Source organism: Gluconobacter sp. OJB, assembly GCF_039638275.1.
Taxonomy (GTDB): Bacteria; Pseudomonadota; Alphaproteobacteria; order Acetobacterales; family Acetobacteraceae; genus Gluconobacter; species Gluconobacter cerevisiae.
Genome location: NZ_JBDIWH010000001.1, coordinates 228,981 through 458,781 on the forward strand (window position 1 = coordinate 228,981; position 229,801 = coordinate 458,781).

Annotated in this window: 213 protein-coding genes, 7 tRNA genes and 3 pseudogenes (1 of these 223 running past the window's edge); 100 read left to right on the forward strand and 123 right to left on the reverse strand. The window is 57.8% G+C overall.

Annotated elements, in window-relative coordinates; all coding sequences use genetic code 11:
- A protein-coding gene (locus ABDK74_RS01050; protein WP_346002363.1) for a DUF2125 domain-containing protein crosses the window boundary here: on the reverse strand, positions 1-385 show its beginning. 479 nt of this gene lie to the left of the window's left edge; 385 of the gene's 864 nt are visible here — the first part of the coding sequence; it begins with the start codon at positions 383-385; its stop codon lies off the left edge, out of view.
- A gap of 94 nt (positions 386-479) precedes the next feature.
- Between ABDK74_RS01050 and ABDK74_RS01055 the strand changes: the two genes are divergently transcribed.
- Positions 480-1,304 carry a DUF1217 domain-containing protein gene (locus ABDK74_RS01055; RefSeq protein WP_346002364.1) on the forward strand — a complete coding sequence of 275 codons (825 nt, stop codon included), beginning with the start codon at positions 480-482 and terminating at the stop codon, positions 1,302-1,304.
- Between the two features lie 78 nt (positions 1,305-1,382).
- Positions 1,383-2,810, forward strand: coding sequence for a pyridoxal-dependent decarboxylase (locus ABDK74_RS01060; protein WP_346002365.1), 1,428 nt, complete (start codon positions 1,383-1,385; stop codon positions 2,808-2,810).
- On the opposite strand, the gene ABDK74_RS01065 is transcribed toward ABDK74_RS01060, so the two are convergent.
- The 3 genes from ABDK74_RS01065 to ABDK74_RS01075 form a co-directional block, all read right to left on the reverse strand.
- The gene (locus ABDK74_RS01065) at positions 2,764-4,635 is read right to left on the reverse strand and encodes a cobaltochelatase CobT-related protein (RefSeq protein WP_346002366.1); all 1,872 of its coding nucleotides are present in this window, start codon (positions 4,633-4,635) and stop codon (positions 2,764-2,766) included. The two genes, ABDK74_RS01060 and ABDK74_RS01065, sit on opposite strands and share 47 nt — an antisense overlap.
- A gap of 4 nt (positions 4,636-4,639) precedes the next feature.
- Positions 4,640-5,656, reverse strand: coding sequence for a cobaltochelatase subunit CobS (gene cobS, locus ABDK74_RS01070; protein ID WP_346002367.1), 1,017 nt, complete (start codon positions 5,654-5,656; stop codon positions 4,640-4,642).
- An 85-nt stretch (positions 5,657-5,741) separates the two neighbouring features.
- The gene (locus ABDK74_RS01075; protein ID WP_211562974.1) at positions 5,742-6,362 is read right to left on the reverse strand and encodes a J domain-containing protein; all 621 of its coding nucleotides are present in this window, start codon (positions 6,360-6,362) and stop codon (positions 5,742-5,744) included.
- Between the two features lie 69 nt (positions 6,363-6,431).
- Between ABDK74_RS01075 and ABDK74_RS01080 the strand changes: the two genes are divergently transcribed.
- Complete coding sequence (locus tag ABDK74_RS01080; RefSeq protein WP_346002368.1) at positions 6,432-6,734, forward strand: BolA family protein; 303 nt, start codon at positions 6,432-6,434, stop codon at positions 6,732-6,734.
- Positions 6,731-7,324: an outer membrane lipoprotein carrier protein LolA gene (locus ABDK74_RS01085; protein ID WP_346002369.1), complete on the forward strand. Its 594-nt coding sequence runs from the start codon at positions 6,731-6,733 to the stop codon at positions 7,322-7,324. The genes ABDK74_RS01080 and ABDK74_RS01085 overlap by 4 nt, the downstream gene beginning before the upstream one ends.
- On the opposite strand, the gene lipB is transcribed toward ABDK74_RS01085, so the two are convergent.
- Positions 7,305-8,006: a lipoyl(octanoyl) transferase LipB gene (lipB, locus tag ABDK74_RS01090; protein WP_194254579.1), complete on the reverse strand. Its 702-nt coding sequence runs from the start codon at positions 8,004-8,006 to the stop codon at positions 7,305-7,307. The genes ABDK74_RS01085 and lipB overlap by 20 nt on opposite strands.
- Before the next feature lie 59 nt (positions 8,007-8,065).
- Here lipB and ABDK74_RS01095 point away from each other — a divergent pair.
- The 7 genes from ABDK74_RS01095 (at position 8,066) to ABDK74_RS01125 (ending at position 12,437) form a co-directional block, all read left to right on the forward strand.
- Positions 8,066-8,151: transfer RNA gene (locus tag ABDK74_RS01095), tRNA-Leu, on the forward strand.
- A 212-nt stretch (positions 8,152-8,363) separates the two neighbouring features.
- The gene (galU, locus tag ABDK74_RS01100) at positions 8,364-9,248 is read left to right on the forward strand and encodes a UTP--glucose-1-phosphate uridylyltransferase GalU (protein ID WP_194254578.1); all 885 of its coding nucleotides are present in this window, start codon (positions 8,364-8,366) and stop codon (positions 9,246-9,248) included.
- 135 nt (positions 9,249-9,383) lie between these two features.
- Entirely contained in the window at positions 9,384-9,578 is a 195-nt protein-coding gene (locus ABDK74_RS01105; protein ID WP_346002370.1) for a DUF3553 domain-containing protein, read from the forward strand.
- Entirely contained in the window at positions 9,578-10,345 is a 768-nt protein-coding gene (locus ABDK74_RS01110; protein ID WP_346002371.1) for a ComF family protein, read from the forward strand. Before ABDK74_RS01105 ends, ABDK74_RS01110 begins: the two co-directional genes overlap by 1 nt.
- Positions 10,346-10,352: 7 nt before the next feature.
- On the forward strand, positions 10,353-10,610 hold the full coding sequence (gene grxC, locus ABDK74_RS01115; RefSeq protein WP_194254576.1) for a glutaredoxin 3: 258 nt from the start codon (positions 10,353-10,355) through the stop codon (positions 10,608-10,610).
- Complete coding sequence (locus ABDK74_RS01120; RefSeq protein ID WP_194254575.1) at positions 10,611-11,093, forward strand: DUF2147 domain-containing protein; 483 nt, start codon at positions 10,611-10,613, stop codon at positions 11,091-11,093. It begins immediately after the preceding gene.
- 72 nt (positions 11,094-11,165) lie between these two features.
- Positions 11,166-12,437 (forward strand): lactonase family protein, encoded by a 1,272-nt coding sequence (locus ABDK74_RS01125; protein WP_346002372.1) that lies wholly within the window; start codon positions 11,166-11,168, stop codon positions 12,435-12,437.
- 62 nt (positions 12,438-12,499) lie between these two features.
- Here the strand turns inward: ABDK74_RS01125 and ubiG are convergent, their stop codons facing one another.
- The gene (gene ubiG / locus ABDK74_RS01130; protein WP_346002373.1) at positions 12,500-13,255 is read right to left on the reverse strand and encodes a bifunctional 2-polyprenyl-6-hydroxyphenol methylase/3-demethylubiquinol 3-O-methyltransferase UbiG; all 756 of its coding nucleotides are present in this window, start codon (positions 13,253-13,255) and stop codon (positions 12,500-12,502) included.
- Between the two features lie 164 nt (positions 13,256-13,419).
- On the opposite strand from ubiG, the gene ABDK74_RS01135 reads away from it, so the two are divergent.
- The 6 genes from ABDK74_RS01135 to prfA all read left to right on the forward strand — a co-directional run bounded on the left by ABDK74_RS01135 (position 13,420) and on the right by prfA (position 20,619).
- Positions 13,420-14,745 carry an aspartate kinase gene (locus ABDK74_RS01135; RefSeq protein WP_346002374.1) on the forward strand — a complete coding sequence of 442 codons (1,326 nt, stop codon included), beginning with the start codon at positions 13,420-13,422 and terminating at the stop codon, positions 14,743-14,745.
- The gene (locus ABDK74_RS01140; protein ID WP_346002375.1) at positions 14,742-15,809 is read left to right on the forward strand and encodes a nitronate monooxygenase; all 1,068 of its coding nucleotides are present in this window, start codon (positions 14,742-14,744) and stop codon (positions 15,807-15,809) included. The genes ABDK74_RS01135 and ABDK74_RS01140 overlap by 4 nt, the downstream gene beginning before the upstream one ends.
- 14 nt (positions 15,810-15,823) lie before the next feature.
- Positions 15,824-17,068: a RodZ domain-containing protein gene (locus ABDK74_RS01145; RefSeq protein WP_346002376.1), complete on the forward strand. Its 1,245-nt coding sequence runs from the start codon at positions 15,824-15,826 to the stop codon at positions 17,066-17,068.
- A 92-nt stretch (positions 17,069-17,160) separates the two neighbouring features.
- Positions 17,161-18,306 (forward strand): flavodoxin-dependent (E)-4-hydroxy-3-methylbut-2-enyl-diphosphate synthase, encoded by a 1,146-nt coding sequence (gene ispG / locus ABDK74_RS01150; protein ID WP_062031453.1) that lies wholly within the window; start codon positions 17,161-17,163, stop codon positions 18,304-18,306.
- Positions 18,306-19,553 (forward strand): histidine--tRNA ligase, encoded by a 1,248-nt coding sequence (gene hisS, locus ABDK74_RS01155; RefSeq protein WP_346002377.1) that lies wholly within the window; start codon positions 18,306-18,308, stop codon positions 19,551-19,553. The genes ispG and hisS overlap by 1 nt, the downstream gene beginning before the upstream one ends.
- Positions 19,554-19,557: 4 nt before the next feature.
- Complete coding sequence (prfA, locus tag ABDK74_RS01160) at positions 19,558-20,619, forward strand: peptide chain release factor 1 (protein WP_346002378.1); 1,062 nt, start codon at positions 19,558-19,560, stop codon at positions 20,617-20,619.
- A 3-nt stretch (positions 20,620-20,622) separates the two neighbouring features.
- On the opposite strand, the gene ABDK74_RS01165 is transcribed toward prfA, so the two are convergent.
- Positions 20,623-21,093 carry a hypothetical protein gene (locus ABDK74_RS01165; protein ID WP_346002379.1) on the reverse strand — a complete coding sequence of 157 codons (471 nt, stop codon included), beginning with the start codon at positions 21,091-21,093 and terminating at the stop codon, positions 20,623-20,625.
- Between the two features lie 30 nt (positions 21,094-21,123).
- Between ABDK74_RS01165 and prmC the strand changes: the two genes are divergently transcribed.
- Both prmC and ABDK74_RS01175 read left to right on the forward strand, forming a co-directional pair.
- A complete protein-coding gene (gene prmC / locus ABDK74_RS01170; protein ID WP_346002380.1) occupies positions 21,124-21,969 on the forward strand; it encodes a peptide chain release factor N(5)-glutamine methyltransferase in 846 nt (281 codons plus the stop codon).
- Positions 21,970-22,245: 276 nt separating this feature from the next.
- A complete protein-coding gene (locus tag ABDK74_RS01175; RefSeq protein WP_346004123.1) occupies positions 22,246-22,707 on the forward strand; it encodes a DUF4167 domain-containing protein in 462 nt (153 codons plus the stop codon).
- A 61-nt stretch (positions 22,708-22,768) separates the two neighbouring features.
- On the opposite strand, the gene ABDK74_RS01180 is transcribed toward ABDK74_RS01175, so the two are convergent.
- Entirely contained in the window at positions 22,769-23,638 is an 870-nt protein-coding gene (locus ABDK74_RS01180; protein ID WP_346002381.1) for a glycosyltransferase family 2 protein, read from the reverse strand.
- 74 nt (positions 23,639-23,712) lie between these two features.
- Positions 23,713-23,787, reverse strand: a tRNA-Met gene (locus ABDK74_RS01185).
- A gap of 214 nt (positions 23,788-24,001) precedes the next feature.
- Here ABDK74_RS01185 and ABDK74_RS01190 point away from each other — a divergent pair.
- On the forward strand, positions 24,002-25,207 hold the full coding sequence (locus ABDK74_RS01190; RefSeq protein WP_346002382.1) for a mechanosensitive ion channel family protein: 1,206 nt from the start codon (positions 24,002-24,004) through the stop codon (positions 25,205-25,207).
- On the opposite strand, the gene ABDK74_RS01195 is transcribed toward ABDK74_RS01190, so the two are convergent.
- Both ABDK74_RS01195 and ABDK74_RS01200 read right to left on the reverse strand, forming a co-directional pair.
- Positions 25,199-26,740 (reverse strand): amino acid permease, encoded by a 1,542-nt coding sequence (locus ABDK74_RS01195; protein ID WP_346002383.1) that lies wholly within the window; start codon positions 26,738-26,740, stop codon positions 25,199-25,201. The two genes, ABDK74_RS01190 and ABDK74_RS01195, sit on opposite strands and share 9 nt — an antisense overlap.
- Positions 26,741-26,778: 38 nt before the next feature.
- Positions 26,779-27,621 carry an undecaprenyl-diphosphate phosphatase gene (locus ABDK74_RS01200; protein ID WP_346002384.1) on the reverse strand — a complete coding sequence of 281 codons (843 nt, stop codon included), beginning with the start codon at positions 27,619-27,621 and terminating at the stop codon, positions 26,779-26,781.
- A gap of 160 nt (positions 27,622-27,781) precedes the next feature.
- Between ABDK74_RS01200 and ABDK74_RS01205 the strand changes: the two genes are divergently transcribed.
- Positions 27,782-28,246, forward strand: coding sequence for an MlaD family protein (locus ABDK74_RS01205; RefSeq protein ID WP_194254560.1), 465 nt, complete (start codon positions 27,782-27,784; stop codon positions 28,244-28,246).
- A 13-nt stretch (positions 28,247-28,259) separates the two neighbouring features.
- Here ABDK74_RS01205 and ABDK74_RS01210 read toward each other — a convergent pair whose 3' ends face one another.
- Together ABDK74_RS01210 and ABDK74_RS01215 are read right to left on the reverse strand one after the other, a co-directional pair.
- Positions 28,260-29,324 (reverse strand): D-alanine--D-alanine ligase, encoded by a 1,065-nt coding sequence (locus ABDK74_RS01210; RefSeq protein WP_346002385.1) that lies wholly within the window; start codon positions 29,322-29,324, stop codon positions 28,260-28,262.
- A gap of 5 nt (positions 29,325-29,329) precedes the next feature.
- The gene (locus tag ABDK74_RS01215) at positions 29,330-29,896 is read right to left on the reverse strand and encodes a VTT domain-containing protein (protein WP_194254558.1); all 567 of its coding nucleotides are present in this window, start codon (positions 29,894-29,896) and stop codon (positions 29,330-29,332) included.
- Between the two features lie 193 nt (positions 29,897-30,089).
- Between ABDK74_RS01215 and ABDK74_RS01220 the strand changes: the two genes are divergently transcribed.
- Genes ABDK74_RS01220 through ABDK74_RS01255 form a run of 8 tightly spaced genes read left to right on the forward strand, consistent with a single transcriptional unit; the run spans position 30,090 to position 37,917 of the window.
- Complete coding sequence (locus tag ABDK74_RS01220) at positions 30,090-31,097, forward strand: lytic murein transglycosylase (RefSeq protein WP_346004124.1); 1,008 nt, start codon at positions 30,090-30,092, stop codon at positions 31,095-31,097.
- Complete coding sequence (locus ABDK74_RS01225; protein ID WP_346002386.1) at positions 31,084-31,935, forward strand: RlpA-like double-psi beta-barrel domain-containing protein; 852 nt, start codon at positions 31,084-31,086, stop codon at positions 31,933-31,935. The genes ABDK74_RS01220 and ABDK74_RS01225 overlap by 14 nt, the downstream gene beginning before the upstream one ends.
- On the forward strand, positions 31,932-33,206 hold the full coding sequence (locus ABDK74_RS01230; protein WP_346002387.1) for a D-alanyl-D-alanine carboxypeptidase family protein: 1,275 nt from the start codon (positions 31,932-31,934) through the stop codon (positions 33,204-33,206). The genes ABDK74_RS01225 and ABDK74_RS01230 overlap by 4 nt, the downstream gene beginning before the upstream one ends.
- 4 nt (positions 33,207-33,210) lie before the next feature.
- Positions 33,211-33,855, forward strand: coding sequence for a dTMP kinase (tmk, locus tag ABDK74_RS01235; protein ID WP_346002388.1), 645 nt, complete (start codon positions 33,211-33,213; stop codon positions 33,853-33,855).
- Complete coding sequence (locus ABDK74_RS01240; RefSeq protein ID WP_346002389.1) at positions 33,852-34,775, forward strand: DNA polymerase III subunit delta'; 924 nt, start codon at positions 33,852-33,854, stop codon at positions 34,773-34,775. The genes tmk and ABDK74_RS01240 overlap by 4 nt, the downstream gene beginning before the upstream one ends.
- 30 nt (positions 34,776-34,805) lie before the next feature.
- Complete coding sequence (gene metG, locus ABDK74_RS01245; protein ID WP_346002390.1) at positions 34,806-36,341, forward strand: methionine--tRNA ligase; 1,536 nt, start codon at positions 34,806-34,808, stop codon at positions 36,339-36,341.
- Positions 36,338-37,123 (forward strand): TatD family hydrolase, encoded by a 786-nt coding sequence (locus ABDK74_RS01250; RefSeq protein ID WP_346002391.1) that lies wholly within the window; start codon positions 36,338-36,340, stop codon positions 37,121-37,123. Before metG ends, ABDK74_RS01250 begins: the two co-directional genes overlap by 4 nt.
- Positions 37,120-37,917, forward strand: coding sequence for an MBL fold metallo-hydrolase (locus ABDK74_RS01255; protein ID WP_346002392.1), 798 nt, complete (start codon positions 37,120-37,122; stop codon positions 37,915-37,917). The genes ABDK74_RS01250 and ABDK74_RS01255 overlap by 4 nt, the downstream gene beginning before the upstream one ends.
- Here the strand turns inward: ABDK74_RS01255 and ABDK74_RS01260 are convergent.
- Together ABDK74_RS01260 and ABDK74_RS01265 are read right to left on the reverse strand one after the other, a co-directional pair.
- Entirely contained in the window at positions 37,914-38,405 is a 492-nt protein-coding gene (locus ABDK74_RS01260) for a hypothetical protein (RefSeq protein WP_346002393.1), read from the reverse strand. The two genes, ABDK74_RS01255 and ABDK74_RS01260, sit on opposite strands and share 4 nt — an antisense overlap.
- A gap of 50 nt (positions 38,406-38,455) precedes the next feature.
- Complete coding sequence (locus ABDK74_RS01265; protein WP_346004125.1) at positions 38,456-40,081, reverse strand: porin; 1,626 nt, start codon at positions 40,079-40,081, stop codon at positions 38,456-38,458.
- A 569-nt stretch (positions 40,082-40,650) separates the two neighbouring features.
- On the opposite strand from ABDK74_RS01265, the gene ABDK74_RS01270 reads away from it, so the two are divergent.
- Positions 40,651-42,078 carry a peptide MFS transporter gene (locus ABDK74_RS01270; RefSeq protein WP_194254550.1) on the forward strand — a complete coding sequence of 476 codons (1,428 nt, stop codon included), beginning with the start codon at positions 40,651-40,653 and terminating at the stop codon, positions 42,076-42,078.
- Here ABDK74_RS01270 and ABDK74_RS01275 read toward each other — a convergent pair.
- The 12 genes from ABDK74_RS01275 to mutM form a co-directional block, all read right to left on the reverse strand.
- Positions 42,075-44,648, reverse strand: coding sequence for a cation:proton antiporter (locus tag ABDK74_RS01275; RefSeq protein WP_346004126.1), 2,574 nt, complete (start codon positions 44,646-44,648; stop codon positions 42,075-42,077). The genes ABDK74_RS01270 and ABDK74_RS01275 overlap by 4 nt on opposite strands.
- Positions 44,649-44,697: 49 nt before the next feature.
- Positions 44,698-45,318: a thiamine phosphate synthase gene (locus ABDK74_RS01280; RefSeq protein WP_346002394.1), complete on the reverse strand. Its 621-nt coding sequence runs from the start codon at positions 45,316-45,318 to the stop codon at positions 44,698-44,700.
- Positions 45,319-45,435: 117 nt separating this feature from the next.
- Positions 45,436-48,402 (reverse strand): FAD-binding and (Fe-S)-binding domain-containing protein, encoded by a 2,967-nt coding sequence (locus ABDK74_RS01285; RefSeq protein WP_346002395.1) that lies wholly within the window; start codon positions 48,400-48,402, stop codon positions 45,436-45,438.
- A 78-nt stretch (positions 48,403-48,480) separates the two neighbouring features.
- Positions 48,481-50,307, reverse strand: coding sequence for a glutamine--fructose-6-phosphate transaminase (isomerizing) (glmS, locus tag ABDK74_RS01290; protein WP_346002396.1), 1,827 nt, complete (start codon positions 50,305-50,307; stop codon positions 48,481-48,483).
- Positions 50,307-51,641, reverse strand: a complete 1,335-nt coding sequence (glmU, locus tag ABDK74_RS01295; RefSeq protein ID WP_346002397.1) for a bifunctional UDP-N-acetylglucosamine diphosphorylase/glucosamine-1-phosphate N-acetyltransferase GlmU — start codon at positions 51,639-51,641, stop codon at positions 50,307-50,309. Before glmU ends, glmS begins: the two co-directional genes overlap by 1 nt.
- 104 nt (positions 51,642-51,745) lie before the next feature.
- Complete coding sequence (locus ABDK74_RS01300) at positions 51,746-52,537, reverse strand: DUF3108 domain-containing protein (RefSeq protein WP_346002398.1); 792 nt, start codon at positions 52,535-52,537, stop codon at positions 51,746-51,748.
- Positions 52,527-54,971, reverse strand: coding sequence for a DNA topoisomerase (ATP-hydrolyzing) subunit B (gyrB, locus tag ABDK74_RS01305; RefSeq protein WP_346002399.1), 2,445 nt, complete (start codon positions 54,969-54,971; stop codon positions 52,527-52,529). The genes ABDK74_RS01300 and gyrB overlap by 11 nt, the downstream gene beginning before the upstream one ends.
- Positions 54,972-55,056: 85 nt before the next feature.
- Positions 55,057-56,160: a DNA replication/repair protein RecF gene (gene recF / locus ABDK74_RS01310; protein WP_346002400.1), complete on the reverse strand. Its 1,104-nt coding sequence runs from the start codon at positions 56,158-56,160 to the stop codon at positions 55,057-55,059.
- Between the two features lie 13 nt (positions 56,161-56,173).
- On the reverse strand, positions 56,174-57,298 hold the full coding sequence (gene dnaN, locus ABDK74_RS01315; RefSeq protein WP_194254541.1) for a DNA polymerase III subunit beta: 1,125 nt from the start codon (positions 57,296-57,298) through the stop codon (positions 56,174-56,176).
- Between the two features lie 90 nt (positions 57,299-57,388).
- Positions 57,389-58,810 (reverse strand): chromosomal replication initiator protein DnaA, encoded by a 1,422-nt coding sequence (gene dnaA / locus ABDK74_RS01320; RefSeq protein ID WP_346004127.1) that lies wholly within the window; start codon positions 58,808-58,810, stop codon positions 57,389-57,391.
- Between the two features lie 337 nt (positions 58,811-59,147).
- Positions 59,148-59,417: a 30S ribosomal protein S20 gene (gene rpsT, locus ABDK74_RS01325; protein ID WP_062031354.1), complete on the reverse strand. Its 270-nt coding sequence runs from the start codon at positions 59,415-59,417 to the stop codon at positions 59,148-59,150.
- A gap of 134 nt (positions 59,418-59,551) precedes the next feature.
- Positions 59,552-60,385, reverse strand: coding sequence for a bifunctional DNA-formamidopyrimidine glycosylase/DNA-(apurinic or apyrimidinic site) lyase (mutM, locus tag ABDK74_RS01330; RefSeq protein WP_346002401.1), 834 nt, complete (start codon positions 60,383-60,385; stop codon positions 59,552-59,554).
- Positions 60,386-60,415: 30 nt separating this feature from the next.
- Here mutM and ABDK74_RS01335 point away from each other — a divergent pair, with 30 nt between their 5' ends.
- The 5 genes from ABDK74_RS01335 to ABDK74_RS01355 all read left to right on the forward strand — a co-directional run bounded on the left by ABDK74_RS01335 (position 60,416) and on the right by ABDK74_RS01355 (position 65,957).
- Positions 60,416-61,204: a class I SAM-dependent methyltransferase gene (locus ABDK74_RS01335; RefSeq protein WP_062031345.1), complete on the forward strand. Its 789-nt coding sequence runs from the start codon at positions 60,416-60,418 to the stop codon at positions 61,202-61,204.
- Positions 61,205-61,208: 4 nt separating this feature from the next.
- Entirely contained in the window at positions 61,209-62,408 is a 1,200-nt protein-coding gene (coaBC, locus tag ABDK74_RS01340; RefSeq protein ID WP_346002402.1) for a bifunctional phosphopantothenoylcysteine decarboxylase/phosphopantothenate--cysteine ligase CoaBC, read from the forward strand.
- Positions 62,409-62,427: 19 nt separating this feature from the next.
- Positions 62,428-62,883 (forward strand): dUTP diphosphatase, encoded by a 456-nt coding sequence (dut, locus tag ABDK74_RS01345; protein WP_099286379.1) that lies wholly within the window; start codon positions 62,428-62,430, stop codon positions 62,881-62,883.
- 92 nt (positions 62,884-62,975) lie between these two features.
- Entirely contained in the window at positions 62,976-64,619 is a 1,644-nt protein-coding gene (locus ABDK74_RS01350) for an ABC transporter permease subunit (RefSeq protein WP_346002403.1), read from the forward strand.
- Between the two features lie 24 nt (positions 64,620-64,643).
- Positions 64,644-65,957: a nitrate/sulfonate/bicarbonate ABC transporter ATP-binding protein gene (locus tag ABDK74_RS01355; protein ID WP_346002404.1), complete on the forward strand. Its 1,314-nt coding sequence runs from the start codon at positions 64,644-64,646 to the stop codon at positions 65,955-65,957.
- Between the two features lie 3 nt (positions 65,958-65,960).
- On the opposite strand, the gene ABDK74_RS01360 is transcribed toward ABDK74_RS01355, so the two are convergent.
- The 3 genes from ABDK74_RS01360 to ABDK74_RS01370 form a co-directional block, all read right to left on the reverse strand.
- On the reverse strand, positions 65,961-67,343 hold the full coding sequence (locus tag ABDK74_RS01360; RefSeq protein ID WP_346002405.1) for a DUF2252 domain-containing protein: 1,383 nt from the start codon (positions 67,341-67,343) through the stop codon (positions 65,961-65,963).
- Positions 67,344-67,394: 51 nt separating this feature from the next.
- Positions 67,395-67,949, reverse strand: a complete 555-nt coding sequence (msrA, locus tag ABDK74_RS01365; RefSeq protein ID WP_346002406.1) for a peptide-methionine (S)-S-oxide reductase MsrA — start codon at positions 67,947-67,949, stop codon at positions 67,395-67,397.
- 73 nt (positions 67,950-68,022) lie between these two features.
- Positions 68,023-69,966 (reverse strand): CocE/NonD family hydrolase, encoded by a 1,944-nt coding sequence (locus ABDK74_RS01370; RefSeq protein ID WP_346002407.1) that lies wholly within the window; start codon positions 69,964-69,966, stop codon positions 68,023-68,025.
- Positions 69,967-70,118: 152 nt separating this feature from the next.
- On the opposite strand from ABDK74_RS01370, the gene ilvD reads away from it, so the two are divergent.
- The gene (gene ilvD / locus ABDK74_RS01375; protein ID WP_346004128.1) at positions 70,119-71,975 is read left to right on the forward strand and encodes a dihydroxy-acid dehydratase; all 1,857 of its coding nucleotides are present in this window, start codon (positions 70,119-70,121) and stop codon (positions 71,973-71,975) included.
- Here ilvD and ABDK74_RS01380 read toward each other — a convergent pair.
- From ABDK74_RS01380 to ABDK74_RS01395, 4 genes are read right to left on the reverse strand one after another with little or no spacing between them, the layout of a single operon-like run.
- On the reverse strand, positions 71,953-72,834 hold the full coding sequence (locus tag ABDK74_RS01380; protein WP_346002408.1) for a hypothetical protein: 882 nt from the start codon (positions 72,832-72,834) through the stop codon (positions 71,953-71,955). The two genes, ilvD and ABDK74_RS01380, sit on opposite strands and share 23 nt — an antisense overlap.
- A complete protein-coding gene (locus ABDK74_RS01385) occupies positions 72,827-75,493 on the reverse strand; it encodes a valine--tRNA ligase (RefSeq protein ID WP_346002409.1) in 2,667 nt (888 codons plus the stop codon). The genes ABDK74_RS01380 and ABDK74_RS01385 overlap by 8 nt, the downstream gene beginning before the upstream one ends.
- A gap of 55 nt (positions 75,494-75,548) precedes the next feature.
- A complete protein-coding gene (locus ABDK74_RS01390) occupies positions 75,549-76,076 on the reverse strand; it encodes a DUF2497 domain-containing protein (RefSeq protein ID WP_346002410.1) in 528 nt (175 codons plus the stop codon).
- A 30-nt stretch (positions 76,077-76,106) separates the two neighbouring features.
- Positions 76,107-77,564, reverse strand: coding sequence for a TolC family outer membrane protein (locus ABDK74_RS01395; RefSeq protein ID WP_346002411.1), 1,458 nt, complete (start codon positions 77,562-77,564; stop codon positions 76,107-76,109).
- Between the two features lie 156 nt (positions 77,565-77,720).
- Between ABDK74_RS01395 and ABDK74_RS01400 the strand changes: the two genes are divergently transcribed.
- The 4 genes from ABDK74_RS01400 to ABDK74_RS01415 all read left to right on the forward strand — a co-directional run bounded on the left by ABDK74_RS01400 (position 77,721) and on the right by ABDK74_RS01415 (position 82,488).
- A tRNA-Cys gene (locus ABDK74_RS01400) sits at positions 77,721-77,794 on the forward strand.
- A gap of 697 nt (positions 77,795-78,491) precedes the next feature.
- Positions 78,492-78,995: a lysozyme gene (locus tag ABDK74_RS01405; protein WP_346002412.1), complete on the forward strand. Its 504-nt coding sequence runs from the start codon at positions 78,492-78,494 to the stop codon at positions 78,993-78,995.
- Complete coding sequence (locus ABDK74_RS01410) at positions 78,995-81,841, forward strand: hypothetical protein (protein ID WP_346002413.1); 2,847 nt, start codon at positions 78,995-78,997, stop codon at positions 81,839-81,841. Before ABDK74_RS01405 ends, ABDK74_RS01410 begins: the two co-directional genes overlap by 1 nt.
- 11 nt (positions 81,842-81,852) lie before the next feature.
- Positions 81,853-82,488 (forward strand): hypothetical protein, encoded by a 636-nt coding sequence (locus ABDK74_RS01415; RefSeq protein WP_346002414.1) that lies wholly within the window; start codon positions 81,853-81,855, stop codon positions 82,486-82,488.
- 315 nt (positions 82,489-82,803) lie between these two features.
- Here ABDK74_RS01415 and glk read toward each other — a convergent pair whose 3' ends face one another.
- Complete coding sequence (gene glk, locus ABDK74_RS01420; RefSeq protein ID WP_194254524.1) at positions 82,804-83,772, reverse strand: glucokinase; 969 nt, start codon at positions 83,770-83,772, stop codon at positions 82,804-82,806.
- Positions 83,773-83,883: 111 nt separating this feature from the next.
- A complete protein-coding gene (locus ABDK74_RS01425) occupies positions 83,884-84,687 on the reverse strand; it encodes an SDR family NAD(P)-dependent oxidoreductase (protein WP_346004129.1) in 804 nt (267 codons plus the stop codon).
- Positions 84,688-84,826: 139 nt separating this feature from the next.
- Between ABDK74_RS01425 and ABDK74_RS01430 the strand changes: the two genes are divergently transcribed.
- Entirely contained in the window at positions 84,827-86,020 is a 1,194-nt protein-coding gene (locus ABDK74_RS01430) for a hypothetical protein (RefSeq protein ID WP_346002415.1), read from the forward strand.
- 24 nt (positions 86,021-86,044) lie between these two features.
- Here ABDK74_RS01430 and thiL read toward each other — a convergent pair whose 3' ends face one another.
- The 3 genes from thiL to nrdR are packed head-to-tail and all read right to left on the reverse strand — an operon-like array spanning position 86,045 to position 88,008.
- Positions 86,045-87,022, reverse strand: a complete 978-nt coding sequence (gene thiL / locus ABDK74_RS01435) for a thiamine-phosphate kinase (protein ID WP_346002416.1) — start codon at positions 87,020-87,022, stop codon at positions 86,045-86,047.
- A 3-nt stretch (positions 87,023-87,025) separates the two neighbouring features.
- The gene (gene nusB, locus ABDK74_RS01440) at positions 87,026-87,511 is read right to left on the reverse strand and encodes a transcription antitermination factor NusB (RefSeq protein ID WP_194254521.1); all 486 of its coding nucleotides are present in this window, start codon (positions 87,509-87,511) and stop codon (positions 87,026-87,028) included.
- Positions 87,508-88,008 carry a transcriptional regulator NrdR gene (nrdR, locus tag ABDK74_RS01445; RefSeq protein WP_194254520.1) on the reverse strand — a complete coding sequence of 167 codons (501 nt, stop codon included), beginning with the start codon at positions 88,006-88,008 and terminating at the stop codon, positions 87,508-87,510. The genes nusB and nrdR overlap by 4 nt, the downstream gene beginning before the upstream one ends.
- Before the next feature lie 118 nt (positions 88,009-88,126).
- Here nrdR and ABDK74_RS01450 point away from each other — a divergent pair, with 118 nt between their 5' ends.
- On the forward strand, positions 88,127-88,618 hold the full coding sequence (locus tag ABDK74_RS01450) for a copper chaperone PCu(A)C (RefSeq protein WP_194254519.1): 492 nt from the start codon (positions 88,127-88,129) through the stop codon (positions 88,616-88,618).
- 4 nt (positions 88,619-88,622) lie between these two features.
- Here ABDK74_RS01450 and recQ read toward each other — a convergent pair whose 3' ends face one another.
- The 8 genes from recQ to ABDK74_RS01490 all read right to left on the reverse strand — a co-directional run bounded on the left by recQ (position 88,623) and on the right by ABDK74_RS01490 (position 97,856).
- Positions 88,623-90,491: a DNA helicase RecQ gene (recQ, locus tag ABDK74_RS01455; protein WP_346002417.1), complete on the reverse strand. Its 1,869-nt coding sequence runs from the start codon at positions 90,489-90,491 to the stop codon at positions 88,623-88,625.
- 13 nt (positions 90,492-90,504) lie between these two features.
- Positions 90,505-90,912: an OmpA family protein gene (locus tag ABDK74_RS01460; protein WP_346002418.1), complete on the reverse strand. Its 408-nt coding sequence runs from the start codon at positions 90,910-90,912 to the stop codon at positions 90,505-90,507.
- 54 nt (positions 90,913-90,966) lie between these two features.
- Positions 90,967-92,649, reverse strand: a complete 1,683-nt coding sequence (gene cydC, locus ABDK74_RS01465) for a thiol reductant ABC exporter subunit CydC (RefSeq protein WP_346002419.1) — start codon at positions 92,647-92,649, stop codon at positions 90,967-90,969.
- A complete protein-coding gene (gene cydD / locus ABDK74_RS01470; protein ID WP_346002420.1) occupies positions 92,646-94,331 on the reverse strand; it encodes a thiol reductant ABC exporter subunit CydD in 1,686 nt (561 codons plus the stop codon). Before cydD ends, cydC begins: the two co-directional genes overlap by 4 nt.
- 112 nt (positions 94,332-94,443) lie before the next feature.
- A complete protein-coding gene (locus tag ABDK74_RS01475) occupies positions 94,444-96,318 on the reverse strand; it encodes a sensor histidine kinase (protein WP_346002421.1) in 1,875 nt (624 codons plus the stop codon).
- Positions 96,315-96,488: a NepR family anti-sigma factor gene (locus ABDK74_RS01480; protein WP_194254514.1), complete on the reverse strand. Its 174-nt coding sequence runs from the start codon at positions 96,486-96,488 to the stop codon at positions 96,315-96,317. The genes ABDK74_RS01475 and ABDK74_RS01480 overlap by 4 nt, the downstream gene beginning before the upstream one ends.
- A 167-nt stretch (positions 96,489-96,655) precedes the next feature.
- Entirely contained in the window at positions 96,656-97,231 is a 576-nt protein-coding gene (locus ABDK74_RS01485) for a sigma-70 family RNA polymerase sigma factor (RefSeq protein WP_194254513.1), read from the reverse strand.
- A 103-nt stretch (positions 97,232-97,334) separates the two neighbouring features.
- Positions 97,335-97,856, reverse strand: a complete 522-nt coding sequence (locus ABDK74_RS01490) for a sigma-70 family RNA polymerase sigma factor (RefSeq protein ID WP_194254741.1) — start codon at positions 97,854-97,856, stop codon at positions 97,335-97,337.
- Between the two features lie 220 nt (positions 97,857-98,076).
- On the opposite strand from ABDK74_RS01490, the gene ABDK74_RS01495 reads away from it, so the two are divergent.
- Positions 98,077-98,817, forward strand: a complete 741-nt coding sequence (locus ABDK74_RS01495) for a response regulator (protein WP_346002422.1) — start codon at positions 98,077-98,079, stop codon at positions 98,815-98,817.
- Between the two features lie 60 nt (positions 98,818-98,877).
- The gene (locus ABDK74_RS01500; RefSeq protein ID WP_346002423.1) at positions 98,878-100,686 is read left to right on the forward strand and encodes an ATP-binding cassette domain-containing protein; all 1,809 of its coding nucleotides are present in this window, start codon (positions 98,878-98,880) and stop codon (positions 100,684-100,686) included.
- A gap of 15 nt (positions 100,687-100,701) precedes the next feature.
- On the opposite strand, the gene ABDK74_RS01505 is transcribed toward ABDK74_RS01500, so the two are convergent.
- On the reverse strand, positions 100,702-101,697 hold the full coding sequence (locus ABDK74_RS01505) for a Gfo/Idh/MocA family oxidoreductase (protein ID WP_346002424.1): 996 nt from the start codon (positions 101,695-101,697) through the stop codon (positions 100,702-100,704).
- 159 nt (positions 101,698-101,856) lie between these two features.
- On the opposite strand from ABDK74_RS01505, the gene secD reads away from it, so the two are divergent.
- On the forward strand, positions 101,857-103,398 hold the full coding sequence (secD, locus tag ABDK74_RS01510; protein ID WP_346004130.1) for a protein translocase subunit SecD: 1,542 nt from the start codon (positions 101,857-101,859) through the stop codon (positions 103,396-103,398).
- Positions 103,399-103,403: 5 nt separating this feature from the next.
- Positions 103,404-104,342 (forward strand): protein translocase subunit SecF, encoded by a 939-nt coding sequence (gene secF, locus ABDK74_RS01515; RefSeq protein WP_346002425.1) that lies wholly within the window; start codon positions 103,404-103,406, stop codon positions 104,340-104,342.
- Between the two features lie 38 nt (positions 104,343-104,380).
- Here secF and ABDK74_RS01520 read toward each other — a convergent pair whose 3' ends face one another.
- Entirely contained in the window at positions 104,381-104,764 is a 384-nt protein-coding gene (locus ABDK74_RS01520) for a hypothetical protein (RefSeq protein ID WP_346002426.1), read from the reverse strand.
- An 8-nt stretch (positions 104,765-104,772) separates the two neighbouring features.
- On the reverse strand, positions 104,773-105,231 hold the full coding sequence (gene mscL, locus ABDK74_RS01525) for a large-conductance mechanosensitive channel protein MscL (protein ID WP_194254508.1): 459 nt from the start codon (positions 105,229-105,231) through the stop codon (positions 104,773-104,775).
- Positions 105,232-105,419: 188 nt separating this feature from the next.
- On the opposite strand from mscL, the gene rpmE reads away from it, so the two are divergent.
- The 6 genes from rpmE (at position 105,420) to ABDK74_RS01555 (ending at position 109,022) form a co-directional block, all read left to right on the forward strand.
- Positions 105,420-105,647 carry a 50S ribosomal protein L31 gene (rpmE, locus tag ABDK74_RS01530; RefSeq protein ID WP_194254507.1) on the forward strand — a complete coding sequence of 76 codons (228 nt, stop codon included), beginning with the start codon at positions 105,420-105,422 and terminating at the stop codon, positions 105,645-105,647.
- A 156-nt stretch (positions 105,648-105,803) separates the two neighbouring features.
- Positions 105,804-106,262 carry an Hsp20 family protein gene (locus ABDK74_RS01535; protein WP_194254506.1) on the forward strand — a complete coding sequence of 153 codons (459 nt, stop codon included), beginning with the start codon at positions 105,804-105,806 and terminating at the stop codon, positions 106,260-106,262.
- A 209-nt stretch (positions 106,263-106,471) separates the two neighbouring features.
- Positions 106,472-107,056 carry a DUF1013 domain-containing protein gene (locus tag ABDK74_RS01540; RefSeq protein WP_194254505.1) on the forward strand — a complete coding sequence of 195 codons (585 nt, stop codon included), beginning with the start codon at positions 106,472-106,474 and terminating at the stop codon, positions 107,054-107,056.
- A gap of 119 nt (positions 107,057-107,175) precedes the next feature.
- The gene (locus ABDK74_RS01545) at positions 107,176-107,376 is read left to right on the forward strand and encodes a YdcH family protein (RefSeq protein WP_011253895.1); all 201 of its coding nucleotides are present in this window, start codon (positions 107,176-107,178) and stop codon (positions 107,374-107,376) included.
- The gene (gene purE / locus ABDK74_RS01550) at positions 107,377-107,901 is read left to right on the forward strand and encodes a 5-(carboxyamino)imidazole ribonucleotide mutase (RefSeq protein ID WP_346002427.1); all 525 of its coding nucleotides are present in this window, start codon (positions 107,377-107,379) and stop codon (positions 107,899-107,901) included.
- Positions 107,898-109,022: a 5-(carboxyamino)imidazole ribonucleotide synthase gene (locus ABDK74_RS01555; RefSeq protein WP_346002428.1), complete on the forward strand. Its 1,125-nt coding sequence runs from the start codon at positions 107,898-107,900 to the stop codon at positions 109,020-109,022. The genes purE and ABDK74_RS01555 overlap by 4 nt, the downstream gene beginning before the upstream one ends.
- 4 nt (positions 109,023-109,026) lie before the next feature.
- Here the strand turns inward: ABDK74_RS01555 and radC are convergent, their stop codons facing one another.
- Together radC and ABDK74_RS01565 are read right to left on the reverse strand one after the other, a co-directional pair.
- Complete coding sequence (gene radC / locus ABDK74_RS01560; RefSeq protein WP_346002429.1) at positions 109,027-109,773, reverse strand: RadC family protein; 747 nt, start codon at positions 109,771-109,773, stop codon at positions 109,027-109,029.
- A gap of 1 nt (position 109,774) precedes the next feature.
- The gene (locus ABDK74_RS01565; protein WP_346002430.1) at positions 109,775-110,464 is read right to left on the reverse strand and encodes a JAB domain-containing protein; all 690 of its coding nucleotides are present in this window, start codon (positions 110,462-110,464) and stop codon (positions 109,775-109,777) included.
- A gap of 27 nt (positions 110,465-110,491) precedes the next feature.
- Between ABDK74_RS01565 and ABDK74_RS01570 the strand changes: the two genes are divergently transcribed.
- The 5 genes from ABDK74_RS01570 to ABDK74_RS01590 are packed head-to-tail and all read left to right on the forward strand — an operon-like array spanning position 110,492 to position 116,840.
- Complete coding sequence (locus tag ABDK74_RS01570; RefSeq protein ID WP_346002431.1) at positions 110,492-112,726, forward strand: UvrD-helicase domain-containing protein; 2,235 nt, start codon at positions 110,492-110,494, stop codon at positions 112,724-112,726.
- The gene (locus ABDK74_RS01575) at positions 112,726-113,631 is read left to right on the forward strand and encodes a 50S ribosomal protein L11 methyltransferase (protein WP_346004131.1); all 906 of its coding nucleotides are present in this window, start codon (positions 112,726-112,728) and stop codon (positions 113,629-113,631) included. The genes ABDK74_RS01570 and ABDK74_RS01575 overlap by 1 nt, the downstream gene beginning before the upstream one ends.
- Positions 113,632-113,654: 23 nt before the next feature.
- Entirely contained in the window at positions 113,655-114,176 is a 522-nt protein-coding gene (locus ABDK74_RS01580) for an N-acetyltransferase family protein (RefSeq protein WP_408874451.1), read from the forward strand.
- Positions 114,173-115,954 carry an aminopeptidase P family protein gene (locus tag ABDK74_RS01585; protein ID WP_346002433.1) on the forward strand — a complete coding sequence of 594 codons (1,782 nt, stop codon included), beginning with the start codon at positions 114,173-114,175 and terminating at the stop codon, positions 115,952-115,954. Before ABDK74_RS01580 ends, ABDK74_RS01585 begins: the two co-directional genes overlap by 4 nt.
- 49 nt (positions 115,955-116,003) lie before the next feature.
- Positions 116,004-116,840: a transglycosylase SLT domain-containing protein gene (locus tag ABDK74_RS01590; protein ID WP_346002434.1), complete on the forward strand. Its 837-nt coding sequence runs from the start codon at positions 116,004-116,006 to the stop codon at positions 116,838-116,840.
- 368 nt (positions 116,841-117,208) lie between these two features.
- On the opposite strand, the gene ruvX is transcribed toward ABDK74_RS01590, so the two are convergent.
- Positions 117,209-117,691, reverse strand: coding sequence for a Holliday junction resolvase RuvX (ruvX, locus tag ABDK74_RS01595; protein WP_194263285.1), 483 nt, complete (start codon positions 117,689-117,691; stop codon positions 117,209-117,211).
- A 69-nt stretch (positions 117,692-117,760) separates the two neighbouring features.
- Here ruvX and gatC point away from each other — a divergent pair, with 69 nt between their 5' ends.
- The 5 genes from gatC to ABDK74_RS01620 all read left to right on the forward strand — a co-directional run bounded on the left by gatC (position 117,761) and on the right by ABDK74_RS01620 (position 122,403).
- On the forward strand, positions 117,761-118,048 hold the full coding sequence (gatC, locus tag ABDK74_RS01600) for an Asp-tRNA(Asn)/Glu-tRNA(Gln) amidotransferase subunit GatC (protein WP_194263284.1): 288 nt from the start codon (positions 117,761-117,763) through the stop codon (positions 118,046-118,048).
- Positions 118,048-119,535, forward strand: a complete 1,488-nt coding sequence (gene gatA / locus ABDK74_RS01605; RefSeq protein ID WP_346002435.1) for an Asp-tRNA(Asn)/Glu-tRNA(Gln) amidotransferase subunit GatA — start codon at positions 118,048-118,050, stop codon at positions 119,533-119,535. Before gatC ends, gatA begins: the two co-directional genes overlap by 1 nt.
- Positions 119,532-120,989: an Asp-tRNA(Asn)/Glu-tRNA(Gln) amidotransferase subunit GatB gene (gene gatB / locus ABDK74_RS01610; protein WP_346002436.1), complete on the forward strand. Its 1,458-nt coding sequence runs from the start codon at positions 119,532-119,534 to the stop codon at positions 120,987-120,989. Before gatA ends, gatB begins: the two co-directional genes overlap by 4 nt.
- A gap of 90 nt (positions 120,990-121,079) precedes the next feature.
- Positions 121,080-121,171: transfer RNA gene (locus ABDK74_RS01615), tRNA-Ser, on the forward strand.
- A gap of 389 nt (positions 121,172-121,560) precedes the next feature.
- A complete protein-coding gene (locus ABDK74_RS01620) occupies positions 121,561-122,403 on the forward strand; it encodes an SDR family NAD(P)-dependent oxidoreductase (RefSeq protein ID WP_346002437.1) in 843 nt (280 codons plus the stop codon).
- A gap of 473 nt (positions 122,404-122,876) precedes the next feature.
- On the opposite strand, the gene ABDK74_RS01625 is transcribed toward ABDK74_RS01620, so the two are convergent.
- From ABDK74_RS01625 to ABDK74_RS01640, 4 genes are all read right to left on the reverse strand, one after another.
- Positions 122,877-123,482 (reverse strand): nucleoside 2-deoxyribosyltransferase, encoded by a 606-nt coding sequence (locus ABDK74_RS01625; protein ID WP_346002438.1) that lies wholly within the window; start codon positions 123,480-123,482, stop codon positions 122,877-122,879.
- Between the two features lie 212 nt (positions 123,483-123,694).
- A tRNA-Val gene (locus tag ABDK74_RS01630) sits at positions 123,695-123,769 on the reverse strand.
- A gap of 96 nt (positions 123,770-123,865) precedes the next feature.
- Complete coding sequence (locus ABDK74_RS01635) at positions 123,866-125,752, reverse strand: hypothetical protein (RefSeq protein WP_346002439.1); 1,887 nt, start codon at positions 125,750-125,752, stop codon at positions 123,866-123,868.
- A 13-nt stretch (positions 125,753-125,765) separates the two neighbouring features.
- Positions 125,766-126,698 carry a mitochondrial fission ELM1 family protein gene (locus ABDK74_RS01640; RefSeq protein WP_346002440.1) on the reverse strand — a complete coding sequence of 311 codons (933 nt, stop codon included), beginning with the start codon at positions 126,696-126,698 and terminating at the stop codon, positions 125,766-125,768.
- A gap of 62 nt (positions 126,699-126,760) precedes the next feature.
- Between ABDK74_RS01640 and ABDK74_RS01645 the strand changes: the two genes are divergently transcribed.
- On the forward strand, positions 126,761-127,942 hold the full coding sequence (locus ABDK74_RS01645) for a DEAD/DEAH box helicase (protein ID WP_346002441.1): 1,182 nt from the start codon (positions 126,761-126,763) through the stop codon (positions 127,940-127,942).
- On the opposite strand, the gene ABDK74_RS01650 is transcribed toward ABDK74_RS01645, so the two are convergent.
- Complete coding sequence (locus ABDK74_RS01650; RefSeq protein ID WP_346002442.1) at positions 127,939-129,012, reverse strand: glycosyltransferase family 4 protein; 1,074 nt, start codon at positions 129,010-129,012, stop codon at positions 127,939-127,941. The two genes, ABDK74_RS01645 and ABDK74_RS01650, sit on opposite strands and share 4 nt — an antisense overlap.
- Positions 129,009-130,202, reverse strand: a complete 1,194-nt coding sequence (locus ABDK74_RS01655; RefSeq protein WP_346002443.1) for a glycosyltransferase family 4 protein — start codon at positions 130,200-130,202, stop codon at positions 129,009-129,011. Before ABDK74_RS01655 ends, ABDK74_RS01650 begins: the two co-directional genes overlap by 4 nt.
- 208 nt (positions 130,203-130,410) lie before the next feature.
- On the opposite strand from ABDK74_RS01655, the gene ABDK74_RS01660 reads away from it, so the two are divergent.
- Positions 130,411-131,553: a succinylglutamate desuccinylase/aspartoacylase family protein gene (locus ABDK74_RS01660; protein ID WP_346002444.1), complete on the forward strand. Its 1,143-nt coding sequence runs from the start codon at positions 130,411-130,413 to the stop codon at positions 131,551-131,553.
- On the opposite strand, the gene glyA is transcribed toward ABDK74_RS01660, so the two are convergent.
- On the reverse strand, positions 131,550-132,854 hold the full coding sequence (glyA, locus tag ABDK74_RS01665) for a serine hydroxymethyltransferase (protein ID WP_346002445.1): 1,305 nt from the start codon (positions 132,852-132,854) through the stop codon (positions 131,550-131,552). The genes ABDK74_RS01660 and glyA overlap by 4 nt on opposite strands.
- Before the next feature lie 92 nt (positions 132,855-132,946).
- On the opposite strand from glyA, the gene ABDK74_RS01670 reads away from it, so the two are divergent.
- Genes ABDK74_RS01670 through ABDK74_RS01680 form a run of 3 tightly spaced genes read left to right on the forward strand, consistent with a single transcriptional unit; the run spans position 132,947 to position 135,772 of the window.
- The gene (locus tag ABDK74_RS01670; protein ID WP_346002446.1) at positions 132,947-134,389 is read left to right on the forward strand and encodes an amino acid permease; all 1,443 of its coding nucleotides are present in this window, start codon (positions 132,947-132,949) and stop codon (positions 134,387-134,389) included.
- A gap of 4 nt (positions 134,390-134,393) precedes the next feature.
- Positions 134,394-135,404: a porphobilinogen synthase gene (gene hemB / locus ABDK74_RS01675; RefSeq protein ID WP_407646574.1), complete on the forward strand. Its 1,011-nt coding sequence runs from the start codon at positions 134,394-134,396 to the stop codon at positions 135,402-135,404.
- A 56-nt stretch (positions 135,405-135,460) separates the two neighbouring features.
- Positions 135,461-135,772, forward strand: a complete 312-nt coding sequence (locus ABDK74_RS01680) for a YraN family protein (RefSeq protein ID WP_346004132.1) — start codon at positions 135,461-135,463, stop codon at positions 135,770-135,772.
- A 5-nt stretch (positions 135,773-135,777) separates the two neighbouring features.
- Here ABDK74_RS01680 and ABDK74_RS01685 read toward each other — a convergent pair whose 3' ends face one another.
- The 9 genes from ABDK74_RS01685 to purB form a co-directional block, all read right to left on the reverse strand.
- Positions 135,778-136,119, reverse strand: a complete 342-nt coding sequence (locus ABDK74_RS01685; protein WP_252348962.1) for a hypothetical protein — start codon at positions 136,117-136,119, stop codon at positions 135,778-135,780.
- A gap of 175 nt (positions 136,120-136,294) precedes the next feature.
- Positions 136,295-136,630: a Grx4 family monothiol glutaredoxin gene (gene grxD, locus ABDK74_RS01690; RefSeq protein WP_346002447.1), complete on the reverse strand. Its 336-nt coding sequence runs from the start codon at positions 136,628-136,630 to the stop codon at positions 136,295-136,297.
- Positions 136,631-136,718: 88 nt separating this feature from the next.
- Complete coding sequence (locus ABDK74_RS01695; RefSeq protein ID WP_346002448.1) at positions 136,719-136,949, reverse strand: BolA family transcriptional regulator; 231 nt, start codon at positions 136,947-136,949, stop codon at positions 136,719-136,721.
- A gap of 5 nt (positions 136,950-136,954) precedes the next feature.
- Complete coding sequence (purL, locus tag ABDK74_RS01700) at positions 136,955-139,159, reverse strand: phosphoribosylformylglycinamidine synthase subunit PurL (RefSeq protein WP_346002449.1); 2,205 nt, start codon at positions 139,157-139,159, stop codon at positions 136,955-136,957.
- Positions 139,156-139,857: a phosphoribosylformylglycinamidine synthase subunit PurQ gene (gene purQ / locus ABDK74_RS01705; RefSeq protein WP_346002450.1), complete on the reverse strand. Its 702-nt coding sequence runs from the start codon at positions 139,855-139,857 to the stop codon at positions 139,156-139,158. The genes purL and purQ overlap by 4 nt, the downstream gene beginning before the upstream one ends.
- Positions 139,854-140,261 (reverse strand): Rap1a/Tai family immunity protein, encoded by a 408-nt coding sequence (locus tag ABDK74_RS01710; RefSeq protein ID WP_346002451.1) that lies wholly within the window; start codon positions 140,259-140,261, stop codon positions 139,854-139,856. Before ABDK74_RS01710 ends, purQ begins: the two co-directional genes overlap by 4 nt.
- A complete protein-coding gene (purS, locus tag ABDK74_RS01715) occupies positions 140,258-140,500 on the reverse strand; it encodes a phosphoribosylformylglycinamidine synthase subunit PurS (RefSeq protein WP_346002452.1) in 243 nt (80 codons plus the stop codon). Before purS ends, ABDK74_RS01710 begins: the two co-directional genes overlap by 4 nt.
- Positions 140,497-141,261: a phosphoribosylaminoimidazolesuccinocarboxamide synthase gene (gene purC / locus ABDK74_RS01720; RefSeq protein ID WP_099286712.1), complete on the reverse strand. Its 765-nt coding sequence runs from the start codon at positions 141,259-141,261 to the stop codon at positions 140,497-140,499. The genes purS and purC overlap by 4 nt, the downstream gene beginning before the upstream one ends.
- 145 nt (positions 141,262-141,406) lie before the next feature.
- On the reverse strand, positions 141,407-142,738 hold the full coding sequence (purB, locus tag ABDK74_RS01725; RefSeq protein WP_346002453.1) for an adenylosuccinate lyase: 1,332 nt from the start codon (positions 142,736-142,738) through the stop codon (positions 141,407-141,409).
- Positions 142,739-142,829: 91 nt separating this feature from the next.
- Between purB and ABDK74_RS01730 the strand changes: the two genes are divergently transcribed.
- Genes ABDK74_RS01730 through ABDK74_RS01740 form a run of 3 tightly spaced genes read left to right on the forward strand, consistent with a single transcriptional unit; the run spans position 142,830 to position 145,780 of the window.
- On the forward strand, positions 142,830-143,432 hold the full coding sequence (locus ABDK74_RS01730; RefSeq protein WP_346002454.1) for a YjbE family putative metal transport protein: 603 nt from the start codon (positions 142,830-142,832) through the stop codon (positions 143,430-143,432).
- On the forward strand, positions 143,416-145,305 hold the full coding sequence (locus ABDK74_RS01735; RefSeq protein ID WP_194255877.1) for a lytic transglycosylase domain-containing protein: 1,890 nt from the start codon (positions 143,416-143,418) through the stop codon (positions 145,303-145,305). Before ABDK74_RS01730 ends, ABDK74_RS01735 begins: the two co-directional genes overlap by 17 nt.
- A complete protein-coding gene (locus ABDK74_RS01740; protein WP_346002455.1) occupies positions 145,295-145,780 on the forward strand; it encodes a CinA family protein in 486 nt (161 codons plus the stop codon). Before ABDK74_RS01735 ends, ABDK74_RS01740 begins: the two co-directional genes overlap by 11 nt.
- Before the next feature lie 78 nt (positions 145,781-145,858).
- Here ABDK74_RS01740 and ABDK74_RS01745 read toward each other — a convergent pair whose 3' ends face one another.
- From ABDK74_RS01745 to ABDK74_RS01800, 12 genes are all read right to left on the reverse strand, one after another.
- Positions 145,859-146,173: a hypothetical protein gene (locus tag ABDK74_RS01745; RefSeq protein WP_346002456.1), complete on the reverse strand. Its 315-nt coding sequence runs from the start codon at positions 146,171-146,173 to the stop codon at positions 145,859-145,861.
- Between the two features lie 85 nt (positions 146,174-146,258).
- Positions 146,259-146,738, reverse strand: a complete 480-nt coding sequence (locus ABDK74_RS01750; RefSeq protein ID WP_194255880.1) for a type II toxin-antitoxin system RatA family toxin — start codon at positions 146,736-146,738, stop codon at positions 146,259-146,261.
- Positions 146,738-147,706: a lipoyl synthase gene (gene lipA, locus ABDK74_RS01755; RefSeq protein WP_194255881.1), complete on the reverse strand. Its 969-nt coding sequence runs from the start codon at positions 147,704-147,706 to the stop codon at positions 146,738-146,740. The genes ABDK74_RS01750 and lipA overlap by 1 nt, the downstream gene beginning before the upstream one ends.
- A 5-nt stretch (positions 147,707-147,711) precedes the next feature.
- On the reverse strand, positions 147,712-149,118 hold the full coding sequence (lpdA, locus tag ABDK74_RS01760; RefSeq protein ID WP_346002457.1) for a dihydrolipoyl dehydrogenase: 1,407 nt from the start codon (positions 149,116-149,118) through the stop codon (positions 147,712-147,714).
- Between the two features lie 3 nt (positions 149,119-149,121).
- The gene (locus ABDK74_RS01765) at positions 149,122-150,351 is read right to left on the reverse strand and encodes a pyruvate dehydrogenase complex dihydrolipoamide acetyltransferase (protein WP_346002458.1); all 1,230 of its coding nucleotides are present in this window, start codon (positions 150,349-150,351) and stop codon (positions 149,122-149,124) included.
- A 5-nt stretch (positions 150,352-150,356) separates the two neighbouring features.
- Positions 150,357-151,724, reverse strand: coding sequence for a pyruvate dehydrogenase complex E1 component subunit beta (locus ABDK74_RS01770; RefSeq protein WP_346002459.1), 1,368 nt, complete (start codon positions 151,722-151,724; stop codon positions 150,357-150,359).
- Positions 151,725-151,727: 3 nt separating this feature from the next.
- Positions 151,728-152,732 carry a pyruvate dehydrogenase (acetyl-transferring) E1 component subunit alpha gene (pdhA, locus tag ABDK74_RS01775; RefSeq protein WP_099286723.1) on the reverse strand — a complete coding sequence of 335 codons (1,005 nt, stop codon included), beginning with the start codon at positions 152,730-152,732 and terminating at the stop codon, positions 151,728-151,730.
- A 153-nt stretch (positions 152,733-152,885) separates the two neighbouring features.
- Positions 152,886-153,812, reverse strand: a complete 927-nt coding sequence (trpC, locus tag ABDK74_RS01780) for an indole-3-glycerol phosphate synthase TrpC (protein WP_346002460.1) — start codon at positions 153,810-153,812, stop codon at positions 152,886-152,888.
- The gene (trpD, locus tag ABDK74_RS01785; protein WP_346004133.1) at positions 153,809-154,912 is read right to left on the reverse strand and encodes an anthranilate phosphoribosyltransferase; all 1,104 of its coding nucleotides are present in this window, start codon (positions 154,910-154,912) and stop codon (positions 153,809-153,811) included. The genes trpC and trpD overlap by 4 nt, the downstream gene beginning before the upstream one ends.
- Entirely contained in the window at positions 154,909-155,505 is a 597-nt protein-coding gene (locus tag ABDK74_RS01790) for an aminodeoxychorismate/anthranilate synthase component II (RefSeq protein WP_346002461.1), read from the reverse strand. Before ABDK74_RS01790 ends, trpD begins: the two co-directional genes overlap by 4 nt.
- Before the next feature lie 61 nt (positions 155,506-155,566).
- The gene (trpE, locus tag ABDK74_RS01795; RefSeq protein ID WP_346002462.1) at positions 155,567-156,979 is read right to left on the reverse strand and encodes an anthranilate synthase component I; all 1,413 of its coding nucleotides are present in this window, start codon (positions 156,977-156,979) and stop codon (positions 155,567-155,569) included.
- Positions 156,979-158,928 carry a peptidyl-prolyl cis-trans isomerase gene (locus ABDK74_RS01800; protein ID WP_346002463.1) on the reverse strand — a complete coding sequence of 650 codons (1,950 nt, stop codon included), beginning with the start codon at positions 158,926-158,928 and terminating at the stop codon, positions 156,979-156,981. Before ABDK74_RS01800 ends, trpE begins: the two co-directional genes overlap by 1 nt.
- 190 nt (positions 158,929-159,118) lie before the next feature.
- Here ABDK74_RS01800 and tpiA point away from each other — a divergent pair, with 190 nt between their 5' ends.
- From tpiA to kdsA, 4 genes are all read left to right on the forward strand, one after another.
- Positions 159,119-159,919, forward strand: a complete 801-nt coding sequence (gene tpiA / locus ABDK74_RS01805; protein WP_346002464.1) for a triose-phosphate isomerase — start codon at positions 159,119-159,121, stop codon at positions 159,917-159,919.
- A complete protein-coding gene (gene secG / locus ABDK74_RS01810; protein WP_346002465.1) occupies positions 159,916-160,257 on the forward strand; it encodes a preprotein translocase subunit SecG in 342 nt (113 codons plus the stop codon). The genes tpiA and secG overlap by 4 nt, the downstream gene beginning before the upstream one ends.
- Positions 160,258-160,360: 103 nt before the next feature.
- Positions 160,361-161,992: a CTP synthase gene (locus ABDK74_RS01815; protein ID WP_194255892.1), complete on the forward strand. Its 1,632-nt coding sequence runs from the start codon at positions 160,361-160,363 to the stop codon at positions 161,990-161,992.
- Positions 161,989-162,813 carry a 3-deoxy-8-phosphooctulonate synthase gene (gene kdsA / locus ABDK74_RS01820; protein WP_346002466.1) on the forward strand — a complete coding sequence of 275 codons (825 nt, stop codon included), beginning with the start codon at positions 161,989-161,991 and terminating at the stop codon, positions 162,811-162,813. Before ABDK74_RS01815 ends, kdsA begins: the two co-directional genes overlap by 4 nt.
- Here the strand turns inward: kdsA and ABDK74_RS01825 are convergent.
- The gene (locus ABDK74_RS01825) at positions 162,810-163,286 is read right to left on the reverse strand and encodes a DUF3429 domain-containing protein (RefSeq protein WP_346002467.1); all 477 of its coding nucleotides are present in this window, start codon (positions 163,284-163,286) and stop codon (positions 162,810-162,812) included. The genes kdsA and ABDK74_RS01825 overlap by 4 nt on opposite strands.
- Before the next feature lie 101 nt (positions 163,287-163,387).
- On the opposite strand from ABDK74_RS01825, the gene eno reads away from it, so the two are divergent.
- Together eno and ABDK74_RS01835 are read left to right on the forward strand one after the other, a co-directional pair.
- Positions 163,388-164,668: a phosphopyruvate hydratase gene (gene eno / locus ABDK74_RS01830; protein ID WP_194255895.1), complete on the forward strand. Its 1,281-nt coding sequence runs from the start codon at positions 163,388-163,390 to the stop codon at positions 164,666-164,668.
- 141 nt (positions 164,669-164,809) lie between these two features.
- On the forward strand, positions 164,810-165,139 hold the full coding sequence (locus tag ABDK74_RS01835) for a septum formation initiator family protein (protein ID WP_194255896.1): 330 nt from the start codon (positions 164,810-164,812) through the stop codon (positions 165,137-165,139).
- Positions 165,140-165,223: 84 nt separating this feature from the next.
- Here ABDK74_RS01835 and rpmG read toward each other — a convergent pair whose 3' ends face one another.
- Positions 165,224-165,391 (reverse strand): 50S ribosomal protein L33, encoded by a 168-nt coding sequence (gene rpmG, locus ABDK74_RS01840; protein ID WP_011253780.1) that lies wholly within the window; start codon positions 165,389-165,391, stop codon positions 165,224-165,226.
- 303 nt (positions 165,392-165,694) lie between these two features.
- Between rpmG and lexA the strand changes: the two genes are divergently transcribed.
- Positions 165,695-166,417: a transcriptional repressor LexA gene (gene lexA, locus ABDK74_RS01845; protein WP_346002468.1), complete on the forward strand. Its 723-nt coding sequence runs from the start codon at positions 165,695-165,697 to the stop codon at positions 166,415-166,417.
- 24 nt (positions 166,418-166,441) lie between these two features.
- Here lexA and ABDK74_RS01850 read toward each other — a convergent pair whose 3' ends face one another.
- The 4 genes from ABDK74_RS01850 to ABDK74_RS01865 form a co-directional block, all read right to left on the reverse strand.
- Entirely contained in the window at positions 166,442-167,047 is a 606-nt protein-coding gene (locus ABDK74_RS01850) for a hypothetical protein (RefSeq protein WP_194255898.1), read from the reverse strand.
- A gap of 102 nt (positions 167,048-167,149) precedes the next feature.
- The gene (gene pgsA / locus ABDK74_RS01855) at positions 167,150-167,752 is read right to left on the reverse strand and encodes a CDP-diacylglycerol--glycerol-3-phosphate 3-phosphatidyltransferase (protein WP_346004134.1); all 603 of its coding nucleotides are present in this window, start codon (positions 167,750-167,752) and stop codon (positions 167,150-167,152) included.
- Positions 167,753-167,842: 90 nt separating this feature from the next.
- Positions 167,843-169,780: an excinuclease ABC subunit UvrC gene (gene uvrC / locus ABDK74_RS01860; RefSeq protein ID WP_346002469.1), complete on the reverse strand. Its 1,938-nt coding sequence runs from the start codon at positions 169,778-169,780 to the stop codon at positions 167,843-167,845.
- Positions 169,781-170,095: 315 nt separating this feature from the next.
- Positions 170,096-171,103, reverse strand: coding sequence for a dipeptidase (locus ABDK74_RS01865; protein WP_346002470.1), 1,008 nt, complete (start codon positions 171,101-171,103; stop codon positions 170,096-170,098).
- 81 nt (positions 171,104-171,184) lie between these two features.
- Between ABDK74_RS01865 and xth the strand changes: the two genes are divergently transcribed.
- Positions 171,185-171,982 carry an exodeoxyribonuclease III gene (gene xth, locus ABDK74_RS01870; RefSeq protein WP_346004135.1) on the forward strand — a complete coding sequence of 266 codons (798 nt, stop codon included), beginning with the start codon at positions 171,185-171,187 and terminating at the stop codon, positions 171,980-171,982.
- Between the two features lie 24 nt (positions 171,983-172,006).
- Here the strand turns inward: xth and ABDK74_RS01875 are convergent, their stop codons facing one another.
- Positions 172,007-172,741 (reverse strand): response regulator transcription factor, encoded by a 735-nt coding sequence (locus tag ABDK74_RS01875; protein WP_194255901.1) that lies wholly within the window; start codon positions 172,739-172,741, stop codon positions 172,007-172,009.
- A 162-nt stretch (positions 172,742-172,903) separates the two neighbouring features.
- Here ABDK74_RS01875 and ABDK74_RS01880 point away from each other — a divergent pair, with 162 nt between their 5' ends.
- On the forward strand, positions 172,904-173,416 hold the full coding sequence (locus ABDK74_RS01880; protein ID WP_346002471.1) for a L,D-transpeptidase family protein: 513 nt from the start codon (positions 172,904-172,906) through the stop codon (positions 173,414-173,416).
- Between the two features lie 20 nt (positions 173,417-173,436).
- On the opposite strand, the gene ABDK74_RS01885 is transcribed toward ABDK74_RS01880, so the two are convergent.
- Both ABDK74_RS01885 and ABDK74_RS01890 read right to left on the reverse strand, forming a co-directional pair.
- Entirely contained in the window at positions 173,437-174,408 is a 972-nt protein-coding gene (locus ABDK74_RS01885; RefSeq protein ID WP_346002472.1) for a glycosyltransferase, read from the reverse strand.
- 170 nt (positions 174,409-174,578) lie between these two features.
- Positions 174,579-176,381, reverse strand: coding sequence for a sodium:proton antiporter (locus ABDK74_RS01890; protein WP_346002473.1), 1,803 nt, complete (start codon positions 176,379-176,381; stop codon positions 174,579-174,581).
- A gap of 92 nt (positions 176,382-176,473) precedes the next feature.
- On the opposite strand from ABDK74_RS01890, the gene ABDK74_RS01895 reads away from it, so the two are divergent.
- A complete protein-coding gene (locus ABDK74_RS01895; RefSeq protein ID WP_346002474.1) occupies positions 176,474-176,971 on the forward strand; it encodes a GNAT family N-acetyltransferase in 498 nt (165 codons plus the stop codon).
- On the opposite strand, the gene ABDK74_RS01900 is transcribed toward ABDK74_RS01895, so the two are convergent.
- The 3 genes from ABDK74_RS01900 to ABDK74_RS01910 all read right to left on the reverse strand — a co-directional run bounded on the left by ABDK74_RS01900 (position 176,964) and on the right by ABDK74_RS01910 (position 180,101).
- Positions 176,964-178,325: an RsmB/NOP family class I SAM-dependent RNA methyltransferase gene (locus ABDK74_RS01900; protein ID WP_346002475.1), complete on the reverse strand. Its 1,362-nt coding sequence runs from the start codon at positions 178,323-178,325 to the stop codon at positions 176,964-176,966. The two genes, ABDK74_RS01895 and ABDK74_RS01900, sit on opposite strands and share 8 nt — an antisense overlap.
- A gap of 56 nt (positions 178,326-178,381) precedes the next feature.
- Positions 178,382-179,875 carry an IMP dehydrogenase gene (gene guaB, locus ABDK74_RS01905; RefSeq protein WP_346002476.1) on the reverse strand — a complete coding sequence of 498 codons (1,494 nt, stop codon included), beginning with the start codon at positions 179,873-179,875 and terminating at the stop codon, positions 178,382-178,384.
- 152 nt (positions 179,876-180,027) lie between these two features.
- Positions 180,028-180,101 (reverse strand) — tRNA-Gln (locus ABDK74_RS01910).
- 157 nt (positions 180,102-180,258) lie between these two features.
- Here ABDK74_RS01910 and ABDK74_RS01915 point away from each other — a divergent pair.
- From ABDK74_RS01915 to ABDK74_RS01925, 3 genes are all read left to right on the forward strand, one after another.
- Entirely contained in the window at positions 180,259-181,380 is a 1,122-nt protein-coding gene (locus ABDK74_RS01915; RefSeq protein ID WP_346002477.1) for a Ppx/GppA phosphatase family protein, read from the forward strand.
- Entirely contained in the window at positions 181,377-182,174 is a 798-nt protein-coding gene (locus tag ABDK74_RS01920; RefSeq protein WP_194255909.1) for an RlmE family RNA methyltransferase, read from the forward strand. Before ABDK74_RS01915 ends, ABDK74_RS01920 begins: the two co-directional genes overlap by 4 nt.
- Positions 182,175-182,259: 85 nt before the next feature.
- Positions 182,260-183,621: a sodium:solute symporter family transporter gene (locus ABDK74_RS01925; protein ID WP_346002478.1), complete on the forward strand. Its 1,362-nt coding sequence runs from the start codon at positions 182,260-182,262 to the stop codon at positions 183,619-183,621.
- Here ABDK74_RS01925 and ABDK74_RS01930 read toward each other — a convergent pair.
- From ABDK74_RS01930 to hpnD, 4 genes are all read right to left on the reverse strand, one after another.
- Positions 183,589-184,221: a hypothetical protein gene (locus tag ABDK74_RS01930; protein WP_346002479.1), complete on the reverse strand. Its 633-nt coding sequence runs from the start codon at positions 184,219-184,221 to the stop codon at positions 183,589-183,591. The two genes, ABDK74_RS01925 and ABDK74_RS01930, sit on opposite strands and share 33 nt — an antisense overlap.
- Positions 184,221-186,215: a squalene--hopene cyclase gene (gene shc / locus ABDK74_RS01935; protein WP_346002480.1), complete on the reverse strand. Its 1,995-nt coding sequence runs from the start codon at positions 186,213-186,215 to the stop codon at positions 184,221-184,223. Before shc ends, ABDK74_RS01930 begins: the two co-directional genes overlap by 1 nt.
- A gap of 73 nt (positions 186,216-186,288) precedes the next feature.
- Positions 186,289-187,584 carry a hydroxysqualene dehydroxylase HpnE gene (hpnE, locus tag ABDK74_RS01940; RefSeq protein ID WP_346002481.1) on the reverse strand — a complete coding sequence of 432 codons (1,296 nt, stop codon included), beginning with the start codon at positions 187,582-187,584 and terminating at the stop codon, positions 186,289-186,291.
- A gap of 3 nt (positions 187,585-187,587) precedes the next feature.
- The gene (hpnD, locus tag ABDK74_RS01945; RefSeq protein ID WP_346002482.1) at positions 187,588-188,463 is read right to left on the reverse strand and encodes a presqualene diphosphate synthase HpnD; all 876 of its coding nucleotides are present in this window, start codon (positions 188,461-188,463) and stop codon (positions 187,588-187,590) included.
- Positions 188,464-188,599: 136 nt separating this feature from the next.
- Here hpnD and ABDK74_RS01950 point away from each other — a divergent pair, with 136 nt between their 5' ends.
- Positions 188,600-189,073, forward strand: coding sequence for a cupin domain-containing protein (locus ABDK74_RS01950; RefSeq protein ID WP_346002483.1), 474 nt, complete (start codon positions 188,600-188,602; stop codon positions 189,071-189,073).
- Between the two features lie 80 nt (positions 189,074-189,153).
- Positions 189,154-190,323, forward strand: coding sequence for a pyridoxal phosphate-dependent aminotransferase (locus ABDK74_RS01955; RefSeq protein WP_346002484.1), 1,170 nt, complete (start codon positions 189,154-189,156; stop codon positions 190,321-190,323).
- A 29-nt stretch (positions 190,324-190,352) separates the two neighbouring features.
- Here the strand turns inward: ABDK74_RS01955 and hpnC are convergent, their stop codons facing one another.
- The 3 genes from hpnC to hpnA are packed head-to-tail and all read right to left on the reverse strand — an operon-like array spanning position 190,353 to position 193,350.
- Complete coding sequence (hpnC, locus tag ABDK74_RS01960) at positions 190,353-191,216, reverse strand: squalene synthase HpnC (protein ID WP_346002485.1); 864 nt, start codon at positions 191,214-191,216, stop codon at positions 190,353-190,355.
- Positions 191,213-192,355 carry a glycosyltransferase gene (locus ABDK74_RS01965; protein WP_346002486.1) on the reverse strand — a complete coding sequence of 381 codons (1,143 nt, stop codon included), beginning with the start codon at positions 192,353-192,355 and terminating at the stop codon, positions 191,213-191,215. The genes hpnC and ABDK74_RS01965 overlap by 4 nt, the downstream gene beginning before the upstream one ends.
- The gene (hpnA, locus tag ABDK74_RS01970; protein WP_346002487.1) at positions 192,355-193,350 is read right to left on the reverse strand and encodes a hopanoid-associated sugar epimerase; all 996 of its coding nucleotides are present in this window, start codon (positions 193,348-193,350) and stop codon (positions 192,355-192,357) included. The genes ABDK74_RS01965 and hpnA overlap by 1 nt, the downstream gene beginning before the upstream one ends.
- A 134-nt stretch (positions 193,351-193,484) precedes the next feature.
- Between hpnA and ABDK74_RS01975 the strand changes: the two genes are divergently transcribed.
- Complete coding sequence (locus tag ABDK74_RS01975) at positions 193,485-194,636, forward strand: HpnL family protein (protein ID WP_408874452.1); 1,152 nt, start codon at positions 193,485-193,487, stop codon at positions 194,634-194,636.
- Positions 194,633-195,514: a prephenate dehydrogenase/arogenate dehydrogenase family protein gene (locus ABDK74_RS01980; protein ID WP_346002489.1), complete on the forward strand. Its 882-nt coding sequence runs from the start codon at positions 194,633-194,635 to the stop codon at positions 195,512-195,514. Before ABDK74_RS01975 ends, ABDK74_RS01980 begins: the two co-directional genes overlap by 4 nt.
- Positions 195,515-195,572: 58 nt before the next feature.
- Here the strand turns inward: ABDK74_RS01980 and pyk are convergent, their stop codons facing one another.
- From pyk to ABDK74_RS02000, 4 genes are all read right to left on the reverse strand, one after another.
- Positions 195,573-197,003 (reverse strand): pyruvate kinase, encoded by a 1,431-nt coding sequence (gene pyk / locus ABDK74_RS01985; RefSeq protein ID WP_346002490.1) that lies wholly within the window; start codon positions 197,001-197,003, stop codon positions 195,573-195,575.
- A 25-nt stretch (positions 197,004-197,028) separates the two neighbouring features.
- Entirely contained in the window at positions 197,029-197,946 is a 918-nt protein-coding gene (locus tag ABDK74_RS01990; RefSeq protein ID WP_346002491.1) for an SH3 domain-containing protein, read from the reverse strand.
- A gap of 85 nt (positions 197,947-198,031) precedes the next feature.
- Positions 198,032-198,409, reverse strand: coding sequence for a hypothetical protein (locus ABDK74_RS01995; RefSeq protein ID WP_346002492.1), 378 nt, complete (start codon positions 198,407-198,409; stop codon positions 198,032-198,034).
- Complete coding sequence (locus ABDK74_RS02000) at positions 198,406-199,176, reverse strand: HesA/MoeB/ThiF family protein (protein ID WP_346002493.1); 771 nt, start codon at positions 199,174-199,176, stop codon at positions 198,406-198,408. Before ABDK74_RS02000 ends, ABDK74_RS01995 begins: the two co-directional genes overlap by 4 nt.
- A gap of 103 nt (positions 199,177-199,279) precedes the next feature.
- On the opposite strand from ABDK74_RS02000, the gene ABDK74_RS02005 reads away from it, so the two are divergent.
- Positions 199,280-199,801, forward strand: a complete 522-nt coding sequence (locus ABDK74_RS02005; protein WP_194255926.1) for a DUF2939 domain-containing protein — start codon at positions 199,280-199,282, stop codon at positions 199,799-199,801.
- 4 nt (positions 199,802-199,805) lie between these two features.
- On the opposite strand, the gene ABDK74_RS02010 is transcribed toward ABDK74_RS02005, so the two are convergent.
- Positions 199,806-200,030 carry a DUF3126 family protein gene (locus ABDK74_RS02010; protein ID WP_194255927.1) on the reverse strand — a complete coding sequence of 75 codons (225 nt, stop codon included), beginning with the start codon at positions 200,028-200,030 and terminating at the stop codon, positions 199,806-199,808.
- A 189-nt stretch (positions 200,031-200,219) separates the two neighbouring features.
- Here ABDK74_RS02010 and ABDK74_RS02015 point away from each other — a divergent pair, with 189 nt between their 5' ends.
- Positions 200,220-200,819 (forward strand): hypothetical protein, encoded by a 600-nt coding sequence (locus ABDK74_RS02015; RefSeq protein WP_194255945.1) that lies wholly within the window; start codon positions 200,220-200,222, stop codon positions 200,817-200,819.
- Positions 200,820-200,863: 44 nt separating this feature from the next.
- Here the strand turns inward: ABDK74_RS02015 and ABDK74_RS02020 are convergent, their stop codons facing one another.
- The 6 genes from ABDK74_RS02020 to ABDK74_RS02045 form a co-directional block, all read right to left on the reverse strand.
- Positions 200,864-201,562, reverse strand: coding sequence for a pyridoxine 5'-phosphate synthase (locus tag ABDK74_RS02020; protein ID WP_346002494.1), 699 nt, complete (start codon positions 201,560-201,562; stop codon positions 200,864-200,866).
- Positions 201,559-202,563, reverse strand: a complete 1,005-nt coding sequence (pdxA, locus tag ABDK74_RS02025) for a 4-hydroxythreonine-4-phosphate dehydrogenase PdxA (protein WP_408874491.1) — start codon at positions 202,561-202,563, stop codon at positions 201,559-201,561. Before pdxA ends, ABDK74_RS02020 begins: the two co-directional genes overlap by 4 nt.
- Before the next feature lie 2 nt (positions 202,564-202,565).
- Positions 202,566-203,990 (reverse strand): M20/M25/M40 family metallo-hydrolase, encoded by a 1,425-nt coding sequence (locus ABDK74_RS02030; RefSeq protein ID WP_346002496.1) that lies wholly within the window; start codon positions 203,988-203,990, stop codon positions 202,566-202,568.
- A gap of 59 nt (positions 203,991-204,049) precedes the next feature.
- Entirely contained in the window at positions 204,050-207,145 is a 3,096-nt protein-coding gene (locus ABDK74_RS02035; RefSeq protein ID WP_346002497.1) for a glycosyltransferase, read from the reverse strand.
- 49 nt (positions 207,146-207,194) lie between these two features.
- On the reverse strand, positions 207,195-207,716 hold the full coding sequence (locus ABDK74_RS02040) for a protein-export chaperone SecB (RefSeq protein ID WP_346002498.1): 522 nt from the start codon (positions 207,714-207,716) through the stop codon (positions 207,195-207,197).
- Between the two features lie 92 nt (positions 207,717-207,808).
- On the reverse strand, positions 207,809-208,105 hold the full coding sequence (locus ABDK74_RS02045) for a hypothetical protein (protein WP_346002499.1): 297 nt from the start codon (positions 208,103-208,105) through the stop codon (positions 207,809-207,811).
- Between ABDK74_RS02045 and ABDK74_RS02050 the strand changes: the two genes are divergently transcribed.
- From ABDK74_RS02050 to ABDK74_RS02075, 6 genes are all read left to right on the forward strand, one after another.
- Positions 208,089-208,421, forward strand: a complete 333-nt coding sequence (locus tag ABDK74_RS02050) for a lipopolysaccharide assembly protein LapA domain-containing protein (protein ID WP_194255934.1) — start codon at positions 208,089-208,091, stop codon at positions 208,419-208,421. The genes ABDK74_RS02045 and ABDK74_RS02050 overlap by 17 nt on opposite strands.
- Before the next feature lie 8 nt (positions 208,422-208,429).
- Positions 208,430-209,140: an orotidine-5'-phosphate decarboxylase gene (gene pyrF, locus ABDK74_RS02055; protein WP_346002500.1), complete on the forward strand. Its 711-nt coding sequence runs from the start codon at positions 208,430-208,432 to the stop codon at positions 209,138-209,140.
- Complete coding sequence (locus ABDK74_RS02060) at positions 209,137-209,793, forward strand: phosphoribosylanthranilate isomerase (RefSeq protein ID WP_346002501.1); 657 nt, start codon at positions 209,137-209,139, stop codon at positions 209,791-209,793. Before pyrF ends, ABDK74_RS02060 begins: the two co-directional genes overlap by 4 nt.
- 18 nt (positions 209,794-209,811) lie before the next feature.
- A tRNA-Ser gene (locus ABDK74_RS02065) sits at positions 209,812-209,902 on the forward strand.
- Positions 209,903-209,995: 93 nt separating this feature from the next.
- The gene (locus tag ABDK74_RS02070) at positions 209,996-210,244 is read left to right on the forward strand and encodes a hypothetical protein (RefSeq protein WP_346002502.1); all 249 of its coding nucleotides are present in this window, start codon (positions 209,996-209,998) and stop codon (positions 210,242-210,244) included.
- Between the two features lie 124 nt (positions 210,245-210,368).
- Positions 210,369-210,854 (forward strand): phage integrase SAM-like domain-containing protein, encoded by a 486-nt coding sequence (locus ABDK74_RS02075; RefSeq protein ID WP_346002503.1) that lies wholly within the window; start codon positions 210,369-210,371, stop codon positions 210,852-210,854.
- A 26-nt stretch (positions 210,855-210,880) separates the two neighbouring features.
- Here the strand turns inward: ABDK74_RS02075 and ABDK74_RS02080 are convergent, their stop codons facing one another.
- Positions 210,881-212,089 (reverse strand): ROK family transcriptional regulator, encoded by a 1,209-nt coding sequence (locus tag ABDK74_RS02080; RefSeq protein WP_346002504.1) that lies wholly within the window; start codon positions 212,087-212,089, stop codon positions 210,881-210,883.
- A complete protein-coding gene (locus ABDK74_RS02085; RefSeq protein ID WP_346002505.1) occupies positions 212,086-212,628 on the reverse strand; it encodes a carbohydrate ABC transporter permease in 543 nt (180 codons plus the stop codon). The genes ABDK74_RS02080 and ABDK74_RS02085 overlap by 4 nt, the downstream gene beginning before the upstream one ends.
- Positions 212,629-212,709: 81 nt before the next feature.
- Here ABDK74_RS02085 and ABDK74_RS02090 point away from each other — a divergent pair.
- Positions 212,710-213,473 (forward strand): IS5 family transposase gene (locus ABDK74_RS02090; RefSeq protein ID WP_346002506.1). Its coding sequence is split into 2 segments (ribosomal slippage): positions 212,710-213,043 and positions 213,043-213,473, totalling 765 coding nucleotides; the frame shifts between segments, so codons are not numbered across the junction.
- Here ABDK74_RS02090 and ABDK74_RS02095 read toward each other — a convergent pair.
- The 6 genes and pseudogenes from ABDK74_RS02095 to ABDK74_RS02120 form a co-directional block, all read right to left on the reverse strand.
- Positions 213,463-213,753: a hypothetical protein gene (locus ABDK74_RS02095; protein WP_346002507.1), complete on the reverse strand. Its 291-nt coding sequence runs from the start codon at positions 213,751-213,753 to the stop codon at positions 213,463-213,465. The two genes, ABDK74_RS02090 and ABDK74_RS02095, sit on opposite strands and share 11 nt — an antisense overlap.
- Complete coding sequence (locus ABDK74_RS02100) at positions 213,753-214,628, reverse strand: sugar ABC transporter permease (RefSeq protein ID WP_346002508.1); 876 nt, start codon at positions 214,626-214,628, stop codon at positions 213,753-213,755. Before ABDK74_RS02100 ends, ABDK74_RS02095 begins: the two co-directional genes overlap by 1 nt.
- A gap of 16 nt (positions 214,629-214,644) precedes the next feature.
- Positions 214,645-215,592 (reverse strand): ROK family protein, encoded by a 948-nt coding sequence (locus tag ABDK74_RS02105; protein WP_346002509.1) that lies wholly within the window; start codon positions 215,590-215,592, stop codon positions 214,645-214,647.
- Complete coding sequence (locus tag ABDK74_RS02110) at positions 215,589-216,461, reverse strand: sugar phosphate isomerase/epimerase (protein ID WP_346002510.1); 873 nt, start codon at positions 216,459-216,461, stop codon at positions 215,589-215,591. The genes ABDK74_RS02105 and ABDK74_RS02110 overlap by 4 nt, the downstream gene beginning before the upstream one ends.
- A gap of 269 nt (positions 216,462-216,730) precedes the next feature.
- A pseudogene (locus ABDK74_RS02115) lies at positions 216,731-217,750 on the reverse strand (extracellular solute-binding protein); the annotation flags it as partial.
- Positions 217,747-218,847 carry a glycoside hydrolase family 76 protein gene (locus ABDK74_RS02120; protein ID WP_346002512.1) on the reverse strand — a complete coding sequence of 367 codons (1,101 nt, stop codon included), beginning with the start codon at positions 218,845-218,847 and terminating at the stop codon, positions 217,747-217,749. The gene ABDK74_RS02120 and the pseudogene ABDK74_RS02115, both read right to left, overlap by 4 nt.
- A gap of 454 nt (positions 218,848-219,301) precedes the next feature.
- Here ABDK74_RS02120 and ABDK74_RS02125 point away from each other — a divergent pair, with 454 nt between their 5' ends.
- Genes ABDK74_RS02125 through ABDK74_RS02135 form a run of 3 tightly spaced genes read left to right on the forward strand, consistent with a single transcriptional unit; the run spans position 219,302 to position 225,542 of the window.
- Entirely contained in the window at positions 219,302-222,160 is a 2,859-nt protein-coding gene (locus ABDK74_RS02125) for a TonB-dependent receptor (protein ID WP_346002513.1), read from the forward strand.
- Positions 222,160-224,454: a Ca2+-dependent phosphoinositide-specific phospholipase C gene (locus ABDK74_RS02130; protein ID WP_346002514.1), complete on the forward strand. Its 2,295-nt coding sequence runs from the start codon at positions 222,160-222,162 to the stop codon at positions 224,452-224,454. The genes ABDK74_RS02125 and ABDK74_RS02130 overlap by 1 nt, the downstream gene beginning before the upstream one ends.
- 2 nt (positions 224,455-224,456) lie before the next feature.
- A complete protein-coding gene (locus ABDK74_RS02135; RefSeq protein WP_346002515.1) occupies positions 224,457-225,542 on the forward strand; it encodes a Gfo/Idh/MocA family oxidoreductase in 1,086 nt (361 codons plus the stop codon).
- A gap of 661 nt (positions 225,543-226,203) precedes the next feature.
- Here the strand turns inward: ABDK74_RS02135 and ABDK74_RS02140 are convergent.
- From ABDK74_RS02140 to ABDK74_RS02150, 3 genes and pseudogenes are all read right to left on the reverse strand, one after another.
- Positions 226,204-226,371, reverse strand: a pseudogene (locus ABDK74_RS02140) (IS5/IS1182 family transposase); the annotation flags it as partial.
- Between the two features lie 147 nt (positions 226,372-226,518).
- Positions 226,519-227,040: a GNAT family N-acetyltransferase gene (locus tag ABDK74_RS02145; protein ID WP_346002516.1), complete on the reverse strand. Its 522-nt coding sequence runs from the start codon at positions 227,038-227,040 to the stop codon at positions 226,519-226,521.
- Positions 227,041-227,189: 149 nt separating this feature from the next.
- Complete coding sequence (locus ABDK74_RS02150) at positions 227,190-227,648, reverse strand: cupin domain-containing protein (protein WP_346002517.1); 459 nt, start codon at positions 227,646-227,648, stop codon at positions 227,190-227,192.
- Positions 227,649-227,698: 50 nt separating this feature from the next.
- Here ABDK74_RS02150 and ABDK74_RS02155 point away from each other — a divergent pair, with 50 nt between their 5' ends.
- Positions 227,699-228,637, forward strand: a complete 939-nt coding sequence (locus ABDK74_RS02155; RefSeq protein ID WP_346002518.1) for a LysR family transcriptional regulator — start codon at positions 227,699-227,701, stop codon at positions 228,635-228,637.
- A 19-nt stretch (positions 228,638-228,656) separates the two neighbouring features.
- Here the strand turns inward: ABDK74_RS02155 and ABDK74_RS02160 are convergent.
- Positions 228,657-229,266, reverse strand: a pseudogene (locus ABDK74_RS02160) (transposase).
- Between the last annotated feature and the right edge of the window lie 535 nt (positions 229,267-229,801).

Sequence of the window (229,801 nt, forward strand, 5' to 3'; positions counted from 1 at the left end):
CACTCGTCCATGTGGCTTGCGGGGTGCCCCCCCGAATGTCGCTGCTGTTGATTGTCAGGCTCTGGTTTTTGCAGGCGGGACTGATGCCGCCGCGAAAGGCACTGAGTGCGGCATAGGCGGCAACAGCATTGAAACGCTCCAGAGTTGAGGTCTCGACATGGCCGGAAGGGTCGGAGAGGGTCACGCCATGAATGTCGAGCGTGATATCCGTTCCGGTCAGCGCGGCATGCAGGGTCTTTGCCGTCAGTCCATGTGCAGTGTTCTGGGTGCCGCCCAGTTCATAGGTCATACACGAGGCGGGAAGGGCGGCAGGTTCGGACGCACTGGCCATGACGGGCGCCAGGAGGGCGGCAGTCGCGGCGAGCAGGGTAAGGCGCAGGGACATGAGGGGGTTCCGGACTGTGAAGAGGGGAAAAACGTTAAGACCGTATTAGGGAATGAAGCGGTAAAATGATGGCACCTCCTCCTCTTTCGGAGAAATGCGCGTGTCGTCCTCCATCTCCGCTATGCCCGCCATTCCGCAGTATGTCTCCATCATCAAGAATGAAGAGTCTTCAGCGAACAAGTGGGAAAAAACAAGCGTCCCCACCCAGCAGGCTGTTTCAGCTTTCCAGAATGATGCGTCTTCGATCAAGACGCCACAGCAGCTTCTGAAAAACTACAAGGCCCTCAAAGTCGTGCTGGGTGCCTATGGCATGTCTTCGGCAATCGGTGAGACGGCCGTTCTGACGAAGCTGATGACGCAGGACCCGACATCAGCCAAATCTCTTGCCCAGACGAGTGGCAACTCGTCATGGAAAGCATTTGCGAAAGCGTTTTCCAACTGGTCAACGTCTCCGTTGGCCTCCGCCGACACCATCCAGAAAATCACCCAGAACTATCTGACCAACAGTTACGAAAGCAGTTTGGAGACGGAAACACCGGGTCTGGGAGATGCTCTGTATTTCACCCGGACCGCCAGGACGGATATGACGCTTGAAAACGTGATGGCGGACCCGAAACTTCTGAAAGTTGCGGAAGTCGTGTCCGGTTTCGATTCAACGCAGTTCGGAGCACTGGATTACGATCAGCAGGTCCGTCTGCTCGGCTCGAAACTCGATCTGTCCAAGCTCAGTACGACCAAGGGAATCCAGCAGTTCGCCCAGCAGTATCTGGCTCTGTTGCAGATCCACCCGACAAAGACGTCAACACCTGCAAGCATGCTGACCCTCTACGGAGGAAACGGCTCCACAACCAGCATCCTTTCCCTTTTCACGGGCGACAGCTCAGGCAGCAGTTCTTCGCTGTATTCGGCGCTGTTCTGAATGCCCTGCTGACGTGACATCCTGTGTCCGGCCCTGTATCGCAAACACCTGACGGATTTCAGGTGAAGGGATATTTTCATGGCCGGACTGGACCCCACGGACTGGAATGGCATCCGTGAGATCGGGCATCGGATGCTGGATGAGGTCTTTGACCGCATGGAACATGTGGGCGACGGCCCCGTCTGGCGACCGATGCCGCCCGCTGCCCGACAGAGCCTAAAAGAAGGTCTACCGGAAAAGGGGCATTCCCTCGACGATCTGTATGCCCGTTATCAGGAACTTGTCGTGCCTTATGGCGTGGGGAATACCCATCCCGGTTTCATGGGATGGGTGCATGGGGCGGGGACGCCGGTCGGCATGCTGGCCGAGATGCTGGCTGGGGGCCTGAACGCCAATTGTGGTGGGCGCGATCACGCGCCAATCGAAGTCGAGCGCGAAGTAATCCGCTGGGCTCTGCAGATGGTCGGAATGCCTCAGGACGGATCGGGCTGTCTGGTGACGGGGTCGTCCATGGCCAATTTCATCAGCGTCATTACGGCGAGCCGCGCGCAGGACCTTGCGATCCGTAAAAACGGGATCGGCGGTCGCGGGCTTGTCGGCTATGCCGCGACAACAGCGCATGGATGCTTGCCCCGGGCGTTTGAACTGGCCGGGCTTGGGAGCGAGGCACTTCGGCGCGTGCCGGTTCTGGCCGATCATCGCATGGACGTCGGGGCCTTGTCCGACATGATCGCAGCGGATCGGAAAGCGGGCTTTGTGCCGTTCATGGTTGCGGGTACGGCGGGCACGGTTGATTGCGGGGCGATTGATGATCTCGTTGCGATCGAGGCTGTCGCTCATGAAGCGGGGATCTGGTTCCATGTGGATGCGGCCTTTGGAGCGCTGGCCTGTCTCTCGCCCCGTTTCAAAGAGCAGCTTTCCGGAATCGAAAAAGCGGATAGTCTGGCGTTCGACTTCCACAAATGGGCGCAGGTTCCTTACGACGCCGGCTGCGTGTTGGTGCGCGACAGCCATAAGCATGCTGCGGCTTTCGCGCAGTCCCTCGATTATCTCGTGCGCGAAGAGCGCGGGCTTGCCGCAGGAGCCCCATGGTTTTGCGATTTCGGCCCGGATCTGTCGCGGGGCTTCCGGGCGCTCAAGGTCTGGATGACGCTGGGCCATTACGGTTCCGAGCGTATGGGAGACATGGTCGAGACGTGTTGTGACGTTGCAGCCGATCTGGCGCGGCGTGTGGAACGGACCGAAGGACTGGTTCTGCTGGCGCCTGTGACATTGAATATCGTCTGTTTCGGACTCGACGGTCTGGAAGATGCCGAAGTCTCGGAACTGGTGCAGGATCTGCATGAAAGCGGGATCGCTGCGCCGTCCACGACAAGGATCAACGGTCGGGTGGCGGTGCGTGCGGCGATCGTCAATCACCGCACAACAACCGCCCATACTGACCGGATGCTGGACGCCGTTATTGCGTTGCGCGACGCCCGGTTGAAGGCGCGAACAGGGCGCTGAGCTGAGCCATCATGGTTCCGCCGAGGTCTTCGGCGGAACTGATGGTGACGCTGTTGCGGTAATAGCGCGTCACGTCATGCCCGATGCCGATGGCCAGAAGCTCTGTGGCCCGATCCGCTTCGATCCGGGCAATCACCTGTCTGAGATGGTCTTCCAGATAGTTGTGCGGATTGGCGGAGAACGTACTGTCATCAACCGGCGCACCATCTGAAATCACCATCAGGATATGACGGTGCTCCGACCGGCGACGCAGGCGTTTCCAGGCCCAGAGCAGGGCCTCGCCGTCGATGTTTTCCTTGAGCAGGCCGTCACGCAGCATGAGGCCCAGATTACGCCGTGCGCGTCGCAGGGGCGTGTCCGCATCTTTATAGATGATGTGGCGCAGATCGTTCAGACGTCCCGGCTGGGGAGTACGACCGCTCTTGAGCCAGCGTTCACGGCTCTGCCCACCCTTCCACTGCCGTGTCGTGAAGCCGAGAACCTCAACCTTCACGCCGCAGCGTTCGAGTGTACGGGCCAGAATATCACCGCAGATGGCCGCCGTTCCGATGGGACGACCCCGCATGGAGCCCGAATTGTCGATCAGAAGGGTGACGACCGTATCGCGGAACTCCGTCTCACATTCATGTTTGCAGGACAGGGGGAGCGTAGGGTTTGTCACGACGCGCGACAGGCGTCCGGCATCAAGAATGCCTTCTTCCTGCTCGAACTCCCAGCGGCGCTGCTGCTGCGCCATCAGACGACGCTGCAGCCGGTGTGCGAGGCGCGAGACCAACCCATGAAGTTGGGACATCTGCTGATCGAGTTTCTGGCGCAGACGGTCCAGTTCGTCCGGATCGCACAGATCAGAGGCGTTCACTTCCTCGTCGAAATCCGTGGTGTAGGCTTTGTAGGTGTTGAGGGCTTCGGACGGGCCTGTTTCTGCCTGCTGCTCCGAAGGGCCAGCGGCTTCTTCCGTACCATCTTCCGACATTTCAGCGGAATCCGTGGCTTCGCTTTCGCCTGAAAGGCCGGTTTCTCCACTTTCGGGCTGGTAGCCGTCTTCTTCTTCCGTTGCGGCCGGAGCCTGCTGATCCTGCCCCTCGGTTTCCGGAGCGTCGCTTTCCGTTGTCTCCTCCTCATCGGACGGGAGATCGGACGGTGCAGTCTGCTCCTCATCTTCATCCGGAACGGTCGTGAGCTGGCACGCGCCGAGGAAGCGGGTCGTCGCGCGTGCAAAGGCCGTCTGATCGCTCTGGGTGCGGGCCATGTCGGCAAGGGCGGATTTTGCCGCAGGCGTCAGAGCCGCGCGCCATTCATCGAGCGCAGGTCCCGCCTGAATCGGCATGGGATGACCGCTCATGGCTTCACGCGCGAGCAGATCCAGCGCCACGGGGGCAGGCATCTCCTCGCGGGTTTTCATGCGGTTGCAGCCGATTTCAGCGCAATGCTGGGCAAGTTTCTGCTCCAGATTGGCGCGGACGCCCGCCATGTGGCGGGAGCCATAGACTTCACAACGCGCCTGCTCCAGCGCATCGAAAGCCTGCCGAGCTACGGGTTCAGCCGGGGCGTTTGTATTTCGGTCCGCATGATACCGCATTCGCAAAGCGGCAGCGTCCGCAGCCCCCCGGATCTTGCGGATTTCCCAGTCGTGCATATGGCGCGACAGATAGGGAAGCTCCACATTTCCGGCTTCTGGCACTGCCTTGCGGTTTCCGCTGACGGCACCTTGAAAATCCACGCCTTGTTCCGGCGCGCCACCCATGGCGCGCAGGGTGGCGATGGTGACCTGACGAAAGCGTTCCTGCCGCTCTTCGTCGGTGAGGGAGGTCTGGGGAGCGGACAAGGGATCAGGCCAGTGGCGAAGCGTTGAAGCAGCGCTGGTAGTATTCTGCCACGATTCCGCGCTCGGCTTCGTCACATTTGTTGAGGAAGGTCAGGCGGAAAGAAAACGCCACATCGTTGAAAATACGGTTGTTTTCTGCCCATGCGATGACTGTACGCGGAGACATGACCGTCGAGATGTCACCAGCCATGAAACCGGCACGCGTGAGGTTCGCCAGTGCAACCATACGCTCAACGAGCGTCGTGGCCTCCTGATTGTCCGCCGGGATTTTCAGCTTGGCCGTGACAATGCTGACTTCCTGTTCCAGCGGCAGATAGTTCAGGGTGGCGACGATGTTCCAGCGATCCATCTGGCCCTGATTGATCTGCTGCGTGCCATGATACAGGCCCGTCGTATCGCCCAGTCCGACCGTATTGGCGGTGGCGAACAGACGGAAAGCAGGGTTCGGCCGGATGACGCGGTTCTGGTCCAGAAGCGTCAGATGGCCTTCCGCTTCCAGCACGCGCTGGATGACGAACATCACGTCTGGACGGCCTGCGTCATACTCGTCAAAGATCAGGGCGCAGGGATGCTGGAGGCACCAGGGCAACAGACCTTCGCGGAATTCCGTGACCTGCTTGCCGTCCTTGAGCACGATGGCGTCCTTGCCGATCAGGTCGATCCGCGAAACGTGACTGTCCAGATTGATGCGGACGCAGGGCCAGTTCAGGCGCGCTGCGATCTGCTCGATATGGGACGATTTACCCGTACCGTGAAAGCCCTGGACCATAACGCGACGGTTAAAGGCGAATCCGGCCAGAATCGCACGGGTCGTGTCTTCATCGAACTTGTAGGACGGATCGATGTCGGGGACGTGTTCCGTACGGACGGAATAGGCCGGAACCTGTATGTCCGTGCGAATGCCGAAGATTTCTGCCGAGGAGACCATGAGGTCGGGCGCACCGAGAGCGCTGGTCGGGACCGAGGAGTTTTCAGCGGTGGTCACAGCTTCCGGGGTATCAATCGTCGCGAAATCACTCATGGGACTCTGGGGCTTTCTCTAACTCTTGGATCAGGGCGTTCTGAAGAAGATGGGGCCTTGGCGCCCTCTCTTCCAGTCTAAAAATTCAGGAAACGAAATCGTCCTGACGTGTGAAATGCACTTTGAGCGTGGCGTAGGCCGAGCCGATGGCCTTGAAACGCTCTTCGGATGTCGCATCGCCAATATTGGCATCGGGATGATGCTGGCGGGCGAGGGCACGGTAACGGCTTTTCACGTCATCGAAAGACACGGGCCATGTCAGGTCCAGCGTGGCCAGCGGCTGCCGCAGAGGCTCGGGAATTCCGGCGGCCTGAGCGGACGCGCGCTGTCGTGCCGCATCCTTGGCCCGCTCCGCCCGGCTGTGACGCGTCGCGCCAAGAATATCCAGCGGATCAATGACGTCGTCTTCGTTGAATTCTGCCTTGTTCGCCGTGCCGGTGCCCAGCTTCCATGAGGGGCGTTGCCAGGAAACATCGGCCCGAAGATGCGCCTCGATCTGGCCCGGTGTCATGCCGCGATAGAAATCCCAGCGGGAATTATATTCGCGGACATGCTCAAGACAGAACCAGAAATACGAACGCAAGGCATCACGCCCGCGCGGCGCACGATAGCCCGCAAGCTCGTTGCAGCCCGGATGGTCGCAGACCTGTTCCGGCGCGTCAGGATCGGGATCGAATGCCCGGTGTCTGGTGGATTTGCGCTGCATGGTGTCTGATATGGGCAATCACCGCCGCCCGATGCAAGCGGGCATTCCTCAAGCCGGACGATTTTCATCATGCCTGAAACAACTGCACACCCTTCCAGCCGACGCGAACGGATTGCGATCCTCCTTCAGCAGGGACTGGCCCCCACAAAGCTCGAAATCCAGGATGACAGCGCCCGCCACGCCCATCATGCGGGAGCCAAAGCCCTCGGCGGCGGAGGCGAGACGCATTTCAACATCGCAATCACAAGCGCGCGTTTTGACGGACTGAACCGGGTGGCGCGGCATCGGCTGGTCAATGATCTGCTGGCAGAAGAATTTCGCTCCGGCCTGCATGCGCTGTCGCTCGTCCTGCATGGGGAACAAACCCCATGAGGCGCACTCTTTTTGCGCTGCTGCTGCTTTCGGGCTGCGCGACCAGCGGATATGACCGCCTTCCCAAAGCCGACCAGAACGACGTGCACCGCATCGAAGCCTATCTGAACGGCATTCAGGGATTGCAGGCGGCTTTCGTCCAGCATGGACCGGACGCAGGCGAGAGCGGTGGCCGCTTTTCGTATATTCCGGGCCATCTCAGGCTGGATTACGTCGTACCCCATCCGATGGAACTCGTGGCCGGAGACGGTCATCTCGTTCTGGACGATCAGGGAACGGGCGCTGTCACGCATTTGTCGCTGCGGCATAACCCGCTTGGGCTCCTGCTGAAGCACCCGATCCGCTTTGATGGCGACATTCAGGTCACGGATGTGCGGCATGGGAACGGATCGCTTCAGATTTCCATAGCCCAGGCCGATAACCCCTCACAGGGCCTGCTGACGCTTCAGTTTTCGGACGTGAACGGCCAACTCGGCCTGATCGGGTTGCAGGGTGTGGATGCCCGCCAGCATCATTTCGGCGTGTTGTTGTCGGATGTAAGACAGGGCGTGGTGATCGTCCCGTCCGTGTTCACGCCACCTGCGGGCTAGAGCCGAAGCGGGCGGCCCACGCTGCGGCAAGGGCGTCGTCCAGATCCTTCATCGTCAGGCTGTTGTCGAATCGCTGAAGGCTGGTGACGCCGAATTCGCGGATGCCGCAGGGGACGATCCCGTCAAAATCGTTCAGATCGGGGTTCACATTAATCGACACCCCATGCCAGCTCACCCAGCGGCTGACGCGGATGCCCAAAGCGCCGATCTTCGCTTCAAGCCCGCTCAACGGATCAACCGTCCAGACGCCAATCCGCCCCTCACGGGTGAAGGCCGTTACGCCAAGCCGAGCGAGGGCGTCGATCATCCAGCCCTCCAGACCTGCCACGAAGGCGCGCAGATCGCGGGGAGGCACAGTGCCATTCTGCTTCGTCAGATCCATCATCACATAGCCGAGCCTTTGTCCCGGCCCATGATAGGTCCATTGCCCTCCACGCCCCGCGTCATAGGTTGGATAGCCGTGAGGGTTATAGAGATCGGCCTCCTTGGCTGAAGTTCCGGCCGTAAAAACAGGTGGATGTTCAACCAGCCAGACCAAAGGTGCGGCCGTTCCCTGATGAATCGCCCGTGCGCGTTCCTCCATGAACGCCAGTGCGTCAGGGTAGGGCGTCAGTCCCGGAGAGGACGTCCACAAAATTTCTTCATAAATCTCATCTCGGGTCATTGCCCTCGTATCTGTCATCGGCTATAGCCCCTCCCACACCGGACGGTCATGCACCAAGCAGGATCGTTTGTCACGGGGCGGCCGTGGCGGAATGGTAGACGCGCAAGCTTGAGGTGCTTGTGGGGGCAACCCCGTGGAAGTTCGAGTCTTCTCGGCCGCACCACTGACATTCAGATGTCGGTGTATCCCAATAAAAATCACTAATCTCCCGAATATTATTTTCTCCCTCAAGGGGAGGGTTTTATTAAGGTTCCGATAGTCTGTGCCATCTTGTTGCCAGACTATTAAGACAGGGGTATTCCTTTAACGTCCTTGAAGAACGTCTGGACTTCCTGTTGGCAGTCGAGCGTCATTTCTTCCGATGTGTGAGGTTTCGTGATCAAGCCACTGAAAAAAGCTGTTCTTCCTGTTGCCGGTCTCGGTACGCGGTTTCTGCCCGCGACGAAGGCTATGCCGAAGGAAATGCTTCCTGTCGTCGACAAGCCTCTGATCCAGTACGCGATCGACGAAGCTCGCGAGGCCGGGATCGAAGAATTCTGCCTCGTGACTGGACGTGGCAAGGACAGCCTGATCGATTACTTCGACATAGCTTACGAACTCGAAGCGACGCTCAAGGAGCGTGGGAAGAAAAGTGCGCTTGAAGCACTGGCTCCCAGCAGTGTGCAGGCTGGATCTCTCGTCGCTGTGCGCCAGCAGGAGCCGCTCGGTCTGGGTCATGCGATCTGGTGCGCACGTTCCTTCATCGGTGATGATCCGTTCGCGATCCTGCTGCCGGATGATATCGTCAAGGGACGCAGCTGCATTGGTCAGCTGGTCGAAGCCTATAATCAGACCGGTGGCAATGTCGTAGCCGTGACGGAAGTCCCGCGCGAGCACACGAACCGCTATGGCATCCTCGATGTTGGTCATGACGATGGAAAGCTGGTGGAAGTGAAGGGACTGGTTGAAAAGCCTGCTCCGGAAGATGCACCGTCGAACCTGTCCATTATCGGCCGCTACGTGCTGACGCCGGACGTCATGAAGTATCTGGCGAAGCTGGAACGTGGTGCGGGCAACGAAGTCCAGCTCACGGATGCGATGGCCAAGACGATTGGTGAAGTGCCGTTCCATGGCCTGCGCTATGAAGGCACACGCTATGACTGCGGTGACAAGGCTGGCTTCCTTGAGGCGCAGATCGCGTTCTCGATCGATCGCGAGGACCTCGGGGCGTCGGTGAAGGCGTTCCTCAAGAAGTACAAGCAGTACACAGACGCACCCTGATCCCGGTCGGGTCCAATTCTGATCCGCTCTGCCTGCACGGTGTTCTCCTTGCAGGCAGAGCGGCAAAAGACCACATGCGGTCAGGTCAGGTCAGATCAGATCAGATCAGATCCTGCGGCGAGGAGGCTGGCAAGCATGTCAGTAAGCGGGCCGTTTCAGTCCTTTCTTGAGCCAGGACAGATTGTTCTGCATCCTGACTACCCGGACTGGGGCTGGGGGCAGGTCCAGTCTGCTGTAGGCGAGCGGGTGACGGTCAATTTCCAGCATCAGGGAAAAGTCCTGATTGACGCATCCCGTATTACGCTCCGACTTCTGCCGAAATCACAGTGATGAGGGCAGGCCCTCGTATCGCTCGCACGCTCCTCAATACACTTTTGCCTCCCGTCTGTGCGGCCTGTGGCACCGAAGTCATGACGGAGGGGGCTTTTTGCAGCACCTGCTTCCAGACAGCCCATCGGATTGTCTCTCCCCGATGTGATCGTTGTGGCGTCCCACTGGAAAACGAGGCACTGGGAGGCACACAAAACTGCTGTGCTGCCTGTCATGCTCATCCACCGGTCTGGCGTTCTGCCCGCGCCGCGTTCGTTTACGACGCCTGGTCACGACGTCTGATCCTACCTCTGAAATATTCTGATCACACCGAAAATGCTGCGGTTCTGGCAAGGCATATGGCTGTTGCAGCCCAAGACCTGCTCGAAAAGGTAACGCTCGTCGTTCCTGTGCCGCTGTATCGCGCCCGGTTATGGAAACGACGCTATAATCAGGCAGGTCTGATGGCGCAGGGGGTGGCGAGGCTTGCAGAATTGCCTTGTGCGGTGGACGCTCTTCAGCGTGTCCGACCGACAAAAGCGCTGGCGCGCCTGTCCGCCGGAGAGCGCGAACAGGAAATGACGCAGGCAATCCGGGTCAGAAAAGGACGGGACACCCTGATACGCGGACAGGCTGTTCTGCTGGTGGATGACGTGCTGACCACAGGCTCCACGGCAACGGCCTGTACGCTGGCTCTGATGAAGGCCGGTGCGGCAAGCGTGGATATTTTGGTTGCAGCGCGGACCGGGAGAGTGGATGAACAAAACCCGCGCTTTGTCCAGGAATGAGAATCCTATGTCGAAAATCGAGATTTTTACCCAGCCTGGATGCCCTTATTGTGTGCATGCCGTCAGTCTCCTTCGCTCCAAGGGCGTGAAGTTTCAGGAAATCAATGCTCCGAACGGATCTGCCGAGCGTGAAGAGTCCATCCGACGTTCAGGTCGTCGCACGGTGCCCCAGACGTTTGTAGACAAAGAATCCCTGGGGGGCTGTGACGACCTGATGGCGCTTGATCGCGCCGGGCGGCTCGATGCCCTGCTGGGCAACGTCTGAATGCGCGTAGCGGGTCTTTTCGCAGCTTTCCTTCTGGCGGTACTGTCACTTTCATATGCCAGTGCCCAGTCTCCTGGTCCGACAAATGCCCTTCCGACGGATATTCCCGAACGGGGATTGTGGCTTTCAGAAGGGCATGACGGACTGTTTTCAATCCAGCCCTGTGGCCATGCGCTCTGTGGTCAGTTGATTGGTATGGCCTATGAAGGAGAAATGCCGAAGGACGTCTGGGGGCGTTCGCAATGCGGTATCCGCATGCTGACAGACTTTGTCCCAATCGAGGATCGCAAATGGCAGGGCCATATTCTTGATCCAAGAACCGGACGGGTCTATCAGGCGCGGATATGGGTTTCCCAGCCCAATGTTCTGAAGCTGCGCGGATTCGTTCTGGGAATGCCCCTTCTGGGTGAGACCCAGACATGGAGCCGCTACACTGGTCCGCCTGTTGGGCCACAATGCAAGCTGCCGAAAGACGTACACTAGGCCGGATGTCGGGAAACCTGCATCACGGCCCGGACGTTATTCTCGCCCCATCGAAAGGAATGCAGACCCATCATGTCCCACCCTGTTTCCCGCCGCAGTTTTGCGGTCGGACTGGTTGCCGGTGTTGCGGCTGCTGGTACTGGTATTGCTGGTGCCGCCGATCCTGAAAAGACGGTCTCGACACCCCCTCCGCCGCCGAAGCCGGTGTCGAAAACGATCTGTTTTGTCGGTGGATATACGAAACACGGGCCACCAGGCGGCGGAACCGGGAACGGGCAGGGTATTTCCGTTTTCGATATGGACCGCGAGACGGGCGTTCTGACGCCGATCACGACATTTACGGATATTGCCAGTCCGTCCTTTTTGACGATCTCGAAAGACCAGCGTTTTCTCTACGCGTTGAGTGAAATCGACGATTTCAACAAGGATGGTGACGGGTCCGTCACGGCGTTTGCCATCGACCCCAAGACCGGCTCACTGCGCAAGCTCAATGTCGTCAGTTCGATGGGGGCTGTTCCGGCCTATGTGAGCATCCATCATTCGGGCCGTTATGTGCTGGTGGCCAATTACGTCGGCGGTAATGTGGCGGTTCTGCCCATCCGTTCGGATGGCTCTCTGGGCGAAGCATCGGACGTGGTTCACAACACAGGCCCGCGCCAGCCGGAGCGTGCTGCGGACAATCCACAGGGTAATTTTGCAGTCTCCGATCATTCGGGCTCGCATCCGCACATGATCCATTCCGATCCAAGCGGCAAATTCGTGCTGGCCGATGATGCGGGTCTGGACCGGGTGTATGTCTGGACGCTGAACCTCGACACGGGCAAGCTGATCCCCGCCAAGACGCCATATTACGATATGGAACCGGGCTCGGCACCGCGCCATTTCCAGTTCAATCATTCCGGCCGGATTCTGTACAATCTTTGCGAACAGGATTCGAAGGTCGTTGTTTCCAATTTCGATCCGGTGACCGGTGCGATCAGCAATATCCAGACGGTCAGTACGGTCACGTCGCATTTCCGTGGCTCGACGCTTGCGGCGGAAATCCTGATCTCGGCCAGCGGCAAGTTCGTTTACGTCTCCAACCGGCTTGGTGATTCTCTGGCCGTGTTTGCCATCGGTACCGACGGAACACTCACACTTCAGGACGAAGTCTGGATGCACGCGGACTATGGCCGTGCCCTGATGTTCGATCCGTCTGGAACGTTCCTGTTCTGCGCCAACCAGCGCTCGGATGCCGTGACTTCGTTCCGGGTAGACAAAAAGACGGGCGAAATTGCGTTTACGAACAATTTCACGCCAGTCGGAAGCCCGACGACCTTCGCGTTCATGAACACGCAGGCCTGATCGGCTGTTTCTCCGGCTAAGGCGCTTGCGGCGGATGATCCCGCTGCAAGCACCTTTTTTGTTCAGTCCTTGCGAAAAATCGCGATGTAGTTGATGCCAGTGTCGCGGCTCTCGCGCCATTTGAACGGCACATAACTCATGCCCGCGATGTCCAGCATCCGCAGTCCGGCCTGTCGGGCCATGGCGGCGAGTTCGTCAGGCTTGATGAACTTCTTCCAGTCATGCGTGCCCACAGGCAGCATCCGCAGCAGATATTCCGCACCGAGTTTGGCGACAGCGAAAGAGCGTGGCGTGCGGTTCAGCGTGGACACCGCGACCATGCCGCCCGGCTTCGTCAGTGTAGCCAGCATAAGCAGAAAATCCTGCGGATCATTGACGTGCTCGATGACTTCAAGCGCATTGACGACGTCGAACCGCGCACCTTCCGCAACAAGGTCTTCCGCACTGCCATTGCGATAGGACAGGGGGGCAGCTTCGGGCGGCAGGGGATGTTCGGCCAAATGTGCCTCGGCTGCTCTGATACCGGCGGCGCTGGCATCGATTCCAAGTGTCTCAAAACCCAGTTTGGCGTAGGCCTCGCTGGCCAGACCCGCGCCGCAGCCGATATCAAGCAGGCTCAAAGGTCCGGCGGACGCGGCGCGCAGAGGAGCAACATGACGGCTGACCCATTCGGTCCGCAAGGGATTCATGGCATGGAGCGGGGCCATGGGGCCGCGCGGATTCCACCAGTCTTCTGCCAGGGCGCTGAAATGGGCAATTTCGGATTCCGAAACGGATGAACGTCTGAAATCCTGTCCCCGGGATGTTTCTGTGGGCATCAGAACTGTCCTTCTGTGTGCCTGTCTGCCGTGCGTCATCTGGACGTGGCGGAGCGAGACGAGTATGTGGACCGGCAGAGTCTGTTCAGGCGCCGGGTGTTTTGCGGTACCCGATGCCAGACCCGAGCGCACAACGCCAGACACGTACTGGAGCCTTATCCGCGATGTCCATGCCCGATACTCCCGTCCACGACCGGCTTTCCGGTCGTGCCGATCCTCATGCCGTCATGCATGGCGAAATTGAGAAACGGAAGACGGTTGTCATGAAATTCGGCGGTACGTCCGTCGGAACTATCGAGCGCATCCGGAACGTTGCGAAACGCGTGAAGGCGGAGCATGACCGCGGACGCCGCGTGGCTGTCGTTGTGTCGGCGATGGCGGGTGTAACGAACCGGATGGTCGGATACTGTGCGGAACTCGATCCGCTGGCCGATCCGAAGGAATATGATGCTGTGGTTGCGGCAGGCGAGCAGGTGACGAGTGGGCTTGTCTCCATCGCGCTTCAGGCCCTTGGCGTAAAAGCACGGTCTTTTCAGGGCTGGCAGATCCCGCTTGTGACGGATGACGCCCACGGTAAAGCCGCCATCGAGAGCGTGGACGGGGCGGCTCTTCTGGCCTGTCTGGACGCGGATGTCGTGCCGGTTGTCGCAGGCTTTCAGGGCGTAGGCCCTGATGGACGGATCGCAACGCTGGGGCGGGGTGGATCAGATACCTCCGCCGTGGCCGTCGCGGCCGCCATCCATGCCGATCAGTGTGATATTTATACCGACGTGGACGGGATCTACACGACCGATCCGCGCATCGTGAAACGCGCAAAGAAGCTGGATCGCATCACTTACGAAGAGATGCTTGAACTGGCTTCCGTAGGCGCCAAGGTACTTCAGACCCGCAGTGTCGGTCTCGCCATGCGCGAGAATGTCCGGGTGCGGGTGCTGTCATCTTTCGCCGAGACGGATGACGACAGTGGTTCGATTGTTGTTGATGAGGACGAGATCATGGAGAAGGAACTGGTTGCGGGGATTGCCAACTCGCATGACGAAGCGAAAATCTCCGTGCGGAACATTCCGGACCGTCCGGGCATTGCTGCCGCGATTTTCGATCCGCTGGCTGCTGCAAACATCAATGTCGACATGATCGTCCAGAGCGTTGGCGTGGACAACATGACGAACATGACCTTCACGGTCAGCAAGGCCGACGAAGCCGCTGCCCGCTCCGTGCTGGAAAAGGCCCGTGAATACGTCCAGTATGGCGAGCTGCTCACGTCCCATAACGTGGTGAAAATCAGTGTCGTGGGCATCGGCATGCGCTCGAATGCCGGTCTGGCAGCGCGGATGTTCCGTACGCTGGCAGATCGTGGCATCAATGTGCAGGTCATCTCCACAAGCGAGATCAAGATCTCGGTTCTGATTGATTCTGAATATACCGAACTGGCCATGCGCGCGCTGCACACGGCTTATGGCCTTGATGCCAAAGAGGAAGCCGACGCGTGAGCGAAACCCTGATCGAGACCCCGAGTGAGGCGCTGGACGCCCGCGCGACGCTGGACCGCCTGTGGAAGCCGGGCTGTGACTTCCTTGGCAGCGAAGTTGCGATTCTCGGCGGGGCCATGTCCTGGGTCAGCGAGCGGCATCTGGTGTCCGCCATTTCCAATGCTGGTGGGTTTGGCGTCATCGCCTGTGGCGCGATGTCGCCCGAGCGTCTGGAAGAAGAAATCGTTGCCACCCAGGCGATGACGAAGCGCCCGTTTGGCGTGAACCTCATCACCATGCATCCTGAACTGGATCGTCTGGTGGATGTGTGTCTGGCACACAACATCTCTCATATCGTGCTTGCAGGTGGCGTGCCGAATAGTGCCACGATCCGCAAGGTCCGTGATGGCGGAGCAAGGGCGATCGGCTTTACGCCCGCTCTGGCTCTGGGCAAGCGTCTGGTGCGTATGGGCATCGAGGCTCTCGTGATCGAGGGTTCAGAAGCCGGTGGCCATGTGGGGCCGGTGTCGCTGACGGTTCTGGCACAGGAAATCCTGCCGCATATCCGCGATGTGCCGGTGTTTGTTGCCGGTGGCCTTGGGCGTGGTGATGCCGTCCTGTCCTATCTGGAGCAGGGAGCCGCTGGTGCGCAGCTTGGAACGTTGTTTGCAGCGTCTGAAGAAAGCATCGCGCATGAGAACTTCAAGAAGGCTTTCCTGCGCGCCAATGCCCGTGATGCGGTAACAACCGTTCAGCTCGACGAGCTCTTCCCGGTTATCCCCGTGCGGGGTCTGGCGAATGAAGGTGGCCGCCGTTATGCACGCCTTCAGGGCGAAGCGCTCCAGAAGTTCCAGAGCGGCGAACTGACCAAGGAAGAAGCGCAGCTTTCGATCGAGCATTACTGGGCCGGTGCGCTGCGTCGTGCCGTTATTGAAGGGGACGTGGAAACGGGTTCCGTCATGGCCGGTCAGTCCGTCGGCATGGTCAAGGAAATCCGTCCGGTCGCCGATATCCTTGCGACGCTGGTGCAGCAGGCCGTTGATGCCATACAGCAGCGCGAAACCCGTATTCACGCGCCAAGCTAACGGATCATCCGGTCATGTCTCCTCCGCCCTCCAACCGCCCGTTCTCGCAGTCTTCCGACCAGCCCAGCGTTGGAACGGTGCTGCGCGAGCGTCGTGAGGAACTGGGCTGGAAACTGGAGGACGTGGGGGAATGGCTGCGAATCCGCCCGAAACTTCTGGCCGCGCTTGAAGCGGACGACCTTTCGGTGCTGCCGGGTGTGGCTTATGCCGTCGGCTTCCTGCGGACTTACGCACATGCCATGCAGCTTGATGCCGAAGCGCTGGTTGAGCGTTTCCGGCGCGATACGCGTGGAGCCGTGACGCGCAAAACTGAGCTGGTCTTTCCTCAGCCAGAAGGAGATCGTGGTCTGCCGGTCGGTGTTCTGGTCGGCGCAGGATTGGTAGTTGTGGCTGTGGCCTATGTCGGCTGGTACCGTTTTACGGCGCATGACACCCCGGCGCAGCGTCAGGTTCCAGCCGTTGCGGAGCTGATGCCGGGCGCGGCAACCCCAGCCACCACCTCTCCACAAGTGGCCTCCGTCATGCCCGGACGCGCACCCACGCCCGAGCCTCATGCTCCGGTTGCCGTACCGTCCGCATCTGTGGTCCCTCCCACTGTTTCCACCCCGGTGCAGACGGCTCCGGCTCCGCAAAATCCGCCTGTGTCCGTTCCGGCACAGGCTGCACCATCATCCATCACGTCTCCTGACGAAGATGCTGCTGCCGGTCCGCCGTCGCCGGCTGAAACAGCCGCGCCCCAAACACCCGAACAGCCGGCTACGGATCTGCCTCCGGCTGTTCCAGAGGGAGCTGTCGTCGTGCGGGCACTGTCGCACGTCTGGACGCAGGTTCGGGACAAAGACGGGCACGTCCTGATCTCGCGCGTGATGCAGCCGGGCGAAAGCTGGCAGGGCGATCCGGCGGGCGCTCCGTTCCGCATGTCGTTCGGCAATGCGGGTGGTGTGGTTCTGACCACGGCGGGGGCGACCAGTGCGCCTCTGGGCCGGGAAGGGCAGGTCCGTCGCAATGTCGAGGTGACGGCCGATGCCATTCGTTCCGGCTCTTTCGGATCGGGTGTGGCCCTCCCGGTTCAGCCCAGTGCTTCCCCATCACCAACCGCCACGGACGCAACGGCCGTAGTGCCGCCTGTGGCTGCAAAACCGGTTCCGGCACCTGTTCCATACAAGGCCCCACCGCCGGAGCATGACGTTTCGGCCGATGACCTGAATGCCCGGCAGCTTGAACATCAGCCGCTGGAACAATCGTCGCCACCGCATTAAACCCTTATATCCGTCAGGGGGGCTCAGTGCCCCGAAAATACAGCCCCCTGCGTCAGAGCTTCCGGTTTCCACCGGGCACCAAGAGGTAAATCATGAGCAGCTACCGTCCGTATCAGCACATCGAACGTCGCAAGTCGCGCCAGATCCATGTCGGCAAGGTCGCGGTCGGTGGTGATGCCCCGATTTCCGTGCAGACCATGACCAATACCCTGACGTCGGACGCACAGGCCACGATCGACCAGATCCGCCTGTCCGAACTGGCTGGCGTGGATATCGTCCGAGTGTCCTGTCCTGACGAGGCCAGCACCGAGGCTCTTGCGGAAATCGTCCGTGAAGTGAACGTCCCCATCGTTGCGGACATCCACTTCCACTACAAGCGCGCCATCGAGGCAGCCAAGGCCGGTGCTGCGTGCCTGCGAATCAATCCAGGCAATATCGGCAGCGCCGAGCGCGTGCGGGAAGTCGTGAACGCCGCCAAGGATTATGGCTGCTCCATCCGCATCGGCGTGAATGCCGGTTCGCTGGAAAAGCACTTGCTCGAAAAATACGGTGAGCCCAACCCCGAGGCTCTGGTCGAGAGTGCTCTGGAACACGCGAAGATCCTGCAGGATCACGATTTCCACGAGTTCAAGATCAGCGTGAAGGCTTCCGACGTGTTCATGGCGGTTGCAGCCTATCAGCAGCTTGCGGATTGCTGTGACCACCCGCTGCATATCGGCATCACCGAGGCAGGCTCCAAGCGTGCAGGCACCGTGAAGTCGTCCATCGGTCTGGGCAATCTGCTCTGGGCCGGCGTGGGTGACACGATGCGCGTCTCGCTTTCCGCCGCGCCGGAAGAGGAAGTGCTGGTCGGCTGGGATATCCTGAAGTCCCTCGGCCTGCGTCATCGCGGTGTGAAAATCATTTCCTGCCCGTCCTGTGCCCGTCAGGGCTTCAATGTCGTCGAGACAGTCCAGACGCTGGAAGATCGCCTCCAGCACATCAAAACGCCGCTGACGCTGTCCATCATCGGCTGCGTTGTGAACGGCCCCGGTGAGGCACTGATGACCGATCTCGGCGTGACCGGTGGTGGCAATGGTCGTCACATGGTGTATGCGGCCGGTCGTCAGGATCACACGATGCCGGGTGGCGACATGATCGAGCATATTGTGGACCTCGTGGAAAAGAAGGTCGCAGACATCGAAGCGGGTAAGGTCGAGGCCTCCACGGCCAAGCAGATGGACCCGGCAGCGCACTGATGTCCGGACTTCAGCCCCCTCGCGGGACGCACGACCTCATTGGCGAGACGATGCGCCGCCATCACCATGTCGTGGAGACGGCGCGCAGGGTTCTGCGGACCTATGGGTTCGAGGAATGGAGCACGCCCATCTTCGAGGACACGCGCGTCTTTTCGCGTACGCTCGGCGAGACGTCCGATGTCGTGTCCAAGGAGATGTATACGTTCGAAGATCGCGGGGGTGAGAGCATCACCCTGCGTCCCGAGGGCACGGCGGCGATCTGCCGCGCGCTCGTCACGAATGGCCTGACGCAGTCCCTGCCGCAGAAGGTGTTCTATCACGGGCCGATGTTCCGCTACGAACGCCCGCAGAAGGGACGCTACCGCCAGTTCCATCAGATCGGTGCGGAACTGATCGGTGCGGAAAGTCCGCTGCGCGATGCCGAGACGATCGCCATGGCGCAGGATATCCTGCGCGAACTGGGTCTGGGCGATCACGTCATGCTGGAACTCAACACGCTTGGTGATCTGGCCAGCCGTCAGGCCTGGCGTGAAGCACTGGTCGCCTATTTCCGCGATCATGCGGATGCGCTGTCCGAAGAAAGCCGGGTCCGGCTTGAAGCCAATCCGCTGCGGATTCTAGACAGCAAGTCCGAGCAGGACCGTAAACTGCTCGACGACGCCCCGGCCTTTGCAGATTATCTGAACGATGAGTCCCGCCAGTTCTGGGACACATTGCGCGACAGCCTTCAGGCATTCGGCGTGGACTTCATTGAAAACCCGCGTATCGTCCGTGGTCTTGATTACTACAGCCACACGGCTTTCGAGTTCGTGACGTCCAAGCTGGGGGCTCAGGGCACCGTGCTGGCCGGTGGCCGGTATGAAGGGCTGGTCGAGCAGATGGGTGGTCCGGCCATCCCGGCAATCGGTTGGGCTGGCGGAATCGAGCGTCTTGCAATGCTGCTGGACAGCGCACCGGAGCTTCCGGCGGGAATTACGCTGGTGCCCATGGGCGATCCGGCTGTTCTGAAAGCTGCGTCGCTTGCGCGCGCGCTGCGTTCTGCCGGATTACGGGCGGAGATCGAAACGCGCGGCAATCTGAAAAAGCGGATGGAGCGCGTGGTGAAGTCCGGCGCATCCCACGCGATTGTTCTGGGCGATGAGGAAATCGCCAAGGACGTCGTTCAGCTTCGGGATCTGTCCAGCCGCGAGCAGCAGGAAGTTCCGGTTACGGACCTTGTGCGGCTCCTGAGCGCAGGACGCGCCTGAGCGTATGGCATTTGACGACAGGCTTGAGCGGATTGTCGCACGCTCAGAGGAAGTTCAGGCCCTGATGTCTTCCGGCGATCTGATGGGTGAGGACTTCACCCGTCTGTCGCAGGAATATGCCGAGTTGGAACCGGTGGTGGCGTCCATTCAGGCCTGGAAGAGCGCCGAAGAGCAGAAATCCGGAGCGCAGGCCCTGCTCGACGATCCGGAAATGCGTGAACTGGCGCAAATGGAGCTGGCAGAGATTGAGGCGACCTTGCCTGATCTCCAGCACGCCCTGCGTCTGGCGCTTCTGCCGAAGGATGCGGCGGATGAGCGCAGTGCCATTCTTGAAATCCGACCTGCCGCAGGTGGAGATGAGGCCGGCCTGTTCGCGGCGGAGCTGTTCGATGCCTATCGCCGCTTTTCAGAGCAAAATGGCTGGCGTTTCGAGGTCATGGAATATGCCGAGAATGAAGTCGCAGGCCTCAAGGAGGGCATGGCGACCATTTCAGGCCGTTCGGTTTTCGCCCGTCTGAAATATGAATCCGGTGTGCACCGTGTGCAGCGCGTTCCATCCACGGAAAGTCAGGGGCGTATCCATACTTCGACCGTGACCGTTGCCGTTCTGCCCGAAGCAGAAGAAGTTGATGTCACGATCAACGACGATGATCTGCGGATTGACGTCTATCGGGCCTCAGGGGCCGGTGGTCAGCACGTTAACAAGACCGAGAGTGCGGTGCGCGTGACCCATATGCCAAGCGGCATTGTGGTCGCGATGCAGGAAGAGAAAAGCCAGCACAAGAACAAGGCCAAGGCTATGAAAATCCTGCGCGCCCGGCTCTATGAGCGGGAACGTGCGCAGCTTCATGCAACCCGGGCCGCGGACCGGAAATCGCAGGTCGGGACCGGGGACCGTTCGGAACGGATCCGGACGTATAATTTCCCACAGGGCCGCGTGACGGACCACCGGATCAATCTAACGCTCTACAAGATCGACCGGATCATGAGCGGTGAATTCGACGAAATCATCGACGCCCTGACCCGGGAAGAACAGACGGAACTGCTCGCCGCCGCAGGGTTCTGAACCTCAGGTGTTGGGTGTCGCGCAGACGGCAGCACGACCATGTCGGTGGGTTGCAACGGCGGCGTCATCATAGTCGACCAGAAAAAAGTCGGTGAAATTGTTGCTGCCCACAGCGTCGAGGGAATGGCCTTCAGGGTGGTGGAGCTGGCCTTCGCTGCTCACCTGATGGGTTTCCTGATGGCCATTCCGTACAATGGTGATCTCACCGCACAGGGCGTAATCGACATCGGAGCGTCCGACAGGAAGTACGATGGTCTGCATCTCACGGGCTTTGGAAAGGCCGAGTCTGAATGTTGCAACCAGATTGCCATCCAGATAGAGGCGCGAGACTTCCGAAATTTCTTCGGGCGCACGCTCGTCTGTTACCGTAAAGGACGGAGGCAGTTCCGTGGACAGTTCTGACTGCGCCTGAACGGGTGTGAGTGTGCAGCCAAGCAGCAGGGCGGAAAAGAGGAGCGCACGTTTGGACTTCATGACACCAACTATAGCAGGTTCGCTTTGAAGATGATGGCCAAAGATGATCTTTTGCGCGAGGCCTCGCAGGCGCTGGAGCAGGCCGGGATCGAGGATGCGCGCCGTGAGGCACGACTTCTGATGTGTTGGGCCACGGGGCGGGATTTAGGAGGGCTGCTGTCCCTCGATAGCGTGGACACATCGCAGCAATTGCGATTCGCAGAGGCCCTGACGCGCAGACTGGACCGGGAACCTCTTGCGTTCATCACGGGTGAGACAGGTTTCTGGACGCTGGATTTGGAGACGGGGCGCGACACGCTGATTCCCCGTGCTGATAGTGAAGCCCTGATCGAAGCCCTGCTGGATGCTCGTCCAGATCGGGAAGCGCCGCTTTCCATTCTGGATCTGGGGACCGGGACGGGCTGTCTGTTGCTCGCTGCCCTGTCGGAATACCCGCAGGCGACAGGTGTGGGCGTTGACTTGTCTCCGCAGGCGGCAGCTCTGGCGCGACGTAATTCCGTGCGTACTGGGCTTGAAGAACGAAGTGTTTTTCTTGCCGGAAGCTGGGCGGAAGCCTTGAACGCCCGGTTCGATATCGTGTTGTCCAACCCGCCTTATATTGAAACCGGAGATTTGTCGGGTTTGATGCCTGAAGTGGTGCATTATGAGCCAGCGCGGGCTCTTGATGGCGGGGCGGACGGGCTGGAGGCGTATCGTATCCTGTGTGCAGCCCTACCGGGTCTTCTGGTGCCGGGGGGGCATGCGATCCTTGAGATGGGGATCGGGCAGATTGATGCCGTTTCCGCGCTTGGAGTGCAGAACGGTCTGCAGGATGTGGGGCACCAAAAGGATCTCGGAGGCGTGGAAAGAGCGCTGGTTCTGCAATCGCCCGCATAAGGAGGCATTCAGCGACGCCAGATGATGAAAAACCGTTGGCTTGACTGACGGAACTTGGTATGGCTATTGCCAATGCATGCGAATTGAAAGTGTTTTACAAACACTCTCAGGCGTATCTTTGCCCATCGTTCATGTCATCATGCACTGACGATGGAAGACTGGCTGAGCCGGGTTCAGCCATAGCGGAACAGACAGACGTCTTTTTCGATAGCGGCGATCGGAACTTTCTGCGGTTGCAGAACGGTCCACGTCATCATGAAAGTGCATCACGGGTCGATGAATATGAAGCGCATAAGAGGCCGGCACCATCGTGCGGGCAGTGGGCCGTCACGTAGCAGCAGCAATGCCCAGACACCTCTGAACCGCAACCATGTGTTTGACAGCAACGGGCCTGATCTGAGGGTTCGCGGTACGGCGCAGCAGCTGTTTGAGAAGTATCTCCAGCTTGGTCGCGACGCCACCGGGACTGGCGACCGCATTCTTGCAGAAGCCTACTTCCAGCATGCGGAGCATTATTTCCGTATTCTCAATGCCATGAACCAGGCTGCCGAGAAGAGTCAGCAGGAACGTAACGAGCGTCAGCAGCAGCGGCAGCGGGCTTACGAGGACCGTCGCGAGCCGCGTGGCGAGCGTGGCGAAGACGAAGCGCCGTCATCCGAGCACGACGGCGAATACGCTTCGGAACGATCTTCCGATGAAGATCACGATCGTCGTCCGGCAGAAGCCGAAGCAGAGTAAGACTTTCGGTCTTCAACTCACAAAAAAACCGGCCCGCAAGGAGCCGGTTTTTTTTTATGCTTCAGACACGCCCTACGAAGCGGTCTGGCAGGCTCCAGAGCTCTGTCCCGCTCAGATGCAGATCCAGTCGGTAAAGATCGTGCAGACGCGTCTGGGTACTGTCTTCCACCCGCTGTCTCCAGTCTGCAAGGCGCTCGTCCCGATTGTCGAGCGTGCTTTCCGTTCTGGGCAGTCCTGCCATCGCCAGCAGCATGTTTTCCCAATCCGTATTGTCGAGACGTTGATGACGCCCGACGTCTTCCGAAATCCACGGTTGCCGCCGGGTGCGCTCCAGCCGTGTCAGACCCGAAGCCAGATCCGCATAGCGCAGATGGAAGAGGAAAAGAGGGGCGGTGAGACTGGGAACGGCTTCTTCACAGCAATGAAAGCCTGGCGCCCATGTGATGGGGATGCGGGTGAGGACAGGCTTACACATCGCGCTGGAAAAGCGGAGATGGCGGCGCTGCAGGGAGAAGGGGCGGCTGTAATCAAACGGGCCTTCTTCGTTTGGAAGGTGAATGACATCAAAGCCGGTCGCCGTGACCACGGGAGTCCGGTTTAGTAGTGCAAACTCTGTCAGGGACGGGACAAAAGCGGGGTCTGCAAGAAGAATTTCGTCCACATCCGTATAGATGACGCTGTCATACCATTCGAGTAGGCTGTCGCAGAGTTTATTGATCGCCCGGACACGGCGTTCATCGTCTTGTGGAGAACGGGGGATCCGTATGACATTGACTTGTCCTAGATGGGACACACAGCCGTCATCGGAGCCGTGATCGACAACATAACAGGCGCTTTCCCCGACCTGTGAGCCATAATGACGCTGCCAGACTTTAAGGTGTTCCGGCTCGTTATAGACCATCGTCACGACGGCGAGGGGCTTTTTGATCATGCCCGACAGAATACAGGAAACGACCTCTTGCAGTAGAGGTTTGTTACACAGGAATTAAATTTTTGGGAAAAGAATGGTAGCGGTGGACGGATTTGAACCGCCGACCAAGGGATTATGATTCCCCTGCTCTACCACTGAGCTACACCGCCATCCTGCCGGTTAAACCGGCGTTGTGGCGGGGTTTTAAGGGGGATCTTTCCGGGTGTCAACACGTTAGTCATAGGAAAACACCACGTAAAATAAGATGTTTTTACGGCTCGCATTGTTCGGCGTGCCCGTGGCATTTGGATCATCACTGTTTTCCAATCATTATGGCCATCTTCGGCCTTTCAATTCCTTTCGATGCAAGGAGTCCTCCATCTGGTGACGCAGCACTTCGTCAGCATTCTGTTTGCCATAAGGTCCTATTTCACCTGGCTCCCAGCTTCCGTCGTTTCGGTGCTGATGCTCGTGGTGGTAGGGGTGCTGGCGTTCTATTGCGGTAATCTGGTTACAAAACAGCTTTTGAGAATTCCGGGCTCACGCAAGGCTGCCTTGATTCGCCGTATTGTTTCGTCCCTCCGGCGGCCGACGCGTTTGATGGTGGCGCTGTTGGCCATGCTGTTTTCGTTGCCGGCCGCGACAGGGTTCACGGCCGCACAGGAAGACAACTTTCAGCTGTTCCTGCTGTTCCTGCTGATCCTGACTTTTGGCTTTTCGGCGATCATGGTCTTCCGGATCATGACGGAAGTCTATCTCAACCGCCTCGCATCGCGGGAGCAGACCGACGACATCATGATCCGCTCGCACCAGACGCAGATCCGCGTCCTGCGGCGACTGACGGAGATTTTGGTGGGGATTGTGACGGTGGCATCGGCCCTGATGCTGTTCCCGTCCGTCAAGCAGTACGGGCTGTCACTGTTCGCCTCAGCGGGAGCGGCGTCCCTCATCGTCGGCCTGTCAGCACGCGGGCTTCTGACGAACCTGATTGCGGGCGTACAGATTGCGCTCACGCAGCCGATCCGGATGGAAGACCTGATCATCATCAATGGTGACTGGTGCTGGGTGGAAGAAATCAACGCAACCTATGTGGTGCTGCGTGTCTGGGACTGGCGGCGGCATATCGTGCCGATCTCGTATTTTCTGGAAAACCAGTTCGAGAACTGGACGCATAATTCCGCAGCCATTATCGGCGTGGTGTTCCTCTGGGTCGATTATCAGGCGCCGATGGATAAAATCCGCGAGATGCTGAACGAAATCGTGCGGGGTTGTCTGCTTTGGGATGGACGAGTGTTCGATGTGCAGGTGGCAGACTGCGATGCGCATGTCATGTCCATCCGCATCATTGCAAGCGCACGGACGGCGCTTCAGAGTTGGGATCTGCGGTGTGATATCCGTGAGAAGATCATTGCCCGCATCCGCGATGAATGCCCCGAAGCGCTACCCCGTTCGCGTTTTTCCATGATGCCCCCCGGTGCGGGCGGACAGGAGCCCTGGGAGCGGATGGCGCCTCCGATCGGGCGCCCGCCGCCGGGAAGCTACATGGGACCTGGTATGGGGTCGGGCGGCGGGTCGATGACGTCAGACTAAAGGTAGTTCGGGACGCATTTTCGAGTGCTTGCGCCCGTAGAAAACATACGTTGCCACGCCTAGAACCAGATAGGTGACAAGCAGGATCAGCGGAACGGGATTGCCGCTTCTGACGGCATTGACCATGTCTGAAACCAGCGGGATGGTCATCACCAAACAGAACAGAATCCCGAGCGCCGGCGTCGTGCCGATCCAGAACCCCCGGATACGGATGCCGCCCAGTGGGACGCTGAAGGGTCGAACAATGTCCGGGCGTGTGTTGCGCTGCCAGATCACTGTAAAACAGACAATTCCGAATGCGGCGGCTGTTCCGATGGAAACAAGGTCGCTGATAATATCAATCGGCAGTGTCGCAGTGATGAGAGCGACGACAAGGCCGAGCACGATCGTGCCGATCCAAGGCGTGCGGAATTGCGGATGGATGACACAGAAGATCTGCGGGATCAGGCCGTCGCGGCTGATAGTCAGCAGAACGCGGGACTGGGCATACATCAGCCCCATCAGAACCGAACATAAACCGATCGTCGCACCGATATTGACCAACAGGGCCAGCCAGGGCGTATGCATGATCTTCACGGCAATCGCGAGCGGATCGGGTACGTCCAGTTCACGATAGGGCACGATACCAAGCAGGACTGTGGCGACGATCATATAGACGACGGTGCAGATCAGCAGACTGCCGATGATGCCGATCGGAACGTCGCGTGTGGGATTGCGGGCCTCGGCAGAGGCTGTGGAAACAGCTTCAAATCCGACATAGGCAAAGAAAATGACCGATGCTGCGCGAAAGACGCCGCGCACACCATAATGAAACCCGCCTTCGCTCGGGGGAATGAACGGATGCCAGTTCGCCGGATTGATGGCACCGATCCCGAACGCCACGAAGACGAACAGGACGCCCACTTTGAGCGCCACGATCATGGTGTTGACGCGAGCTGATTCTTCAATGCCGCGTACGAGCAGTGCTGTTACGAGAAGCGTTGCTACGAAGCCAATCAGGTCAAACCGCCATCCAGCGCTGATCTGCGCGCCAGCCGTACCCGCTACGGGCTGAAGCGTGGCATGGGTCAGAGCAGCGGGGACATGGAAGCCGGTGATGCCTAGAAGGGAGCTGGCATACCCTGAAAGACCGGCGGCAACAGCGGAACACGAGATGCCATATTCCAGAAGCAGCAGCCAGCCGACTATCCAGGCCACTTTTTCGCCCATTGAGATATAGGCGTAGGAATAGGCCGAACCTGAGACGGGCAGGGTTGAGGAGAGTTCGCCGTATGAAAACGCCGTGAACAAACAGGCCAGGGCAGCGATGACAAAAGAGATCAGTACGGATGGCCCGGCATATTCGGCAGCCGCCGTGCCGGTCATGACATAGATGCCAGCGCCGATCGTGGACCCGACGCCAAGAATGACCAACTGGGTCGCTGTCAGGCTGCGCTTGAGGCCGTTCGTATCGTTTTCAAACAGGACCTGTTCAAGAGTCTTCCGGCGACCTGATCCGGGAGTGTCAGGAGGAGATTGTATCGAAGCTGGCATGATCCGTAATGTGCCGCGAAAAACGGCGGCTGGGAAGTTCAGAGAAGAATGACGGCAGCGGAAAAGGTTCCGGCAACGATGCAATAGACGCCAAACGGTGTAAGGGCCCAGCCGTCATGGTTGCGGAAGAAGCGCAGCATGAGAAGCGAGCAGATCAGTGCGGTTATTCCGGCGACGACGGCGCCTGCAACACACTGGATCATGATGTCATGTGAGATCGTCATGTGACGCATCTGCCAGGCTTCACGAACTGTTGCGGCCAGCACGATGGGCTGGGCCATCAACAGAGAGAAACGCGCAGCTGTTTCGTGGTCCAGCCCCCGCAGAAGACCGCCATTCATGGTGGCGCCGGAGCGTGACAGGCCGGGCAGAAAGGCAAGGCACTGCCAGATGCCAATGATTGCGGCGTCTTTCGGGGCGAGTGTGGAAATGGGGCGATGGTCCCGCTGTCCTTTCTGGCGGCGGAGCCATTCGGTCGCCATCAGCAGGAAGCCATTGAGGATCAGGAAGCCCGCGACAGCGAGGGGAGAGCCGAAAACGTTCCGCAGACGATGCTCCAGAAGCCAACCGACCAGCACGGCGGGAATGGTGGCGATGACGAGGAGCAGGAAGACCCGAATCGCGTCCATCTGGGCGTGACGGCCATGACGGCCCATCATGCCGGTCAGGATGGCCATCCAGTCTTTCCAGAACACACCCGCCAGTGCAGCCAGCGTTCCGACATGAAGCATGGTCAGGAACGGCAGGAACATCGGTGCGTGCTCATCCAGATCCCAGTGCAGAAGCGCGGGCAGGAGAACGGCATGGCCAAGGCTGCTTACCGGAAAGGGCTCGGTAATTCCCTGGACGACGGCGAGAATGAGGGCCTGAAGAAGCGTCATGGAGCCTGTCTTGGTAAATGCCTGCGGTTTGCAAAGGCGGAAAAGCAGATCAATTGCCTGATGGTTACAATCGACGCAACCATGGATGTAGCCTTGACCGGTCGGTCATGGGAGGACTAACTCCCGAGCTGTTCAAGATTTTCCGGAAGGCGAGGCTGGCATGCAGTCAACATTGAGCGGCCGCGGGGGCGCCATCCTGGCCAGTGGGCTGGTGCTGGCGATTGCCGGAACATTCCTCGTTTACGGTAATGCCCTGCGCAAGGGTCCGGACTTTCAGGGCTCGGTTCTTCACGCCGCCTTTAATTCTGCGAACGGACTTCATGCAGGCGCGAATGTCGATCTCGCTGGCGTTCCGGTAGGACGTGTCGTGTCCATCACGCTAGACCCCAGAACGCAGATGGCGGATGTCGCTTTTACGGTGGACCAGCGCCTGCACCTTCCGGTGGATACAGCCGTGGGAATCGGTGCTCCGACCATGACGGCGGATAATGCCCTTCAGATCCAGCCGGGTCATTCCCGCACGACGCTTTCCAGCGAAGGCAAGATTACGGACACACAGGATCAGCTCTCGCTGGAGCAGCAGGTCAGCAATTATATTTTCGGTGGCGGCAAGCTGGGCCAGTAAGGCCCGCTGTTCTTCAGTCGTTCAGCGGATAAGACGCCAGCAGACGACGCTGCTTGCGCCAGGAATGCAGCATCGAGAACGCGCCAGACGTTTTCCAGCCCCGTGCCCGGTTGGCGGCCCCGATCAGGAAGGTCTGGCGGTAATGGGAGAACTGGGCGCGATAGGCTTCCCAGAGCGTCGTCCGCCGGTCCCAGATATGCGTGGCTTCAGACCCGACGCCATTGATCTCGATGATGCGGAAATTCTCGCCGCGACGCAGATCGTCAATGGAAGCAGCCTTCACATCCACGCGCCCGAAATGGAAATCCGGAATGTCCTGCATGATGGCATCGAGACGGGCCGTCAGCGCATCCGTCGTGTCAGCACGGCCATCCCGGAAGACTGACCCCTTGCAGTGATTGCCTGCAAAGACCAGAGACATCTCCTCACCTTTGGCAAGGACGTTCTTCTCCCGTCCCGCCAAACGCGGCAGGTAGATCTGCGGAACGAGGCTCATGCGCGCGTCGCTCAGGACCAGTTCCTCGATCGTCGACACGCCATCACCCGTCAGGATCGGGGCTTCCTTGTAGGTGATTGAGGTGATGCGGCCACGCGGCTCGTCGGGGTGACGGATGTAGAACAGCCCGGCCTCCACGGGATAGGTGATGAGCTCCTGAACCAGCATGTCCACATCGTCGGGGAACTGTGGCAGAACCGTTTCAAGCTGTTCGCGGGACTGGACGAGCTTCACGCCAGTGCCGTTGCAGCCGATATCGGGCTTGATGACGACGGGGAAGGACAGGTCTTTGCGCGTCATGGCATCCAGCGCGCGGTGGTCCGCCCCTTTGCCGCTGCGGAAGACACCATAGGGTGCGATGAACGACTGCGCCGTGGCGCCCCCCATGTCGAGAATGGAGGACTTGCTTTCGCCGCACAGGCCACCCGTTTCGATACGTGGGTTGGCCGCAGTGGAGATGCTGAGATCTCGGTATTTTATCCCCATAACGATCCAGTACAGGACGATGGGTGTGTAGAAGATGGAACCAGGCCAGAATTCGAAAAGGGAGAGCGGATTCTGGTCGGCTTCTGACTTGGACATTGCTGTTATTTGCTCACGGTCTGGAGACGGGCAATCAGGTGCCCGACGACGACGATACACAGGACAAAACCCGCCAGTCCGGCCCAGCGCCAGCCGCCCTGATGGGCAAGAAGCCAACCGCCGACCCGCATGGCGAGCAGGAAAAGACATGTCGTCCACACCAGCGTAGCCAGAACTGCGGTCAGGGCAAAGCGCAGGAACGGCGCGTGGAAAAAACCGCATGCGGTATAGAGCGGAAGCCGTGCACCTGGCACGAAACGGGAGATGGCAACAATGCGGATGACGTTCTTGCTGAACCAGTCCTGCGTGCGTTCGCGCTTGGGAAGTTTCAGAAAGCGTCTGAGGTAAGGCCATCGCGCGCCCGCCGCCCCAAGGCCGTACAGGCCAAGGTCTCCTACTGCCACGCCGAAATAAAGGGCGCCCAGAGCCAGTGGGATGCTGACTTCACCTGCACGGGCCGCAACTGCGGACAGCACCGTAGCGACGTCTTCAAGGATGAAGGTGCCCACAATGATGGTGGCAACCTTCAGCCATGCTGGCTGTGAGGCCATGGCGGGGCCGATGGCGATCACGAGTGGGGAGGGTCCATGAACATTCAGTCGCCGGTTTCGCACGCCAGCGCGCCGACCACAATCTTGGCGTGCCATATTTCGGCGCGAATGCTCTGCGAGAGTGCCCGCAGAGTTCTGGCGAGGCTGGCGGTCCGGGCTGCGGATTGCTAGCGTGTGCCTTATCATTTCTCCCTTTAAGGGACTGGTCCCGATCGTGCTTCAAAGACGTCATCTGCTTGCCACTCTGACCTCCGTTGCCGGTTCGGCCGCAATTGGACTTTCCTCTGGCCGTGCGCAGGCGGCCGCCCAGACATCAGCGCAGAGTTACGCCGCTTTTCTCGACAGTGTCCGGACCCAGGCTCTGGCGCAGGGGATGGCACCATCGATCGTCTCGCAGGCTCTCTCCCTGACAAAGCAGCCCAATCCCTCCGTGCTCAAGCTGGACCGTCATCAGCCGGAGTTCACACTGACTTGGGCGCAGTACCGGGACCGCGTCCTGCCGGAGTCGCGGTTTGCGAAGGGGCGGAACGTCTATGCTGCCCAGCAGTCCGTGATGTCCCCCGTGAGCGCGCGCTTTGGCTGTGACGACCGTGCCGTCATGGGAATCTGGGGGCTCGAGTCGGGTTTTGGCGCGCATGACGGGACGTATTCCGTCATCGATGCGCTGGCGACGCTGGCCTTTGACGGACGACGCTCGGCATTCTTCCGCAACGAACTCATGAAAGCGCTCCAGATCCTCAATGACGGCGATATCGCACCTGCTGCCATGATCGGCAGTTATGCCGGGGCCATGGGGCAGGCGCAGTTCATGCCCAGCGCCTATCTGCGTTATGCGGCGGATGGGGACGGGGACGGGAAGCGCAATATCTGGACGTCCGAAGCGGATGTGTTCGCGTCCATCGCCAATTATCTCGGCAAGTGCGGCTGGCAGGTCAACGAGCCATGGGGGCAGGAAATCATCCTCACCAAGGTGCTCGATAAAAACGAAACCGGTCGGACCCGCCAGCGGACATTGGGTGAATGGATGGCGCTGGGCGTGCGTCGGGCGGACGGGACGGCATTCTCCCGCCGGGACGTGAAGGGTGCTGTTGTGCAGCCCGACGGTCCGGGAACGCAGGCTTTCATGGTCTATCACAACTTCAACGTGATCCGCCGTTATAACCCGTCGGACTACTATGCGCTGGGCGTCGGACTTCTGGGGACAGGCATTGTTTCTGCGTAATTATGGGGCCGCTCTGGCCCTTCTGCCGGTTCTGGGAGCCTGTCACCGCGACGAACCCGCGCCTGTTGCACATCCGCATTATGAACTGGGCACTGCGTGGCATGGCGCGGAGGGATGGTTCTACCCCAGCGAGCAGTTCGATTACCGCATGACGGGTCTGGCAACGCGGCAGAAAGCGCCTGCGTCCGGTCTAAGTACAGACGGGGAAATCTGGGCGGCGGAAGGCATGACCGGCGCGCACCAGACGCTTCAGCTTCCCGCGATCGTCAGCGTCCGTAATCTGCTGAACGGACGCATCGTGCGCATTCGCCTGACGGATCGTGGGCCACAGGGGCAGGGGCGCATCATCGCACTCTCTCCGAAAGCAGCCGATCTGCTGGGTATGACTGCGGACACGCCCGTCGAGGTTCTTGAAGACGAGGTTGCCAGTCGCACACTGGCGGAAGGGTTGGGAGGCAGACCTGCTGCACAGAGTATTTCCGCCGCACCAGTAGGTGAAGTGCGTGAAACGTCACTGAGTGATGGCTCTTCGCATGTCTATGGCAACGACTCGTCTGGTGCGGCGACATCCGTGGCCGTGGGTTCGCTGCCTGCGACATGGATGCAGGCCAGTCCGGGGCCGTCGGGGCTGTATGTCCTGATGGGAATATTTTCCGGTCATGCGGCAGCGGCGGGCGTTGCCCTGTGCTGTAACGGTACGGTTCTGCATGCCTCCGAAGGCGCAGGACTTGAGTGGCGTGTTCTTGGTGGACCCTATGCCGACATCGCACAGGCCGATGCAGCACTGGACCACACCCGCCTGTGCGGGGTAGAGGGCGCGCGGATCATTGTGGAATGACGGCCCGTTGTCTGAAGGCCGTGGAACTGGGGACGAACGTGCGGACTAGACGCTCTCTTTTCGGTGGGGTGGCAGGCATTGCGGCCTGTGCTTCTTTTGCGGGGCCCCTGAAGGCGTTTGCCCGCCCGCATCACCATGCGGCCCACGCCGCGAAAGCTGCTGCAGTCCCTGCGGCAGACGCTCCGGCTGGAACACCCGCGAACACGCCGATTGGCCCGTTCGATACGGTGGCGCGCTGGGCCTATGTCGTGGATTACGACACGGGCGCTGTTCTGCTCGACAAGGCGTCTGACGAACGTATGGCCCCGTCTTCGCTGACGAAGATGATGACGGCCTATATCGTGTTCGGCATGCTGGCGACGGGCCGTATCCGTCTGGAACAGAGCCTTCCGGTCAGCGAGAAAGCCTGGCGTACGCAGGGTTCCAAAATGTTCGTGCCGCTGGGCCAGAGCGTTCTGGTGTCTGACCTCATCCAGGGCATGCTGATCCAGTCCGGCAACGATGCCTGCATCGTGCTTGCGGAAGGTATTGCGGGCTCCGAAGAGCGCTTCGTCGCGATGATGAACGAGGAAGCGCCGAAGCTCGGCATGATGAACTCGCATTTCGTCAACGTGACAGGCCTTCCGGCAGAAGGCCACTACATGACGGCCCGCGATGTCGCGACAGTGGCTTCGCATCTGATCCGCGATTTCCCACAGTACTACCATTATTTCGGTGAACTTGAGTTCACCTACAACCACATCCGTCAGGGCAACCGGAACGTGCTGGTCGACAAGGGCCTCGCTGACGGCTTGAAGACCGGTCATACCGATGCGGGTGGGTTCGGTCTCTGTGCCAGCTCCAAGCGTAATGGCAACCGCGTTATCGTCGTCATCAACGGCACGTCTTCGAATAACGAGCGTGCCCACGAGGGCGAGCGTCTGATGTCTTGGGCGTTTGCGAATTTCGAGAACGCCACGCTGTTCCGTCGCGGGCAGGTTGTGGATTCCGCCCCCGTATGGATGGGCGAACGCCGTCAGGTTCCGCTGGTTGCCGGTGCGGATATCGTCATGACTCTGCCCGTCGGCTGGCAGCAACGCTCGCATATCGCCGTGGACTATGCCTCGCCGGTCATCGCACCGGTGACAAAGGGGCAGGTTTGCGGCGCGCTCGTGATTTCTGCCCCGAATATGGCCGATATACGCGTTCCGCTTGAAGCCGGAGAATCGGTTGCAAAACTTGGACTGGTCGCCCGCGCCATGACGCGTCTGGGCCACGGCCCCGCGCAGTAAGGGCATGGCTGGAAAAGGATTGTTCATCACACTTGAAGGCGGTGAGGGCGCGGGGAAATCTACGCAGGCGCGCCTTCTGGCCGAAGCCCTGCGCGCGGAGGGGCATAACGTCCTTCTGACGCGGGAGCCTGGTGGCACGCCGGGCGCGGAAGAAATCCGCAACCTGTTGCTGTTCGGGAAAGTCGATCTGTCCTGGCGGGCGGAAATCTTGATGCACATGGCTGCCCGGTCGGACCATCTGGACAATGCCATTCTTCCGGCACTGAGGCGTGGTGAGATCGTAGTGTGCGATCGCTTCCATGATTCGACGCTGGCCTATCAGGGCCATGGTGTCGGTCAGGGTGCACCTGAGGTTCTGGCGTTCCTGAATGGTGCGCGCAAACTCGTGAATTTCGAGCCCGATCTGACACTCATGCTGGAACTCCCCCGGACGCAGGCGCTTGCGCGTCTTAACGCCCGCGGCGGTCAGACGGATCGTTACGAAGGTCAGGCGGAAGCGTTTCACGAGCGCGTTCTGGCCGGCTTTGAGGCCATTGCCTCGGCAGATCCAACGCGTGTGAAACGTGTGGATGCGGGACAGACGCCGGAATCCGTCAGTGCGGCGCTTCTGCGGGCGGTGCAGAACCGCCTGACGGTTCAGGGCGTGTGAGCGATCCGCGTCACACTCTGGGTCTGTACGGTCACGAAGAGGCGGAAACGACGTTCCGGCAGGCTCTGGACAGCGGAAAGCTGCATCATGCTTGGCTGATCTGTGGCCCCGCAGGGATCGGCAAGGCAACGCTGGCCTTCCGTCTGGCCCGGCTGTTGCTGAATGCGGAAAACCCGGACTCGGCACCAGCACGACGCATCGCAGCGTCCACACACGGGGATCTGTTGGAAATCTCGCGGGCCGTGGACGAGAAAAAAGGCCGTCTTCGAGGCGAAATCACGGCAGCGGATGTGCGCCCGGTCCAGACCTTCCTGCATCATACGGCGACCGAAGGCGGATGGCGCGTGGTGATCGTGGATGGGGCAGAATACCTGAACCGGTTCGCGGCCAACGCCCTGCTCAAGATCCTTGAAGAACCGCCCCCGCGCTGCGTCCTGCTGCTGACCACGTCTGCTCCGGGTGCGCTTCTGCCAACGATCCGCAGCCGGTGCCGGATGCTCACGCTGTCCGCGTTGTCGGATGAGGATATGCGCGCTGCACTGCCCGGCGTGTCAGCCGACGTGCTGGCACGTGCCCACGGATCGCCGGGCCGGGCACTCTTTCTTTCGCACGACCGGGATGGCGCGATTGCGTCATTTGTGGCGGGAATCCTTAGTGGACAGGTGCGTGCTTCGGCAACCATGGCTCTGAGCGAACGTATTGCAAAAGAAGCGGAAGGTTTCGCATTGCTCTGCGATTTGCTAGGCGAAGGACTGGCAGACCGTGCGCGCTCGGCAGCGCGGCGCGGGGATCTTGCAAAGGCCGATCTGGCGGCGCGGCAGTGTTCCGAACTGGACACGTTGAGGCGTCAGACCGAAGGCTTAAACCTGGACAAGGCCCAGGCCATCCGTCAGGCAGCGGAACTCGCTTCCGGCAGTTGAGATGGTCCGGGCGTTATGAAACGAGTGAACATGACGCGGCGCTTCACCATCACGACCCCGATCTTCTATGTGAACGGCGCTCCGCATATCGGGCATGCCTACACCTCCATCGCCGCCGATGTTCTGGCCCGCTTTCATCGCCTGAACGGCGAAGAGGTCCTGTTCGTCAGCGGCACGGACGAGCATGGCCAGAAGGTCGAGCAGACCGCCGTCGCCAAGGGTATGGACCCGCAGGCCTATGCCGACGAGGTTTCCGCCTCCTTCCGCCAGATGCAGAAGGACATGGCAATCTCGACCGACGAGTTCATCCGCACCACCGAGGAGCGCCACAAGGGCGCGGCCAAGGCGCTGTGGGAGAAGGTCGCGGCGAACGGGCATATCTATCTGGGCGCCTATGAGGGCTGGTATTCCACCCGCGATGAAGCCTTCATCGGCGAGGACGAACTGGTCAAGAAGCCCGATGGAACATTCGTGGCCCCGTCTGGTGCACCGGTCGAGCGCGTCAAGGAGCCATCCTACTTCTTCCGTCTGTCCGATTTTCAGGACCGGCTCCTGAAATTGTACGAAGACAATCCCGACTTCATCGGCCCCGTCGGCCCCCGTCGTGAGATCGAGAGCTTTGTCCGTCAGGGACTGCGAGACCTATCCGTCAGCCGCACGAGCTTCAAATGGGGCGTTCCGGTTCCGAACGATCCGGACCATGTCATGTATGTCTGGTTCGACGCGCTGGCGAATTACCTGACGGCAGTTGGCTACCCCGATCTTGACGATCCTCGTGCGAAGTTCTGGCCTGCAGACATCCATGTCGTGGGCAAGGAAATCGCGCGCTTTCATTGCGTGTACTGGCCTGCGTTCCTGATGGCGGCTGGCATTGATCTGCCGAAGAGCGTCTTTGCTCATGGCTGGTGGACGGTCGAGGGCGAGAAGATGAGCAAGTCTCTCGGCAACGTCCTTGATCCGAAGGCACTGGCCGACGAGTTCGGGCTGGATGCGCTGCGCTTCTTCCTGATGCGTGAAGTGCCGTTTGGCGGCGATTCCAATTTCAGCCGCCGCTCCATGATCACACGCACGAATGTCGAACTGGCGAATGATCTCGGTAATTTGTGTCAGCGCACTCTGAGCCAGGTGGCCCGTAATCTGGACGGTATTCTGCCCGCGCGCGGCATCCTGACCGAGGACGATCAGACCATGCTTGCGATGGTGACGCTGCTGCCGACGATCATGTCCGAACAGATCGAGCGCAAGGCGATTACGGATGCGCTGGAAGAAGTCTGGAAAGTCATCCGCGCCGCCAATTCCTATATCGACCGTCAGGCCCCTTGGGCGCTGAAAAAGACCGATCCGGAGCGAATGGCCGATGTGCTGCGCGTTCTCGTGGACATGATCCGCGGTATTGCGACCATGCTTCAGCCCTTCATGCCAAACACAATGGACAAGATGCTCACGCAGCTCGGCGTGCAGGATAACGAGCGAACATTCGCCGCCCTCGAAACGCTGCTTCCGGCTGGTCGCGCACTTCCTAAACCTAAAGGTCTGTTTCCGCGCTTCGTCGAGGAAGAGGCATGACAGGACTGATCGACACGCATTGTCATCTGGACAAGCTCGACGATCTTGCGCCTGCTTTCGAGCAGGCGCGGGAAGCGGGTCTGTCCGGAATGATCACGATCGGGACACGGTTTTCTAAAGCGGACACCCAGATCGCCCTGACGAAGCACGATACGCCGGATCTGCGGATCTGGTGCGCGATTGGCATCCACCCGGATTATGCAACTGAGGAGCGTCTTCCGTCGGTTGAAGAACTGGTCGCCAAAACCGAAGCGCCTTGCGTCGTGGCGATCGGGGAGACCGGGCTGGATTATTTCCATAGCGGCGATGAGGCTAAACCTGCCCAGCATGCCGCCTTCTGCACCCATATTGCGGCTGCGCGCCAGACAGGGCTGCCGGTCGTTATCCATACCCGCAACGCCGATGACGACATGATCGGCATCCTGCGCGAAGAGCATGCGAAGGGCGCGTTTCCGTTCCTGATTCACTGCTTTGCGTCCGGTCCAAAACTGGCGGAAGTGGCTCTGGAGTTGGGAGGCTACATCAGCTTTTCCGGCCTGCTGACCTTCCCGAAATGCGAGGAAATCCGCGAAGTCGCAAGGATGGTCCCGGAAGACCGTATTCTGGTTGAGACGGATAGCCCGTATCTTGCGCCCGTTCCGAAACGCGGAAAGCCCAACACACCTGGTTATGTTGCGCATACGGCGGCACGTCTGGCAGAGGAGCGAGGCGTTTCTCTCGAATACATTACCCGGATTACGACCGAAAACGCGCGCCGTCTGTTCACGAGGATCGCTGCATGAAGGTGACGGTCCTTGGATGTGGCGGCTCGGCTGGCGTTCCCATGATCGGGGGCGAGGAGGGGCCACAGACGGGGATCTGGGGTGCGTGTGACCCCGCCGAGCCGCGCAATCGTCGCACCCGCTCCTCAATCGTGATCGAAGGTGAGGGCGGCTTTCGGCTTTTGGTGGATTCAGGCCCGGATTTCCGCGATCAGATGCTGAATTGCGGCCTGAGCCATGTTCATGCAGTCCTCTACACACATCCGCATAGCGATCACATCGGCGGTCTGGACGAATTGCGCGCCATCAACCGCGTGATCGGAACGCCGCTGCCATTGTTGGCGACAGAGGATGTGCTTGAAGAGCTGCGCCTACGCTATGCCTATGCGTTCGCGCCCTGGAAGGGCCCCGACTTCTATCGGCCGGTCTTTGATGAACGGCTTGTACAGGCTGGAGAGACGGTTTCGTTTCCCGGGCTTAACGCTCAGATTTTCGAGCAGCGCCACGGCCGGATCACGTCTCTGGGCGTACGGTGCGGAAATTTTGCCTACAGCACGGATGTCGAAACACTTTCGGACGAAGCGTTGTCGTTGCTTGAAGGTGTGCAGACCTGGGTTGTGGATTGTTTCCAGTATGACCCGCACCCAGCTCATGCCTGGCTCGAACGCGTTCTGGACTGGCGCGAGCGTCTTGGTGTGAAACATGTCATCCTGACCCATATGGGCCCGGACATGGACTACCAGACCTTGTGCAGGATGCTGCCTGAGGATGTTGAGCCTGCCTATGACGGAATGGTTCTCGAACTTCAGGCTTAATGGACCGGGCTGTCTGGCGAGAGAACACTCTGTCCTGTTGGGTGTGAGAGTGGTTCCGCTGGAGGAACCGATGGATTGAGCGGATACCGTTTTCCGTCAAACCGCATGCGACTGACAACAAGGGCAGGGCTTCCATCCGGCAAGCGTCCAGAATAGGAAATCGCGAGATCGTGCCAGCCGTGAGTCAGGTGGGGCAGGATGCCGACTGGCAGATGAACCAGCGTCATGCGTGACAGAAGTTTCCACGTGCCTTTATGGCTTGTGAGAATGAAGAGCATGCAGCCACCGGTGACTCCACACCATTCGCTTTCTCTAGGATAGACAAGATATTGTCGCGTCTTACCTGTGGCATCGAGTGCGGCATCTGCTCCCTGATAATGGGATAACCCGAGCTTTGTCTTTATGATGTCCTGAAGTGCAGTGGGAGACGCTGCATCGCCCTGTCCATGAAACATGAACAGGGCACACAGGACGCAAAAGAAAAACATTCTCATGGTTCGAAAAGCCGGGCAGGGAACATTAGGCCGGCCTCTCAGCATCAGAACGTCATCATCGCACCGGCCGACATCGTATGGTCGCTCTCATGTGCGATGCCGTGGGAGTCCGATTCCGTATGGGCATATTCACCCACAAGCGTGAACCAGTCCGTCAGGTTGTAATAGATTGCTCCGACTTCTGACTGGTTGCGGCGGACCATGGACGGATTGTCTTCACCGGGGGCCTGATAAAGATTACTGACGCCATAGCTGCCAACAACCTTGAGCTTCGGCAGGATCTTGTACGCTGCCTGAACGTAGTAGCCCTCTGAATCACGTTTGCGTCCCTGATCCGAGACTCCATCGAAGAAGAGGCCTGTCGTGCCGAGACCGCTGCCGTAGTAATAATAAGCCACGCCTTCAAACGGGCCGCGCGAAAGCTTGACGCCAACGTCTCCCGCTTCGACCGTTGTGCCCTTGCGGCTGTTGCTGCCGAGGGTCGCACTGGTCAGGTTCTGCTGATGCTGAACGAGGAAGCTGGTCCAGAAGCGTGTTGTAAATCCGGCGATATTGCCATCATAGGTGACCTTGCCCTGAAGCATCGGAGAGCTATGCTGGGTCGTTGTCGCAGAAAGCCCCCCACCTGCAAAATTGAACTCGTCAAGCGGTGTCATGACGCCGACAGAAGCCTGAAAGCCTTTCCATTTCGGTGAGATATAGGTGATCTGCGGGAGCCAGTCGGTGTAGACGTAACCGACGCCGATACGACCAAGCGATGTATTGGCCGGATTGGCGTTGCTGCCGGTGCTGCCGACGCTAAGAAGCGTGGCGTCGTTGAGAATGGCATCTGACGCAAACAGCGCAATATCACGACCCAGCTTGACCGTGCCGAGTTCGTCGGTTCCCGCAGTCATGAAAACCTGACGGAAATCGAGGCCAGCGGTTCCAAGGCCCACCGGACTGCCGCCGGAATTGGCATTGAAAGTGCTGGGGTCGTTGTTGTTGATGCCGGGATACATGCCAAAGACGGCACCCAGTTTGATGCCTTCCTGTACCGTGTTCAGCTTCAGGATCAGACCGCCCGGCAGAAGGCCGTTACGGATGGAAGATGAATCGAACCCGCTGCTGCCCGTAGAAACGCCGCCTGCGACAGGGCGGCCACCACTGGGACTGTTGTAGGTATAGTACGCGTTGACGAAGCCGGAGAGGTTGATGTCGATCTGGCCCGCCTGAATCGTAACGCCTTTGCCCGCAACATAGGGCTTCACGCGCACGATGCTGTCCGGATTATACGTCCTGCGTGCTTCCATCAGGGAATTACGCGCGTCCTGTGCACTTGCCGAGGCTTCCATGGCGGCACGGCGCGCGGCGGATACAGCGGCAATCGTCGTCACGTCCGGAGGAGCATCAAGGCTGCTGCCTTCGTTCTGGGGCCCATAGCGCATATAACGGTTGCGATGGCGTGCGGGTGCCGGGGATGCTCCGTCGTCGTCACGTTGCAGCGAGGGGTGCGCGTGATGCTGGTGATGTGACAGCAGCACGTTATATTCAGAACGGCTCAGGCTGCCCTTGGCGCGAAGAATGTCGAGCAGTTCCGTATAATCATCGGCCCGTGCGATGCTCGGGAGGGCGGAGAGTATTGCAACGCAAAATGTGCTTCCCAGAAGACTTAGTCGGCACAGGGACATAGATGACATATAAACAGCCGCTCCCGCGGATATGCCGATGATCGCAACGCGCGCTCACCGGTAAAATGGACTACAACGCTTTTCCTAGCGTGAAAGAAGACATTCTTCGCAACAATAGGATGTGTTCTCACAAAAAAGTCAGAAATTTAATGTTTCCGAACATATAAGTTGGCATAATATATCTTATACGACATTTGTGTGTTGTCGATCCCGTCTCTGATACGCGCTCGGATTTTACCTTATCAAAGCCCGTACCCAGCGCATTGAAGCCGCTGGGTTCAAAAATCAAGTTCTGTGGCAAAATGCCATACACGGACTGTTATCCTAGGTTTTCAGCGCTTTTTCACGGACTTTTGGGTTTGGATTATGCGTTCAATGATTAATTTCATGCCTATGGCAAAATGCCACTTGGATAAACCAATGGCATTTTGCCATCATTCAATCTCCGGTCCGTACAATCTAATGGCAAAATGCCATATGGCATTTTGCCATTGAGCCATCTCTCCCCTTTACCTCATCCGGCTTCTCCCGTTACGCAGGGTCTTCCTATCCTGCGTCGTTGAGGCTGCATGACCGAGATCCTTCCTGCTTTCCCTGTCGTCGAACCATTCGTTCCCTCAAAACAGCGTGAACTCTGGGGGCATCCTATTGGGCTGTGGGTGTTAACACTGACCGAAGGTTGGGTCGGATTTTCGCTTTACGGCATGCAGGCCATCCTCGCGCTCTATCTGACGGATCATCTGCTTCAGCCGGATCACTCCGGCCATGTGTTTGGCCTGACGTCGCTTGAAGGATTTGTTTCATTTCTCTACGCGCCGGTCGGACCGAGGGCTCTGGCAGGTGCGATTACGGGGCTTTTTCTGGCCCTGATCTATGCCACCCCTCTCCTTGGCGGCTTTCTTGCCGACCGCGTACTTGGCCAGACACGAACCATTCTTCTCGGTGCGGTTCTGATGACGGTAGGCCATTTCCTGCTGTCGTTTGACTGGAGTTTCGTGCTGGCGCTGGGTTTCCTGCTTGCAGGTCTTGGTATGGCAGGAGGACTGCGCGCGCAGGTTGGAGCGCTTTACGCCTTGGGCGACCGGAGACGCTCGGATGCCTATCAGATCTATATGATGGGGCTTCAGGTTGCTGTCATTGCGTCACCGATACTATGTGCAAGTCTGGCGCAGATCGAATGGCACTGGGGCTTTCTGGCTGCGGGCGTCGGTATGCTGATCGGGCTTGTAGTCTATCTTTTTGGACGCCGTTGGCTTCCTGCCTCTGACCTCACCGTCCATCCGGCGCCTCATGATGCGAAAGTCTCAAAACGCACACGCCCTGCCCTGACGTCACAGGAAAAAAAGACGGTCTGGCTGCTTCTGGCACTTGTGCCGGTCATGGCTGTCGGAGCCGTGCCGAACTCCGAAATTTTTGATGGTTATCTGCTCTGGGGGCGCGAGCATTTCCAGCTTCGCCTTCTGGGACACGAGATGCCGGTGAGCGATCTGATTTCTCTGGATGGGTTCATCAGCACGCTGTGCGCTGTCGCCGTCCTGTGGTTTTGGAAAGCCTATTCCCGACGGCGGCAGGATCTTTCGGAAATCGCTAAAGTCGCACTGGGAACCTTCATTGCGGCCTTCGGCCCCTTGATGCTGGCTTTGGGATCGTGGATCAGTCCGGGGCCGCATGAGGTCAGCCTGCTTTGGGGGCTGGCCTTTCACATTATTAACGATATCGGCTTTTCGATGAATTATGCGATCGGAATGGCCCTTTTCTCCCGGGCTGCCCCCGTCAGCGTCAATACCATCCTCGTCGCCTGCTTTTCACTGCATCTGTTCCTTTCCAATCTTCTGATTGGAAAGCTCGCAACACTCCTTGGGCGTATTTCTGACGTTTCGTTCTGGCTGCTGCACTCGGGCGCAGCTTTGCTGGCCGCGGCAATCCTTGGTTTCTGCGCGCTCCGGTTCCGCGAGCTGCTCGCCCCCGAAAAAGAGACCCCGCCTCCGGTTCTTTAAGGAGGCGAAACCAGATGACGCATCTCTGTGGCAGAGGCCGTCGAGATGGCGTCCCCCTCCAGAGTACGGACTGTGACAGGCATCAGAAGCCCGTCCGCTCTTTTCTTGCTGCGCTGAATAATAAGGCGCTGAACGATCGGATAATCCCGAAGCAGCTTTTCGAAAACCGGTCGCGGAATGGCCAGCAGATGGCTGAACTGGAGGGAGCGGACGGTGCCGGGCATTGTGTCGTTTCGGATGACGGAAGCGGCACCGATCAGATCTCCACTGCCAAACAAAATCTCTTGCTCGGCCAGATTAACTTCTGCCAGCCCCGCCACCTGAGCATAGACGACACGAACGCGCTGCCCGCGTTTGAACAGCACCTCTCCCGGTGAGACGAAATGCATCGAAACCTTGGAAGACAGCTTTTGCAGCACACTGTCGGGGACGCCATTGAATGCCGGAAAAGCCCGGAGACGCTGTTCAATACCGCTCTTGAGATTAAAGCGTAGCGGTGCATCGAGCCGTGCCCGCTGGCGTTCGATCTCACGATGCAGTTCGCGGTGAAGCTCTTCGGAAATCAGGCTGTCGGCTTCAAGGGCATCGTATTCTTCATCTTCGAGACGCAGAGCGATCTGCCGCAGGATGCGGCTTTCAAGAGCTTCGGAATAGCCGGAATAATGCAAGCGGAGGGTCTCCAGCGCATCGTCCAGAAGTTTGCGCTGGCGGCCGAGCACCTCAGACACGATTTCCGTGATGCGCGGGCCAAGCGTGGGTTCCATGCGCTGGCGAACGAAGCGCTGAAGCGAAAGCGAGACGAGATGCGCGATGATGAGCATCTCGAACCGCTCCATCATACAGTTCGTCAGAGGCTCGTCGATATGCAGGCGACTATGCAGTTCCTGCGCGATCCGAAAGCGAAGTGAAGGCTGAAGACGCCGCTTGAGGGCACGCACATAACCATAACGCCCTTCCAGTCTGGCGCCATCCGCCATGGATTCAGCTGTTCTCAGCAGCGTTTCCATCACACGGCGAGATAGCCCCTGAATTCGGAACAGATCCAACAGCAGTGAGCGTTCCTGATTGGCGATGGTAATCAGAGCGATATTGACGCGGTTACGGTCACTCAGGGCAGATTCAAAATTATTGGCCGCCCTCTCCTTCTCGGCGCGACGTTCGAGGCGGCTGATAACGCCGGCGCGCGTCTGCTCGCTGAAGCCGAGTTCTTCAGACAGTTCCCGCGTTCGTTCTGCGACCTCACCCAGACCAATCCCCACGATCTGCTGACGGATGGCCTGATCGATGGGAGAAAGCTGATCCAGTTTGAAAAACAGAACCAGCGCCCGCAGCGTCGTACCGTTGATCAGAAGCGTGATGAGAACGAAGCCCGTGGCGATGATACCGACAAAATGGGCCACAGGGCTCGAAACGCTCTGGTTCTCGGTCACGGCAAGTGCAAGGGCAAGCGTGATGGCGCCGCGAATGCCACCCCAGGCCATCGTTGCCTTGAAAGGGTTTGGAACAGGCGGCGACAGCTTCGTAATGGCCAGCAGGGGCAACATACCAAAAATCACGGCCGAGCGCGCGATCAGACCAGCCACGCTTGCAATCAGGATCAGCACGAAATCCCACCTCGTCATGCCAATCAGCAGGCGGGGGACCAGCATGGCCGCCAGAAGGAAAACGAGCGAACCAGCCCAGAAAACGAGCTGTTCCCACATCTCGTTCAGAAAACGCCAGACCTGGGGACGGAAGGTAGACGGCCCGTAAGCGGATACTGTCAGGCCTGCCGCGGCCGTTGCCACAACCCCCGAAAACCCGAGCATTTCATCGCAAAGGATATAAACGGCATAGGGAAGTGCCAGCGTCAGTGTGACCTCTGAAGCAGCCGATCCGCCCAGTCCTGCAATCAGCAGCAATGTCAGACGCGCCAGACAGACACCGACCACGATGGCCCCGATAAAGGCCGTCATGAAGTCTATCAGAGCTTCGGTCGGATGGATCTGGTGATGGGACGTAACGGCTGCCAGAAGGATGGAGAAGATCGAAATGGCCGCGGCATCGTTCAGGAGTGCCTCTCCCTCAACGAGGCGTGTCAGGCGGGATGCCGCGCCGATTTCGCGGAAAATACCCGCCACGGCGGACGGATCGGTCGTTGCGACGATCGATCCCAAAAGCAGGCAGACAACAAGGCTCTGCTTGGCAAAAGGATAAAGCGCAAAGCCGATCGTGGCCGTGGAAACAATGACTGCCACCACAGCCAGCAGCAGGACTGTCGCCGTTTCATGGGCCAGACGGCGCACGTCAATGGCCATCGCGCCCTGAAAAACCAGAATGGGTAGGAAAATCAGCAGGAAAGCTTCGCTGTTGACCGGAAAATAGATCAACGCTTCCGCCGCACCGTCCAGAAGATCAGTCGCAGAAGATCGGACAATGAGAGACGCGATCAGTCCAAGCCCGATCCCGGTCAGAGCCAGCAGGACGGCCTCTGAAATTTCAAGACGTTTCGCGAGAGGCTGAATGATGCTGACAAGCGTGAGCAGGAACGCGAGCGCTAGGAGTACGGCTGCCAGTCCTGTCACCATCATCGTTGTCTCGGCTCTTTCATCAGATCGTCCGCAGACGAGGTAGCATGTTTCAAGTTGGGGCAGCTTCTTTGGAGGTGGCGTCAATCCAGCGTCGGACATGTGCTTCCGGATCCGGATGGCCGATGAAATCGCCCATCACGGCCACCGTATCTGCCCCAGCTTCCAGGCACTCTGCGAACCGAGGCACCGTGAGGCCTCCGATCGCCACCAGCGGCACATCTCCGCACAGTTCCCGCCATTCCGCCAGTTGTTTCAGACCCCTGCCCGCTAGCTTCACGCCCCGAAGCTTCGTGGACCAGACAGGACCAAAGGAGATGTAATCCGGCTTGCAGGCCAGAGCTGTTTCCAGTTCCTGACGGGTATGGGTCGAGATACCAAATCTGATACCCGCGGTCCGGATCGCCTCCAGATCAGCGGTCTCAAGATCTTCCGGCCCCAGATGCAGCCATTCATAGCCCAGTTCGATGGCAGTCTGCCAGTAGCGGTTTAGCGCCAGAGACACATTGAAACGTGCCGCAAGTTCCTGAGCCAGCAGAGCCTGTGCCCGAACGTCCTCTTCAGACAGATCCCGGAGATACAACTCGATGAAGCGCAGGCCGGCTCCACCAAGCCGTTCTACCCAGCGAGGCTGGTCGACAACAGCGTAGATCCGGGATGGAAGAGAAGACATGACGTTCATACTCCACGGGGCCTGCTGACAAGGGTGTGCCTTTTGAGATCGGGCAACACTGTTACAGTTTGGACCCTATGCGTCCAGAGGTGTGACATCGTTATCAACGCCCTGTTTTCACAAGTGTTCCTGCAAAACGGAAATCAGTATTTCTGCGGGATGGGACGGACGGAGCCCAGCCATGCGCTCGGTCTGGCAGCGGCAGGAAAATCCGGTCGCAAGAACGGGTGTCTCAACTTTTCTCGCCCAGTTCTGCTCGAACATATCCCGTGACAGCTTCGCATGTTCCGTCTGATGCCCGAACAGCCCGGCCATGCCACAACAGCCTGCCGACCCGGCCTCCACCGGCACACCATAATGCTGAAGGACAAAGGCCCAGTCTCCGGCACTTTCCGGTCGGGCAGCTTGTTCCGTGCAATGCGAAATCACAGTCATGCGAGGGATGTCTCGAGGAGTCTGACGCGGTTGCAAGGCTCCCTGCCCGATCTGTTGCCGAAGAAAAGTCTCCAGTGGAAGAACAGTCGGGATTGGACTGTTTCCTGCGACCTCCCGGTATTCCTGTGTGAACATGAGGCCGGTTGCAGCATCCAAGGACACAACAGGAATATTGAACTCGGCCAGTGCCCTCAATTTCCGCAGGGTCGCGCGTGCCGTCACGCCAAAGCCTTTGCGAAACCCCAGAACATGACGCGCTTTGCCGTTGTCCCAGACAGGCGTGAGTTTCGCATCGAACCCAAGCTGCGTCAGGAGCGCATAAACCTTCTCGACAAGCCCTCCATCAAAGCTGCCGGTGAAGGAATCCTGCATCACGATGACAGCGCGCGGATTGCTCCGGTTGCGTCGCAGCCACGATCGGCTGACCTGAATGTCCGCGTTCCGCCGCGCAGGTCTTAAATGCGGAAGATCCACCAAACCCAGCTGCGACAGGACAGTTTGCGATACAGGATTGTGCATCAGGAGGTTGGCGATCCTGGGGGTCGCTCGCCCTGTCGCCAGAAGCGGTTCCAGCCAGTAGACAAGATAATCCCTGATGGGTCTGCGGGTATCACGGAAGTACGTTGAAAGAAATTTGGAACGCATGGACGGGATATCCACGCGGATTGGACATTGCGTGGCACAGGCTTTGCACGACAGGCACGTGTCCAGCGAGGCCTTGAGCTCTTCTGTCAGAGCGGGAAGCATAGCCCGATCCGGAGCATCCTCTGGCAGAGAGCGCAGTCTGGCCCAGCTTCGAATCAGCAGAGCGCGGCCTTTGGGGGACTGCGATCGGTCTTTCGTGATTTTGTAAGACGGACACATGGCCATGTCTGGCTCACGGTTAAAACAGGCACCATTGCCGTTGCAGCTTACGGACAGGCCGTAAGATTCACGCAGCGAAGGTGTGATCTCCTCGTCAAACCCGCCCTTAAAAGGGATGCCATCAATCCGGTCGACTGGATGCCCCGCTCCACCCGGAGCCAGTTTGCCGCGATTAAAAATATCTTTGGGATCAAAGACATCCTTGATGCGGCAAAGTTCTGCAAAGAGCGTTTCGCCGAAAAACAGCGGCGAAAATTCCCCGCGGAACCCCCGACCGTGTTCCCCCCAGAGCAGACCGCCATGACGTTTCGTCAACTCAGCCACTGCGTCAGAAATTGGCCGGATCAGCGCCCGGTCTTCGGCTGTCAGCATATCCAGAAACGGGCGCACGTGCAGGCACCCGACGTCCGCATGGCCAAACATGCCATAGGACAAGCCGTATCCATCCAGAATGTCGCGGAACTCGCTGACATATTCGGGCAGAACCTCGGGCGGAACGGCTGTATCCTCGACGAATGGAACACCCTGCCTGTGACCGTCCGGACGCCCTAGTAATCCTACGGATTTTTCTCGGAGAGTCCAAAGATTCGCAATGATTTCCGGATCAGAAACTGCTTTATGATCAATGGGTTTGTGAGGAGATCTCTCCAGAAGGCTGACGGCATGGGCTATCTGCTTTTTCAGGACTTCCAGGTCGTCTCCCACGAATTCTACGAAGCTCATCCCCTTGACCGGAAGAGCTGACGTATTGCCCAGGACACGTTCAAGAGCATGCCATGTCACGTCCTGCTGGGCCTTGGCGAGCACACGGTCATCCAGCACTTCAACAGCTGAAGGGTTGGCAGGTAGAAGTGTCTGGACGTCCTGAAGGGTATCGTTGAAGCTGGCATAGCGGACGACGATAAGCTGACGGTATTTCGGTAGTCGTCTGACGTTCAGAACGACTTTCTTTGTCAGCGCGAGCGTGCCTTCCGATCCCGCCAGAAGCCTTGCGAGATGGAAGCTGCCGTCGCCAAACAGGATATTTTGAAGGTTGTATCCGGTCAGACCACGGTTCATATCAGGGAAAATACGCCGGATTTCTTCTGCATGTTCCGTGACGACCCGATGGACCTCACGATAAGCCCGTGCGGCATATCCGGTCCCGTTCATTGCGTCTAGCAGCTTTTCAGCAGTCAGGTGCTCAACCGCCAGATCGCTTCCATCCGCAAGAACGACATCCATCGTCTCGATATAATCGGACGTCCTGCCGTAGATCCGGGAGCCTTTGCCGGAAGCATCCGTCGCAATCATGCCTCCAATTGTCGCGCGGGTGGCGGTCGAGACTGTTGGGGGAAAGAAAAAACCGTGTGGCTTCAGAAATGCATTCAGACGGGCCAGAATTACGCCCGGCTCAACGGTGACCGTACCTGCTTCGGCGTCGAAATCGAGGATCCGGTCTAGATGGCGTGAGACGTCAACAACGACGCCATCGGTCAGAGACTGGCCGTTGGTGCCGGTGCCGCCTCCCCGGATTGCGAGCGTCAGAGCGCCGTTGGCAGCCGCCCTCACCGCCCGGTTGAGGTCTTCGCTGGTTCGCGGGTGAATGACCGCAGCCGGGAGACGCTGGTAAATGCTGTTATCGGTGGAAGACATCAGACGGGATGAGACCCGCAGGTCGATATCCCCTTCAAAGCCCTGCTCGTTCAGCCTTCGGACGAAAGCCTCACGCAGGGCGATTTCGGGGGCGCTGGGGGAAAGGCCTGAATTTCCGGCTGGTGTTCCGGATATTGCGTCTCCACCCATCTTTACGCCCCTTTTAGTGTTTTATGGTCCATACCGTTATAATGAGTGAAAAATAAGCTTGTCGGATAGAAAAATTCCTCATTCCACCGTCACGGATTTCGCAAGATTGCGAGGCTGATCCACATCCGTGCCTTTCAGAAGTGCGACCTCATAGGCCAGCATCTGAACGGGGATGGCATATAGGATCGGTGCGACGAAAGCGTCCACATCAGGCATGATGACGATCTGTTCCGCCACGCCCTCAAGGCGCTTGGCACCTGCGGCATCTGTGAAAACAAGAATGCGGCCGCCACGCGCTTTCGCTTCCTGAAGATTGGATAGCGTCTTGTCGAACAGGATCGTGGACGGGGCGATTGCAACGACCGGAACGGTCTGGTCGATCAGGCTTATCGGGCCATGTTTCAGTTCACCCGCTGCATAAGCTTCCGCGTGGATGTAACTGATTTCTTTTAATTTTAAGGCGCCCTCGAATGCAATCGGCGTACAAATCCCGCGTCCTAGGTACAGGACATCGCGAGCCTGCGCCACAACGGCGGCCATGGCCTGAATATCCTTGGTGCGAGTGAACACCTCTGCTGCACGTGACGGCAGATCCAGCAGACTGGCCGTCAAACGCTCTTCGCGAGCCTGATCCATCGTCCCACGAGCACGGGCGAATTCGATCGCCAGCGCTGCCAGAACGGAAAGCTGCGCGGTAAAGGCTTTGGTGGAGGCAACGGAAATTTCCGGCCCTGCATCCATGCCCAGCACGAGATCGCTTTCCCGCCCGATTGTGGAATGCTCGACATTCAGAACCGAGACAATGCTCTGACCGGCCTTTTTGAGGCTGCGCAGAACACCCAGCGTATCTGCGGTTTCGCCGGACTGTGAAATCAGCAGCGCCACACCTTTGTCCGGCTGGGGCGGCTCGCGGTAGCGCATTTCGGACGCAACATCGATTTCCACCGGAATGCGTGCGAGGGATTCAAGCCAGTACCGGCCGACCATCCCGGCATAATAAGCGGAACCGCAGGCCGTGATGGTGACGCGGGGCACCTGTGCCGGATCGAAAGGCATAGCCGGCAGCGTAATGCGCTTTGACGCTGGGTCCGTAATCCGTTTCAGTGTCTGTCCAATGGCGACCGGATGCTCATGGAGTTCCTTTTCCATGTAGTGCCGGTAGCCATCTTTGCCGACCTGCCCTGCCATGAAGGTAAGATCCTGAACCGGACGACTGATCTCCGCACCTGTCATGTCGAAAATTCTGACATTATCGGTCGTGAGTTCGCACCAGTCCCCGTCTTCAAGATAGGTCATTTTCCGGGCCATGGGCGCCAGAGCAATGCTGTCCGATCCCAGGAACATCTCGCCATCACCGTAGCCGACAGCCAGCGGCGCACCGTGACGGGCACCAAGCAGCAGACCTTCATGATCCTTGAAGATCATGGCGATGGCATAGGCGCCTTCCAGTCGTTTGATGGCAGCAAACGCGGCCTCCCGGGGCGGCAGTCCCTGCTCCAGATAGTCATCGACCAGATGGGCGACGGTTTCGGAATCCGTTTCGGTCCGAAACACACGGCCTTTCGTTTCCAGCTCTTCCTTAAGGGCTGCGAAATTCTCGATAATGCCGTTATGAACGATTGCCACACGCCCGGCTTCATGGGGATGGGCGTTGTTTTCGGTGGGGGCACCGTGCGTCGCCCAACGGGTATGACCGATGGCGGTGGTGCCGTGCAGCGGGTGCTCCTTGAGAACGCGCTCCAGATTATCGAGCTTACCCGCAGCGCGGCGGCGTTCGATATCGCCGGACGCTGTCAGGGTTGCGATCCCGGCAGAATCATATCCACGATATTCAAGGCGTCGCAGGGCCTCGAATGCAATCGGGCTGGCAGGCTTGTGTCCGACAATACCGCAGATACCGCACATCAGCCCTGTTCCTTCCGAGCTTTGAGAGATTGTTTGATCTGAAGACCGCGCCCGGCTTTCAGTGTTTGCCGGGCCCGGCCCAGAGCCAGATCGCCAGCAGGCACATCATCGGTAATCACACTTCCTGCGGCCACGAGGGCATCGTCACCGATGGTTACGGGAGCCACGAGAATGGCGTCCGAACCGACGAAAACCCGCTCCCCGATGACGGTCCGGTGTTTGAAGACACCATCATAATTGCAGGTAATTGTCCCTGCCCCGACATTGGTGCCGCTTCCGACCGAGGCATCACCCAGATAGGTCAGATGGTTGGCCTTGGCACCCTCGCCCAGTTCTACGTTTTTAAGTTCGACGAAATTGCCGACATGCGTGTGTGCAGCACAGACCGTTCCGGGACGCAGTCGGGCGTACGGACCGATCATCGCACCTTCACCAACCGTGCAACCCTCAAGATGCGAATAAGCGCGAATAAGCGCACCTGAGCGAACAGTCACACCTAGTCCGAAAAAGACATTCGGCTCGACCGTAACATCCGTTTCAAGAACGGTGTCTATGCTGAAAAAGACGGTTTCCGGCGCAACCAATGTCACTCCGGCATCCATCGCCGCGTTTCGCAGCCGTGTCTGGAGGGTCGCTTCAGCGCGCGCGAGTTCAGAGCGGGAATTGACGCCAGCCAGTTCGTCTTCAAGCGCTTCCACACAAACAACCGAACCGGCTTTAGCTGCCATTTCAACGACATCCGTCAGGTAATATTCACCCTGGGCGTTGTCGTTACGAACATTCTCCAGCCAGTTACGGAAGTCCTCTGCTCCGGCACACATGACGCCAGCATTGCAAAGGGTGATGCGGCGTTCGTCTTCAGTTGCGTCCTTGAACTCAACGATCTTCACAACCTTGCCGTCGTCTTCGACAATCCTGCCATAACGACCGGGTACAGCCGGACGCATTCCCAGCAACGCCAGGCTGGCGCCCTGTCTGCGAGCCGCGAGCAGGCGTTCCATCGTTTCTGCGGTAATCAGCGGGTTATCAGCATAAAGAACAGCGATATCCCCATCCCCGAACAGGTCCCGCGCTGCATTGGCTGCGTGGGCCGTGCCAAGCCGTTCGACCTGCGTGACGGTTCTGAACGGACGGACAGCCTGTTCGAGTTCTGGCATATCCGGCCCCGTGACGACGACCACATCATCGAAGACCTGCCGGGCGGTTGTGATGAGGTGGTTGATCATGGGCTGGTTACCCAGACGATGCAGCGCCTTTGGCAGGCGGGATTTCATGCGTGTGCCGAGGCCCGCAGCGAGAATGATGGCAGTGGTGCGATGGGTTGTGTCGGTCATGTTCTGCCCGGGGTATCCAAACGGCAGGCCCGCGTCAAACGAAGCCCGCAGACTGTGTCATCACTTCGAATTGCCGATTATTGCAATTCGTTCGAGTGCTTCGGTCAGGGAGTCACGGCATGCTGCATGACAACCATGACATGACCGAGTTTGGGGTGATTGAACTCGATCCGTACAGGAACAAGCCCCAGACCGTTGATCTTTAAAAACCATACTGCGCCGGGCTGTGGCGCGGCCAGTTTGGCTCTGTTGGGAGAGTCCTTGATGAACCCTGCGATCTGACGGCCAACGAAATCGCATCGCATGGCCTGCCCGGAATAGGCTTCATCCTGACCCTGCGGGATGTCCACCATGACAGGACCATGCACCACCATCTGGGTCAGCCGAAGTCCATCGAAAATGACCTGAGATCCGTCGCATTTCCCTGTCGTCGCCAAGGAATGCAACAGATGGGCCATCCCGCTCAGCGTATCGACCGTATGGGGCAGCAAATCTGCCGGGATAGGCTCGCGGTCGGTTTCCGGCGGCTGAAGATCCATCACCTTTGGGGTGTCGTTTGAGAACTCCAGCCGGACATGCCTGTTTTTGCCGCGCGAAACGCCGCCGCTATCAAACAGCATGGGTTGTACATTGCCGTCGGAGGTGAACTGCCCCTGAACATGCGATGTTACGTCCATCGTCACGAACCAGCTGATCAGGCCCGCAGGCTTGATCTGGGTACTACCGCCATAGCCCCAGGGCTGGATCTGATAGGACGTCCTGGCGTTCAGGACGTGAAAACCCTTGATGTAGACAGCATAGGCTGCGTTGACCTGCGGCTCAGCCTTGGCTGAACCACAGGTCAGTCCCGCGATCAGAACAAGGCCGGCTGCGGCTGCAAAAGCCTTAAACGTCAAGATTGGCAACCTTCAGAGCATTACCGACGATGAAGTCCCTGCGCGGCTCCACAACATCGCCCATCAGCGTCGAGAAGACCTGACCAGCATCTTCAACATCCCCGATCCGGACCTGCAACAGGGTGCGGGTCGAAGGGTCGAGTGTCGTGTGCCAGAGCTGTTCGTCATTCATCTCGCCCAGTCCCTTGAACCGGTTGATGGTTAGCCCGCGACGCCCCTGAAGCAGGATGCGCTCCATGATGGCGGCCGGGCCGAACAGTTCGTAGGACGTGGGATCGAGCGTCAGGATGACGGGCTTTGCAAAATCACGCGCCAGACGTTCCCATTCGGAAACCAGCCAGCGGGCCTCAACCGAACGCAGGAGCGAAGGCTCGATGTGGTAGACTTCACCCACGCCACGGACGGAGCGCGCGCATTCCAGACCGGTTTCCGAAATGGAGACCTTCCAGCCGCGCTCGTTGGCAAGCGAGGCGCCATCAAGCCGCTGCTGGAATTCCGCCATCCGTGAGGTGGCAACAGCGATATTGCTGTCCAAAACCCCAGAAATGGCAGCCTGCTCCATGACCCAAACCGGCACTTTAGAAGCAATGCTCTGAAGACGACGCGCCGCAGCGGACATGAACGTGATTTCTTCAGACAGAGCCTCGCCCGTCAATTCCCGGCCGTCAGCAAAGCGCAGGGTCGCATTCGCCAGCGCCTTGTCCAGCAGGTATTGTTCAAGAGCCGCATCATCTTTGAGATAACGCTCTTCCTGTCCACGTTTGGCGCGATAGAGCGGCGGCTGGGCAATGTAGAGATAGCCCTGCTCGATCAGTTCGGGCATTTGGCGGAAGAAGAACGTCAGGAGCAGCGTGCGGATATGAGAGCCGTCCACGTCGGCATCTGTCATGATGACGATCTTGTGATAGCGCAGTTTTTCTGCCGAAAAACCACCCTGATCGACTTCGCCACGGCCAATACCAGTGCCGAGAGCGGTAATCAGTGTGCCGATTTCCGCCGATCCCAGCATTCTGTCAAAACGTGCCCGTTCAACATTCAGGATCTTGCCACGCAGCGGAAGAATGGCCTGAAAGCGACGGTCCCGTCCCTGTTTGGCCGTACCACCTGCGGAGTCACCCTCAACGATAAAGATTTCAGCCTTGGACGCATCGCGCTCCTGGCAGTCCGCAAGCTTGCCCGGAAGCGAGGAAACATCCAGCACACCCTTGCGTCGTGTCAGTTCACGCGCACGGCGTGCAGCCTCACGGGCGCTGGCGGCATCGATGATCTTGGCGACGATTGCCTTGGCTTCCTTGGGGTGCGTCTCGAACCAGTGAGAGATCGCATCGGATGCAGCAGCATGCACAACGGGCTGGACTTCGGACGAGACCAGCTTGTCCTTCGTCTGGGACGAGAACTTCGGATCGGGCACTTTGACGGACAGCACGGCCGTCATGCCTTCACGCATGTCTTCGCCAGTCAGCGAGCCCGCCTCACGCTTGGCTACCCCTTCGGCATACTTGCCAACAACGCGTGTCAGAGCCTGACGGAAGCCCGCCAGATGCGTGCCGCCATCGCGCTGGGGGATGTTGTTGGTAAAGCACAGCATTGTCTCGTGATAGCTGTCGTTCCAGGTCAGCGCGAATTCGACGCGGATGCCGCTTTCCGGATTGTCGATCTCACCCACGATTGGCGGTGTGACGATGGAAGTTTTTGAAGAATCAAGCCATTCCGCGAAAGCGCTCAGGCCGCCTTCATAGTGGAAACGCAGTTCTTTCGGCTCCGCATGACGTTCATCACGCAGGATGATCAGCATGCCGGAGTTCAGGAATGCGAGCTCGCGGACGCGGCGCTCAAGAATGGAAAGCTCGAAATCGACCTTCGTAAAGGTCTGCTTGCTGGGCTTGAATGTGACCAGAGTGCCACGGTCTTCCGTGGACGGCCCGATGACGTGCAGGGCTTCGTCGCGTTCACCGTGCTGGAAGCGGATCTTGTGCTCCAGACCGTTGCGCCAGATGAGCACTTCCATCCATTCGGACAGCGCGTTCACAACGGCTGCGCCCACACCGTGCAGACCGCCCGAAACCTTATAGGAATTCTGGTTGAACTTGCCGCCTGCATGCAGCTTGGTCAGTACGACTTCAGCCGCGCTGATGCCTTCTTCGGGATGAAGATCAGTCGGGATACCGCGGCCGTTATCGCGGACGGAGACGGAACCATCCCCGTTCAGGGTCAGAATGCAGTATGTGGCGTGCCCGGCCTGAGCTTCGTCGACGGCGTTGTCGATGATCTCGAAAACCATGTGATGCAGGCCCGAGCCATCATCCGTATCGCCGATATACATGCCCGGGCGCTTGCGAACGGCATCCAGTCCCTTGAGTACCGAAATGGACGAAGCACCGTAATCTTCACCGTCTGCGCCTGGGATCTCGGGCTGGTTCTGGGTCTCTGACATGCGCGTGACGGTCTCCGTGGTACTCTGAAAAACTGTTGAATCAGTATAGCCTGCGCCGGACGGTTAGACCAGCGGTGGGCATGAATCAGGCCGGAGATATGCTTCCGTTCCTGACTGAAAAAAATTGGGCTCGGCCTTCAAGCGCTGCAAAGGGTGCGTGATCCGTACCGGTGATCAGAACGGGCGCCTGAAGTTTTTCAAGGCTGTCGAGAAGGGCATGGCGGCGGGTCTCGTCCAGATGGACCAGAGGTTCATCCAGCAGGATGGCGGGAGCCTGCCCCCGTTCCTGTGTCATCAGCCGCGCATGGGACAGAATTGTGCCGGTGAGCATGACTTTCTGCTGACCGCTGCTGGAGAGTTCTGCAGGACGTCCCGTGGCGGTGTCCGAAAGCGTGAAATCGGCCCGGTGTGCACCGATAGACGTCGTGGCGCGTTGCCGGTCTTCGGTGCGGGACTGCTGGAGACTGTTTCTGATCCAGTCTTCGACGTCCAGTGCCGGCTGACAGGCCAGGCGGTTTGAAACAGCGCAGTCAAGATGAAGTGTGCTGACAGAAAATCCATTATTCTCAAATGGATGCCCGTTCATGCTCTCAATAAGTGCGAGGCGAGCAGCAGAGGCCGCAACCGCATGGCGGGCGATAGAATCTTCAATGGACGCGAGCCATGCTGCCTCGGTCGGGCGATCCGCTAGTAACCTGTTTCGACTGACAACCGAGCGGTCATGGGCGGCAATCTGGCGACCATGATCGGGAGAGAGCGCCATGACCAGCCGATCCAGAAAGCGCCGCCGGCCGCTGGAACCTTCCTGAAAAAGCCGATCCATCTGTGGGGTCAGCCAGACGCAGGAAAATCTTTGGCCAATCGTGGCTTGAGAGCGGATGTTTTCGCCGTCGAGCCGGAATGTCCGGCGCTGTTTTTCGTTTAACTCACTCCCTGTTCCGATCCGGAATTCATCCAGACCGGACTGAAGTGTCGCAGCAACGCCCCACCGCTCGGCTCCCGTACGGCACAGAGCAGGAAGCGGTGCGCCGCGTAGTCCACGCCCGGGAGACAGCAGCGAAACGGCTTCCAGCAGATTGGTCTTTCCGGACCCGTTCTCTCCCGTCAGAACCAGAATGGAGGCATCCGGGGTCCAGACGGTGTGGGTATAGTTCCGGAAATCCGTCAGCGCGAGCCGGGTCAGTTTCAATCGTGGCTCGTGTTCAGACCCGCATGGGCATTAGGACATACAGCGCCGAAGGCGACGCCGTGTCACGCACGATGGTGGGCGCAGAGCTGTCGGAAAATGCGAATTCCACTTCCACGTCGATTTGGTCAGTGATGTCCGTCAGGTAACGCGCCTGAAAGCCGATCTCGATGGGTGCGGCATCGTAGGAGACAGCATTTTCGTCTAGTTCCTCGTGAGCCACGCCCTGATCGGGGCTGGTGGCGGAGAGGTTCAGCATATTCTGCGTGACAGACAGCTTGACCGGGCGCGACCGCTCTTGGCTGATGGCCGCGACACGCCCGACAGCCGCCGCGAAATCACGCTTGCCGACGCGCAGAATGCGATCATTGCCCTTAGGAATGACGCGTTCATACTCCGGGAAGGTTCCGTCGATCAGCTTGGAGGTCAGAAGGACCGGTCCGGCCTGAAACTGGATGCGTGTGTCGGACAGGGAGACTTCCAGATCGGCCGCTCCCTCGTCCAGCAGTTTGCGTAGTTCGTTGACGGTCTTGCGAGGAATGATGACGCCCGGCATACCGCGCGCGCCTTCAGGCAGATCCGTCTCAACGCGTGCCAGACGATGACCGTCCGTAGCGACCGCGCGCAGCATTGGAGTGGCGCCGTTTTCTGCAACGTGCAGATAAATGCCGTTCAGGTAGTAGCGGGTTTCTTCGTTTGAAATGGCGAATTTGGTGCGATCGATCAAACCGCGCAGTGTCGCTGCGGGGAGCGAGAAACGATGCGGCAGATCTCCGGCGACCATGGCCGGGAAGTCGTCGACCGGAAGGACGTTCAGACTGGTGGCATAACGGCCAGCGCGCAGGGCGAGCGGTGCTTCGCTGTCCTGATGATCGAACTCGAGCGCCACACCATCCGGCAGTTTGCGGACAATCTCGAAGAGTACCGCGGCGGGCACGGTCGTGGAGCCGGAGCGTTCGCCGGTTGCGGGTACGTCTTCGACGACAGCGATTTCCATATCCGTCGCCGTCAGGCGCAGAACATCGTCCTCAAAGCTCATCAGAACGTTGGCCAGAATGGGAATGGTATTCCGCTTTTCCGCAACGCCATGAATATGCGCCAGAGCCCGTTGCAGCAGAGTACGGTCAACCTTGAATTTCATTCCGGGCCTCGGGGAAGATCTTGAATTAATTGAGAGAACCTAGCAGACCCCCGCCCCTCGGGAAAGAGAGGGATCGGGGGCTGGTCGAGGTCAGCCTTCGAGCATCCGGCGCAGCAGTTCCACGTCCTCGGCAAAGGACGTATCCTGATCCATCAATTCGGTTACGCGATTGACGGCATGCATGACCGTCGTATGGTCACGGTTACCGAATTTACGTCCGATTTCCGGAAGCGAACGGCTCGTCAACTGCTTGGCCAGATACATGGCCACCTGACGCGGACGTGCCACGGCGCGCGCACGGCGGGCAGAAGACATGTCTGTCAGGCGGATGTTCCAGTGCTCGGAAACCTTGCGCTGGATTTCCTCGATCGTGACGCGGCGATCGTGGGCCTTGAGCATGTCCTTGAGAACATCCTGCGTCGTATCGAGCGTAACTGGACGGCCTACGAGGTCTGCATGGGCGATCAGACGATTGAGCGCCCCTTCAAGTTCACGCACATTGGTCGTGATCTTGTGTGCGAGATATTCTAGAACCTTGGACGGAACATGCGTCCCTGAAGCCTTGGCCTTGGCTTCCAGAATGGAAATGCGCAGCTCAAAAGTCGTGGCATGAATATCCGCGACCATGCCGCAGCCCAGACGGGTCCGCAGACGGTCCTCAAGCCCGGAGAGGTCAGACGGGCTCTTGTCGGCACTGACAATGATCTGACGTCCAGCATCCACAAGGGCATTGAACGTGTGGAAGAATTCTTCCTGCGTGTTGTCCTTGCCGATCAGGAACTGAAGATCGTCGATCATCAGCACGTCAACGGACCGGAGCTGTTCCTTGAATTCCATCGTGGACTGCGAACGGATCGCCGCGATGAAGCGGTACATGAACTTTTCCGCAGACATATAAGCCACGGAAACCTTACCGGTGCGGGTCAGCTCCGTACCGATGGCGTGCATCAGATGCGTTTTACCCAGTCCAACACCACCATACAGGAATAGCGGGTTGAAGCCGGGGCTTGATGGCTTCTCGGCCACTCGGCGCGCACAGGCATAGGCGAATTCGTTCGGCTTGCCGACGATGAACGTGTCGAACGTGAAGCGCGGATCAAGCGGTACAGCCAGATCGCTCCGACTCTCGGACACAATGGTTTGTGGCGCAGTTTCGCTGGAGAGACCTGCCGCGTCGTCCGCGTCTTCGGCATCGTCTGCCGCGACTTCGGGCAGTCCACGCTTGACCTGAAGCTCCACGCCCTTGATGTCTTCGCGCTCAGTCCGCCAGAGCGTCTGAAGACGTTCCTCATACTGGCTGCGAACCCAATCGCGGAGGAATCGCGTGGGCAGATAGAGAGTCAATTCATCTTCGTCGAGTGGCCCCAGAACGATCTGCCGGAGCCATGTCCGGTATTCGACCTCGCCAACCTCACTCTTCAGTTTCTCACGAACGCGGACCCAGGCGGTCTCAAGCGGTGTCGTCGAACCGGGGGCGGAGGCGCTGGCGTCCAGATACTGAGCGTTTTCCACCATTGTACCCCCTTTCATATCCAGTCCCGCAGCACGCGGGCATCAGTTATTGGTCCCTGCGCGCAGGGCGGTTGTGCTCTCGACAGAAAATCCGCAGCAGGAACGCAGGAAAATCCCGGAGAGCCAGACATCCGATACTTTTTCGTCGAACGCTCAGGATAGGCGCCCGCTCTGCCCGAAGCAAGCTGGAACACGAAGGGTTCAGCGGGATGTCATGAGGGTGTTCCTCATAAGCAACCCAAATTCAGACGCTCGGGGAAAAGTTCTGGGGTGCAGTCAAAAAAGAACGCGCTCCCGGAGGGGAGCGCGTTCTTCAGTTCCAACCCGAAGGTGAAGCTCAGGCGGTTGCCAGAGCCTTCACGCGGGCGGACAGACGGGACAGCTTGCGGCTGATCGTGTTCTTTGCGATCACGCCCTTGCCTGCTGCGCGCTGCATTTCCGGCTGTGCAACCTTGAAGGCTTCCGCAGCAGCGGACTTGTCGCCGGACTGGATGGCGAGTTCGACCTTCTTGATGAACGTACGCATACGGGACATGCGGGCGACGTTGCGCTCACGGCGACGTTCATTCTGACGGATGCGCTTACGGGCAGAAGCTGTGTTTGCCATGGATCTTTCGGTTCACTTTGCGTTTTGGTCGCGTAAATGGTTGGCGCCCTCTACTCCCCTCTGACGGGTCCCGTCAAGCGTTTTGCACATTTTACACAGGATGGGGGCATCTTTCCGCCCTTTCCTCCTCCCGGTCATTTCTGACAGGTTGCGCAGAAGAACGTCGAACGTCCGGACTGCGTGATGCGCCTGATCGGACTGGTGTCTCCACAATTCGGACAAGGCTCTCCTTCGCGGCCATACACAAGATGCAGGTCCTGAAAGCCGCCTTTGGTACCGTCAGCCTGCACATAGTCGCGCAGGGACGATCCGCCGGACGCGATCGCCTGTTCCAGAATCTGTGGGATGGCCTCTGAAAGAGACTGGGTTTCGATGGCGGTCAGTGTGCAGGCCTGTCGTTCGGGATGAATACCGCAGCGAAACAGGGCCTCGCAGACATAGATATTACCCAGACCCGCAATCAGCTTTTGATCCAGTAAAGCTGATTTGACCGGTGTACGCCTGCCTCGAAACAGGCTCGCCAGCACGGGGCCGCTCATGGTGTCGGAAAGCGGCTCCAGTCCCAGATGTGCAAGAAGGCGATGATCCTCCTCTCCATCTGTGCGGACAAGATCGACGCCACCAAAGCGTCGGGGGTCTACAAGCCCTGCCCGCGCACCGCTGTCCGTCTCCAGAACCAGATGTTCATGTGCTGGCGGAGTCGCGTTCGTCCCGGCCCTGCCGATCGTGAGTCGACCCGACATGCCTAAGTGCAACAGCATACTCCAGCCACCCTCAAGGCGTATGAGAATGTACTTCGCGCGTCTGCGGAACGAGAGAACGCGCCGACCTTCCAGCTTCTCCCGCAGATCTGCGGGAAACGGCCATCGAAGATCGGGGCGATTGACGGAAACATGGCTGATTCGATGCCCTTCGAAAGCATCACGAAACCCGCGCATGACTGTTTCGACTTCTGGAAGCTCTGGCATGGCTGGCCTCAACGATATATCGATTGCCCCATGACCGATAGCGCAGAACACAACGCCTCGCCCTTCCAGTCCTCCGCACAAGCCGAGGACACCATCGATTTCGGCTACCGCAATGTCCCGCGTGGCCAGAAGAAGACGATGGTCCGGGAGGTGTTCGAGAGCGTCGCCGGGAAATATGACATCATGAATGACGTGATGTCGCTGGGAATTCACCGCGTCTGGAAGCGCATTTTCGTCGGAATGCTCAACCCGCGCCCCAATATGAAGCTGCTGGATCTGGCAGGTGGTACGGGCGACATCACGTTCGGTTGGCTCCGCGCCGGGGGTGGCCCGGCCATCCTGTCCGACATCAATGCGGCCATGCTGTCCGTTGGGCGTGACCGTGCCATCAAGGCCGGGCTGATCGGCAAGATCGAGGTCTGTGTCGTGGATGCGGAAGCCATTCCCCTCCCCGACTGTTCCGTCGATCGCGTGACGATTGCCTTTGGTCTGCGCAACTGCACAGACAAGTCGGCTGTCCTGCGGGAGGCACGTCGCGTTCTCAAGCCGGGAGGACGCTTCTTCTGCCTCGAATTCTCGCAGGTCGAGATCGCGGCCCTCGCACCGATTTACGATCTCTGGTCCTTTCAGGTTCTGCCCAAGATGGGGCAGATCATCGCTAAGGACTCCGAGAGCTACCAGTATCTCGCCGAGAGCATCCGCATGTTCCCCGATCAGGAAACGCTGGCCCAGATGATGCGCGATGCCGGACTGGAACAGGTCCAGTACCGCAATCTGTCGGGTGGTATTGCCGCTATCCATTCCGGTTGGCGTCTGTAAGACCATGCGCCGCGTCCTGCTGATCGTCTCGGGAGGGATCGCGGCCTTCCGGGCGCTCGAACTCGTGCGCCTGCTGCGGGCGGATGGTATTGCCCTCACCCCCGTCATGACCGAAGCAGCGAAGGCATTCGTCACGCCGCTCAGCCTTGAAACGCTGGCGGGCGAGCGTGTTCATGACGCGCTCTTCGAGCCCACGCAGGAAAGCGAAATCGGCCATATCGCACTGGCCCGGAGCGCGGATCTGGTCGTTGTCTGCCCAGCCACGGCCAACATCATGGCGCGTATGGCGCAGGGTCTCGCGGATGATCTGGCGACCACACTGCTTCTCGCCACCACGTCCCCCATTCTGCTGGCCCCGGCTATGAATGTGCGGATGTGGGAGCACCCCGCCACACAGGCCAATCTGAAGCTGCTGAAGGCACGCGGTGTTTCCGTCATCGGTCCCGATGTGGGCAGCATGGCCTGCGGTGAAGTCGGCGCCGGACGTTTGAGTGAACCTCCCGTTCTCCGCGATGCGATTCTGCGTCTTCTGACGCCTGACCAGTCCCTCTCCGGACGTCACGTTCTGGTGACGGCAGGCCCAACGGTTGAGCCGCTCGATCCCGTGCGCTTCCTGTCAAACCATTCCTCGGGACGGCAGGGCTATGCCATCGCGGCGGCTCTGGCGAAACGCGGCGCGACCGTCACGCTCGTTAGTGGCCCGGTTTCGATTCCTGTCCCCGAGGGTGTACGCCGCATTCCGGTCCAGACCGCGCGCGAGATGCTCGCAGCCTGTGAAGCCGCTCTGCCAGCCGATACCGCAATCTGCACGGCAGCCGTTAGTGACTGGCGTGCAAAAGACATCGCCCCCGGCAAAATCAAGAAAACCGGCGACGCCCCACCCGCGCTCGAACTGGTGGAAAACCCGGATATTCTGGCAATGCTCTGCCGCTCGCCTCAGCGTCCGCGCCTTGTGGTGGGGTTTGCAGCCGAGACGGACGATGTGCTGCAAAACGCGCAGGCCAAGCGTCTGCGTAAGGGATGTGACTGGCTGGTGGCCAATGACGTCCGTCATGGCGTGTTCGGTGCCATGCGCAATACGGTCAGCCTGATTGACGATCATGGCCTGCAAAGCTGGCCGGAAATGGACAAGACAGACGTTGCGGAACAGCTCGTTGAGCGGATTGTCGCGTTCTTCGCCAACCCGCTTTCACAGGGCGCATAATCCGGGGTAAGACAGGGTCATGACGACAGACCTGATTGATGTGCGCATCACGCGCCTGCCTCATTCCGAGGGGCTTCCCCTCCCTGCCTATGCCACCGCCGGTGCTGCGGGTTTCGACTTTCTGGCCGCTGTGGACGCGCCTCTGACGATCGCTCCGGGTGAGCGCGTTCTCGTGCCGACCGGGCTGTGCATCGCCTTGCCGCCTGCCTATGAGCTTCAGGTCCGTCCGCGCTCGGGGCTGGCGCTCAAGCACGGCATTACCCTGCCCAATTCGCCCGGCACTATCGACGAAGACTATCGCGGCGAACTTCGCATCATCGTCATGAACGCGGGCACCGAACCCTTTACGGTCGAGCGTGGCACCCGGATCGCACAGGGCGTTCTGGCTCCCGTCTCCCGTCTGCGCTGGTCGGAAGTCGAAACACTGGACGAGACCGCGCGAGGGCATAGCGGTTTTGGCAGCACCGGCCACTGATCTTGGCTTGCTGGCATGCAAAAAACACTTGAGACTTCCAGAGGTCTTTTTTTAACCTCTGGTTTCCATCAGGAACGAGGACAGCACGCACCATGACGGGCAGCCCGATGGCCATGCCCCTGCGGATCATGCATCGCTGGCGCCAGCGCATGAGCGGTATCGAACTTTCGATCCTGTTCTGTGCAACCGCAATCGCGCTCCTTGTGGTTCAGCACGCTCCGGCGGCTCCTGTCGTATCGGGGGCATTGCCGGGCGTCTCTGCCGGTCTCTGGAGCGCCGCAGCCCTGACCCTGCTGCATGTCGCTCTGGCGCTCATGACCGTTGTGGCCGTCTCCCTGCTCGTATCTGGAGCCGCATGTCAGTGGCCGCGTTTCAGAGCGTTCCTGATCCCCGCTCTCTCGGTTGCCCGAGCCGTTCCGGGTCTCGGCCTGATCGGGATCTGCGCGGCTGTCTTCCCTGCGTCCGTGACCATCGTTCTGGTTGCGGCTTCCAGCATGATCTGGCGGATCGTTACGGCTGTTCTGGATGCGGACGATACGCTCCCGCCCGCCCTCGACGAGGTAGCGACCGGCCTGCGGATGACGGGATGGCAACGCTTCTGGCGCTTGCAGATTCCCGTCGCAGTACCGCTGACGACCTTCAGGGCCATGCAGTCCATGCCGGCGTTCTGGGTCCGCCTTCTGGCTGCGGAAGGTCTGATGATGCTGATGAGCCATCGTACGGACGGAGGATGTGGCGCAATAGTCCTCCACGCCATACTGGATCATCACCCGCTCAGAATTGTTGAAATCTCGCTCCTCATTCTCCTGCTGATTCTCCTTGTCGATCAGGCCGTCATGCGTCCGGTTCTGGGCTGGGCGCAGCGTTACCGGCCAGAAGGCCCTCTGGAGGAACGTCCTCGCCCCCAGTCCTGGCTGCTGACGCTCTGGCGGCGGACAAAACCGATGCTCTGGCTCAGTGGAACACTGGGCGAGGCTCTTGCCTGGATCGGAAACTGGCGGATCGGGCGTGCCCGATGCATTCTTCCCGAGCAGGACGTGGCTTCCCGCGAGTTCCCCAGTGCGATCCTTCCGATCATCTCGCTGCTTCTGCTGGTTTATGCGATCTACCATGCCGGTCTGCTGCGGCTTGTTCCATCAGACCTCGTGGAAAGCATTCTGACACTGTCGCATGTCTGCGAAACACTTGTTCTCTGCATTCTGATCTGGGTGCCGCTGGGTCTTCTGATCAGCGAACGTAAACCCGCATTGCGGAATGTGTGCCGGAGTGCCGTTGCGGCCTGTGGACTCTTCCCGGCTGTCCTTCTCTATCCGCTGTGTCGGGAACTGGGGCTCAATTCCGCAGTTGTGCTGCTTTTTCTGGGCGCACACTGGCTGGTCGGGATCGTGGTTCTGGATGCGGCAAAGGCTATTCCTTCAGGGCTACGTCAGGTCGCGGCAGGATTGAGGCTGCGAGGGTTCCTCCTGTGGCGCAGACTGCTCCTGCCCGCCATCGCTCCCGAACTCTGCGGCGGTCTGTTGACGGCCGTGGTGCCGGTCTGGAACGCTGTGATGGTGGCGGAGGCTTTTGTCCCATCCGATAGCGGTCTGGGAGCCACACTGCTGTCTGAAGTGCTCGGGGGCGCATTGGGTGCGCAGATCCTTGCCTTGATGCTGCTGACGCTTCTGTCCATGCTGCTCGACCGTCTGATCCTGCAACCTCTCGCCGTGAATGCGGCCCAAAAATATACTCTCTGAACCTCAGGCTGAAATTCCAGATCCATGAAATCCCTCCTGTCCCTTCGCGAATGTCGCCAGACCTATCTCAAGGAAAGCAGTACGGATCTGGTCGTGCTGGATCACATCAGCTTCGATGTGAGAGCCGGAGAAATCCTCGGCCTTCTCGGACGTTCAGGATCCGGGAAATCCTCTTTGCTGCGGATCATGGCCGGACTCACGCCGCCGATGTCGGGAGAGGTGCTCTGGCAGGATGCGCCCGTGACCGGCCCGCTGGATGGCGTGGCGACTGTCTTTCAGTCCGGTGCGCTTTTTCCCTGGCTGACGCTGCGGCAGAACGTGGCTCTGGGTCTGGAAATGCGCCGTCTGCCCAAGGCAGAACGCGAAGCCATGACGGATTCTGCTATCGCGGTCATGGGGCTTGAAGGCTACGAAAACGCCTATCCGAAAGAACTGTCAGACGCCCTTAGCCAGCGCGTCTCCTTTGCCCGCGCACTGGCCCTTCAGCCGTCGCTGTTGCTGCTGGACGAGCCGTTTTCGGCGCTGGACATGCTGAGTGCGGAAAACCTCCGCACCGATCTGATCGAACTATGGGACGAAAAGCGCCTGCCCCTCAAGGCCATGCTTCTGGCGACGCATGGGATCGAAGAAGCCGTCCTGATGTGCGACCGCATTCTCATTTTCTCCTCCAGTCCCGGCCGCGTCACGCATGAAATTGCGGTGCCATTCCCCCATCCCCGCAATCGCGAGGACGAAGATTTCCGCCGCTTTGTGGACCAGATCTACACGCTCATGACCCGTCGTGCTCCGATCGTGTCTGAAGCGGAGCTGGTCCAGTCGCATTCAGGCTCCGGTGAGAGTCTGCCGCCCTTCTCCATTGTCCTCCCTGATCTCGCAGTGGAGGTTCTGGTTGGGCTGATGGAGGTTCTGCAAGGCGAGCAGCTGTCCGGCCGTGCGGATCTCCCCGAACTGGCGCAGCGGCTTCAGATGACGCTCGATGACCTGCTGCCGCTCGGAGAATCACTTCAGCTTCTGGATCTGGCAGAACTGGAAGATGGCGACATCCTGCTTACGCCCGATGGTCAGGCTTTCGTCGAAGGCGATTCCGACACGCGCAAAGACCTGATGCGGACCGCATTGCTCCATCACCTGCCCCTGCTCCGCTCCATCCGCGGCACGCTCGACGAGCGATCCAGTCATGTCGTGGATGCCGCACGTTTCCGCAAAGCGATGGAAGAGAGCATGTCACCCGATTACGCCCGCCAGACCCTCACCACAGCGATCGGCTGGGCACGCTATGCCGAACTCTTCGATTACGACGAAGAGTCCGACCGCTTCCATCTGGAAAACGAGGAGTAAACCTCAGGCACAGCAGACGCGCTTGTCCGCAATCGCCTGCGTGAAGGCTTTCCAGTCCTTTTCGCTCTGATCGGCGTAACGAACCGCAAAATCGGCAATGGCGGAGGCAAAGGACTGGCCCTTCCCCAGATAACCCGCCAGCAGAGAAAGATCGGCCGACCGGCCATGCGACCGCCCGAGCGTGCGCCCACATAACGCCGCATATTCGGGTAGAAGAGCGTTCTCGATTTTCTCGCCGATCATGGCCAGACGCACATCCTTGGTCTGACGGACATAGAAGTCCCGTCCCCCGCCAGCCTTGCGGCCCGTCTGGGACGTTGTGTGTTTGCCAGTAGTGTGGGTCCAGCCCAGAAATGTGTCCGAACTGGCCTGCATGATCCGCTGTCCCGTCACGACGCGCTCCCCGTGATTGGGAAGGTCCACTGCGCCCTGAAAGGGCTCAAGCACGGATGTCTGGGCTTCCTTGATCTGAAGGATCAGCGGTTCATGATCCGCTGTGGTGAACAGCCCGAGCGCACAGAATGTCCCGACGCTGCCAATCCCCACAACCTTGAACAGCACGTCCTGCAATGCATAGCGTTCCAGCACGATCCTGCGCTCGGGCGGCAGATCGCTGACATAGCGCGCAAAGGCGCCACGGACGATATTGTTATGCTGCGGCAGGCGCGTGACGAAGGGCGGGTGCTCCTTCAAGCGCACCGAGGACTTGGGGTCGATCATCCCGAAATGACCGGAAATAGCCCCAAGTTGTGACTGGATTTTCTCCATCATGCCCGTGCGCGTCGTATTGTCCTTGATGCTGTCTATGACGGCCCGCAGATCAATCCGCACATTCCAGGCCTGAAGCGGCGTCAATTCCGACAGGCGCGCAATTTCTTCGACATACTGCCGGACAGCGGAAACGGCCAGACGGCGACAGTGCTTTTCAGACAAGGACGCCTCGCGCCCGGCCAGCACAAGGCTGGTTGCCAGACGTTTGAGATCCCACTCGAATGTCGCCGGTGCCGTCTCGTCGAAATCATTGATATCGAAAACGGGCAGCCCTTCCGGAGATGGATAGCAGCCGAAATTATCGAGATGGCAGTCTCCGCAGGACTGAACGCGGATCCCGGTCGCGGGTGTGAAGGACAGGTCCGAGGCCATAATGGCCGCGGCACCACGCAGGAATGCGAAGGGCGACGCTTTCATGCGCTGATGGCGGATGGGAAGCAGGTCCGCAATCCGGCTCTTTCCCTGCTCCAGCAGAATTCCGATCGGATCGGGCCGTGTGGCTGGAGGCGTCCAGAGCGCGTGGCTGCTGCGCTTGACGGTTTTGCGGAGTGCCACGCCCGCTGCGTAGCGGGCCTGACGGGTACGGAGCGTGGGAAAGACGGGAGTTTCTGTCATGGTTTGTCACGTTATCCGAAAAATGTGCCATGACAAAGCACCCCGCGCCTGTCAGTCCGGCTGTTTGAGACGATCCCGATAGAGCTTGCGCGCCTTGGCAACCTTGGGCGCCACGACGGCTGCACAATAGGCGGTCTGCGGGTTGCGGGCGAAATAATCGTGATGCTTTTCCTCAGCGGGCCAGAAATGGGCCGGACCTTCAATGGAGGTGACGATCGGCTCCGGCCACAGACCCTCCGCAGTAATTTCATCCAGAACTTTTCTGGCCGTTTCCTGCTGGGCGGCATCGCCAAAAATAACGGACCGATACTGCGTACCGATATCGTTGCCCTGACGGTTGAGCTGTGTGGGATCGTGCGTCGTGAAGAACACGCGTAGTACGTCCTCCAACCCGATTTCAGCCGGATTGAACACGACTTTTACAACTTCGGCATGTCCCGTCCGGCCTGTGCAGACGTCTTCATAGCTTGGGTTCTCAACACTGCCGCCAGCGTAGCCCGGCTCAGCCGAAATAATGCCGCGCAGGCCCGTAAAGACGGCCTCGACGCACCAGAAGCAGCCTGCGCCAAGGAGAATGGAGGACAGGTTGGAAGACGGGGTCGTCATGATGATGCTCCGTTAAAAGGACAGCCTCCCCATATGGGGAGGCCGAACCTGTCTGACGAGTTTGCTCAATGAATTACGGTGCTGCCGTGACGACCGGGAGCCACACGGCACTGGCATGATCGCCGCCCCGATGGATGGTCTGCGTGGCCGCACGGTAATCCGGTGCCTTGGCGTCGAAGATGTTCGGCACGAAGGTCTGGGGATTGCGGTCATAGAGCGGGAACCAGCTCGACTGGATCTGGATCATGATCCGGTGCCCCTTGAGAAACACATGGTTCATGGCCGGAAGTGTGAAGTGGTATTCCTGCACCTGCCCCGCCGGAATAGCGGAAGGATGGGCAAAATTCTGCCGATAGCGACCCCGGAAAATATCCATCGACATCGGCAGCTCATATCCCCCCATCTTGGGGTTGTCCGGCGTATGACCGGGCTGAACGTCGATGATTTTCACGACCCAGTCTGCATCCGTCCCGGTGGTCGACGCGAACAGATCCGCCGTTGGCACGCCCGACACCCGAACCGGCGCGTCAAGAACAGGCGTCTCGTAGGTCAGGACATCCGGGCGGCTTTCGGCAAAGCGCTGATCCGACACAAGCCAGGGCTTCCAGCGCGGATCTCCGTCCATCATGTAGGGACGCTCGACAAACGGCACCGGATGCGCCGGATCGGCCACATAGCTGTCCGTTCCGGGCAGCGTCCGCTTGAACGCAAGACCATGATCCGGCTGGAGATACAGACGCTCACCCTTCTGCATGCAGGACGTGCCGCAGTCGTTCAGCCAGTTGCGGAAGTGATCCCAGTGGTTCTCGCCGGTATTGTAAATGATGGCTTCGTCCAGATGCGGATCGGGCGCGTTCTTCAGGTAATGATCAAAGAACGGACGCATGACATTGGCACGATACCACAGCGCCGTATCGCCATTGAAATGCAGCGGACCAAGCGTGGAACCATCATAGTTCACGCCGCTATGGCGCCACGGCCCCATGACGAGAATGTTCGGAACCTGCGTGTGGTGCGCCTTGAGGTTCATCCAGGAATGGATCGCCCCCCACATGTCTTCCTGATCCCACAGCCCCTGCTCCCAGATGGTCGGAACCTTGAGCGGCTTTTTCACGATCAACTGATCCAGCGCCTGATCCTGCCAGAAAGCATCATAAGCCGGATGCGCTTTCATGCGGCGCCACCAGGGAAACTGGTCCAGCCCGGCTTTCGTCGCGAAATTGCCGGTGGAAACATCCGCAAGGAGCGTCGTGTAGTCGTCCTCGTCAGGGCGGTCGATCGAAACGCCAGAGCCCGCGGCCGCCATCTGCCCTGCAAAATAATCCAGACTGGGCTGGCGGAATGCGCCGTAATGGAACCAGTCATCGCCCATCCAGCCATCAACCATCGGGCTTTCCGGAGAGGCAACCTTCAGGGCCGGATGAGGGTCCAGCAGCGCCATGACGACCGTCCAGCCCTCATAGGACGATCCGGTCATGCCGACGCGGCCATTCCCCTGCGGCACGTTCTTGACCAGCCAGTCGACCGTATCCCACGCGTCGGTCGTATCATCCGTTTTCGTCGGGTTCAGCGGACCGATGGGCGGCCGCGTCATGATGTAATCACCCTGTGAGCCGTATTTGCCCCGGATATCCTGAAAAACGCGGATATATCCACCATCCACAAACACGTCGTCTCCCTGGGGCAGGAGTTCGCGCATGGTGCGTATATCGGAATCCCGCCCAGCACGCTTGCTGGCATTATAAGGCGTACGAGTCAGCAGTATCGGAGCGTTTTTGGCGTCTTTGGGAATGACGATGACGGTATGGAGCTTGATACCGTCGCGCATCGGAATCATGACGTCGCGTTTGATGTAGTCACGCTCGATTGCAGGCATGTTCAAATGGGCAGGAATATCGCTGCCGGTCTGGATCATGTCGGGCGTGACTGGCAGGCTGGAAGTGGGTTCGGCAGCTTGTGCTGCACACAGGCAGGTTGCAGCCAGAGCTGTACCGAGGCTCAGAAAATGACGTCTCACAAAAGGCTCCTGATCTTTGTTGCGAGTTTGGACCGGACGGAGACTTTCGGGCAAGAGGAGCACCCCCCGGTTTTCATATCTTTCCTGCACTGGCTTCTGTGCGTCTGATTCGCTATGGATCAGGGCCTTCTTCCGTCATGAAAGTCTGCTCCATGCCCGCCTATCGCTCCCGCACCACCACTCACGGTCGCAACATGGCTGGCGCCCGTGCGCTCTGGCGGGCGACGGGCATGAAGGATGGCGATTTCGGCAAGCCCATTATCGCCATAGCCAATTCCTTTACGCAGTTCGTCCCCGGCCATGTCCATCTGAAAGACATGGGCAGTCTGGTGGCATCCGCGATCGAGGAAGTGGGCGGAATTGCCAAGGAATTCAACACGATCGCAGTCGACGATGGCATCGCGATGGGTCATGGCGGAATGCTGTATTCCCTGCCTTCGCGCGAATTGATCGCGGATTCCGTGGAATACATGGTCAACGCCCATTGCGCAGATGCCATCGTCTGCATCAGCAACTGTGACAAGATCACGCCGGGCATGCTGATGGCGTCCATGCGCCTGAACATCCCCGTCGTGTTCGTCTCCGGTGGCCCGATGGAAGCGGGAAAGATCAACGGCCCAGGTGTGACGCGCAAGCTGGACCTTGTTGACTCAATGGTCGCGGCTGCCGATCCATCAGTCTCCGACAGCGAGTCAGAACAGATCGAACGCTCCGCCTGCCCCACCTGCGGCTCCTGTTCGGGCATGTTCACCGCCAATTCCATGAACTGTCTGACCGAAGCGCTGGGCCTGTCCCTTCCCGGAAATGGCTCGCTTCTCGCCACACACAGCGACCGTCGCGAGCTGTTCCTGAGCGCTGGCCGTCTGGTCGTGGAACTGGCACGTCGCTGGTACGAACAGGACGACGCCTCCGCCCTGCCCCGCAGCATCGCAACCCGCGCTGCTTTCGAGAACGCCATGACGCTCGATATCGCCATGGGCGGTTCGACCAACACGGTCCTGCATCTTCTGGCTGCTGCCAGCGAAGGGGGCGTTGACTTCCACATGCACGACATCGACCGCCTGTCGCGCGGTGTGCCCAATCTGTGCAAGGTCGCCCCCGCCAAGAACGACGTGCACATGGAAGACGTGCATCGTGCAGGTGGTATCCCGGCCATTCTGGGGGAGCTGAATCGTGCGGGTCTGATCGACACAAGCGTCCCGACCGTCCACGCGCCCACGCTCGGCGATGCGCTGAAAAAATGGGATATTCTGAACGGAGATGCGGAAGCCGCCCATCTGTTCAAGGCTGCTCCCGGCAATGTCCGCACCGTCCACGCTTTCTCGCAATCCAGCCGCTATCACGAACTGGATCAGGACCGCGAAGCCGGTGTCCTGCGTGACAAGGAACATGCCTTCTCGCAGGATGGCGGTCTGGCCGTGCTGTACGGTAACCTCGCGGAAGACGGTGCCATCGTCAAAACAGCCGGTGTCGAAACCAGCATCCTGACTTTCACGGGAACAGCGCGCGTCTTCGAAAGTCAGGACGATGCCGTGGCGGCCATTCTCGGCAACCGCATCGTGGCCGGAGATGTCGTGGTTATCCGCTACGAAGGCCCCAAGGGCGGACCTGGCATGCAGGAAATGCTGTATCCGACCAGCTATCTGAAGTCCAAAGGTCTGGGCAAAGTCTGCGCGCTCATCACGGATGGCCGCTTCTCCGGCGGAAGCTCGGGCCTGTCTATCGGCCACATGTCCCCGGAAGCTGCCGAAGGTGGCCTGATCGGACTGGTCGAAGACGGCGATCGCATCGAGATCGATATCCCCAACCGTGGCCTGCATCTCGCTGTTGCAGATGCCGATATCGCCGATCGGCGGGAGCGAATGAACGCGCGTGGCGCAAATGCGTGGAAGCCCGATCGCGAGCGCGTCGTTTCAAAAGCCCTTCAGGCCTATGCTGCCATGACCACGAGTGCAGCGCATGGCGCCGTCCGCGATTTATCTCAGATCATCGTGAAGACGCGGACCTGATTGCAGTCTCAACGGCGTCCTGCAACTCCGCGGACGCCAGCATCTTGGATGCAACATGACCCGTCGCCGGTACGAGCGTAATCGTCCAGCCAAAGGGAACATTGAGCCTCTCAGCCTGTTCGCGGCCTTGGGCATAAGCCCATTGTCCGCGTTCAAGATGGTTTCGGCCCTGCCCCGCAGCGTCGGGAACGCGCTCTCCCGGTAGCGAAGGTGTGGTATCCTCTGCACCCAAAATAATTGCGATATTCCGTGAGAGATAGCGTTTGAGGTCCGGAAGACTGGCCGGTTCAGGCCAGTTATGAAATCCGTACGGAACGGGCGTCTCCGTCTCCGGTTCGACATAGGTGGCAGGATTCATGATGACCGTCATGACCTCCTCGCCAGGCACATACGCTTCGACCCGCTCCAGATATTGTGCCCCTGCGGAATGTCCTATCAGAATAATCGGAAGATGCGGTTCCTCGGCAACGCTGCGAGCCCACTGCTCCAGCGGTTTCATGTACAGGGAAGCTGGAGCCGCCCTCTGTGACAAAACCGGAAATCCTCCCCGCTGATATTGCTGGACGGGAAATCGCGATAAGGGAAAATTGGGCGCGAACACCAGACTGCATTCATGTCTGGCCAGCGGAATAGTGTTGTCGCGATACGTCGCGCTATCGCGCTCTTTACCTGCCAGCACAATCAGGATCGCCCTGATCGTGCAAGATGCGGGTTTGAAGACCGAAACATCAAGATGCTCGCCCGCTATGGCGGCATGCTCAAGGCTTCGCCCCTCCGGCAGTGGTCTCGCTGCGGCCATTCCCGCCATAACGGCAAGAATGACGGCACCAAGGCTGGCGGATGTTCTGAAGTCAGGCAAGGCGCCCCAGAGCCGCTTTGAGGCGAGCCAGATCGCTCTGGAATGACGTCAGACGGTCTCTGTTTTCTTCCACCACCTCCGGTTTGGCGCGGGCGATGAAGTCCGCATTGTCCAGCTTGCGTGTCACTTTGAGAATTTCGCCTTCGATCCGGGTCGCTTCCTTGGCGAGACGCGCCCGCTCCGCATCCAGATCAATCAGCCCCTCAAGCGGAATAAAAACAGTAGCCTCGTCGAGAACGATCTGCGCCGCATTACGGGGCGCATCCTCTCCCACAACTCCAACTTCCGAAACCCGTGCCATTCGGCCGATGGCTTCCGCCCATGTCTGCGCACGGCCCAGATTTTCCGCAGTCGCATCCCGCAGAAGTAACGGTGCTTTTTGTGATGGCGGGATGTTCATTTCCGAGCGTACGGTCCGCACATCACTGATCAGGCGAATAACCCAGTCCAGCTCCGAACGGGCTTCATCTGCCCGATCAACCTGCATGGGTTCCGGCCAGCGGCTCTCTTCGAAAGCCCCGGCATAGCCCAGTTCCTTCCACAGCGTGGCCGTCACGAACGGAATAACCGGCTGCATCAGGCGCAGGATCAGCCCGAGAACATGTGCGCTGACAGCCCGGAGTTCGATGGTTTCTGCGTTCTCCGCGGCAAAGACGGGTTTTGAGAATTCCACGAACCAGTCACAGAACCGGCTCCAGACGAAACGATAGCAGCAATTGGCATATTCATCGAAACGATAGGCTGAAAGCGCGCGCCCTGCTTCAGCCACCGCATCGTTGGCTTCCGTCAGGATCCAGCGCCCAAGCGCACTCTTGACGCTGGCCGGATCAAAGCCTTCTGTCGGTGTCGCCCCATTCATTTCAAGGAAGCGCGCAGCATTCCAGAGTTTTGTAATGAACGCGCGATGTTCCTCAACCCGCTTGCGCCCAAGCTTGATGTCCCGGCCCGGCCCTGTCCCCGCACAGATTGCAAGGCGCGTCGCATCCGCCCCGAATTCGGCAACGAGATCCAACGGGTCCAAGCCGTTACCCTTGGACTTGGACATTTTCTGTCCTTTTTCGTCCCGGACCAGCCCATGAATCAGGACAGTCCGAAACGGAACATCGTCCATGAAATGCAGCCCCATCATCATCATCCGGGCGACCCAGAAGAAAATGATGTCAAAGCCTGTGACGAGCACACTGGTCGGATAATAGCGCGCCAGTTCTTCCGTCTTGTCAGGCCAGCCGAGCGTGGTGAACGGCCAGAGCGCGGAACTGAACCAGGTGTCCAGAACGTCTTCATCCTGTGAGAGCGCCACGCCCTCACCGGCCTGAGCCTGAGCTTCCTGCTCATTTTCAGCAACGTAAACCTTACCGTCCGTGCCATACCACGCCGGGATGCGATGTCCCCACCAAAGCTGGCGGCTGATGCACCAGGGCTGGATGTCGCGCATCCAGGCATGGAATGTGTTTTCCCACTGGCGGGGTTCGAAAGCGATTTTCCCGCTTTCGACCGCTTCTACTGCAGGGCCAGAGAGCGTCTTCGCATCGCAGTACCACTGAAGCGTCAAGCGCGGCTCAACAATGGCGCCCCCACGTTCTGCATGGGGAACCTGCAGTTTGTGGGGTTCGACCTTTTCCAGCCATTCCAGCCGTTCAAGCTCGGCAACGACCTGTTTGCGGCCCTCTTCACGGCTCAGGCCGTGCAGGGTTTCGACAAATGCGAGCGAAGAGAGACCTTCGATATCCCGGAGTTCAGGGCGGATTTCTTCAATCCACAGACAGGCGGTTTCATCGAGAACTGTCGGGGTTGGCAGATTGTGACGCTTGCCGACTTCGAAATCGTTGAAGTCATGGGCGGGCGTGATCTTGACGGCACCCGTACCTTTTTCAGGATCCGAATGTAGATCAGCGACAACAGGGATGCGGCGACCTGTGAGTGGTAAAGTCACAATCTTGCCGATCATGTCGGCATAGCGTTCATCTTCGGGATGAACCGCGACCGCGACATCGCCGAGCATTGTTTCCGGGCGCGTCGTAGCGACAGTGATGGTCCGGCCGTCTTCCAGCGGATAGCGGATATACCACATGAACCCTTTGGTCTCGTGGTTCTCCACTTCCAGATCCGATATGGCAGAGCGGAATTTTGGATCCCAGTTGACCAGACGCCGGTCCCGATAGATCAGCCCTTCCTTGTAAAGGGTGACGAAAACCTTACGGACCGCGCGGGACAATCCATCGTCCATCGTGAAACGCTCGCGTTCCCAGTCCGCCGAGGCGCCGAGTTTGCGGAGCTGCTGGACGATGGTGCCGCCGTACTCATGCTTCCAGTCCCAGACGCGTTCGAGAAAGCCTTCGCGCCCCAGAGCTGTTCTGCTGGTGCCTTCCTTGTCCAAAGCACGTTCGACAACCATCTGCGTCGCAATGCCGGCATGGTCCGTTCCGGGCTGCCAGAGGACATTGAAGCCTTCCTGACGTTTCCAACGGATCAGCATGTCCTGAAGGACGAAGTTCAGTGAATGTCCGAGATGAAGCGTTCCCGTGACGTTTGGCGGGGGAAACATGATCGAAAAAGGCTCACCGGGTTTATCTGGGTGAGCCCGGAAAGCGCCGCTTTTCTCCCACGCATCGTAGAGGGCATTTTCATGGTCGGCGGGGACGAAGCTTTTTTCGAGCATGGTTATCCAGGACAGTCAGTACAGCAGGTGGAAGAATGCTCTTCCACCGTCCTTCTTACTCCCGCGGACGCAGACGGGCAATTTCTGCACGGACAAGAATTTCAACCAGCGACGGCAAGTGGGCGTCCAGCCACGTCCGGACCATGCTACGAACTTCGCTACGAACCATATCTTCGATCGTCAGGCCGCTTCCGCGACTGATGACTGTATCTGATGCCAGAGGAGTCGTGCCGCTGAATGCGGCATGAAGCTCATCAAGGGAGCGTTCCGCCGCTGCGACCGTCTGGGCGTTCATAAGATCATTCCGGTTCTGCTCGGTTTCTGTATGAACTGCAGTCGTCGCGTCTGCTGTTGCAGGAGTGGCCGTTGAAATGGGAACGGTCGTTACAGAAGGTGATGGAGACGCTACCATCATGGAACTGTCGAGTGTCAGTTCTTCTCCTTGGTGTGCGCTGTCCTGTGTGCCCTCAGATGCCGCCGCCGGAGTGGGATCTTCATGAAGAATGCGCCTAATGGAACCCAGAACGTCCGTCATGGCTTCGCCGTCGTGTTGTTCATGCGGGTTCAAATCAGAAGAAGTCATAGATTTCGGATATTCCATTTTGTTTGAAAATTATCGGCCAGGCTGATTGATGGCGTAGTCGTTCATACCCCACAGCTTATTCTTGACCGCGTTATAATAAGCTTTTTCATCATAAAGCGGGACACCCAGCTTGAGATCTACCGCTGTCAATCGGCCAATCGAGGCTGCAACCGCGTAGGAAGACGTGACAAGGTTCGAAAGGTGCTGAACAAGTGTTCTCTGGGATTGCAGCAGAGTTTGCTGTTGCTGGAGAACCGCGAGCGTAGTGCTTGTTCCGACAAGTGCCTGTCGTTCCACACCATCGAGTGCAATCACGTTTGCGGAAATGGCCATGCGATCACTGGAAATGGACTGTTTGTAAGCTACCATCTGCTGCCAGCTTGACGCTGCTTTCTGAAGGGCTGTTCTGCGCTGGACGTCGACTTCCCGATGGGCAGCCTGTGCATCCTGACGTGCTCCTCGGATTGCGGCGTATTCCGAACCTCCTTGATAAAGAGGAATGGAAAATTCGATTTCGCCGAATTTATTATCCTGAAGGGAGTTGCCGTATCCTTGATTGACGGAGTGCTGGTAGTTCAGACTTGCGGAGACCTTTGGCATGATCTGCGAAATCTGGACGGACACGTTGTCTTTGCGTTGAGCTTCAGCAAAAAGCGCGTTCACGACTTGAGGGTTGTTCTGCACGGCGATAGAAACGGCTTCCTGCTCACTGTGTACAGGAAGATTCAGCGGCTGAGGCGGCTCCAGATTTGGATAAGCTGCGATTCCGACGACTTGCAGATAGGTTGCCTGAGCGCTTTGGAGGGTTCCTTCGGCCTGTTGCCGTTCGGCAGTAGCGCTGGCGAGAGCTGCTTGTGCCTGTGCGACGTCGGTCCGGGTAATTTCACCAACGTGAAAACGTTCCTGGGTTGCCTCAACCTGTTGCTGCAGGACGTGTTCGTTGTTAATCGCGATCTGTAAGAGCTGTTCGTCTTCAATAATGCCGACATAGGCGTTGACAACACTGGTAAAGACGTCCTGCTCCGTCTGGATCAGATGGGCACGTTCTGCCATGATTTGGTTTGTTGCGGCGTGTACGCCAGCGACTGTTTTTCCGCCCTGATACAGCGGCTGGGTAATGGTGACGCTTCCCGTATATCCGGGCGTCTGATAGCGCCGAAAGCTGCCGAGATAGCCGCCGCTTGAAGCGTAATCTGTACTTCCATCATAATAAGTCAGATTCATGCCCGTCTGAACGGTCGGACGCCAGCCTGCAAGTGCGGTGGGAACCTGTTCATCTGTTGCTCGCAGATGGGCTCGTTCTTCCCGAAGCGTCGGATTGGTCAGATACGCTGTTGAGAGGGCTTCTTGCAGCGTGTGCGGAATGAAATTCGGTGAACCGCTGCCATCGTATTTTTGGGCAAGAGCAGTTCCACTCAGGAGAAGCGACAGCAGACCCAACCCAAAAGGAGTCGTCAGTTTCGTCGCGCTATTGCACCCTGAAGTCATGAGATTTCCTGCTCTTGAAGTCTGCACTATATCACAGTGTTATGTGAATCAGTTCTTAATAGCCTGTTCGGGAGCAGAAGAAAAATCCTTCTGAAGATCAATTATCGGTCTTGACCCTTCGGGCGCTAAGAGAGATATAGCGCTTGTCTCCGTCGAGGTCCGGTGGCAGAATGGTGATGTAGCGGACTGCAAATCCGCGTATGTGGGTTCGATTCCCGCCCGGACCTCCAGAGACAATTTTACAAAATTACGGATTTGGTTTTGCGGCCTGAAAATACGGCCACATCCTGTTCCGTCAGTCTCTCTGGATCGACTGATCAGATATATTTCCATCTTCGCTATCATTTATGCTCGATGATCGCTGCGATCTGATGCGTTATCCGCTTCGTCTTTGCTGGTTTTATGAGTGTTGTTTTGTGCAGACCATGCATTGAGAATGTGGACTATAAACCCAGAAGCCAGTCCTCCATCAGATTGTTTGGTGAATGATGACAATTACCTCTAATCAAGTCCTTTTCTCTTCTGCTATTTCCGAAATCGGACGTTATAGGTGGGGTTTGCTTGGATGGTTTTCCATCGCTTCGTCGAAGTGCGGAATTAAAAAAATAACGAGACTTTCCTTTGTTAGGAAGCCAATTGCGTTGAACGCTATCTGGGAATTGGTCAAGATTTTCGTGAGATAATATCATCCATTTAAAAATCTATTGCATTCACCCAATAATATAGCTATTGTAAAATCGGATCTAAGTAAATTTTAAATTAAATCTCCATCCAATAACCAGAAAAATTTACTTTGGTGATGCCCGCAATATAGAAAAAGTAATTTTGATAATTTTGCTTATGGTGAGGCATTAGACCCGCCCTTTTTCAAAACTTTCTCTACCAAAGCCGCCCCAACCGGGCGGCTTTTTTTATGGAAAATCCCCCATGCATGACACTGCCATCGTTCTGGCCACGGCGTTGCTGCGGCGGCCGGGGTTCGAGGGCTTTTGCGCGGCGCCCTATGTTTGCCCGGCCGGATACTGGACGATCGGGTATGGCAGCCGGTGGCTGGCCGACGGACAGCCCGTCACGGAACGCACCGCCCCCATCAATCAGGCAGATGCTGGCAGCCTCCTGCTCCAGACCGTAACGGCGCTCGATGTGGTGCTGTCCCGTCTGGTCCGGGTGGCGCTGTCGGACGTCCAGCGCGCGGCCCTGCTGTCCTGGCAATACAATGTCGGGACCGCTGCCGTCGCAGGCTCGACCCTGCTACGCAAGCTGAATGCCTCAGATTATGCCGGCGCGGCCGATGAACTGCTGCGCTGGGACAAGGCCACCGTGCGTGGCCAGTTGCTCGAACTGCCCGGCCTGAAGACCCGCCGCGCGCATGAGCGCGCGCTCTTTCTTGGACTCCCTTCTCCCCTGACACTGAAAAACAGGATCGTCTGATGGTTCAGAATTTCACGCCACCCTGGAAGTCTGTGATCGACACGGGAATCCTGGCCGATCTGGTCAAGTCGACACAGGTCGCCGCAGCCCTTGGCAACAAGGTGGATGCAGATGGGGGCCAGTCGATCCACCAGTCGATCCAGTCAGGCACGATCGATGCGGCCAGCACGCTCGACGGGGCAAGTGTTGCGGACGTGCTGGCTTCCAGCATCCGGGCCAGTGTGGCCTCGATCGCGGAGTTTCTGGCGCTCAGGACATCGCCGGCTGCGGTCATGCTGACGTCCTGGGACGGCACGGATCTGAGGCGCGGCGCAGCAGGCCTCTTCATCCGGTCTGCGGGGGCTGGTGCGTCGGATTTCGGGACCGTTATCGTGACGGCTGGCGGGACCACGTATCGCCGCGTCTATCAGGGCGGGCTCAATCCGCAATGGTTCGGTGCCGTCGGTGACGGGAACAGTCACAGACTGTCTGGCTATTTTTCGACGCTGGCCGAGGCGCAGGCAGTCTTTCCGATCGCCTACAGCCTGGATCAGGAGTTCGATTTCGTCGCCATCCAGACCGTCTGCAATTCGGGCCAGGGCATCAGCTCGCCTGCGCTGCATTACATCATGTGCAATGACGCGGTTGCGCTGGACGACAATCCTCTGATCTGGATTTCGGGGACGTCCTTCGGGGATTTCACGAACTCCATCCTGGATTTTACGGCGCTGAAGGCCGTGAACACGGTCGTGGAGTATGTTGACGATCCCACGTTCGCGACCGGCAATGCCAGCGGCGCGTTCGTCAATGCGTCGATCTATTCCCCTGCCCAGATCACGGATGTCGTCTTCGAGAAGGGTATGGCGGTCTATACCGATCCACCGAACGCAACCCAGATCACGGGGTCCGTCTCGGGCGGCGTCCTGACCGTGACGGCTATGACGGGCAACCCTGACATCAAGATCGGGGACCCGCTGTATGATTCGCAGTGGAAACTCGGCACGCAGACCACGATCACGGGCTTCGGCACCGGGACGGGTCGCACCGGGACCTACACCCTGTCCAACACCACCGCGACGATTGCCGCCTCTGACAACAACAACATGTCCACGGCAACCGGGCACTGGAACCAGTTCGGGCAGAAGCTGACGCTCCCCAAGGGGGCATATACGTTCGAGATCGAGTATTCCTGCACGCTCGGCGGGTCGTATGCCATGCTGAACAGTCAGCCGGGCAGCATCGGTCTGGGCATCAACAGCGGCAGCCCCGGATCGGGACAGTCCAGCTGGGTCATGCAGGGGCCGAGCGTCATCATAGCCAATCTGTCTGACGTCCCGGTGACAGGCTCGATTTCCGTGCCGCTGTATGTCCCCGAAGACAGTACGCAGTTCGTGGTCGTGTCCGTGTCGGGGTATGTAAACGCCACATTCACCCGGTTCTCGGTGACAAAGCTGAACCGGAATACGGCCGTTCTCTCCACACGGGACGGGTCCACCTCACACTATCCGCTGGGGCTGCTGACCAAGGGGTTCGCCATCAACGGTCCGGGAAGAAATTCAGGCATCACCGGTATCTGGTACAATTCGTATGAAAACATAGATGGGACCGTCCAGAGTTTTCAGACAGGCAGCGTCAATTCATTCGGCATTGGCATCAACTACGGCAGCGGCGCGTATCTGTCAGAATACTGGGACTTTTCAGTCGGGGACTGCGGGATCTGTGTGCAGTTCCTGTTGGGCAGTATCAACGCCGGTGAAAACTACAGATGGTACGGCGGAAGTCTGGGGAACTCTGCCTGCATCATCAATAATCCGGGCGGCGGTGAATTTACCTTCTACGGCACGTCGCTGGATTATTCGGACCAGTGCATCATCAATAATACCGGACGCATCGAGACCCATGGCTGCCACATGGAAATGATGGGGCCATCTGCGTACGACAAGCCGCTTTATCACTGCAAAGGCAGCGGTGCGATCATATGCCACGGCGGCATGTTCCTTGGGGCAGGCAATCACGCGGACTTCCCCGGCCCGCCGGTTTTTCTCGAAACCAACATGTCCCAGATGATTTTCCATGAGACGCAGCTTTACAATCTGACCTGTACGGACGGCAGGGCTTTGCGTGGGCCGGGGCAGCTTAAGATCCGGACGTCTGACAACACGGGCAACGCCAATGTCGGGACCTATAACAACTGGACCTCTGATCCGCTGGGTCTGGCCGGGTTCTTCATTCCGCAATCAAAAAGCGTTCTGGCGCTGAATGGAGGCGTCGGGCTGACGGGCGGTCTTTATTCCGAGAATGTTGCGGGCATCGACCAATGGACGTCCCAGGGGGCCAGCGCCGCACTGTCGACGGACTACATGTTCAACGGCTATCCGGCGTCCCTGAAGGTTCAGACGCAGGGGCAGAGCCGGAACGACAGGATCGTCATCTGCGTCCCGATTGAAAAGTACCAGTCCGGAAACATCACGCTCAACGTCCTGTTCCCTTACGACCTGTCGGCGGGAGCCGTTTCAGCCAATGACGTTATGCCCACAGACGAGGCGGATCTGGCGGTTCTATATTTCCGCACATTCTTTGTGCAGGTGATCGGGTCGGACCAGTTCGGGAGGGCCACTTTTGGTGGGGCCAATCTGTTCTGCGGAGAGGACGATATCCACGTTCCGAAAGCCGGTTATACCAAATGGCTCTCTCATGGGACGTCACCAGGATATCTGGGCATCCCCATAAGCCCCGATCCGCTTTCTCCGGACGCGACAGGAGCCGGTGCGCCTGCATTTGCCACGCATATCGCGCTGATCCTGGACACGGAATCCCTTCCGAAATGCACTTTCTATATCGGCGCTGTAACCGCCAATCTGTATTGAGGACGCCAAGGATGAGACGGGTTCTTTTTTCTCTTGCTGCTCTGGTGGCTCTCATGGGGGCTGGCGACTGTTTCGCTGACACCAGCGCACACGCCATTGCCCAGTGGGATCTTTATGATCCCACCCTGTACGGGACCGTCAACGGCAATGTCACCTTCAGCGGCGTGGTGCTGTTTCCGGATCCGGGGGCCGGGAATAATTCCCGGCAGGTGGCGACAACGGCATGGGTCAATGCGGCCATTGCCGCCAACGGATCAGGCGGTGGATCAGGCAGCGGATCCTCGGGGACGTTCTGCTCCACGACCGGGTGCACGTTTGAAGCGAATGGTGGGGCTGTAACGATTACGCCCTGGAATTATCAGGGTTATAACGCGCTTGCCCTGGACGGGATGCTCACCATGAACAACGGCAATGGAATAAACATCGGGTTCGGCTATCTGGATGACGGGAACGGCGCAAACCCGGTGTTCAATCTGAAAAATGCTGGCCTGAGCATGGACGGAGCTTTGACGGTTCGCCGGCAGGAAACGCCTGCCAGTTCGTCAGCAGCCTGCACCGCAGGACGGTTCTATTTTGACGCAGATTATATGTATTACTGCATTGCGAGCGGCAAAATAGGCCGTCTGTCCTGGCAGACCGGCTGGTAAAACAGTCTGCCAACACACTGAACATCTCATATTGAAATGGAAAACTGAAATGGACTGGACAACCCTGTTCCAGACGGTCCTGCCTGCCTTTGCATCTGTTATCGTAAGCTGAGGTCCTGCCACGATGGGTCAGGCATTCTGCTAGTCAGTATAGGGGAGATGGAATTACAAGGAGCATCTTAAAAGCAGAAGGTTTTTTGAACCTTTTGTTTCAAACCTGCGTGCGAAAGTCTGGATAGACTTAAGTGTTTTCTTAAAAATCGCAATTTATTGGATTTCCAGAGAAAATCTCTGGAAATCCAAAATATCGGCGTATTACGGATGGGCTTCTGCGTATGCGGCAGCCGCTCCGAACAGGCCGGGCTGTGGATGAGTAATGATCTTGACCGGCATTTCGGTCATCATGGTTTCAAAGCGACCTTTCGCGACGAAGCGTTCTGCGAATCCGGAATGGCCGAGGCTGTCCGCAAGACGCAGGCCCAATCCGCCCCCAATGACAACGCCGCGTGCTCCATGAGCCAGAGCCAGATCGCCGGAGACGGCGCCCAGACTCAGGCAGAATCGCTCCAGCGCGGCAACGGCCACGGTGTCTGACCCGTCGAGCGCGTTTTGCCACAGGGTCCGGTTATCACGCAGGGTGATAGGCCAGCCCTGCATTTCCGCAATTACTTCATACAAATTGGTCAGCCCCGGACCTGATACGATCCGTTCTGCGGAAACGCGACGAAAGCGCAGACGCAGGGCTTTAAGAATCTTGTCTTCCAACTCGTCGAGGGGAGGATAGTCCAGATGACCACCCTCGGTTTCCATCACGAAATACCGGTCATTGCGGCGCAGGAGGCACGCCGCTCCCAGTCCGGTCCCTGGTCCCACGATGGTGATGGCGCCTTCGGTTGGGAGGTCGACGTCCGGTCCACACAGATGTTTCATGTAGGATGAATCGACCTGTGCCACGGCATGGGCCACAGCGCCGAAATCATTGACCAGTACGAAATTGTCGAGATGCAGGCGCGCAGAGAGCTGGCTGGGCTGGATAACCCAGGGATTGTTAGTCAGCTTGAGAATTTCTCCGCTGACCGGACAGGCGACTGCGATACCGGCTTCGCGCGGCAGTTCGCGGTTCAGGGATCGGCCGAATGTTTCCCAGGCCAGCGCCAGACTGCCATGTTCCGCACATTTCAGTGTCGTGGCCTCACCTAATGTGATGACCTTGCCATCCTCGATGGTCGCGATTGCAAAACGTGCGTGCGTTCCACCGATATCGACGGCGACGATTTCCCTCATGGCACCTCAAATCCTCTGGCGATGCTGGCCGACGGCCCGCGCTTTTTCCATGTGCAGCAGTTGCCTACCGGTTCTGCCGCGTCAAGTTCCGGATGTGATGGAAGTCGTAATTCAGTGAGTTGGGCGCTGTCGGACTTCTGCGGTCCGTAGAAGTCTGTGAACGATGGCGCGTGGCACGAGCATTTCAAGGACCCGGGCGATGGCGAAAGGCCACGGAAAAAGAAGATGCGCCCTTCCCTGCCCAATCGCGCGGGCGATCATGCGCGCTGCGCGTTGAGAAGATACGAGGAAAGGCCGTGCTCCTTCGAGACGCTGGCTCATTGGTGTGTCGACATAGCCCGGGGAGATCAGCGTCACTGAGACATGATGCGGGCTCATGGCAGCGTGCAGGGCCGTGCTGAAGCGGGCCAGACCAGCTTTTGAGCCACTATAGGCCGTAGCAATCGGAAGATCATGGAAAGCGGCGACTGACCCTACCAGCGCGATCCGGCCTTCTTTGCGGACAGCCATGCGTGAGGCCATCTCGGTGGCGAGGGTTGCAGGGGTCGTGAAGTTGACGAGAGAGATGTCACGGACCTGTTCGGCTGTTTCCGTCAGGGCGCCTTCGGGGCGTATATCGCCCAGTCCGGCTCCCAGAATCAGGATGTCGATTTTTCGCTCATCGTCCGCTTTGCGCAAAGCAGCCAAGGCGTCGTCAGTGCGGCACAGATCGAGGGACAGGATGCCTGCCGAAGCTCCTTTGCGGACCACCTGTGCGGCGACGTCTTCAAGCCGTTCGGGATTGCGGCCCCAGAGCGTCAGATGTGTTCCCGGACGGGCGTAGTGGAGCGCCAGAGCGGCACCTATACCGCTCGATCCGCCGGTAATGAGAACGTGAAAGGGGGTGTTAGAAGAGGAAACAGAAGTCTCTGGCATGGAAAACCGCTTTATTCGTGGTCGGATCGGGGCTGGAAGGGTATAGCCCTCCCATGCAACAAGATGCGACCCCGTGCCGTACTGGCACATCACCCCGCTGGACGGGATGTTTTTTTCGATCAGAGGTTCACCTGCCATTATGACACTGCCCGACAGGACTGACATCCCTGCGCCACATGATAATCTTGTGGTCCGGCCAGTGACGACACGGGCTGATCTCAAACTGTTCACGACGCTGCCACGTCGTATTTATGCCGGAATGGCCGGTTTTGTTCCGGCTTTCGACATGGAACAGGATGATCTGCTGAATCCGAAAAAAGCGCCGATTTTCCGCCATGCGAGCATCCGCTATTTTCTGGCGTGGCGTGGAAACACGGCTGTGGGGCGCATTGCGGCAATCGTGGACCATCGTGCCATTGAGCACTGGGGTATGAAAATCGGTTGTTTCGGTGCGCTTGATGCCGTTCCTGAAGGCAGCGTTGTCAGCGCACTGCTGGAGACGGCCCGGAACTGGCTGCGTCTTCAAGGCATGCAGACAATGCGCGGGCCGGTGACACTGAGCGGCAACGGCGAATCCGGCCTGATGGTCGAGGGGCAGGATCAGCCTCTGATGGTCGCGATGCCCTGGCATCCTCGCCTTATGGGCAAACTTGTTGAAGATGCAGGTTACAAGCCGGTTGAGGATCTGGTCAGCTACAAGCTTGATCTTGATGACAAGACAGAGGCGCGTTTCAAGGTCCCGGGAGATCTTCAGATTGGTGAAGGCCGACTCGGCTCCATCGCTATCAGGCGCCTGTCTAAGAAGCAGATTGCCGAACAGGGCGAGATCCTGCGTCAGCTTTACAATGATGCCTGGAGCGACAAGTTCAATTTCGTGCCGCTTCAGGATTACGAAATGAAGGCCATGATCAAGCAGCTTGCTCCGGTTCTTCGCCCCGAACATTACGTCCAGATCGATCAGGACGGCGAGCCCGTTGCCATGGCGCTGGTGGTTCCCAATCTTTATGATATTGCTGGTGATCTTGGTGGCTCTCCCTCACCTTTGGGCTGGGTAAAGCTGGCGGCCCGACTGACGACGCATCGCTTTCATTCGGCCCGTGTCATCCTGCTCGGCGTGACGCAACGTCTGCGCGGCACCGTTCTGGGGGCACTTGTGCCTTCACTGGCGATTGCCGAGCTGATGCGTCGCCGTAAATCCCTGCCCTATTCCTGGGTGGAGCTGGGCTGGATTCAGGCGTCTGATTCCAATATGCGCAATCTGGCGGAAAGCATCGTGCCCGAGCCTTACAAGCGTTATAGGCTCTATGAACGGCAGATCGACGATCCGGCCTGAAAGCCGGATTTTTACAGGGCGGCGTTAGAAATGCTGCCAGCCGCCCTGTTCGAGAACAATATCCCGTCCTGTCGCGTCCAGAAGCCTGACACCGCGTCCTGTTTGCACCTGACCAATACGATGAACCGGGGTACGAGCATCCTGGCATGCAGACTGAAGCGCGTGTGACCGTTCGGGCGGGCATGTGAGAAGCAACTCGTAATCGTCGCCGCCACACAGGCGGTGCATGAGCAAGGTTTGTCCGAGCGAGGCAGCCGCCTCCGAGACCGGAACGGCTTTAGCATTGAGAACAAGCTGGACACCGGATTCTGCTGCGATATGACCGCAGTCCTGAATGAGACCGTCTGAGATATCCATGGCCGCGCTGACGATGCCGTGAAGCTTTAAGCCTGTTCTGGGCTGAGGCAGATGGTATCGTTCGGCCAGAAAACCCGAAGTGTCTTCCAGTTTACCCTGAAGAACCATCAGCCCTAGAGCGGCATCTCCGATCGTACCTGTGACCCAGATATCGTCGCCTGCTCTGGCCCCGTTGCGGCGAAGGGCACGGTTCTGTCTGAGAAGTCCGAATACGGTGGCGGACAGGACCAATGGCCCGGAAATCGAAGTCGTATCGCCGCCGATCAGATGTACGTCGTAGCGCTTCTGGTCTTTCGCGAGGCCGCGCGAAAACGCAGCAAACCAGTTGTCGTCGTGTCGGCCTCCGCGTGGGACAGTTACGTTCAACGTATAGGCATGAGGTCGTGCGCCCATGGCCGCCAGATCGGACAGACTGCAGCGAAGCAGCTTGCGGCCGAGGGTTTCTGGCGGGTCGTCCGGAAGGAAATGGACATTTTCGACCATGGTGTCGGTCGAGATGGCAAATTCCTCGCCGTCGGGACAGCGCATCAATGCGCAGTCATCCCGCAGGTCGAGGGCTTCTGCTCCGGCGAGAGGCCGGAAATGACGGGCGATGAAGCTGAACTCGCCTGATCCGGCGTTTTCGGAGTCCGATCTGCCCGTCATGGATCAGGCGTTGCCGTCATTACCGCTGCGGCTGATTGTATCGAGGATGCCGTTGACCATCTTGGGTTCGTCGCCGGAGAAGAAGCCGTGAGCGACGTCAAGATATTCGTTGATGATGATCCGGTCCGGAGTGTCCGTACCGATCAGTTCGAAAACGGCACCACGCAGCAGCGCGCGCAGGACGGGGTCCAGACGCGGGAGTGGCCACTGTTCGGGCAGGACGCCGCTCAACTTCGCGTCGATGTCGTCCTGTCGGCGGGTGACGCCAAGGACGATTTCCTGAAACAGTTTTAGGTCGGCATCGGGAATATGACCGTCTTCGAATAAAGCCGTGGAGCTGACGCGGCGATGGCGGATGAACTGGCTGATGACGGTTTCCGCCGTGTCGCCGGACTGTTCGCACTGGAACAGCGCCTGAACGGCTGCGACGCGGGCAATGGTCCGGCTCCGGCGCGTCGGGTTGGTGGCGGGGGCGTCGGTAACGGTCATGGTGTCTCCTGGGAGTCGTCGGGGGACGGGGCGTCCGTTTCCCCGGGAATGGGTTTCATGTCGGCGAGGATTTTCGAGAACGCTTCGACCTCGCGGAAGTCGCGGTAGACGCTGGTGAAGCGGACATAGGCCACTCCGTCCACTTCGCGCAATGCGTCCATCGCAAGCTGACCGATGCGATGGGAAGAAACTTCATGCTCTCCCGAAGCTTCGAGTTGTCGGACTAGCCCGTTGACCAGTTGTTCCTGACGTTCTTCGGGAACGGGGCGTTTACGCAGGGCGACCCGAATGGAACGTGCCAGCTTGTCCCGGTCGAAAGGAACGCGCCGACCGTCTGCTTTGGTGACGGAGAGTTCGCGGAGCTGAACGCGCTCGACGGTCGTAAAGCGCTGCGTGCATGCCGAACAGACGCGCCGGCGACGGATGGCAATGCCGTCTTCCGTGGACCGGCTGTCCTTGACCTGGGTGTCGTCATGTCCACAAAAAGGGCAACGCATTCGCGATCCTGAGAGTTCGGGCCTTGTCGGGGCCGGGTAAGTGGGCGCACTTTACCGGATGATGCGTTCTGGCCCAAACGGGGCCTTGCATGAGACTTAAACTACCGGGAGACTGTCGTTGAAACGGGTATCTGTCCTGACCGCCCTCTTTGTTTTCTCTGCGTCCCAGGCATTGGCTCAGCAGTCTCCTTCGGGGGCTGTGCCGCCGCCGGATGTTGCTCATGATGCACAGCGGGTCGTGGTTCTGGACGGGACATTCCGCCCCTCAGCATATTTTCCAAACCGTGGAGCGGGTTATTTCACGATTCGCAACGATGACGGCGTCGACCATCTCCTGAAGGGGATTTCGTCTCCGCTCTGTGAGAACGTGGTTGCGCATCATACGAACCAGCAGCAGACCGAAGGGGCAAATGACCTCTTTACCCATCTGGCTCTGCCTCACGACTCCACGATGATTTTCCCGCGCTCGGGCTATCACATGATGTGTATGGGCATTCGGCAGATGCCTGCTGTGGGGAGCAAGGTGCCCTTTACGTTCGATATTCTGAATGCGGGCAGCATCACCGTCAGCTTTACCGTGACGGGGCCTGACGAACTGACTCACGACTGAGTTTTCAGTGGGCTGAGGCAGGCTCGCGGATTTCCCGCAGAACGGTCAGCACGGCAGTTCCGTAACGGTCCAGTTTTGAGGCGCCGACCCCCTTGATGCAGCCCAGACCGTCCCGGCTATCCGGCTGCTCGCGGGCGATATCTCGCAGGACGGAATCGTGGAAAATGACATAGGGCGGGATTTCCTGCTCCCGCGCTTCGGACAGACGCCACTGTCGCAGGGCATCGAAATACGGTTTTTCATCCGCTGAGAGGCGATCGTTTTCCGTATTGCCGTCAGAGCCCGCGCTGGCAGTCAGGGCGGCTTTGGCTTCAAGCCTGAGCGCGACACGTTCCTCACCGCGCAGGATCGGGCGGGCAATCTCGCTCTGGAGCGCCAGGCTGCCATATTCGCCGTGCATCCGTATGGCGCCGCGTGCGATCAGTTGTCGAATGACAGCACGCCACCACTGTTCGCTATGGTCTTTGCCGATTCCGAACACCGAGAGATGCTGGTAGGCATTGCGCTCAATGGTTTCGTTGGTCTTACCGCGCAGAATGTTGGAGAGCTGGACCGCGCCAAGACGCTGGTCGGTGCGGTATATCGCGGAGAGGACTTTCTGGGCAGCCTGTGTTCCGTCGAAGGTTGAGACCGGGTTGATGCAGTTGTCGCAATGGCCGCAGGGCTGAGGGAGATTTTCCCCGAAGCACGCAAGCAACGCCTGGGTACGGCAGCCTGTGGTTTCCGTAAGCGCAATCATGCTTTCCAGTCGGGCCTGCATCACGCGCTTTTCGTTGTCGGGAGCGCTGGACTGTTCAAGCCAGTAACGTGCCCGCGCCATGTCCTCACCGCCGTACAGCAGGAGCGTGTCGGAAGGCTCACCGTCGCGCCCTGCCCGACCAATCTGCTGGTAATATGCTTCCGGCGATGAGGGCATGTCCAGATGGACGACGCAGCGCACGTCGGGCCGGTCGATGCCCATGCCGAAGGCGATGGTCGCGACAATCACCATTTCCTCGCCGGAGCGGAAACGCATCAGGGTCGCGCGCTTTTCGATGGCGGAAAGGCCGGCGTGAAACGGCAGCGCTGTCAGCCCCTTGTTGCGCAGCATTGTGGCGACACGCTCTGTCTTGTTGCGACTGCCGCAATAGACAATGGAGGCCCCTTCACGGTGGCTTTGCAACGTTTCGAGGAGCTGGCGGCTTTCGCTGGCTTTGGCGCGGGCCTCCACAATCAGGTTGGGGCGATGGAAACTCGCCATTAAAACCTGTGCTTCAGGCATGCCCAATGCGTTCAGAATATCGTCGCGTGTTCGCGGATCGGCTGTGGCCGTCAGGGCAATACGGGGAACATCTGGAAACATTTCAGGCAGGCTGGCAAGTGCGCGGTATTCCGGACGGAACTCATGCCCCCAGGCCGAAATGCAGTGTGCTTCGTCAATGGCGATCAGCGAGATCTGACGTTTTGAAAGGAAATTCGCTGTGGAAGGCTGAAGTAGCCGTTCGGGAGAAATATAGAGAATGTCGATCCGGTTGTTGCGCAGATCGCTCTGGAGCTGTTCGCGTTCATCCGGTTCAAGCCCGGAATGCAGGGCGGCGGCCCGAACTCCAAGCTGTCGTAGCCCGGCAACCTGATCGTCCATCAGGGCGATCAGGGGTGAAATGACGAGACCCATGCCCTCCCGGCAGAGCGCAGGAACCTGATAGCACAGGCTCTTGCCGCCGCCGGTCGGCATCAGGACGAGAACGTCTTCGCCTCGCATGACCGTTTCGACGGCGTCTTTCTGGAGGCCACGAAAACCCGAAAATCCAAAGATTTCCGCCAGAACCCCTTCAGGCGTCAGGGCTGTGCCGACACCCGTTTCGTCGGAAGACGTGGTCTGCGATTGCGTCATTTCTGCTTCCGGATCAGAGACCCGGAACGATGGTGATGGAAACGCGGCGCAGCGCCACGTGTGAGTCTTCAAGCTGGCTCGGCGTGTACGGCGTCATTTCGATCTTGGCGCCGTTGAGGCCGTCATTGCTGAGTTGCGTGGCAACAACCTGTGCACGGCTCGTGGCCAGTTCCTTCAGGACGGCGGCATCACCATTCACTCCCGCTGAGCCGGAAACGCGAACGACCGTGGCGTGTTCGGCACGGGCTGCTGTGGCGGCCTTGGTGACGACAGCCTGTGCGACGGGACTGAGTGTGACGGATTCACGGTCAAAGAAAACGACGTAGCTGTCGCGGGTGGGTTGTTCGGCACACCCTGTCAGCGTAGCTGACAGAACGAAAACCGGGGCCGCGATGCGGATGAGGGAAAGGAAACGTGCCATGGCGTAGCGTCCTGTCAGGATGGAAAGGTGTGAAGCTGGGTCGGCGTGCGCCGTTCAGCATGCACTGGAAATAACCTGTCCGTCTTCCAGGCGCCAGATGCGGTCAAGTTTTTCCACGCCTGTCAGACGATGTGCGATCAGCAGGACGCTTCGCCCTTCGGTCGCGTTATTGAGCGTTTCAAGAAACGCGCGTTCGGTATCCGCGTCCAGCCCGGTTGCCGGTTCATCAAGAACGAGGATGGGCGCGTCGGACAACAGGACGCGGGCCAGAGCAATGCGTTGCCCCTGTCCGCCCGAGAGTTTCGACCCCCCTTCGCCGATCCACGTCTCAAGTCCGTCCGGTAGACTACGAACGACATCCGCAATCCGGGCCTGCTCCAGAGCTGTCCAGAGGGCTTCTTCCGGGATATCTTTCCGACCTAGAAGCAGGTTTCCGCGGACCGTGTCATCAAACAGGTGGCTGGCCTGTGACAGCCATGCGATCTGAGAGCGAAGATCGCTGTCGCGCAGGGTGTTGATGTCGGTTCCGCCTAGCAGGATCTGGCCCTGAACTGGAGATGCGGCTTTGAGAATCAATGCAGCCAGACTGGATTTTCCGGCTCCCGAAGGTCCGATCAGTGCCACGCGCTCACCCTGACGCAGGGTCAGGCTTAGATTGTGGAAGATCGGCGCCCGATCCGGTGTCCAGCTGAACGTCACGTTTTCGAGACGCAGATCCCGTCCAGCCGGGAGTGGCGCATTGCCTTCTGGAGCCGGAGGAGCCTTATCGGCAATCTCAACAATCCGCTGTGCCGCGTGCTTGACCTGTCCGCTCAACAAACCGGCTCGCGCCAGACCTGTCACGCCTTCGAGGGCGGTGATCGCAACAAAAAGCGCCGTAAGGCCAGCGACTGCCGCCGCCTGCGGGAACAGGATTCCGGCTACTGCGCACAGAATGATGGCGATGCCGCCTTTGGCGATGAGGCCTGCAAAACCCTGCATGAGTGCCATGCGGGTCTGCTGACGGCGTTGGGTCTTGAAAAGGGTTTCCTGTCGCTCCGTAACGACGGCGGCGAGAACGTCTTCCGCACCGAACGCCCGTGCTTCGCGAAGGCCCGAGGTGAGGTCCAGTGCCGCAATTCGAAGCTCGGATTCCGCATGCAGGATGTCCGGTCCGAAGCGCTTGGACAGGTGCGCGCCCATCAGCGGCAGAACGAAGGCAAGGACGGCAAACAGTGCGCCTGTCAGCAGCCCGGCCTGTGTTCCTGCCTTCATCCAGACGATCGTAGCGATCGGAAGCGTCAGCAGCGCTGAAACCAGCGGTACAAAAATTCGCAGATACAGGTTGTCGAGCGTCTGGACGTCGGACACCAGGCGGGACAGCAGGTCTCCTGAACGCTGGAAGCCTAGTCCTGCCGCCGCGCCACCAGCAAGCTTGCGATAGAACCAGACCCGCAGATCCGCCAGAGCACGAAACATGGCGTCATGGGTATATAGACGCTCCACATAGCGCAGAACGATCTGGGCGGCGCCGGACAGGCGCAGAAAAAGATAGGCTGCTCCAACGCCGATCGCAGCACCCGCAAGACGGCCACCCGCCTGCCCCATCAGAGCCAGTCCCGCACATACCGCGAGTTCGGCAATGACGATGCCTGTGATGAGGCGCGTATATTGCGGACGCCAGACCTGAAGAATTCGGGAAAGCGCCGTTTCGCTGTGTGTTTGCCGGATCGGGTTCGAGGGCAGCGGGGCGCTCATGCGGCTTCTCCCGTAAAGGCGATGGCACGGCCACCATCAAGGACAAGGCGACGTCCCTGAAACTGTCTGGCCTGTGCAGAATGGCTGCAAAGAATGACAGTCCGGCCCTTTGCCAGTTCTTTCAGGCTTGCGAGAATGCTGGCCTCGGTTTTCGGGTCAAGATGGGATGTTGGCTCATCCAGCAGCAAAAGCGGCGAGTTCTTGAGATAGGCGCGGGCAATGGCAATGCGTTGCGCCTGACCGCCAGAAAGGCCGAACCCGCCCTCGCCGATGCGTGTTTCCAGACCGTCTGGCAGCGATGACAGATAGTGATCGACCGCAGCGGCAGAAATGGCGTGATCCAGTTCGTCTGTCGTCGCATCAGGCTTGGCGAACAGGATGTTCTCGCGGATGGTCCCGGCAAACAGAACAGGCTTTTGACCGATCCAGCTGATCAGGGAGGAAATCTGTCGTGGGGAAAAATCCTGCATGTCCTGCCCATCAAACAGGATGCGTCCCTGTGAGGGTGGGACGAAGCCGAGCAGCAGTTCCAAAAGCGTAGATTTCCCTGCTCCGGAGGCGCCTTCCAGAATGAGCGTTTCGCCTGCGGCAAGAGCGAAGCTGATATCGTGAATGACCCTGCCACGCTGTTCATCCCATGCAAAAGAGACGTTCTCTGCCGTGACCGAAATACCGCCGTCGGCATGGAGGATATCAGAGGTGGCGACCGTCCGTTCAGTTAGCGGAGCAAGTTCATGCATGGCTTCTGCGGCGGCGGTAGCGTGCGCGCGGTCCTGATAGGCCGCTGAAAGTGCACGGAACGAGGCAAATGCTTCAGGAACCAGAAGAACGGCGTAGAGCGCTCTGGTCAGGACGGCGTTGGACGGATGTCCCATGAGGGAGTGGGCCTGCGTCACGACGATCAGCACGAGTGCTACGACCATGGCCACATCTGTGGTGGCAGAAGCGAGAAAGGCAATCCGCAGGACTTTCATGGTGCGTTGACGAAGGTCGTCGGCGCTTTTCGCCAGAGCCTGTGTCTCCCGTTCGGTTCCGCCTGAGAGAACGATGGTCGCAATCCCTTTCACACGGTCCAGAAAACGTGTCTGAAGGCGTGTCATGGCCAGAAACTGTTTGCGGGATGCCACAGCTGTGGCGATTCCGAAGACGGCCTGAAAAATGGGAAGTACAGCGCAACATGCGGCAAGAATCAGACCTGCCTGATGGTTCTCGACGTAAACTGCGATCACGACCAGCCATTGAGAGACTAACCAGAGCGATGAGGCAGGCAGCCAGCGCGCGAAATAGCCGTCGAGTGCTTCGATCCGGTCAACCAGCGTGGCGGCGATGGCTGCGCTGTGATGACGGCGCAGAAGAGCCGGTCCTTCATTGAGGATACGGTCCAGCACTTCTTTGCGCAAACGGCGGCGACCCTGAATTCCGGCGGATACGGCCGTCATCTCCTGCACCGTTGAGAGAATGACTCTGAGGAGGCACGCAAGAAGGAAGACGGCAATCGCCGGTCCGATGCTGTCTGTGTCGTACGTCAGAACGGAGGCGAGCGTTCGTGCCAGCGCCCAGGCCTGCAAGAGTCCCAACAGGGTCGAGAGCAAACCTAAACATACTACGACAGAGGTTCGGGAGCGACTTGCGCGTCCCTGTGCCTTTACCCACGCTTTTGCGATTGTCTTGTCGGCCTTCATGACCCCTGCATATAGGTCGCAAAGGCTCGACAAGACAGTGCCTGGGGCAATTCTTGCTGCTTATTTAGAGTTTTTTGTGATTTTGTAAGCGAAACCTACGGCTGTTACGTAGTTACCGCGCCGAGTCTTCGTCATGACTAATGGCCTTGCGCGCCATGGCGAGTGCCGTAAGAGACGGACGTTCTGGAATAAAGCGCAGAGTATACCAGGTTCCGTTTTCATTGCTGACTGTCATGTCCGCATTGATTTGCCGGGCAAAGCCGCGAATGAGCTGCATTCCGATCCCTTCCCTGCGAGTCCGGGACTCGCTGGCTTGACCGGCATCAATGCCAATACCGTCATCACCCAGTTTTAGCTCCACAAGTCCTTCTTTTTCAGGATCTGCCGGGACGACCTTGTGAAGGGCAATCATGATATGCCCTGCCCGTTCGCCAGGGAACGCATATCGCAGGGCGTTGCTGAGGACTTCGGTTACGATGAGCGCAATCGGTACGGCTTGATCGGGCGAGATCAGGACGTGTTCGATATCGAGTCGAAGTCGGATACGGGTCTGGGCATTCATGCTGTTGGCCGACAGTAGAATGCTGCAGAGCTCTTCAAGGAAGCTCTGGACGTCCAGCGCCGAAAGACCGCTTTCTGAATAAAGGTAGCGGTGCAGGGTCGCGAGCGCCCTTACTCTGTCACGCACGAGACGGAATTCTTCGCGGGCTTCATGCGACCGGATGCGGCTTGCCTGAAGGTTGAGTAGGGATGCTACGACCTGCAGGTTGTTTTTCACGCGGTGATGGATCTCCCGGATCAGCATGTCCTGATTCCGGGCGGATTGTTCCAGATCCTTTTCATGCTGGGTCAATCGACGTGTGGCGCGCAGGAAAGCTTTTTCCAGATGTCGGATTTCAAGAGGAATCGAATGATTGTTTCTGGGGGCGAATAGTGCACCCCTCCTCCAGTCCGCAACGGCAAGCGCAAGTTTTTCGAGAGGGGCGACCAGAAAGATGCTTGCACCCAATGCAACGCCCAGCAGTTCCAGCACGAGCAGACCAACAATCAGGCTGACCCGGATCAGAAAGATATTGAGGGCGTGACTTTCCTCGGCAGTCCGTTCGGTGACGACAATCAGGCTGACCGGTCCGTAAGCGTTCTGGAAGGCGTATGTGATGCCCTGACTCGTAAAAACATCATGCTGGCTCAGGGAGGCGATATCCCGTTCGAGACGGGCCATTGCTTTTGGGGGCAGTTTTGCTGCGACGGGACGGTCCGGAAAAAGCGAAAAGAGAGAACCATCCGGCATCGTCAGAAAATGCTGGGAATGATTGTCTGTCCCGAGAAGAAGGCGACTGTCGCCTTTTGGCAAACGACTTCGCTGCCAACCCAGAGTTCGAACGGCAATGATGTAACCAGAAACAGAGTTGTTATTGAGAATGGGAACAACAAATTTCAGGAGCGGGCCCCTGTCTCCCTTCAGGACGTCAATCCCGACAACGGGAAGCTTGGCCGAAGCAGACATCATCGACGATGATGTGTGTTCCTGAGAGTGACAGATTGCCGGATCCTGCGTCGAAGGAGAAGGCAGTACAACCGATGGTCGCCCTTCTACATCTGTCAGCATCAACAGACAGTAATGGTGCTGAGAAACGGTCTGGACGAGTGCGAATTCCCGTAGCGCATTTCCTGATGAGATATCGCCATCAGCCAGCATATCCAGAAGCGTATGGGTTTGATCCAGATCTGTTGTGATTTCCGAAATCGCAAGCTGTGTATCGCGTTCGGTACGCAGGGCGCTGTTACCGACATTCTGCTGATAGCTGTGCCAGGCAAGCATGGATGCGATGATTGCGAGAGGAAGAGTGGTGGCGACGATCAACGCCATGACCCGGGCGCCGACTGTATCGAGCATCCGGATATGACGCAGAGCACTGCGCCTGTGAAACAGACGGTGCCAGCGTCGCGGCTTCAGGTCTGGAGAACCAGACCGGATAACAGTCACTTGTTTCGATCTTCCTCGATCAGTCGGAGAAGCTCATCGGGAATCGGCTCGTTTGCTACATCATCAAAAAGCTGATGTAGGCCTCGGCTCAGCCAGATACCAAAGGGCGATTCTTGATTTTCTGCCCTGGTATCCTCGACTGAAGACTTCCGCTTGTCTCCTGCGGTCATTGGCTGGTCCCGAACCTTCCTGATACTGATTATGGCGCGAACTACGGTTTTCTTTTAAGAAACCGTTGCGGGATGAACTGCCAGAAACAGTCTTACGAAAACAGAGCGTTTTCTGCAATTGCTTCCAATCCGCAATGGATTGGGATGTTTTATTGCGGATATCAGGGTCAGGACAGCATGAGATCGTCGCACGGCCGCCCGGCACGGCTGCGGGCATCCATGGCATCGCGCAGCGCCTTGACCTTTACGCGAAGTTTGTCATTGGCCGGAAGGTCTCCACTCATCCAGGCTTCCAGCTGACGACGTGCACGGAAGACACGGCTTTTTGCCGTACCAACGGCGCAATCCGTTGCTTCAGCCAGTTCTTCGTAGCTCATGCCCTGAATCACGACCATGACAAGCGCTTCACGCTGGTCGGACGGAAGGCGGGACAGCGCCATCGACAGATCCTTCAGGGCGAGATTGTCTTCATGGGTTGCCGGGCTGGCGAAGGACGAAGCGGGTACATCATCAATATCAGTTGTCTCGCGACGCTTGCGAAGATCGGAAATAAAGCGGTTGCGCAGAATGCGGTGCATCCAAGCCGAAAAATTCGTGCCGGGAATGAAGCTGTTCTGTGCGGCCAGAGCGTTACACACGGCGTCCTGTACGAGATCTTCGGCGGCAGCCCGGTTGCGGGTCAGGGAAAGAGCCTGAACACGCAGCTTCGGAAGAATGGCAATGACCTGATCGTGGAACGTCATGGAACTGACTCCTGAATTTCACTCTGTTTTCAGGAGATCAATGAATGGCTGATCGAAAATGTTGCATCCGGACGAAAAAAATTTTGAAGACAAAGAAATCATTCTAAAAAGCCCGGGATTCCGGCGATATTTTTTCGGCACTTTCTCCTGAGATGGAGGACGATATGACGGCCAGTTCTGCGAGTTGGGCGCGGGCGCGGGAAACGCGCGCCTTCATTGTCCCGGCGGGTACATCGCAGACCCGGGCCGCATCTTCATAAGAGAGTTCCTGCCCCCCAACGAGGATCAATGCCTCACGCAGTAAATCCGGAAGTTTCCACAAAAGCTCTCCCAGGTCCTGAACAGCATCGCGGGCGCTCTGGCGAGACGGGGCGGCGGTTGATGGCTGCATGTCGAGTTCGATATCGAGCATGATTTCCTGTTCGCGGCTGCGTCGACGTGTCTGCTCGTAAAAAGCGTTTCTCTGAATTGTGAACAGCCACGCTTTCAGGACAGTCCCTTGCTGGAATTGATCCTGAGAAGCCAGTGCGCGGACAATCGTGTCCTGAACCAGATCATCGGCTGCGCTTATATCCCGCGTCAGAAAACGTGCGAAACCTCGCAGATCCGGGAGAGCCTGAAGCAGGTCACGATGAAAGTTCGTTTTTTGAGGCGGCAGGCCTGGCGAATGCCCGTCGGATGCGGATGTGCTCAGAAGAAAATCCTTCACGCGACATTCCAGATGGCCGCGCAGTCACGGAGACTATACGCAGATTGGTCATCGTGTCATGGTTATTCAACCTTCATAACCGGATGCATCCGATCGGGATGGATCAACAGATATCTTTTCAGGGGGCCAGCGACACATGACCGATCCGGCACGTCAGGAACTCGTCAAGGCGCTTCCCTACGCCCGTCGCTTTGCCCGCGCCTTGATTGGTGATCAGAAAACGGGCGATCAACTCGTAGCCATTGCTTTAAAAGAATTGGTGGAGAGTTCACGCAGGAGTGATCTTTCTGCGCGACAAGCTCTCTACGGTCTGCTGGTAAGTGCATTCATGAAACGACATGGCGCGGATGCCAACATCGGCATGCCACTGCGTCAGCGCGCTCTTCTTCTGCTGACGTCTCTTGAAGAACAATCACTGGCTTCCAGTGCACACGCTCTGGGGATGACCGACGAACAGGCGGCGGCTGAACTCAATAAAGCCCGTGAAGGACTTCAGGAAATTGCGCAGACCAGTGTTCTGATTATCGAAGACGAACCAATCATCGCCATGGATATTCAGGATTTGGTCGAACGCTGTGGCCACAAAATTGCAGGTGTCGCTCATACCGAGGCCGATGCCGTCGCATTGGCAGCAAAAACGAAACCCGGCCTCATTCTTGCAGACATTAATCTCGGCGGCGGCGGTGACGGCATGCAGGCTGTAGGGCGTATCCTGCGGACCCATGAAGCACCGGTTATTTTTGTTACGGCCTATCCGGAGCGCCTGCTCACAGGTGAAACGCAGGAGCCGTCCTTCGTCATCACGAAGCCGTTCGAGCCCATGACACTGGCTGTTGCGACCTACCAGGCCGTCACGGGTGGGGTTACGCCTGTCTGAGGGCATAATTTGGAGCGGGGTGGCTTGCGGCGGTTGCTCCGCTGCGACACATAAGGAGCCATGTCGGCACCCATCCTCTCTCTTCAGAACATTATGTTTACTCTTGGTGGACGTCCGCTCCTTGATGGTGCGGAGTTTGCTGTCCTGCCCGGTGAGCGCATCTGCCTTGTCGGTCGGAATGGTTCCGGAAAATCCACGCTGCTGAAGATTGCTTCGGGCGATATCGTCGCGGATTCCGGAAAGCGTTTCGTGCAGCCCGGCACAAAGGTCCATTATCTGGCGCAGGAGCCGGATCTTTCACGCTACGCCACAACATTCGATTATGCGTCCGAAGGTCTGGACGAGACCGAGACCTATCGAGCGCGCTCCATGCTGGCGGAACTCGGGATGACGGGAGAGGAGGGCTGTCAGAGTCTTTCTGGTGGTGAAGTGCGACGTTGCGCCCTCGCCCGTGCTCTCGCTGCCGAACCTGATCTGCTGCTGCTTGACGAGCCGACCAATCATCTGGACCTTCCGTCCATTACGTGGCTGGAAAAAGAGCTTTCTGCTTCCCGTTGCGCGATGATCGTCATCAGTCATGACCGTCGTCTGCTGGAGACTTTGTCTCGCAGTGTCGTCTGGTTGGAAAATGGTGTGACGCGGCGGCTTGATCAGGGGTTTGCGCGCTATGAAACCTGGCGCGACGAGGTTCTGGAGCAGCAGGAGCGCGATGCACATAAACTGGACCGACAGATCGCGCGGGAAGAAGACTGGATGATTTACGGCGTCACGGCGCGCCGCAAGCGCAATGTCCGCCGTGTCGGAGAACTGGCAGCGCTTCGGGCGCAACGCCGCGAGCTGGCTTCCCGTAACAAGGGGACGCTCCGTATGGCGGCGACCGATGCCGAAAGCGCCGGCAAAATCACGATTGCAGCAGAAGGCGTCAACTGGGCCTATGATGATCGGGCCATCGTCAGGGACCTTGACCTGAGAATTCTGCGTGGTGATCGCCTTGGTCTGGTGGGAGCAAACGGCGCAGGAAAAACAACGCTTCTGCGTCTTTTAACCGGGAAGATGGAGCCGCAATCCGGCACCATCAAGATGGGGCCTTCCGTGGCCATGGTAACGCTGGATCAGCAGCGGGAAAGTCTCGATCCGGCCAAGACGCTTGCTGAGACCCTTGCGGGCGGCAGCGGAGATATGGTGCAGGTCGGCGACGAAAAGCGCCATGTCATTGGCTATATGAAAGACTTCCTGTTCCGCCCGGAACAGGCGCGTACGCCAGTGGGAAAGCTTTCTGGTGGCGAGCGGGGACGGCTGGCGCTGGCCTGTGCCTTGGCCAAGCCGTCGAGCCTCATGGTGCTTGATGAGCCGACCAACGATCTCGATCTGGAAACGCTGGATCTTCTTCAGGACATGCTGTCCGACTACGCGGGTACGGTTCTGCTGGTAAGCCATGACCGTGATTTTCTTGACCGGGTGGCGAGTTCGGTTCTGGTGTCAGATGGCGGTGGAGACTGGATCGAATATGCGGGCGGCTATTCGGACATGCTGATCCAGCGTGGAGAAGCTCCGGCAGGGCGTGAAATCTCCTCTGCGGGTGCAGAGGAGATCGCGCCAAAATCTGCTTTAAAAACAGATAAAAAGGCGAAGAAGCTTAGCTATAACGACAAACGTGCGCTGGATTTGCTTCCAAAGAAAATGGCTGATCTGGAAAAGAAGATTCAGACCTATCGCGATATTCTCGCAGATCCGGTGCTTTATAGCCGGGATTTTGCAAAATTCGAGAAAACCACACAGCATCTGGAAACTGCCGAGAAGGAATTGACCCAATCGGAGGAGGAGTGGCTCGAACTGGAAATGAAAAAAGAACTTCTTGAAAATCAGTAATTTGAAAGAAGTCTTTTAGACTTTTGATGTGGTGGGAATTAGGCCGGAAAGCTCCATCATCTGTCTCGAACGCTTGATGCTATCCGTGACTCTAATGGCAGCATCCAAAGCCCTGATCCCCGCTTGTGCATCGACCAGAACGGGGGAGCCGTAAAGGCATGAAGCAGCGAAGGCTTCATGTTCTGCAGCCAGATTGTCATGATCTTTCCAGCTTATGGCTTCGCGGCGAAAGCCTCCTGTGCTCGGAAGCGGCATCCCTCGCTCACGACCAATGAAGCTCAGTTTTCGCTCCATGAAGTCGGCAGAAAGATATCCGTCCTGTGAGAAAAGCCGCATACGGCGTTCTGTTTTCAAGGAAATCCGGCTCGCGGTGATGGTAGCCACGCACCCGTTTTCAAATCTGACGCGGGCGTTGGCAATATCTTCATGCGCGCTTGAAACAGCCGCACCCAGTGCGTCGATTTCCGCGATGGGGCTGTCCACGATCGTCAGAACGAGATCCAAATCATGGATCATCAGATCAAGAATGACCGAAACGTCCGTCCCGCGGGGCTTGTATGGGGCAATGCGGGTTGCTTCGATGTAGAGGGGGGCCTTGATCCGTTCAGTGATGGCGTGATGTTCGGCGGAATAACGCAGAAGGTGGCCGACCTGAAGGATTTTTCCGGTCTGTTCTGCCAGTTTGGCGAGGGCATATGCCTCGTCCAGTGTGGCGGCGATCGGTTTTTCGACCAGAACATGTCGCCCTGCCCTGAGAGCCTGACTGGTCAGGCGGAAATGATATTCCGCCGGCGCTGCGATAATGACAGCATCAACCTGTTCAAGAAGATTTTCGTAGCTTGTGGCAATTCCGCAACGAACTTCTGCTGCCACAACGGCTGCGCGGGCCGGATCAGGGTCGTAAAGGGCGACAAGCTGTTCGGCAGGGTTTGCTGCGGATTTAAAGGCGTGAAACCGTCCGAAATGACCGGCCCCGACGATACCGACACGAAGCTGCTGCACTGTATTCATGCTGGTACGCTTATCAGGCGCGCTGTTTTCCGGGAAGGTCGTGTGCGCCCAAACAGGCAAAAGGTTGCATCGGCATGGCGGAAACGGCATGGTCCCGGCCAGAAAATGATCTGAAAAACGATCTGTCCAAATCCGCCGAGGACGTCTCGACCTGATATGATGTATTATAGCCGGCTCAGACTGCTGGGCGTCGCAGGCATCTGCCTGATTGGCGTGCTCCTGTGTCTGCCCAACTTCCTGCGTTCTCCCACGCCGTCCCTGCCCTGGCGGCAGATCCATCTGGGGCTCGATCTGCGGGGTGGGTCCTACCTTCTCCTTCAGCTCGATCTGAAATCCCTTGAGCATGATCGTCTGCAATCCCTTCAGGATCAGGTGCGCCAGACCCTTCTGGATCACTCCCTCGGGTATCGGGATTTCGTGCGTGATGATGCGGCTGCGAGCCTGAGCTTTCTGCCGCGTTCGGATGCCGAGCGTGCTGCGGCGCTCAATGCCATGCAGTCCCTTCCGCCTGTGGTGCCGAACGAATTCACGACGTCCGAAAAAGACGGGCGGATCGTTCTGACGCTTCAGCATGAGGCGATGCTGGCCCGGGCGCGTGAGGCTGTTGCGCAGTCTATCGAGATCGTTCGCCGTCGTATCGATGCGACGGGTGCGATCGATCCGAGCATTGCACGTGAAGGTGACGACCGGATTGTCGTCGAGCTTCCGGGTGTCAGCGATCCGGAGCGGATCAAGAGCCTGCTCGGCACGACGGCGCGCCTGACCTTTCGTCTGCTGGCTCCGAACCCGAGCGTTGCGAGCCCCGGCTCCACGATGCTTGAAGACGAGAGCATGCATACGCAGGTGGCAGTGCAGGATCATGTCGATGTCGACGGCACGGATCTGACGAATGCCGGTGCGGTGATCGATCAGCAGAGCGGTGGCTGGGCTGTGACGTTCCAGCTCAACAGTGCAGGTGCGACAGCGTTTGCGAACGTCACGCGGGCCAATGTCGGCAAGCGCTTTGCGATCGTTCTGGACAACAAGGTTATTGAGGCCCCGAACATCATCAGCCCGATCACGGCCGGAAACGGTCAGATCACGGGTGGTTTCAATGCGCGCAGTGCGTCGGATCTGGCGCTGCTGCTGCGCGCTGGTGCGCTGCCTGCTCCGCTGTCGGTGGTCGAGCAGCGTACGATTGGCCCGAGCCTTGGCGCTGCGTCCATTCGTGCCGGTATCATCAGCCTGCTGACAGGTCTGCTTCTGGTTATCGTGTTCATGGTGCTGTTTTACGGACGCTTTGGTCTGTATGCCGATATCGCGCTGTTTGCGAACCTGATCCTGATGGTTGGAATTCTGTCGCTGTTTCAGGCGACGCTGACCCTGCCGGGTATGGCCGGTATGCTGTTGACACTAGGTATGGCCGTTGATGCCAATATCCTGATCAACGAGCGTATCCGCGAGGAAGTGAAGCGCGGCCGGGGGCCGCTTCAGGCGCTGCAGGCAGGTTTCGACCGCGCCACCGGCACGATCATCGACAGTAACGCTACTGCGTTTCTGGCGCATGTCATGCTGTTCGTGTTCGGAACAGGACCGGTACGCAACTTCGCCCTGACGATCACCATTGGTATCGTCACGACACTCTTCACGACCCTCCTGCTGTCACGCCTTCTGGTCGTGCGGTGGTACGCCCTCGCCCGTCCCAAAGAACTTCCGGTCTGATCGTCATGCTGTCACGTCCTCTTTTCCGTTTTGTCCGTGACGATCGGCGCATCAATTTCATGCGCGGCCGTCACATGGGACTGATCGTTTCGGCGGTCCTGTCCATTGCTTCCGTCATCCTGTTCTTCCAGCCCGGTCTGAAGCTTGGGCTGGATTTCCGCGGTGGCATCATTGTGGAAGCCCAGACCCCCGGCCCTGCCGATTTCGGCAAGCTGCGGGCCGCGCTGGACCATGCCGGTATTCATCCGGACGCCGTGCAGGCGTTCGGGTCGCCGCGTGATGTTCGGATTTCGATCAATGCGCCCGAAGGGGCAGATCGTGAGGCGCAGACCCAGAAACTGGTCGATGGTGTCAAGAACGCCATATCGGCTGCCGAACCGGGCACACAGGTTCTGCGTGCTGATGCTGTCGGGGCTTCGGTATCGTCCGAACTGTTTCGCGACGGCCTGCTGGCGCTCGGCTTCAGCCTTGCGATGATTCTGGTCTATATTTGGGTTCGCTTTGAGCGTGAGTTCGCCATCAGTGCCGTGGTGACGCTCGTCCTCGATCTGACCAAGACGATCGGTTTTCTGGCCATCACGCGCTTTGAGTTCGATCTTGTGATGGTTGCGGCTCTTCTGACGATCCTGGGCTATTCCACGAACGACAAGGTTGTGGTTTACGACCGTATCCGCGAAAACCTGCGCAAGTATCGGACGATGCCGCTGCGGGAGTTGCTGGACCTGTCCATTAACGAGACACTGAACCGTACGCTTGGCACGTCCATGACGGTCTTTCTGGCAGCCCTGCCCCTGGCGCTGTTCGGGGGAAGCACCCTGACCGGCTTTGCCACTGTCATGCTGTTCGGGATTGTTGTGGGTACGTCCTCGTCTATCTTCATCGCGGCCCCGCTTCTGCTCCTGTTGGGCGAGAAGCGGTTACGCAAGGAAACGAATGCAAGCTGATACGGCTTGATCCGTCACACAAAAAAAACCGGCGTCCCTCAGGGGAGCCGGTTTTTTTGTGTCTGCTCTGACGGATGGTCCGTCATGGGAAGAGCTTTTTGTGGCAGATCAGCAAGAAGACTGGAGAGCGCCTGATCAGCCTGCCGGTTTGCGGACGAGCTTTGCAGCTTCAAAGCGTTCAGGGTTGCGTGCTGCGCGGCCTTGTCAAGAGTGACCAGTCGGAGCAGTTCTTCCGGGCCTATCTGCCCGGTCATGACTGCCCCCCGGGCCATGCCATGCGCAATCAGATACGCATAAAGCCGGGAATTGGGGGATGGCGGCAGTCCCGTCATTTCAGGGCGTGCCGCGCATCCGGCCAGAAAGCCTCCCGCTACAAGCAGAGCCGTCGCAGAACGCCAGACTGCGGGGCGGGAAACTTTCATGGCTGTCATCAGGCGTTTTTCTGCGCCAGAAGGTCGCGGATTTCCGTGAGAAGAACTTCTTCTTTGGTCGGTGCTGGCGGAGCGGCAGGTGCTTCTGCTTGTTTGCGGCTCAGCTTGCTGAGGATGCGGGTCAGCCAGAAGATGAAGAATGCAACGATCAGGAACTGGATGACGGAATTCAGGAACAGACCGATATTCACGGTCACTGCTCCGGCCTTCTGGGCTTCGGAAAGTGTGTCCTTGACCGGCCCCTTAAGGGTGATGAACAGGTTCGAGAAGTCGACGCCGCCGGTGAGAAGGCCGATGAACGGTGTCATGACATCCTTGACCGCACTGCCGACGATCGCACTGAACGACGCACCGATCACGACACCGACGGCGAGGTCGAGAACATTGCCGCGCATGATGAACTTCTGAAAATCGCTCATCCAGCCCGGGGCGTGCAGGGTGTGTTTGGTCTCGCTCATATCAAACCTTTCTTGAGATCCGTGAAGGCACGGTTGCCGGCCTGACATTCGAGCCCGCTTTCATTGCAAGGGATAAACGGACTCACATGATCCAGTAAAGGCCACTTTCATCCAGAAGCGGTTTCCGTTATACGCGCCTGATGATTCGCTCCGGTCGGCATCGGAGCTTTCTTTATGGAGAGACATTCATGAAATCCGGCATCCATCCTGACTACCACGAGATCACCGTCATCATGACCGACGGGACCGAATACAAGACGCATTCCTGCTACGGTGAAGCAGGCGCGACGCTGCGTCTCGACGTTGATCCGAAGTCCCATCCGGCCTGGACGGGCGTCCAGCGTATGATGGATACCGGAGGCCAGGTTGCAAAGTTCAACAAGCGCTTTGCGGGCATCGGTACGCGCACGAAGTAATTCGGCGCCCCTCCTCCCGCTTTCTCTTGAAGGCGGGCAGGTCGGAACCTATCTGGAGAATCAGCCGCGATGCCGTTCGGGTCGTGGCTGGTTTGACCATAGCATTTTGCCATACCGGGAAATGCGCCAGATGATTCCTGCCAGAAGGAGGTTTCAATGACTTACGACTTTACGCCGCTGTTTCGCAGCGCGATCGGCTTTGACCGACTGGCCACGATGGCTGGCAATGTTGCCAATGCCCAGGCCCTTCCAAGCTACCCCCCGTACAATATCGAAAAAACCGGCGAGACGAACTACGTCCTGACGATGGCTCTTGCGGGCTTCCGGCCTGAAGATGTGGACGTCGTTCAGGAAGACAATACGCTTGTCGTACGCGGAAGCGTTCCCGAGAACAGTCGTGATCGGGAATGGCTGCATCGCGGTATCGCTACGCGGGCGTTCGAGCGCCGTTTCGTGCTGGCTGACCATACGGAAATCGATCAGGCGGATCTGGTGAATGGGCTGCTGTCCATCATGGTCCGGCAGGTCGTGCCGGAGGCTGCCAGACCGCGTCGTATTCCGGTTCGTAGCGGAACGGGGCAGACCGCCCCGTCTGGAACGGTTTACACCGCATAAACGCAGGAAAGGCGTGCCCTAAAAGCACGCCTTTCCGTTTTGGTGCTTGACCATCGCGGCTTTGGTGGCCCATACCCGTTTGCATTATCGCAGAGCATCCAGCAGGTGCCGCGATCATATCCCGGGCGGGATCGTTTCCTCGCCGGATACGCCCGATCGGTGCCTGCGGAAGCCGGCCCCATCCGTGTCCCAGCAAGGAACGCATCGACATGACCCTGCCTTTGATGCCCAAGGCGACGGCCGTCTGGCTGATCGAGAAAACCGGCCTGACCTTCACGCAGATTGCAGAATTCTGTGGCATGCACCCGCTTGAAGTTCAGGCGATTGCAGATGGCGAAGTCGCAGCCGGGATCAACGGCTATGACCCGGTCAAGAACCATCAGCTTGCCGAAGCTGAAATCAAGCGTTGCGAAAAAGATACCAACGCACGCCTGAAGATCATGCCGACGGCCAGCCCTGTGAAGCGTCGCGCCAAGGGTGCGCGCTATACGCCGGTTGCCAAGCGCAATGACCGTCCGGATGCCATTGCGTTCGTTCTGCGCCAGTTCCCGCAGCTTTCCGAAGCCCAGATCGTCAAGCTGCTTGGCACGACCAAGGATACCATCATCAAGGTCCGTGATCGCCAGCATTGGAACAGCGCCAACATCAAGCCGCGCGACCCCGTGATCCTCGGTCTGTGCACTCAGACCGATCTTCATGCCGCCGTTACGTCTGCGAATGACCGTCTGGCGCGTGAGGGTCATGCCCTGCCGGTCGTGGAAGCCTATGTGCCGGACAGCGACAGTCACGCCTGATCCGGGATGAATGCCTGACGGGTACTGGTCCGGTGCCCTTCAGGCATGATACTGCATTGGAAAGAGTGGAAAGAATCAGTCTCTCCACAATGCCTGACTGTTCTCCGGGACCGGATGCCATGATGACTGACGACAATGCCATGCTGAAACGTCTGCACGAACTGCGCAGCGAGCATCGCGATCTGGATACCGTCATCGAGCGTCTCGTCCATCATCCCCTCAACCAGCTTCAGCTTCAGCGTCTTAAAAAGCGCAAGCTTCAGCTCAAAGATGAGATTTCGTGGATCGAGACCCGTCTCATCCCGGATAATATTGCCTGAATGAGCCAGATCCTCTCCGCCGACGCAACCCTTCAGGACGACGTGCCTGTCCGCGTTGGCGTCATCATGGGAAGCCAGTCCGACTGGGACACCATGCGTCACGCCTGCGACATCCTCGACGATCTGGGCATTGCCCATGAACGACGGATCGTTTCTGCACACCGTACTCCGGATCGTCTGGTGGAATACGCCAAGACGGCACGTCGGCGTGGACTGCACGTCATTATTGCGGGTGCTGGTGGAGCTGCGCATCTTCCGGGAATGTGCGCAGCCTGGACAAGCGTTCCTGTGCTCGGTGTTCCGGTCCAGAGCCGGGCGCTGAACGGTCAGGACAGTCTGCTTTCCATCGTCCAGATGCCCGGTGGCGTTCCAGTCGGTACGCTTGCGATCGGTAAGGCCGGTGCGATCAATGCGGGGCTTCTGGCCGCGTCGATCCTCTCGGTTTCCGATGGGCAGGTCATGGCGCGTCTGGATGCCTGGCGGGCGACGCAGACGGCTGCGGTGGCGGACGTTCCTGTCGAATGAACACACAGGACATTTTTGCGCCCGGCAGTACGATCGGGATCATTGGTGGTGGACAGCTTGGTCGCATGTCTGCCGTCGCTGCATCAAAACTCGGCTATCATGTGCATGTTCTGAGCCCGGAGTTCCCGAGCCCGGCCACAGAAGTCGCTTCTTCCGTTACTGTTGGGGCCTATGACGACCCTGCCACGCTTGAGGATTTTGCCTCGCGTTGCGATGTGGTGACGTTCGAATTCGAGAACATCAACGCCGAGGGTCTGGCGCTTCTGGAAAGGCGCCGTCCGGTGCGCCCGGGAGGCGACATTCTTCGGATCAGTCAGGACCGGATTGCGGAAAAGACGCGGCTGTCCGAAATTGGTGTCAGCCTTGCGCCATGGCGCGCGGTCAATGGCCCCGAGGATCTGCCTGACCTGGAAACGCTGGGTTTTCCTCTGATCCTCAAGACCACGCGCTTTGGTTACGACGGCAAGGGGCAGTTCCGCGTGCCGGATGCCGAGGCCCTTGCTGCTCTGGAAGACCTTCCCTACCCGCTGGTTGCGGAGAAGATGATCGATTTCGAGCGTGAGCTCAGTGTGATGGTTGTGCGGGCTCTGGACGGGACCGTGCGCTGTTTCGATACGGTCGAAAATCGTCATCGGAACGGTATTCTGGATGTGACGCTCGCGCCTGCCCGCATCATGCCCGATATTGCGCGACAGGCCCAGGATATGGCGGCCCAGATTGCAGAAGCACTGGGTCTGGTTGGGATTATGGGCGTGGAAATGTTCCATGCGGCGGATGGAAGCCTCATGGTGAACGAGATTGCCCCTCGCCCGCACAATTCCGGTCACTGGACCATGGATGCGTGTCTGGTCGATCAGTTCGAGATGCATGTTCGTGCGGTTACAGGGCTTCCCCTGCCGCCTGCGCGTCGCCATTCCGATGCGATTATGCACAATCTGATCGGTTCGGAAGACATGGCACGTGTTCCGGCCATTCTGGCGACGGATGGGGCGTCGCTCCATCTTTATGGAAAGTCGGAGGCGCGTGAGGGGCGGAAAATGGGCCATGTAAACACCATTTTCCCGCGAGGCGCCCTTCCCGGAGAACTGGCCCTTGAGGGGCTTCAGCCGCCTCGGGGCTGAAGTTTTAGAGCAGGTTGCTGCGTCGGAAACTGGTGTGGCGGCCGTTGCCGATGATGAAATGGTCCGCGATCGTGACGCCGACCACATCCAGCGCGGCCTGAACCTGCATGGTCATCTGAAGGTCGGCTTCTGAGGGTGTGGGGTCGCCGCTTGGATGGTTGTGGACCAGAACAAGTGCGTTGGCGCCGACTTCAACGGCGCGTCGCGCAACTTCGCGTGGATAGACGGGCGTATGGTTCACCGTGCCTCTGGCCTGAGCCTCGTCAGCGATCAGACTGTTCTTTTCGTTCAGAAACAGAATTCGGAACTGCTCGATATTTTCCCGCGCCAGACGGGCTGTGAGATAATCGAGCAGTTTCTGTTCGCTATCGAGCACGTCTTCAGGCGGAAGGCGCGCGCGGTTGTAGCGAAGCGCCGCTTCCTGAATGAGACGGATCATGGGCATCATATGCGTGCCCATATTTGTGATGCTTTCAAGTTCACGGTTGCTGGCGGAAAGAACGGCAGCTAGCGATCCAAAACGGGCAAAAAGCGTATGTGAAAGTTCGGCGCTGCCCTCCTCCCGTCCTGTGAACAGGGCGGTCATTAGATGAAGAAGGGTCGCATCATCGAGATGGCGCCCCCGGCCCGTCAGAAGGGCGAGTGGCGGTTCTAGTTTCGAAGGAGGCTCGGTCAGGGCTGTGATCTGTCTCAGATCGGCCGATGACAGGCCTGTCATGCCATCCGAGAAGCCGCTCGTCTCACTGTTCATCCTACAGCAATCCTTCCTGACGCAGGCTGGATGGTGGTCCGTTTCCTGTGATGAGCACGTCATGCAGCGTGATGGACAGGGGACGCATTGCAAAATCCAGCTGTCGGGCTGTCTGTGACAGATCGGTCGGGCGCTCTGTCGGGCGGACATAAAATCCGATCAGGGCTGTCGCGTGCAATGCGAGCGCCCGGATGGCAATGGCGCGGTTGCGTTCGCTCGGCGTATCGGCGTCGGGTGCGGTTTCGTCCGCCAGAAGGCGGTTGCGGTTGTCGAGATACAGTAGCCGGAACTGTCCCGGAATGCCGCCTTCAAGCGCCTGATCGAGATAGGTTACGAGCTGATCCCAGTTGCTTAGTGTCGGACGTTCGCGCTGTTCCGAAGACGCCAGCCGTTCCGCCGCAACGCCCGGAAGGCGCAGGACCCGAATGGCGTCGTCTTTCAGGCCCGCGGCTCGCAAGGCCTGCGTTGGAGCGCGAAAGACCTCGACCAGACTGCCGAAATGGCCGATCAGCCCTTTGGCGAGTGGCTTCGTATCTTTGCGCGCTACGCCGGCGAAAAGAAGCATTTCCAGAACTTCATAGTCTGCCAGCGTGCTCGCACCCGTGTTCAGCACGCGTGCACGCATTCTCGCCCGATGTCCCTGTGGACCGGTGCCGCGTGTCAGATCGATCCGGGGATAGGTGTTGGCCATGACGGTATCTCACTCTATATCGGGAGGGTGCCGCAAGACCTTCCTTCCCCCACACCTGCCCCCGCGCCCGAGTATCTCTCCCGTCTCAACCCGGAGCAGAGACGCGCCATCGAGATCACCGAAGGCCCGCTCCTCATTCTGGCGGGAGCCGGAACGGGTAAAACACGCGTTCTGACGACGCGCTTTGCACATATTCTCCTGACCGGACGCGCTTATCCGAGCCAGATTCTGGCCGTGACCTTCACGAACAAGGCCGCTCGTGAAATGCGCGAACGTGTCAGCGCGATTCTGGGTGAGCCTGCGGAAGGGCTGTGGCTGGGGACGTTTCATGCGATCTGCGCGCGGATGCTGCGGCGTCATGCGGAATATGTCGGTCTGACCAGCAGCTTCAATATTCTCGACACAGACGATCAGATCCGCCTGCTCAAGCAGATCATGGACCCTTGGAAGATCGATACCAAACGCTGGCCGCCGAACCAGCTCATGGGCATCATCCAGCGCTGGAAAGATCGCGGTCTAACGCCCGACCGGGTAACACCGGCGGAAGATTCCGATTTTGCCAATGGTCATGCGCTGGCGATCTACCGAGCGTATCAGGAACGTCTGATTGCGCTCAACACGTGTGATTTCGGCGATCTGATGTTGCACATGACGGAGATCCTGCGGAACCAGCCCAATGTGCTGGCGCAGTATCATCGAATTTTCCGCTATATTCTCGTGGACGAGTATCAGGATACCAATACCGTACAGTATTTGTGGTTGCGTCTGCTGGCCAAACGCGAGCATGGACCGTCCAACATTGCCTGCGTGGGGGATGATGATCAGTCCATCTATTCCTGGCGTGGGGCGGAAGTTGAGAACATTCTGCGATTCGAAAAGGATTTTCCGGGTGCGGAAGTAGTGCGTCTGGAACGCAATTACCGCTCGACAGCACAGATCCTCGCTGCCGCTGCCGGGCTGATCGCTCATAATGAGGGACGGTTGGGCAAGACGTTGCGGCCGGGCCGTGAGGATGCGGACGGCGAGAAGGTTCAGATCATCGGCGTTCGTGATTCGGACGAGGAAGCACGAATCGTAAGTGGCGCCATCGAGCGCCTGCGCGCTGACGGTCATCCGCTTTCGGAAATCGCCATCCTGATGCGAGCCGGGTTCCAGACGCGGCCGTTTGAAGAACGGCTGATGCTCATCGGGATTCCGTATCGCGTTGTGGGCGGCCTGCGATTTTACGAACGTGCCGAGATCCGGGACTGTCTGGCCTATCTGCGCGTTCTGTCGCAGCCTGCGGATGATCTGGCGTTCGAGCGGATTATCAATGTTCCCAAGCGGGGTGTGGGTGCAGTGGCTGTGCAGAAGCTGCATGTTCAAGCACGGGCCCTCCCCGGCCCGCTGACGGCTGCGGTGAGTTGGCAGCTTCAGGAAGGATTGCTCAAAGGTAAGTCGAAAGAGGCGCTGGACGGCCTGATGGCCGCGTTCCAGCGGGCCAAGGCCACACTGGAGACTGAAGGTCACGTCGTTGCGGCCGAGCAGCTTCTTGAAGACAGCGGTTATCTTCAGATGTGGCGGGACGACCGTTCCGTTGAGGCTCCGGGCCGTTTGGACAATATCCGCGAGCTTCTGCGCGCGATTGGCGAATTCGGAACGCTTCAGGGCTTTCTGGAGCACGTCGCGCTTGTCATGGACACGGAGAGTGAGACGTCCGACGACAAGGTCAGCCTCATGACGTTGCACGGCGCCAAAGGGCTGGAGTTTGACACGGTGTTCCTGCCGGGCTGGGAGGAAGGCGTGTTCCCGTCCCAGCGGTCGCTGGATGAAGGTGGAAACCGGGCGCTGGAGGAAGAGCGCCGACTCGCTTATGTCGGCCTGACGCGGGCGCGGCGTCGGGCCATCGTGCTGCATGCGGCCAGCCGACGCATTTATGCGAACTGGCAGTCTTCAATGCCAAGCCGCTTCATCGAGGAAATTCCGTCCGAACATGTTCAGATGAATGGACAGGCGTTCGAGACGCGTCGTCAGGCTGCGGCGGCACCATCCATGTTCGCGTCCGGGCCACTCACCAGCACACGTCCGTCAGGGTTCAGCGCCCCTCGCCCGAAACTTCATGACGTGAAGCCGGAGCCGACCGTCGCGATCGGGGCGACGGTTTTTCATCACAGATTCGGTGAAGGTACGGTTATTGGTGCTGACGGACCGCAGTTGCACATCAATTTTGAAAACGGTGGCGTCAAGCGCGTCATGTCAAACTTTGTGGAGATCAGATCGTGATGGCACCCCGCAGCATTGGCCGTCGCCATGCCAGTGCGCTCGAAACCCTGTCCATCACGGTTGAAGAGCCTTTTGTTCCCCTGTTCGAGCAGGCGCTCATGTGTGCCTGCGAGACGGTCGGTATTTTCGAAGCCGACGACGCGCAGAAATACTGGCGTGTGGAAGGCGTGAAGGATACGGGGTTCAAGGAAGACGAACTGGAAAACGCTCTGGCGGTCGCCCGGCTTCTGACCGGCTGTGAGGCGGAGCTTGAACGGACCCCGACCGAATCCGAAGGCTGGCTGGCCCGGACTTATGAGTCTTTTCCGCAGCAGAATGTGGGCAAGCGCTTCGCCATTCGCGGCACCCATCTGCATGGCGCCCCCGACCAGTCCCGCCTAACGATTACGCTTGATGCGGGAATTGCCTTTGGTTTGGGCGAGCATGGGTCGACGCGCGGCTGTCTGCGGGCTCTGGAGATGGTGGCGTATCGCAAGCCGCAGCATATTCTGGATATGGGATGTGGGTCCGGTATTCTGGCCATGGCGGCGGCGAAGCTGCTGCATCGTCCGGTTCTGGCGGTCGATATTGAGCCCTGGTCCGTGCGGACGGCCAAGCTGAATGCGCGGCTGAACGGTCAGGGCAATCTGCTGGACTGCCGTTTTGGCAATGGCTGGCAGACCGAGGCCGTCCGCGCCAAGGCGCCGTATGATCTGGTTTTCGCGAATATTCTCGCTCGCCCGCTATGCCGGATGGCGCAGTCTCTGGCGCTGAACCTTGCGCCGAATGGGACCGCCATTCTGGCCGGACTGCTTTACAGTCAGGCGCGTATGGTTCTGGTGGCGCATCAGCGTCAGGGCCTCGTTCTGGAGCGTATTTTGCGTGAGGGCGACTGGGCCACGCTGATCCTGCGTCGCCGCGGTTGATGAATGCGCTGCGGGCATTGCCGGTGATCCGGAACGCCAGTGAGAACGATCTTCTGGCGATCCTTCAGATTACCAATGATGCCATCGAGCACACCGATGCGCTCTGGATCACGACACCCTTTACGCTGGATCAGAGGCGTCAGTGGTTCGAGGACAGGCTGGCGCACGGATATCCCGTGCTTGTTGCTGTCGATACGGCTGGCAAAGTGATGGGATACGGCTCTTACGGGTCTTTCAGGTCTTATGAAGGCTATGCCCGTACAGTCGAACATTCGGTTTACGTTTCACCTCTATATCAGCGTCGGGGCATTGGCCGCGCTCTTCTGCTTGCTCTGATTGAGCATGCAAAACATGCTGGATTTCACGTCTTTGTGGCTGGGATCACGGCGGATAATGTTGCGTCCGTTGCGATGCATCGCGATTTTGGCTTCCAGACCTGTGGCATGCTCCCACAGGTGGGGCGCAAGCATGCCCGCTGGCTTGATCTGCTGTTTATGACACTCTGCCTCGACGATATGTCTTCTGTGGAAAAGGACTTTTCATGACCCTGTCCTCAATCCCGCTCAACGAGCGCCCTGCCCTTGTTCGCCCAGCCTGCAAAGCACTGTGTGTTGACGGTTTCATCATTCCGCGTGGGGATGAATATCTGGGCGAGTATGTTGCCCCCTGTGCAGAGCGTCTGGCCTGGCTGACAGGCTTTACGGGAAGCGCTGGCCTTGCGGCTATTCTGCCGAACGTGGCCGCAGTATTTTCCGACGGGCGTTATACGGTGCAGTTGGAAGAGCAGGTTCCGCATGATCTGTGGGAGCGTCGGCATATTTCGCTGGAACCGCTTTCCGACTGGCTGGCGGAGCAGGCGAGCGGGTTGAGAATCGGGTATGATCCGCGTCTGGTCAGCCAGTCCATGCTGGCGTCATGGCAGACGCCGGGTGTTGAACTTGTCGCGCTGTCGCATAATCCGATCGATCAGGCTTGGGCAGACCGTCCAGAGGCCCCTGCCAGTCAGGTCATGCCGCAGCCTTTGGAATTTTCCGGGGAAAGCAGTTCCGACAAGCGCCTGCGTCTGGGACAGGCCCTGATCCGGGCCGGGCACGATGCTGCCATCATCGCAGACTGCACCTCGCTGGCCTGGCTGCTGAATATTCGTGGCAGCGACGTTCCCCTCACGCCGGTCGCACATGGTTATGCAATCCTGCACGCTGACGGAACAGCTGAATGGTTCGTTTCGTCGGAGCATCTGTCGGCGGATGTGATGGATGTTTGCGGTTCGGGTGTGACAGTTTATGCCCCTGCGGAACTGGCAACGCGCCTTGAGGCCCTCAGGGGTAGAACGGTGCGCGTGGACCCCGTTTCGACGGCTGTGTGGTTCGACACTACGCTTCAGGCTGGCGGTGCGACGGTTGTAGATGGAACAGACCCCTGTACCCTCCCCAAAGCGATCAAGAACAGTACCGAACAGGAAGGTGCGCGACAGGCCCATGCCCATGACGGTGTGGCACTGGCCCGCTTCCTGTATTCCTTGACGGTGTCGGGGACTGGGCAGCACGAGACGGATCTTGTTACCCGGCTGGACGGCCTGCGTGCCCGTTCCAGCGACTATCGGGAACAGAGCTTTGACGCGATTTCCGCAGTCGGACCGAATGGGGCTTTCCCGCATTATCGGGCGCAGGTCGGTCATGATCGGGTGCTGGAAGCAGGCAGTGTCTATCTGATCGACAGCGGTGGTCAGTATCCGTTCGGCACGACCGACATTACCCGCACGCTCTGGGTGGGCGATCAGGAGCCGCCAGCCAATGTGCGGGAAGCGTTCACGCGCGTCCTGAAGGGCAATATCGCCCTCTCCCGCATCCGTTTTCCGCCCGGCACGACCGGACACAGGTTGGATGTTCTGGCACGCGCAGCCCTGTGGCAGGTTGGGATGGATTACGATCATGGGACTGGACATGGCATCGGAAGCTATCTGTCCGTTCATGAAGGACCGCAGAACATCTCCCCTGCGCCGCGTCCTGTTGCGCTTGAAGCAGGCATGATCGTTTCCAACGAGCCGGGATATTACGAACCGGGGCAATATGGAATCCGGATCGAGAATCTGATGCTGGTGCGCCCGTCTTCGTTCAAGGGGAACAAGGGCGCGTTTCTGGAGTTCGAAATCCTCAGCTACACGCCGATTGATCGTAAGCTGATTGATGTGGCGCTTCTGAATGATGCCGAGCTGAACTGGCTGAATGCGTATCATGCCGAGGTTCAGGAGCGGGTCTCTCCGTATGTCGAACCAGAAGTTGCAGAGTGGCTGGCGGAGGTATGCAAACCGCTCGTTCGGTAAAGTTGCAGGCATAACCGTTTTTTTACCTTTCCCGATCATAAATAGAAAAATGATTGGGAAAGTTCGTATCCTTGCCACTGCCATGACGCTCTCCGGTGTGCCGGTGGCGAAGGCCTATGATACTGCATCCGTCTGTAAAACGGCGGTGCAGGCTGCTGAACAGCAGGCAGGAATCCCGTCTCGTCTTCTCGATGCCATCAGCCGTGTGGAGAGCGGGCGGCGGGACCCGAATGGTTCGGGGACTATTGCCTGGCCCTGGACCGTTAATGCGGCTGGAAAAGGATATTTCTACGAGAGCAAGGACGAAGCCATTGCGGCGGTGCGGGATTTTCAGGCCCACGGCATCGTTTCGATTGATGTAGGCTGCATGCAGATCAACCTGCACCATCATCCGGACGCTTTTTTTTCGCTTGAAGATGCTTTCGATCCGTTCAGCAATGCGCGCTACGGTGCCCGTTTCCTATCCGGGCTCCATCATCAGCTTCAGGGCTGGCCAGCCGCGACGGCAGCCTATCACTCTCTCACCCCAGCTCTGGGTGCCGACTATGCCCGGCATGTGCTGGCCATCTGGAACGGACAACCCGACAGTTACCGACCTCCCGATTTCCTTCCACAGGTCGTCATGACAGCGTCTGGTCTTCAGGCCATGCTTCCAGCCGCCAGACCTGCCCCATATTTTGCACTGAACAGGCAATCCGGATTTTCTGAACGGCCGACGCCGCGGGTGGAAGCCATGCCGTCTGTTCACATGGTGTCCTATGCGCCACCGCCCCGCATTATCCATCACGCAGTCGGTCAGGCTGGAAGCGCTTTGCCGGTGCATGGCGGACGGGATCTTGCGTCCTACCGCGCCATGCCGATCCGGCTTGCCTGGCGTCAGCGCTGATCAGGACCCCGACCAGCCGCCCCCTGCTCCGGCATAGGCTCCGTGATGGGATGAATGATGTCGGGTGACGGATGCTCCGCCGTCATCAGGGGTGTGGACACAGGCGGAAAGTCCCAGAAAAAATATCAAGATCGACGCGCGCAACATCATTTCTCAGCACACCTTACACTTTGAAACTGTCGGTCAAAGAACCCGGACCAATCTGGTTCGTTTTATGCTTCATGAATGGAGAAAAATCATGAAGTTCCTGCTTTGCCTGCTCGTCGGCGCACTCACGGCCCGAATGTGGTTCCGTGTTCTGGCCAATACATCATGGCGTTCCGTGTTAATGGGAAGCAGGAACAGCTGAGGCGGAGGACTTTCCCCGCTCAGAAAAACTCCGGTGCTTCAGGGCGTGAGGCATCCAGCCAGCCCTGAAGCATGTAGGCGGCGGCCATCTTATCGACGACTTCGGCACGCCGCCCTCGTGTCATATCGGCATCCTGGATCAGGAAACGGTTGACGGCACTGGAAGACAGCCGTTCGTCCCATAATCCTGCGGGAATCCCGAGACGTTCGGACAAAGCCTGCGTCCAGTCGGAGGCCGCACGGGCTGCAGGGCCAAAAGATCCATCCAGTGAAAGCGGCAGTCCAACAACAAGGGCGCCGACGTCCTGCGTGCGGACGATCTTGGCAAGTTCCTGAGCGTTTTCTCCCAGTTTTCTGCGCTTGAGGCCGATCAATGGGGAGGCCAGCATGAGAGAAACATCCGTTAGCGCAACGCCGATGGTCTTCGATCCGGGGTCCAGCCCGAGGATGCGCTGACCGGATTGAACGAGATTACGGAGATCATGTGGATTGAACAGGGGCATAGCACGGCGTTATGATCCCCTCGAAGGCTGAAAAGCCACCATAAAATTTCCTCTTGCTCAGGAATATTCATGTCGCTCGACGCGAAAACGGTTACGCGCATCGCCAGACTGGCGAGGATCGGTCTCCAGCCCGGAGAGGTTGAAACTCTCGGACAGGATATGGGCTCCATCATTGACTGGGTGGAACAGCTCAAGGAAGTGGATGTCACGGGCGTTGATCCCATGATTGGTACGGGTCTGGCAAAGCCCCGTCTGCGGGAAGATCGCGTCACGGATGGCGATTGCCGTGACAAGGTTCTGGCCAATGCCCCCGAACGGGAAGGTCCGTTCTTCACGGTACCGAAGGTGGTTGAATAATGTCCGGCATTCACGATTTCACGCTGGCTTCGGCCCGGGACGCGCTCAAGGCACGCAAGATCTCTGCGGTCGAGCTGACGAACGCTCATATTGATGCGATCGAGCGTCTGGACGGTCAGCTGAACAGCTGCATCACCCGCACGCCCGATCAGGCCCGCGAAGGCGCCAAGTCTGCGGACGCGGCTCTGGCCAAAGGCGAAGGGGGTAGTCTGTGTGGTATTCCGCTGGGTATCAAGGACCTGTTCTGCACGAATGGCATCCGTACCACGGCCGCCAGCAAGATCCTTGGCAACTTCGTACCGCCCTACGAAAGCACGGTCACGGCCAATCTGCTCAAAGATGGCGCAGTTTTTCTGGGCAAGCTGAACCTTGATGAATTTGCCATGGGATCGGCCAACCTGAACTCGGCTTTCGGTCCGGCAGTCAATCCTTGGAAGCGTAAGGATTCTGACGCAAAGCTGGTTCCGGGTGGCTCTTCAGGTGGTTCTGCCGCAGCTGTGGCGGCTGGTCTGGTTCTGGGTGCCACGGGCACGGACACAGGCGGTTCTATCCGTCAGCCGGCGGCTTTTACGGGCATTGCCGGAATCAAGCCGACCTATGGACGCTGCTCGCGTTTCGGGACGATCGCTTTTGCAAGCTCGCTCGATCAGGCTGGCCCGATGGCCCGTAATCTTCAGGATTGCGCCATTCTGCTCGAATCGATGGCTGGTTTCGATCCGCGCGATTCCACGAGTGTTGATACGCCCGTTCCGAACTACGAAGCTGCTTTGAAGCGCGGCGTTAAAGGACTGCGCGTTGGTATTCCTAAAGAATATCATGTGGACGGCATGCCTGCGGAGATCGAGGCACTCTGGCAGCAGGGTATGACCTGGTTGCGGGATGCTGGTGCGGAAATTGTTGAGGTTTCCCTGCCTCACACGAAATACGGCCTTCCCACCTATTACATCGCGGCTCTGGCCGAAGCGTCTTCGAATCTTGCGCGCTACGATGGTGTCCGTTTTGGTGAGCGTGTGAGTGCGCCTTCGCTGGATGGTCTCTATGAGGCTAGCCGTGCCGCTGGTTTTGGTGAAGAGGTCAAGCGTCGTATCCTGATCGGCACGCATGTGCTGTCTTCAGGCTATTACGATGCTTATTACCTGCGCGCGCAGAAGGTCCGGACGCTGATTCAGCAGGACTTCCTGAAAGCTTTCGAGAATGTCGACGTTCTTCTGACGCCGACCGCACCATCGGGTGCTTTCGCGCAGGACGAAAAGCCGACCGATCCGGTGCAGATGTATCTGAATGACGTCTTTACGGTTCCGGCGAGCATGGCGGGCGTCCCTGCCCTGTCCGTTCCGGCTGGTCTGGATGCGCGCGGTGTGCCGCTTGGGTTGCAGCTTATCGGTAAGTTCTTTGATGAAGAGACGCTGATTGCTGCCGGTCATGCCATCGAACAGGCGGCGGCGTTCCATCACAGACCAACCCTTCATGCAGGAGTGTCGGCATGAGCTATCGTATTACCGGCAGCACCGGCGAATGGGAAATTGTTGTCGGCCTTGAAGTTCATGCTCAGGTCGTCAGCGAAGCCAAGCTCTTTTCCGGCGCTTCAGCGGAATATGGCGGTGAGCCGAACACGCATGTCAGTCTTGTTGACGCCGGTTTTCCAGGCATGCTTCCTGTTCTGAATCAGGAATGCGTTGCGCAGGCTGTTCGTACAGGTCTGGGGCTCGAAGCTGAGATCAACCTGTTCAGCCGCTTTGACCGCAAGAACTACTTCTATGCAGATCTGCCCACCGGCTATCAGATCAGCCAGTTTGCCCATCCGATCATCGGTAAGGGCAAGGTTCTCGTTGATCTGGCCGATGGCAGCACGCGCGAAATCGGAGTGACGCGTCTGCATCTGGAGCAGGACGCTGGCAAGTCGATTCATGATCAGGACCCGACGCGCTCTTTCATCGACCTGAACCGTGCCGGTGTGGCGCTGATGGAAATCGTCAGTGAACCGGACATCCGTTCGCCTGAAGAAGCCGGAGCCTATCTGCGCAAGCTGCGTCAGATCCTGCGTTATATCGGCACCTGTGACGGCAATATGGAAGAAGGTTCCATGCGTGCCGATGTGAACGTGTCGGTCCGTAAGCCGGGTGAAACGGAATATCGCACGCGCTGCGAGATCAAGAACGTCAATTCGATCCGCTTCGTGATGATGTCCATTGAGGTTGAGGCGCAGCGTCAGATCGAAGTCTGGGAAGCTGGTGGAACCGTCGATCAGGAGACTCGTCTGTTCGATCACGTCCGGAGCGAAACACGCTCTCTGCGTAGCAAGGAGGACGCGCACGACTATCGCTACTTCCCTGATCCTGACCTTCTGCCGTTGGTCATCGAACAGTCCTGGGTTGACGAACTCAAGGCGGCTTTGCCTGAGCTGCCTGAAGCCAAGCGCGCACGTCTGGAACAGGAATATGGTGTCAGTCGCTACGAGTCTTCGGTTCTGTGTGTTGAGCAAGCGATCGCTGACTTCTACGAAACCGTAGCCCGCGGCGCAGACGCCCGTCTCGCCGCCAACTGGATGTTGGGGGACTTCTTCGCAGCCCTGAATCGCACGGGCCGTTCCATTGAGGATAGTCCGGTGAGTGCGGAAGGTCTGCGAGAGCTTCTGGGCCTGATTTCCAATTCCACGATCAATGGCAAGATCGCCAAGGAAGTATTGGAAGACATGGTCGAGACGGGCGATTCTGCCTCTGCCATCGTCGAGCGCAAGGGGCTCCGTCAGGTTACGGATACAGGTGCCATCGAAAGCGCCATTCGCGAAATTCTTGCGGCCAATAATGACAAGGTCGAAGAATATAAAAGCGGCAAGGACAAGCTTTTTGGCTTCTTTGTCGGCCAGACTATGAAAGCCATGAAGGGCAAGGGTAATCCTGCCCTCGTCAACGAAACTCTGAAAAAACTTCTTTCAGAGTAAGGCGAAAAAAATGTTCTCAGGGGGTTTGACCACAACGCGGTTACCCCCTAAGAACACTCCTGCATACGCCGTGTGAACCGCGTAGAGTGCGGAGGGGTGGCCGAGAGGCTGAAGGCGGCGGATTGCTAATCCGTTATACGATGTAAGTCGTATCGTGGGTTCGAATCCCATCCCCTCCGCCAGTTCTTTTGAAAAAACAAAGTAAAATAAAAGAACGCATTCATACTATAGAATTTGTTCCTGCATGATGGTGACTACGAGTCAGGTCGTCCGATAGAGCGGATGCCGGGTTTTGCCATTATAAAATTGTAACAAGACTCATTGTCAGACCGTATAATTCTTGCTGGCTTCTACTATACTTGAGGTTCAATCTTCTTATTTATCCTGCGATTTTGTTTCATACGACTGTGTATATAAATTGAAATTTAGAGCGTTGTACTCTCTTCGTTGCATATCATGAGAAAATCATAGGATGCACCCGGCTATCGCGTTATGAAGATCCGGTTGTTTCTTTCAGAAAGCTCATCATGCATTCCCTGCCCCTCTCAAATCTGACCGGTTTGCACAATACGTGAATTTTTTTTCCTTCAAAAAGAGAGCATCCATACCTTCATTTGCCGTTATGACCGGCGGAACAGGTGGAATTGGGTGTGAGGTTGCAGAGATTCTCCTGGAGCAAGGTTGGGATGTTCTTCTTCTGACACGACGGCCAAGCAAAGCTGAAGAACAGGTTTCAAGCGGGAAGGGACGATTTGAGGCAGTTTTCTGTGACCTCACGCAGCCTGTAGATCTGGAAACTGTTAGTGCCACGGTTCTTCAAAGAAAAAAACCTATCGGCTTACTGATTCATTGTGCTGGAAAGATACAGCCTGAGTCGGCTGGAAATATCACGCGGGTTAGTCTGGAAGAACAGACGACAATCAATCTGACGTCTCCAATACTTATGACCAGTCAATTGCTTCCTGCTCTTTCTCCCAATGCACATATTGTATTTGTTAATTCCATTGCAGGCGTTATGCCCTTGCAGGGAAGCTCAGTATATAGTGCAACCAAGTTTGGTCTCAGGGGTTTTGCGCGCTCGCTTGCGCTGGAATTTAAACCAAAAACTATACAGGTTTCGTCTATCTTCCTTGGTGCTGTTGATACCCCGATGCTCGAACAGGAAACGACAGATGGTGGATCAATACTGAATTTTGTTAACAAACCTCTATCGGCGCGACATGTAGCCAACCTGATTGTCCAGACTAGTGCCGGGAAAGGGCGCGAAGTCTTTTTGCCAAAATTGGACGGTGTTTTCGCGCATGCTTGCTTAATCATGCCGTGGCTTTTGCGAATAACGACACCTCTTCTTGAGAAAATAGGTCGTATTGGACTGCGACGCTTCCAGAAACATAAAGCAACTTCCAATGAATGATGATGTCTTTTAAATTCTACGATTGTTTTGAACTAAAAACGGAATTTTTATGAGTTGCATAATATCATAAAAAATACACTTTAATGTTTTATTGACGAAAAAGGGCAAGCAATCTAAAAAATCGTTTTTGTTTTACGCTTTCGGAAGGCTGTAACGTGCCCAGTGTAACGTTGACTGATTTTCTGCAAGTGACTCAATGGTCGCCTGATCAGCTTGCTCGCCAGATTGGCCGAACAACAGATGACATCCTGTGGTGGACTCATCACGACAATGAACTGCCGCCTCAGCTTCAAGAATGGATGGCACGCATTGTAACGGCCTTTCAAACAGAGCCTCCCCCTCGCGGATATGCAATGGAGCGCCCTCAAGGCTGCGCTTTTAATGAAGATCCTTCAATAACCGTCGTGTGTAATGTCTGTGGCCTTGCTCCTCGTTGTGGCCAAGGCATTTACGCGAAACATTGAGACGGCATCCTATTTTCCTGCATAGAGCCGCTCAGAAAGGCGGGAGGCAGCTTTTCGAAAAGCCTGAAAGAAATCGCGGTCAACTGCGACGCTGCCGCCTGCCATACCGATAAAACCTTCGATCATTCCATTTTGAAGCATGCCTTCGGAATGGACGAGCATACCATCGGGATCTTCCATAAAACCGGAAGACGGGGCATCGCTTGCAGGTCTTTCGCGAAGGTTTTTATTCCACGCCCCGCTCCAGTAAATTTCTACTTTTTCTGAATAAAGGCTCCCATCGACAGTATAGGCATCCATTGGTTTGCCCAGACCCATCATATAGCCAATTTCAACCGCTGTACCTGGATCCATTTCAGGAGATCGACGGAAAGGATCAATACAGAATAGGCCTCCGGCGCAGCGGTCCATCAGATCACGATCGGCTCGGACAAAAGCAAGAATGGTCTCTCGCCCTGGAGGCAGAAGCCGAGCCTCAGCTTGGCCGTCAAAAGGCGCAACGCCTTCCAAACCGTATTCTGCACAGATTAATTTTAGCCTAGAAAACAGGGCGAGGGCTTCAGGGCGAAATACCAAATCGCCTGCCAGGTAAACTGGAATAAGATTTTTCACCATAGATGAGAGCTTTTACACACTTTTAAAGCGCGAAAAAAGCCTTCTGTTTGAATGAATATATAAGGATTGATTTTTTTTATACTAATCTTTAACAGGTTTGCTTCTTATGATTGTGGTCGCTGAAGAAACTGTATTTCTTTGACACCGAGGAATACTTTCCGTTTCGGAAAAGCATTAATCGGCACAAGTAATATTTTTTCAGAAGCTTAGGATGGTGGGCGCGACAGGGATTGAACCTGTGACCCCTGCCGTGTGAAGGCAGTGCTCTACCGCTGAGCTACGCGCCCATCCGTTGGACGGGCTTCTAGCAAGATGTTGTTTTTCTGACAAGATCTTTTTCTCAGGAAGCCGGTTTGCCCGCTCCGGCTTCCCTTTTCGGGCGCTCAGAAACCGAACATATGGTCGAGGGAGAACGCTCCCTCTCCGTTTTCCAGTCCGTGATAGCCGAAAAGACGGCATGTCAGGTCACGGATGAGGACGTAGCCACCCTCCCCTGCGTGATTGAGATGCGACGCTTCGAACAACTCCTGTGGCCGCACCATGAAAGATCCGTTGGGCGCAATCCTGATCGTCGTTTGGGCCAACAGCACGCCATTTGCTGCGTGAAGCAGCAAGGTTGTTTCGGAAGCCTCAGTTCCTTCAACGGAAGCCGGATGGATCAGGCAACAGAAGCTGCTCAGCGTGTCCTGAGCAGTTTTCTGACCCAGTTTCAGGAACAGCCGTGTGGTGAGGCCCGGCGGTGGTCCAGAATAGGATTGTGGCTCAGAACGCCACGTCATGAGTGTATTGAAGATATGCGCCCCGAAACTGGTTTCCGCGGCATGGTCGCTCTCACGATTCCGGTATCGCATCATAGCATGCAGCCATCCATCCGCCTCGCCCCCATCACGGAAATCATAGACCAGATCCGCATGACCGGGACGATCCGTCAGGTCGTGCAGCGCGACGACCGTGTCATGATTGCGCTGAAGGTTTCCCAGAAAATGCGAGCCGGTTTTTTCGCCAGCTTCATCAAACAGATCCAGCCTGACAGGGAGTGTTTCCAGTGCTTCAGACATGGGGTTGGGCTGAAGAAAAGTTTCGAAGCACTTCGGGTCAAGGATCGGGAACGGAAGCAGAAAGCCGCGGCCCAGCGACGACGGGAACTGACGGATTGCAGGATCTGGCCGCAGGTTGTCCCTCTCCACATTCAGATGCGCAATGCGGGTCCGGCCACGCTGGGTAATTTCGTAGCGTGGCCGAACAAGGTGACGGCCGGAACGCAGCTCAAGTTGTGCTGGCCAATGCAGTCCCGGACAAAGCGCACCGACATCCACAGCCACAGTCTCGAACGGTCCTACCGTGTGGTCGATCGGATATGCGACGTCTTCTCCCATGCGATTGAAGGTAATCGCTCCAGCCGGGATCGTCGTCGCATGACTGTTCTGAACCCAGACGATGAGCGTCTCATCAGATTCCGGTGCGGGAAGGGTCGCGTAACGCACGGAGGGCCATGCATTGGCGTCATGCGTGACGGACAGACTTGGATCGCCGTTCTTGCCCCAACTGTCGAGCGCGTATTTCACGACGTCATGGCCACGCGCGCCGAGAACATGAATGAAAAGCTGTCCCGTAAACTCGGGCAGATCAAACCGACGCCGTACTTCGGCGCTATCGACCGTAATTCCCGCACCGGCTTTCGTTACCGGCTGCTCCCACTGTGCCAGAATCTTGCCGGTTCCATCATAGAGCCGCATCCAGTAGCGCAGGTTTTCGGCAGCATAGCTGGACCAGTAATTGGCCGTCACGATCCGGCAGGAGAAGCGCTCCGTTTCGCGGAAAAAAGCAAAATTTGTCGCAAAATTCAGCTTGTCCAGATAGGGCCGTCCCTTGACCAGCATATCATCCGGCAAACGGGCTGCTGCGAGGGTCTGGAGTTCACGTCCGTTCAGAAGCCCCTTCAGGCGCGTCCGCATTTTCGCATCTTCAAATGACAGCGCGAGAATGACATCTGCTTCCGTGGTGGGAAGATCCACCAGTGCCCGCAGCGTACCGCCAAAACCATCCGGCTTTCCGACCTGTTCGGTGTCATGAACATAGACATGCGCCGGTTTCAGGCCGGGATAGAGAGCAGCCAGCGTGCGGGCGGCATCATCCGGGTCGTAGACCGCCAGTGTCCGGCCTGAGAATTCGGCTTCCATGCGAAGGAGAGCTTCAGCGGCCAGCGGATGCGCCAGTGCCTTATACAGAATATTGCCACCCTGCGGACCAAAGGTGCGGATATCGAGCATACAGGGGGCCCTTTCAGAGCTTCAGACGTCGGCGCATTTCTCTCGCCACGAGGGGGGTATCGTCAAGCGGGGCCACGTCCCAAGGGGGCTGTTCAGGATTGAACATTTTCACGCGCCCGGTGTCTTCGAGGGTTTTTACAAAGCGTGAGATCCGGTTTGAATGCCCGGGCAGCGGAAAAACCAGAACGGGCGCGGATGTCGCCACGGCTTCGGAGATCATGGAAACGCTATCGGTCGTCACGGCAATGACGTCAGCACAGGCCAGCATTCCCATATAGGGGTTGTCATCTCCAGTGCCCGTAAGAACGGCAATGCCGTGTGGCTCCAGCCGTGTGCGAAAAATATCCACTGCTGCCGGATCGGTCCGGCGTGATGGCGTGAGGACGGCCTGCATGGTGTTGCGCATGGTAAAAGCGATGATTCCTTCCGCTATCCGCTCTGCTTCGGTCGCCCCCAGTGTGAAGCGGCCATTTGCCCCTCCGATCAGAACAGACAGGAGCGGACGGTCATCCTGCTTCAGCCGTTCCTCCCACTGGATGCGGGCCAGATCGAGCTTCTGCTGCGTTACGGGATGAAGCGCATTGCGCGAGATCAAGACGTTCGGCCCATTGATGCCATCATGCGTATTGGCAATCACCAGATCGAACTTTCGGACCGGCATACGCGGGTTCTGGATCTGCACAACGGGCAGCCCTTCGCGCCGTGCGATAGCCCTTCCAACAACGCCTCCGGTCCCTCCGATGCAGATGATGAGGCGTGTGCCTTCGGGAATCCTGATTGGATCGACCCGATTTAAGGGAAACGGCCAGTACCGTGCAGGAAAGCGCGACCAGAACGGCTGGATGCGGACTGGTCGGAAATCCCACTCCAAACCTGCCTTTTCGGCCAGTCCCGCACCCTGTGCGCGCATGCCGGCGAAGTCCTCCGCGATGATGATGGCTTTCATGACGGAACTCCGCAAAAAAGAAGGTGTTTCCCGAACTGCGAGAAATTTGGCAAGAAGCGCATATGACAACGTCCCAGACGCCCCCTGCCTCCTCGAATACAACCCCAGCCGCTCCTGCTCCCGGATTTGAGGAGCTTGGGCTGATTGCCCCTTTGCTGGCAACTCTCGCTCAGGCCGGACACAAACGCCCGAGCCTGATCCAGGCGCAGGCCATTCCTCCCCTGCTTGAGGGAAAGGACGTTCTGGTCGGCTCCCAGACCGGTAGCGGCAAGACTGCGGCGTTCGTGTTGCCTATGCTTCAGAAGCTCGAAGAAGCAGGCCCGGCGCCTGGTCCGCGCGCGCTCATTCTTGAGCCAACCCGCGAACTCGCCGCCCAGACCGCCGCTGTGTGCCGTCAGCTCGGCCGCAGGCTTTCCCTGAAAACGCGCGTTGTCTGTGGTGGAACGTCGCGTGAGCAGCAGGTGCAGTCTGTCAGCGATGGCGTGGATATCATCGTCGCAACGCATGGTCGTCTGCTGGATCTGGTCCAGCAGGCCGATCTTGTTCTGGAACATCTGACCTATCTTGTTCTGGACGAAGCTGACCGCCTGCTGGACGAAGATTTCTCCGCCAGCATGACCGCGCTTACGCCCTATTTCCCGGACCACCCTCCCCAGACCGTTTTCTGCTCGGCGACATTGCCCGAGCCTGTGATGGATCTTGCCAAACGCGTGACGCGCAATCCTGTTCGTGTGGAAATCGCGGCGGAGTCCTTCACGCCCAAAAATATCCGTCAGCGGGCGATCTTTGTGGAAAAAGACGACAAGCCCGAAACCGTGGCTCGTCTGCTGAAGCATTTCGAAGGCCGGAGCATCGTCTTCGCGCGGACGAAGAACACGGTGGACGCGCTCGCCAAAATTCTGCGGCGGCACAATTTGCGGATCGAGACCCTGCATGGGGATCGCACGCAGGGTGCTCGCAACAAGGCGCTTGACCTGTTCCGTCAGGGGCGCGTTCCCATTTTGGTGACGACCGACATCGCCTCGCGCGGTCTCGATATTCCGGACGTGGATCTCGTCATCAACATGGATATGCCCGAAACGCCGGAGGCTTATGTCCATCGTATCGGCCGGACAGCCCGTGCCGGACGCAAGGGCGTGGCGTTTTCGCTGATCAATATCGATGAGCGGACTTTTCTGCGCGATGTCGAGAAACATATCGGCTACCGCGTGCGGATCGCGACGGAAGACACGCTGGACCGTTAAGCGTTGCGGCTGGCGAGAATGTCCCTCGCCAGATTTTCCCATCCCTGCGCATTATCAACGCGGGGACGTATGGGCGGAGGTGCTTTAAGGAGTGTCTCCAGCGCCCGTGCGATCGCTGCGGGGTCCGGATCGCACAGTACAGCCTGCGGATCGTCGGCAAACTGCTCGACAAGACCACCCACACGCGTTGCAACCACATAGCGGCCGCTAGCAATCGCCATGGCTCCTACGCCACTCTGGGACGCCTCACGATAGGGCAGCACCACGATATCGGCCCATTCGACAAGCGCGGGCAGAGCGTCTTCCTCAACCCAGCGGTTCTCGACGCTGACATTTTCGAGCGTCGCAAGCCTGTGGAGTTCGGGGCTTTGTGGGCCATGCCCGACAACCCGACATTCAAAGGCATGACGGACGTGGGGCAGAGCCTCCGCCAGAAGGTCCAGCCCCTTGTAAGGCAGAAGGCGCCCGAACATGAGAATGCGGGGCTCACCTCCATGGGCAAATGGCACTGTGCCAGTCCCGCCGATAAAGGGTGGATGCGCAAGCGCCGTTACGGGACATGGCACGGCATGTGGCCCTGACGTCAGCCCGTCGGCAACATGACGGCTGAACGTGACAATCTGATCGGCGTGCCGGATCAGGCGCCGCTGCAATAGAGCCTGCAACGGATATCCGTCTCCCGGATGCGGCTGTGCATCATGCACGATAACGACGGTCCAGACGCCTGCTCTGTGAAGCACCTGCGTCATCAGCATGTCCAGCGGACCCGGCATGGCGCAGATCGCGACATCCGGGCGGAAATCCCTCACGATCCGTGCAAGCTGTCTGCGAAGCCAGGGGGCTGTCAGAAGTCGTTTTAGCAATCCACGGAGCGAACTATATGTTGCGACCTTGACCACGGCTTCCGGTGCATTTCGGCTTCGCAGGATTTCCGCCCGTTCTGACAGGCAGAGCAGAACCTCCGTCCCCGCCAGTCTTTTCAGGCCGTCCGCCAGATCCACCGCAATGCGTGGCCCCGCGCCCCGCCGCCCCCACTGCCAGACGAGGATGCGTTCAGAACATCCCCTCACGGTTGAACTCCAACAGCCTGCGCTGCATCGCGCAATGTTGCACCATTCAGGCGAGTCGCAATTCTGTGTCTGGCCTGTGCTCCAAGCATGGCGCGCAGATCCGGATCATCGGCCGCAGTGCGAAGAGCCTGAATGGCGGACTCCATGTCAGGCTGTGCCCATTGCGTGTCCGGCATGTCCCAGATCCCACGAGGATCACGGGCGGGAACGAGAGTATAGGCAACCGGGAAGCCGCAGGTTTCGTCCATAAACTCGGCCGTTGCGGACCAGTCCGTTGCAATCACGCACCGCCCGAGCGCCATAGCCTCCGCCACCACAAGCCCAAACCCCTCGCTGCGATGCAGGGACAACACGATATCCGCACATTCCGTCAGAGCGAGCCTGTCGGCACCATTGAGCTGTCCGGTTTCGATACGGATATTGGGGGCGCCTCCGATGGCCGCCCGGATCGTCGCCAGATCCTCAGGATAATGCGCGGTATGACCAATTTTCAGGAGCAGAAGCCGGTCCGTGCGGTCTCCAAAGGCTTTCCTGAAGGCATGGATTGTTTCGATCGGGCTTTTGCGGACCATGCTTGATGACAGGCTGAACGAAACGAGAACAATTACGCAGTCCTCCGGCAACCCGAAAGACGCCCGATCCCGCCCGGAAGATTTTTCTTCGGCAAGACCAACCGGATGTTCTACGACCCGCACCGGACGCCCCAGCGAACGCAGGGCATCAGCCGTAAACCGCGATGGCGCCCAGATTTCGTGCACATGCCGCCGGGCGATGCGCCATATTTCCGGAACAACCGGAAGCTCCCACGCCCAGTATCCGATGATCCTGCGCCCCGTCCGTAGTACGCGTGGCATGAAGAACTGGACATAAGGCAGCATGGGAGCATTCACATGCATCACCAGTGGCGCTCCCGGTCCCGTCCCGTCTCCTTCAAGAACGCGCCTGTCGATATCCCATGTCGCGCAGGGAATGCCCATCTCCCGCAGCGCCCGGACCATCAGACGTGCTCCTTCGCCAAGCCCCGAACTGCGGCTGAATTCACCCGCAACGATGAGTCCGTGTGCCGCAACAGGTTTGCTTCGCCTGACAGGCGGCACGGCCAGAGCGGTCGCCCGGATAAAAAATCGCCGTCGGGCATCCGCAGGAAACCGCTGCCACACTTTATGAAAAATGGAGAGAGACTGTCTCATCGTCCGTTCATGGGCCGTCTGTCCTTGGTCGTGAACATGGGCAAGGAGCCGAAAATCTCTGAAAAACCGGGCGGAAAACAGAAAACGAAAATGCCAGACCGGGTTCGGAAAAATGTGACTTCTTTCCGTTATGGAAGGAAAGAAAGGCGACATCCCCGCTCTGGCGACCTGTGCCTAACGTGCTTACACTACAATCCATGACCGATCCATGTCCTACGCTTTGTGGTGCGGGTATGGCTTCGCCGGGCTACCGGGCGGAGGATATCTTCTGTCGCGTCAGCCCCCGACGGAGGGAAAGGACATGAGTTGCAAGGCGGGACAGCGGCATCATCCCCTGCGGATCCGTCAGCCCCGTCTGTCGGAAACGCTGCCCGGCTTCGGACAGCCTCCGCCCGTCTTTGAAATAACCCTTCCTCCGCCCGATCTTTCCATGTGGCGAATGCCGCCTTCAGGCGTGCCGGGCGTATGGATCTTCGATTCGGGGCGCTCCGGCCCTGAAATCGTCATCACCGCCATGGTCCATGGCAACGAATATGCCGGGGGATGGGCGCTTGAGAACTTTCGCCGACGGGGCGTGTCTCTGACATCAGGGCGCCTGACGCTCATTCTGGCTAATCTGGAGGCCTTCGACCGGTTTGATATCAGCAACCCCGTCATGGCCCGCCATGTCGATGAGGATCTGAATCGCCTGTGGCACAGCACTCGACTGAATGGGCGCGACCATTCCAGAGAGCTTGAACGGGCCAGACAGCTTCAGCCCTATATCGCCCGTGCAGACCTGTTGCTGGACCTGCACTCCACGCTTTGGCCGTCCGAGCCCCTGTTCATCGCCTCTCCCCGTCAGAGGTCGGCAGAACTGGCCTGCGCTCTGGCGGCGGGCAGAAATCTTCCCCAGACGGTTCTGACGGATCTGGGGCATCAGGGCGGTTCACGCCTGATCGAGCATGCACATTTCATGTCGACCGGTGGGACCGGACGAAGCTGTCTTCTGGAAGCGGGATCTCATTGGGAACCCCCAACCGTCACCATCATGGAAAGTGCTATCGAGCGTCTTCTGACGCAGGCCGAAGCCATCCACCTTCGAGGACACGCCACGCAGGAAGCCTGTGAGCCCGAAATGGCTGTCGTGACCGACAATATCATTGCCCGGCATGCGGATTTCAGTTTTGTCAGGCCATGGGAGGGCGGGGTCACGATTCCCAAAGCGGGAACGCCCCTCGCCCATGATGGACATGATCTGATTTACACACCCTATGACGAGTGCCTGTTAATCATGCCTAATCTGCGTCCCCGGCGGGGACAGCTCGCGGTCCGTCTGGCTAGACGAACCGCAGCGCCGTTTAGGTCTTAGGCTGAAGCGCGGTCGTAGATCGGGAAGCGACGGCACAGGGCCTTCACTTCTTCATGGACGCGGGCCGTGACGGCTTCGGAATTTTCTTCCTCAAGAGCCGCTGTCAGCACTTCGTCGATCATGCGGCCGACTTCGCGGAACTCGGCTTCACCGAAGCCACGTGCCGTTGCTGCGGGGCTACCCAGACGGATGCCGGAAGTCACGAACGGCTTTTCCGGATCGAACGGGATGGCGTTCTTGTTCGCCGTAATGCCGGCACGTTCCAGAATGGCTTCGGCTAGCTTGCCCGTCACCTTCTTCGGACGCAGGTCCACAAGGATCAGATGGCTGTCCGTGCCACCCGTAACGATGTCGAAGCCACGGTTTTGGAGTTCGTCAGCCAGAGCACGGGCATTGGCAAGAACGCGCTTCTGATAGTCCTTGAACTCGTCCGAAAGGGCTTCACCGAAAGCAACCGCCTTGCCTGCGATGACATGCATGAGCGGGCCGCCCTGCAGGCCGGGGAACACGGCAGAGTTCACCTTCTTGGCCAGTTCCGGGTCATTCGTCAGGATGATGCCGCCACGCGGGCCACGCAGCGTCTTGTGCGTCGTAGACGTCGTAATGTCAGCAACCGGAACCGGGTTCGGATACAGGCCAGCCGCCACTAGACCCGCGAAATGCGCCATATCCACCATCAGATACGCGCCGACTTCATCAGCAATCTTGCGGAAACGGGCGAAGTCGATGACGCGCGGATAGGCGGAGCTACCAGCAACGATGATCTTCGGCTTGTGCTCGCGGGCCAGCGATTCCATCTGGTCGTAATCGATCAGACCATCTTCGGCGCGAACGCCATACTGCACGGAGTTGAACCACTTGCCCGAATAGTTCGGAGCCGCGCCATGCGTCAGATGTCCACCCGCTGCGAGGCTCAGACCGAGAATCGTATCGCCCGGCTTGGCCAGCGCCATGAACGCCGCCTGATTGGCATTGGCACCGGAATGCGGCTGCACGTTTGCGAACTCTGCGCCGAACATCTTTTTCAGACGCTCGATGGCGAGATTCTCAACGCGGTCCACGTCCACGCAGCCGCCGTAATAGCGCTTGCCCGGAAGGCCTTCCGCATACTTGTTCGTCAGCACCGAACCCTGTGCTTCCATGACGGCGAAGGAGGCCATGTTTTCCGAAGCGATGAGTTCGATGCCGTCCTGCTGGCGCGTCAGCTCCTCGTTCAGGATGGTGGCAACTTCGGCATCAACCTCCTTGAGGGGGGCATGAAAGAAACGATTCAGCGTGGACTGGCTGGCGTGTTCCGACATCGTGGTCCATTCTCCAAGGTGAGTTCGGCATGTGACTAGCCCAGATTGCCTGCCTCGGCAAAAACAATCCGCCTAACAAACGAGGAACCTTCATGACCACTCCGCTCTGGCGGACCAAACCCGTATCATCCGCAGCCGACAGCCAGACTGGCCTCAGGCGTGTTCTCGGTCCCTGGCAGCTCGTCGCCCTCGGTATCGGCGTGACGATCGGTGCTGGTCTTTTCTCTCTCACGGGCGTCGCCGCCGGCCAGAACGCCGGTCCGGCAGTAACGCTTTCTTTCGTCATCGCAGCAGTCGCGTGCGGTTTTGCCGGTCTGTGTTATGGCGAGCTTGCCAGCATGATCCCATCGGGCGGATCGGCATATTCGTATGCCTATGCCTCCATGGGAGAGCTGATCGCCTGGATCATCGGGTGGGATCTCGTTCTGGAATATACCGTGGGAGCTGCTGCTGTTGCATCCAGCTGGTCGGGTTATCTCGCATCACTGCTCGGAGGCTGGGGACTTCATATTGATCCCCGCCTGCTGGCCACCCCCATGACGCCTATCACGATGTCGGACGGGTCCATTGCGTCGGCCTGGTTCAACCTTCCGGCCGTCTGTGCAATATGGGGCGTTACAGCCCTGCTGATGAGGGGTGTGAGTGAGTCGACGACCATTAATACCGTCGTCGTCTGCATCAAGCTTTCCGTTATCGTCGCCGTGATTGCGGCCTGTGCGCCTCATATCAACATTGCGCATTATCATCCGTTCATACCGCAGAATACCGGGACATTCGGTCAGTTCGGCATGTCCGGCGTCATGCGGGCCGCAGGCATGGCCTTCTTTGCCTATCTGGGCTTCGATATCGTCTCCACGACCGCGCAGGACAGCCGGAACCCGGCCCGCGATATTCCAATCGGCATTCTTGGAAGTCTGCTCGTCTGCTCGATCGTTTACGCCGTGTTCTCAATGGTCCTGACGGGCGTGGTTGATTACCGAACCATGGCCAACGATCCAAGTCCGGTCGCTACGGCCATCGACGTGGCAGGAATGCCCTGGTTGGCCAGTCTTGTAAAACTGGGGATTACCGCCGGATATGTTTCGGTACTGTTTGGACTGCTAATGGGACAGGCCCGCGTTTTCCTCATTATGTCTCATGATGGTCTGTTGCCAAAGATTTTCTCACGTCTCAACGTCCGTACCCGTACACCCTGGACGTCACATCTGCTGTTCGCGGTCCTGACAAGCCTTCTCACCGCGTTCCTCCCGATCGGACAGCTTGGTAACATGACGTCCATCGGCACTCTTCTGGCCTTTATCATCGTCTGTGTCGGGGTCCCGGTTCTGCGCTACAGGCATCCCGAAGCTCCGCGCCAGTTCCGTGTGCCGGGCGGTCTGCTGATACCTGTGCTCGGTGTTTTGTCCTGTGGGGCTGTGATGGTGTCGCTCGATCTCCTGACATGGATCAGACTTGTCGTCTGGCTGGTGATTGGGCTTGTTGTCTATTTCGCCTACGGCATCCGCAACAGTCGACTTTGCAGAGACCAAAGTTAGGCGCATGATTGGGGGTATGAGCAATGCAGCATACCCCCTCTCCCGTCCGCGGCGTAATCGCCACGATGCTTTCACCCGCCGTCTGGTGCAGGAACATCGCCTGCATGTCGACAACCTGATCTGGCCGATTTTCGTCTGCGAAGGCGAAAACCAGCGTCAGAAAGTCGACTCCATGCCGGGTGCCGAACGCGTCAGTGTGGACAATGTCGTCGAACATGTCCGACAGGCCGTGGACCTCGGCATTCCAGCCATTGCCATCTTCCCGGTTACGCCCATGAGCGTCCGCGATGCGACTGGCACCGAAGCTCTCAACCCGGACAACCTGATGTGTCGTGCTTCCCGCACCATCAAGGACGCCTTCCCCGATCTCGGCATCATTGGTGACGTAGCGCTCGACCCGTACACCGATCATGGACATGACGGCGTGATCGAGAACGGACGCATCCTCAACGACGCCTCCGTGGAAATCCTCCGCCAGCAGGCCCTCAATCAGGCCCGTGCAGGCAACGACATCATCGCGCCGTCCGACATGATGGACGGCCGCGTAAAAGCCATCCGCGAAACACTTGACGGCAATGGCTACGACACGACACGCATCATGGCCTACACGGCAAAATACGCCTCCGCCTTTTACGGCCCGTTCCGCGATGCGCTGGGGTCCGGCAGCCTGCTGCACGGGGACAAGAAGACCTACCAGATGGACCCGGCCAATTCCGATGAAGCCATGCGTGAAGTCGAGCAGGATCTGCGCGAAGGCGCGGATATGATCATGGTCAAGCCGGGCATGCCCTATCTCGACATCATCCGTCGTGTCCGTGAACGCTTTGAAGTTCCAACCTTCGCCTATCAGGTGTCGGGCGAATACGCGATGCTCATGGGTGCCATCCAGAACGGCTGGCTCGACCGCGATCGCACGATCATGGAAAGCCTGATCGCCTTCAAGCGCGCAGGTTGTAACGGCATCCTCACCTATTTTGCTCTGGATGCTGCCCGCCTTCTGCGGGACGAACGCTGAAAAGTCCACAGATCCGAGGTGTTCAGTCCTATTACACGGGGCTGAACGCCGAAAACATTGCAGCCCGACTCCTTGAGGAACACGGGCTGACAATTATGGCGCGCAGATTACGGACGCCTTACGGCGAAATCGATCTTCTGGCAGCAGATTTGGAATGGCTGATTGCCGTTGAGGTCAAACAGAGACGGACTTTGCGGGAAAGTGCATCCTGCCTGACTGTCAGACAGTCCCAAAGGCTGATGGAAGCCTTTGAGTATGTCCTTCTGACAAAACCGGAGTGGCAGCGGCTCAACACGCGGTTTGATCTGATCGTCGTGGATCTGTCAGGTCAGGCGCGACGCATTCAGGATGCGCTGCGCCAGTTCTGAAAGGATCAGGTGCGACGGACGCGGGCGTGGTGGTGAGCTGAGGCGACCGCAATATGAGTATGAGCGCTTGCATGCGGGCGGTAGGCGACGTTGCGGATGACAGCGTGTGAGCTGCTCCAGGCAACGGCCGTATTATGTGAACTGGTGCGGCGCGCAAGTGCATGGTGGAAAACGGCGCGATGATAGACCGGCGTGGCGGTCAGTGCGTCGAAGGTCAGCTTGCTGGCTTCATAGTCGGTGATAGCCGGACGGGCGTAAGCCTTGCCTGCCCCCATGCAAATACCGACACCCATGATGCCCAGAGCAATTCTGCCAACCCAGTTCCGCGCCATTGACGTTTGTCCCATCCCGTTCTGATGGAGACAGCCTATGCGCTGAACTCGGGGTCCGGCAACCCCTGATGGGAAAGTTTCCGAAAAAATCAAGGTCCTGCCACTTTTCGTCGCTTCATGGCTGAATTGTGGCAGGAGCAATGCTTAAAAAGTGCTGAATTCAGCACTTTTTGCCACAGTCGCACCCGAATCAGGCGTTGGCGGTGGTAACGCCTTTTTCGGTCAGCAGAGTCTCAAGCTCGCCGCTTTGATACATGTCGGTTACGATATCGCAGCCGCCCACGAACTCGCCCTTGACGTAAAGCTGCGGCACCGTCGGCCACTGCGAGAAATCCTTGATTCCCTGACGCAGTTCGGCGCTTTCAAGAATGTTGCAGGTTGCAAACGGAACGCCAAGATGCGTGAGAATCTGGACCACGCGTGCGGAGAAGCCGCACTGCGGGAAGAGCTTGTCACCCTTCATGAACAGCATGACCGGATTGGCGTCGATCAGGTTCTGGATATGCTGGAACACGGTTTCGGACATTGGATTTTCCTTGGTTCGGCAGGGCGGACAGAACGTCCGCTCCTGCTGTCAGTGCTCGTCTGGAAAAAAGAGACGTCAGCCCCGGCTCTTAAGGGGTGAGCGTCTTGAGGGCCATCGCATGCAGTTCAGTGCCCATGCGGGTTCCGAATGCATCATAAACCAGTTTGTGCTGGCGTACACGCGAAAGCCCACGGAAGGTCTCGCTTGTGACCTGGCAGGCATAATGATCCCCATCCCCGGCGAGATCTTCGATCTCGATCCGGGCATCAGGGATAGCGGCAAGGATCGTGCGTTCGATTTCAGAAGCTGCCATCGGCATGAAAATCAGGCTCCCTCACCCATGAACCGCGGGAAGAACGCGGCATTGATCTCATTGAGACGCTCTGCGCTGACGCTGACCGTTCCCGGCACGACCAGATCACTGCCACCCGAACGTCCCAGACGGATTGCCGGAACATTGGCCTTCTCCGCCGCTGTGACAAGGGCTGCGCCATCGGAAGTTGCAACGACGTAGCAGCCCTGATCCTCACCGAACCAGAATGCATGCGCGGCAATGTCCGTCGGAGCGGCTTCAAGCGTGCAGCCTACGCCGCTCGCCATGACCATTTCCGCCACCGTTACCAACAAACCGCCATCGGCGATGTCATGACAGGCCGCAACCGCGCCTGCCGTAATCTGGCTACGCACGAAGTCTCCGTTGCGACGCTCGACCGCAAGATCAACGACTGGCGGTGCCCCATCTTCGCGCTGGCAGATTTCGCGCAGCCACAGGGACTGCCCGAGTTCACCCCGAATAGAGCCGACAAGCACCAGATCATGGGCATCCGGCATCGCAAGCCCGATGGACTTGGACGCATCCGCGAGCACACCAAGCGCACCGATCGCGGGCGTCGGCAGAATCGCCTGAGCCTCGCCGGACGGAGAGCGCGTCTCGTTATACAGCGAGACGTTGCCGCTCACGACCGGGAAATCGAGCGCCCGACAGGCATCGCCCATGCCTTTGATGGCATCGGCGAACTGCGCCATGATTTCCGGCCGCTCCGGATTGCCGAAGTTCAGATTGTCCGTCACGGCCAGCGGGGTTGCACCGGTTGCCGTCAGGTTCCGCCATGCTTCGACCACAGCCTGCGCGCCACCCGTCTTCGGATCAGCCTGACAGTAGCGTGGCGTACAGTCTGTCGTCAGTGCAAGACCCAGACGCGTGCCTTCAACGCGGACGACTGCCGCATCGGCCGCACCCGGACGGCGCGCCGTGTTGCCACCAACCGAGCCGTCATACTGGTTCCAGACCCAAGCGCGGGACGCCAGATCCGGGCAACCGATCAGCGTCAGGAGCGCCTTGTCGATCCCTTCCGGGTCGACAGGCGTCTCGATCCGCGCGGGTGCCGTCAGCGGCACAGTCGGGCGATTATAGATCGGAGCTTCATCTGCCAACGGAGCCAGCGGAATGTCAGCCTCGACCTCGCCATTATGACGGATCGTGATGCGGCCCGTATCGGTCAGCACGCCGATGATGGCGAAGTCCAGCTCCCACTTCGCGAAGATCGCACGGGCGACTTCGGTCCGCTCGGGCTTGAGGACCATGAGCATGCGCTCCTGGCTCTCGGACAGCATCATCTCGTAAGCCGACATATTCGGTTCACGCTGAGGAACGGCATCAAGATTCAGCTCGATGCCAACGCCGCCCTTGCCTGCCATTTCAACGGCGGAAGATGTCAGACCGGCCGCGCCCATGTCCTGAATGGCAACGATCGCATCGGTCGCCATCAGTTCGAGGCACGCCTCAATCAGCAGCTTCTCGATGAACGGATCGCCAACCTGAACGGTCGGACGCTTGGACGCCGCTTCCTCGTCGAACTCTGCTGAAGACATGGTCGCGCCATGAATGCCGTCACGTCCCGTCTTGGAACCGACATACACGACCGGATTACCCACGCCCGCCGCAGCCGACAGGAAGATCTTGTCCTGCTTGGCTACACCGACCGTCATGGCATTGACGAGCGGATTGCCGTCATACGCCTTGTGGAAGTTGACCTCGCCACCCACGGTCGGAACACCGACGCAGTTGCCATATCCGCCAACGCCACGGACGACGCCATCAACGATGCGACGCGTTCCCGCATGTTTCGGATCACCGAAGCGCAGGGCGTTAAGGTTCGCAACCGGACGCGCGCCCATTGTGAACACGTCACGCAGAATGCCGCCGACGCCTGTCGCCGCGCCCTGATAGGGCTCGATGAAGGACGGATGGTTGTGGCTTTCCATCTTGAAGACGGCAGCCAGACCCTCGCCAATATCCACGACGCCTGCGTTCTCGCCCGGTCCGTGGATGACCCACGGGGCTTTGGTTGGCAGCGTCTTGAGATGAATGCGGGATGATTTGTAGGAGCAGTGCTCGGACCACATGACGGAGAAAATTCCAAGCTCCGTAAAGCTCGGCGTCCGTCCCATGATCGTGACAAGCTTGTTGTATTCCTCGCCGGTCAGTCCGAAAGACTGGGCAAGCTGGGCATCAATCGTCACAGTCATCCGACAAGAGCCTCCACAAGGCCTTTGAAAAGCGGCACACCGTCTGTTGCGCCGATTTCGGGGTCAGTCAGGTTCTCCGGGTGCGGCATCAGGCCACAAACGCGGCTATTTTCGCTCAGGATACCGGCGATGGAGCGCGTGCTCCCGTTGGGGTTGGTCGCACGATCATCGTCCGAAACCACACCATCCGCACCGCAATAGCGGAACGCTACGCGGCCTTCACCTTCAAGGCGCTTCAGCGTCTCGGGCGAGGCCGTGTAATTGCCGTCACCATGCGCAAGCGGCGCGCGGAACACATCACCGCGCGTCCAGCCCTGAGTATAGGGTGACGACGCGTTCTCAACCTTCAGGTGGCAGTCCTGCGACAGAAAGCGCAAACCTGCATTGCGAAGCAGCGCGCCCGGCAGCAGATGGGATTCCGTCAGGATCTGAAAGCCGTTGCACACGCCCAGCACATGGCCGCCCTTGCCTGCGAACGCCTTGACGTCCCGCATGATCGGCGAATGCGCGGCCATGGCGCCACTACGCAGATAATCTCCGAAGCTGAAACCGCCCGGCAGCACCACGAGGTCCAGATCCCCCAGCGAGGTTTCCCCGTGCCAGATCAGACGCGGCGTCTGCCCCGTCACCAGCTTCAGGGCATGAACCATGTCGCGCTCCCGGTTCGTGCCGGGAAATACGACGATACCTGCCTTCATTTCTGGCCCTCCGTCGGGGCGGACGCCGCATGGCAGGGATAGGTGTCATGCAGAGCGCGATAGACGGCCTTGCCCGCAGGCTCCGTCAGCGCATCGTTATGAGCATGCAGCCAGGCGACGACCAGTCCGCGAACCTGCGGAGCCGTCTGCTGGGCTGGGACACAAAACGCTACCGGAGCAGATTCATCATGGGCGAAGGTGTCGTACTTCTTCGCCCAGGCCTCACCGTCCATCAGGCCGGACAGATAGGCATCGCACATCCCGATGGAGGACTTGCTGGAGCACATCTGGCCCAGAGCCTTGCCCGAAACCTTGGACACGCGCTGTGCGTGAGCCGGGGCCGAAACAAGAGCCGGAGCCGCAGCGAGACCAGCCAGCAGGAAGATCGTGGAAAGACGGGTCATCCGGCCACCTCAACGCTGAAATCCTCAATGACCTCATTGGCCAGAAGCGCGCGCGCCATGGCCTCGCCCTGCGCCAGTGCGTCGGCGGCATTGTCGGCCGGAACATTGAGTTCAACGACGCGATTGATGCGCACTTCGCCCAGACCCTTGAAGCCAAGGGTTTCGAGAGCATGGCCCACGGCCTTGCCCTGCGGATCGAGAACGCCGTCTTTCAGGGAAACAAAAACACGAATTTTCACTGAACTGCCTCCGGACCCTTGAGGTCACCATTCCCGGACTCGGGCAGAATCCCGAGACGCTTTGCCACTTCCTGATACGCTTCCTCGACGCGCCCCATGTCGCGGCGGAAACGGTCCTTGTCCAACTTCTCGTTCGTCTTGGAATCCCACAGACGGCAGTTATCCGGCGAGATTTCGTCGGCCAGAAGAATACGCATCTCCTCGCCTTCCCAGATCCGTCCGAATTCCAGCTTGAAATCGACAAGCGTGATGCCGACAGCCGTGAACATGCCCATCAAGAAATCATTTGTCCTGAGCGCAAGCTGGTTCATGTCGTCCATGTCCTGCGGTGCGGCCCAGTTGAACGCTGCGATATGCTCTTCCGACACCATCGGGTCGTTGAGCGCGTCGTTTTTGTAGTAATATTCAATAATCGTGCGCGGCAGGCGCGTCCCCTCGGGGATGCCAAGCCGCTTGGCCAGCGAGCCCGCCGCCACATTGCGTACCACAACTTCAAGCGGGATGATCTCCACTTCGCGGATGAGCTGCTCGCGCATGTTCAGCCGACGGATGAAGTGGGTCGGGATGTTGATCTCGTGAAGCTTGAGCATCAGGTATTCGCTGATGCGGTTGTTCAGGACACCCTTACCGGTGATGATGCCGCTCTTCGCGCCGTTTCCGGCGGTGGCGTCATCCTTGAAGTACTGAACGAGTGTGCCGGGTTCTGGGCCTTCAAAAAGAACCTTGGCTTTGCCCTCATAGAGCTGGCGGCGGCGAGCCATGAGCAATCCTTAGCGTTGCGCCGTCCTGACAGAAGATGCGGACGGCTGGAGCAGCGACGAATTGTGGTTCCATAGCATTGCGGAACCGGAACTGCGAGTGTGCGGAACGCAGGAAATCGCAGGAAGTCTGCGTTCCGCATGCCTCTCAGTCGAAGATACGGGCGAAGATGCGATCCACGGCACGAAGATGCTGTGCCGGGTCGAACGCCTGATCGAGAATCTCCTTGCTGACCCGACCGGCGACTTCCGGGTCGGCTTCAAGGTTTTCCCGGAAGGTTTTGAAGCCCGGTTTGTTCAGCTTGGTCCATGTTTCCATGGCATTGCGCTGCACGATCCGATAGGCGTCCTCGCGGGAAATTCCGGCGCGCGCCAGCGTCAGCAGGACTTCGCCGGAATGGACGACGCCGCCCAGGCTTTCCATGTTCGCGATCATCTGCTCGGGATAAACGACCAGCTTTTCCATCATCCCGGCCAGACGCATCAGCGCGAAATCCAGCCCGATCGTTGCATCGGGGCAGATGTTCCGCTCGACGGCGGAGTGGCTGATGTCCCGCTCATGCCACAGTGCGACGTTTTCCAGAGCCGGCACGACATGCGAGCGGATGAGGCGCGCCAGACCCGTCAGGTTCTCCGACAGGACAGGGTTGCGCTTGTGCGGCATTGCCGAACTGCCCTTCTGTCCTTTGTGGAAGAACTCTTCCGCTTCCCGGACTTCCGAACGCTGAAGATGACGGACCTCGATCGCCAGACGCTCGATGCCGCTGGCGATTACGCCGAGCGTGCAGAAGAACGCCGCATGGCGGTCACGCGGAATGACCTGCGTCGACACGCTCTCGACAGCCAGACCCAGCTTGTCGGCGACGTATTCTTCGATTTCCGGGTCGATATGCGCGTAGGTGCCAACAGCGCCGGAAATCGCGCAAACCGCAATTTCCTTGCGGGCCTCCACCAGACGCTCGCGGTTACGGGCGAACTCGGCATAGTGTCCGGCAATCTTCAGGCCAAAGCTGGTCGGCTCAGCATGAATCGCGTGGCTGCGGCCAATCGTCACTGTGCTGCGGTGTTCATAGGCGCGTTCTTTGAGTGCAGCGAGAACGCGGTCCAGATCTTCCAGCAGCAGATCGGCGGCCTGCGTCATCTGAACGGACAGGCATGTGTCCAGCACATCCGAAGACGTCATGCCCAGATGGACGAAACGGCTGTCCGGACCAACTTTTTCCGCAAGCCAGGTCAGGAACGCGATGACGTCATGGCGCGTTTCGGCTTCGATCTCGTCGATGCGGGCCAGATCCGCGTCGGAGAACGCCGCCATGGCGACATCACCCTTTTCGCGGATGGTTCTGGCTGATTCGGCGGGAATGTCACCCCGTTGTGCCATAGCTTCGCAGGCAAGGGCTTCGATCTCGAACCAGATGCGAAAACGGTTGGCGGGAGACCAGATGGCAGTCATCTGCGGACGGCTGTAACGGGGTACCATGGGAACTCCGGATGCGAGGTGGGGCTTTACGGAGGCTCCTTAAACCAAATACGAAGACATTGCACGGACCCCTTTTCGGAAGAATGACACCTTGGCCCCTGACTCTCTGCTGCACGCCCTCGTCGCCCTCGGCCAGATCACCCTGATCGATATCACCCTTGCCGGTGACAATGCGGTCGTCATCGGGATGGCCGTGCGCAATCTGGAAGGGCGGCAGCGTCGTCTTGCCATTCTGTTCGGAACAGGGTTCGCCGCCATTCTGCGTGTAGGACTGGCCTTGCTGGCGACCACGCTGCTCGCCGTGGTCGGTCTGACGCTGGCAGGTGGGTTTCTGCTTCTGTGGGTCTGCTGGAAGATGTATCGTGAGCTTCGCGGCGGCGAACATCATGAGGACGTCGAGGCCGCCCCGCCCCGCCTCGGACCTGCCGTGCTCAAAATTGTCGTGGCCGATCTGTCCATGAGTCTGGACAACGTGCTGGCGGTTGCCGGAGCGGCTGTCGGGCATCCGTGGATTCTTGTTATGGGGCTGGTGTTGTCGGTGCTGTTGATGGGGCTTGCTGCATCGGTCGTCGCCAATCTTCTGAGCAGATATCGCTGGATTGCATGGATCGGCCTTCTGGTGGTTCTGGGCGTTGCAATCGAACTCATCATCCGCGGTGGCGGGGAGGTCTGGACGCATGTTCTTCCGAGCTGACAAAACTCTTTTTGCGGGACTGATAACGCTGCTTGTCACGTCATCAGCCCTCGCAACGCCCTCGATGGAGACCGCCCCCTCGCCCGTTCAAGAGCGACTGGCGGAATGGCTGATCCTTGTCGGGCCAGAAGGAAGCAGTTTCCCGGCACAGCGTTACGCCAGTTTCCTTGAGCAGAAGCCGCAGTGGCCGCAGAGAGTGCGTATTCTATGGCGGTTTCAGAACGCCCTGTCCCAGACATCCGACACGCAGACTCTGAACGCCCTCTGCCCGCTTTATTCCCTCACGCTCCCAGCCGCGTTTACAGCCTGTGCAAACCATATTCCGGACCCGGCCTCCACGGCGCGCCGTCTCTGGCTGTCCGGAAGTACCCTGACCGCTGCCGAAGAGCAGACCCTGCTCGCACGTTTCGATCAGGCCTTCACTCCTGCCGATCAATGGACCCGCTATGAAGCGCTCGAACTGCGCGGGCAGTTCTCCGCAGCGTCCAGACAGATCGAGCGCCTTTCCGTTGATCGGCAACCGTTGGCCCGCGCCAGACTGGCCGAACGTCTGGCCTCTCCCGATGCCGATTCTCTGTTCGCCTCTTTGCCTCCAGACTTGCAATCCGACCCGACTCTTATCCGCTATCGTCTGCGGGCGCTGCGTCGTGGCGACAGATTGGATGAAGCGCTGTCTCTCTGGAACACGCAGGGTGCTGCCCTCCAGCGGACGAACCCATCCCATGACTGGTCCTCAGAACGGATCAGCCTCGCCCGCGCCCTGTTACTGGCCGGTCGTCCAAAAGAGGCGGCAGATCTCGCCGACGATACTACCCTTCCCCCGGACACCACAGACCATCAGGAAGCAGCTCTTCTCAGCGGCTTTATTGCACTCAGAGAGCTTCACGATCCTGCCCGGGCGGAACAGTTCTTTGCCCTTCTCCAGAGCGCAACCTCGCTTCAGATGCAGGCTCGCGGCTATTACTGGACGGGACGCGCCCTTCAAGCCGCTGACAAACAGCAGGATGCCGAAGCCGCATTCCAGAAAGCCGCGGCTTTCCCCACGACTTTTCCGGGCCAGCTCGCTCTTGCATCCCTGACGCAGGACAACGCAATTCTGGTCTCAGGCCGATCATCTTCGGCCTTTGACGATGCCCTGTTACAGGCCCTCCAGTCCCTCCCTACTCCGCCCGCTGGAACGCTCAGCCGACCGGATCTGCTCGAAGGCGCCACGGACCTTGTGCAGGCAGGTGATCCCGATCATGCACGGGATTTCCTCATGATGCTGGAAGTCGTCAATCCGTCTCCGGAAGGTCAGAAAGCCGTTGCCGATGCTGCGTCCCGCCTTGGGCTGCCTGCGCCGGAAGTCTTTGCCTCCTATGCCCTGGCACGCAAAGGCATTGCACTGTATCCGCAGGGTTTCCCCGATCCCTATCCTGCCGCCTCAACTGTTCCGGACGGCCTGCTTCCCGCCATCATCCGGCAGGAAAGTGGTTTCGACCCGAACGCACTAAGCGGTGCCAAGGCTGTGGGCCTGCTGCAACTTCTGCCCGCCGCGGCCAGAGACGTGGTGCGCAAGGGGCATCTGGGGCCGATCAACGTCTCTCCCGCGTCCCTGACTGATCCGCAGACAAATCTGAAAATCGGCAACGCTTATGTCTCACAGCTTCTGGAGCGTTTCGGAAATGTGATCCCTTATGCGTTGGCTGCCTATAATGCCGGTCCGCATCGGGTCGATCTCTGGCTGAAAGCAAATCCACCCTCTGACCCGCTGTCAGAAGACGGTGTTCTGGACTGGATCGAGCGCCTGCCCTATCGCGAAACCCGCCTTTATATCGAGAATATCGAAGCAGGAATGATGGTCTATCGTGTCAGGAATCTTCATGCCGGATAACGACATTGCAGCCCTCGCCGGACAGGTGCTGGCGCAGCTCCGCAGATCCGGTCGCAAACTGGTTACGGTAGAAAGCTGCACAGGCGGCCTGATCAGCGCTGCCCTCAGTGATATTCCCGGCTCGTCAGAAATATTGGAGGGGGGCTTCGTAACTTATTCTAATGCTTTAAAAATGAGCGCCGTGAGCGTTCCGGAGACGGTTCTTGCACAATATGGAGCCGTTAGCCTTCAGACGGCTCAGGCCATGGCGGAAGGCGGTCTTCTGAATGCTGTGGATGCTGATATGGCCATTTCTGTTACCGGTATCGCAGGCCCGGGCGGCGGCAGCGTTGCCAAGCCGGTCGGGACCGTCTGTTTCGGACTGGCTGTTCGCATCGGGGCGCCTACACTTACGCAGCGTCTCTTCATCGGAGATCGCACCAGCATTCGCTCTCAGACTGTGCGGCATGCCCTTCAGATGGTTCTGAACGCCTGAGACAAAAAAAACGGCTCCGAATGAACGGAGCCGCTTTTTTCTGCAAACCTGCAACAGACCACAGGTCTGATTGCAGTCTCAGTTGCCCTGCGTCGGAGCCGGCATCGTCGAGGCTGCCGGAGCCGCAGGTGCTGCCTGAAGGCTTGGAGCTGTCGGGATAGCGGTCGGGGCAGCAGGCGGAACAGCCGCTGTCGGGGCCGTCGGAGAGACTGGTGTCTGTGCCTGCTGCAGCGAACGGGCGTTCAGATCTTCTGTCGTTGCGGCACTGCTGGTTTTTTCAGCGTGGCCAGCCTTCTCATGGTGCTTGCCGTGGTGATGATGCTCAGCCATCGCCGGAGAAGCTGCAGCGACCAGAGCGGTCAAGGCAAATGCGCCAAAGGAGATTTTCTTCATGACGTAATCCTTCTTCTGTCACCATCGCGGTGCTTGAGCCTGTAACGACTCAGCTCGCGATTGGTTCTGGCAACACTATGAAATTTTATGTCCTTTGGGAAAGACCGGGCGTGGGAGGAGCAACCTTCGCCCCCTGCACTCCGTAAATATCCCGTGCACGCTTGATGAATGCAGACACCATGAGGCGCACACCCTCATTGAATACCACGCCCATCGCATTCTGCAGCAGTCGCGACTTGAACTCGAAATCCACAAAAAAATCGACCAGACAGCCGCGTGGATCAGGGCTGAATGTCCACACATTGTTCAGATAGCGGAAAGGACCCTTTTCATAACGCACCCGGATGCGCGAAGGCCTTTCCAGCGTTACGCGGCTCGTAAAGGTCTCGCGGAACGGGCCAAACCCGATCGTCAGATCCGCCACAAGTTCCTGTTCCGTCTGGGTGCGGATGCTCGCCTTCACGCACCACGGCAGGAACTGCGGATACTTCTCGACATCCGCCACGAGATCAAAAAGCTGGTCCGGCGTGTAGGCGATCAACCTTTGCTCGGCATGTGTCGGCATCAGAGACTTTCTTTCAGACGGCTTTTCCGCGCAGCCTGCAGCTTCGCGAAATCGCTGTCCGCATGATAGGAGGACCGGGTCAGCGGACTGGCACTGACCTGAAGAAATCCTTTTGAACGGGCTGCCGCAGCATAGCCGTCAAACTCGTCAGGGGTAATAAACTTTTCAACGGCCGCATGTTTTGCGGAGGGCTGAAGATATTGCCCGAGTGTCAGAAAATCGACGTCTGCGATCCTGAAATCATCCATGACCTGAGCCACTTCCATGCGCTCTTCGCCAAGCCCAAGCATCAGGCCGGACTTGGTGAAAATGGAAGGATCGAGCCTTTTTACGCCATCCAGAAGCCGGACTGACTGATAGTAACGCGCACCGGGGCGGATGGTGGGGTAAAGTCGGGGCACGGTCTCGATATTGTGATTGAAAACGTCGGGTCGTGCGGCCACGACGATCTCCAGCGCCCCATCCTTGCGCAGGAAATCGGGAGTGAGGATTTCAATCGTAGTCTCCGGGGACGTCTCGCGGATCGAACGGATGACCTGCGCGAAGTGCTCCGCGCCGCCATCTGGCAGATCATCACGGTCCACGGATGTGATGACGACATGCCGCAGTCCAAGCTTTGCAACGGCTTCACCAACACGCCTCGGTTCGTCCGAATCAAGATGCTTCGGCATCCCGGTCGTGACATTGCAAAATGCACAGGCCCGGGTGCAGATTTCGCCCATGATCATCATCGTGGCATGACGCTGCGACCAGCATTCCCCGATATTGGGGCATGCCGCTTCTTCGCAGACCGTCACGAGACCCGCGTCGCGCATCAGTGCCCGTGTCTCATGATAGACGGGGTGGTTCGGCGCCTTGACCCGGATCCAGGACGGTTTGCGCTGGATCGGATTGTCGGGCCGGTGCGCCTTTTCGGGATGACGGAGCGCGGGTGCCGCGCGATGGTCGATGGTGATGCGCTGGGACATGATGCTCAGATATGCAGCGGGCCGTCGAAGGCTGCCAGTGTTGCCTCGTGCATGGTCTCGGAAATTGTCGGATGCGGGAAGACCGTTTCGATCAGTTCCGCCTCTGTCAGTTCTCCCGTCCGGGTAATGACATAACCCTGAATCATTTCCGTAACTTCCGCGCCGATCATGTGTGCGCCCAGAAGTTCGCCACTCGTCGCGTCGAACACGGTCTTGACCATACCGTCCGTCTCACCCATCGCAACAGCCTTGCCGTTGGCGATGAACGGGAAACGGCCGACCTTGACCTTGTGTCCTGCGGCAATGGCCTTCTCTTCACTCAGTCCGACAGACGCGATCTGTGGACGCGAATAGGTGCAGCCCGGAATGTTCAGCGGATGCAAAGGCTGCGGCGAACGTCCGGCGATCTTTTCAACACACAAAATAGCCTCGTGGCTCGCCTTATGGGCTAGCCAGGGTGCACCGGCCACATCACCGATTGCATAGACCCCCGGCTCGCCAGTCCGGCAGAAACCGTCCGTGACGATATGGGTCCGATCCACCTGAACCTTGGTGCCCTCAAGCCCCAGATCCTCGACATTCCCCACGATGCCAACTGCACAGATGACGCGGTCCACCGTCAGATCGATTTTGCCCGTCGGGCTTTCGATCGTCGTGGAGACTTCGTTTTCGCTCTTGTTCAGTGGTCCGACCTTCGCGCTGGTAATGATCGTCATCCCCTGCTTTTCGAAAGCCTTGCGGGCTGCTGCACTGATTTCCGGATCTTCAGCAATCAGGATCCGATCCGCCACTTCGGCGATCGTAACCTCACTACCCATGTTCCGGTAGAACGACGCAAATTCGATACCGATCGCACCCGACCCGATAACCAGAAGGCGCTTCGGCAGTTCTTTCGGCGTCATGGCCTCGCGTGCCCCCCAGATCAGGGTGCCATCCGTCTCCAGCCCTGGAAGCTGACGCCCCCGTGCACCCGTTGCCAGAATGACATGCGGCGCCTTGATGGTCGTCACATCCGCGCCATCCTTCGTGATGGCAACCTGATGTGCCTCACCTGAACGCCCGGCCAGCTTGGCGCGGCCATCAAAGGTTGTGACCTTGGCTTTCTTCAGCAGATGGGCAATCCCGCCGCCCATCCGCCGCGCAATACTGCGCGAACGGCCCACGATCTTGGACAGGTCGAACGAGATATTGTCTGCGGAAAGGCCGAACGTGCCCAGTTCATGCAGAAGATGATGGATTTCCGAAGAGCGCAGAAGCGCCTTGGTCGGAATACAGCCCCAGTTGAGGCAAACACCACCAAAATGCGTGCTTTCCACAAGCGCCACACTCATGCCGAGCTGGCTGGCCCGCAGCGCCGCCACATAGCCGCCGGGGCCGCCACCAACAACAATCAGATCGAATGTATCGGACATGGTTCAGACCACCAGAAAATAAGGGTTCTGCACGATATCGCGCAGCGCATTCAGCAACTCGGCCCCAAGGGCCCCATCCACCGCACGATGATCGACCGACAGCGTCGCCGTCATCACAGTCGCAATTGCAATGTCCGAACCACGGACGACTGCCCGCTTTTCGCCTGAAGCAATCGCCAGAATACCAGCCTGCGGCGGATTGATGATCGCCGCGAATTCCCGCACGCCGAACATACCCATATTGGAAATGGAGAACGTCCCGCCCTGGAATTCCTCGGGCTTGAGCTTTCCAGCACGTGCACGCTTGGCCAGATCTTTGGCTTCGACACTGATCTCACGCAGGGACTTGCGATCCGCATCGCGGATGATCGGTGTGATCAGCCCGTCCGGAATTGAGACGGCCATCGAGATATCAACATTCTCGAAATGCAGCGTCTCGGCATCTGTGAACTGGACATTCACGCCCGGAACTTTCTTCAGTGCCAACGCCACAGCTTTGATCATCATGTCGTTGACAGAGATCTTGAAGCTGTTTTCCTGCGCTGTCGCATTCAGCTTCGAACGCAGGGCCAGCAGAGCATCCAGTTCGATATCAACCGAGACATAGAAATGCGGCACCTGCGTCTTGGATTCCGTCAGACGCCGCGCGATTACCTTGCGCATCGTCGAGTTCGGAACGCGACGGACTGTTTCTTCCGACGCCGTGACAGCAGGTGCAGCAGCAGCTTTCGGAGCCGTCTTGGGCGCAGCCGGGCCTTTCTCAACGTCGCGTTTGAGAATGCGTCCGTTCGGGCCACTCCCCGTCAGGGCGTCAAGGGCAATGCCCCGCTCACGCGCCATACGCTTGGCCAGTGGAGAGACGAAAATCCGCTCTCCCTTGTCCTCAGCCAGAGCTTTGGATGCCGGAGCAGCAGGCGTTGTTTCCGCGCTTGCCGTCTCAGCCTTGGGAGCCGCTGCGGCCTGCGAGGAAGAGGCGTCAGGCACGGCCTCGCCGTCTTCCACAAGAATCGCAATCGGTGTGTTGACGGGAATTCCCTCAACGCCTTCCTGAATCAGGATGCGGCCAAGGATGCCCTCGTCCACGGCTTCCACTTCCATGGTCGCTTTGTCGGTCTCGATTTCGGCAATCACGTCGCCCGCAGCGACGGTATCGCCCTCGGCTTTGAGCCAGCGGGCCAGTTTGCCTTCGGTCATGGTCGGCGACAGCGCCGGCATCAGAATATCGGTAGCCATCGTTGTCAGTCCCGCAGCTGCTTGCGAACCGCATCCACCACCCATTCGGGTTTTGGAAGCGCCAGTTTTTCGAGATTGGCCGCATAGGGCATCGGCAGGTCAAGCCCGCAAACGCGCGCTGGCGGAGCATCAAGCCAGTCAAAAGCCTGTTCGACGGCCACGGTGCAGATTTCCGCCCCGATGCCCGCCACCGGCCAGCCTTCTTCGACGGACACGATGCGGTTCGTCTTCTTCACACTGCGTACGATCGTCTCTGTATCCAGCGGACGGATCGAGCGCAGGTTGATGACTTCGGCCGAGATGCCTTCTTCTGCCAGAAGGGCTGCGGCTTCCAGTGCCACGCCGACCATGATGGAGAAGGCTACGAGCGTTACGTCCGTCCCTTCCCGTTCGATCTTCGCGCGACCGATCGGCAAGATGAAGTCTTCATCTACGGGGCACGGGAATTTCTGGCCGTAGAGGATCTCGTTTTCCAGAACGATGACCGGGTTCGGATCGCGAATGGCGGCCCGCAGCAATCCCTTCGCATCCGCAGACGACCAAGGCGCGACCACCTTCAGGCCCGGAATATGGGCAAACCAGCTTGCGAAACACTGAGAGTGCTGTGCACCGACACGCGCCGCAGCCCCGTTCGGGCCACGGAACACGATGGGACAGCCCATCTGACCGCCGGACATGTAGAGCGTTTTGGCAGCGGAATTAATAATATGATCAACGGCTTGAAGCGAGAAGTTCATGGTCATGAACTCGACGATCGGCTTCAGTCCGGTCAGTGCCGCGCCAACAGCCATACCCGTGAAACCGTGTTCCGTGATCGGCGTATCAATGACACGCTTCTCGCCAAACTCATCCAGCAGGCCCTGACTGACCTTGTAAGCGCCCTGATACTGCGCCACTTCCTCACCGATCAGGAACACATCCTCATCACGGCGAAGCTCGGCCGCCATCGCGTCACGCAGGGCCTGACGGACGGTGATTTCGCTGGTCTCGCCCCAGTCCCGGTCATTCTCGGCCTGTGCGACTTCCGGTGCTTCCACGATCCCCGGATCAGCCGGTGTTTCAATCGCGACAGAAGCGCCTGCAGCCGGATCAGCAGAACGGGTCACGATGTCCGCAGCGGAAGCGTCCTCGCCTTCGGTCAGAAGCACGGCGATCGGCGTGTTGACCGCGATATTCTGCGTGCCTTCGGCCACCAATGTCTTGCCGATCACGCCTTCGTCCACGGCTTCCACTTCCATGGTCGCCTTGTCGGTCTCGATCTCGGCAATCACGTCTCCGGCGGAAACGGCCTCACCTGCCGTCTTGACCCAGCGCGCAAGCGTACCCTCGGTCATGGTCGGCGAGAGGGCCGGCATCAGAATCAGAGATGCCATGGATCAGGCCTCCACCAGAATATCAGTCCAGAGTTCGGAATGGTCCGGCTCCGGGCTTGTCTGTGCAAATTCGGCCGCGTCAGCGACAATGGCTTTCACGTCCGTCTCAATGTCCTTGAAGACGCTCTCTTCGATCCCGCTGCGTAGCATTTCGGCCTTTAGCGTTTCAATCGGATCACGCGTACGGCGCATCTCCTCGACTTCCGAACGCTGGCGATACTTCGCCGGGTCCGACATGGAGTGCCCACGATAGCGATAGGTTTCCATTTCCAGCAGAAACGGTCCCTTGCCCGCACGGCAGTATTCCACCGCTTCCTGCGCCGCTTCATGGACTGCGAAAATGTCCATGCCATCGACCTTGCGGCTGGCAATGCCCCAGGGCTCGCCATTGCGCGACAGGTCCTTGGAGGCCGAGGCGCGCTCAATGGACGTGCCCATACCGTAACGGTTGTTCTCGATCACATAGATGCAGGGCAGCTTGTGCAGGGCCGCGAGATTGAAGCTCTCATAGACCTGTCCCTGTGCCGAGGCGCCTTCGCCGAAATATACGATCGAGACTTCGTCCGTCCCGCGATATTTGTTCGCGAAAGCCAGACCCGTGCCCAGTGCGACCTGCGCGCCGACGATGCCGTGACCGCCGTAGAACTCTTTTTCACGGGAGAACATATGCATGGAGCCGCCCTTGCCGCGGGAGTACCCACCAGATCGGCCCGTCAATTCCGCCATGACACCACGCGGCGTCATGCCTGCTACGAGCATCTGTCCGTGGTCACGATAGGACGTGATGGACTTGTCGCCCTGCTTCATGTTGAGGCCGATCCCGACCACAACGGCTTCCTGCCCGATATAGAGATGGCAAAAGCCGCCGATCAGACCCATGCCGTAAAGCTGTCCGGCTTTTTCCTCAAAACGCCGGACAAGAAGCATGTCTCTGTAAGCGCGCTTCATGGTCTCCGGCGAAAGGGCCGGACCGTTGCTCCGGCCTGAAGCGGACGGTGTCTCGTCCATGACGGTCTCCTGATGGAAATGCATAAAATCCCGCATGCTCTTAGCGGCAGAAGCCAGCAAAAGCCAGACCACGTCCCACTTGCGCAGAACGCAGCGATCTGAGGGATATGTCGTGAAAAAACGGCTCAGACCGCCCCGGAAGGCGGTCCAAGATCAAACGAAACCAAGCAGACGACGTGCGGCCACACCCGGATCAGGCTCACGCAGCAGGCTCTCGCCCACAAGAACCGCGCTCGCGCCGACTGCGCCAACCTTCATCATGTCATCCTGTGTCCGGATGCCACTTTCAGAGACGACCAGACGATCGGGCGGCACCATCGGCGCCAGATCGATCGTCGTCTGGATATCGGTCTTCAGAGTCCGCAGGTTGCGGTTGTTGATCCCGATCAGGAACGTATCGAGTGCCAGCGCCCGGTTCAGCTCAGCTTCGTCATGGACTTCCAGCAGGACATCCATATCCAGTCCACGTGCAATCGCGATCAGTTCGGCAGCCTGTGTTTCCGTCAGCACCGCCATGATCAGCAGAATGCAGTCCGCCCCGATCAGACGGCTCTCATGGACCTGCCAAGGGTCAAGGATAAAGTCCTTGCGCAAAATCGGCAGACTGCATGCTTCGCGAACGACGCGGATATCTTCCGTGCTGCCATGAAAGCACGAGCCTTCCGTCAGAACAGACAGACATGTGGCGCCAGCGGCTTGATAGTCCTGCGCGATCTTCACCGGATCGTAATCCGGGCGCAGGATGCCTGCGGAGGGAGACGCCTTCTTGATTTCGGCGATCAGTCCGACCTGACGGTCCGCCGTCAGATGCTGAAGCGCCTGCCCGAACCCCCGCGTTGGTGTGGTGACTTCCCGCGCCCGCGCCGTGATGTCCTTGAGAGACATGATCTGTGAGCGCTGCTCGATGTCCACCCGTGTACGCGCGCAGATCCGGGCGAGGACGTCACTCCGGTCCGCAGCCGTCTCCGCTTCCGGATTTTTGATGGGAGGGGTCGTCGTTTCCGGAACTTCCGGGTCAGGGAACTGTTCTGTTCCCTCAGGCGAATATGTCATCGCCGGTCGATGGTGCATGAATGTCATGATCGTCCTGCGTCTGTGGAAGCAATGCAATGGGTCGGGGAATGAGCTGACAGACGCGCCCGCTCAAGCGCGGCGCGGGCAAGCCCACGGTCAATGGACTCTGCCGCCAGACCTACATTGCGACGGAAAGCCGGAACGTCAATCGTCCCGCCCTTCACGATATTGCCGCGTCCTGCCACATGCAGGGCCGCGGCTGCGTTGAGAAGAACCGTATCACGGTAAGCGCCACCGGCCCCTTCCAGAAGGGAAAGCAGCGCAGTCGCGTTGGTCTGCGCATCGCCACCCCGGATGGCGGAGATCGGAGAGGCTTTCAGACCCGCCATGTCCGGCTCGATCTCAAACGAAAAAAGAGCGTCTTTCTCCCAAGCCGAAACCTGAGAGGGTCCAGCGAGGGTCAGTTCGTCACTACCGCCTTCCGGGGTCACGCCATGCACGACCCAGACAGACAGGCTCCCCAATGCGCCAAGGGCTTTCGCCACCGGCTCGCACCAGCGTCCATCAAACACGCCGATCAGCTGATGTTGCACCTGAGCGGGATTGCACAGTGGTCCGAGCAGATTGAACAATGTCCGAAAACCCAGCGCCTTACGCACCGGCGCCGCATGGCGCATGGCAGGATGATGCTGGGGGGCTGCCAGAAAGACCAGACCGTCTTCGCGCAGACGCCTGCCTTGCAGGGCCAGATCATCGGTAGGCGGAATACCAAGGACTTCCAGAACATCGGTCGCGCCCGTAGCTGACGAGAGGGCGCGGTTGCCATGTTTGGCAACGGGAACGCCCAGACCGGCGAGCACGAAGGCCACGGCCGTCGAGACGTTCAGCGTCTTCAGGCCATCCCCGCCGGTCCCACACACATCAATCGCCCCAGTCGGAACATCCGGCAGAAGCGTCATGTGATGCCGGACAGCTTTCACAGCACCCGTCAGTTCGGCCAGACTCTCTCCACGGAGTTTCAGGGCCGTCAGAAAAGCCGAGAGATGAACCGGATCAACCGTTCCCGCCATAATGGCGTGAAAAGCGGCTTCTGCTTCATGACTGCTGAGAACCTGTCCTGAGGCCGCTTTATGCAAAAGCGCTGTAAAATCAGCCCCCACTGTCAGGCGGCCTGTGATGCCGTGACGGGAATCCCGGCAATCGTCAGGAAGTTGGCCAGCAGTTCGCGGCCTGCAACGGATGCGATGCTTTCGGGGTGGAACTGTACGCCGTGCACGGAATAGTCGCGGTGGCGCACTCCCATGATAACTCCGTCTTCCGTCCGCGCATTGACGAGCAGCGTCTCGGGAATGCTGTCGGGTCGGAGTGTCAGACTGTGATAACGCACGACATCCACCGGATCGGGAAGTCCGGCAAAAACCCCCGTTCCGTCATGGTGAACGGCGCTGATCTTGCCGTGCATTGGCACGGGCGCACGCACGACTTCGGCGCCGAAGACCTGACCGATCGCCTGATGGCCGAGGCACACACCGAAAACCGGCACGCGCCCTGCAGCCGCACGGATCAGATCACAGCAGATCCCCGCCTCCGCAGGTGCGCCGGGACCTGGTGAGATTACGATGGCAGCCGGATTGAGCGCCAGAGCCTCGTCAACACTTAGCGCATCGTTGCGACGCACGTCACATGCCACGCCGAGCGCGCCCAGATGATGGACGATGTTGAACGTGAAGCTGTCGTAATTGTCGATGAGAAGGATCATGGCAACAGAATGAACTTCGCGTCTCTTTTCGTCAAACAACACATCGTGTACCCGCCCACCGTCAGGCTTTGGCCGCGGCTGCAACCGCGATTTCTGCCGCCCGGAAGAGCGCGCGGGCTTTGGCCTGCGTCTCGCGGAACTCGGCATTCGGGTCGCTGTCCGCCACCACGCCGCATCCCGCCTGCACATACATGTTGCCGTCCTTGAGAACAGCCATGCGCAGTCCGATGCAGGTGTCCATTTCACCGTCTGCGCCGAAATATCCGACACAGCCGGAATACGGCCCGCGTCGTGTCGGCTCCAGTTCGTCGATGATCTCCATGGCGCGGATCTTGGGCGCACCTGTCAGGGTTCCGGCCGGGAACGCTGCAACAAGGGCATCCATTGCCGTACTGCCATCCTTGATCTGGCCTGTGACAGTTGAGGAGATGTGCATCACATGGCTGTAGCGTTCCACGACGAACTGCTCCGGAACCGCGACAGTCCCCAGTTTCGAGACGCGACCAACATCATTGCGACCCAGATCGATCAGCATCAGATGCTCGGCCAGTTCCTTGCGGTCGGCCAGAAGTTCTTTTTCCAGAGCCAGATCCTCATCACGGTCCGCACCGCGTGGACGGGTGCCAGCCAGCGGACGGACCGTGACTTCGCCGTTTCGCAGCCGCACCAGAATTTCCGGCGATGAGCCGACGAGGGCGTAGTCCTCAAGTTCCATCACGAACAGAAACGGCGCCGGATTGACCCGGCGCAGGCTACGGTAAAGTGAAAGCGGCGAGAGTGGGAATGGTGTCGTAAAACGCTGGCTCGGCACGATCTGGAAGGCATCGCCCGCCGCAATATAGTCCTGTGCTTTGCGGACATGGTCTTCGAACTGCTGCTGCGTCATGTTGGAGATGGGCGCTGCCAGTTCCGTGTTCGCAGGCAAGGTCTCACGCGCGTCTCCTAGCGGAGCCGCTAGAGCGGTTCGCGCCTTGTCCAGAAGTGCGTGCGCTTCCGCATCCGTCGTGTCTCCACGAACCGGCACGGCCAGCGTCAGTTCGTCTCGCACGGAATCAAAAACAGCAAACAGGCGCGGACGGATCATGATCCCTTCTGGCAGCCCCAGATCGTTGACCGGAGCATTCGGCAGACGCTCCATCTGCCGCACCATGTCGTAACCCAGCACGCCGAACACGCCCCCGATCATGGGAGGCATTTCGCTCGGAAGATCCATCTGGCTTTCGTTCACGATGGTCTTGAGTGTCTCGAGCGGTATTCCGTCAATAGGTTTCCCGTCGAGCGTGACCTTCCCATCCCGGGATTTCCAGACCAGATCCGGCAGTAGCGCTATGACGGAATAACGTCCGCGTGCAGCACCACCTTCGACGCTTTCAAACAGCAGCCGATATGGATCATCCGACAGGTTCGACAGCCTGAGAAATGCCGAAACAGGCGTCAGGAGATCGGCAGCCTCGATACTGTAAACAATGCCCATCAGTGCGCCCTGTTCTCTGTTGCGGGTGCGCTGGCCGGAATGGCGGCCGTTACGACCTGATTATAAAGTGCCATGTTGATGTGCGAAGGCGGAAAAGCCTTTTCCATCGCAGCACTCAGCACCATCGGAATATCGGACTGCATGGACTGGCGATAGTCGTCCACAAGACGGGTGCCGAGGGATTTCATGTCTTCTGCCGAAGCAGGACGATCGGCCGTCACGTTAACGAGCCAGAATGCATCCGGCGTTTCAAACATCCCTGTCGTACCCGGCTTGAGATCAAAGATCCCGCGCAGGATGTTCTGGGGCAGCGTCTGATCGGGGTGAACACGCGAGACGCTCACGTCCTGACGCAGGGTCGAGGCCTCCGGCTGTCCGTCCATCGCTTTACGCAGGGTGCTGGCCTTGGCGGTACCGAATAGAGCCGTGGCACGCAGATTGGCGACGCGGCGCTTCTGTTCTGCCGTCCATGCCTGCACGACCTGATCACGAACACTGTCGAATGGCTTGAGTGTGCCGGGATGGACCTCATCAACCAGTACTGAAAAGAACGTGCCATTCGGGCCATTCACGACCGTAGGCTGAGCGCCTTTGGATTGCGTGAAGACCTGATGAACGATGGCCTGACGCAGCGCCTCATCGCCCGGAATGGGTGCGGGCAGCCCGTCCTGCGTCATGCCGTTGGAATCCAGCGTTCCGGCAGCCGGAACGCCGCCGAGATCACCGGGGATCTGTTCCAGCGTTGAAGAACCGGCAACAGCGTCCTGAAACTGCTTCTGACGCGCCTGAAGAGCTTCGGCAGCTTCCTGCGTCTGGACCTGCTTTTTCAAATCGCCTTTTGCCTGCTCGAATGTCGTCTTGTGAGGCGCGACGACGGCCGTGATGTTGAACACGACCCATCCCATTCCAGTCTTTTCCGGGCCGGAAATGCGGTCAGCCTGTGCAGCGAAAGCGGCCTTGGCAAGTTCGGGGTTGGGAATATCGCTCTGCCGAACGGACGGCAGGGCCACGGCAGCGGCTTCGGGGAATTTCTTCTGGATATCGTCCCAAGAGAGGCCGCCTTTCCATGCGATCGCTGCCGCTGCGGCTTTCGCCTGATCCGTGAAGGTCAGAACCTGAAGCGTTCGCGTCTCAGGCATATCGTAGGTGCGCGCCTGAAAATCGTAGAGACGATGCAGAACGTCGTCGGGAACCTCGATCGTTTTGGCAACGCTGTCCGCCGTCATGACGACCATCTTGGCGTGACGGTATTCCGTTGTGCGGAACATCTGCGGATGGTTGTCATAGAAGCGGTGAAGCTGCTCGTCTGTGGGGGCTGTCGTTACGGTGCCGCTCGCAAACGGGATTTCCACCATATCAAAAACGCGCTGGTTTGCATCGAAAGCCAGCATGCGCTCCGTCAATGACGGGGGTGCCACAACGGCCTGACCGATCCCCTGCAACAGGCCACGGGACGCAATATCCTCGCGAATGACCTGAATCAGCTTGCCTTCGGTCAGGCCCATCCGGGTCAGACGGTCGTTGAAGACGCTGCGGTCGAATTTTCCGGCGGCATCATGGAAGGCGGGGATCGCGAAAATATCCTGCCGCACCAGAGCGTCGGGCACCATCATGCCTGCGCGCTCGGCTGCAAGCTGGATCTCGTTCTGCATCACAAGATTTTGAAGCGTCTGCCGCGCGATCTGCTCCACTTCGCTTTTGGGCAGCTTGGAGGGGTCGGCAAGGCCGATCTGCTTGGCAACAGCGGGAAGCTGGGCTGAAAGCGCGCGACTGAAATCATCCGGAGTGATGCTGCGATCATAGATGCGCACGATTTCGTTGGAGCCTGCGGCACCCAGATTGGAGTAAACATCTCCCACGCCCCAGCCAATAAAGGCCAGAAAGATCAGCAGCGCGGCGGCGCGGCCGGCCCAGGAGTCAACAAACAGGTGGCGGAGCGAGATAATCATGGGGTCAGGGCAGATCCGGATGACGGGATGGTGCGGACACGGAAGGCCCGCTAAACTTGCCGCACCATAATGTCGTGAGAACGGCTTGACCAGAAGCAGACCGGAACGAGAGTCATCCTTTTGACATCTGGACCGGCCCTTACACGCCGATTGCACTGCCATTGTGCCTTGCTGTCGCGAAGGAGGAAGAGTGATCCCATCCCCAAGGCTTGTCGTCGGCAACTGGAAGATGAACGGGCTGTGCGAGCAGTCCAGCCATCTGGCCCGTGCCGTCGCCGAGGGCGCGCAGGCCCTTCCCGATGACGTGCGGCTCGTCCTGTGTCCGCCTTTTACCCAGCTTGCGAACGTTCACGGCATCATCAATGCCGCAGGCCCGGATACGCCTCTGTGGCTTGGTGCACAGGACTGTCACACGACCTCATCCGGTCCGCACACCGGCGATATCTCGGCGGACATGCTCTCCGATCTGGGTGTGCAATACGTCATACTCGGCCATTCCGAGCGTCGTCAGGCTCACGGCGAAACCGATGCACTGATCCGCCGGAAGGTCGAAGCGGCCGAGGCTGCCGGGCTTGTTCCTATCGTCTGTATCGGCGAGACGATGGAGGAACGTCTCGAAGGTCGGACGACCACCGTTCTGGCAACGCAGGTCGAAGGTTCGCTTACGGACGATTTCAACGGCGTACTGGCCTATGAGCCTGTCTGGGCTATCGGCAGCGGCTCCGTTCCGCCGATTGACGAGCTTGAGCGGACCCTCTCTCTGCTTCACGGATTGTTGCAGTCTCGCCTCAAGATGGATGACATTCGCGTCCCGATCCTGTATGGCGGCTCCGTAACACCGGCTCAGGCGCCGACCATTTTTTCCATCGGGTCGCTCGGAGGGGTGCTGGTGGGTAGTGCCAGTCTGGAAGCAAAGAGCTTTCTGCGCATTGCCGAATCAGCCTCTCTCCGCCTGTCTGCCCAACCATTGTCCGGACCCTATCGTTCATGACCACTCTTCTGCTTGCTCTTAATCTGCTGGTCGCACTGGCGCTGATCGGGGTGATCCTCATTCAGCGCAGCGAAGGCGGCGGCCTTGGCATCGGCAGCGGCCAGGGTATGGGCTCGTTCATGAGCGGCCGCGGAACAGCAACCCTGCTCACGCGGGCCACGTCGGTTCTGGCCGGGATTTTCATGCTGTTGTGCCTGGTGCTGGCCGTCATGAACCGTGGTGCCTCCTCCGGCGTTGGCTCCCGCGACATTCTGGCCCAGCCACCCGCTGCGCAGACCACCCCCGCGACCACAACCCCGGCAGCTCCTGCCGTTCCGGCGTCCACGCCTGCTCACTAATCGGGCCTGAAGATCCCCGTTCAGATTTTTTAACGGGGATCTTTCACACAGACGCGTCTCTTCGCTTCCCCTGCCCCATGTCGGCAGTGTATGAAGACCGCCCATGACGCGTTTCGTATTCATCACCGGCGGTGTGGTATCTTCTCTCGGCAAGGGCATCGCTTCAGCGGCCCTCGCTGCTCTCCTCCAGGCGCGCGGATACAAGGTCCGCATGCGCAAACTGGACCCCTATCTCAATGTGGATCCGGGCACCATGAGCCCGTATCAGCACGGCGAGGTGTTCATCACCGATGACGGGGCGGAAACCGACCTCGATCTCGGTCATTATGAGCGCTTCACGGGCGTTCATGCCTCCCGAGCTGATAATACCACGACAGGGCGGATCTATTCGGATGTGATCGCGCGCGAACGCCGCGGCGACTATCTGGGCGGGACCGTACAGGTCATTCCGCACATCACTGACGCTATCAAGGACGTGGTGGTCACGGGCACGGACGATTACGATTTCGTGCTGGTGGAGATCGGCGGCACGGTTGGCGATATCGAGAGCCTGCCCTTCCTTGAAGCCATCCGTCAGCTTCGCAATGATCTCGGCCATGCCCAGACCATGTGCGTGCATCTGACGCTTCTGCCCTACATCCCGGCAGCCGGCGAACTCAAGACCAAGCCGACCCAGCATTCCGTCAAGGAACTCCAGAACGTCGGCATTCAGCCGCAAATGCTCCTGTGCCGCTCGGATCGTCCCATTCCGGACAACGAGCGCCGCAAGATCGCCAATTTCTGTAACGTCCGCCCGGAAGCCGTCATCGCGGCGCTTGATGTGGACACGATCTATGCCTGCCCCATTTCCTATCACAATGAGGGAATGGATCAGGAAGTCCTGCGCTATTTCGACCTGCCCTACGACAGCAAGCCGGATCTCTCGCGCTGGGAAAAGATTGTCCATGCGATTCGCGAGCCGGAAGCCGAAGTCCGCGTAGCTATTGTCGGCAAATACACAGCCCTGCTCGACAGCTATAAGTCGCTGGCCGAAGCCCTGCTGCATGGTGGTATCGCCAACCATGTGAAGGTCAATCTGGACTGGATCGAATCGGAAGAATTCGAGAAGAATGGGAATATCGCCGAGCGCCTGAAGGATGCAGACGCTATTCTCGTCCCCGGCGGATTTGGTGAGCGTGGTGCCGAGGGTAAGATCCAGGCCGTCCGCTATGCCCGCGAGAACAACATTCCGTTCCTCGGCATCTGCTTTGGTATGCAGATGGCTGTGGTCGAATGTGCCCGTTCGCTTGCTGGTCTCTCCAAGGCGTCCTCCACAGAGTTTGGCCCGACGGACGAGCCTGTGGTCGGACTGATGACGGAATGGGCGCGTGGGGGCGAACTGCTCCGTCGTCGTGAAGGCGGCGATCTGGGCGGCACCATGCGTCTTGGCGCCTATCCGGCAAAGCTGGTTCCGGGTTCCCGTGTGGCCGAGATTTATGGGCGTACGGAAATCCGCGAACGCCACCGTCATCGCTGGGAAGTCAACGCGCATTACAAGGATCGTCTGGAAAAGACAGGTCTGCGATTCTCCGGTCTCTCGCCCGACGGCGTGTTGCCGGAAGTGGTCGAATACCCGGATCACGCCTGGTTCGTGGCCGTGCAGTACCATCCGGAACTGCTGTCCAAACCCTTCGATCCGCATCCGCTGTTCGCAGGCTTTATTGGTGCTGCCGTCAAGGAGGCTCACAGCAAGTGAGCTTCCGGATTGGAGACCTTACGGTCGGTCAGGATCAGCCTTTCACGCTGATCGCTGGTCCCTGCCAGATCGAATCCCGTGAGCATGCAACGGAGATGGCTGATGCCATCTCCGCCATCTGTCGCGAACTCGGAATCGGACTGATCTATAAAAGCAGCTTCGACAAGGCCAATCGGAGTTCGGTCAATGCCGCGCGTGGTGTGGGCATGGATGCCGGTCTGGAGATCCTTGCCAGCATCCGCGAACGATTCGGTGTTCCCGTCCTGACGGATGTGCATACCGCCGAGCAGTGTGCCCCTGCCGCTCAGGCAGTTGATGTCTTGCAGATCCCGGCATTCCTGTGCCGACAGACGGACCTGCTGCTGGCTGCTGGCGAAACCGGTCGTGCCATCAACATCAAGAAGGGCCAGTTCCTCGCACCGTGGGACATGGCGAACGTTGCGGCCAAGATTGCCTCGACCGGCAATAAGCGCATCATGCTCTGCGATCGGGGCACGAGCTTCGGCTACAACACGCTTGTCAGCGATATGCGTGGTCTGCCCATCATGGCGCAGACGGGCTATCCCGTCGTGTTCGATGCGACGCATTCCGTACAGCAGCCGGGCGGCCTCGGGGCCTCAACGGGGGGACAGCGCGAATTTGTCGAACCCCTCGCCCGTGCGGCCCTTTCGATCGGTGTGGCAGCCGTTTTCATTGAAACGCATCAGGACCCGGACCATGCTCCAAGCGATGGTCCGACCATGGTACCCCTTCATGAAATGCGCGCGCTCCTGACGCGTCTGAAAGCCTTCGACGCTCTGGCAAAATCTTTTCCGGCTTAACTGCCGGAAGGGGCCAGGGCGGCCATGAACAGGCTCAGTACTGCAATAGCCGTCAGTCCGGCTCTCAGCGGCAGATAGCCTGGGGGAAGTGCACCTTTTCTCCAGGCTTCCCGTTCCACCAGGAACGTCCCGACAAAACCAATAATTTCCAGTCCGAACCCGGCCCGGACATGGCCCAGAACGCCGATGCAGAGGGCGAGCCATGCCCAGAGCGCGGGGCAGACACCCAGCACAAGGCGCTGCCGGTCCTGTTGAGACGTGCCGCCGACCGTAATGATGTCCGGCCGTTCCATGGCCAGCCCCCAGTGCACTGCCCCCAGAAATGACAGGATGCAGGCACCATATGCCAGCAGAATGATCTTCAAATGGGGCAGCGGCGTGAACAGTCCAGCGAGGAAGATCCACCCTCCGAGCATCATGAAGGGGATCAGTCCGGCAATGCCAAGCACGAAAATGGGAAAAGGAAGGCGCATGTCGTCGTTGACCTCACGGCGTGATTTTGAGACTTGAAATAGCTGTTCCATTCAGAACGGTCACGAGCCAACCCGGTTCACGCATCCCAGGAGAGCTTCCATTGAGCGCCATCGTTGATATCATCGCCCGCGAAATCCTGGACAGCCGCGGCAATCCCACTGTCGAAGTCGAAGTCGAACTGTCCTCCGGTGCCCGCGGCCGTGCAGCCGTCCCGTCCGGTGCTTCCACAGGCGCGCATGAGGCCGTGGAACTGCGTGATGGCGACAAGTCCCGCTATGGCGGCAAGGGCGTCCTGAAAGCCTGTAGTCATGTCGAGAACGACATCCTTGAAGTGCTCCAGGGAGCCGAATCGGAAGATCAGATCGCTATCGACAACGCGATGATCGATCTGGACGGAACACCCAATAAGTCCCGTCTGGGCGCCAACGCCATTCTCGGCGTCTCGCTGGCCGTTGCCAAGGCGACTGCCGAGGAACTGGAGCTTCCGCTGTATCGCTATGTCGGGGGCGCCTACTCCCATCTTCTGCCTGTGCCGATGATGAACATCGTCAATGGTGGCGAGCATGCAGACAATCCGATCGACATTCAGGAATTCATGATCCAGCCGGTCGGCGCCCCGACGATTGCGGATGCCATTCGTATGGGTTCTGAAATTTTTGCACGCCTGAAGAAAGGCTTGTCCGAGGCCGGTTATAACACCAATGTCGGCGATGAAGGCGGCTTCGCGCCGAACCTGAAGTCTGCTGACGAAGCTCTTGGTTTTATTGCAAAATCTGTTGAAGCGGCTGGTTACCGATTGGGCGAAGACGTAACTTTCGCGCTCGACTGCGCCGCGACCGAGTTCTATGCGGACGGGCGTTACAATCTGAAGGGTGAAGGCAAGGAATTTGATGCTTCGGGCATGATTTCCTACCTTGAAGATCTGGCCAACCGCTATCCGATCGTATCGATCGAAGACGGTCTGGCGGAAGATGATTGGGAAGGCTGGGCAGAGTTGACGACCCGTCTGGGCAAGAAGCTGCAGCTTGTCGGAGACGATCTGTTCGTCACCAATCCCGAGCGTCTGCGTCGTGGCATCAAGGCTGGGACCGGCAATGCACTGCTCGTGAAGGTCAACCAGATCGGCACGCTGACTGAGACACTGGAAGCCGTGGAAACCGCTCACAAGGCCGGTTACGCCTGCGTCATGAGCCATCGTTCTGGTGAGACGGAAGATTCCGTTATTGCTGATCTGGCGGTTGCCACGAACTGTGGTCAGATCAAGACGGGTTCCCTCTCCCGCTCTGACCGCACGGCCAAATACAACCAGCTCATTCGTATCGAGCAGCAACTCGGCAGTGCGGCCCGTTATGCCGGCCGCAACATTCTCAGAAACTCCTGAGACTGATCAGCGGCCTCATTCCTTTCCGGGGTGGGGCCGCTTTTTTGTGCCTGAATGCGATTGATATCCGTATCATTCATTGTCTGGTCACAAATGACTGATATAGACTGATACAGTCTCTCAGAACGGAGTTTTCACGACGTGACACTGATCCGACTTATCAAACGTGGTGTCCGCGCCGTAGCTCCTCCGGCTTTCTTCCTGTCCCTCACAGCTTATTTTGGATGGAATGCGCTTCATGGGGCGCATGGTATTCATGCCTATCAGGAACAGACCCAGCTTGAGAAAGACGCCGTTCAGGCCAGGCAGGATGCTGCAGACGAACAGAATGTCTGGAGACGTCGCGTGGTTGCTCTGAAGGAAAAAGCGCTGGATGCTGACATGCTGGATGAGCGGGCACGCGCTACGATGAATCTGACGCGCAGTGGCGATCTGGTTGTCCCCTACGCGCCGCATGACAAGCTATTTTGAGCCGAAGCTAAAATTATCAGCCTTCAAGGCATAAAAAAAGCGGCCCGAAGGCCGCTTTTTTTATGAAGACTGTCGAAAACAGTCTTACTTGATCTTGGCTTCGCGGAACACGACGTGCTTGCGTGCGACCGGGTCGTACTTGCGCACTTCCATCTTTCCCGTAGCAGAACGGGCATTCTTCTTCGTGACGTAGAAGTAGCCGGTTTCAGCTGACGAAACGAGCCGGATCTGAATAACGTTGCTCTTTCCCATGATACCCTCGGGCTTTCGCCATAACTTATGCCGCTCGAAGGTGTCGATGCAGCATGTTGATCTCTAGATTTGACGCACCATGCTGATTTGTGGCCGGGAGGTCAAGGCCTTTGCGCACGATTTAGCGGTTTTCCTATGCTTTCAAGGGGATCGGGCTTTAGAAAATCTTTCGGGCACGCCTGTAAGAGACCCTCTTTCGCTTGTAGGGCAACAGGCAGGAACCTATAAGGAACAAATGCAGGATGCCCGTCATTCTGTGTCCTGTTCTGACCTGCCTCCGCCGAGGCGCATGGGAGCGCCTGTATGCTGACCCGCAAGCAGCACCAGCTTTTGCTGTATATTGACGATCATCTTCGCCGGACGGGATATTCGCCCTCTTTCGATGAGATGAAAGATGCTCTCGAACTGCGCTCCAAATCGGGCATTCATCGCCTGATCTCCGCTTTGGAAGAGCGCGGCTTTCTCCGCCGTCACCATCATCGCGCACGAGCGCTCGAAGTGCTGCGTCTGCCCCATATGGGCACGGAAGCCCCCATCGCCGCGACAACAGCTCCGGAGACATCGTTTGTCCCTGCCGTTCTGAGCCAGGGTCAAACTGACCTTGAGGGTACATTCTCCGAAGCCAGTGTCGCCAATGATCGTCAGACCATCAGCATTCCTCTTTATGGTCGTATCGCAGCGGGTCTGCCGATTGAAGCCATGCAGGACGATAGCGACAGGATCGAAGTACCTGTATCCCTTCTCGGTACCGGGGAGCATTACGCCCTGACCGTAGCGGGTGATTCGATGATCGAGGCCGGAATTCTGGATGGAGATATCGCAATTATCCGGCGGCGTGAAACAGCCGAGAACGGTCAGATTATTGTTGCGCTGATCGACGAACAGGAAGTGACGCTCAAGAAGCTGCGTCGTCGTGGTTCGATGATTGCGCTGGAAGCCGCGAACCGCGAATATGAAACGCGTATCTTTCCGTCAGAACGGGTTCATATTCAGGGACGTCTGATTGCGCTTTTCCGTCAATATTGACGGTTCTGCTGCGTAGGAGACGCCTTATTGAGCAGGTAGCGACGTCCCGCGTATGACTTTCACGCTTCCGTCAGCGCCAATGACCGTGCTTGTGCCATCGCCGTTTGGAATAATGATGGCCTTGCTCGGATTCTTGTTCAGGAAATGAGCGGCACTATCAGGGACTGACGAAGGAAGCGTCGGAAGAAGGTGGGTATGGTCCCGGCTGACACCCTGATGCGTGTCGGAGCCTTCACCAACGGTCATGCTTTGTCCTTGCATGAGCTGCTGTCCAGATGCTCCCAGAGCGCCTTTGCTTGCAATCCCACCCATGAAATTTTCGTCGAGTGTAGCACCACCAAAATATGTGGCTGGATCACCTAGAGCGTGACTGAAGGTGCTGTTGGGGTTCTCGACGTCTTTGAGGGTGGGGAGCGGTTGTGGAGCTCCGGGCCAGATATTGCCACCTTCAGGAATAATGGGAGTTTCGGAATATTTTTCACCGCGTGCACGGTGAATATTCTCGCTGTCTCCGTGAGGGCCATTCGGATTATCGAGAGCCGTCCAGACCATCGTGTCGCGGATATACTTGCCCATGCCTGAACAGCCGCTCAGAGCGAGAGGTAGTGCCAGCAGAGCGGTCTTCCGCATTTCTTACTCCCACAAGGTCAATCCATGACCTTTAGCGGTCCTTGTAACGGAACGCCAGATGAAGACAGTCAAAGAAGGCTACAATTCTTTCGCATGATGACGTCAGAAACTGATTTTGGACGATTTGCGGGATTGTCCCGCCATGATGCGGGTGAGCCCTGCGGTGAGATAACCCCACCCACTGATGACTGTCGGAATAACCGAGAACCAGAGGAGGATCCCGCCAATCAGCGTTGCCGGCAGAAAGGAGAGTCCCAGCATTCCTGCGGCTCCATCCCCACCGATCAGAAAACCGATCGCTACCATCTGGATGCCGGTTTTCCATTTCGCCAGTCGCGTCGAAGGAAGCGTTTCGCGCTGGGACGCCATGTATTCCCGCAGACCGCTGACCAGAATTTCGCGGATCATGATGATGATCGCTGCATAAAGCGAATAGACCGGCAGTTGCGTCAGCCCGGCAAGAGCCAGCAAGAGCGACCCGACGAGCAGTTTATCAGCGATCGGATCCATCATCCGGCCCAGCTCGGAAAGCTGCTGCCAGCGGCGGGCCAGTGCGCCGTCCAGATAGTCCGTGATACATGCCGCCGTATAGACCACGCAGGCGATCACATTTGCGGTCGGTGAATGCACGGAGAGCAGCGCGACCAGTACGGGAATGGACGCGATACGCAGCAGTGTCAGGATGTTTGGCAGATCTGTCAGCATCACGGTCAGTCTAGAACAGTTTCCTTCATACCGGTATGCGCCAATGTGTCCGAGAAAGATGTATTTTTCGTGTAAATTGCGGATTGGCTCTCAGGGAGCGCCATGACCGGCTGAGGCTTTCTGGACCCATTCCGGATGAAAATGCCCGTATATGGCAGTTGCCGTGCTCGAACTGATGCCGGGTGCGCTTTCCAGTTCCTCCAGACTCGCCTGCCTGACTGACTTTGCCGAGCCAAAATGATTGAGCAGGGCTTTTTTGCGTGCGGCTCCGATTCCCGGCACATTGTCCAGTTCGGAACTGCGGAGTCCTTTGGAACGCCCTGCCCGATGTGTCGTGATCGCGAATCTGTGCGCCTCGTCACGCAGCCTTTGCAGATAATAGAGAACCGGGTCTCGCGGGGGGAGTTGGAAAGGCGGTTTCGTCTCCGTGAAAAACCATTCCCGACCTGCATCCCGGTCCGGCCCTTTGGCGATGGCGACGATCGGAATTCCGGTGACGCCCCTATCGGTCAGCACCTTCCGCACGGCATTGAACTGCCCAAGACCGCCGTCGATGAGAAGCAGATCCGGCCAGTCCTCCGGCCGCTCTCCGTTTTCTGGTCGCTTCCCGAACCGGCGTTCCATGACTTCGCGCATCATGCCGAAATCATCTCCCGGCGCGACCGGACCCTTGATTCCGTATTTGCGGTAAGCGCGTTTGTTGAAACCTTCAGGGCCGCCGACGACCATTACGCCATAAGGTGCCTGCCCCATGATGTGAGAGTTGTCGTAGGTTTCGATGCGCTGTGGCGTTTCCGGAAGGCCGAAGACTTCCGCCACCCCTTCAAGCAGTTTGCGCTGCCCGGTATTTTCGGCCAGCTTGCGTTCCAGTGCCTCCCGCGCGTTCAGGGCAGCGTGCTCGACGACGTCCTTTTTCTCCCCCCGTTGTGGTCTGAGAATTTCGACTTTCTGTCCACGCCGGATGCTTAGTGCTTCTTCGACCAGATTCAGTTCAGGAATCTCGCAGTTCACCAGAATTGTGGGCGGAGGCGGTTTGTTGTCGTAGAACTGGATCATGAACGCCGACAGCACATCCGCTGCGGTCTCTTCCTCGGCATGAGCCGGGTAGAATGCCCGGTTGCCGTTATTGCGACTGCCTCTGATGAAGAATACCTGAATGCAGCTCTGACCGGCTTCCTGCCAGATCGTCATGATATCCGCGTCATTGATCGATGCCGGATTGACGGTGCTGGAGCCCTGAATGCTGGCGAAGCCTCGGATCCTGTCCCGGATCGACGCGGCCCGCTCGTAATCCATGTCCTGCGAGGCCTGCTCCATCTCGGCGGCCAGACTCTGTTGCAGGTCCGTACTGTGTCCCGAAAGAAACTGCCGGGCCTCGTTAACTAGTTTCGCATAATCAGGCTTGGAGATGCGGTCCACACAGGGTGCTGAGCAGCGCTTGATCTGGTATAGCAGGCAGGGCCGCGTCCTGCTTTTCAGCACGGCATCCGAACAGGACCGGAGCAGAAAGCTGCGCTGCACCAGATTGAGCGTCTGGTTGACGGCCCAGGCATTTGCAAACGGGCCCCAATAGGTCGCGCCTTTTACGGGTTTGCCGCGTTGCTTGGTGATCTGTGGAAATTCATGGCTTTCAGTCAGCATCAGCCACGGATAACTCTTGTCGTCGCGTAGCAGGATATTGAAGCGCGGCTTCATGCGCTTGATGTAGTTCGCTTCCAGAAGCAGGGCGTCCGCTTCTGTTTTCGTGATGACGATTTCCATTGAAACTGTCATCGACACCATACGCCGCAGTCGCTCCGGGAGTTGGTTGATGCGGGTGTAGGATGAGACGCGTTTTTTCAGGCTCAGCGCCTTGCCGACATACAGCACCTCCCCTTTCGCACTCAGCATGCGATACACGCCAGGGCTGTAGGGAATTGTCTTCAGGGCTTCGCGGATAGCCTCCACGCCCTGCCTTTTTTCTGAAGAAACAGAAGGTTCGTCATGGTCGTCGGGCCGGTCGGAGTTCTGGGGAGGAAGGTCGGTCATTGGGCTTCTTCAGTCATCCACTGAACCTGTGGAAAAGTCTGTGGGCTGGTCTGTGACAGAATCATGAAAGCCACGGTTTGCCAGACCTGCCATCAGATTGCCTAATTTTTAATCATATTTTGTAAGCTATTGAAAATGCTAGCTTCTTGCTTTCCCTCTGCTTTCCAATAACCATTTTTGGAAGGCTGGAAAGGATCGACAGGAGACTTGCGGGTGCTTCAACAGGCCATGGTGGACGAAGCGGCTCCTGTTTTGTCCACCGTGATCATGTTCTGTTCTTTTTCGGTCTGTCGAAGCGGGTTTTCAATGCTGGTTTCAGAGTGCTGTCGCGGCTGTTTCAGCAGTCTCCAGAAGGCGCAGCATATTGCCACCCCAGATGGCAGAAATGTCCGCATCACTGAAACCGGCCACCTGAAGGGCATGCGTCACATTCGCGGTTTCGGTTGCATCTTTCCAGCCCGGAATGCCGCCGCCGCCATCGAAGTCTGAGGATATGCCCACATGTTCGACACCGATCCGGTTCGCAATATACGAAACGTGGCGCACCAGATCTTCGACCGTCCCGCCGCCGCCTTTCTTCAGGAATGATCCCATAGCCGTCACCTGGATCAGGCCGCCAGTTTCTTTCAGTCGATCAAGCTGTTCATCGTCCAGATTGCGCGGGTGATCGCACAGGGCGCGGGCACAGGAGTGACTTGCGAAAACCGGCGTGGTGGAGACTTCACTGGCCTGCATCATGGTCGATTTTGCGGCATGTGAGACGTCCACCAGAACGCCGGAGCGGTTCATGTGTGCGATTGTCTCACGCCCGAGATCTGACAGGCCGCCGTGAAGCGTTTCGCTATCCGCCAGATCCTTGCGCGGAATGGCCGCATCCGCGAGCGCATTATGCCCGTTATGGGTCAGCGTCATGTAGCGCACACCATAGCGACGGGCGAGTTCCGCGATACGCTCTGGCTGACCGCCCAGCCCATGGCCGTTTTCGATCGCCGGAATAACGGCAAGGTCGCCTGCTTCATAGGCCGCACGCACATCCGCAGCCGTCCGACAGACGCGTGCGCTGTAATCGCCCTGACGTCCTTCGATCCCGGAAATCACGTCCAGCATGTCCTGAACCCGCTCCCAGGCTTCAGCATGTCCCGCCTCATCACGCGAACCCTGCGGAATATAGGCCGCAAGGCACACGGCTTTCAGGCCACCCTTGCGGGTCTTGGGGACATTCACCTGCCTCGGCGTATCTTCCGTCCAAGCGTCCTGCTGGTCCGGCCAGGGAATATCGATATGGGAATCAAGCGTCAGGAGCGTGTTGTGCAGATCAGTCATGGTTCGTTCTAGATCGGACGGGAAGGCTTTGTGTGCAAGAGGGAGCTTGTCAAAACCCCAGATCCGGTCGATCCAGTCGACATGCGTCTCATCACCTGGAACATCAATTCCCTTCGACTCAGACTGCCTCTGCTGAAGCAGATCGTCGAACAGGAAGCCCCGGACATCGTCTGCCTACAGGAAACGAAAGTCCCCGATCCGCTTTTCCCCGCTCAGGCTCTGGCTGAAATGGGCCTGCCCCATCAGGTTTATAAAGGCATGAAGAGCTATAATGGTGTGGCGATCCTGTCGCGACACCCGCTGCAAAGTGTGGCTGGTACGCCCGACTGGTGCACCCGCTCTGATTGTCGGCATGTGGCAGCCAGCATTGCGACACCAGCCGGTCCGATCCTGCTACATGATTTTTATGTGCCGGCAGGTGGCGATATTCCCGACCCGGTGGAAAACGAAAAATTCGCCCACAAACTCGCTTTTGTGGATGAAGCCACAAGCTGGTTTACTAGTACGCCTCCTGCCCGCAGCATTCTGGTCGGTGATCTCAATATCGCGCCGCTGGAGCATGACGTCTGGAGCCACAAACAGCTTCTGAAAATCGTCAGCCACACACCGCCTGAAATCGAACGCCTAAAGGCATGGATGGCGACGGGATTTCAGGATGCCATGCGGAAGAACACACCAGAGCCTGAAAAGCTCTACACATGGTGGTCATACCGCAACAAAGACTGGAGAAAATCCAACCGCGGGCGACGATTGGATCATGTCTGGATGACGCCGGATCTTATGCCGGGCCTACGGGATATCAGGGTTTTGCAGGACGTGCGGGACTGGGAGAGCCCTTCCGATCACGTCCCGGTCGTGCTGGACTTCGATCCAGCCTGACCCCTCACCCGTTCCTGTCAGCCTTCAGGCTGACAGGCTATCGGAGCCAATAACGCCACGTCCTTCAGGATCAAGACGATATCCGCCGCCTTCCGTAATCAGAAGCGACGTGCGTGTCGGATCGGGCTCGATTTTCTGACGCAGACGATAGATGTGTGTCTCAAGCGTATGGGTGGTGACGGCGGCGTTATAGCCCCAGACTTCATTCAGAAGAACCTGACGCGCCACCGGACGCTGACCTGCACGATAGAGATATTTCAGGATCGCCGCTTCCTTCTCCGTCAGACGGATCCGGCGGTTGCGGGCAGTCTCGACCAGAAGCTTGGCAGAGGGACGGAACGCATAGGGACCGATTTCGAATACGGCGTCTTCGCTGTTCTCGAAAATCCGCAACTGGGCACGCAGACGAGCCAGAAGTTCACCAATTCTGAAGGGCTTGGCAACGTAGTCGTTGGCGCCTGCATCAAGGCCGCGCACCACGTCGTGTTCGTCGTCGGAGCCGGTCAGGATGATGATCGGCATGCGAACGCCAGCGCGCCGCAGTTCCGCACAGAAATCGCGCCCGTCGCCATCGGGAAGGGTAATGTCCAGCAGCATGGCGTCATAACGGGCACCAGGTTTGGCGAGAAGTTCGCGGGCTGCGGCAACGGACGTCGCCTCAACCGCTTCCAGTTCGCCGCCGTGCTGAAGCTGCTCTGCCAGAAGACGACGGAGCGTATCATCATCGTCAACAACCAGGATGGGGCGTGGACCTGCCATAATAACCTGTCTCGTTCTTTCGCGACGGAAGAAACGTCACATCCGCAAAGATCGGTGTTCGTAACTTGCACATCCGGACTTACCATTCCCGGTAAACGGGAAGAAAGCAGCATGCTTTCGCATCAGACTATGGCAAGTACAGCCGGAAAAGGAAACAGCATTATGGCTAAAGCTATTTTGAAAACCGCTGGAGACCGCGCTTTTCTTCACTTTCAGGGGGAAATCATTCCGGCCCTGATTGGACTGCGCGGTCTGTCTCTTGACAAAACGGAGGGAGACCTTCGTACTCCCGTCGGGGAACTGCCGCTCCGGCGGGCCCTCTACCGTGCAGACCGCACATCGCGTCCGATCTGTGCAGCAGGACTCATCGTCGAACCTATCGCCCCCAATGATGGCTGGTGCGATGATCCTGCCCATTCCGACTATAATCAGGCCGTAACGCTCCCTCACCCCGCTTCATGCGAAAAGCTGTGGCGTGACGATCATGTTTACGATCTCTGTATTGTGCTGGGGTGGAATGATACGCCAGCCGAGTCGGGATGTGGGTCGGCTATTTTCCTGCATTTGCCGCCTGCCAGTGGTTACACGGAGGGCTGTATTGCCTTGGAGGAAAAAAGCCTCCGTGCGCTTCTTGAGGCCGGTTTGTCGCATATCACGGTAGAAAAGCCTTCATGAAACGAAAGCTATGGACGGTCTCAGACTGACAACTGCTCGGTTTTCTCCGCGTCGCGGCATTTAGCTTCGTAGCTAAGAATTTGGGTATGCAATGCGCCGCGGCCCCATCTGCGCGTCTCGCAGAAGCATTTGTAATGTTGTTGCGCGAAATACCGAACTGTCCGCAGAAGCGACCCTCTTTTCCATAGTCCGGCAATTTCGGGATAAGCGGTGACAAATGCCGGGTATGGTTCATAATCACCTGTCTTCCAGGGCCGAAAAGTCCCTTCCCATGGCTTCGGCTGGGACATGTAATGGACAATTTTTGGCTGAATAGTGTTTTCCAGTCTGGCATTGAACAGAAAGACAGGAAAGTTCCACGATAACGACATAGGCAGAGCACGCTCAATGCCGACAATATTGAGAATATCCTGGTCCGGAAATCTGGACATCGTGTTCTGGGACCGGATAATTGTTCGCGCCTGCTCCGCTATAACAGCCCAGGCTGAGCGATTGAAATAAAGAACGCCTGTATTGAAATATTGTCTGGATTGCTCAGGATTCAGGCCAATACCCAGGAAATGATTCCGAACGAATTCTCCTGCTTTCGAATTGTCGTCAAGCAGAAAAACCATGGGATCTGCCGAAGCGAAAAAGCGCCCTTCAGGCGGTGGGCAGGACAGAAATTCGTTCAGTGACGATTTAACCTGTGTGTCGCCATCGACATAAAGGATATTTTTGTAATTTTCAGGCAGGATTTCATCGAGATACAGTCTTCCGAGCATTGCAGGCGCACCGTCTATGTCGGAACCGGATCTCGAGAAGAGAATGATATTATTCTTATCGCAGATCGATGTCGCAATGGAAATGGTCGCTGCATCCACATCAAAGCATACGATAATGATATCTGCGATATCTGGTGTAGCGTGAGCGCGCGCCTGAAGTGCACTGACAAGAGTTGGGAAAAGATACGATCGATCAGTGCAATAACAAACGCAAGTCTGTACGCTCATGAAAATTCTCCGTTTTTTGTGAAATAGTGCCATCAGACTGGAACGGGAAGAGAAAAATAGGAAATTTCAGTAAAATAATAAAATTTATTTCTCTAAATTATACGTGCTGTATTTTTGGTGCTCTAATTCCCGGTATCGTATCTGTGCCTACGTTGCTATTGGCGCAATCATTATTCTCCCGATGGTGGTACCATCGAAACCATATAATCTCCCGGCTGGGGAATGGATTTATCGTTGTCTTCGGCTGAACGGATCAGGATACCGCCATCTCGCCGCACAACGAGAATATCGAGCCTGTTTTCATCAGTTCCGAATGTCGGAGCGCTTTCTTCTGTGGCTTCCACCGCGCTAAACCGCCAACCCTGTTCAAAGAGTGTATCGAAAAGCGTGTAATTCCAGGCCGGTTCTCCCAGAACCTTGCCACGGGCATCGCGTGACAGGCCATGATAGAAATCGAGCCGCGCCACGCCGGGGCTGATCTGATAGACACGCTGTCGTCCCATGGTCGGCGCGAGATGCCCACAGACCATACCGTTATAAATGCCATCCGCTGTTGTTGCGATCAGATAGTCGGCAGGCCGTTCTTCCAAGGATTCCTGCCCATGCTGCGACAGAAGCTCTGCGCGAAGTACTGGAATATCCTGTCGGGTTGCCGGCAGAAGCGCGCTGGATCGATTATCCACCAGCAGCACCGGCACACCCGTTTTGCGCAGGCACGACGCAAGGTTAATGGACCATCCACTGGATCCCACGATTGCAATGGCTGGATCGTTGGAAAGGGTCAGTTTGAGGCGCCGCGCAATCGGTCGAAGCGAAAAACCGTGCAGGATCATCGTGACAGCAATGACCGCAAATACCGCGGGCATGATCAGATCGGCAGACTGATAACCTGCTTCCTTGAGACTGACGCCAGCCTCACCCGCAACAGCGGCTGCGACGATACCGCGAGGCGCAATCCATCCAACAAACAGCTTTTCCTTCCACGGCATGCTCGTGCCGAGAGTTGAAAGAAAAATGCCCAGAGGACGCACGACAAACAGCACCACAACCGTCAATGCGAAAATTGGAATTGAAAGTTGCGCCAGAACATCCCGGTGCAGATCGGCGGTCAGCATGATGAACAGAACCGAGACGACCAGAACGACCAGCGATTCCTTCATGCGCCGGAGTTCTGTCAAGCCGGGAATATGAAGGTTCGCCAGCGCCATGCCAAAGATCGTGACCGCCATCAGTCCCGCGCCGCCCATTTCAAGGTTGCACAATGAGAAAACGACCAGTGCCATTGAAATCAGCATGGGTGTCTTGAGAATTTCCGGCATCAGATCGCGTGTGAACAGGTAGCGAATCAGATAGGCTGGTAGAATTCCTGCAGAGAGCGCGACGGCAATCGCTCCCAGAAGATCGGGTAGTGTATGGGTGAAAAAGACACCTGCATGAATATCCGCGCGAAGCAGCATAAGCTGAAGCACGACCGCGGCCAGAATGGCGCCCAGCGGATCGTTGACGATGGCTTCCCATCGCAGGAACGCTGCAACGCGTGGCTGAAGCTTGGCACTCCGCAGAAGTGGCAGCACGACAGTGGGGCCCGTCACGACGATGATCGCCCCGAAGAGCATGGAGGTGCCCCATTCCAGATGAGCCACATAATGCGCTGCCAGAGAGCCCAGAACCCAGTTGATGGGCAGTGCGAGCATCGTCAGACGCGCGACGCCCTCTCCGGCCTCGCGCAGCTGACGGAAATCCAGCGCCATGCCGCCTTCGAACACTACGAGCGCCACCAGCAGCGACACCAGTGGCCGGAACATCCACCCCATCGTCTCGGAAGGATGAAGAATACCCAGACCCGGTCCGAAAATCAGACCCAGCGAGAAGAGAAGGACAATGGCCGGAAGCCGGAAGCGCCAGGCGACCCACTGGGCCAGCATTCCCGCTCCGAAGGTCGAGGCAATGCCGATAAGAATGTCATACTGCATGGATGTTCGGCGCGGGCTCCGCATGATGGATAAGAAGCAGTATTATACCTCAGATCCCCTCCCGCACCTAAAACACGGAAGAATGCCTTTTTATGCCATCCTCTCCAGCCCGAAGCGGAAGCGATCTTCTGATTCGTCCTGCCCAGTCTTTGGATCGGGAAGGAATCTGGCGCCTGCTGTCACCTGTGCTGCGCAAGGGCGATACATATGCTCTTCCCCGACATTGGGGACGGCGGCAGGTGCTCGCCTACTGGATGGATGCCGAGCACCGCGTTTATGTCGCTCAGACCCGCGATCATGAGATCGTCGGGACATTCTATCTTCAGGCAAACCAGAAAGGCGGTGGAAGTCATATCGCCAATGCAGGATTCGTTGCGCGATCCGGCTTTGGTGCAGGACGGGCGATGGCCGAGGAAGCGCTTGCTGAGGCGACGAAATTCGGCTTTCGCGCCATGCAGTTCAATTTCGTCGTCAGCACCAATCTGCGCGCCATAGACCTATGGAAATCACTGGGCTTCCGGGTGATCGGAACGCTGCCAGGCGCCTTCGATCACCCTTCGGAAGGATATGTGGATGCGCTTGTTATGTGAAAGGATCTTCTGCCATCAGCACAGTAGCGTCCACCTCTTCTTCTTGTGTCTTCGCTTCCGTTACGACGCGCTCCAGAACACAGGCAAAGAATCCGTCCGTGCCGTCCCGCAACGGTGTCAGAGAGAACTGCGCCTTGCTCCGCGACTCGGCGGGCAGAAGTTCGGACATCTGTTCTTTCGGCAGGCGTCTGAAGTCATCGCGACGCTTGAGGAAGGCATCGATCTGCTGGCCGTTCTCACAGGCCAGAAGCGAGCATGTCGCATAGATCATGCGTCCACCCGGCTTCACCAAAGATGCCGCACGATCAAGGATCTGCGCCTGTTTGATGACGAGTTCCTGAATGTCTTCGGGTGTCAGGCGCAGGCGTGCATCCGGGTTGCGCCGCCATGTCCCCGTTCCCGAGCAGGGCGCATCAACCAGCACGCGATCAAAACTGCCCGCCCGACGCTTCGCCCATTTGTCTCCGGACACCAGCAGATGCCGTTCCACGTTGTGGACACCTGCACGACGCAATCGCTTGACCGCCCCATCCAGACGCTTCTCATGCACATCACAGGCGACGATATGCCCACGGTTTTCCATGGTCATCGCCAGTGCCAGCGTCTTGCCGCCTGCTCCTGCGCAATAATCCAGAACCCGGTGCTCACCACGCGCATCGGCGGCAGCGACCACAAGCTGGCTGCCTTCGTCCTGAATTTCTACCAGACCGTCTTTGAAGGCCTGCGTCGCGGTGACAGGCTGGCGCCCATCAAGGCGCAGTCCCCACGGAGACAGTTTCGTCATCTCTGCCGGCAGCGATTCGCGACGAAGTTCCCGTGCGGCCTGCTCCCGGCTTCCCTTGAGCAGGTTCACCCGAAGATCGAGCGTCGGCGTGCCCAGCATTGCTTCCATTTCGTCTGGAAGCCGGTTGCCGAACGTTTCCCGAAGCGCGCTGTCCAGCCAGTCCGGGTATTCAAGTCGCACGGCCAGCGGCTGCTTCTGGGTGGAAAGTTCTTTTCCTTCCAACCCCTTGAGTGCCACATCCTCACGGGACGTCAGAGGCTTCTGCGCATAGCGTTCCCCTGAAAAAAGCCGACGGACATTATCCATCGTCTCTCCGCCAAGGAGCAAAGAAGCCGCACAGATAAGCCGTGGGGAGATGTCGCCGGAAATATCCCTGAGATTCCATTGCAGCCGTCTCCAGCCACGCAGGACATCCCAGACGATCGTGGAAATGGCCCGACGGTCTCCGCCACCAATATAACGGCGTTCGCGGAAAAAAGCGTTGGCTGTGGCGTCGGCGGGACGGCGGGGCGCATTCTGGATCGCACAGAGCAGATCGATGGCGCCTGAGAGACGGGCTGCGGGGGTCATAGCGCCCCCGTAGCCCGTTTAGCCCCTCAATGCGAGAGGCTTTGATGCAGGGACGTTCAGTCCCGACGGTAGTTCGGGGCTTCGCGAGTGATCGTCACGTCATGCACATGGCTTTCACGCAGACCTGCATTCGTGATGCGACGGAACATGGTGCGGACCTGAAGATCGGCGATGGTAGCCGATCCCGTGTAACCCATACCTGCTTTCAGACCACCGACGAGCTGGTGAATGACGGCGGACATGCCTCCCTTGTAGGGAACCTGGCCTTCAATGCCTTCCGGGACTAGCTTGAGCGTATCGCGAACTTCCGCCTGAAAATACCGGTCTGCGGAACCGCGGGCCATGGCACCCAGCGATCCCATGCCGCGATAGGCTTTATACGAGCGGCCCTGATACAGGAACGTCTCGCCCGGGCTCTCGTCGGTACCCGCCAGAAGTGAGCCAACCATGACCACGTCAGCACCTGCACCCAGAGCCTTCACGATATCGCCGGACGTCCGAACGCCACCATCTGCAATGGCCGGGATGTCCAGTTCATGACAGGCTGCGGCTGTTTCCATCACAGCCGAGAACTGCGGAACGCCCACACCGGCCACGACGCGCGTTGTGCAGATGGAGCCGGGTCCGATACCGATCTTCACGCAGTCGGCACCGGCAGCGATCAGGGCGCGGGCAGCCTGCGGGGTGGCAACGTTGCCCGCGATTACCTGCAACCCGCCGTGACGGCTCTTGAGGGTTTCAACTGCGCTCAGAACGCCGTGTGAGTGGCCGTGAGCCGTATCCACGACGATTACATCCACACCGGCTTCAGCGAGCGCGGCGGCGCGACGGAAGCCATCTTCGCCGACGCCTACGGCTGCGGCGCAGCGCAGGCGTCCCTGCGAGTCCTTGATGGCTAGCGGATGGGCAATGGCCTTGTCCATGTCCTTGACGGTGATTAGGCCGATGCAGCGCTGTGCTTCGTCAACGACCAGAAGCTTTTCGATACGGTGACGGTGCAGAAGCGTGCGGGCCTCGTCCGGTGCTGCGCCGTTGAGGACGGTCACGAGGTTTTCATGCGTCATCAGGTCACGGACGCGCGTGTTCGGATCTGTAGTGAAGCGCATGTCGCGGTTGGTCAGGATGCCGACCAGAACGCCACTACCCTCTTCAATAACCGGAAGGCCCGAAACGCCGTGACGCGCCATGATGGCCTGAACTTCCGCCAGCGTCTGGTTCGGACCGACCGTAACGGGATTGACGACCATGCCTGATTCGAAGCGCTTGACGCGACGGACCTGCTCGGCCTGTTCTTCAATCGACAGGTTTTTATGAATGACGCCCATGCCGCCCTGCTGCGCCATGGCGATGGCCATGCCGTCTTCAGTCACGGTGTCCATCGCAGAGGACATCAGGGGAATATTCAGCTCGATGGAACGCGTCAGACGTGTGCGCGTAGAGGTCTGGGCTGGAAGGACCGACGATTCTGCCGGCTCGACGAGAACGTCGTCGAAAGCCAGCGCCTCGCGGATGCGCTCATTCAGATTTGTTGCGTGGGAAGATGAAGTCATGAGCCGCGTGCCCCCGTTACGTCATGCGTCGTTTAAGACGCGATGTGTGTGAACCGGAGGCCAGAAGGCCGACCGGCCGTTGGCGGGTCCTCATAGAGCACTTTACCCCCCGAGGGGAAGTCTCTTTTTTGCGGTATTTTCTGAGGATTTCTTGGCTGGGAGACCTGGATTCGAACCAGGGCTGACCGGGTCAGAGCCGGTAGTTCTACCGCTAAACTATCTCCCAAGCGGTGAGAGGGTGTTTATCAACCGACCCCGTGGGGCGCAAGAGCGATCGGGACATTTTTTTGAAAAAACACATATTTTTCTTGCGAGCAGGGTCCCCCACGCCCCATGCTGCTTATCCAAGGTCCCAGATCACGGGCAAGCGGGAGCCGAAACACATGATGAGGTACGGAACGGATCATAACCTGTCAGGCCCGATGCCTGTTCATGCGTCTGCAAGACGTACGGGTCCGTTCTTTGGTGCCATTGATCTTGGTACCAACAACTGCCGCCTCATGATTGCTGCGGGAACGCCGACCGGTTTTCGTGTTGTGGACAGTTTCAACCGCTCTGTCCGGCTTGGTGAAGGGCTGCGTGCCAGCGGGCGGCTTGCTGAAGATTCCATGAAGCGCGCGCTCGACGCCCTGCGCGTCTGTGCAGAGCGTATGAAGCAATGGCCGCTCGTGCATGTTCGTGCTGTTGCGACGGAAGCCTGTCGTCAGGCCGCAAATGGTCGCGAGTTTCTGGCGCGTGTTCAACACGAGACAGGCCTTACGATTGATATCATTACAGCCCGTGAGGAAGCGGAACTTGCTCTTGAAAGCTGTTCCCCTCTTTTCCGTCAGCCTGAGCACAAGCCTGTGCGTGCAGATCGGGGTGTTCTTTTTGATATCGGCGGCGGATCAACCGAGGTTGCGTGGGTCCGGATTGATCCCGAGCGGCAGACCCAGACGCTGATTGGTACCACCAGTGTTCCTGTGGGCGTGATTACGCTTCAGGAAATGTTCGGTGAAGGCCATGGCCCTTCTTATGAGACGATGGTCGGCCATGTTCAGGATTACCTGCAAGGGTTTGAGAATGTGCACCGTATCCGGCGGGAGGTAACGCACGGAAAGACGCGTCTGATCGGGACGTCTGGAACTGTGACTACGCTGGCCGGAGTAGCGCTCTCCCTGCCCCGTTATAACCGTGCGGCGATTGATGGGCTGACGCTTCCGGGTTCCAGCATGGTGGATGCCATTGGAAGTCTGCGGCGCCTCAACCATGACGAACTGGCGGGCCATCCCTGCGTAGGCGCTGAGCGCACGAAGTTCGTCTTGCCGGGGTGTGCCATCTTCGAAGCGATCCATCGTTTATGGCCAGTTGGGGACGTCACGATTGCAGACCGGGGGTTGCGCGATGGGATGTTGCTGCGTATGGCCCGCGATCATGGTCAACGTTCCGGCAAGGGGCGTCATACGACCAATCGCCACGCCACGCCCCGTCCAAGGGGCCCATTCGGGACATATGCCACGATATGAAGCCGCCAAGATCCCGCTCCGGTTCCAGTAAGGACACGGGACCGAAGCGTATTCCGGGTAAGGCCCTGAAAAGCGCCTCCAATCCCGGTGAAAACGACGCAACACGTGATTCCGCAACGTCAAAAACGGCCCGAAACAAGACGGTTTCGCTCAAAACTGCCCGTGGCCGGACGACGGCCCAGCAGCGCTGGCTCAACCGTCAGCTCAACGATCCCTATGTTGCGGCGGCCCGCAAGCAGGGCTGGCGGTCTCGTGCGGCTTTCAAGCTGATTGAGATCGACGACCGCTTCAAGCTCATTGAAGAAGGCACCCGCATCATTGATCTGGGCGCTGCTCCCGGCGGCTGGACACAGGTTGCGGTCAAGCGTGGTGCCAAGCATGTTGTGGGACTTGATCTGCTTCCGGTTGATCCCGTTGCCGGCGCAGAGATTATTGAGGGAGATTTTACGGATCCCGAGATGCCCGATCGTCTGAAAGAGATGCTGGGCGGTCCTGCCGATCTGGTCATGTCTGATATGGCGCCCAATACGACAGGCCACGCCGCAACCGACCATATGCGGATCATGGGTCTTGCAGAGGGTGCGCTGGACTTTGCGTTTCAGGTTCTCGCCGAAGGTGGCAGCTTCATCGCCAAGGTTTTTCAAGGCGGTTCGGAAAAGGATATGCTGGCGACGATGAAAACCGCATTTGCGAGCGTCAGGCATGTCAAGCCTCCGGCGTCGCGCAAGGAATCAAGCGAGCTGTACGTCGTGGCAACGGGTTTTCGTCCCGAACGTTTGACTGATCCTTCCTGACGCTCGAAATTAAGAAGGAGAAAAAGGGAGGCAAATGCCTCCCTTTTCTTACAGGAACAATATTTCGAAAAAGCAATAATTTTCTATGACTGCAAGCCTGCTCGTTATTCTTCTGTATCTCTGCCTGCTGCCTGTCATTTCGATCATGCTGGCCCGTCAGCCGCGCAAAGATCTTCCTCCCTGGGCGATTTGTCTTTCCCTCGTCGCGACCGAAACATCCACTCTGACAATCGTGAGCGTGCCGGGGGTTGCCTATCTTAAAGGGTATGTTTTCGTTGGCTTGGCTGCCGGTTATCTCGTTGGGCGTATTGCTGTTGCACTCTGGTTCCTGCCTTTGCACGAACGCGGTGCGACGTCGATTTACCGCTATATCGGCCAGAGATTTGGCACGAAACTTCAGAAGCTTCTTTCCGGAACATTCCTTATAACCCGCCTCGTTGCCGAGGGGGTTCGGCTCTATGCCGGGATGATCCCCGTATCGATGCTCTTTGCCAGTATGGGCTATGTCGTGCCTGACTTGTTGTTGCTGGTTCTGATCGTTCTGTTGACGCTGGCTTATACCGTTGCAGGTGGATTGAGGGCAGTTGTCTGGTCTGACAGCCTGCAACTGGGGCTTTATCTGGGTGGAAGTGTTGCCTGTCTGGCCGTGATCTGGTCTCGAGCAGGCGTGCCCCCCTTCCACTGGGCCCCTGTCTTCAGCCATGGGATGCCGCCTCTTACAGATCCGTTCTCAATGGCTGGTGCTGTGATCGGGGGAGCCATTCTGGCTCTGGCGTCGCATGGAACAGACCAGTTGATGCTTCAACGCTGTCTTGCCGCCAAGACACTCAACGGTGCTCGGGCTGCAATGATCGGCAGTGTCTTTATCGTAGGGCTGCTGTTCGCTCTGCTGTCATGCATCGGGATTGCGCTGCGCGATCTCATGCCAGGTCAGGGCACGCGACCCGATACTCTGTTTCCGCAGTTTATCCTGACGCTGCCTCCTGTTCTGAGCGGCCTGCTAGTTGCGGGTATTCTGGCCGCGACTATGGGATCTTTGTCCAGTGCGATGAATGCCATGGCGGCGGCGACCAAAGCCGACTTCCTGTCGCGTGCAAAATTTTCCCTGCGAGGCCTGACAGTGATATGGGCCATTCTTCTTGTATTGACCGCAGTGCTGTTTTCTCGCCCGAATGGATCGGCGGTCGTTTTTGGACTTTCCATCGCATCCTACAGCTACGGTGCGACGCTTGGGGTATTCCTGTTGGCCATGATCGGCCGTTCTCGGGATGAGAAGGCCGCAATTTCCGGCTTTATCTCGGCTGTTGGCGCGCTGGCTCTTATGTCCTTCGTCAGAATCGAAGGACATGCCATTGCTTTTCCCTGGCTCGTTCCTGCAGGAGTTACGGCGGCTTTCGCCGGTGCAAAGGTATTTTCAGGTCTGCGGCGGATTGGCCTGAAGGAATGATGCCATCGCGCGCTGCGCGAGAGCGGCTTCTTTGCCGAGGCGGATCAAACTACTGATCTGCAACGGGTGCCGGACAAGCGAGCCGATGAGTCCGGGAATATAAATCGCGCCGTTCTTCACGCTGGTCTTCACCGCAGGAGGAAGATCCTGTGTGGCATCGTCACAGACGACCCGGAGAACAGCAAACGGAATGCCGCTCTGCGCCACAATGCCGCTTTCCATATCTACTGCAAGACAGTGCGTTTCAGAAAAATACCGTGATTTTTCAGAGGCAAATTCAACCAGTGCATCGCTATGTAGAATGCCGCCCCGGCGCGCGAATGCAAAGCCGAACATTTGGCTCAGAGCGGGATCGCAGGGAATATTCCGGTTCTCATGATGCACGTGATCGGCCACGATGACAGTGCCGGGAGGCGCTTCCGGCGAAAGACTTCCCGCACAGCCGAAAGACAGGAGTTCCGTCGCTCCCGCGTGAAGCAGACGCTCCACGCCCTGCCGTGCACCTTCAGGTGTGGCATTGCTCAGGGCCAAAGGAGAATCCGGCAGAAAGCGCCGGATCAGACGGGCTTCCTGTTTCAGACCGGCGAGAATACCCAGCATCAGAACCCGTACTCCACCTTGCCACTGTTGCTGGCGCCGAGGTTGCGGTAGCGGGCCAGTGCGGTCAGCGGGAAGAACTGCTTGTAGCCGTGGTAGCGGAGATAAAAGACCTTCGGGAAACCAACGGCATTATAGGCGTCTTCCTGCCACTCCCCCTTGTCGTTCTGCTGGGTGACGAGATACGCAACACCGCGCTTGACGGCGTCGCTGTCGCGGCGTCCCACGGCCATAAGGGCCAGAACAGCCCAGGCTGTCTGGGAGGGCAGACTCTTGTTGTACATCCCTGCTGTGCCCCCTTCATAGGTTGCGCAGTCTTCACCCCAGCCGCCATCAGGACGCTGGACGCTTTCCAGCCAGTTCACAGCGCGCAGAACCATCGGATCGTCATGTGGCACACCAGCGATGTTCAGCGCGCACAGGACAGACCAAGTCCCATAGATGTAGTTCGTGCCCCACCGGCCGAACCAGCAGCCTTCCGGCTCCTGCTCGGAGCGCAGATACTCCAGTGCCTTGAGAATGATAGGACGGTCGTCCGGATCGCCAAGCTGGGCCAGAAAGGAAATGCAGCGGGCCGAGACGTCAGCCGTCGGCGGGTCCAGAAGCGCGCCGTGATCCGAGAACGGAATATGGTTGAGCAGTTCGAGATCGTTGTCGATATCGAACGCGCCCCAGCCGCCATTGGTGCTCTGCATGCCGATGATCCATTCCCGCGCACGCGCGATGGCTTCGCGGCTGCCTTCAGGATCGACACGGTGCAGCAGCATACCGACGACGGCGGTATCATCAACGTCCGGATAGTAGTCGTTCTCGTACTGGAACGCCCAGCCGCCGGGCCGGAGGTCTGGCGTATTGATAGCCCAGTCGCCCTTGACGTTCAGGATCTGGCGCTCCCGAAGCCACTCAGCGCTCTTTTTCAGAGAGGCGAGCGTCTCCTCGTATTTGGTGCCGACAGGCCCGGAAGCGGCTTCGATCATCGCAAGGCCGGACAGGCCGGTATCCCAGACGGGCGAGACGCAGGGCTGGCAATAGATTTCATCGCCATGATCTACCAACAGATCCTGAATCGCGTCCCATGCCGTCTTGGCGCGTGGGTCGCTATCGGGAATGCCCTGTGCGCGATACATCATCACGACATTCGCCATCGCGGGATAAATGGCGCCCAACCCTCCCCGGCTCAGACGCGGTTCGATGAAATCACTGGCGGCCTTCAGGGCCTTTTTGTGCACGCTCTGCGGAATGAGCGGCAGGACGGGGCGCAGGGCGGAATCAAGATGCTTGAAAAAGCGCCCCCATACTGAACGGTATGGACCACGGATCCAGTCCGTCACTTCGGAAGGCGGCTTGACGAACAATTCCTGCACATGGATGCCGTGCGGATTGATGGCTTTGGGCCGGAGCGCGTTGAGAACCAGAAGCGGGGCGATCACGGCCCGCGACCAGTAAGACATGTTCCAGACCGAGAAGAACGCCTTGCGTGGCAGGAGCATCAGCTCAACCGGCATGACAGGCGTTGCATTCCAGGGGACTTCCCCGAACAGGGCAAGCTGGATGCGGGTGAACACGTTGGTCCGTGCGGCCCCGCCGTGATCGAGAATGGCTTCACGGGCAATGCGCATGTGGGGCGCGTTAATATCATCCCCGATCGCCTTGAGGGCGAAATAGGCCTTTACGGTCGCCGAGAGGTCGAAACCGCCGTCATGATAAAGCGGCCATCCGCCATGATCGCCCTGAATCCGACGCAGATAGATGCCGATCTTGGCCTGTTTTTGCGGGTCGATCCGATCAAGGTAATGTTCGAGCAGGACATATTCGGCGGGGATCGTTGCATCTGCTTCGAGTTCGTAAACCCAGTGACCGTCTGATTTCTGTTTCCCGCCCAGCGCGTCCTGTGCGCCCTCGATGGCGTGGTTGATCTCATCGGGTTCAACCGATTGACGGGACAAGGTTTCGCTCACGCGACCCTCCTTTTCCAGAATATCAGAATAGATCAGCATTGTTCGGCTCTTCCGACGCAGGCAGTCCTCAAAGGCGGGAGCTGTGTTACAATCATGACAGGATGATCGCTCATCACGATTCCGTGTTCTCTACGGCGGACCGGAAACCCAGAGCTGCGACGGCCTGAAGCCCGGACTGGATGGATCCTTCGATCGTGGAGGGCAAGCCGGTTTCCGTCCAGTCTCCGGCCAGTGCCAGATTGACAAGATCCGTTCTGGCGCCCGGGCGCAGGAGGTTCTGCTCGGGCGTCGCAGCAAATGTCGCCCTCTTTTCCCACACCAGGCGCGAGGGGGGCATGGCGACTGGCAGCGGCTGAAACAGAACAGGATCAAGAGCACGTCTGATTTCTGACCAGATTGTAGCCAGAAGTTCGCTGTTACTGCGATCCGCGTAGCGGTTGGCTGCACTGACGGTCACGGACAGGATATCCCCTTTGAGGAAGATCCATTCCGAAATGCCCCCGACCAGTCCTACGAAACCGGCCTGCGCCACAACGCCTCGGGCCTGAACTTTTGCAGGGAGACGGAAATGCGCGTTGGCAATGCTTTCAAAGGCATCAGGAGCCATCAGCCCCGGCAGCAGGGACTGCGCCACTGGTCCCGGAACGGCCATGATGACTTGATCCTCCGGGCCGAGTTCAACCCGCCCTTCCCCGGTTTCCAGTGCCGTGGCGCGGCCGTTTTGCTGTTCGATGGCACTCACGCGGACGCCTGTGCGCACGTCGCCATGAAAGCGTTTGAGATAGGCGACGGCCGGATCGATCAGGGTTTCGGACAGACCGACGGCCGGAAACCACGGGCAGCAGGCCATGCCTCCTTTGGCAAGAGACTTGCGGATCACGTTGCCAAGGAGTTTGGCGCTCCCTGTATGGATGTCTGTATTGAGAGCTGAGATGGCGAACGGAATCAGCAGTCTGCGGCTCAGCTGGCCGGAGCTGAGGCAGCTTTCAACGGTCGTTCTGTCCCCTGCGCGCAGGAAACGTCCGAGAGAGGCCAGTTCGGACAGTTTCATGCCCGGAACGCGCCGTCCGCCCGGAAGCGCCCAGAAAGGGAGTTTTCCCTTCGACAGGCGCAGCGTCCAGGCGAGGCTGTCTTCCAGATCGTAATAGGGGAAGATCGGTAATCCCGGTCCGGTCAGGGTGTGACGCGCGCCGATAATGTCCAGATAGCGGAAGGTCAGATCGTTCGAGGACAGGATCAGGTGGTTACCGTTATCGATCCGGGCGTCGAGAGAGCGGTCGTGAAAGGAACGTGCCCGACCGCCGCAGGCCGGGCCTGACTCGTAAACGGTGACGCGCGCCTGTGCCGCCAGTTCGATTGCGGCGGAGAGGCCTGCCAGACCACCACCGATGATGTGGACGTGGCTCATGGGTTACTTCACATACGCTGCGAGAGTACGAAGCTGTCTCAAAGGTTTGGAGACTTTCGGGGCGATATCGGGCGTTTTCCAGCCACGCTTTTGCAAGGCTGACAGGATGGGCGCGTAAGATGCGGCCATCATGCGTGCCGGGCGCATCGCGGTGCTGTCGCACAATTGCATGGCCTTCCGCGCTTCCCGGAAATGGTCCCGTGCACGCTGGGCGAGGATGCGCCCCACCTGATCCAGACCGTGAGCGTAGAGCGCTTCCTGTGGATTTTTCGGAACGTCAAAGCGGGTCAGGAGCTCAGATGGAAGATAAAGCCGGTCGCGGCCTGCATCTTCGGCGATATCACGCAGGATATTGGTAAGCTGAAGCGCACGTCCCAGATGATAGGCAACGCGCCGGGCGTTGTCGGACGAATCTCCGAATACACATACCGACAGGCGTCCGACAGCAGACGCCACACGATCGCAGTACAGATCCAGCGTCGCCTCGTCCGGTGCCACGATCGGTGCTCCACAATCCATGGCCATGCCGTCAATAACGTCGTGGAAGTCCTGAGGCTGAAGCTGGTAACGATGGATGGCCACGATCAGAACCCGGTCGAGCGCATCCGTCGCGATCCCTTCATAGAGGCCATCGACGCGACGATGCCAGTCTTCAAGGGCAGCCATCGGGTCTGCAACGCCTGCATCGCCATCGGCTATGTCGTCCACCTGGCGGCAGAATGCATAGACCGCGAACATCGCCTGACGGCGGTCCGCCGGAAGGATACGCATTCCACGGGCAAAGGACGTTCCCGAAGCGGTAACGATCCTTTCGACATGATCCAGATCGGCCTGCGCGCAGGGAAGACCTGAAGAAGCGCGCATCCTGCTGAAAACCATGTCTGTCCCCTGTCTCGTTTCAGAAGATCAGGGTTCTAGCCCCAAATCCCTGTGAGACAAAGACGACCTGAACCGAAAGGACGGCCCTGTGTTAATATGATGCCAAAAGGCAACACCTGAAAAGGAGTCTTCCGTCATGCGCCTTCTCTCTTTGAAAAACCCCACCTTTCTTGCCGCAGTGCTGGTCGCCCCTCTCGCTTCTGCCCAGATCGCCCTTGCCCAAACCGCCCCGGCTCCGACGGCCAGCGGACATGCCGAGCATCTCCTTGCGGATGATCACTCCTGGAATGGCACGCCCTACGATCATTATCCGACGACGCGACCGATGCTCAGCATGATTAAGCTGACCATTCCTGCGCATTCTGCCCTTCCGTGGCATGTTCATCCATATCCGAATGCGGGTTATGTGCTGGAAGGAACGCTCACGATCGAGGATCGGCAGAGCGGCAAAAAGCGGACGTTTCATCAGGGTGAAGCTTTTGCGGAGTCGGTCAATGATGTCCATCGTGGCGTAACGGGCGACGGACAGACTGTTCTTTTGCTGACCTATGCCGGCTCTCCCGGAAAGCCGACATCCGTTCCCCTTCCCGGCCAGCAAAAAGAATACTGAAAATATCTTCGGGCATGCTTTGACAGGAAAAACGTTTCGGAACTAATATGTTCCGGCCCTAGTCTGGAGTATGGCCCACAATGACCAGTCCTCTCTCTTCCGCCGCCCGCAGCGACCTTCTTGCCCGGGGATATTCCCGGCGCAGCTTCGGGCGCATTGCCACGCTTCTGGCCGCAGGTGCGACCGTAAAAGCCCTGACAGGCTCCGCCCGCGCGGACATTCTTCCGTCCGGGGTCAATTTTGAAGGTGTGACCCGTCTTGGCAGCAATGAATGCTGGACGGGTCCCTTCCCGGAAGCTGCGCAGGCCGGCGCCTCCTCGGTTTTTCAGAGCAACCGCTACGATCCGACCGGTCACATGCGCGATGATCTCATCAAGGCGGCTTCCGATGTCGAAGGGATTCCCCAGACTCATGTCATGACGTGGTGTGGCTCGTCCGACCCCCTCGCGCGCGCTATCGTCACGTTCTGCTCGCCTACCCGTGGGCTTGTGACGGCTGATCCCAGTTATGAAGCTGGGTGGGTTGCTGCGGAATGGCTGAAAATTCCTCTGGCTCGCGTCCCCCTGACGGCGAAGAACGGATACAAGACGGATGTTCGGGCCATGCTGGCTGCTGACCCCGACGCGGGCGTCTATTATATCTGTTCCCCCAACAATCCGACGGGCACGCTGACGCCGCTGCGCGATATCGCGTGGTTGGTCGAGAACAAGCCCAAAGGTTCGGTTGTGCTGGTGGATGAGGCTTACATCCATTTCTCGAATGCGCCGAGTGCTGTGGAACTGGTGGCGAAGAACAAGGACGTCGTTGTTCTCAGGACGTTCTCGAAGATGTTTGCCATGGCGGGGATGCGTCTTGGTCTGACATTTGCAAGGCCCGATCTTCATGAGAGCATGATGCGTTATGATGGCAGAAGCGCCACCTCGATGCTTCCGGTCCCGGCCATGGCCTGTGGCACGATGAGCCTCACCATGAAGCCCGCCATCGCAGCCCGCAAGGCGGAGATGATTGCGGCCCGCGACATGACGTTCCAGCATCTGCGCAAGCGCGGCATTCATTTCATTCCGTCCGATGCGAACATGTTCATCATTGACTGGAAGAAGCCGGCAAAGCCCATTCAGGATGCCTTCCTGAAGCAGCACGTCCTGATCGGGCGCTCATGGCCCATCTGGCCAAATGCTTCGCGGATTACGGTCGGCTCCATGGATGAAATGAAGACTTTCTGTACCGCGCTGGACCAGATTTACACCTGATCTGGTCCAGATACCCCTGCCGTTGCGGTTCAGCCGACGGCAGGGAAATAGCGCAGCGCCCGGAACAAAGCTTTTGCTCCGTCTGCTTTCGTCAGGGCGACGCGTTCCAGGAGGGGGTCCTGACGACGCAGGCGTGCGGTCAGGATGTGGCACAATTCCACAATGACACCAGCCTCCAGCCGCATCCGACGGTCACGGACGAGAAGCGGTAAGATCCTGGCGTTTCTGTTAAGGGCATCCACCCCGTCCAGCATCCGGTTGAACACGCGACGGACGCCCGGCTTGCTGCGGACCAGACGCAGGTCATCCAGACAGACGCCTTCTTCTTCCAGCCACGGCAGCGGGACATAGCACCGGTCCAGATCCTTCAGATCGCCCGCAACGTCCTGCAGGTGATTGATGACCTGAAGTGCGGAACAGAGCGCATCTGATGGCGCGAGCGTTTCTTCGGCCTCACCATGCAGCAAAAGCAGAAAACGCCCTACAGGATTGGCGGAATATTTGCAGTAATGCAGCAGTTCGTCCCAGCTTTCGTAGCGGTTCTTTTCGGCATCCATACAGAAGGCTTCGAGAAGATCCGTTGCCGTTTCCAGCGGGACGCCCGTCTGGAGCAGGACGTCGCGAAGTTTGACCGCCGTCTGTGCGTCGGCGCGCTGAGGAGCTGTGATTTCACCCCGGATAACGGCTGACATGCCCTTAAGGCGCGCAATTTTTTCAGCAGGCGTCAGTTCGGTTGTGTCCACCATGTCGTCCGCGACACGCGCGAAATTATAATAGGTGTGAACGTAAGGCCGCAGACGTGGGGCTATCAGAAATGAACCAACGGGAAAATTCTCGTCGGATTTACCTTTGGCGGAGGTGACGTCTTTCGTCCCCCAGATGCTGTCTGTCACGATGTTTCATCCGTGTAGGAACGATTTTTCCACTGTACGCCAACGCCACGATGATGGTCGATGGCCGAGCCGATGGTTGCTGCCATGTAGAAGGCCGCAACAAGTGGAAGGGGAATGGCACGCCATAACGGCAGGCCGAAGCGGCGCAGTGTGGGTACGAATGTCAGGCACGACACGAGATAGGTCAGAAGCCCGATCCGCCGTTCCCTTCCCGTGCCAAACAGTGTCAGTCCAACTGGAAGCAGCCAGATCATGGCCATTCCCAGGATCGTCGCGATCAGAAGGAGCGGCGAGTACCGGAGTTGCACATAGGCCGTGCGGGCAATCATGTGCCAGACATCCTTCACGCCGCGATATGGCCTGATGGACCATGCCAGCGCACTGTGTCCCAGATAGAGCCGCCCTCCGGATCGTTTGACATGAGCGGCCAGAGTGCAGTCATCGATCAGCGCACCGCGCAGTGCCTTGATACCGCCGATCCGCTCCAGAGCCCGGCGGCGCAGGAGAATGGTTCCTCCCGCTGCCCCGGCAATGCGGGAACGTTCGTTGGCGATCCGGGAAAATGGATAGAGCATGGCAAAGAAATAGACGAACGCCGGAACCAGAAAGCGCTCTGCACTGCTCTCGCAGTTCAGTGCCACCATTTCCGAAACAAGATCCAGATCGTCTTCCCGCGCCTTGGCAACCAGAGAGGCAAGGTGCACCGGCGCGTGCATGATATCAGCATCGGTCAGAAGGACGTATCCATAAGGGCCGATCCGTGTCAGCGCTTCCTGTTCTCCCTGATGGACGGCCCAGAGCTTGCCACTCCATCCCGCTGGACGTTTGGCGCCCGTGATGACCGTCAGGCGTTCATGCGGATCAGGCAGGGCGCGGGCAATATCGCCTGTTCCGTCCGTACTCTCGTCGTCGATCAGGATAACGGACAGCTTGCCGTCATAGTCCTGCTCCAGCAAAGACGTCAGACAAGCTCCGATGGACTCGGCTTCGTCACGCGCGGGGACGACAACGGCAACATCGGGCGCTGAATCCGGGGCGGATTTCTTGCCCAGAATGGGGCCTTTCTGCCAGAAATTCCCATGAAACAGCGAAAGATAGATCCAGGCTCCCAGACTGGTCAGTGCGGTTCCGAACAGCATTATTTCATCCGTCCATGCTGACGGAACCAGACGATCGCGTCTGTCACGGCATCGCGGGCCGGGCGTGGAGTGTATCCGAGTTCTTTCCTGGCCTTGTCTGATGAGAAGAACATCAGCTTCTTGGACATGGCCAGTGTTTCACGCGTAACCCGAGGTTCAATGCCGAACCCGCGTGCCAGCCATTCGGACACGAGTGCTACGGGGTAGAGCCAGGATTGCTTGAGCTTGATCCCCGGCGGCTTCACCCCGGCAATCTGGCTCACCATGCGGAAAAGATCCCCCAGCATGATGTTCTCGCCGCCAAGGATGTATTTCTCGCCGATCTTGCCTCGCTCCAGAGCCAGAGCATGTCCTTCAGCGACGTCATCCACATGTACAATGTTCAGGCCGGTCTCGACATAGGCCGGCATGTTCCCGCTGGCACAGTCGAGAACCATCTGCCCTGTCGGTGTTGGCTTGATATCCCGGGGGCCAACGGGAGTGGAAGGATTGACGATGATCGCGGGCAGGTTTTTTTCGCGGATCAGCTGCAGAACTTCCTGTTCCGCACGATATTTCGAGAGCTTGTAGATCCCGATGACCTGACTTTCTGTCACCGGAGTGTTCTCGTCAGCTGATTCACCGTTTTTGCACAGGCCGAGTGCTGCAACCGAGGAGCAGTAGATGATTTTTTCCACCCCTGCTTCCAGAGCGGCCAGCATCAGGTTGCGTGTGCCCTCCACATTGGCCTTCATCATGGTTTCCGGATCCGGAACCCAGAGTCGGTAATCGGCAGCGACGTGAAAAAGGGTTTTGACGTTTTTCAGGGCCGGGGCGAGCGTGTCCGCATCGGCGAGATCTCCGACAACGATCTCCGCGTCAAGCTCAGCAATATTTGAACGGTCGGATGTCGGGCGGACGAAAAGTCTCAGGCGGTGTCCGCGTTCTTCAAGGACGCGGGCGACGGCAGAGCCGACAAACCCGGTAGCCCCCGTCACGAGTGTGACATCGTTCATGGTGGCAGTGTCTCCTTGGGTCATCAGCAGATGGTTGCAATTTATGACAGCATAATCCTCCCGGCTTTTCGGGGAAAGCGTCTGCGAGGGTGGAATATTAACGATACCTGCGATAGATCGTGTGCAAACGGCATGTGACGAAGACGTTGAAAAAAACTCTCCCTGTTCTCCTTTCCCTTCTCGGGGTGGCCCTGTTCACCTTCATTGCGGCCAGAGCCGGTATCCATCCTGTCATGGAAGCGCTCGCAAAGGTCGGGCTTGGGGGCTTCCTGCTCCTTGCAGCCTGTCAGCTTGTAGTGGATGTGGGCCTCGGGATTGCCTGGCATGCGGCGGTTCCCATGCTTAGCGTCAAACGCCTGATGGGCGCGCGCCTCGTTCGGGACAGCGCGGGAGCCTGCCTCCCCTTCTCCCAGCTTGGCGGAATGGTCATTGGCGTGCGCGCGACAATGGCAGGTGTGGACCCCAAGACCGAACAGGGTGAAGAACTGCACTGGCCTGAAGCTGTCGCAGCCAATCTTGTAGATATCACGACAGAAGTTCTGGGGCAGATTGCTTTTGTGCTGATCGCCCTGCTCTGCCTTATCGGCCATCACGACGCCGCCAGATTTGTCTGGCCGCTCATTGGCGGAATGGCGTTGCTCAGCCTCGGAATCGCCGGGTTCATCTGGACCCAGCAACGCGGTGGCGCGACGGTTCGCAAGGTGGCGACATTTCTAGGGCGCCATATCGCTGCGGAATGGCGTGACTCGCTGATTGGAAATACCGAGGCTTTTCAGTCCCGTCTGGAGGGCCTCTGGAGCCGCCCGGACCGTATTTCTCTGGGCGCGCTTTGCCATCTGATATGTTGGATGGGCAGTGCTGCCATGACGTGGCTGGGGCTTCAGCTTCTTGGTGCGCATGTCGGGTTTTTCTCGTCTGTCGCCATTGAAGGGGTAGTCTGCGGCATTATGTCGGCAGGCTTTCTCGTTCCAGGTGCGCTGGGAGTTCAGGAAGTAGCCTATGTCGCACTGGGCATGGTTTTCGGCGTTGATGCGGAAGTATCCCTTAGTCTTTCGCTTCTGCGGCGCGGACGGGATATTCTGATTGGTATTCCTGTGCTTCTCATCTGGCAGGTCGTTGAGATGCGGCGCCTTCGTTATGAGCGCTCCACACCAGCGTCCCGTCGCAAGAAAGTCATTACACCAGCTGTGACGGCCCTTGCGGGCAATATCAAGAATGAGGGGGCGTCTCGGGATGGAAAGACATCCGAAGACACGTCCTTCGTCGTGGCGCCACGCGTCTTATGACACCGCTTTTCAGGTCTCTTTGTATTGTAGGGCCGGGGCTGATTGGGTCTTCCGTTCTTCGGAGAGCCAAAGAAATAAACTCAATTGCCGGTACGCTGATCGCAGCGGATTCGAATCCTCGTGTTCTTGAAAGGGTTCGTGAACTGGGGATTGCGGATGTCACGACATCTGACCCCGCCGTTATTGCGCAGGCAGAGTGTGTCATGGTCTGCGTCCCGGTTGGGGCAGTAGAAAACGTCGCACGACAGATACTGCCACATATGAATCCCGGTAGTATTCTCACGGATGTGGCTTCGGTACGGGGACAGCTCGGGCCAACGATTCACGCGATCCTGCCCGCAGGTGTGTCCTATATTCCCGGCCATCCTATGGCGGGAACGGAGCATTCCGGACCGGACGCCGGTTTTTCAACCTTGTTTGAAGACCGATGGGCGCTGCTTGTGCCACCAGATGGAGCTGATCCGGGATCTATCGCCAGAATCGAAGCGTTGTGGAACCTGTGTGGTGCCCGGACGAAAATCCTGTCCGACGAGCAGCATGACCAGATCTGTGCCATGGTAAGCCATCTGCCGCACCTGCTGGCCTTCACGATCTGTGATACAGCCGATAATCTGTCGGACGAAATTCGCGCGGCTGTGCTGGATTATGCTGCATCGGGATTTCGTGATTTTACGCGGATCGCGGCGTCAGATCCGGTTATGTGGCGGGATATTTTCCTCGCCAATCGTGAGGCGTTGCTTGGCACTCTCGACAGGTTTGTCGCCGATACGCAGGCCATGGCAGATGCGATCCGTAATGGCGACGAAGCGACTATAACCAGCAAGATCGAACGTGGACGCGCAATCCGCAGAACCCTGATTGAAAACCGTCAGGCCTGAGATTTTTTACGATGTATGAACCTGCTGCCGGGTTATGCCCTGGCAGCAGGTTGTTTTTTCAGGCCGTGACAACACGCAGTGTATTCGTGCTGCCGGAATGGCCATAAGGCAGCCCAGCCAACACCAGTACCCGGTCTCCTGCCCTGCAGAAGTTCATGCTGCGCGCGAGTTCGGCAGCAGGACCGGCCAGATCCTCAATGCCATGAGCCGTCTGTTCGCGATCCACGACATGCGGGAATGTCCCCCACACGATGCAGAGACGACGTGCAACGTCCAGTTCAGGTGTGAGGGCAATGATCGGACAATGCGGCCGCTCACGCGCCATCCGCATTGCGCCGCCGCCACCGCGTGTGTGGGACGCAATCACACCGGCATGAAGCGTACGGCTGACCTGCCAGGCTGCCTGAACGATCGCGCATTGAACCGTCTCGTCTGGTACTGGACGCAGACGATCCATGCGGATACGCCATTCGTGATCCTGTTCAACGCGCTCGGCGATGCGCACCATCATCGATACGGCTTCAAGCGGGTATTTTCCAGCGGCGCTTTCCGCAGACAGCATGACCGCGTCTGCACCGTCATAGACGGCATTGGACACGTCAGAGACCTCGGCCCGTGTCGGGGTCGGGCTTTCGATCATGCTTTCGAGCATCTGTGTTGCCACGATCACCGGGCGGCACTGTTTGCGCGCTTCGGCAATCGCACGCTTCTGTGCAACCGGAACTTCCTCCGGCGGAAGTTCGACACCCAGATCACCACGCGCCACCATGATCGCATCGGAAAGACGAACGATCGCCTCCAGATTTTCCATCGCCTGAGGCTTTTCGAGCTTGGTGACGATCGCTGCGCGGCCATCTGCAATATCGCGGGCTTCCTGAACATCTTCCGGGCGCTGAACAAAGGAAAGGGCCACGAAATCGACACCAAGTGACAGGGCGAAGTCGAAGTCGCGACGGTCTTTTTCGGTCAGTGCCGGAATGGGGAGCGTCACATCGGGGACGTTGACGCCCTTGCGTTCGGACAGCTTGCCGCCGATCACCACGACCGTTTCCAGAAAGCCTTCTCCAACCGTCACGACACGCAGCTTGAGCTTGCCGTCGTCCAGGAGGAGGTGACTTCCCGGTTTTGCAGCGGAGATAATTTCCGGATGCGGAAGGCAAACCCGTAAGATCGTGCCCGGCGCACGGTCAAGGTCGAGACGAAACGGTTTGCCTTCCTCCAGGACCACCGGACCGTTTTCAAACACACCTACGCGCAGTTTGGGACCCTGAAGATCCGCAAGGATCGCCAGCGGATGGCCGACCTTCTCTTCGGCGGCGCGGATGGCAGCATGACGCTCGCCATGATCTTCATGGGCGCCGTGGGAGAAATTGAGCCGGAAGACATTCACACCGGCCTGCGCCAGAGAAAGGATCGTCTCGGGGGAGGATGAAGCCGGCCCCAGTGTAGCGACGATCCGCGTGCGGCGGTGATGGGAACTCGATGTCATATACGGCGTCCTCGATCGGAAAAAATCAGTTTGGTTGAATCGTCTCGCCCGGGAGCAGGCCCCAGAAAAGACGGCGTGGCAGCCAGCCGTCGTAGCCCTTCACGCTAACATGGCACCATTGGGAGTTCTGCGGGCACAGCTTGATGTTACCCACCGTTCCCTGCTCCAGAACCGCGACCACGGTGCTATCTTCTTCCGGATGGCTCATGAGAAGCACATCATTTTTATGTGCCCTCGCCTCGTCCTGTGTGGCGACACGGGCAAGGATCCGGGCATCGGCCTTGCCGATATGGTCGCCTTCCTGCGCGCTCGCCTCTCCTGTCTGGGCTTTCACACCTTCGGGAGGCAGGCCCGGAATAACGAATGTCCGGCTTCCATACAGCGTTGCCTGATGCACCCAGCCCTTCTGGCCGTCGGAGTCTTCCACGAGACGCCAGACATCGAATTCACGTTCGATCTGCACCGGAAGTCCGCGTCGATGATAGACCCAGTCGATCGGATAACGGTCTCCGGGGCCGCGGCGCATATAAACCTTGTCAGCCCGCAATGCGGCGTAACGTGGTAGGGGCAGACCGGTATTGCTGCCCTTGTCCGTGTTCTCGGGTGCGGGAGGAACTGCTGGCGCCTCCGGCTGACCCGGGGTGGCCCCAGCTGAAGCCGCCGCCCCCGCAATGGCTGCCCCGGCAACCACGGGAGCCGTATGCTTCAGGGCGGCGTGATGGGGCGCCTTGTGTCGCGGTGCCGACTTTGTTGCGTCGGTCTTGTGGTGTTTTTTCGCAGACGCGTGTTTGTCCGCAGGCTTCGCGGAAGCCTCTGCATGCTTCTTGTGATGATGGGCCGCCTGTGCGCCGGGAGCAGCGAACAGGATCGTACTGGCCAGAAGTGCACGCAGAAAAGCGGACGAGCCTGAGGCGGAACGCGGAAGGAAGACTGACATTCTCATGAGCGCATCCCTGCCAAGGGCCGACGGTTTGGGCAAGTCATCAAAACGGGTAAAGACATCCTGAACCCATATCTTTAAGCAAAACTTACAATGCAAGGACCGGATTGTCTCCCGCCAGTTCGAGAAAGCTGACAATTCCTTTCACAGCCACTCCCTCCAGAAGGTCTTCCGAAACCAGTCCTGTCATCGTCAGACCGGTTTCGCAGGCCATGACGGTTGCGCCAAAGCCCAGAACCGCGTCCCGAAGCTCGTCAAATCCTGTGATGCCCTGAGCCTCAAGCTCACTATCCATCACGGCACCCTGAAGCTTCTGCCAATCCGGCGTCAAAGCCAGAACGCTGCGTCCACCGGCAAAGATCGTAACGTCACGCCCAAGCGAAAGCGCTCCTGCCGCGACAACCATTGCGTAATGGGCGCGCTGCCAGGAGTCATCCGCTAGCGTCAGAAACATATGACGGCTCATGGTCTGACTGCTTCCTCATGATGTGCCTGACAACGGGGATCACGTCTGAGTGTAAAACCGCTCATCGTGCCGGACAGTGCATCCCACATGCTTACCCGCGTTTCGTCGCGCCCTTCGAGACCGATGATTTCACGCATGACCTCGACAGCCATCAGGCTTCCCATAACGCCTGTAGCGGCACCCAGCACACCGAACATTCCACAGTCAGGCGCCTCTGTCTGTTCGGCTTCGGGGAACAGACACCGATAACAGGGACCGCCCTTCTGCGGACGGAAAACGGCGAGTTGGCCGGAAAACCCCTGTACAGCCCCGGAAACCAGAGAGCGCCCGTGTCGAACGCAGGCGTCGGAAACGGTAAGCCGGGTCGGAAAATTATCGGTCCCGTCACAGACGAGATCATAGTGCGGGACAAGATCGTCCAGCGTCGTCTCTGTCGCACGAACCGCATAGGGACTGATTTTGATCAGCGGATTGAGCGCCTTCAGAAGTCGGGCAGCCGCTTCGACCTTGAACAGTCCGATATCGTCCGTACCATATAGAACCTGCCGCTGGAGGTTGCTGAGTTCCAGTCGGTCATGATCCATGATCCCGATATGCCCAACACCTGAAGCCGCCAGCTGCTGAAGTAGCGGCGCACCGAGACCACCTGCTCCGATCACGAGCACGGCAGCCTGTCGAAGTTGCGCCTGCCCGGTTGCGCCTACCTGCGGCAGCAGAATGTGGCGGGAATACCGTTCCAGTTCTTGGTCAGAAAAAATCATGTCCATTGTATGATGATAATTGCTGACTTTCGCTCTTGAAAGACGTTAGCGTGATTATCGTCCGTCACCGTGGGGATTACACCATCGGAACCCGAGGCAGGGGAATGTCATGAGAAAAGGATTTCGCAGAGCCATGCCTCGTGCGTGGCAGGGTCTGGGCGTTACGGCCGGCGCCGTTCTGGCCGCCTATGCTGTTTCTCCCTATCTCGCTTTGTGGGATATCGACCGGGCTTTGCACGGCAACAACGCGTCGCGTCTGGCCCCCCACGTGGACTGGTCATCGCTGAGCCATTGCCTGAAGGAACAGTTCTCACCAGCCGTTCCTGCTGATGATGACCTCCCCGGTTTTGGCAGTTCCTTTGCCGGACAGGTCGTGTCCAACGCGATCGACACCCATCTGACGCCTGCGACGCTGATGAGCACAGCCCATCAGGTGATGCCGCATGGCGCATCGACGTCAGGCTGGCTTGGGGCGTGGTATGCCGTGCATGCGCACTTTGTAAGCCCCGGAAAATTTGAGGCCAGTCTGGATCAGCCGGGGCAGACACCTTTCGTCCTGCACATGAAATTCGAGCACTGGGGCTGGAAGATCACGCGATTCGAGATGCCTGCTCCGGCGCACGCGGCCTGAAAACTCAGGCCGGCGGGAGGTCTTCTTCCAGAACCGTGATGTGAATGGCGTAAGAAACCTCGCCTTCGTCGTCATCGCGGTGAACCGTTCCGATAACTTCTCCTGACACGGCGAGTTCAACGCTCATGCCTTTGCGGCTGGGTTTGTTGACGGTCAGTTTCGAACAGCCCAGCAGGCGCTGGAGGGTGGTCTGGAGGCGTGTCACCTCGGATAGGGTCATATCGGACATTGGTGGCATTCCTGTGCTGCAAGAGAACTGCCCTGTAACCCATCGGCAGGCACAAAGGAACCCGCCTCCTCTATCCCCATCAGGGATGCTGTTGTAGAAACCGGGCACTTCACATGTGATTGTGACCTGTTCGTCATGAAAACGTCCAGGGCCCGCAGTCTGCTCCCCCTTACGCGCAAAGGAGACATGATGCGCCCGGTTTTCCTCCGAATGATCGTTGCCCTGACTTCCACCGCCGCTCTTTCGGGATGTGGATATTTTGATTCCCGGAACGCCCACAAGGCGCAGTACGAAATGATCGGGATGACCAGCTACGATCTTCAGTCCTGCGCGGGTATTCCGGCCAGCACAAAGAAACTGAACGATACGACCGAACTCTGGCAGTATGATGGAACCATGGCGCTGCCGACCATGCCCGCTGATTCCGGCTTTATTCCCGTCCAGTCTGCAATCAGCATCTACCAATCTGCTCTGGGCGGCGGCGGGACGACCTGTCGGATGCTGGTACGTGTGGACCATGACCGGGTTTCGGAAGTCCATTATACCGGCAATGACGATGAATATATCGGAACAGACGGTATCTGCTCCATCATCACGCGAGGCTGTGCCCGTCAGCGTGAATCGACGATGCGTCGTGTGAATGCCGGTCCGTTCGGACCTGTATCGGCTTTTCATCCGCCGCGCACCCCGCCCCAGAGCGGTACGGCTACCTATTCCGACCAGTCCGGAAAATACGTCCCCAAGTTCAGCAAGGATGACACCCAGCCGGTTATCCAGCCGGTCAAGTGAGTTTGAAAAAAAACCGGGACAACCTTTGTCCCGGTTTTTTTCGTTCAGGAATTTATAAGACGCTTCATTTTCTGCACGGCTGGTCCCAGTCCGTTGAAAATGGCCTGCCCGATCAGGAAGTGGCCGATATTGAGTTCGGCAAGGCCTTTCAGGGCGGCAATCGCTTCGACGTTATCGTAGGTCAGCCCATGACCGGCATGAAGTTCCAGCCCGCAGGCTAAAGCCGTGTGTGCGGCCTGATGCAGACGCTCCAGTTCGTGCGCGCCCCCCAAAGCATAGGCTCCTGTATGAAGCTCCACGACGGGGGCTCCCAAGGCTGCCGCCGTCTCGATCTGTCGTGTATCGGGGTCGATGAACAGGGAGACCCGTATTCCTGCATCTTTCAGGCGATCGATTTTGGAACTCAGGGCTTCACGCTGTCCAACGACATCAAGCCCGCCCTCGGTAGTGACTTCCTGCCGTTTTTCCGGGACCAGGCAACACGCATGGGGGTGAAGTTCACAGGCGATGCCGACCATTTCGTCTGTTGCGGCCATCTCGAAGTTCAGAGGCGCGGAAAGCGCTTTCAGACGCGGCATGTCGGCGTCTCGGATGTGGCGACGGTCCTCCCGCAAATGGGCCGTGATTCCGTTCGCTCCTGAAGCAATGGCCAGTTCCGCCGCGGCGACCGGATCGGGAAATGCACCACCTCTGGCATTCCGCAACGTAGCGACGTGGTCGATGTTCACACCAAGACGGATCATGATCTTTTTCCTTCCCGATAAGCGCTCATACCGTCTGCCAGACGGATGGCGGCCAGAAGACTTGAGACGTCGGCGCGACACGTCTCCGTCACGGGGCCTGCGATATCGAAGGCCGTGCCATGATCGGGCGATGTGCGGATAATGGGCAGCCCCAGCGTCACATTCACGCCCTCAGCCATATCGAGCGTCTTGAGCGGGATGAGGGCCTGATCGTGGTACATGCAAATGGCGACATCATAATTTGGCCGGGCCGTGGCGCTGAACATCGTATCCGGAGGAAATGGTCCCTGACAGTCGATCCCCTGTGCGCGCAGGCGCTCGATTGCAGGGCGGATGATCGTGATTTCCTCTTCACCCATCAATCCCTGCTCACCGGCATGAGGGTTAAGGCCCGCAATCGCCAGGCGCGGCGTTTCAATCCCGAAATCGCGTTTCAGGGCCGCGTTTGCCGTTTGCGCCACGTTCACGATGCGATCGGCCGTCAGCGTTTCCAGCGCCTTTTGCAGCGAAACGTGAACCGTTACCGGCACGACCCTGAGTTGGGGTGAGACGAGCATCATGATCTCCTCCCCTGCCATTCCACAGAGTGCTGCCAGAAACTCCGTATGCCCCGGATACGGAAAACCTGCCGCCGCCAGAATATGTTTGGCAATCGGGTTGGTGACGACGCCGCCAGCCCGGCCTGCAAGCGCGTATTCAACGGCCAGACGGATGCTGCTGATCGTAGCCGCGGCATTGCGTGGATCGGGCTGCCCCGGGATCACGTCTGCCTCACACAGGACTGGCAGGACGGGCAGGCTGTTGGTGAAAACCGCGCCTGCTTCTTCCGGCGTCTCGATCAGAGTGACAGGCACTGCCGCCTCAGCCAGACGTGGATCGCCCAACCAGAAAAATGCCCCCTCCTCCGAATGCCGCAGCCTGCGCCATGCTTCCGCCGCAAGCTGCGGGCCGATACCCGCAGGATCTCCAAGCGTCAGCGCCAGTGGTCTGGAGGAAGGCATCATCAGCCTGCTTCAGCGAGAGCTGCGAGCACCCGAACCCAGGAGCGAATTCCTTTGTGGAAGGAGTCCAGCCCGTATTGTTCGTTCGGAGAATGGATCCGATCGTCATTCTGGGCAAAGCCGATCATGAGCGCATCCAGCCCCAGAGCATCCCGGACTTCTCCAGCCACGGGAATGGAGCCACCCGATCCGACCATGGCGGCCGGAACGCCCCACTCATCGCTCAGGGCCTGAAGCGCCGGTGTCAGGAAACGGCTGTCACGGGAAACCTCGAAGCCCGGAGAGCCACCATGCGCCGTAAAGGTCACACGGGCGTCTGCTGGCAGGGCTGCACGAATATGTGCGCGAAATGCTTCGCGGATGCGATCCGGGTTCTGCCCCGGAACCAGACGGAACGAGACTTTGGCCATGGCTTTGGCGGGCAGTACGGTCTTGAAACCCTCGCCTTCATAGCCCCCCGAAATCCCGTTGATTTCGCAACTCGGACGGCACCATGTCTGTTCAATCGCGCTGTAGTTTTTTTCGCCAGCAGCAACCGACAGACCTGCTTCGTCCAGCAGGGAGCTATCGTCGGGAAAGAGTCTGCTCCACTGCGCGCGTGTTGCGGGGGCCGGATCCTGAATACCGTCATAGAACCCTGCAAGCGTCACCCCGCCATCCGCGTTCCGCAATGTGGCCAGAGCCTGACACAGAACGGCAATCGGGTTGGCCGCTGCATTGCCGTACAGGCCGGAATGAAGGTCATGGCTGGCGCACTGGATGACCACTTCATCAGCCATCATGCCACGGAGCGATGTTGTGATACCCGGTGTTTTGCGGTCGGCCATGGACGTGTCGCAGACGAGGGCGACGTCCGCTTTCAATTCGGTGGCGTTTTCCTTGAGGAAAGGGAGCAGGTTTGCACCGCCACATTCTTCCTCACCTTCCAGGAGCACGCTGACACGGACTGGCAGCGAACCCGTGACCTGCTTCCATGCTCTGCACGCTTCGAGGAAGGTCATGACCTGCCCCTTGTCATCGCTTGCGCCACGGGCAACGATTACCTTGCGGCCCGAAGGTTCATCGACCAGGCGAGGCTCGAAGGGAGGCGCCGTCCAGAGCGATTCCGGATCTGTCGGCTGAACATCGTAGTGGCCATAGAACAGCACATGTGGACGACTGTCATCGTCGGCTGAGCCCTGATCATGCCCGACAACCATCGGATGACCGGGGGCTGCCCAGTGAACGTCGCGAACGTCTGCCGTCATACCCAGCTTTTCGAGTTCGCGCTGCATCCAACTAGCGGCTTTGCGGCAATCGGCAGCATGTGTGGGTTGAGTGGAAATGCTCGGAATACGCAGGATCTCGAAAAGACGTGATACCGACGCCTCCAGATGGGTGTCGACATTCTGGAGAACAGCATCAAGTTTCTCGGAATAGGCAGTCATCTTGTGTTCCATGTTCAGGCTGATTGATTTTCCCGGAGCGGTGCGGACGGACCGCTTCTTCAGGAGGTGGTGGTCAGGCGGCGCGGCTGCAACCGGATCGGCGCAGGAGCGAAGGCCGTTTGTGGTTCATGATTTTTATGCGGCCGCAGTGTTACGGTCGAAGCTGTCAGAGGGGTGTCTCCTGCGGCAACGGAAAGAACGTCCTTCAAGTCATCATAAAAGGTCGAATGGATCGCGTCCTCCTCCATTCTGGCCTGTGCCTGTCGGCTGATCGTGTTCCACAGGTCTCTGTCTGTATATAATCGTATCACGGCCTGAACGAATTTTTCGGGATCACAAAATCCCCCTGACAGGCAGGTCTTTCCGTCTTCCAGCCCCAGGGTGTGGCAGACGGTCTCCGAGAGGACTGCCGGCAGTCCCGCGGCGGCGGCGTCCAGAATTTCGCGCGGGGCTGATGTCAGGACTCGGGCTGGTTCTACAAGAATACGCCGGGATCTGTAGAGGGTGGCCAGATCGCTGCTTTCCGTAAAGGCTTCCAGTCGGCGATACCTTGTATAGGCAGACAGATCGATCAGATCAGATCGGTAGCCTGCCAGCAGAACTGTCGCTTCAGGCGGAAGGTCCCGGTCCAGCTTTGAGAGAACATCATGAATGAAAAAATGCAGGCCATCATGAACTGCATCACCGCTGGCATGAACAGGAAGAGCCAGAAGAATGCCTGAACGTTCTTCAAAGGACGGGGAGAGTGTCGAAGGAATTGGAGGAGATCCGATAATACGGATATTCGTCAGACCTAGAGTTTCAAGATCCGCTTTTTCTTCTTCGTTTCCGACTACGAGAGCCTGTGTCAACCAAGCCTGATCTGTATCGAGTTCCAGATCATCGAGAAACAGTTCATGGTTGTTGACGGTCCCAACGCGCCTGCGAAGATGGGACTCTCTGGCAGGGCTTGCATGCATATCCACCACCATTCCAAGTTTTGGCAATGACTGGGAATGGTGTTGTAAAATCAGTGCGACCTGCTGAAGTGTTTGCGTTCCACCGATCCAGACAGTGTCGAAGCACTCCGCCCGATCTTTTAGAAAACCTGGCAGTTCGGACAGATCGCAGTCATCCATCAGTTCGATGTCCGGGGGGAAGTCCAGCGCTGTGGCGACACAGTCATGAAGCGTGCCGTCCAGTGGGAAAACAGTCACCTGATATCCGAGCTGGCTCAGGCCAATCATCATATCCCGATGACGCAGGTAGGTGGTTCCCAGTATGGTATGAGGCAGTTGCTGGCACAGGAACAGTATTCCTGATGTTCCGACTGTAGAGCGGGCTCGCATGATTCTGCTTCCAGGCAACATCTGTCGGGAGAGCAATCCTGCAAAACGACGTTTCAGCCAGGCTTCGTTGCGAGCCCGCAGATCTGGCGCAATTGCCGGTTCAGAAGCTGATCTGTCGATCACGTCCGGGTCGTAAAGGATTTTACCGCCTGCCTGACGCAGGGAAAGGCAGATCGCCAGCATTTCCGCTTCCGGACCGATGCACTCCAATGTCAGCCGATTATGCTCCCGCAAAGCAGAGCATCGGCAAAATAGGAGGCCGCCGGTGAAACCATCCACCCATCGTCGGAATGCGATCTCAGGTTCGTTAGCTCGCATGCCATTTCCGAAAGGCGTAAAACTCGCGTTTCTCCAGACGATGCTTCCTGCTTCCCGGACTTTGCCGTCCAGTCCCAGAGACTGTCCGCCGACCGCCCAGACCTGCGGATCCGCAAAGGCTTCAAGGGCAATCTTCAAAGAGCCGGGAAAGGGTTGGGTCCCGGCGGAAAGCAGCAGGACGATCTCGGCCCGTCCCAGTTCGAGCCCAAGTCCCAACTGTTCCGCGTGCGTGGTACGGTAGGGTGGGCGAATGATATGAATGCCGCGAACGAATCTCTCGATTTCCGAGGTTTCGTCCGTTGAGCCTGCATCAATCAGAATAACCTGCAGACTACGGTCATTATTTGCATGAAGCGCTGCAAGAGTAGAAAGCGTTTCCTGAAACTGGTTCGAAACAGGCAGGATAACGGTCATATCAGGCGCTGTTACAGGTTGAAAATTCAGAGGCGCGCGAACCAGTGACGGAATAAGCGTCTGGGCCCGCTGAAGATCCAGTAGTTGGCACTGCTCTTCTGACGCTTCTACAGTTTTATCCTGAACAGGACTGCCCTGTGACTGAATCCAGAGCGCAAAGGGGTCGGGAATATTGGGCTGACGCAACATGCGTTGCATCCCGCTTTGCCTCAGGAAGTCTGCGAGATCGACATCCGCCTGGGGCTGGCGTTTTTCTGAGATACCAAACCGGATGAAGTGTTCGTAGCCGTTGCGGAAGCGTCCCTGCTCCACGACTGCGCCGACATCAGGATATTGTGCAACATAGAAAGCTTCGCTGAACCAAGGATTGGGATCGTAAGCTGTCGGATTGCCATTGGTCAGGTAATGATGAAGCGGGCTTTGGTACCTGTTGTTTTTCAGGTCTTCGACCACGTCAGGGTAACGGTCCAGATACCATTTGGGATCAAAATACCATGAACTCCGTCGGCGGCCGGCAGATGAAAATCTGATGAACTGGAAGAAGTCTCCCATGCTGAAATCATAATGTTGCCGCTCGGCCATACTGGCTGCGCGGAAAACTTCAGGATCAAAAAAAGCGTGAGATTTGCGGTGTTCCTGATCGCCTATCGCAAGGTAATGGTCATAACCATTACAAAAGCCCTGTGCTGTGAGAACATGAGGGCTCAGGTCAGGGTTGCAGCTGAAATAATTTTCTTCGGAAAACAGCCAGTGGGGCGAGCGGCTCCGAAAACCGCTTTCGCAGTAATGAAGAAAGCCGCTATCAAAAATCCCCAGACGGATCCCTTCCCGAACATCCGGGTTCTGACGGAGATACCACTCTTCGTCGAAGAAGCGGTTGGGAGAAAGCCCCACTCTGGCTCCACGGGTTTTCCAGTGACGCTCCAGACCCTCGTCACTCAGATCAAGTTCGGATGCGTTCTCTTCTTCTCGGGCTTCCTGCCGAAGCCGCTGTCCGTAGCGCGTACGATACCATTCTGCGTCAAATGCAGCCCATAAAGGTGGTCGGTCACCTGCAAAAGCCGGGGATTCAAGAATATGATCTTTCGTTGACACCGAATCCTCCGGACCCACCTTTTAAGCGTCTAAGCCATTACTTTGCTTTTTATCGCTGTTGAGCGCGACGGCTCTGCCAAAGAGCATGAAAATCTATGGGCTGGATGTTCGGAGACGGAAATCCAGCCTCGCGGATAATATTCAGCATGACGTTTCGTGCTGGTGGAAACAGGAAACGTGGCGCCTCAACCAGCAGCAGGGGCTCGACCGCTTCTTGCGGAATGCGGCCTGTGAGGCCGAAAAGGCCAGTATAAGCCAGACTGATTTCGTAGAGCACTTTTGGTGCTGGTGCGTCCTGCGTTGGTGCACTCTCAAGGCCCTGCGCCCGAATAGCCAGGCTGACCTCAAATGTGGGCTGATCCCCAAGCTGTCGGCCCGTAACATCTACCGTCATGCCGATATGAGGCTGGGATGGAAGATCGCGGTAAACATCTGGGGTATTCTGAATATCGATTAACAAAGTACGCAGATATTGCGACCCGACAACCAGAGATGAGGAAGAAGGCAGGGAATCTGATACATCAAGGCTGGCAGGACTGCCCGTCACGGTATCGGTGTAAGTCTGATCCATTGGTTCGCTTCCTCATGCGGTCGTTACCCCGTCCACCCTGTATTGCACTGAAATGCAATCAAATGTGGCGCGCGGCACTCTGTCACGATGCTTCAGCTTTGACCAGCGGTACGATTTGAGATGTGCCTGTTCTCCAATATCCCTGTTTCTGTTCGAAAAGCCGGTTTTTTGGAAAAAAGAGCCTGCTTTATTTCCTTACTCGTGCAGTCACGGATCTTCTGCGATACATTGGGAATGATATCGCCATCCTGCACAATGTCAGCACTGGCGCATGATGCATGCCCGTATCGGACATCATGACTGCTGACAGGAAAACATTCTTCCTGCCCGCGCGCCTTGTTGCGCTGCAGACAGCACGATAGGACCATGTTCATGCTCAGATTGCTCATTCTCGTTATTCTTCTTGCGGTCCTGATCGTTTTTGCCCTGAGCAATACGGATCTGGAACCCATCTGGCTGGTCTCCTTTGGCTGGCATCTGTCGATTGGCACGCTTGTTCTGGGTGTCGGCGTGGTTGCGCTGCTGCTCGGCTTCCTGATCGGCCTGATCGGTGACATGCAGCAGCGCTCACGTGCGCGTCGGGCGGAGCAGCATGTCCGCACGCTGGAGAGCCAGCTTGTAGAGCTTCATCAGCGTCTCGACCGCTTGCAGAACCCGACAGCCCCCCTCTCCTCTTCCATTGTTTCTTCAGAGCCAAAGGTCTGATCTTCAGTATGTCCCGCCGCACACGACTGATCGTAGCTCTCGATACCGCTTCGCGTACTCAGGCCCAGCATTGGGCAGACAGCCTGAAAAATGACGTCGACGCCATCAAGCTGGGCCTCGAATTCACCTACGCCTGCGGACTGGAGGCTGTGAAAACGGTGTCCGAAGGGCATCGGTTGTTTCTGGACCTGAAACTGCACGATATCCCCCATACAGTCGCATCGGGCCTGTCCGCCCTCGCCCCGCTGAAGCCGACCCTGACGACCATCCACGCCAGTGGCGGTGCGGAAATGATTTCGCGCTCCAGAGAAGCTCTTGAAGCAGCTTTTCCAGAACAGGTAGAACGCCCGAAACTGCTGGCAGTCACTGTTCTGACCAGCATGAATGCTGAAGGTCTGCTTGAGACCGGTGTGAATGCAACACCTCAGGCACAGGTGCTCAGGCTCGGGAAACTTGCCATTCAGGCTGGTGCAGATGGCTTGATCTGCTCCGCGCATGAAATAGCTCCTCTGCGCGATGCTCTGGGTGACGATCCCATTCTGGTCGTTCCTGGCATTCGTCCTGCTGGCAGCGCGGCCGACGATCAGAAACGCATCATGACACCTGCTCAGGCTGCCAAAGCGGGAGCAGACTGGATTGTCGTAGGGAGGCCCATCACGAAAGCAGCCGACCCTGTTCTGGCTGCCAGAGCCGTCATGGAAGATCTCGCCAGCGTATGACGGCGGTTAAGATCTGCGGCATCCGCGATGTTCAGACGATGACGCTCTGTGCCCGCTTGAAAGTGGACTGGGTTGGTTTCGTATTTTGCGAAACTTCCCCCAGAGTCGTGACAGCCGATCAGGCATCGCGGCTTCACAGCAGCGCACCATCCGCGCAGGAAAACGGTCCTCTTCGGGTAGGTCTTTTTGTAAAGGCAGACGATAGATCGATTGAGAGGGTTCTTCAGGCAGTCCCGTTGGATATTCTGCAGATTTACGATACTTCTGATCGCGCTATCGCAATCCAGTCTCGCTTTGGGCTCCCTGTCTGGCGGGCTTGTGGCATTGCCTCATGCTCTGATCTGCCGACAAACCCACAATTGGCCGGATACGTTATCGAAGCACCCAAGCAAGCACAGGACAGTCGCCCGGGAGGGCTCGGCCGGACCTTCGACTGGTCTCTGACGCAAAACTGGGCCCCTCCCTCGTTCTGGATGCTCGCTGGTGGCCTGAATCCTCAGAATGTCCGGAAGGCAATTCAGGACAGTCAGGCTCCGGCAGTAGATGTTTCTTCAGGCGTTGAATCATCACCGGGCTACAAATCTGCTGAACTGATTGAAAAATTTGTCGCAAATGCCCGAAAGGGGCTTGATCTGACGTCAAACCTTTCGTAAACACCGCCTCGCTCGACAGGAGAGATGGCCGAGCGGCTTAAGGCGCACGCTTGGAAAGCGTGTGTACGTTAATAGCGTACCGTGGGTTCGAATCCCACTCTCTCCGCCAGTCCTCAAAATATCTGATGAAATCAAGCAGCTATCGTCATATGTCGGTAGTAGTTCACTACCATGCTGGTAGCACTTCGTCGGTAGTCCTTCCATGACCAATAAGGTGCTAGAAGATGATGATATGCACGGCTTGAGGCGGACGGGTGGCCTAGCATACTCTGCCCATTTGTCTATTCCGCGTGATCGCTGGGCTGATGCCGGAAAGGCGTTTGGAACCAAGACAGGCATCAAGCAGGAAGTGGTCCGCTCTCTTGGAACCCGTGAAAAACAGGAAGCCATCAGAAGGCGCGACAAGGCTCTTGCAGCGATGCGAGAGGATCTTGACAGGCTGGATGGCTGAAGATCGACTGCTCAATGGGGCGTTTGAGGCCCGGCGGGAGATAGCGGCCACTTCAGACAGGACGGTGGTGACAGGCAGATGGGACCTACCGCCCCTAAACGTCGTCTGATCGAGGGCATGGTACTTGGAGGATCGAGCGGAACGGCTTGAGAAGGCTGGGAAGAACCCTTCAGGCTATGTGAGGCAGTTCCGGGAAATCACGCTGGGCGAAATGACGCCTTTTGCTCTGGTGCTGGATAGATGGATGAAGGATCGGGAGAGTTATGCGTCCCATTCCGTCATTTCTCTGGATCGGGTCACCCTCAACCACTTCGGACGCTATCTGGCCGATGTGCAGGACGCCCCTAAACCGCCTGAGGACCCGATAGCCTTCTTGCGGGCACAGGTGATCGAGGATGTTCCTGATATGGTCCTCGGGGGCTTTGCTGAGTGGCTGATGAACAAGCAGAGTCTCAGTCCCAAGACTGCTGGGAACCGCATCACACCTCTCAAGGCCATGTGGATCTATGCAATCCAGAATCACATTCTGAAGGGCCCCCAACCCGTGGACGGGCGCTACTGCCGGGTTGAAAAGGAAAGCCGGGAAGAAGGGGCTGAGCCCCGAGCCTAGGTTCGACTACACGAGGAAACATGTATTCAGCGATGATCAAAAGGTCTCTCGTCGCTTGCCGTAAGGTGGCGGATATAGAGATGGCGAAAATCCGAACGCGTATTGACGAAAATAGGCAGGCTCATACCACCGATGACTGGTCCGTCCGCCAGTTCCACGACAGAAAAGCGCGGCAGATCACGCTCCCGTATAGCGCAGAGCGACGGCAGAAGTGGGTAGCTGCGTTCAACGAGCGCAGACAGAATTGTCTCTGGCAGCGCTCCTCCCAGCAATACCGTTTCAGGATCAAACGCCGTTTCCATAATGGAGACGAGGTAGCGTAAAGTTGCAGCGGCATCTTCAAGCCAATGCATCAGACGGGTATCACGGCGCCGATGCAATTCGGATAGAATTTCTGGAGTCAGTTCTTTGACGGGGACCTCCAGTTGCTGAGCGATGGCGTGAAGCGACAGCAGATCATCAATCACGCCTTTGCCACCAGGAGCAGGAAGCAGACCGAATTCACCAGCATTGCCGTGAACGCCTTTCATCGGCATTGCGTCAGCTACGATGCCTGCTCCGATACCATAACCAATATAGACAAGAACAAAATTACGCATCGAACCGCCAGATTGATGCAAAAGCGTGCCAACTGCCGCCGCAGTAGCGTCATTTTCCATTAACACTGGTATTTTGAGGCGATCTGCCAGATCAGTCACGGGGTCAAAACCACGCCACTTTTCCCAACCCGGCATACGCATCTCAACTTCGTATTTATCGGCATTGAGCGTCGGTAGCACGAGACCCAAACCCCAGAGGCCCTCCTGCTTAACTCCACTACCCGTCATTAACTGCCCGACCATCCCTACGATAACCGACATGGTCGCAACTGGATCGCTTGTGTCACCAGACCAGTCGACCCGGGCTACGATGTTGAGCAAAAGATCTCCAAGAACTGCAGAAATCCGTCCACGATCCACATGTATGCCAATCGCATATCCAGCTTCCGGGTTAGGTGCGAGATATGTCTGCGGCTGCCCCCGTAGGCCAGTGGAACGTCCCGCTTCCCGAATCAATCCCTGGTCAAGCAGTTCACGCGTAATGCCCGAAATGGTCTGCGGCTTAAGACCGACGCGCTGCGCAATGTCAACGCGACTTAATGGGCCGTTCTGATGAAGTAACTCGAAAACAAGACGACGGTTATAGATACGTGAAAAAGCCTGCCCTGCCCCATCTGGCACATCATGCTCGCTCATTTGACTGCTCCTGCCGTTAATCCGGCCGCGATGCGATGCTGAAAGAGCAAAACAAGTAAAACAGGAGGCACAATTGCAAGGAGAGAGGCAGACATGATGATTCCGAAAGGGAGCTCGAAACGACTGGGAGCAGAAATAAGACCAATGCTTACTGGCAACGTCCGTGCAGAGTCGCTCAGGGTAAAAGTCAGCGCGAAAAGGAATTCATTCCAGCAATTCATAAAAATCAAAAGCCCCGTCGCGACGATGCCAGGCCAGATTAACGGCAAATGAATCATGATCAGGCGCCGCAGTAGCCCACATCCATCGAGAGATGCAGCATCATCAAGGTCCCGCGGGATGTCACGGAAAAAGCCGGCAAGTAGCCAGATCGCAAAAGGTAGTGCAAAAAAAAGATCAGCAAAAATCAGGCTTTCAAGGCGATTATAGAGCCCAAGCCGGGAAATAAGAGTAAACAGACCCGACAGGAGCGCAATCTGGGGAAGCATTGAACAACCAAGGAGCGACGCAAGCACCAGACTACGACCACGAAAAGACATGCGCCCTAGGCTCAGGACCTATTAAAATATTGAACTGAGCGAGACGTTGTGATTCACAGGCTTACCGATGGAGGTAAGGCTGTGAGTGACGTATTTTTGCTGTCTGAACGCCAGATGGAGCGGATTGAGCCGTTTTTTCCTCTGCCGCATGGAGTGCCCCGTGTGGATGACCGGCGTGTTTTGAGCGGAATCGTTTACGTGATCCGCAACGGGCTTCAGTGGAAAGACGCTCCGAAAGCGTATGGCCCGCACAAGACTTTATACAATCGTTTTATTCGCTGGAGCCGCCTGGGTGTCTTCGACCGGATCTTTGTCGCCCTGACAGAACAGGCTGGCCGTTCAAAGCGCCTGATGATCGATGCAACACACCTCAAGGCACACAGAACGGCGGCGTCTCTACTCAAAAAGGGGCTTTTCCCCGCCATATCGGACGGACAAAAGGCGGCCTGAACTCAAAACTCCATGCCGTGTGCGATAGTCAGGGCAGGCCTGTTCGCCTCTATCTGACAGCAGGACAAGTCAGTGACTTCAAAGGCGCAGACGTGCTGCTGGCAGATCTCCCCGAAGAGACAGAAGAAGTCATCGGGGACAGAGGCTATGACAGCAACCGGATCAGGTTATCGCTTGCAGAACGCAATATCACTGCCTGTATTCCCCCGAAAAAGAACCGGAAATCAAAGCTGCCTTACGACTGGCATCTGTATAAAAAGCGCCACCTCATCGAAAACATGTTCGCGAAACTCAAAGACTGGCGACGTATTGCGACCAGATACGACCGCTGCGCTCATATCTTCATGTCCGCAATCCATATCGCAGCAACCTTCATCTTCTACCTCAAAGAATGAGTCCTGAGCCTAATGCATAAGCTCCAGGAAGTGCCAGAATAAGGGCAATCAGATCCACTGCACCAGCCGATATCAGTGAATTGGCCGCATCTCGCCACCATGTCGGGTCTGACAGTATCTGGCGATAATTATCAAAATCAGGCGTTGCCAGAAGCGCGGCGGAAAAAAGCTGTGGTCCACGCCGAAAGGACGTCACAAGCGCCCAGTAAAGTGGAAACACTGTCTGCCCTAATGCCGCAGCAAGAACTACCCAGCGCCAGGACAGCGAAATCGCACGCATCAGAAGGGCTCTCTGCGCTGCGGCAGGGTAATGCACCGCCAGAACAGGACCACGGTAAGGGTTATGACGCCGAGGGTCGCTAATGCTGCCGCAGCGCCGTAACCCGGTGCTCCAAGCTGTACGATCTGCGTATGAATGAAAACGGATAAAGTCATGCCGTTCATGTCTACACCGTAAAGGACGCTCGAAAGATCAAACATTCTCAGCGCATCCAGCAAACGAAACAGAGCAGCAACTGTCAGCATTGGCCAGATCAGCGGCATGGTGACGTAACGGAAGCACTGCCAGGGCGTCGCGCCATCCATAAGCGCTGCTTCCAGCGCATCCGTTGGTACGGTTTGAAGCCCGGCGAGAGCGAGCAACGTCATGAAGGGTGTTGCCTGCCATATATCGACCACGATCATCGTAGCGAGCATACCATTTGGTCCAGCGGTCCACGCCACACCATGCCTGATCAATCCGCTCTCAAGTAATACGGCATTGATAACGCCGTACTGCTCGTTGAGCATCCAACTCCATAACCGTGCCGCCACCACGCCAGGAACCGCCCATGGCAGCAGCATGACTGCCAGCACAATCCCCCGGATAACGGTGTTCAACTTCTGAAGGATGACTGCAAAGCCGACGCCAAGAACGGTTTCTACGACTACCGATCCCAGCGCAAAAATAACTGTCGTGCGGACTGATCGCCACCAACTGGAATCTCCCATCAGGATCCAGAAATTCTCTAGTGTCGCTCCGGCCTGAGCGGGAGCAAAACCGTGCGGATCATGGCTGAAAGCCAGATGTAACGTCTGGATGAACGGCACAAGAACGAGCGCCACAAGCGTCAGCAGCGAGGGCGCCAGTAATGCCCATGGTTGCCAAACAAACATTCTGTGTTGCAGAATTTTACGTGACATCCAGTGCCTGTCGCGCCGCCCACGCCGTTAAGGCTGCTCCAATAATCCCTGCCTCCTCCCCCAATCCCGCCACAAGCAGTGGAATATCAGAACAGGACTGCTCCCAGATGTGCGAGCGTATCTGTGTTTCCAGCTTTGTGCGGTAAACACCTGTCGAACAGCCAAGGCCACCCCCAAGAATGATTTTCTCGGGATCGAGCATGTTCACAACCTGGGCAATCAGACGCCCTCCCATTCCGGCGCCATCCGCAATGACACGGAGTGCCATAGGATCCTCCAGTGCCGCCAGTTCTTCCAAACTGTGGGCCCCATGCAGCAATGGTTCGCCGCCACGCTCTTCCCACAGGCGCGCCATGCCAATTCCCGAAGCATAATCCTCAGGAATTGCGGCTGCGAGTTCTGAACGGTCCCTTACTGGCACAGCCATTTCAGAACTGGCAAAATGGATCGCAAAACCATGCGCTCCTGCGTAAGGACGTCCCTCAAGACATAGCGTGTAGCTCATCCCCGAACCAAGGGAGAAATAAGCGAAATTGCTACACCCTCGCCCGGCACCAAATCGGGCTTCGGCAAAAGCTGCCGCGCGGACATCACTCTCTGCCCGAACCGGAACTCCCGTTATGCTCGACAAACGCTCGATGAGGCCTGGCAGAGGAAAGTTCCAGGCACTCCGGATTTCGCCGTACAGATCCACCAGTTCGGGAACAGCTACGCCGATCGCGGCCATTGCCCCGTTATGGACACCATCAGGCGGCAGAATAGAATCCAACAGCATGGCAATGTCATCTACAATCCCCTCGCCCGGTGCATTACGACGGGTCTGAATGCGGCAGACAGGCCCAAAAGTGCCGGTTTCCATGTTGACCCATGCTGCCGCGATCTTGGTCGCTCCAACATCAATCCCAATGGCATAGGAAGAAGATGCCCAAGTTGTCACAGGCCAAGTCGCCGCAGAACGTCACGATTATGTCGAGCAATGGGTAATGGCTTTTCCGGCGCACAGGGATACATGTCCTGCTCCACCACAGCAAAACCATCAAAGTGTCGACCTCTAAGAAAAGCTACGACGTCTGCAAAGTCCATGACTCCCTTGTCCAGTTCGCACATGACACCATTCTGAAAGACGTCCATGAAAGGTGTCTGCTCCGCCATGGCTCTCGCATGTATGGCGGCATCCATATTTTTAAAATGATAATACGGGATACGGTCGGCATGAGCACGCATGAAGGCCAAAGCATCCCCGCCTGCATAAGCATGATGGCCAAAATCATAACAGAGTTCGACCAGGTCAGCAGGAGTATCGGCTAACAAGTGCAGAATTTCCTCTTCGCTCTCCACCGCCGTGCCCACATGCGGGTGAAACAGAAGCCGCAACCCATATTCCTGCGAAATAATTCGTCCGGCCTCGGTAATCACATCCATCATGTGGCGCCATGTTTCCGGAGAAGCGACGCGAGCCTGTCGGGAAGAATAGACGTCCGAGTCATCCATAAGCAGAAACCATGGCGTATTGGTCGCAACCAGTGTCTCACACAGTGGCTTAATCCGAGCTCGCAGCGTCTGCCAGGCATCCTGCCTCGCAAGTGGATGCACGACAGCCGCACCACACAGCCCAAGATTACGGGACGCAAGCGCATCCGTCAGTCGGCTGCGATCCGTGGGGAGATATCCCCATGGTCCCAGTTCAGTCCACTCATAGCCAGCCTGCGCCACCTCATCGAGATACCGCTCCCAAGGCGTTTGGCGAGAGTCCTCAGCATACCACACCCCCCAGGCATCCGGGGCCGTTCCAATACGAATGGTCATTGTGTTTTCTCCTCAAGAACATCCTCACCTGCCCGGCTTTCAGACCAACGGCCGCGACGGGCCATAAACTCGAAAATTTCTGAAAGCCGGCGCAAGCTGCCGGCAGCATCCTGCTGTCCACTCAGCATTTGGTGAAAACTGTTGGCCGCCAGCCACGCCACGCGTGGATAATCCATTCCGGTCTGAGCCACAGGACGCAGGACGGGACGCGCAAGCGCAGTCCTGATTGTGCTGAGAACCGGCAACGCCGTGAGCACAGCGGGATCGTTGAGGAGTGCGCGACGCGCAGGGATATAAGCCCCCCTAACAACACGCTCGCGCTCAACCTCTGGCGATGTCAAATAGCGCATCAGCGAAAGAGCTTCCTCGGGATGAGGACTATTCCGGGCCATGCCAAGATAGACAGTCCCGTCAACACCACGCGGTGGGTCGGATGCCTTCTCACGCGGAAGAGCTGCAACGCCGACCTTTCCGGCAATCACACTCTGCGGATCATTGGCCAGAGCCCAGGCATAGACCCAGTTCCGCATAAATACGGCATGACCAGACTGGAAAGCCCCACGGGCAGCTTCTTCATCATCGGAGAGAACGCCAGAGGGTGAAATCGTACCAATCCATCCCGCGGCACGCTTCATGGCCGCACGAGCCACTCCGTTATCCAGAGTAATCTGCCCATCTCCTGAAACAATGGTTCCACCTTCAGGACCAAACCATTCCAACACGTTGCATATGAGACTTTCTGCCGTACGTCCCTGCCAGACATACCCCCACAATGCGCTGTCTCCACGGGCACGCTCCGCTTTCTGGATCGCATTTGCCTCGGCACCCAGTTCGTCCCAGCTCTGCGGCACAGGAAATCGGTACTTCTCCAACAGGTCCCGTCGATAGAACAGAAGTCCGGCATCGCGATACCAGGGTAACGCAACGTCATGGCCCGAACTGACGAACGGGCCAGGCGTCAGGTCATCATCAGCCGCAGCGCGGGGAATAATTCCCAGCCTTGGTGCCAGTGTGCCAAGCCATGTTCCGTCCATAACCAGAACATCAACCATAGGCGACTGCGCGGAAAGTAACTGTCGATACAGCGGCAGGATCGCCCCCCAGTCAGACGGTAGCGGGACAAGCGTCACGGTATTGCCGGTCATGTGTGCCCAAGCCTGTGTCTCGGAGGCACAAAGAGCCATTTCTGCGCCATTCGACGAGCAAAATACCGTAAGATTTTTAGCACGGACGCCAGAAGACAAAATCAGCGCGCATCCTGCCAGAAACACTGATAACCGTCTTTTCATCGCGCGACCTCCCCGGACACACGGGCAGCCGCTACGAACAGACTGGCCGCGGTCAATTGGGCCTGTGCCGAGGGAGTAAAAGGCGTAGCGTTCCAGTCACTATCGAACTGCGCATCCGGAAACCTGTTAGCCCATAGACGCATACTTTCGTCGGTGAGCCATGTCTTTAAAGCTTCCTGATCTCCGCCAGCAGGCAATGCCGGCACAAGACGGCCTAAAGCCTCCACGAAAATACCGCGGAAAATTCGGCTATCGATATTCATCACTCCCGTAGCCTCGCGAAAGCCTCCATCGGGCGTGGTACGTTTGCCAATAGCCTGCCGAGCGATCTGGGCAGCCTGTAGCAAAAAATAAGGATCCCCTGTCAGCACCGTCAAATTCCGCAAGGCGTCAAGAATGACTCCCTGATTATAGCTATAGGTGGGCGAGCCACTATTAAGACACCGCGCATCAAGACCGTCATTGACTGCATGAGATGTCAGGATCATGCCGCTGCCCTCGAACCATAGCCAACTTTTCAGTGCCCACTCTTTATAAGAAGCATCCCCGGTCATAACGGACAGACGTGCGGCAACATCTATGAAAAGTTCGTTGGTAATCGCGTTTTTATAGGTGTGCGCATGATCCCACCATACACCACCACCGCAGGCTCCGTCCCAAGCATGCACAGTGAGCCTGCTGAAAATACGGGCCGCATTTTTTAGAGCATTGCGTTGCCGCTCCCGATTCCCATCCTGAACGGCCCAATCCAGTTCTGCTTCTGCGAGCCAGAGATCATCATCATTGCCATCCAACCCGCGATGATCTGCCAGTAACTCACCGGCAAGTGCGTGAAAGTGTGAATCACCCGAGGCGGCTTCATAGTCCATCAATGTCCCAACAGACACGAAACGCTGCCAGGCATGAAACGCGTCCCCGTCATGATAAGTGTGCAGCTCACGAGCGTAGTGCGCAGACAAAATATCCAGCGCCATTCTGGCCTGCTGCAGAGGGGGCGCTCTCGAAAAATCCACTGTCTTAGCAAGGCAGGAACCCGACCAGAAAATCCACGCAACCATGCCAAAAATTCCCGGCGCCTTTCGAAGAATGCCCGACATCTCCGCCCTCTTTCGTTACGCGACACCGAAAAACAATGAGAGCCTGGAATGCCCTTAAAAGCCTACAGTCCATATTAAATACATAACTCGTATTTATGTCCAAATGTTTTTGTAATTTTGTTACAAAATAGTGCTGGTCGATATTTAACACAGGCTTCACACAAATTTTCTCAGAAACATATTAAGCCCACTCGGACAGCGGATTTCCATGTTTATAGAGGGTTCCAGAAGGACGAATCGACAGAACGAAGGGGGCCGTATGTTTCTCCGTTGCATGTTCGAAAGAGAAAAACTTAGATCAAAACATTTGTTTTATAGGCCAAACTCAGAAGCCATAGAGGACAATTCCTCATGTTTTTGATCGCCGAATTTTTCGCCCCTGCCATTGGCAACACCCAATAGGTCCACGTGCGCAGTGCGTGGTTCGTCTCTTTCCTTCAAGAGGGTCCGTTCGATGATATCGTTTAAAAAAGCTCTGACGAGATATCTGATCCCGCTGACGACAGTCGGCGTTATTGCGCCTGCACTGGCGCAGCCAACCTCCCACAAGGTCAGAATTCACAGCAAGAAACAAGAACCCGGTGCCATCAATCTGGCTCGAGGCAAAACGCCGACAGCGCCGGTGTCAAAATCATCGTCTATCCCGCCGCGTCCGCAGATTTTTGCTTCCGCCAGCAAGGCCGAAAGCATCAATGTTACGGGAACGCGTGGCGGGAGCGTTGCAGCAGCCCTTGACGAGCAGCGCCACAGCATAGGGGTGGCAAGCGTCATGTCGCGTGAGCAACTCGAACAGGCCCCAGAGACAAACCTCTCAGATATTCTGACACGTCTTCCCGGCGTCTCGGCCTATAGCGACATGGGAGGCGCCCAAGCTGCAACAGGAGAGTCTCAGTACATGACCATTCGTGGTCTTGACTCAAGCTATAATGCCTACACTCTGAACGGGGAACGCATCGCTCCAGCCGACCCGTCCACACGCGCCGTATCATTCGATATGCTTGCCCCGTATGGCATCACATCAATTAAAGTATCCAAAAGCACCACGGCCGATATGGATGGCGATGCAATCGGCGGCGCAATCGACATCAGAACCCCGACTGCTTTCGATTTTTCTGGCCCGTATCAGAAAATTACTCTGCAAGGCCAGTTAAACGACAAGGCGGCACAGATTGGTACGCAGGATCTTGGGGGCACCGCGCAAGTAGAATTCGCCCGTCGCTTTGGAAAAGATAATCGCTTTGGTATTTACGCCACGGGCTATTATTCTTCCAAAGGGGTACTGGCGGACGCCGTTGCACCGAATACCTCCTATTCTCCAACGCTTCTGTCACAGTCAGGGGTGACAAGCCTGAACCAGGCATCGCAGCTCTCGACACAGCAATTGAAGTACGATCTCTTCTCCAGTTCCATCAAACGGTATGGTGGCTCTCTTTCGCTCAACTACAAGGGCGACAATCAAGAGTTCTATGCCCTGGGAACTTATGGTCAGTACAATGTCAAAATGGACGATAACCAGATTTCATTGCGCGGCGCAGATTCCGGTTATAATTCCAGCGGAATTTATCAATCCGCGAATGCAACCCGGGGCCAGTATTTTGAAACTGACGACTCAGCCCAGTTGTTAACAACACAGAAAATTGGAGGAATCACTCGCGCCCAGAACTGGACCATCAACTACGACGTGTTCAACAGCTATGGCGTACAATCAAGCCCGAACCAAGTCGAGGCAAGCATGTATGGTAACACAACTGTCAATGGCCCTTTCAATTTTGATGTCGCCAACACAACGTTGCCCCGCGCAGTTGCGTCTTCCGGCGCCCTCGCAGAACTTTACAATCAGAACACCAATAAATTTTGGAAAACACAGGGGCGTGACTCCCAGAGTACGGCGGACATGTTCGGTATTCACGCTGACGCCGCCTATCATTTCCATTCGGATATCCTGAAATCCATCGTCTTCGGCTTTAAAATCAGCGATACCCAACGCCAGTCCTGGCGTCACCCATATTTTCATGACGATAATAATTTCGTTTATGATGGTCCCTTTTTCGGCGGCGAGAGCTGGGCCTACAATAATGCAGCCGGTCCTATGGTCGGCAATATTCCTGGAAAAAATGTCAATGCCTTCGGAGGTGCAGCCGGTGATTTCCGCCTGCTGGACCGGGACTGGGTCAAGAACACGACTATCCCCTATAAATATCAGAATGACCCCAACGGCGCGGGTAATTACACAAAAAACGATTGGAATGCGAATACCAGTCGTGGATCTGAACGCGTTTACGCGGCCTTTGTTGAACTCAATCTTCAGGCCGGTCCTGTCGATATCCACCCAGGATTTCGATATGAATATACAGATTTCAGCGGATCACATTGGAAATCCAATGGCGATGATGCGACCGGAGAGTTCATCAATATCAAGCAATCCTACGGTACACCGCTTCCATACCTTAACATCAATTATCGCCCGACAGACCTCAGCGTCCTGCGATTTTCCGTACGTCGCGCCCTTACGCGCCCTGCCTTCGGCCTGATCAACGGCGCAACATCGTTAACGCTTGACTCATTGACCAACCGGGTCATTTCCGTATCCCAACCCAACCCAAATCTACGTCCGACTACCGCTACGGTCTTTGATTTCTCAGGAGAGCTTTACAACCATCATTCCGGAGTTGTTTCCGCTTCCATTTATTATAAGCAGATCCAGAAATTTGTTTTTACATCTGTTTCAGGCACGACAAACAGCACGACGCTTGGCGGTAACGTGCCAACCAATGCCTATACCAATAATGGCACCGAATATCAGATGCCTATGAACGGCGGTAGCGCAACGTTGGAAGGCATCGAACTGAACGCTCAGCAAACACTCTATTTCCTGCCAGACTGGCTGAGTGGCTTCGGTGTTAATGCAAATATTACACTCCAGCATTCAAATGCCCAGAGTAATATTTCCGGACACCCGAACACGGCACTCCCGCGCGCACCGGAAATGATGTATAATCTCGGGATATTCTATAATTACGGCCCGATGCATTTCGACCTCAACTATAATTACATTGGAACGCAGCTTCTTAGTGTCAATTCGTCTCTCCCCGACTTCTATCTGCAACCGACACAGCGTCTTGATCTCAGCATGAAATACAAATTCGGCTGGGGGCTGACAGGAACACTGGCGATGCAGAACCTTTTGAATACGCCTGCTTATTGGGAGACGATGGGTAAAGGTAAGTCCTATCTTGCCTATGATGGTTCAGCTAACGGCGCCTTCGTCCAGACTGGGCGCACATATCTCGTAGGATTAACCGGACAGTTTTGATGACGATGTATAAAACGTACCGTTTCTATTGGGGAGTGGCCTTATTGGTCGCTCCTCTTCTTGCAACGATCGGCACGGCAAAAGCTGATAACCCGCTTGATCCCAATAACCTGCGACTGGACCAGTTGCAGGTTATTGGATCCCACAACAGCTATCATTCCGGCGTAGAGCCAGGTATTCTTTCAAGAATACAACAGATCTCTGCTGCCCTCGCAAAACTACTTGACTATAAACATCCGCCTCTTTCTACACAGCTCGATCGGGGCATCCGTCAGGTCGAACTCGATATTTACGCTGATAGTCACGGCGGCCGGTTTTCAAACCCGCACAATCCTTACGCTCCGACAGAAAAATGGCCTCTTCCGCCGGCAGAAGCAGCGCTCATGCGTCAGCCCGGCTTCAAGGTCATGCATATCCCTGACATAGACCAGCACGCCAACTGCCAGCCGCTTAAGGCCTGCCTTGAGAACATTCGCAATTGGTCTGACGCGCATCCTCATCATATTCCGGTCTTCGTTATTCTTGAAATAGAACAATCTAACGATCTTCCCGGGGCGACACCTGTCGAACTCTTCAATGCCAGAACATTCAATAATCTCGACGCAACGATCCGGTCCATTTTTTCAATACACAACCTTCTGACCCCGGACGACGTACGTGGAAATGCCACCACGCTTTCGGAAGCCGTACAGGCACACGGGTGGCCAACTTTAGCCCAAAGCCGCGGGAAAGTTATTTTTCTTCTGGATCAACGCAGCAATGGGCCACTTTATCTGGAAGGTCATAAAGATCTGCGCGGTCGCGTTGCGTTCACCAATGCAGACCCTTCCGCACCTGACGCGGCATTTACCGAACTCAACGATGGTCCTGTTTCCCAGATCACGAAACTGGTCCGGAAACATCTTCTTGTGCGGACAAGAGCAGACGTAAACACTGCTGAAGCGCGCGAGGGAGATCCCGCCCGACAGAATGCCATGCTGGCGAGCGGCGCACAAATTATCAGCACAGATTATCCGAATAGCGAACCAGCACGCTGGAGTGGATACAGGGTCGGCTTTCCAGCCGGTGGGTCTGTGCGCTGTAATCCAGTCACATCCCCTACGGGCTGTGTTTCACGCCTCATAGATGCAGCGGACGCACAAAAACTGTATTTGCGCCGCGTCGTTATGGTTATGCGTCACGGCATACGCTCGGCGTTGCCGGGTCAGGAGCCTGCGACGGCAACTGTTAATGGTGGTTGGCCAAAATGGGAAGTTGCTCCCGGAGACCTGACGCCCCACGGCGCTACAGGCATGCGCGCTCTTGGACAATTTGAACGTCAGTGGCTTAGCGAAAATGGTCTCATTTCAAACTCTGGATGTCCCTCCTCTGAAAAAATCGCAATGCGATCCAATTCGGAGCGACGAACCATAGCCAGCGCCCAGGCATTCGCGAACGGCTTTGCACCAACCTGTTCGATCACCATTGCGCATCAACCAGAAGGGACCGCAGATCCCCTTTTCTCTCCTCTTGAAGCGGACCCCGCGCGTTTCGACATGCGGACGATCATCTCCCAGTTGCCTGACGCGAACGAGATGTTCGCGCCCCACAAGGACATGTTGAACGCACTTTCAAACATTGTCCGGTGCACTACCGGTTACTGCGATTTCCTCACAGCACCAAGTCACATAGAAGCGGGCAGCACCAATCATGAATTGACACTCTCCGGCCCGATCCGCGACGCCTCATCTATCGCTGAAGCCCTGATGCTGGCCTATCTGGATGGGAAGCCAGAAATAAGCAGCTTCAGCGGAAAACGCATCGACGCCACGACACTGGAGGCACTCTCTGCATTGCATGCAGCGATGCTAAAGACCATCGTACGCCCTCCTGCAATCGGTGAGCCCTTGTCTCGTAACCTGAGACAGCGCATCATCACGGACTTGACTGAAAAAAACGGTCCTGATTATCGCCTGTATGTCGGGCATGATGACACTATAGCCCCCTTACTTGGCCTATTGGACACGCATATACGCGCGCCCGGCTATGCGGTAGACGAAATCCCGGTCGGGTCTGCTTTAGGCTTTGCCCTGTACGACAACAACGCCGGCGCAACCTTCGTCCGCGTATTTTTCCAGTCCCAGACACCGCAAGATCTCCGAACGACACCTGAAACCGCACGGCCTTCGCTCAGCTTTCCATCAATACCAATCTGCAAAGCTGACACGCATCTCTGCACGATCGACGAACTACTGTTTGCCCTAAAAAGTATTCAGTCACGGAAGCAGTCTCTCTCAGATACAGGACAGAAATAATCATGAAAAAAATCTCTCTTGGCCTGATTGGTGCAGGCGAAGTCGCCCAACTCATTCATCTGCCAATTCTGAAACAATTACAGGATCATTATGCGGTCACAGCATTGTATGATCCCTCTCCTTCTGTTCTGGAGCAGGTCGGAAGCAACTGGAATATCCCTCATCGTTACACGACACTCGATGACCTCCTGTCTGACCCGACCATTGATGCCGTCATGGTTCTGAGTCCGGACCAGTTCCATGGGGACCACGCCCGATCTGCTCTGCGGGCCAAAAAGCATGTCTTTCTTGAAAAGCCTGCTTGCCTGACCCTTACGGATCTCAAATCTCTTATTGAAGTAGAACGAGAGAGCAATCAGGTGACGATGGTTGGCTACATGCGTTGTTATGCACCTGCTTTCACACAGGCTCAGTCCCTTCTGAAACACATGGGAGAGACACGCTACGTCCGCGTCCGGGATCTGATCTGCGAAGGACCATGGTTTTTTAACAGCTGGAGCCATGTTGCCACACCGGATGGCGACATAGCAGTTGACCTGATCGATTCAGGCCGCGCTAAACGCCTTGCGGACATGAAAGCTGTCTGTGGAGAAGACGCGTCCCCCGCGATCCTGAAAGCTTATGAAGTTCTGACCGGTTTGGGCATCCATTCTCTTTCAGCCCTCCGCGTATTGATAGGCTCGCCACAAAAGGTTATCTCAGCCCATATCGCGCAGGGTGGAACACAGATCAACGCACTTCTGGACTATGGACAGTTCATAACGAGTTATGAATGCCTGATTGACGACGTCGTTCGGTTCGACGCTACAATTGAAGTCATTTCCGCCCGCGAAAAACTCGATATCTATTACGATACCCCGTATATCCGTAACCTCCCAGGACGTACGGTATTTCAGACGAGCACGGAGACAGATAATACCGTTCAGAATTTCGGTCCTTTCTACAAGGATCCATTCCGTGTCGAACTCGAACATTTCCATGATGCTATCGTCGCAGGCACGCCCGTTTCCACCCCTCTTCAGGACGCGTGGGCTGATCTCGATTTGTGTCAACAGATCATGACAGCGGCTCGAATAAGCACAAAGTAATTTTCGAATTGTCCTAGTTTGAGTTCGGACGTTGAGAAACCCAATCACAGTTGATTGACGTCCTTCGCGGCCTGAATCTGTACTCAACCGGCAGAAATTGATGGTTCTGGATAGTGGACCTTCTAAGGTTTTGTGCCGGTTGACTGAGCGTTTTAAGCTCGCATCGGGAGACATACGAGACCATGGCAGCGCGGATCTGCCAGTATCTGACCCGCAGTCCGACCTGGTCCGGGCGAACGAGCGCCTACGCCTGAAGAACCGCGTTCTGTAGGAGGAAAGTGAAACCTTAAAAAACGCTACGTAGTTTTTCGTGAACTAAAAGACATGAAATTCGCCTTCATCCGGGAGCATTTTGTCTTGAGCAACTCCAATTATGCTCGTCCTCGAATAATTATCAACTCAAGGAGACGAGTCTCGATGTCGACGAACGTTGCGCGGGGCAGCTGATGAAACTCAACGGGATGCTCCCAGTGCGCACTCGTCACCACAGGGTCACACTTGATAGCCGTCACTCCTTGATGTTGCAGCCAATATTTTTTACACGATTTCCAGACGAAACTGACGGGATGTAGAATGATGCCATTAATATCTCGGCAACATCACAGCTCCCTCGCTTTAGAGGCTAAAGCCGTCTAATAGGATCACATACCGTAATAAGTCCAAACGCAGGACGCCCGCCTTTGCTCTCGTCTGAATAGGCCAGTGCCTTTTCCAGACTAGGGCGGCATATTTCAAAATTTACAGTTCGGGAAAAGGCTTAGAATTGGTCGCCAAGCTCATTCAACCGAGTAAGCCGCTCTTCAACACCAAAGAAACCTAGCTGCTTCATACCATCCCTTCACATCTCGCGCGAGAATACTGGTAGCTCTTGGCTCGGAACGAAAAAAATTGATATGGGAGTACTACAACGAGTGTCGTGGTTGTTCTGCAGCATGATTTTGAGTGATAATAAACAAAAAAAGATATTAGATATTCGTCAGGATATTTTGCCCTTCCAACTGAAGCGATATCGTTCAGGTCTTCGTCCCGGATCGCGGGTCGCTTTAAAGCCTAGTTTTTCCAAAAGCTGCCATGAAGGCTGATTTTCTAGACGACATTCTGCGATAATTTGACGTTCTGGAAAAATATCGGCAAGCTTTGCAAGTAGTGTAGCAACGCTCTCTCTCGCAATTCCTTGCCTTTGTCGCGCAGGATAAACCCAATATCCGACCTCAATCTCACATTCATTATGTAAGTGCGTACCAATCACTGCCGCTAGTTCGTCATGCCCATGCATCCACACGCCGATGAACTGGTCACGCCCATTATCTTCCCCGGTAATCAGTTTCTGGGCATCAAGTATTGTGAAAGGCGTTGGTAGAAAATGTACAATATCCGTAATTTCAGGGTGATTGGTCAGTTTTTGCAAGGCTGCTGCATCATTTCCGCTGAGAGCCTTGATAAGTAGACGTGGTGTCTGGATTTCTGGAAATTTCTTTAAAGTATCGTCGGGACGCAAAACACACTCCTCGGAAAAAATGTTTTGATCGCGTAAGTCGTGTGGAGATATTGCTTGTAGCGACCGGTGTTACATATTTCAGAATGATCGGATCATTCCGACTTAGAATCTACTCTTAATTTCTTGTCTTATGTAAGCAATTGAATGCACTATCTTAAAATAGCCGCTCCGGGTCGGAGCCACCAATCAGGATCGGTATCGACAAGATCTTTCTGTATCCATTTCTCACTCAGATGAATATCGATGGTTTCAAGTGGTGTATCGCCATTATTTTTGAATGCATGAGGGATATTCGCGGGTCCGAAAAGAACGTCACCTTCTTTGGCCTCTATGCAGACATGACCGATTTTGAAAACACCTTGACCACGACGTACAATGAAAATTTCATCGTATGTATGGACATGTAGTGTTGGACCGTCACCTCGCGTTTCTTGGGTAAAATTTAGAACAGTGACATTCACGCCAAACGTCGTGCCGTCAAAATGCCCGCGCCAAGGATGTAGACCTGACAACCACATGGCAGCGGGTAAAGTTTGAATTCTATTCGACACGCTTTCAGCTCCTGACATTTTTTGAACTACAAATTTAGTGCGATGAATTTCTTGCATGCGGGATCTTCGAATGGAAATAATGATTCAATATCTGATATATTCACCATATGAATGAGCTGAGACGTATCGACTTAAACTTGCTTCCGACGCTGTACGCGCTGCTCACGGAAGGACATGTCACGCGTGCTGCAATACGTTTAAATAAAAGCCAACCAGCCGTCAGTCATGCCCTCGCTCAACTACGTGGGCATTTTGGAGACCCTCTCTTGGTCCGCCAGAGAGGCAATATGATATTAACGAATAAAGCACTGCAGCTTTTAGAGCCTTTGGAAAAAGCCTTAAGTGGCATTCATACACTATTGGAGACCCCGGAATTTGACCCGAGTTCCTATAAAGGCCTTATAAGACTTTCTCTTTCTGATTACGCATCCGGGATTATTTTACCGCACCTCACTCGAATACTCCGAAGTACAGCACCGGGCATTGATCTCGGGATAAGCCAAGCGAGCCGGGACACAGCATTATCTCAATTACGCGATGGAGAAGTAGATCTCGCGTTTGGTATCTTTCCCGTGTGCCCGGAAGATATAAATCGCGAGAATTTATTTGAAGATCATTTCGTAAGTATTATAGATTCTTCAAAACGGTTGCCATCAGAACCACTCTCTTTAAAAGAGTGGCTTTCCAGACCGCATGTTATGGTTGCCTTACGACCTGATGCTCAGGATGAGATCGAACAGGTCTTACTCGATCAAAATTACCATCGTCGTCTTATGCTTGTCATGCCCCATTGGAGCGCTGCAGTAGCTACAATAGCTGGGACAGATTTAATTTTGACTATCGCGCGACGATCGATCCGAGATCTAAGTCTATACCCCTCTTTGAGGATTTTTGAGCCGCCATTACAGCTTCCGTCTTTGCAATACCAACAAGTATGGCATGAGAGACGGCATCGTGATCCTATGCTTTCCTGGCTACGTAATATTGTGAAAACAAGTTGCGCTTCGATAGCGTCGACTGCCTTCTGTACGTCTAATGGAGGATAATCCACCCTAAGCTTAGGCCTCATAGTGGGAACAGGAGGGTTGCGACGAGGCAGATTTCTGAGAAGAAGACGGTCGGGCGTTTGTCGTAGAATGTCGCGATTCGCCTCCAATCCTTGATCCTTCCAAACATGAGCGCGATGCGGTTACGGCGTTTGTATTTCCGCCTGTCATATTTGACTGGTTTTTCGTGAGATTTCCGTCCCGGGATACACAACGGTCGTCCTTTCTGATCGTTGAGTGTATGGAGGAGTTTCATGTTCAGCCACCTTTTGTTCGTCCGATCAGGTGGCCCGGAACCCCTTTTTTAGCCGCAGGCTCAAAGCCGGGCGGTGTGCCTTGAGGTAGATCGCATCTATCATGATGGTCTGAGGCTCGGTCTTTCCAGCAGCCAGACCGTCCATCATCCGGGCAAAGATCTTCATGGCACCCTAGTGTTTCCAACGGTTGTACAGTGTCTTGTGTGGACCGTACTTCCGGGGTGCGTCACGCCATCGCAGGCCGTTCCGATTAACAAAGATGATGCAGCGCAGCACGTGGCAGTCATTAATTCGCGGTCTGCCGTGCCTCTGTGGAAAAAAGGGCCGCAGACGCTCCATCTGGTCATCCGTCTGCAAAAACAGGTCGCTCATTTCTAGTCTTCTCACTAAGCCTGAATCAGATTTACACAATCAAATCAATGGAGTCTGAGCCTTGGGTGAAGAATAAATCTGTTTACAAAGAGCAGTAGATACAGGCCGTTCTTCAGTGCAGGCATATCCTCATCACTCCACCTCACAAGTAGATCGTCAATGTTAATGGCCCCCAAATTCATTGACGAGAATGGTACGGCGATTGAGTAGAGTGGGTTTTCCTACTCCAAGAAAACTGCTCATTACTTGGTCCGGAATAGCCGCTCCCAAAACAATCATCTTGCTCACGGCGCGCTGGAATGTCCGCGGACGGACTTCTTCGAAAAAACACTCTTCTCGAATTCGCAATTAACAATCACCACCTGACCATTACCTGAATATGCTCGGACGCTGTGCATTGAGCGTGGTGTTGAAATTGATGAAGCCGGGCGTAGCCACGAACCCTATTGTATCGATTTCTTGCTGTGCCTCACCGGAAAAACAGACCCGACATTCTGGACGATGCTATCCCGCACCACCAGGCTGCTGGAGGCCA

Coding starts and splice junctions, on each gene's coding strand:
- ABDK74_RS01055 (WP_346002364.1), top strand. CDS start 480: ATGCGCGTGTCGTCCTCCATCTCCGCTATGCCCGCCATTCCGCAGTAT.
- ABDK74_RS01060 (WP_346002365.1), top strand. CDS start 1,383: ATGGCCGGACTGGACCCCACGGACTGGAATGGCATCCGTGAGATCGGG.
- cobS (WP_346002367.1), bottom strand. CDS start 5,656: ATGAGTGATTTCGCGACGATTGATACCCCGGAAGCTGTGACCACCGCT.
- ABDK74_RS01075 (WP_211562974.1), bottom strand. CDS start 6,362: ATGCAGCGCAAATCCACCAGACACCGGGCATTCGATCCCGATCCTGAC.
- ABDK74_RS01080 (WP_346002368.1), top strand. CDS start 6,432: ATGCCTGAAACAACTGCACACCCTTCCAGCCGACGCGAACGGATTGCG.
- ABDK74_RS01085 (WP_346002369.1), top strand. CDS start 6,731: ATGAGGCGCACTCTTTTTGCGCTGCTGCTGCTTTCGGGCTGCGCGACC.
- lipB (WP_194254579.1), bottom strand. CDS start 8,006: ATGACAGATACGAGGGCAATGACCCGAGATGAGATTTATGAAGAAATT.
- ABDK74_RS01105 (WP_346002370.1), top strand. CDS start 9,384: ATGTCAGTAAGCGGGCCGTTTCAGTCCTTTCTTGAGCCAGGACAGATT.
- ABDK74_RS01110 (WP_346002371.1), top strand. CDS start 9,578: ATGAGGGCAGGCCCTCGTATCGCTCGCACGCTCCTCAATACACTTTTG.
- grxC (WP_194254576.1), top strand. CDS start 10,353: ATGTCGAAAATCGAGATTTTTACCCAGCCTGGATGCCCTTATTGTGTG.
- ABDK74_RS01120 (WP_194254575.1), top strand. CDS start 10,611: ATGCGCGTAGCGGGTCTTTTCGCAGCTTTCCTTCTGGCGGTACTGTCA.
- ABDK74_RS01125 (WP_346002372.1), top strand. CDS start 11,166: ATGTCCCACCCTGTTTCCCGCCGCAGTTTTGCGGTCGGACTGGTTGCC.
- ubiG (WP_346002373.1), bottom strand. CDS start 13,255: ATGCCCACAGAAACATCCCGGGGACAGGATTTCAGACGTTCATCCGTT.
- ABDK74_RS01135 (WP_346002374.1), top strand. CDS start 13,420: ATGTCCATGCCCGATACTCCCGTCCACGACCGGCTTTCCGGTCGTGCC.
- ABDK74_RS01145 (WP_346002376.1), top strand. CDS start 15,824: ATGTCTCCTCCGCCCTCCAACCGCCCGTTCTCGCAGTCTTCCGACCAG.
- ispG (WP_062031453.1), top strand. CDS start 17,161: ATGAGCAGCTACCGTCCGTATCAGCACATCGAACGTCGCAAGTCGCGC.
- hisS (WP_346002377.1), top strand. CDS start 18,306: ATGTCCGGACTTCAGCCCCCTCGCGGGACGCACGACCTCATTGGCGAG.
- prfA (WP_346002378.1), top strand. CDS start 19,558: ATGGCATTTGACGACAGGCTTGAGCGGATTGTCGCACGCTCAGAGGAA.
- ABDK74_RS01165 (WP_346002379.1), bottom strand. CDS start 21,093: ATGAAGTCCAAACGTGCGCTCCTCTTTTCCGCCCTGCTGCTTGGCTGC.
- prmC (WP_346002380.1), top strand. CDS start 21,124: ATGATGGCCAAAGATGATCTTTTGCGCGAGGCCTCGCAGGCGCTGGAG.
- ABDK74_RS01175 (WP_346004123.1), top strand. CDS start 22,246: ATGAATATGAAGCGCATAAGAGGCCGGCACCATCGTGCGGGCAGTGGG.
- ABDK74_RS01180 (WP_346002381.1), bottom strand. CDS start 23,638: ATGATCAAAAAGCCCCTCGCCGTCGTGACGATGGTCTATAACGAGCCG.
- ABDK74_RS01195 (WP_346002383.1), bottom strand. CDS start 26,740: ATGCCAGCTTCGATACAATCTCCTCCTGACACTCCCGGATCAGGTCGC.
- ABDK74_RS01200 (WP_346002384.1), bottom strand. CDS start 27,621: ATGACGCTTCTTCAGGCCCTCATTCTCGCCGTCGTCCAGGGAATTACC.
- ABDK74_RS01205 (WP_194254560.1), top strand. CDS start 27,782: ATGCAGTCAACATTGAGCGGCCGCGGGGGCGCCATCCTGGCCAGTGGG.
- ABDK74_RS01210 (WP_346002385.1), bottom strand. CDS start 29,324: ATGTCCAAGTCAGAAGCCGACCAGAATCCGCTCTCCCTTTTCGAATTC.
- ABDK74_RS01230 (WP_346002387.1), top strand. CDS start 31,932: ATGACGGCCCGTTGTCTGAAGGCCGTGGAACTGGGGACGAACGTGCGG.
- tmk (WP_346002388.1), top strand. CDS start 33,211: ATGGCTGGAAAAGGATTGTTCATCACACTTGAAGGCGGTGAGGGCGCG.
- metG (WP_346002390.1), top strand. CDS start 34,806: ATGACGCGGCGCTTCACCATCACGACCCCGATCTTCTATGTGAACGGC.
- ABDK74_RS01250 (WP_346002391.1), top strand. CDS start 36,338: ATGACAGGACTGATCGACACGCATTGTCATCTGGACAAGCTCGACGAT.
- ABDK74_RS01255 (WP_346002392.1), top strand. CDS start 37,120: ATGAAGGTGACGGTCCTTGGATGTGGCGGCTCGGCTGGCGTTCCCATG.
- ABDK74_RS01260 (WP_346002393.1), bottom strand. CDS start 38,405: ATGTTTTTCTTTTGCGTCCTGTGTGCCCTGTTCATGTTTCATGGACAG.
- ABDK74_RS01265 (WP_346004125.1), bottom strand. CDS start 40,081: ATGTCCCTGTGCCGACTAAGTCTTCTGGGAAGCACATTTTGCGTTGCA.
- ABDK74_RS01270 (WP_194254550.1), top strand. CDS start 40,651: ATGACCGAGATCCTTCCTGCTTTCCCTGTCGTCGAACCATTCGTTCCC.
- ABDK74_RS01275 (WP_346004126.1), bottom strand. CDS start 44,648: ATGATGGTGACAGGACTGGCAGCCGTACTCCTAGCGCTCGCGTTCCTG.
- ABDK74_RS01280 (WP_346002394.1), bottom strand. CDS start 45,318: ATGTCTTCTCTTCCATCCCGGATCTACGCTGTTGTCGACCAGCCTCGC.
- ABDK74_RS01285 (WP_346002395.1), bottom strand. CDS start 48,402: ATGGGTGGAGACGCAATATCCGGAACACCAGCCGGAAATTCAGGCCTT.
- glmS (WP_346002396.1), bottom strand. CDS start 50,307: ATGTGCGGTATCTGCGGTATTGTCGGACACAAGCCTGCCAGCCCGATT.
- glmU (WP_346002397.1), bottom strand. CDS start 51,641: ATGACCGACACAACCCATCGCACCACTGCCATCATTCTCGCTGCGGGC.
- gyrB (WP_346002399.1), bottom strand. CDS start 54,971: ATGTCAGAGACCCAGAACCAGCCCGAGATCCCAGGCGCAGACGGTGAA.
- dnaN (WP_194254541.1), bottom strand. CDS start 57,298: ATGAAATTCAAGGTTGACCGTACTCTGCTGCAACGGGCTCTGGCGCAT.
- rpsT (WP_062031354.1), bottom strand. CDS start 59,417: ATGGCAAACACAGCTTCTGCCCGTAAGCGCATCCGTCAGAATGAACGT.
- mutM (WP_346002401.1), bottom strand. CDS start 60,385: ATGCCAGAGCTTCCAGAAGTCGAAACAGTCATGCGCGGGTTTCGTGAT.
- ABDK74_RS01335 (WP_062031345.1), top strand. CDS start 60,416: ATGACCGATAGCGCAGAACACAACGCCTCGCCCTTCCAGTCCTCCGCA.
- coaBC (WP_346002402.1), top strand. CDS start 61,209: ATGCGCCGCGTCCTGCTGATCGTCTCGGGAGGGATCGCGGCCTTCCGG.
- dut (WP_099286379.1), top strand. CDS start 62,428: ATGACGACAGACCTGATTGATGTGCGCATCACGCGCCTGCCTCATTCC.
- ABDK74_RS01350 (WP_346002403.1), top strand. CDS start 62,976: ATGACGGGCAGCCCGATGGCCATGCCCCTGCGGATCATGCATCGCTGG.
- ABDK74_RS01355 (WP_346002404.1), top strand. CDS start 64,644: ATGAAATCCCTCCTGTCCCTTCGCGAATGTCGCCAGACCTATCTCAAG.
- ABDK74_RS01360 (WP_346002405.1), bottom strand. CDS start 67,343: ATGACAGAAACTCCCGTCTTTCCCACGCTCCGTACCCGTCAGGCCCGC.
- msrA (WP_346002406.1), bottom strand. CDS start 67,949: ATGACGACCCCGTCTTCCAACCTGTCCTCCATTCTCCTTGGCGCAGGC.
- ilvD (WP_346004128.1), top strand. CDS start 70,119: ATGCCCGCCTATCGCTCCCGCACCACCACTCACGGTCGCAACATGGCT.
- ABDK74_RS01385 (WP_346002409.1), bottom strand. CDS start 75,493: ATGCTCGAAAAAAGCTTCGTCCCCGCCGACCATGAAAATGCCCTCTAC.
- ABDK74_RS01390 (WP_346002410.1), bottom strand. CDS start 76,076: ATGACTTCTTCTGATTTGAACCCGCATGAACAACACGACGGCGAAGCC.
- ABDK74_RS01395 (WP_346002411.1), bottom strand. CDS start 77,564: ATGACTTCAGGGTGCAATAGCGCGACGAAACTGACGACTCCTTTTGGG.
- ABDK74_RS01405 (WP_346002412.1), top strand. CDS start 78,492: ATGCATGACACTGCCATCGTTCTGGCCACGGCGTTGCTGCGGCGGCCG.
- ABDK74_RS01410 (WP_346002413.1), top strand. CDS start 78,995: ATGGTTCAGAATTTCACGCCACCCTGGAAGTCTGTGATCGACACGGGA.
- ABDK74_RS01415 (WP_346002414.1), top strand. CDS start 81,853: ATGAGACGGGTTCTTTTTTCTCTTGCTGCTCTGGTGGCTCTCATGGGG.
- glk (WP_194254524.1), bottom strand. CDS start 83,772: ATGAGGGAAATCGTCGCCGTCGATATCGGTGGAACGCACGCACGTTTT.
- ABDK74_RS01425 (WP_346004129.1), bottom strand. CDS start 84,687: ATGCCAGAGACTTCTGTTTCCTCTTCTAACACCCCCTTTCACGTTCTC.
- ABDK74_RS01430 (WP_346002415.1), top strand. CDS start 84,827: ATGACACTGCCCGACAGGACTGACATCCCTGCGCCACATGATAATCTT.
- thiL (WP_346002416.1), bottom strand. CDS start 87,022: ATGACGGGCAGATCGGACTCCGAAAACGCCGGATCAGGCGAGTTCAGC.
- nusB (WP_194254521.1), bottom strand. CDS start 87,511: ATGACCGTTACCGACGCCCCCGCCACCAACCCGACGCGCCGGAGCCGG.
- nrdR (WP_194254520.1), bottom strand. CDS start 88,008: ATGCGTTGCCCTTTTTGTGGACATGACGACACCCAGGTCAAGGACAGC.
- recQ (WP_346002417.1), bottom strand. CDS start 90,491: ATGACGCAATCGCAGACCACGTCTTCCGACGAAACGGGTGTCGGCACA.
- ABDK74_RS01460 (WP_346002418.1), bottom strand. CDS start 90,912: ATGGCACGTTTCCTTTCCCTCATCCGCATCGCGGCCCCGGTTTTCGTT.
- cydC (WP_346002419.1), bottom strand. CDS start 92,649: ATGAGCGCCCCGCTGCCCTCGAACCCGATCCGGCAAACACACAGCGAA.
- cydD (WP_346002420.1), bottom strand. CDS start 94,331: ATGAAGGCCGACAAGACAATCGCAAAAGCGTGGGTAAAGGCACAGGGA.
- ABDK74_RS01480 (WP_194254514.1), bottom strand. CDS start 96,488: ATGACCGCAGGAGACAAGCGGAAGTCTTCAGTCGAGGATACCAGGGCA.
- ABDK74_RS01485 (WP_194254513.1), bottom strand. CDS start 97,231: ATGACGTTCCACGATCAGGTCATTGCCATTCTTCCGAAGCTGCGTGTT.
- ABDK74_RS01495 (WP_346002422.1), top strand. CDS start 98,077: ATGACCGATCCGGCACGTCAGGAACTCGTCAAGGCGCTTCCCTACGCC.
- ABDK74_RS01500 (WP_346002423.1), top strand. CDS start 98,878: ATGTCGGCACCCATCCTCTCTCTTCAGAACATTATGTTTACTCTTGGT.
- ABDK74_RS01505 (WP_346002424.1), bottom strand. CDS start 101,697: ATGAATACAGTGCAGCAGCTTCGTGTCGGTATCGTCGGGGCCGGTCAT.
- secD (WP_346004130.1), top strand. CDS start 101,857: ATGTATTATAGCCGGCTCAGACTGCTGGGCGTCGCAGGCATCTGCCTG.
- secF (WP_346002425.1), top strand. CDS start 103,404: ATGCTGTCACGTCCTCTTTTCCGTTTTGTCCGTGACGATCGGCGCATC.
- ABDK74_RS01520 (WP_346002426.1), bottom strand. CDS start 104,764: ATGAAAGTTTCCCGCCCCGCAGTCTGGCGTTCTGCGACGGCTCTGCTT.
- mscL (WP_194254508.1), bottom strand. CDS start 105,231: ATGAGCGAGACCAAACACACCCTGCACGCCCCGGGCTGGATGAGCGAT.
- rpmE (WP_194254507.1), top strand. CDS start 105,420: ATGAAATCCGGCATCCATCCTGACTACCACGAGATCACCGTCATCATG.
- ABDK74_RS01535 (WP_194254506.1), top strand. CDS start 105,804: ATGACTTACGACTTTACGCCGCTGTTTCGCAGCGCGATCGGCTTTGAC.
- ABDK74_RS01540 (WP_194254505.1), top strand. CDS start 106,472: ATGACCCTGCCTTTGATGCCCAAGGCGACGGCCGTCTGGCTGATCGAG.
- ABDK74_RS01545 (WP_011253895.1), top strand. CDS start 107,176: ATGATGACTGACGACAATGCCATGCTGAAACGTCTGCACGAACTGCGC.
- purE (WP_346002427.1), top strand. CDS start 107,377: ATGAGCCAGATCCTCTCCGCCGACGCAACCCTTCAGGACGACGTGCCT.
- ABDK74_RS01555 (WP_346002428.1), top strand. CDS start 107,898: ATGAACACACAGGACATTTTTGCGCCCGGCAGTACGATCGGGATCATT.
- radC (WP_346002429.1), bottom strand. CDS start 109,773: ATGAACAGTGAGACGAGCGGCTTCTCGGATGGCATGACAGGCCTGTCA.
- ABDK74_RS01565 (WP_346002430.1), bottom strand. CDS start 110,464: ATGGCCAACACCTATCCCCGGATCGATCTGACACGCGGCACCGGTCCA.
- ABDK74_RS01575 (WP_346004131.1), top strand. CDS start 112,726: ATGGCACCCCGCAGCATTGGCCGTCGCCATGCCAGTGCGCTCGAAACC.
- ABDK74_RS01585 (WP_346002433.1), top strand. CDS start 114,173: ATGACCCTGTCCTCAATCCCGCTCAACGAGCGCCCTGCCCTTGTTCGC.
- ABDK74_RS01590 (WP_346002434.1), top strand. CDS start 116,004: ATGATTGGGAAAGTTCGTATCCTTGCCACTGCCATGACGCTCTCCGGT.
- ruvX (WP_194263285.1), bottom strand. CDS start 117,691: ATGCCCCTGTTCAATCCACATGATCTCCGTAATCTCGTTCAATCCGGT.
- gatC (WP_194263284.1), top strand. CDS start 117,761: ATGTCGCTCGACGCGAAAACGGTTACGCGCATCGCCAGACTGGCGAGG.
- gatA (WP_346002435.1), top strand. CDS start 118,048: ATGTCCGGCATTCACGATTTCACGCTGGCTTCGGCCCGGGACGCGCTC.
- gatB (WP_346002436.1), top strand. CDS start 119,532: ATGAGCTATCGTATTACCGGCAGCACCGGCGAATGGGAAATTGTTGTC.
- ABDK74_RS01625 (WP_346002438.1), bottom strand. CDS start 123,482: ATGGTGAAAAATCTTATTCCAGTTTACCTGGCAGGCGATTTGGTATTT.
- ABDK74_RS01635 (WP_346002439.1), bottom strand. CDS start 125,752: ATGCTCGATATCCGCACCTTTGGTCCGCAGGGTGGCAATATTCTGTAT.
- ABDK74_RS01640 (WP_346002440.1), bottom strand. CDS start 126,698: ATGAAAGCCATCATCATCGCGGAGGACTTCGCCGGCATGCGCGCACAG.
- ABDK74_RS01645 (WP_346002441.1), top strand. CDS start 126,761: ATGACAACGTCCCAGACGCCCCCTGCCTCCTCGAATACAACCCCAGCC.
- ABDK74_RS01655 (WP_346002443.1), bottom strand. CDS start 130,202: ATGAGACAGTCTCTCTCCATTTTTCATAAAGTGTGGCAGCGGTTTCCT.
- ABDK74_RS01660 (WP_346002444.1), top strand. CDS start 130,411: ATGTCCTACGCTTTGTGGTGCGGGTATGGCTTCGCCGGGCTACCGGGC.
- glyA (WP_346002445.1), bottom strand. CDS start 132,854: ATGTCGGAACACGCCAGCCAGTCCACGCTGAATCGTTTCTTTCATGCC.
- ABDK74_RS01670 (WP_346002446.1), top strand. CDS start 132,947: ATGACCACTCCGCTCTGGCGGACCAAACCCGTATCATCCGCAGCCGAC.
- hemB (WP_407646574.1), top strand. CDS start 134,394: ATGATTGGGGGTATGAGCAATGCAGCATACCCCCTCTCCCGTCCGCGG.
- ABDK74_RS01685 (WP_252348962.1), bottom strand. CDS start 136,119: ATGGGACAAACGTCAATGGCGCGGAACTGGGTTGGCAGAATTGCTCTG.
- grxD (WP_346002447.1), bottom strand. CDS start 136,630: ATGTCCGAAACCGTGTTCCAGCATATCCAGAACCTGATCGACGCCAAT.
- ABDK74_RS01695 (WP_346002448.1), bottom strand. CDS start 136,949: ATGCCGATGGCAGCTTCTGAAATCGAACGCACGATCCTTGCCGCTATC.
- purL (WP_346002449.1), bottom strand. CDS start 139,159: ATGACTGTGACGATTGATGCCCAGCTTGCCCAGTCTTTCGGACTGACC.
- purQ (WP_346002450.1), bottom strand. CDS start 139,857: ATGAAGGCAGGTATCGTCGTATTTCCCGGCACGAACCGGGAGCGCGAC.
- ABDK74_RS01710 (WP_346002451.1), bottom strand. CDS start 140,261: ATGACCCGTCTTTCCACGATCTTCCTGCTGGCTGGTCTCGCTGCGGCT.
- purC (WP_099286712.1), bottom strand. CDS start 141,261: ATGGCTCGCCGCCGCCAGCTCTATGAGGGCAAAGCCAAGGTTCTTTTT.
- purB (WP_346002453.1), bottom strand. CDS start 142,738: ATGGTACCCCGTTACAGCCGTCCGCAGATGACTGCCATCTGGTCTCCC.
- ABDK74_RS01735 (WP_194255877.1), top strand. CDS start 143,416: ATGTTCTTCCGAGCTGACAAAACTCTTTTTGCGGGACTGATAACGCTG.
- ABDK74_RS01740 (WP_346002455.1), top strand. CDS start 145,295: ATGCCGGATAACGACATTGCAGCCCTCGCCGGACAGGTGCTGGCGCAG.
- ABDK74_RS01745 (WP_346002456.1), bottom strand. CDS start 146,173: ATGAAGAAAATCTCCTTTGGCGCATTTGCCTTGACCGCTCTGGTCGCT.
- ABDK74_RS01750 (WP_194255880.1), bottom strand. CDS start 146,738: ATGCCGACACATGCCGAGCAAAGGTTGATCGCCTACACGCCGGACCAG.
- lipA (WP_194255881.1), bottom strand. CDS start 147,706: ATGTCCCAGCGCATCACCATCGACCATCGCGCGGCACCCGCGCTCCGT.
- lpdA (WP_346002457.1), bottom strand. CDS start 149,118: ATGTCCGATACATTCGATCTGATTGTTGTTGGTGGCGGCCCCGGCGGC.
- ABDK74_RS01765 (WP_346002458.1), bottom strand. CDS start 150,351: ATGGCTACCGATATTCTGATGCCGGCGCTGTCGCCGACCATGACCGAA.
- ABDK74_RS01770 (WP_346002459.1), bottom strand. CDS start 151,724: ATGGCATCTCTGATTCTGATGCCGGCCCTCTCGCCGACCATGACCGAG.
- pdhA (WP_099286723.1), bottom strand. CDS start 152,732: ATGGACGAGACACCGTCCGCTTCAGGCCGGAGCAACGGTCCGGCCCTT.
- trpC (WP_346002460.1), bottom strand. CDS start 153,812: ATGACATTCATGCACCATCGACCGGCGATGACATATTCGCCTGAGGGA.
- ABDK74_RS01790 (WP_346002461.1), bottom strand. CDS start 155,505: ATGATCCTTCTCATCGACAATTACGACAGCTTCACGTTCAACATCGTC.
- trpE (WP_346002462.1), bottom strand. CDS start 156,979: ATGGGCATTGTTTACAGTATCGAGGCTGCCGATCTCCTGACGCCTGTT.
- ABDK74_RS01800 (WP_346002463.1), bottom strand. CDS start 158,928: ATGATTATCTCGCTCCGCCACCTGTTTGTTGACTCCTGGGCCGGCCGC.
- secG (WP_346002465.1), top strand. CDS start 159,916: ATGACCACTCTTCTGCTTGCTCTTAATCTGCTGGTCGCACTGGCGCTG.
- ABDK74_RS01815 (WP_194255892.1), top strand. CDS start 160,361: ATGACGCGTTTCGTATTCATCACCGGCGGTGTGGTATCTTCTCTCGGC.
- ABDK74_RS01825 (WP_346002467.1), bottom strand. CDS start 163,286: ATGCGCCTTCCTTTTCCCATTTTCGTGCTTGGCATTGCCGGACTGATC.
- rpmG (WP_011253780.1), bottom strand. CDS start 165,391: ATGGGAAAGAGCAACGTTATTCAGATCCGGCTCGTTTCGTCAGCTGAA.
- lexA (WP_346002468.1), top strand. CDS start 165,695: ATGCTGACCCGCAAGCAGCACCAGCTTTTGCTGTATATTGACGATCAT.
- ABDK74_RS01850 (WP_194255898.1), bottom strand. CDS start 167,047: ATGCGGAAGACCGCTCTGCTGGCACTACCTCTCGCTCTGAGCGGCTGT.
- pgsA (WP_346004134.1), bottom strand. CDS start 167,752: ATGCTGACAGATCTGCCAAACATCCTGACACTGCTGCGTATCGCGTCC.
- uvrC (WP_346002469.1), bottom strand. CDS start 169,780: ATGACCGACCTTCCTCCCCAGAACTCCGACCGGCCCGACGACCATGAC.
- ABDK74_RS01865 (WP_346002470.1), bottom strand. CDS start 171,103: ATGACTGATCTGCACAACACGCTCCTGACGCTTGATTCCCATATCGAT.
- xth (WP_346004135.1), top strand. CDS start 171,185: ATGCGTCTCATCACCTGGAACATCAATTCCCTTCGACTCAGACTGCCT.
- ABDK74_RS01875 (WP_194255901.1), bottom strand. CDS start 172,741: ATGGCAGGTCCACGCCCCATCCTGGTTGTTGACGATGATGATACGCTC.
- ABDK74_RS01880 (WP_346002471.1), top strand. CDS start 172,904: ATGGCTAAAGCTATTTTGAAAACCGCTGGAGACCGCGCTTTTCTTCAC.
- ABDK74_RS01885 (WP_346002472.1), bottom strand. CDS start 174,408: ATGAGCGTACAGACTTGCGTTTGTTATTGCACTGATCGATCGTATCTT.
- ABDK74_RS01890 (WP_346002473.1), bottom strand. CDS start 176,381: ATGCAGTATGACATTCTTATCGGCATTGCCTCGACCTTCGGAGCGGGA.
- ABDK74_RS01895 (WP_346002474.1), top strand. CDS start 176,474: ATGCCATCCTCTCCAGCCCGAAGCGGAAGCGATCTTCTGATTCGTCCT.
- ABDK74_RS01900 (WP_346002475.1), bottom strand. CDS start 178,325: ATGACCCCCGCAGCCCGTCTCTCAGGCGCCATCGATCTGCTCTGTGCG.
- guaB (WP_346002476.1), bottom strand. CDS start 179,875: ATGACTTCATCTTCCCACGCAACAAATCTGAATGAGCGCATCCGCGAG.
- ABDK74_RS01915 (WP_346002477.1), top strand. CDS start 180,259: ATGATGAGGTACGGAACGGATCATAACCTGTCAGGCCCGATGCCTGTT.
- ABDK74_RS01920 (WP_194255909.1), top strand. CDS start 181,377: ATGAAGCCGCCAAGATCCCGCTCCGGTTCCAGTAAGGACACGGGACCG.
- ABDK74_RS01925 (WP_346002478.1), top strand. CDS start 182,260: ATGACTGCAAGCCTGCTCGTTATTCTTCTGTATCTCTGCCTGCTGCCT.
- ABDK74_RS01930 (WP_346002479.1), bottom strand. CDS start 184,221: ATGCTGGGTATTCTCGCCGGTCTGAAACAGGAAGCCCGTCTGATCCGG.
- shc (WP_346002480.1), bottom strand. CDS start 186,215: ATGCTGATCTATTCTGATATTCTGGAAAAGGAGGGTCGCGTGAGCGAA.
- hpnE (WP_346002481.1), bottom strand. CDS start 187,584: ATGAGCCACGTCCACATCATCGGTGGTGGTCTGGCAGGCCTCTCCGCC.
- hpnD (WP_346002482.1), bottom strand. CDS start 188,463: ATGGTTTTCAGCAGGATGCGCGCTTCTTCAGGTCTTCCCTGCGCGCAG.
- ABDK74_RS01950 (WP_346002483.1), top strand. CDS start 188,600: ATGCGCCTTCTCTCTTTGAAAAACCCCACCTTTCTTGCCGCAGTGCTG.
- ABDK74_RS01955 (WP_346002484.1), top strand. CDS start 189,154: ATGACCAGTCCTCTCTCTTCCGCCGCCCGCAGCGACCTTCTTGCCCGG.
- ABDK74_RS01965 (WP_346002486.1), bottom strand. CDS start 192,355: ATGCTGTTCGGAACCGCACTGACCAGTCTGGGAGCCTGGATCTATCTT.
- hpnA (WP_346002487.1), bottom strand. CDS start 193,350: ATGAACGATGTCACACTCGTGACGGGGGCTACCGGGTTTGTCGGCTCT.
- ABDK74_RS01980 (WP_346002489.1), top strand. CDS start 194,633: ATGACACCGCTTTTCAGGTCTCTTTGTATTGTAGGGCCGGGGCTGATT.
- pyk (WP_346002490.1), bottom strand. CDS start 197,003: ATGACATCGAGTTCCCATCACCGCCGCACGCGGATCGTCGCTACACTG.
- ABDK74_RS01990 (WP_346002491.1), bottom strand. CDS start 197,946: ATGAGAATGTCAGTCTTCCTTCCGCGTTCCGCCTCAGGCTCGTCCGCT.
- ABDK74_RS01995 (WP_346002492.1), bottom strand. CDS start 198,409: ATGAGCCGTCATATGTTTCTGACGCTAGCGGATGACTCCTGGCAGCGC.
- ABDK74_RS02000 (WP_346002493.1), bottom strand. CDS start 199,176: ATGGACATGATTTTTTCTGACCAAGAACTGGAACGGTATTCCCGCCAC.
- ABDK74_RS02005 (WP_194255926.1), top strand. CDS start 199,280: ATGAGAAAAGGATTTCGCAGAGCCATGCCTCGTGCGTGGCAGGGTCTG.
- ABDK74_RS02010 (WP_194255927.1), bottom strand. CDS start 200,030: ATGTCCGATATGACCCTATCCGAGGTGACACGCCTCCAGACCACCCTC.
- ABDK74_RS02015 (WP_194255945.1), top strand. CDS start 200,220: ATGCGCCCGGTTTTCCTCCGAATGATCGTTGCCCTGACTTCCACCGCC.
- ABDK74_RS02020 (WP_346002494.1), bottom strand. CDS start 201,562: ATGATCCGTCTTGGTGTGAACATCGACCACGTCGCTACGTTGCGGAAT.
- pdxA (WP_408874491.1), bottom strand. CDS start 202,563: ATGCCTTCCTCCAGACCACTGGCGCTGACGCTTGGAGATCCTGCGGGT.
- ABDK74_RS02030 (WP_346002496.1), bottom strand. CDS start 203,990: ATGACTGCCTATTCCGAGAAACTTGATGCTGTTCTCCAGAATGTCGAC.
- ABDK74_RS02040 (WP_346002498.1), bottom strand. CDS start 207,716: ATGGATCAGACTTACACCGATACCGTGACGGGCAGTCCTGCCAGCCTT.
- ABDK74_RS02050 (WP_194255934.1), top strand. CDS start 208,089: ATGCTCAGATTGCTCATTCTCGTTATTCTTCTTGCGGTCCTGATCGTT.
- ABDK74_RS02045 (WP_346002499.1), bottom strand. CDS start 208,105: ATGAGCAATCTGAGCATGAACATGGTCCTATCGTGCTGTCTGCAGCGC.
- pyrF (WP_346002500.1), top strand. CDS start 208,430: ATGTCCCGCCGCACACGACTGATCGTAGCTCTCGATACCGCTTCGCGT.
- ABDK74_RS02060 (WP_346002501.1), top strand. CDS start 209,137: ATGACGGCGGTTAAGATCTGCGGCATCCGCGATGTTCAGACGATGACG.
- ABDK74_RS02070 (WP_346002502.1), top strand. CDS start 209,996: ATGACCAATAAGGTGCTAGAAGATGATGATATGCACGGCTTGAGGCGG.
- ABDK74_RS02080 (WP_346002504.1), bottom strand. CDS start 212,089: ATGAGCGAGCATGATGTGCCAGATGGGGCAGGGCAGGCTTTTTCACGT.
- ABDK74_RS02085 (WP_346002505.1), bottom strand. CDS start 212,628: ATGTCTTTTCGTGGTCGTAGTCTGGTGCTTGCGTCGCTCCTTGGTTGT.
- ABDK74_RS02095 (WP_346002507.1), bottom strand. CDS start 213,753: ATGCGTGCGATTTCGCTGTCCTGGCGCTGGGTAGTTCTTGCTGCGGCA.
- ABDK74_RS02100 (WP_346002508.1), bottom strand. CDS start 214,628: ATGTTTGTTTGGCAACCATGGGCATTACTGGCGCCCTCGCTGCTGACG.
- ABDK74_RS02110 (WP_346002510.1), bottom strand. CDS start 216,461: ATGACCATTCGTATTGGAACGGCCCCGGATGCCTGGGGGGTGTGGTAT.
- ABDK74_RS02120 (WP_346002512.1), bottom strand. CDS start 218,847: ATGTCGGGCATTCTTCGAAAGGCGCCGGGAATTTTTGGCATGGTTGCG.
- ABDK74_RS02125 (WP_346002513.1), top strand. CDS start 219,302: ATGATATCGTTTAAAAAAGCTCTGACGAGATATCTGATCCCGCTGACG.
- ABDK74_RS02130 (WP_346002514.1), top strand. CDS start 222,160: ATGACGATGTATAAAACGTACCGTTTCTATTGGGGAGTGGCCTTATTG.
- ABDK74_RS02135 (WP_346002515.1), top strand. CDS start 224,457: ATGAAAAAAATCTCTCTTGGCCTGATTGGTGCAGGCGAAGTCGCCCAA.
- ABDK74_RS02150 (WP_346002517.1), bottom strand. CDS start 227,648: ATGCAAGAAATTCATCGCACTAAATTTGTAGTTCAAAAAATGTCAGGA.
- ABDK74_RS02155 (WP_346002518.1), top strand. CDS start 227,699: ATGAATGAGCTGAGACGTATCGACTTAAACTTGCTTCCGACGCTGTAC.